Raw genomic sequence first — 230,082 nt, 5'->3', positions numbered from 1 at the left:
TTTAGACCATACAGCCGCTGGATAACCTCCAGTAGCTGCGGGAAGTCGGCATAGCCATCGGTTTTTTCAAAATGCCCGGCTTCACGGATTTCAAAAATCTGTGCTTTGAGATGATGCGCCAACTGAAGTGACATCACGGCAGGTACATCTGGATCATTGCTGGAAATAAACATCACACTGTGCTTAAAGCTTCGGGTTAAGGTATTAAAGTCCAGTTTGACGCTACGCACCAGATCATTCAATTCTGACCAGCCCACCAAGGGTTGATCAAAACCAGCGACTAGAATCACCCCACGAATAGCCCGATGATGGTTCTGATAATACTGTTCTACGAATTTTAAAACGCTAAGACAGCTCAGGCCATGCGCTACCAGAATGGTTTCTGCATCCAATTTCGGAATCTGCACTTCCAGGCTTTGCTGCCAATCCTGCATTTTCGGTTCTAAAGGATTAGCCAGCATAATGCGTTTGGCCTGAATCCCCAGTTGCTTGACCTGCCGGCTCAACCAAGGATACCAATGATCATTGGAAGTCGACTGGTAGTCGTGAACAATAAAAACATTCCCTGCTTGCGTGGTCATCTTGCTCTACTTTTTATACTTGTCGTTAAAATTTCGTTTAACTGATTTTTAACCATTTTTCTAAAATCATTCAAGTCAATTTGTTCCAAAATACAGGTCATTTTATCAATGGTTATGGGCTGATTTTGACAAATGAACTTAGGACTCTCGGATCAGATAGGGTTCAATCACCTGCCAGACTTCAGGCAATTCGGTACAGCCCTGTGAATCGATAAAATGACCAAAATGTTCTGCCTGAATCACTTTGGCATCTAAACTTTTGGCTTGTTCCAGACTGAATTTCGGTGCGACCCTGTCGTCCCCTTCCGAATAGATCACCACCCGTTCTTCGATCTGCTGTTTGAGCAAATCAAAATCAATCCGTGCCGCATCAATAAAAGGATAAACCTCTTCTAATCGTCCTAGTCGCCCATTGAAACCGGCAACCAGTACCAACTGTTTGATTTTTTGCTGCTGCAATTTTTCTGACAGGTAATGTAAGGCAGCAACTGTTCCCAAACTATGTGCGATCACAATACTGTTTTCATCCAAACCCTCAATCTGTTGCTGCATCTGCTGTTGCCAGGTTTCAAGTCGAGGCTTGGTAGATGGATCTAGTCTTAATACTTTAAGACTTACACCTTCCTCTTTGGCTTTTTGCTGAATCCACGGATACCAGTTCTCTTCCGGACTCGCGGTATAACCATGTACCACAATCACCTGTGTCATCTTATACTCCTGTCTTTTTTATTGTGTTAAGAGTCTGCCTGAGTCAGGAAAGCGATTGCGTAAGTAAATGTAGGTTTTGCTTAAACTAAATTTTGGACAAATAAAAAAAGGCGCTTGATGCGCCTTTTTTTAAGATCCAAAAATTATTTTGGATCTTTATTGCCGAATAATGGGCCCATGCCACCACCGCCAAATTGTTTCTGCAGATTGCCCAATGATCGCATCATTTTTGCCATACCGGATGGATTGGCAAATTTCTTCATCATTTTCGCCATCTGTGCATGCTGCTTGATCAGCTTGTTCACTTCAGCAACATCCATACCACAACCGGCAGCAATACGTTTCTTACGGCTTGGGTTCATCAAATCAGGATTACGACGCTCTTTCACCGTCATGGACTGGATGATCGCTTCCATTTTCTTGATCTGTTTTTCAGGATTCGCCTGCGCAATGGCATCCTGAATACCCGAGTTGCTCATGCCTGGCAGCTTGTCCAAGAAGCCCATCATGCCGCCCATCTTGTTCATCTGCTCAAACTGCATCAGCATATCTTCAAAGTTGAAGCTGCCGCCTTTCTGCAGTTTTTTCGCCATTTTTTCGGCTTTTTCTTTGTCGATCTTGCGTTCAACTTCTTCGACCAGAGAAAGCACGTCACCCATGCCGAGAATACGTTGAGCCACACGTTCCGGATGGAAGGGTTCCAGCGCATCCAGCTTTTCACCCATACCCAGGAACTTGATCGGCTTGCCGGTAATGGCACGTACAGACAGCGCCGCACCACCACGTGCATCACCATCAGTCTTGGTCAGGATCACACCAGTCAATGGCAGGGCATCGTTGAAAGCTTTCGCAGTATTCGCAGCATCCTGACCGGTCATGGCATCAACCACGAACAGGGTTTCGGTCGGATTAATCGCTGCATGCAGCTCTTTAATCTCGTCCATCATCTCGTCATCGACATGCAGACGACCTGCGGTATCGACAATCAGCACATCAGCGAACTGGATTTTGGCCTGTTCAATCGCGCGATTAGCAATGTCAATTGGACGTTCATTGGCATTCGATTCAAAGAAAATCGCACCCACTTCGCCAGCAACGGTTTGCAGCTGCTTGATCGCTGCTGGACGGTAAACGTCGGCAGACACCATCGCCACTTTTTTCTTTTGGCGTTCTTGCAGGAAACGTGCAAGTTTTGCCGCAGTGGTGGTTTTACCCGCACCCTGCAAACCTGCCAGTAAAACGACTACAGGTGGCTTGGCCTGAAGATCTAGGCTTTCATTCGCCGCCCCCATCATCTTGGTCAGTTCGTCGTAAACGATCTTGACGAAGGCCTGTCCTGGTGACAGCTGAGACATCACTTCCTGGCCTAATGCTTCTTCCTTAACTTTCGCGATAAATTCACGAGTTACAGGTAACGCAACATCGGCTTCAAGAAGTGCCATACGTACTTCACGTAACGTATCTTTAATATTGTCTTCGGTTAGCTGCCCTGAGCCAGTAACATTTCTTAAACTCTGCGTGAGTCGTTCTGTTAAGGTATCAAACATTGCAAAATCCGCTTAAAATAGCCAGTAGCAAAAAATTGTTTCTTAAAATAGAAAATTTATGCATAGAATGCTATAGGATACTGTAGTTCGCATCGAATTTATATAACACCCTTAAAAAGGTTTAACATGCTTAGCCTACCTCTGGTTTATACAATCCTGGCATTAATCGCTTATACCGCCTCATTTTGGTATTTGTTTATCCATTTAATGTCCAAGCGTACACCAAATCAGTGGTTCGTGGGGATTACCGCATCCTTAGGTTTGCTGTTACACGCTATCGTGCTGTACGGCGATATGCGTACCCCGATGGGGATGAATTACGATGTCTTTGTATTGGTTTCTTTTACTTCAGGACTGATGCTGCTACTGAGCCTGGCCTATAGTACCTACCGCCCCATTTTGCCCTTAAACCTGATTGGTATTCCGGTTGCCGCGACGGGCCTGATTCTCGGTTTTGCCTTTACCCCGCAAGCCAAAATTATTGTCCAGAACTCTTTAGGTCTAGATATTCATATCATTCTGTCACTTTCGGCTTATGCAGTATTGCTAATGGCGACCATTCAGGCGGTAATTCTTCGCTTCCAGGACCGTGAACTCAAAAAGAAGCAGAAACGCCTGTGGGTGAATCTGCTGCCTTCCTACCAGGATATGGAATCGCTGCTGTTCGATATGCTGGTGACCGGCTTCGTCTTACTGACAATCGCACTCGGTTTCGGTTTCTTTACCATTGATGATTTCTTTGGTCAGCATCTCGCGCATAAAACCGCATTTAGTATTATTTCCTGGTTGGTGTATGGCGCGCTGCTCATAGGTCACTGGAAATTTGGCTGGCGTGGACAGAAAGCGGTACGTTTTACCTTAATCGGTTTTGGCCTGTTGGCACTTGGTTTTATAGGTTCCAAATTTGTACTGGAAATGCTGATTAATAAATAAGTGCTCTTCCAAAATAATTTTTTAAAAGCTCAGATTTCTCTGGGCTTTTTTATTTTTCCTACTATTACTGCACATTCACCCTCCCTACCCGTACCGTTAGCGGCCAACTAATGATTCTCGGTAATTCTGGATCTTCCCATTCCGGTAATAAAGCATCTGCCAGTACATTCAGTGGATTATGGCCCAAAGCCTTAGTTGCCATCTTCACCGCTGACCAGGTACTCATATAACCAATCAGCTGGTAAAAGTTCCACTCGACTTGCAATACAGGCGGCTGAATAGGAATTTCCTGAAATGGAAATGGTAAGTTTTTATAACCTTCATCCACATGATGACGTTCAGGCGGCCAATATGGTCCAATCGTGACTTCGTAAAAGTGTTTGAAATAATGATCCAGATGTTCTTCATCGACACTGAATACGCCATAAGTAATTAAGGCCAAAATGGCATTGGGCTTTGCAATACGTTGAACTTCTACATAGAACTTATCTAAATCCAGCCAATGAGCAGCTTGCGCGACTGAAATCAAATCAACACTCTGATCAGCTATCTGGGTATCTTCTGCCAAAGCCTGACGATACTGAATCTTGGGATGCGGTTTGGCTTGGGCAATCTGTTCTGCACTACCATCAATCGCAATGACCTGATCAAAATAATCTACCAAAACTTCGGAAAATTGTCCTGAACCACAGCCCACATCCAAAGCAAATTGAGTACTCGGTGCCAACTCTGCCAGTATTTTTCCTAAAGCATCCGGATAATGCGGACGAAACAAGGCATAGTCCTGTGACTGCTGGGAAAAATGATCCTCGAAATTCGACTGTGTCATACCACAATCCTGAGTGTTTCTTGTTCATTCCAATATAGCTGACAACATTTAAAACTCTATTATTTTATTGTGCTGAAAATAGTCATACTGTCGATATGCCACCTGATCTCAACTAAATCTCCTTTTCCTATAAACGTGAAAGTTAAACTGCCTAGACATTCCGATCAAAAAGCCGTATAACACCGTTTTTCAAATTCACAGGTGAACACGTTGAAACTTGTTCTTGCACCCATGGAAGGCTTAACTGACCCGATTATGCGTGATGTACTGACATCCGTCGGGAGCTTTGACTGGTGCGTGACCGAGTTTATTCGTGTCACAGATTCCGTACTGCCGGATCATATCTACCATACATACTGTCCTGAACTGCTGAATGGCGGCAAAACTGCTGCCGGTACGCCGGTACATGTGCAGTTTCTGGGAAATAACCCGGAAATGCTGGCAGCCAACGCGGTTAAAGTTGCCGCAATGGGCGCACCGGCGATTGATATGAATTTTGGCTGCCCAGCCAAAACCGTGAATCGTCACCGCGGTGGTTCAGTACTGCTGGATGAACCTGAAATAGTCTATGAACTGGTCAAGGCAGTGCGTGATGCCGTTCCAGCCCATATTCCCGTATCAGCAAAAATGCGTCTAGGTTATATGGATAGAAACTTCATGATGGAAAATGCCCATGCCATTGAAGATGCCGGTGCTGCCTGGGTAACGGTACATGCGCGAACCAAAGCGGATGGTTATACCCCACCGGCCTTCTGGGATCAGCTGCAACCCATTCGTGAAGCCTTGAAAATTAATGTCATTGCCAATGGGGAAATCTGGAGCAATGCTGATGCTAAACAGTGCCAGCTGGAATCTGGTTGTGAAGACCTGATGATTGGCCGTGGTGCTGTCACTACGCCTGACCTGACCCAATGTATCCGCCAGAATAATGATGAGCCACTGATCAGCTGGAATGAGCTGCTTGGTCTGCAAATTCGTTTTCTGAATGGTTCCTATAAAAAGGAAATGAATATGGTCGGACGTTACAAACAATGGCTCGGTATGATGTCCAAACATTATCCAGAAGCCAAAGCACTCTGGGATGAAGTAAAACGGGTCAAACCGCTGGATGAAATTATTGAAAAGCTGAAAGCTGCCCAGCATTAAACTGAAATTCCCTGAATATCTCAGGGATTTTTTTATTTGACCTGTTTACGCTGTTTTAAGTTCTCTACATGCTGGCGATTGGTCTGCCAAGATTTCTCCAGCATAGCTTTTTCCAGCTGTAGCTGAATCCGTTTCAATTTGGTTTCAGAAATCACTGGCTCCTGAAAGCGTTTCACATAATCGGTCCAGCTGGCGCCTCGAAAGACATTTGCCGGCATAGCTGTTTTAAATTCAGCTTCCGGCATAAACACCACTAGTGAATGAATATATTCTGGGCTTAAAATTTCTACCAGAATCTGTTCCAGCACTTTGACATGCTTATAGTTCTGATGCAGCGGATTCTGGAATTTAAAGGTCTGCTTATAAATTTTCTGGGTCCAGGTCTTTTGTCGTTCACCACCAAAAACCCAGCCTTTATAGTTCTTGGTTTCAATCACGAACAGCCCAAATGGACTCAGCAGCAGATGATCAATCTGGGTTGTGGTGCCTTGTCCATCCTCAAAGGTCAGGTCATTCAACAAAATATAATGTGGCTGTTTTAGATAGAGTTTGACATGCATGGCAACGGCAAACTCACCCATTTTCCCCTTCATAAAAGGCTTAAACAGTTTAAATAAAGCCGCTAATGATAATAAAAGAAATAGCCACCAGAAATGTTCAATCACTGGGGCAAGAACAGGATTCATTTTGGCTGGAATAAATTTTTATTGAGATATAACTATCTTACTTATTTTGTTCAATATTCAATAGAATTTCTTTACGCTCCAGACCGCCTGCAAAACCCACCAATGTCCCATTAGTACCAATCACGCGATGACATGGGGCAATAATCGAAATCGGATTACGGCCATTGGCAGCACCTACGGCACGTACGGCTTTAGGATTGCCAATTTCCAGCGCAATATCGCGATAGGTACGGGTTTCTCCATACGGAATATTCAACAAAGCCTGCCAGACACTTTTCTGAAATGGCGTACCAGCAAAATCGAGGGGCACCTCAAAACTGGTACGTTGGCCGGTAAAATATTCTTCCAATTGTTGTTTGGCTAATTTCAGAATGGGATGTTCAGGATCTTCCACCAAGGTTGCTAGTTTGACCCGATTGGGCTTTTCACAATCCCAAAGCACTGCCACCAAAGCATCTCTACTTGCCACTAGTTGCAACTGCCCGACGGGTGAATCCATATAGATATAACTTAAGTTCATGTCTTCACCCTCGCCAGCTGTATGTAGAAATATTTTAACGCAGCCAGTATCCAGTTGCTTATAGAAATAAATGCTGAAACATTTTTATGAGGTGCAAAGCAGATAACTTAAGAGCTGGACAGTTTCATTAATACCAGTCCGGAAATAATCAGCACAGCGGCGAGCATCCGCATGGCACTGGCAGGTTCGCCCAGAATCAATACACCGACCAGAAAAGAACCCACTGCACCAATCCCGGTCCAGATCGTGTAAGCAGTTCCCAATGGTAATGTACGCATGGCGTAAGCCAACAGTGCAAAACTGAGAAACATGAAAAGAATGGTAATTATACTTGGGGTTAAGCGAGTGAAACCTTCCGATAGCTTCATCGCATAAGCCCATACCACTTCAAACAGACCGGCCAATATCAACAAAATCCAGGCCATATGCCCTCCTCCATCATTTCAGAAGTCAGGCCGTCCTGACGATTTTTCCTAAGCAAAGTCAATTATTTGCATCAAGGGGGGTCGTTCCTCCTCAAAAATGATTGATTGTATAAAACTGCTTGCAAAAATACAGCTGAATTTACAAAAGATGACGCTGCGAGCTGCAAACTTAACCCAGCTTAACTAAAGCGCCCAAGACACCCCGACAAAAAGCCGCTAATTTAGGCAAAACACAGCAGAACTAAACCACGTTCTCAGCAACTTTAAAAATGACAACAAAGTGCCCAGCACTGCTCCAAAACAAGAAGTTTATCCACATCAAATAATTAAGTTATGCACATGAATTAAATTTAAAGGTTTTCGGAGAAGTTACACGATGAAACACAAATTTACGATAAGTTGATCACTTTTTGTGATGTTTGATTTGTAAGCAATGGCGAATAAAACACCAGATACCACAAGGCTTTCAAAGTAGAAAAAAGAACCAAAATTGAGTTCTTTTTATACATATTTCGTCTAATGCTTGAACATACTAGCTACAATTGATTACATTTTATGCTGGATATCCATAGGGTTACCCACATAGATATCCATATACTTATCCATAAAGTTATCCACAACTCACTGTGAATAACATAAAATTCCGATCAGATAGTTACCTGGCCTACTTTTGCCAGTTCGGAACGCATTTCATCAATTACAGCTTTATAATCCGGCTTGCCGAAGATCGCTGAACCAGCCACAAACATGTCCGCACCCGCCTCAGCAATTTCACGAATATTGGCTGGTCCTACACCACCATCCACTTCCAGACGGATGTCACGGCCTGAAGCATCAATGATCTTGCGTGCCTGACGTAATTTATCCAAAGTCATTGGAATAAATTTCTGGCCACCAAAGCCTGGGTTCACACTCATCAGCAGGACTTGGTCGACTTTATCCAGCACATAGTCCAGATAATGCAGCGGTGTTGCCGGGTTGAATACCAGACCTGCCTGTGCACCACCAGATTTGATCAGCTGCAAAGAACGGTCGATATGATCCGATGCTTCTGGGTGGAAAGTAATGATGTCAGCACCTGCTTCAAGGAAGTCACCAATCATGCGATCGACCGGTTTTACCATCAGATGCACATCAATCGGTGCCTTGATGCCATATTTTTTCAGTGCCTTACATACCCCTGCACCAAAGGTCAGGTTTGGTACATAGTGGTTATCCATCACGTCAAAATGGACAACGTCAGCACCTGCTGCCAGTACATTTTCAACTTCCTCACCAAGGCGGGCGAAGTCAGCAGATAAAATAGAAGGGGCAATTAAATATGGCTTGGACATGAAAGAACCTGGCTGAATATGGGATGAATACAGCATTATAACAAATTGTCCCTGCTGCGCCTGTTCAATATGGTTTAACCAATACCTGATAATTTCTAAAACCATTAAAATCCGGAAATAAATTTAAGCGAGATAAAATAAAAGCCACTGAAAAGTGGCTTTTAAATGGAATTTTAAATTCAGTTTTCCAACTGCACCGCATGGAACTGCAAATGATCATCAACAAAGCTTTGAATAAAGTAGTAGCCATGATCATAGCCCTGATGTTCGCGTAGGGTCAGCTTCTGTCCTGCTTCATCACAAACCTGCTGGAATAAAGCTGGATTCAGCTGGCTATAGAACTGGTCATTAAAGCCCTGATCAATCAGGATATCTGAATAGAGTGCACCTTTGGCTTTAACCAGCTCAGTGGCATCATGCTTGGCCCATTCGGTACGGTCTTCACCTAAGTAATGACTAAAAGCCTTTTCACCCCATGGACACTGGCTTGGCGCACAGATCGGTGCAAAGGCAGAAACTGAGACAAATTTCTCTGGATATTTAAAAGCTAGCGTTAAGGCACCATGACCACCCATGGAATGGCCGAAAATACTGATCTTGCCCGGCTGGATTTCAAACTCTTCATTCACCAGTGGATACAGCTCGTCCATGATAAAGCTTTCCATTTGGAAATGCTCTGCCCATGGTGCTTGTGTGGCATTAATATAGAAACCAGCACCCTGACCGATATCCCAGTTGTCGCCTTCCGCAACACCTTCACCACGTGGTGAAGTGTCCGGGGTAATCAGGATTAATCCAAGTTGTGATGCCAAACGCTGTGCATGTGCCTTAATTGCGAAAGTTTCTTCAGTACAGGTCAGCCCCGCCAGATAAAACAGCGCAGGACAGCTCTGTCCTACCAAAGCCTGTGGCGGCAAATAGATGCCAAAACGGGTTGTTGTTTTCAGCACCTTGGAGTCAAAGCGGTAAATCCGCTGCTCACCCTCAAAACTTCTATTATTCTGTACCAGTTCCATCATGATTCCTTTTTTCTAAAGTTTTACAGTGTGCATCATTCTAGGGAGCAGCCGGTACGGCAGACTGAGCAACTGTAGTTGCTGGAGGGAACAGACGCTGCTCCAGTTGCGGCAGCATCAATTCCATATTTTTACCAATCACCCACTGTGGTTCGGAAGGTTCAAAGCCTTGGGCACTTTCCCATTTCGCCACAGTTTCTTTGGCCTGAGCAAAGGCATCTTTCAGCGTACTTTGTTCACGCATCGCCTCATCAAAGAAAGCTCGGCCAAAGTAGGTATAATCTGCTTCATTCGAGCAACCAAAAGACTGACGGTCCGCTGCAGAAGCAGTAATGACTAAAGTATTTTCATTTTGTAATGCGGATACAAAGCTCCCTGAATAACAGGAAGAAATCACAATCACCCGCCAGCGAATACCAGAAGCATCCAAAGTATCTCGCAACCATTTCGGATCAACCTGTGCCAGATCCAGCGGTGCATTTTCCATTTCAAATTCGTTCGGCAAGCCATGCGAAGTCATATACAGGAACAGTACATCGCTTTCCCGGTTCATCTGCTGACCAATACGGCGTAGTGCCATTTCCATGCTGGTTCGGGATGCAATCGGCATTTCCAGACGCGTCGCCGGATGATTGACCAAGGCAATGGAACGGCCATAAGTCCCAAAGCGAGTATCAAATTGTTCTTTAATGCGTTGAATTTCTGACTGGAATACATCCTGATAGCTCGCCCCCGCGACACCCATGAAATACCAATGCGTTTGGGCAAATTCACCAAACTCGATATTCTCCAGTGCCTTGTTCAGTAAGTTTGGCTGGGCATAGAACGCATCTTCGGCAAAGCTTGGCGGCTGTTCATCGACTTTCCAGATCGGCTGGTCCTTGACCGACATTTGCCACACCACAAGCGTAAACAGCGTTGCCAGCATGATCAACGCACGTTCCCACCATGGCCATTTCAGTTCACGGGAAAATACCCAGACCACAGCCAGACTCTGCCACACGAACAGGATGATAAACAGTGTTGGAATATAGTCGTACAGAATATAGGGCAGATAGTCCAGATCACCCAGATACTGGATCAGGCACTGGAACAGCATGATATGTGTATCTAATACCAGCCAGAGCAAAGCCGGCACCAGCATCAGACGCGGATTATTCACCCGCTGGGATAAAAAGATCCCCACAATCAGGGCGATAAACGGCCACAGTGCATAACTGATCAGGCCCTGCGAGTTAAATTCACCAATCCGACCGGAACTGAGCCAGCTGAATAAACTGTTGGCACAACCGCCAAGAATCCCCCAGAACACCAGCTGCAGAATGGAGGGACGTACCATTTGCAGGGAACGCCTCGACCCCAGAAACAACCACATTCCGGCAATTTGATTGCTCTTGAAATCGTGCCAAAAATTAATGGAAGGTTTGAAGTCGATCATAAGGTTTCGGGGAGATGAGGTGGCTCGCTAATTCGCAAAATAAGTTTAAGCTTGATCAGAGTTTTATCAATGCTATTTTTTAACTATATAACAAATCATTGGATAATTTTGAAGCAATTATCTTAATCTGCGACAAGTTCATGTTGAAAATAGGCATCAAAGCGACAAGCGTCTCCTTGCCACTGATGATCAGGCTGTTTTCCGGCCAGAAAAATGGCTAATCGAGGGCGTTTCACTACCACCCGTTTACCAATTTTCTGTGCCAATTCTAACAGGTTATCACCCAGATCCATTTCACCATCTTCAGGCAGGAGCATGTGTAACAGCTGCATCTGTTTTTTTACCTGCGCCTGCTTTTTTGGTGCCTGCTGGTTCTGGTCACGCTGCGGGAACATCGGGTCTAAATACACAACATCGACCACAGCATTTTGCTCGGCCTGAAGTTTTAAATAATCTGCAGAATCAGAAAACACCAGCTGGATTCGATTCACCACTGGATTTAAGAAAGCATCACTCTGGCTACGAAGATGGGTATCTTCCAACAAGGTAAATAAAATCGGATGACGCTCGACTAAAGTGACATTGGCGCCAAAGTGTGCCATTAACAGGCTGTCATGTCCAAGTCCTGCAGTAGCATCAATCAGATTTGGCTTTTCACCCAGGTTACAGGCACGTGCAATCATTTCCGATTTTAAGGATGCACGTTTTAAACGCCCGACTTCAGCTTTCCAGTCCGGCTGCATTTTCATGCCATTGGCACATAACCATAGGCCATCCGCATCGACACAGAGTGCCAGTTCAGGATTCAGACGGAAGAAACGCGCATTCAGCTTTTCTACGGTTTCAATCTGAACCTGTACACCACGAGAAGAAAGCACAGCCGCAAAGTGCTGTGCTTTCCCGATCTGTTCAGCTTCGGTATATAAGCGAATTTCGCTTACCATAATTTCCAGCCTGTAAATGCAAATAACAGAATCAGCAAACCTGAGAAAATGCGATACCAGGCAAAAATCATAAAGTCACGTTTCGCGACATAAGCAACCAACGCACGGATCAGTAACAATGCTGAAATAAAAGAGACTAAGAGTCCTACAGTCAGTACGACAAAATCCTGTGTCCCACTGAACACGTCAAAACTTTGATACAGATCTAACAGCCCTGCACCGACAATCACCGGAATACCGAGGAAGAAGGAAAATTCCGTTGCAGCTTTACGGGAAACGCCCAGGAACATGGCACCGATAATGGTCGCACCAGAACGTGAAGTTCCGGGAATTAAAGACAATACCTGAATCAGGCCAATCCAGACCGCATCTTTTACGGTCAGGTCTTCCACTTCCTTCGCCCGGATCTTTGGCGGATGCTTTTCAATCCAGATGATGATCAGACCACCGATAATCAGACCCAGCGCAATCGCGATATTGTTGAACAGCAGTTCTTTTACGGTCTGACCAAACGTCAGGCCGACCAGCACGATGGGAATCGAAGCCAGAATCAAGCCAATGCCCAGACGGCGTCCTTGAGGTTCACCACTCACAATACCCGTAGCAGCACCCCAGAGGCGTGCCCAGTATTCATAAATCACAGCTGCAATTGCGCCCATCTGAATGGCAATCACAAAAACGTCACTCTTTTCCTTGGTCCAGAAGTCCATCAGTTCTGATGCCAGAATTAGATGCCCGGTACTGGAAATGGGTAAGAACTCAGTAATACCCTCAACAATCCCCATGATTGCCGCTTTCAGCAGCAGTAATAGATCCATGCTTAATCCTGATTAATTATGCTTTGCCTTGTTCTGGAATTTTTTTCCACGCATTGTCACGTAAATATACAGGCAATGCCAATTCGGCACTGACCCAGTTTTTGGCTGCCGCTGCCACACGGGCAATGCTTGCAATGTCCTGAGCAGTAGCTGTTACATCTTGATACTCTGGCACATCTGCCTGTACCAGATGAGCACCTGAACCCACTGCCGTAAATTTTACGGCTGCACTGCCCTGTTCATAGCTGAGTAACTGTTCTTCATCGACTGGCTGCATGATGCCCTGCTCGTCCAGCTTGTAGCTGGCGATATAAACCTCATTCATACGGGCATCCAGCACCGCGGTGACTTCAGTCAGTCCATGCAAACGGTATGCCGCCTGAGCCAGTGCCTGTAAAGTGGATACTGGAACCACAGGCAGGTCATTTGACCAGGCCAGAGCCTGCGTCACCGCAGCATTAATCCGTACGCCACTAAAGGAACCTGGGCCACGGCTAAATGCAATCGCAGTCAGATCAGAAATCGCCAGACCCAGCTGTTGCAGGGCCTGTTCAATCATTGGGAGAATCGTTTGCGTTTGTGCCTTTGCGCGCGCATCAAGTTGGAAAAATAATTCTTGAGTGTCATCAATCACAGAAACGGAACACTGCTCATTGGCAGTTTCCAGTGCCAGCACTTTCATGCACAACCTTAAATTCAGAGAATGTAAAAAATGTCGAATATCATACTCCACTCCCTGGGCTGACGCGAGATTTTCGACCAACAGATACAAAAAACCTGGCCGTAGCCAGGTGGAGCAACTTGAGAACAGGAAAAGCTTAAAGCTCGACTGGTTCCAATTGCTGGAATTTCTGGAAGTGATTCGCGTAATGCAATGCACTCATTTTCAATTTTTCTACCGTTGTTTCATCAATGGTTTTCACCACTTTACCTGGTGAACCCATCACTACGGAATTATCTGGAATGACTTTTCCTTCCGGAATCAGCGCATTGGCACCAATAATACAATTCTTGCCAATCACCACATTGTTCAAAATCACCGCCTGAATCCCGATCAGTGAGTTATCGCCAATGGTACAGCCATGCAGCATGGCCTGATGACCAATGGTCACATAATTGCCGATATGCATTTCAATCCCGGCATCGGTATGCAGCACAGCGTTTTCCTGTACGTTGCTGTAGTCTCCGATATGAATTTTGCAGTTATCACCACGAACCACGGCACCGAACCAGACACTGACCTGTTTGCCCATTTCTACCTGACCAATCACCGTCGCAGTCGGTGCAACCCAGCCATCCCAAGGCTGATGTAGTGCTTTTGGAGAATGTCCCTGAAATTTGTACAACATGGCAAATTCCTTTTTAGTCCTTAAAGAATTTTGAGCGTTTAAAGGCGGGTGAATTGAGCAGGAATGGCCATTCTTTTTTATAGTCCAACCCGTATTGAAATAATGAAATCAGCATACGTGCAGTCAACCCCCAGACGATTTCATTTTCCACGCGCATGCTGGGGAAATAGAGAGACTGATGCGCGAAACGCACTTCATACGGCGTTGGTTTGGCTTCGAGTAAATTCCGCAGTGAGGCAAAGAAAATCCGGTCAATCTCGGTTGGCTGTGGGGTCAGCTCCACTTTTGGAGGAATCAGACCAACCACCGGTTTGACCAACAGACCGCTGCGGGCCTTTTGCATCGGCAGATCGCCAATCAGATGCACATCAAAAGGATTCAGTGCCGTTTCTTCATAAGCTTCACGTAATGCAACCACGATATTACTGGTATCCTGCGGATCACGCTTGCCACCCGGGAAAGACACTTCACCGGCATGATTGGTCATATAAGCCGAACGGCGAGTGAGTAAAACCTTAGGATCAGTCTCATTGGTAATCGCAATTAACACCGCAGCATCGGCTGGCTGAATGCGCCGGGAAAAGCGTAAACGCTGCTGTAAGTGGTGGGTTAAATCACGATCATCCATCCAGTTCTTCCTCATTATCCTTATGCTTTCATCATAGCCGATTTTTAAAATCTGGAGGATAGAATTGATGCCAAAATTGGATTTTTCAGTTATCCTGAGTCTACTTTTTATCATTGATGATGAATATGAACTTCTGTACAGCTTGTGGACATGAGACAACTGAAAAAGTACCTTTAGGTGATCAAAAAATCCGTAATGTCTGTACGTCCTGTGGGTTTATTCATTATGTGAATCCAAAAGTGATTTGTGGCGCTTTAGTGCTCTGGGAAGACAAGGTTCTGCTGTGTCGTCGTGCCATTGAACCGCGTTATGGTTTATGGACCCTGCCAGCCGGTTATATGGAACTGTTTGAGACCATGGAACAAGGCGCAGCGCGTGAAACCCGCGAAGAAGCTGAAGCGGAAGTGGAAATCGAACAGCTGTACTGCATGTACAACATTCCGCGTATCGGGCAAATTTATGTACTGTTTAAAACCCAGCTGATTGAAGGAAAGTTCGGTGCCGGTGAAGAAACCATCGAATCGCGCCTGTTCTCAGAAGCCGAAATTCCTTGGGCCGATCTGGCTTTCCCAAGTGTAGAACGCACCTTAAGACATTATTTTGAAGACCGTAAAACCAATACTTTCCCTATGCATCTGGAAACCCTGGGTTCACGTCTGGATCACACAGGTTAAGAAATTTAGACGATTGCAAAATAAAAAAAGAGCGCCATTTGCGCTCTTTTTTATTTTCAGGAAGAGGTTTCCTGAACAGGCACTGAAACGACTGATTCTGCATCTTCAAGCGGTGTTTTCAGCACCCTGTTCTGTAAAGTCTTTAAACCTTCCTGCATCTTCTGTTGTACCAGATGGGTTAAGCTGTCCACGGTATGCCCTTCTGTCGAAATCTCCGGTAGAGCCATCAAATGCGCTGTGACTTTTGGCATTTCCAGCACCCGGCGTACATGTGCAGCGAAGCTGATGTTATCGACATACGGCGCTACCATATCCAGTTCACCCTGCTGGTTTACATAGCAGATCAGGCAGATCTGTACCGGACGTTGTGCTTCAATCGCAGCCCCGAGAATCCGGCCATGGACTTTCTTGATCCTCCGGCCATTCGATGTGGTCGCTTCCGGGAAGAACAGCACCGGAATATCCTGTTTCAGGAACTCGGTAATCTGATCGCGGATTTTGATGGAATCCCCTGAGCCACGTTTGATAAACAGCGTACCGCCACTTTTGGCCAGTTTGCCCAACACTGGCCATTGTTCAATTTCTGCTTTAGCCAGGAAAAACACCCGTGCCGCTGAACCCAGCACCGCAATATCTAGCCAGGAAATATGGTTACTGACCCAAAGCGCAGGTTCACGCGGAATCGTGCCATGCGCCTGTATTTCGATATTGAATACCTTGCACAGCTTGCGACAGAAATACTGCACATAACGGGTATTAGTCGGGTTATTGGGATTCTTGTACAGACCATAGCGATAGACCAGATAGAACCCTTCACTCACCGCGGCCACAGAAGCTGCAATTTTTCTAAAATAAAGCAAAAACTTGGCTAATCCACGAAGTTCAGGTGTTTGATTTTCTATAGTCGGATGCATACAAGGATCACTATTTTTCGGGCCGATTCAGGTCATCATTTTCACGTATCTTTACCATTCTATACTGTTCATTCTGAACTTGCATTGATTATAAAAACCGTTCAGACAGATCAAAAATTGTCATTTTTAAGTCTAACCTCGATTAATTATTATTTTAATTGAACCACCCAATGGAAGGTTATTTCATGCAAGAAGATCAGCAAACCACCTCTCCTGCCATTCAACCCATGCAAGCATTAACTTATATCGCAGCAGCCAGCGCCCTTTATGCGGCTGTATTTGTGATTCTGGCTCAACTTTTCATTGCCGCACTCTAACCAAAACTCACACAGCTGCGCTATCTGTCCCTAGCTTTTTCCACTAAAATGAAGTTTTCAAGTGGAGTCTGGACTGAGTGGAAATTATACAACAGCGTCGTACCCCAGATCGCGTTATTCTGGTCAGTGTAAGCGTACAGATGCTGGAAGATCTGGATGCCGAAGAATTTCACCTGCTGGCCAGTTCAGCTGGCGCGGAAATCCTTGAGCATCTGCATGTCCAACGCCTGAAACCTGATCCTAAATTCTTTATCGGTTCTGGCAAGGCGGAAGAAATTGCCGAACAGGTGGAAGCCCTTGAAGCCGATCTGGTGATTTTCGATCATAGCCTGACTCCGGCCCAGGCCCGTAACCTTGAAAAGGTCGTAAAATGCCGTGTCGTGGATCGTACCGAGCTGATTCTGGATATCTTTGCCCAGCGAGCGCGTACCTATGAAGGGAAACTGCAGGTCGAATTGGCACAGTTACAGCACATGGCTTCGCGCCTGATCCGCAGCCGTGGCAATCTGGATAGCCAGAAAGGTGGTATCGGTCTGCGTGGTCCAGGTGAAACTTTGCTGGAAACCGACCGTCGTTTGCTGCGTGTCCGCATGGGCCAACTGAAAGCCAAACTGGAGAAAGTCCGCCAAACCCGGATGCAGGGCCGTGTCGCTCGTCAAAAAGCTGCTGTACCCACCATTTCTCTGGTCGGCTATACCAATGCCGGTAAATCCACCCTGTTTAATATTCTCGCTAAAAGCGATGTCTATGCCGCGGATCAGCTCTTCGCAACCCTAGACCCCACCCTGCGGCGTTTAGAATGGGAAGGTATTGGCACCGTTGTCATCGCCGATACTGTTGGTTTTGTACGCAATCTGTCTCATTCTTTAGTCGAATCTTTTAAAGCGACTCTAGAAGAAACGCTGGAAGCGACTTTGCTTCTCCATGTCATTGATTCCAGCAGTCCTGAAATTCTGGAACAGATTGAAGCAGTGGAAACCGTCCTTAAAGAAATTGGTGCTGATGTACCGGTGCTGCGCGTCTATAACAAGATCGACCGTAGCGGTGAAGATGCCAAAATTATTTATAGCAAACCGAACCAGCCAGAGCGTGTGTATGTCTCAGCCCATACAGGAGAAGGCATTGAACTGCTGCGTAAAGCGGTGCATGAAGCCTTGATGGGACAAATCCAGCAGTTCGATCTGAAATTGCAGCATGCGCATGGCAAATTGCGTAACCAGTTGTATGACCTGAACGTGATTCAATCCGAGCATTATGACGAAGATGGTCAGCTGCATTTACAGGTCAGGATCGCACCACAAAAACTGGAACAGATCATCCGGCAAGCCCATTTATCGCTAGAAGATATTCTTGGTGACCAGGCAGTTCAGTTTCAGCGGCCACTTGAAGAGTTTGAAATACCAGGTAAGATCGACTAAAACTTGATAAATCAAATTTTATAGACCCTAAAAATGAACTGGATAAAACACATCGATTGGCCAGCATGGATCGGCACGATACTGCTCATTATTGTCTTTCGGGAAGCAGCAGTCTTGATCATGACCGAACTTGGTCATCCTGAACTTGGCAACCTCACCGGACTAATCAGCCTACTGATCGTGCTCTTTGCTTGGCGACGCTGGCGCAAGATTCCTGCTCGCCTAGTAGATACCAATAACAAAATCATGAAAGAAAGTGCCTTTGCCTTTCTACCAGTTAGTGCGGGTTCACTGATGATGCTGGTACACATGGGCCATAAAATCCCAGCCTTTCTGGTTGTTTTATTCGTCAGCACCCTGATTCCACTCTGGGTCTATGCCAAAATTGCCAAGCGCTGGTTATAGGAGATCACAATGCTATCTATTCTTTATGGTTTCCTGATTACACTGGTGGCTTATCTGGCAGCCAAGCCCTGTAACCGCGTGGTTCCGAAAATTCCAGTGATTGTCTTCGGCATGATCTTTATTCTGCTGATCCTATTTGTACTCGGCGTGCCTTATGAAGCGTATATGGAACAAACCAATCCGCTATTTAACCGCCTGTTAGGATATGTCACTGTAGCATTGGCCATTCCTCTCGCCGCGATGCGCTATGACGATCTGCCATTAAAAGCAGTGACCGGCATTCTGGTCTTCGCCAGTATCAGTGCCGTGGCTTTACCAATGGGACTAGCTTATCTGCTGCATATGGCATCGGATGATATCATGGCCTTTGCGACTCGGGCAGTGACCACTCCAATTGCTATTAATATCGCGACATTACTCCACGCTCCAATCAGTCTGGTGATTCTGATTGTGATCCTGTCTGGCGTAATTGGCGCGGCTTTCTCGTCCATCATTCTGCGCCATATCAATGATGAACGTGCTTCTGGTCTGGCATTGGGTTTGGCCGCCCATGCCATTGGTACGGCACAAGCCTGGCAACGTGGCAGCGTGGCAGGCCGTTATGCCGCATTTGGGATGGCAGTTAATGCAGTCTTCACTGCGCTATGGCTACCAACCTTTATTCTGTATTTGCAAAGCTTATAAATTTGACTGAACAGTCAAATTCTCATGGCTATATCCTCTAGGGTATAGCCACTTCATTTCGCTGCCCGACATTAAAAATTAAAAAAGTAATGTAGTAACCGCATCAAAAATCATAAAAAAAATGTGTTCTAGTTAAATTAAATTGACCATAAAAGTAGGTTAAAACCCAGTATTTTCCTAATTTCCGACTTAGCCAATTGACTTTAAAATCCAGTCTTTCGTCTATGTCTTTTCGGCACTAGTTTTGTTTAGCTCTCTCTTTCCTCAGCCCTAATCTTTTATTAATAAAGTTCATTTTTTAATCCATATACAATGAAATAAAAATAGTACTACTAGACTTAGGATGTATCCCTTATCTATATCCAGCTTGCTTTTTTTTTAGTAAGGTTGTATGAATAATAAACATATAGATTTTTTCAAATCTGTAGATTTAAAAACTTTATTTTTATAGCAAAAACACAGTCAATCAAATGGATATTCGATTGAAATAACGATAAGGAAATCAGATGAAAACAAGACATGTTTTCAGGATGTCGGAGCTGATGAAGCCATGGGATCTATCCTTATTCACACAAAACTGGAGTGGAAACTGGCAACAGATTTATGACAGAATGTGCACAATTCGAATCCCAAGTAAAATGATATACATATTTCATGATACGTATGAGAAATTAAAAACTCAGTTCAAATTATGGATGAGCTACTTGCCCACCCAACAAGGTTCACATCATAGGCTATCTTCTAGGGATATCCTCGCAATACTGGAGCATGAAGCTTTCAAAAACTTAAAACATATAGCATCGAAGGATGCAACGGCTTAGCCCAGAGACTAGCAAATTTATATCGCCATAACCTGCATGAGCAGGTTATTTGCAAGCATAAACATTGAACTTAATTTGGCCATTCGCATTTGGCTATAGGAACTACACAACCGAATTCTTATTGCTGACCGAACAACATAATTGTGACCGTCAGCATTAAACAACATGGGGATGAATAAAATGAATAAATCAAAAATCACAATGATGCTACTGGGTGCATGTATGAGTGTTTCAGCATTTGCCCAAGACCTGGCAGGTACATGGCAGCAAATTGATGATAAAACTGGCTCCCCTAAAGCCATCATTGAAATTCGTAAAGAAAACAATGGTACTTACGTGGGTAAAATTGTCAAAGTCACTCCACGTCCTGGTTATACACCACAAAAAACCTGTAACAACTGCCCTGCACCGTATACCAACCAGCCAATTCTGGGGATGGATGTACTGACTGGTTTAAAACCTGTGGAAGGCACCAATAACTATGAAAAAGGTAAAGTCATCGATCCGCTGGCAGGTAAAATTTACGACGCCAAAGTTCGTCTGAGTGCCAATGGTAAACGTCTCACCTTGCGTGGTTATATGGGCGTCTCTGCACTCGGCCGTAGTCAGACCTGGATTCGTCAGGACTAATTCAAAGCTGATTAAGCCAATAAAAAAGCCACGTTGAACGTGGCTTTTTTACATCTATTTAATGTCCCGTCCTGAAATAAGTTTACACCTTAAGAGACTTATTTTATGGAACATAAACGAGAACAACGAGTTAAACGTACACAACGTGACTATAGCTTTGCCTTTAAAATGATGGTGGTACATGAAGTAGAAAAAGGGCAAATTACTTATAAGCAAGCTCAGGCAAAATATGGTATTCAAGGAAGATCAACTGTGCTGGTATGGTTACGCAAGCACGGACAACAGGACTGGACTTCGAATATGCCGACTTCTTCTAAACGCCAATTGACACCCCAACAACGAATCCGCCAATTAGAAAAGCAGTTAGCCGCAGAAAAGCTTAAAACTGAATTTATTCAGGATGTGATTTATCACATTGATAAAGAATGTGGGACTGATCTTGGAAAAAAGTATACCGAGCACGTTTCAAAGATTGGCAAAGCCAAAGAAGACTAAGCGTTTCACGTTATTGTCAGTGGTTGGGAATCACCCGACAAGCTTATTATCAAGCAGAAAAACGTGCTCAAATGACTGCACAAGCAACTGAACAAATACTTGAGTTGGTTATGGAATATCGCTGTCTCATGCCAAGTATCGGAACACGTAAGCTGTATTGGCTTATTAAAGGCAAATTGTTGCAACGTGGTTTAAAGTGTGGACGGGATCAGTTATTTAAAATATTGAAAGAAAATAACTTATTGATTCGCCCTAAGCGTCGCTATACAAAAACTACGGATAGCAAGCATTGGATGAAGAAGCATCCAAATTTATTAAAGGATTATTCAGCAGTGCAAGCCAATGAAGTCTTTGTTAGTGATATTACCTATGTTGAGAGTGCTGAAGGTGTGCATTATTTATCCTTGGTGACAGATGCTTATACCCGACAGATTAAAGGTTATAAGTTATCGAATGATATGCGTGCGGAGAATGTTGTGCAGGCTCTACATATGGCGATGCAGCAAGCGACAGATCGAGCGACTAGGATGATTCATCATTCAGATAGAGGTGCTCAATATTGCTCTGAGCTATATCAATCGGCATTGCGCCATTATGGGATATGTCCTTCCATGACAGATGGCAAGGACTGTTATCAGAATGCATTAGCAGAGCGAATTAATGGAATATTAAAGCAGGAGTTTTTTAACCACGCGATGTCAAACCATGAAGGAGTTAGATCACTTAATTGCGGAATCTATCATGATTTACAATTGTTATAGACCGCATTTAAGTTTAAATATGAACACCCCGAATCAGATGTATGAGCAAACAAAAACCGAGCTAATTGCTTAACTCGGTTTGAAGTGGAATACTGTCAATCTATTTCAGGACAAGACATAAGTGAATAAATCAGAACATTGGATTATCGACTGCAAACATCTGCTGGTCTTCTAGACGGAAGGCCATTAGCTGATTACCCCAGACACAGCCACCATCTACATTCTGGATGCAATCCGAGATTTTCTTGCCTTGCAGGCCAGCCCAGTGACCAAACAGGATTTGATGGGTTTGAGCCGCTTTGGATTCAAATTCAAACCATGGTTTAAAGCCTTCCGGCATTGGATCATCCAGCGATTCCTTAAAGCTGAACTCCATCCGGCCTTCCGCATCGGTCAGACGCATACGGGTCAGATAGTTGACAATACAACGTAAACGCTCATGTCCTTGCAGATCTTCTGACCACAGATCAGGCTCAGTACCATACATCTCTTTCAGGAAAGCATCGACCACATCAAAGTCTTCATGAGCAAGCACCGCTTCGACTTCTTTGGACAGTTGCGCAGTCTGTTCAGCGGTCCAGTTCAAGGGAATACCCGCATGAGTCAAAATTGTCTGTTCATTCGGAAACAGGCACAAAGGTTGTTTACGCAACCAGTCGATCAGATCATCACTTTCCAGGGCGTTAATTACATCCCAGACATTGTCTTTATCTTTGACTTTTTTCAGGCCACGCGCACAAGCCAGCAGCGTCAGGTCATGATTTCCCAATACCGTCGCTGCAGCGCCATTTTCTGCCAGTTTCTTGATAAAACGCAGTGCCCCCACCGAGTTTTCGCCTCGAGCCACCAGGTCACCAGCAAACCAGAGAAAATCTTGATCCGCATCAAACTGAATTTTTTTCAGCAATGCTTTCAAGGCTTCAAAACAACCTTGCACATCACCAATCACATAGTTGTATCGAATATTTTCGCGAGACATTTATGCATCTACCATTTGATCTGAAAGAGCAACAAATTGAGTGAGCGTTAAGGTTTCAGGACGTGCCATTGGATCCACGCCTGCTTTTTCAAAACCATCTTCCACCAGCATGCCTTTTAAGCTGTTACGCAAAGTTTTACGACGCTGGGTAAAGACATGTGACACCAGTCGTGCCAAGGCTTTTTCATTTTTCGCCACGATTGGTTTCACGTCATAAGGCTCTAGACGGAATACCGCAGACGTTACTTTTGGTGGCGGGTTAAATGAGCCCGGTGGCACTTCAAACAGGAAAGTCGGCTTGCAGTAATACTGAATCATGACTGACAGACGACCATATTCTTTGGTATTCGGTTCTGCGGTAATACGATCGACCACTTCTTTTTGCAGCATGAAGTGCATGTCTTTGACTTTGTCACCAAATTCCAAGAGATGGAATAATAATGGTGTCGAAATATTGTATGGCAGGTTACCGACAACACGTAGTGGACGATCTTCTTCAAATAATTTCGAGAAGTCGAATTTCAGTGCATCGGTTTCAACAATCGCCAGACGTTCAGGATGTGGAACACGCCCCGGTAGCCCAGCCGCCAGGTCACGGTCAAGCTCAATTACCGTCAATGCATCGCATTCACCAATCAGTGGTGAAGTCAAAGCAGCTAAGCCCGGACCAATTTCGACAACATTGTCGCCCGGACGTGGATTCACCGAACGTACAATTTTGGCAATGACACGTTGGTCATGTAAGAAGTTTTGACCAAAACGCTTACGCGTGTGATGCCCTTCATCTTTTGGGTTTAAGGCATTAATCTGATACATAGACATTTCCAACGTGTAATAAAGACGAGATCATTGACGCGCTAAATCCAGCGCCAAATCCACAGCCACATGCAAGCTTGAGCTTTTCGCAAGGCCTGTACCTGCGAGGGAGAGTGCTGTGCCATGATCGACAGAGGTTCGAATAAACGGTAAGCCCAAAGTAATATTGATGGCTTCACCAAAGCCCTGCGATTTTAGCACAGGTAAGCCCTGATCGTGATACATCGCCAGCACCGCATCGGCATCTTTCAGGTTTTCTGGAGTAAATAGGGTATCAGCGGGCAGACTTAAGCTCATGTTAATCCCTTGCGCACGGTAGCTTTCCAGTACCGGATTGATTACTTCAATCTCTTCCATCCCTAGATAACCGCCCTCACCTGCATGTGGGTTTAAACCACAGACCAGAATATGCGGATGCTCAATTTTAAATTTGGATTTTAGGTCGTGAATCAGGATATTAATGACCTGATGCAGTCGTTCAGGCGTAATTGCATCGGCGACTGCACGAAGTGGCAGATGGGTGGTTGCCAACGCTACACGCAAGGTTTTGGTGGCTAACATCATGACCACACGCGGTACACCTGCGCATTCCTGGTAATACTCGGTATGACCACTGAAATGAATCCCAGCATCATTAATGACCGACTTCTGCACAGGTGCTGTAGCGACCCCGACACTTTTGCCAGACATAGCATAGTCCGCAGAACGACGCAACTGTTCCAATACATAAGCAGCGTTATGGTGGTTTAACTCACCTAATATCACTTGCTCTTTTAACGGTACATGCTCGACATAGAGCTGACCTTTTTCTGAAGAAGTCGTTTGCTCTTGATAAGCCACCAATTTAACGTCAAGGTTTAACTGCTGGGCACGCGCACCTAACATTTCCTTATCTGCCAGCACCACCACTGGACGCTCATCAACACGATCGGCCAGACTCAGGCAGATATCAGGACCAATTCCGGCAGGTTCACCACTGGTGACATATAAAGGCAGCATCTTCATCTCGATTCTCTAAGCTGTTCAATATTATAGCCTCATTCCCTATTACCTGCGTACAGCAATCTGTTTTGCCTTTGATAATGAAGGCTATTCATGGGTAAAAAGCCAAGTTACAAATATCTTGTCAGTTTTTCATCGTTCTTGTTGATTTTTCCTTCCCTTCGCCAAAGAGATTGATTAAAATACAGCGCTTGAAATTTTTAATTTTCATTTGTGATTCTTCACGTATTCGTTTAGAATCTCGTCTCCTTTTTGTTTGGACAGCTTCCATAGTCCAAACCAACTATAATAGGTAGTGGTTTAATGAAAACTCTCAGCGCTAAGCCAGCTGAAGTTCAACACGACTGGTACGTTGTTGATGCTTCTGGCAAAACTTTAGGTCGTCTCGCGACTGAAATCGCTCGTCGTTTACGCGGTAAGCACAAAACTTCTTATACTCCTCACGTTGACACTGGTGATTACATCGTTGTTATTAACGCTGAGCAAGTTCAAGTAACTGGTAACAAACCGCTTGACAAGAAATACTATCGCCACACTGGTTTCCCTGGTGGTATCCGTGAAACTAACTTTGAAAAATTAGTTGCTCACAAACCAGAAGAAATCTTCCAACGCGCTGTAAAAGGTATGTTGCCAAAAGGTCCTCTTGGTTATGCAATGATCAAGAAAATGAAAGTGTACGCTGGTGCTGAGCATCCTCACACAGCTCAACAGCCACAAGTTTTGGACATCTAAGGGATACAGCACATGGCTACTAACTATGGTACAGGTCGCCGTAAGACCGCAACTGCACGTGTTTTCCTATCTGCTGGTACTGGTAAACTCGTAATCAACAACCGTTCTCTAGAACAATACTTCGGTCGTGAGACTGCTCGTATGGTTGTTCGTCAACCACTTGAGCTTCTTGAAGCGACTGAAAAATATGACCTTTACATCACTGTTGCTGGTGGTGGTATCGGTGGTCAAGCAGGCGCTATCCGTCACGGTATCACTCGTGCGCTGATCGCTGCTGACGAAACTCTTAAACCTGCTCTTCGTCAAGCTGGTTTCGTTACTCGTGATGCTCGTGAAGTTGAACGTAAGAAACTTGGTTTACGTAAAGCTCGTAAACGTCCTCAATTCTCTAAACGTTAATCTGTTTACCGAATCGGACAAAAAGCCCTGGTTTATCCAGGGTTTTTTTATATCTCTTAAAAAACCACTTATTCACTCATTATTTATTGTTCATGCACGTCTTTGCCCCATACCCCTTCATGGCACCAGAAGGACTTGGTTAAATAATAGTTAATCACACCAATTAAAATCAGTAGCAGAATCAACGCCAGTTTGATCATCATCTTGTTCTACTCCATACATTTTTTTCTAATACTCTACCCAGCTTAACGCCCAATGATGTTTTATGCTTCGTGCTTTTTAGGTTGATTTTTAGTATCCTATTTTACTCACTAAAATATACTCAGGATTTATGTCAGTCGAAAGCGCGCCTCTTCAAGGACTCACCTTATACAGCCATGCCGATGACTTTCGTTCCCATTGGATTCGCTACGTACTTGCCGAAAAACAGATTAAATATAACCTGATTTTAGTGGATCACGATGATGAAGATCTGGCCAGCCTGAATCCTTATAATCAGCTGCCCATGCTGATCGAAAATGATCTAAAATTGTTTATCACCCCGATTATCTCTGAATATATTGATGACCGTTACCGGCAGAATAAGCTGTATGCTGACGCGCCGATGCCGCGTGCAGAGCAACGACAGTACCTGTGGCGCTTTGAACATGACTGGCTAAAGCTAGCGGATATTATGCTCAAACACCCGGATACTCTAGATTCAGCTGCAAAAGCAAAAGCGCAAAAACAGCTACGCGATATCCTAATTTCATTGATGCCGTTATTTCAGCATTTTCCTTATTTCATGTCTGAACAATTCAGCATCCTGGATTGCATGCTGGCACCAATATTTATCCGTTTGCCGAGTATGGGTATAGAATTACCTCAACAGCAATGCCGTCCATTCCATTTATATTGTCAGCGGATTTTTAGTCGTCCAGCATTTATCAAATCGATGACCCTACAAGAAAAAAACCGCTATTCATCCCTATTAACACATTCGTAGAGAAAGATTATGTCTGAACAGGAATTCCAGCTTATGCCTACACGTCCATACATGGCCCGTGCGATCTATGAATGGATCTGTGACAACAATATGACCCCTTACCTGCTGGTAGATGCAACTCGCCCAAATACCATGGTTCCAGAGCAATTTGTGAAGGATGGTCAGATCATTCTGAATATCGTGCCACATGCTGTACATGCGCTACACATGAGCAATGATGCAATTACCTTTTCTGCCCGTTTTGGCGGCGTATCACGTGATATTTACGTACCTATGCCAGCAGTACTCGGTATCTATGCGCGTGAAAACGGTCAAGGTTTATTCTTCGATCCAAATGAATATGAACATACACAAATTGAAGAAGATGCTTTAAAATCAACCACTGAAGAAAAAACCGAACAACCTAAGAAAAAACCAAGCCTAAGGTTATTAGATTAAATAAAAATGGAGTAAGTGAATGGCTTTTGATTTAGTACAATATTTTGTTGAACAGATAGAAACTCAAAAGCCTGAGCTTCTAAGTCAGTATCCGAAGCAGGAACGCCGCGCTTATATCACTGAACTCAGCGCACTGACTTTAGGCAAGCTCATCTCTGAATGGCGTCTTGACCCTAAGAAAATCTATACCGAAATCAATCATCCTGATGATCTCTATATTCAGGAAATTGCCCGTCACCTTTCTACAGTTTCCTCAAATGAATCCAAACTTTCCCGTACAGAACAGGAAGAAAGTCTGTTTGAAATTTTTAAATTACAGTTGCTCGAACTCAAACAATTACATGATACAGGCAACCACAATTTAAACAGTATTCAGGAATTGCTATACGGCCAGATCGAACATCTTTCCGGTCAGGCAGATGATTGGGTTTGGACAACAAATAACCTATTAGAACTGAAAGGCTCTAAACCCGTGCCACAAGAAGATATATCATTGGAGGCAACGATGAAGGAGTTTAATCAGATGGTCAGCCAGAATACTCACCACCAGGAACATGACGTTGAAGAAGTCACTGTAGTCAATGCACCAACCTGGTCTAAAATTGTAGAACCAATCGTTGCCATTGCAATCCTGTGGGTACTTGTCGATGCAGTACTGAAAATATTTGCTTAAGCAATCTACCTCATAAAAAACCAGCCTTGTGCTGGTTTTTTTATTTCGGAAAATAAAAAATCCATGCATAAAAAAACACCCCCTGCACTAGTCAGGGGGTGTCTGGAATAATGAGCTGGCGATGACTTACTCTCACATGGCAAACGCCACACTACCATCAGCGCGAAGAGGTTTCACTTCTGAGTTCGGGAAGGGATCAGGTGGTTCACTCTTGCTATGGTCGCCAGCACAACTGGGATGGATACTCGCTTGGTCTTAGGTTTGCGCCAAGGTTTTTTCCAAATGAGTTATTAACAGGATAATCTGAGTTGAACATTGTATCTAGCATTTCAACTAAATCAAGTTGCTTTGATGCTTTATGAATCAATTGTTGCTTTGTATACAACTGCTTGGGCGTTGTATAGTCAAGCCTCACGAGCAATTAGTATTGGTCAGCTTCATGCATCACTGCACTTCCACACCCAACCTATCAACGTCCTAGTCTCGAACGGCTCTTTAGAGGACATAAAGTCCAAGGGAAATCTAATCTTGAGGTAGGCTTCCCGCTTAGATGCTTTCAGCGGTTATCCCTTCCGAACATAGCTACCCGGCGATGCGACTGGCGTCACAACCGGTACACCAGAGGTTCGTCCACTCTGGTCCTCTCGTACTAGGAGCAGATCCTCTCAAATTTCCAGCGCCCACGGTAGATAGGGACCGAACTGTCTCACGACGTTCTAAACCCAGCTCGCGTACCTCTTTAAATGGCGAACAGCCATACCCTTGGGACCTGCTTCAGCCCCAGGATGAGATGAGCCGACATCGAGGTGCCAAACACCGCCGTCGATATGAACTCTTGGGCGGTATCAGCCTGTTATCCCCAGAGTACCTTTTATCCGTTGAGCGATGGCCCTTCCATACAGAACCACCGGATCACTAAGACCTACTTTCGTACCTGCTCGACTTGTGGGTCTCGCAGTTAAGCGCGCTTTTGCCTTTATACTCTACGCGTGATTTCCGACCACGCTGAGCGCACCTTCGTACTCCTCCGTTACTCTTTAGGAGGAGACCGCCCCAGTCAAACTACCCACCAGACACGGTCCTCGTCCCGGATTACGGGACAGAGTTAGAACCTCAATATTACCAGGGTGGTATTTCAAGATTGGCTCCATAGCAACTAGCGTCGCTACTTCAAAGCCTCCCACCTATCCTACACAAGTAAGATCAAAGTTCAGTGTCAAGCTGCAGTAAAGGTTCACGGGGTCTTTCCGTCTAGCCGCGGGTACACCGCATCTTCACGGCGAATTCGATTTCACTGAGCCTCTGCTGGAGACAGCGCCGCCATCATTATGCCATTCGTGCAGGTCGGAACTTACCCGACAAGGAATTTCGCTACCTTAGGACCGTTATAGTTACGGCCGCCGTTTACTGGGGCTTCGATCAAGAGCTTCGCTTACGCTAACCCCATCAATTAACCTTCCAGCACCGGGCAGGCATCACACCCTATACGTCCACTTTCGTGTTTGCAGAGTGCTATGTTTTTAATAAACAGTTGCAGCGGCCTGGTTTCTGAGGCTGTCAACAGCTCAAGGAGCAAGTCCTATCACCATCGACAGCGTACCTTCTCCCGAAGTTACGGTACCATTTTGCCTAGTTCCTTCAGCAGAGTTCTCTCAAGCGCTTTGGTCTACTCGACCTGACCACCTGTGTCGGTTTCGGGTACGATTCCAGTGTAACTGAAGCTTAGAGACTTTTCCTGGAAGTATGGTATCAGCCACTTCACCAGTAAACTGGCTTGCTATCAGATCTCAGCATAGAGCACCCCGGATTTGCCTAAGATGCATGCCTACTTCCTTCCACCTGGACAACCAACGCCAGGCTGACTTAACCTTCTCCGTCCTCTCATCGCATTACACTGAAGTATTGGAATATTAACCAATTTCCCATCGACTACGCCTCTCGGCCTCGCCTTAGGGGTCGACTCACCCAGCCCCGATTAACGTTGGACTGGAACCCTTGGTCTTTCAGCGAACGGGTTTTTCACCCGTTTTGTCGTTACTCACGTCAGCATTCGCACTTCTGATACCTCCAGCATGCTTCTCAACACACCTTCATTGGCTTACAGAACGCTCCCCTACCACTTACGCATAAGCGTAAATCCGCAGCTTCGGTACATAGTTTTAGCCCCGTTACATCTTCCGCGCAGGCCGACTCGACTAGTGAGCTATTACGCTTTCTTTAAAGGGTGGCTGCTTCTAAGCCAACCTCCTAGCTGTCTATGCCTTCCCACATCGTTTCCCACTTAACTATGATTTTGGGACCTTAGCTGGCGGTCTGGATTGTTTTCCTCTTGACTACGGACGTTAGCACCCGCAGTCTGTCTCCCGGATAGTACTCATTGGTATTCGGAGTTTGCATCGGTTTGGTAAGTCGGGATGACCCCCTAGCCGAAACAGTGCTCTACCCCCAATGGTATTCGTCCGAGGCGCTACCTAAATAGCTTTCGGGGAGAACCAGCTATCACCGAGTTTGATTAGCCTTTCACCCCTATCCACAAGTCATCCCCTGGCTTTTCAACGACAGTGGGTTCGGTCCTCCAGTTAGTGTTACCCAACCTTCAACCTGCTCATGGATAGATCACCCGGTTTCGGGTCTACACCCAGCAACTATACGCCCTATTAAGACTCGATTTCTCTACGGCTCCCCTACACGGTTAACCTCGCTACTGAATGTAAGTCGCTGACCCATTATACAAAAGGTACGCAGTCACCCCGAAGGGCTCCCACTGCTTGTATGCATGCGGTTTCAGGATCTATTTCACTCCCCTCACAGGGGTTCTTTTCGCCTTTCCCTCACGGTACTGGTTCACTATCGGTCAGTCAGGAGTATTTAGCCTTGGAGGATGGTCCCCCCATATTCAGACAAGGTTTCACGTGCCTCGCCCTACTCGACATCATCATATCAGCCCTTTCGTGTACAGGACTATCACCCACTATGGTTGCACTTCCCAGAGCATTCCACTAAAACTGATATGACTTAATGGGCTGTTCCCCGTTCGCTCGCCGCTACTGAGGGAATCTCAATTGATTTCTTTTCCTACGGGTACTGAGATGTTTCACTTCTCCGCGTTCGCCTCATAAACCTATGTATTCAGTTTATGATACCGACCTTATAGCCGGTGGGTTTCCCCATTCAGACATCTCCGGATCACAGGATATTTGCCGCCTCCCCGAAGCTTTTCGCAGGCTATCACGTCTTTCATCGCCTCTGACTGCCAAGGCATCCACCACATGCACTTAATTACTTGACTATACAACCCCAAACAGTCGTTACACCTACAAGTCAGTGTAGCAACAAGTTCCACCAGTAAACTGGCTTCTCTTACAGTTTGTTGTTCTGTGCACTTAAGCACCGTACAGCTTCAATTAGATTCACGTACCAAAACGCTTGATTCAGTTAATTTCGCTAGTTCTCATTCAATCACTTCAACTTCACAACCAAAGTTGTGTCGTTTCCGCTCTCTTATGAGATTGAACAAATTATTTCAACTCAAATATATTCTGTTAATGATTTAACGTATCTTCGTCAGACTACGTTACTGTGATAAATCACAGAGATTAGTAAGTGGTGCGTAGTATACGCTTCCATTTCACTAATCTCTATAAGCTATCAAACTGTTTGCTTATTACGTATTCGAACGAATACGTGGTGGAGACTAGGAGAGTCGAACTCCTGACCTCCTGCGTGCAAAGCAGGCGCTCTACCAACTAAGCTAAGTCCCCAGCTTATCAATAAGTCAATGTATCTAAAGTATGTCATGGTGGGTCTGACAAGACTTGAACTTGTGACCCCACGCTTATCAAGCGTGTGCTCTAACCAACTGAGCTACAGACCCTCAGATACATCGTCATGAAGAACAACTTGTTGTGGATTCTTACCGATCGTCAATCTTTCGTTAAGGAGGTGATCCAGCCGCAGGTTCCCCTACGGCTACCTTGTTACGACTTCACCCCAGTCATCGGCCACACCGTGGTAAGCGTCCTCCTTACGGTTAGACTACCTACTTCTGGTGCAACAAACTCCCATGGTGTGACGGGCGGTGTGTACAAGGCCCGGGAACGTATTCACCGCGGCATTCTGATCCGCGATTACTAGCGATTCCGACTTCACGCAGTCGAGTTGCAGACTGCGATCCGGACTACGATCGGCTTTTTGAGATTAGCATCTGCTCGCGCAGTAGCAACCCTTTGTACCGACCATTGTAGCACGTGTGTAGCCCTGGCCGTAAGGGCCATGATGACTTGACGTCGTCCCCGCCTTCCTCCAGTTTGTCACTGGCAGTATCCTTAAAGTTCCCATCCGAAATGCTGGCAAGTAAGGAAAAGGGTTGCGCTCGTTGCGGGACTTAACCCAACATCTCACGACACGAGCTGACGACAGCCATGCAGCACCTGTATCTAAGTTCCCGAAGGCACCAATCCATCTCTGGAAAGTTCTTAGTATGTCAAGGCCAGGTAAGGTTCTTCGCGTTGCATCGAATTAAACCACATGCTCCACCGCTTGTGCGGGCCCCCGTCAATTCATTTGAGTTTTAGTCTTGCGACCGTACTCCCCAGGCGGTCTACTTATCGCGTTAGCTGCGCCACTAAAGCCTCAAAGGCCCCAACGGCTAGTAGACATCGTTTACGGCATGGACTACCAGGGTATCTAATCCTGTTTGCTCCCCATGCTTTCGCACCTCAGCGTCAGTATTAGGCCAGATGGCTGCCTTCGCCATCGGTATTCCTCCAGATCTCTACGCATTTCACCGCTACACCTGGAATTCTACCATCCTCTCCCATACTCTAGCTTCCCAGTATCGAATGCAATTCCCAAGTTAAGCTCGGGGATTTCACATCCGACTTAAAAAGCCGCCTACGCGCGCTTTACGCCCAGTAAATCCGATTAACGCTTGCACCCTCTGTATTACCGCGGCTGCTGGCACAGAGTTAGCCGGTGCTTATTCTGCGAGTAACGTCCACTCACCTTGGGTATTAACCAAGGGAGCCTCCTCCTCGCTTAAAGTGCTTTACAACCAAAAGGCCTTCTTCACACACGCGGCATGGCTGGATCAGAGTTGCCTCCATTGTCCAATATTCCCCACTGCTGCCTCCCGTAGGAGTCTGGGCCGTGTCTCAGTCCCAGTGTGGCGGATCATCCTCTCAGACCCGCTACAGATCGTCGCCTTGGTAGGCCTTTACCCCACCAACTAGCTAATCCGACTTAGGCTCATCTATTAGCGCAAGGTCCGAAGATCCCCTGCTTTCCCCCGTAGGGCGTATGCGGTATTAGCGTCCCTTTCGAAACGTTGTCCCCCACTAATAGGCAGATTCCTAAGCATTACTCACCCGTCCGCCGCTAAGAATCAGGTGCAAGCACCCTATCCCCGCTCGACTTGCATGTGTTAAGCCTGCCGCCAGCGTTCAATCTGAGCCATGATCAAACTCTTCAGTTAAAATCATTTTGTACTTTAGTTAAGACAAAGTACTTAATTCTGGCTCATCAATTACTGACAAAAATTCGCTCAAATAAACTTCGAGTAATTTCTACCATTAATCAATGAAAATATATTCAATCGATCAACCGGTAAAAATCCACACAAGTTGTTCTTCATAATCTCTTAATGATCGTCTTCATGCTTCGTCAGCATCAAGCTAGGTCGGCTATATTACGCTTTCTAAAATGAAAGTCAACATGTAATGTAAATTATTTTTAAACTTCCTTTCTAAAACCTAACTCAACCATTTCATACTAAGTTACTGTTTTATCAGAAGTTTTAATTAACATCACCGCCGATGGATGTGCATTATAGAGCAAATCCAAACACACGCAACCCCTATTTTTAATAAAATCTACCGTCTGTTTATTTATTCTACAGAAAAGCAGGTTTTTCTTATTTTTTGACTAATTTCTCTTCGATATTTAAATATTTTCTATTTTTACTAATTAATCCCCACCCTTCTTCTATTTTTAAAAAAATTATTTTCCTGAAATCTCATTAAATACATTACTTCACCAGAAACAAAATCAAAGTAATAGAATTAAAAACTCCATATCCAAAAAATTTAAACTCACAAACAATTTCAACTATTCGTTATTAATTTCATTTTTTTATTTTCACCTTTCCTCAATCACAAATATTTCTTACCACTAAACTGGATCAATCATGTCTACCCATAAAAGCTAGAGATGTATAAAAGCATTTTAAAATTGACAATTTTATCCCTTTAGCCGTAAAACCTCGCCCTTCAGGGCGGGGATATAAGGCTGCAATCCGCTAGTCCCCCTTGTGGGGATTAGCTAGGATTGCTAATGCGGTGTTTGCTGTTGTTGGATATATTGTTTAATAATCCCAATGGGAGCACCTCCACACGATGCAGCGAAATAACTAGGCGACCACAAAGCATTCCCCCATAATTTGTTTTTAATTTCAGGGTGTTTAGTTCTCGCAGATCCAAATCCCAAGTGCGACACATTTGTAGTTAGTTGAAAAAGTTAGGTGTATTCATAGAATCATTAGACTTTTTCAACTCGCAATTGGAAAGCACACAATGAAGAAATACACCCAACTTTCTCAAGATGAAAGATACGAAATTTATGCTACTTTGAAAAGTAAAAGCTCAATCGCTAACCTTGCTCGGGAGTTAGGGCGTTCACGATCAACCATCTACCGTGAATTAAAAAGAAATACTGGGCAACGTGGATATAGGGCTCAACAGGCAGCTAAATTTGCAAGTCAAAGACGGTACCGTCCTTCCTCATCAATGACAGCATTTGCCTTCGCCTATATTGATTATTTAATTGGCTTGGACTGGTCACCAGAACAAATTTCAGGTGCTTTAACACAACGCGGTTGGCTGGATGTACCTTCACATGAGTGGATTTACCAGTACATTTATCAAGATAAATCAAAAGGCGGTAAACTCCATCTACACTTAAGGCATCAGAAGAAATATCGAAAACGAGGTTACAAAAACACGGATCGTAGGGGGCAAATCATTGATAAAACAAGTATTCACTGTCGAGACCAGGTCATTGATCAACGACAACGTTTAGGAGATTTCGAAGGTGACACGGTGATTGGTAAACATCATAAAGGTGCTTTATTAACCCTTGTTGATCGAAAGAGCCTGTATGTACATATTGTTCATTTAGGATCAACGAGAGCATCCTCTCAAACGATTACTTGTGCGTTAGATCGTTTACGAATGAGCCATGCTTATAGTGTGACATTTGATAATGGTAAAGAATTTTCCGAACACAAAAGAATTACTGATGCCGGGATAGAGACGTATTTTGCTGATCCTTACAAGTCTATTCAGCGAGCTAGAAATGAAAATACGAATGGTTTAATCCGTCAATATCTGCCAAAATCATCATCGTTTGATGACGTGTCAAACGAACAAATAGAGCAGATAGAATTTGCACTCAACCATCGTCCTAGAAAAACGCTAGGTTGGTATACACCGAGTGAAGTTATGGCTGGTTTTTATACTGTTGCACTTGCCGCTTGAATCCGCCTCTTAAAATACGACTAGATGCACCTTTTAGGCTGTTAACCAAGCTAGAAATAGCTACTTTTGGTGGATAGTTCACAAGTAAATGAACATGATCATGCTCACCATCAAATTCTACCAACTTAGCTTCAAAGTCTAAGCAAATGCGCTTGAATACTTCATTCATAGTTTCGAGCATAGCTTTGGTAAAAACATCTCTACGATATTTAGCCACAAAGACTAAATGAACGTGCATATTAAAAACACAGTGACGACCTGTTCTAATCTCTTGACTATTATCCATAGACCAAATATATTTTAGTGATGAAGACACTTAAATTACGCATAAAAGACAAACATTGCAAGGTGCTAGACCAATTGGCATCTGAAGTTAATTTTGTCTGGAACTATGTCAATGATTTGTGTTTTAAACACTTGCAAAGAAAACAACAATTCTTTTCAGCTTACGATATTGCTAAATACACGAAAGGTACATCAAAAGAGTGCAATTTGCACAGCCAAACCATACAGGCAGTTGCGGAAGAATTAGTTACTCGAAGAAAGCAATTTAAAAAAGCCAAGCTAAAATGGCGTGTCAGTAACAAAAAAAATGCTAGACGTTCTCTCGGTTGGATTCCATTTAAAAAAGTGGCGGTGAAATATGCCGATGGGTATGTCCAATACGGCAAGCATCAATTCAAGCTATGGGACAGTTACGGACTAAGTAAATACAATGTTAAAACAGGCTCGTTTGTCGAGGATAGCCGAGGGCGTTGGTATGTATGTCTTGTGGTTGATTCAATTAAAACAGAGAAAACCACCGCTAAAACCTCAATTGGCATTGATCTAGGACTCAAAGACCTTGCGACTTGCTCAGATGGTGTAAAGTTCAAAGCGCCTAAAATCTATCGTCAATATGAACAAAAACTTGGTATTGCTCAAAGAGCAAGAAATAAAAAACGTGTCAAAGCGATTCATGCCAAGATCAAAAATCTACGTCAAAATATGCTGCATCAATTCAGTCATAAACTGGTGAATGAACATGCAGCCATCTTCGTTGGTAATGTGAATGCCAAAGCATTGGCACAGACAAAATTAGCTAAGTCTGTACTCGATGCAGGTTGGACGACCTTAAGAACCATGCTCAAGTATAAATGCGAGAACGCAGGGGTATGGTATGAAGAAGTCAATGAAGCCTATACCACCCAAACTTGCTCGTGCTGCGGCTCACGCTCCAGTAGTCTGAAAGGTAGAGCAGGACTTGGAATAAGAGAATGGCAGTGTGTGGAGTGCGGTACATTCCACGATAGAGATATAAACTCAGCACTGAATATTCTTGCGCTCGGACATGGGCGTCTCGCAGGAGGAATCTCCGTCCTTTAGGTCGGAGAGGATGTCAAAAAACACAGAATAACTAAAAGAAAAATCACTCAATTTATAGTTTTATTTTTATTATCAAAACCCAAATTCCAGACATAAAAAAACCGCTTAACGCGGTATCTACAATTTTACTTAAGAAGATGGTCGGAGCAGTAGGATTCGAACCTACGACCCCCTGGTCCCAAACCAGGTGCACTACCAGGCTGTGCTATGCTCCGAATTTAACTCATAAGAGTTGGGGTGAATGATGGGATTCGAACCCACGACAACCGGAATCACAATCCGGGGCTCTACCAACTGAGCTACATCCACCATCACGGTGTTTCTTCATTTTAAGACGTAAAAAAACCGCTGTACGCGGTATCTTTTATTCTCAACCACCGAAGAAGATGGTCGGAGCAGTAGGATTCGAACCTACGACCCCCTGGTCCCAAACCAGGTGCACTACCAGGCTGTGCTATGCTCCGAATTTAACTCATAAGAGTTGGGGTGAATGATGGGATTCGAACCCACGACAACCGGAATCACAATCCGGGGCTCTACCAACTGAGCTACATCCACCATTGCCTTGGTTCTTAAAATCAAGCGACCAAATGGCGCGCCTGACAGGATTCGAACCTGTGACCATCCGCTTAGAAGGCGGATGCTCTATCCAACTGAGCTACAAGCGCTTTACTGATGATTTACATCATCTGCCTTGAAGAATTGGTCGGAGCAGTAGGATTCGAACCTACGACCCCCTGGTCCCAAACCAGGTGCACTACCAGGCTGTGCTATGCTCCGATTCATCTCAGCTTTCGCATCAAGCTATTCGCTTGGTACGGTGTGCATTCTAGGCGTGACGCCCTGAGACGTCAACACCTATATTTAAAAAAAATCAAAAAAACGCTTCAAACGTATATTTATCAAGCATTTCAGCCATTTTTTAAACAAATTTTAACGTTTTAGATTGGCACTAAAGTCCAGCATGCGATCCAATGGTAATTTCGCCCGTCCTGCTAAAGCTGGATCGACATGAATTTCCTGATCACCCTGCTGTAAGATATGCAAAATGCCATCCAGTTCATTCATGGCCATCCATGGACAGTGTGCACAAGAGCGACAAGTCGCCCCTTCCCCAGCAGTTGGTGCTTCAATCAGAATCTTGTTTGGAACTGCCTGCTGCATCTTGTAGAAAATACCACGGTCCGTCGCCACGATCAGACGTTCATGTGGCAAAGTTTGGGCCGCTTTAATGAGTTGAGATGTACTACCTACAGCATCAGCAATTTCAACTACTGATTCTGGTGATTCCGGGTGTACCAATACGGCTGCATCTGGATACAGGGCTTTCATGTTGGCGATCCCGCGAGAACGAAATTCTTCATGTACGATACATGCGCCATCCCAAAGCAGCATATCTGCACCAGTTTTCTTTTGAATATAACGACCTAGGTGCTGGTCTGGTGCCCAGATAATTTTCTCGCCCAGACTATCCAAATGTTCAACAATTTCAACAGCACAGCTTGAAGTCACCACCCAGTCTGCACGAGCCTTCACAGCTGCCGAAGTATTGGCATACACTACCACGGTATGGTCAGGATGCTCATCACAGAACTTGGTAAACTCATCTACTGGACAACCGAGATCTAATGAACAGGTCGCTTCCAAGGTTGGCATTAATACCGTTTTATTTGGTGACAGGATTTTTGAGGTTTCCCCCATGAATTTCACACCAGCGACCACCAAAGTTGATGCCGGATGATCGCGACCAAAACGTGCCATTTCCAATGAATCGGATACACAACCACCAGTTAACTCTGCTAATTCCTGTACTTCAGGATCACAATAATAATGGGCTACCAATACCGCATCGCGTTTCTTTAGCTCCGCCTGAATCTGTGCAAACTTTTCCTGTTTGGCCTGTTCACTTAACTGATGCTCTTTCGGCTCGCCCAAGCGTTCTAAATGCGCCTGCACGATTGATTTAGCTTCATTGGCTATCAGTTTGGTCGCATCATTCATAATAACGTCTTCTCTTTCCTATATGTTCGCTGGCCTGCGAACATCTACCCTACATCAATATCTGGCCAACTCTGGCAATGCGCTATTTTTGACCAGTTAGTAAAAAATAAAAAGTATAAAAAAAGCCCCCATACGGAGGCTTTTCATCAATCAGCATTATGAGCGATAGTCCGCATTGATTCGGACATAATCATAAGACAGGTCACAGGTATAGACCGTGTCTTTTGCCTCACCTCGTCCCAGGTCAACACGAATGGTCATTTCTGGCTGAGCCATCACGCGTGCACCCGCTTCTTCCGTGTAGTCGGCTGCTGCACCACCATCCTTACAGATTTGTACATCATCTAACCAAACCTGAATTTTTGCAACGTCTAAGTTTGGTACGCCGGCATAACCAATCGCAGCCAGGATACGACCCCAGTTTGGATCAGAAGCGAAAATTGCAGTTTTTACCAGTGGAGAATGGGCAATGCTATAAGCAATATCACAACATTCCTGGGTATTGGCACCGCCTTCAACTGCAACGGTAATAAATTTAGTTGCACCCTCACCATCACGCACGATCAGTTGTGCCAGACGTTTCATCACCCGGGTTAACACGTCTAGTACAGTTGCGTAGCGTGGATCATCTTGTGACGTGATCTCAGCACCACCTGCCTGACCAGTTGCAATGAAAATACAGGAGTCATTGGTTGAAGTATCACCATCAATGGTAATACGGTTAAATGACACATTGACTGCAGTCGACAGCAGTTGCTGTACCAGTTCACGGCTAATTGGCACATCGGTCGCCACATAGCTCAGCATGGTCGCCATGTTGGGACGAATCATGCCGGCACCTTTGGAAATACCGGTCATGGTATAGGTAATGCCATCCAGTATGAACTGCTCAGATGCACCCTTTGGTGTGGTGTCTGTGGTCATAATACCAGTGGCTGCATCTACCCAAGCATCATCACGCAATGAGTCTAACGCAGGCTGCAAACCACTGAGCAGACGATCCATCGGTAATTGCTCACCGATCACACCGGTTGAGAATGGCAGCACTTCAGTATTTTTTACGCCAGCCAGTTCAGCCAGTTTGGCACAAGTGGCTTCGGCATTCGCCATCCCTGTAGGACCGGTACCGGCATTGGCATTACCAGTATTGATGACCAGGTAACGCGGGTTACCTGCTTTTAAATGTGCTTTAGAAACATGCACAGGTGCCGCGCAGAACGCATTCTGGGTAAATACACCTGCAACATTGGAGCCTGCAGCCAGTTCGAATATCACCAGGTCGCGTCGGTTCTGATAGCGCACATACGCTTCTGCCGAACCAATTCTAATGCCTTTGACCACATGCATCTGTGGCATAGATACGTCACCAACTGCCATTTTTAAATGTCCAATATTGAAGTTTCAGAAAAATACAGCTTAGTTGATCTTCATCAAAAAATCGAGCCAAAGCCTGATAGACATTCAGTTTTCTTATGGTTTTTCACAATAAAAAACCAGCCATAACGACTGGTTTTCTTTCAACCCACAAAAACAAGTGAAACTTAGTTTTGTGCCAATTGTGCTGCTTCGTTCAATAATGCCTGTTTTGCCTGCTGCTGACTGGTCGCAGACAGTGCCGGATTAGACGCGACGATACGATCAGCGTTGGCAGCATTGGCTGCTGCAATCGCCTGTGTTTGCAGGACGATTGGGCGGTTTGAATTGGCAAAGGTATAACGGATACCGGTACGTGGGCTTTCCACTGTTACCTGACCATTCGCATCCACCTGAACTGGCGCAGTCGTTGGACCAACGGCCTGTTTCACTTTATCTACAGTTGTTTCTGAAGCTGCAAAAGTTAAAGTCGGGATTGCCAAAGCTGCAATCATGAACGGTTTTAATAATGTTTTCATTGTCTGTCCGCTTTTCAATATCCAATGAGCAACTAAATAACACTTAACGTGTTTTTCTGCAAATCGAAAAATGTTTTTGAAAGAATTTTTCACATAAAAAAATCAGAGCCCGAAAGCTCTGATTTTTTTCTAACGGTTAAATTTTACCGTGACACTGTTTGTATTTCAGGCCTGAACCACATGGACAAGGTGAATTACGGCTTGCAGGTGCTTCAAATACGGGGGCAACTGGCGTTGCATTGGCATTTTGCTGGGTAGTGTCCTCTTCTTCATCTGCCAGCAGGCTGTCAAACTCCTGATGAGATAACTGGATACGCATTGCTTCAGCTTGCGCCTGCTGCTGCGCTTCCATCTCAGCCAGCTCTTCAGCAGTTGGCACATGGATACGCGACAGATCCATAACTACATCGGATTTGATTACGCCCAGCATATTCACAAACAGGTTGAAGGCTTCTTTCTTGTATTCCTGTTCCGGGTTCTTCTGTGCATAACCGCGTAGGTGGATACCCTGACGTAAATAATCCATCGCCGCCAGATGCTCTTTCCAGTGGCGATCAAGTGAATTCAACAGGAAGTGACGTTCCAGCGTTGCCGCAGATTCAGCACCCATCTGTTCACGACGTTCGCGGTAGCGCTCAATCGCAGAATCGGTAATCCGTTCAATCAGACCTTCTTCATCCAGACGGCGATCTTCTTCCAGCCATTGGTTGATTGGCAGATCAATGTTCAGATCTTCATGCAGTGCAGCTTCTAGACCATCAATATCCCACTGGTCGTGAATCGATTCAGGTGGAATGTAGTTCGCGATCATGCCCTTCATCACATCACGGATCATTTCTTCGATGTAATCCTGCAGCGATTCTGCAGCCAGAATTTCGTCACGTTGCGTATAGATGATCTTACGCTGTTCGTTATTCACGTCATCGTATTTCAACAGGTTCTTACGGATGTCAAAGTTACGTGCTTCCACCTTACGCTGTGCATTTTCGATTGAGCGAGACACCATCTTGTGTTCAATCGCCTCATCTTCTTTCAAGCCCATCGCGCGCATCATCGATACAATACGGTCACCCGCGAAGATACGCATCAAGTCATCTTCAAGCGACAGGTAGAAACGTGACACACCCGGGTCACCCTGACGGCCGGCACGACCACGTAATTGGTTATCAATACGGCGTGATTCGTGACGTTCAGAACCGATAATATGCAGACCACCAGAAGCCAATACTGCTTCGTGATTTGCTTCCCATTCTGATTTCAGACGTTCTTCATCTTCAGGAGTCGGGTTTTCAATTTTTGCCAGTTTGGCTTTCCAGTTACCGCCGAGCAGAATGTCAGTACCACGACCCGCCATGTTAGTGGCAATCGTTACCGCACCTGGCGCACCCGCCTGGGCAATAATGTCTGCTTCACGTTCGTGCTGTTTTGCGTTCAGGACTTCGTGAGCAATACCGGCTTCTTTCAGTTTCTCTGACAGGATTTCCGATGCTTCAATGGTTGCGGTACCAATCAGAATCGGTGCAACACCTTCGTCCTGAATACGTTTGATTTCCTGAATAATCGCGTTGTATTTACCTTCACGATTCAGGTAAATCAGGTCATTCTGGTCATTACGGATCATTGGACGATGCGTTGGAATGATTACCACGTCCAGACCGTAAATTTCTTTCATTTCCGCTGCTTCAGTATCAGCCGTACCGGTCATACCCGACAACTTTTTGTAAAGACGGAAATAGTTCTGGAAAGTTGTCGTTGCAAGTGTCTGGTTTTCTGGCTGGATTTCCAGACCTTCTTTCGCTTCAACTGCCTGGTGCAGACCTTCAGACCAGCGACGGCCCGGCATAGTACGACCGGTGTTCTCATCAACGATGATCACTTCGCCTTCATGCACAATGTAGTGCACGTTGCGCTGATACAGGTAATGCGCACGAATTGCTGCAGTGACGTGATGCACCAGATTCAGGTTTGATGCTGAGTACAGACTCTCACCTTCTGCCAGCAGACCCATCTGAATCAGTTCATTTTCAATGAATTCGAAACCAACTTCAGTGATTTCAACAGAACGTTGTTTTTCATCGATCCAGAAATGACCGCCATCTGGCACTTTTTCTTCTTTCTGCGCATGCAGTTTTGGCGGAATGTTATTGATCAGCGTATATAGCTGAGATGAATCTTCACTTTGACCAGAGATAATCAGTGGTGTACGCGCTTCATCGATCAGGATCGAGTCGACCTCATCGATAATGGCATAAGTCAGACCACGCTGTTTTTTCTCTGCCAGCGAGAACACCATGTTGTCACGCAGATAGTCGAAGCCAAATTCGTTATTGGTACCGTAAGTGATATCCGCTTTGTAGGCTTCGGCTTTTTCCATCGGGTTTTGCATGGAGTAAATAATACCGATGCTTAAACCCAGGAATTCGAACAGTGGACGGTTTAACTCGGCGTCACGCTGTGCCAAGTAATCGTTCACAGTAATGACATGCACACCCTGCCCGCTCAAGGCATTCAGGTAACAGGCCAAGGTCCCCATCAGGGTTTTACCTTCACCGGTACGCATCTCGGCAATCTTGCCTTCATGCAGGGTAATACCACCGATCAACTGTACATCGTAGTGACGCATTCCCATGACACGCTTTGCCGCTTCACGGCAGACTGCAAACGCTTCAGGAAGTAATTTATCCAGGCTTTCGCCCTTATTATATCTTTGTTTGAATTCTTCAGTTTTTGCAGATAAGTCTGCATCGCTTAGGGCTGATATCGTCGGCTCGAGCGCATTAATCTTATCCACGATTTTACGCATACGTTTGAGTTCGCGCTCATTTTTTGTACCGAAGATTCCTCCGATCAGACTTGCCAACATGAATAGACTCTCTAAATCTTGCTTGTCAATTGAATATGTTCTTAGTCGTTTATTATGGTGCTAGAAATTTGAACTACAAGGGTTTTAGCAAAAAAACCTGATCCCTGCTTCCAGCCCGAGGACTTAAGGCAAGCTAATGTAACAAATTTTAAGCATGCAATATAGTGAAATAGAAAGTTGTTTGGTTCAAAAACGGATAGATGGATTTTACCCATTTAGCACTTTTACTCATAAGCAAAGCCAAAAACACTATTTTTAATCATAAAAAAACTAGTTCATATTAGGTTCATCGAAACCAATAACAGAACATTTGAGGCAAATAACATGGCTTTACGTTTAGGCGATACCGCACCAAACTTCGAACAACAATCTAGCGAAGGCTTAATTAATTTTTATGAGTTCTTAGGCGACAGCTGGGGCATCCTGTTCTCGCATCCAGCGGACTATACCCCGGTATGTACCACTGAACTGGGCTTTACTGCAAAACTGAAAGATGAGTTTGCAAAACGTGGCGTCAAAGCAATCGCACTTTCAGTCGATGACGTAGAGTCACATCACGGCTGGATTAAAGACATTAATGAAACCCAAAATACAACGGTGAACTTCCCGATCATCGCGGATCAAGATCGTAAAGTCTCTACGCTGTATGACTTCATTCACCCGAATGCCAGCGAAACTTTAACTGTCCGTTCTCTGGTGATCATTGATCCAAACAAGAAAGTACGTCTGATCATCACTTATCCAGCATCTACAGGCCGTAATTTCCATGAAATTCTGCGTGTCGTGGATTCATTGCAACTGACCGACAACCATAAAGTGGCAACCCCAGCGAACTGGCAGCATGGTGATGATGTCGTGATCGTGCCTTCACTCAAAGATGAGGAAGAAATCAAACAACGCTTCCCTAAAGGCTATAAGGCAGTCACTCCTTATCTACGTCTGACTCCACAGCCTGAGCAAAATTAAAAGGACTCCTTTTTAATTTTGCGCAAGGCAAACGAAGTGCGTAGTCTATAAAGGAGACACTATTCTATCCTTTTAAAATATTAGACCTTTTGCGAAAGTATAGTTTTATCTAATTTTTGAATTGGCTAAAACCTCATTAAATATAGCTTTTGACTGCTTAAAATTTGACTAACGCAAGAAGTCTATTAAAAAAGCTGTAAGTCACTCTCCACCATGAAAATGAGGATCGTCATTCATAAACCATCATTTTCATGTCTTGTTTGAACCCCATTTACGAGCCGGGTTTTCGAACATTCCCCAAAGCCTGTCTTCGGACAGGCTTTTTCTTTATTAAGATTTTGCTTCTGTTTAAGATAAGCATCAAAACTAAAATTTAGATCATGATGAAAAATTATTATTCGCTGCTTCTTGTAGCTACTCTTGCCTTATCTGGCTGTATGACGACACCAGCTTTACCTGAACATCAACGCCCACAGCATTGGGGACAGACTTTACATGCAGCACATAATTTCTATCAGATCAGTGATGAACTGTATCGAAGTGAACAGCCTAGCCATGAACTCAAGCCTTTATTAAAGCAGCATGACATTGCTGTGGTGATTAACCTGCGTTCACGTGACAAAGATTCCGAAATACTTGCGAATGAAAATTTAAAACTCCGACATATACCGATTCATACCTGGGCGATCGACCGGGTAGATTTATTGAAAGTCATGCAGGAAATTCAGCAGGCCCGACAGAACAATGAAAAAGTGCTGTTGCACTGTTATCACGGTTCAGACCGTACTGGCGCCAGCGTGGCGATGTACCGGATTATTTTCCAGAACTGGGCAATAGAAGATGCAGTACGGGAAATGAAGCATGGTGGCTATGGCTTTCACAGCATCTGGCGCAATATTGAAAATTTATTTAGCCCTGAAAATGTAAAATGGATCCGGGAGCAACTCTCGAATCCATCTACACATCTTTCAGGGAATGAAAAGCATTAGCGCTTATCCAGCGGCACCCACTCATTCACCCAAGCCGATTTCATGTTCAGACTGGCATCAGAGGCGATTTTCTTACGTAAGGTATCTGCAGCTTCACGGTCTTTAGATGGACCAACCATGATACGGACCCCTTTCGAAGTTGGACTCTTGGTGACTTTGTAGCCTTTGGCACGCAGTTTCGCAGCAATTGCATCGGCATTGGCTTCATTGGCTGCCAGTGCCACCTGTACCATCCACTGCTTATGGCTCTCACCTTCCAATAACTTACGAGCTTTTTCAGCTTCAGCCTTTTTCTTGGCTTCTTCAGCCTTGTGCTTTTCTTCGGCCTTACGTTTTTCCTCAGCAGCTTTGCGTTCAGCTTCTTTCTTTTCAGCCGCTTTACGCTCTTCTGCTTTACGTTTCTCTTCAGCAGCTTTGCGCTCGGCTTCTTTCTTCTCGGCTGCTTTGCGTTCTTCAGCCTTGCGTTTTTCTTCAGCAGCCTTACGTTCAGCTTCTTTCTTGGCAGCGTCATGCTGCTGGGTCAGATTAGACTGGGTGTGGTTCTGCTGTTCTAACTTTTTTTGAGCCGCCGCTTTATCCTCAGCTAAACGTTTCTGTTTAGTCTGTTCATCTTCCACCAGTTCTGGCGGAATATTGTCGGAACTTTGCTGGGCCATACGATGGGCATTGAGTGCTGCATATTCTTCAGCGGCTTTGCGTGCAGCATCGGCTTCTGCCTGTTGCTGCATCGCCAGGAATTCTGCGGCACGCGCTTCCTGTTCAGCCACCGCTTTTTCACGGTCACGGCGCTGCTGTTCCAGTAAACGTTTTTCAGTTTCGACATCAACGGTCAGAGAGCTTGGGGTTGTTACCTCACGGCTTTCGACCTGAGCCACCTCTTCTTGGGGAGTTACGCGGTGATGGTCCAGTTCGGCTTTGCCTTTTAGAAGTAATGCTGCCAATAACACACCACCTCCTAATAGAACAACGCCTCCCATCCAGCGTTGCGTGTTATTCATTGACATTCTTGCAAATACTCCCATACCGCTTCTAATGTATGAAATGAGCCACATACCAAAATCAGCTGATTATTATTGATCTCATCCAGTGCTGATCTAAAAGCGAATTTAACATTGTCGTAAATTTCTATCGATTGCCCGTTCAGTGCCTCAGTCAAAACTGATAACTCTGCCGCACGTGGCACGGATAACGGTGCAATTTTCCACAACTCTACCGTGTCTTTCAATAACCCGACAACAGAATTTATATCTTTATCGCCCAGCATTGAGAAAACACAAACGACTTCGGAAATTTGTGAATGTTGTTTTAAATATTGGCGCAATTGTCGCAGCAGGAATTCCACCCCATGCGGGTTATGTCCTGCATCGAAAATCACGGTTTTATTTTCAATTTCGCGAACTTCAAAACGGCCAGGCAATTTAGCAATTTGAATACCTTTAGCAATGGCTTCCTGGCTGACTTCCAGCCCACTGAGCAAAACTGCCGCAACAGCGGTTGAAATGTTATCCAGAGCCAGCGAACCTGTCGGCAGCTTTAGCGTTGTACCGGAAGATGCAAACGCCCAAGACTTGCCATCTTCGAAGGCTTCATAAAAATAGTCACGATTTAAGGCGTACAGCTGTGCCTGACATTCAGCTGCCTTGTCTAAAATCGCTTGAGGAATCTGTTGTTGTCCGCCAAAAATCACCGGAATATTCGGACGGATAATGCCTGCTTTTTCAAAGGCAATTTTTTCGATGGTGTCACCGAGCCAGTCGGTATGATCCAGACCGATATTGGTAATAACCGCGACATCTGGATTGACCACATTGACCACATCCAGACGGCCACCTAAGCCCACTTCCAGCACCCAGACATCGCAATGTTCATTTTTGAAAATCACGAAGGCTGCCAGCGTGGTCGCCTCAAAGAACGACAGGCTCAAACTACATTCGCGGCGAGCCTGATCGACTTCAACAAAAGCATCTATCAGCAATTGATCTTCCACTTCAATGCCACATAGCTTGACGCGTTCATTAAAGCGGTACACGTGTGGAGATTGATAGAGTCCAACCTTAAAGCCTTGCGCATTTAAAATCGCGGCCAAGGTCGTCGTTGTAGAACCTTTACCATTGGTTCCAGCCACCGTCAGCACTTTGGCTGCAGGATTGGTCACACCGAGCTTTTCAGCCACCGGAATGACCCGTTCCAAGCCTAAATCAATCCCTGTAACGTGAACATGGCTCCAATAATCGAGCCATGTATCCAAAGAATCTGTTGCTAAAGGTGCTGCTGTTGTGTTCAAGGCAAATTCATCAATTTGGTGACAATACGATAGACTGTATCACGTAATGCATGACGGTGAACGATCTGATCGATTACGCCATGATCAAGCAAATATTCTGCACGCTGGAACGGTTCATCCAGTTTTTCACGTACGGTCTGTTCGATCACGCGTTTACCTGCAAAGCCAATCATTGCCTTTGGTTCAGCCAGATGCACATCACCCAGCATCGCCAGCGATGCAGTCACACCGCCATAGACTGGATGGGTTAAGACTACGATATATGGCAGGCCAGCTTCTTTCAGACGCTGGATCGCTGCTGAAGTACGCGCCATCTGCATCAGAGACAACATGCCTTCCTGCATACGTGCTCCACCAGACGCTGCGAAACAGATTAATGGTTGTTGCAACTCGATGGCACGTTCAGCCGCTTGCACGAAACGGTCACCGACCACTGTGCCCATTGAACCGCCCATAAAGTCGAATTCAAATGCAGTTGCAATCATCGGAACGCCTTTGAGCAGACCTTGCATCACGACTAGGGCTTCAGTTTCACCTGTTTTCTTCTGCGCTTCTGCCATACGCTCTGGGTAAGGCTTGCTGTCGACAAATTTCAGCGGATCTTTAGCCTTGAATTCCTGGCCCAGTTCATGCTGTACCTGGTCAAAGAACCAGTTCAGACGGTCACGCGCCTTCATTTTCAGATGTTCATCACACTGCGGACAAACATAGGCATTAAATGACATCGCGGTACGTGTTACCAAGGCATGACATTCTGGACACTCAATGGTCGGTTCGGTAAAAGTGGCCTTAAGCGCGGTTTGCTCATCGGGTACATGAATGCCGGGAACGGTACGCTCCGTCCATGGGGTCGATGGGCTCAGAATTTTGCCTGATTTCACTGGTTGACTCATACTAACTCATCGAGCGCTGCTCGAAGCTCCTTGACTTTATTCACCGTTGCTTGAACGGCTTGTTCTGGCGCGAGCGCTGCAAACTGCTTCACAAACGCACTTCCTACAATGACTGCATCGGCAGCAACACCCATCGCTTTCGCAGATGCAGCATCGCTGATACCAAAACCAACGCCTACAGGAACATCAGTCACCGCTTTAATCTTCTGAATGCGGGCTGCAGCTTCAGACACATCCAAAGTTGCTGCACCAGTCACGCCTTTCAGCGATACGTAGTAAATAAAGCCGCTGGCCTGTTTCACTACATGCTGAATACGTTCATCAGTCGAAGTCGGTGCCAGCAGGAAAATCTGATCCATGTCATATTTTTGCAATACGGTTTTCAGACTATCTGCTTCTTCAGGTGGCAAATCCACCAGAAGCACGCCATCGACCCCACATTCATGGGCATAAGCGACAAATTTTTCATAGCCAATCACTTCAACCGGGTTTAAATAACCCATGAGAACCACTGGAGTTTCGCTATCTTTCTGGCGAAACTCTTTCACCATTTCCAGGGCATTCAGCGTATTGGTCCCACCTGCAAGTGCGCGTTCCGCAGCAAGTGCAATCACGGGACCATCCGCCATTGGATCTGAAAATGGCAAGCCTAGCTCAATCACATCGACACCGGCATCCACCATTTGGTGTAACAGAGGTACAGTCACCTCTGGATGCGGGTCACCAGCCATGACATAAGAAACTAAAGCTTTACGCTGTTGAGATTTAAGTTGTCCAAATCGTGTGGCTAAACGTGACATAGGGTTGAGCTTTCCTTAACGTGTTTTCAAACTTGAGGCGTTGACTATGTAGAAATACAAGACTCCGCATTGTAACGCTATTTTTTGTTCATTGAACAGTACACAGCATGCGGTATTGCATTTCATTTCCTGCGCGAAGATTTCAGAACAACCCGAAAGACAGTATTTACGAATATTTTGATTTTTTTCTCAATGATCAAAGATGACTAATTTTCGGATTCTGTAAAATGTTGAATATTTAGATAAACTTATATTTATCGGTAAAAACTCAATAAAATTATGGGTGTTAGCGCATTGATTTAAAGTTTTCTGAAATTGCAAAACCTGCTTTATACTACTCGCACTTTTTTACTTTTCTATCTCCTATGCAGACTGATTCCGAAGCTACAGTGCAGGCACGGGCCATTGCACTGTTGCCGCTTATTGTATTTTTAACCATCTTTTTAGGTAGCGGGATTTACCACACCATGATCGGAACCGAGTTCGCGTTCTATCAGGTGAAAGCACCCGTTGCCGCCCTGCCTGCGATTATCTTGGCTGCATTAGTGTATCGCGGCAAACTCAACCAGAGTATTGAAGAATTTCTAAAAGGTGCCAGCCACCCCAACCTGATTCTGATGTTCATGGTGTTTATGTTAGCCGGTGCCTTTGCCAGTGTCAGCAGTGCTATCGGCAGTGTCGATGCCACCGTGCAAATGGGCCTGTCGGTGATTTCACCACAGTTCGTATTGCCAATGCTGTTTGTCATTTCCGCATTTATTGCGACGGCAATGGGAACTTCGATGGGTACCATCGCGGCCTGTGCACCGATTGCCTTTGGCTTTGCCCAAGCGACCGATATTGCGGTGATTCATGCGATTGGTGCAGTCGTTGGCGGTGCCATGTTCGGAGATAACCTGTCGATGATTTCGGACACCACCATTGCTGCAACCAGTAGCCAGAAAGTTCAACTGAAAGACAAATTCCGCGTCAATGTCTGGATTGCCGTACCCGCATCCATCATCACCGTACTGATTTATATTCTGCACACCACTTCAGCAGGTGCTATTGAACATAAAGATTTTAATTGGCTGTTAGTGCTGCCTTATATCGCAGTTTTTGTCCTGGCTTTTAGCCGCCTGCATGTACTCGCGGTACTGACCATCGGCGTACTACTGTCCGGTTTGTTTGGCCTGTTTGCTATTCCTGATTTTGATCTGCTGAAACTCAATACATCTATTTACGACGGTTTTGTCGGCATGTTTGAGGTGGCTTTGCTGTCGATGTTCCTGGGTGGTTTATCGGCAATCATGCAACGTGAAGGTGGTTTGCGCTGGTTGATTGAACGCATCTATGCCCTGACCCGTCTATTTAAAGTTGGCCGTCAGCGTGCCGGTGAAATCGGTATTAGCTTCCTGGTGATTGTCTCGAACCTGTTTGTCGCGAATAATACTGTGGCGATCATCCTGTCTGGGGATATGGCGCGTGAAGTGGCCAAAGAATATGGTGTTGATCCGAAACGTTCTGCTGCATTGATGGATATTTTTTCCTGTGTAGTGCAGGGCCTGATTCCCTACGGAGCGCAGCTATTGCTAGCTTGCTCAATTGCCAAACTGTCTCCAGTCGAGCTGATTGGCGGCGTGTATTACTGCTGGATTCTGGCGATTTTTGCGATCCTCGCGATTGCCTTTAGATTTCCAAAATTAAAAGCTAATGCTTAAACAGTAAAAGTAAAAAATCAGCGGTCCTTAGGGGTCGCTTTTTATTTTGGTTTTTCTTCTTCAATTTTCAGTTGTTTTCGTGCTTGGAGTAATGTTTGCCCAGTTGCCGCTTTATAAGCACGTGCTAATGCCGATTGATCAGAATAATCCAGCTGTTGGGCAATTTCGGTCAGGCTAAATCCTTGCTGTAATAATATCTCACAACGTTTAATCCGTTCCTGTTCCAGCAATTTTTTAAAGGAACTGCCCTCTTCATTCAAATACCGCTGTAAACTCCGGGAAGACATCAGGAGCTGCTGCGCCAGCTGTTCAATTTTAATTGCACGGTGTTCAGTCCGTAGCTGCTCAGCAATAATCTTGCTCGCCTGCTGCAAAGTGGATTCGGTAGGAGGTTTTGCAGCAATGGCTTCTTCGGCCTGGCGCACCAGTAGCTGTAATAACATCGGATCCGCCTGTTCGGATTTTAGTTGTAAATCCTGCAGGTCCAGTTCAAAACCATAATAGTCTTGAGAGAAACGTACTTCTGTCCCAAAGAACTTCTGATAATGTAGTTGCGCCATCAATGGCGCATGTGCCAAACGGACACAACGTAATAAGAGCGGGTGATCTTGCAGGATATAACGCCCCAGTTGCACCATCGCCGCCATAGTCAGTTCATTTAACAGCTGATATTTGTCCTGCATATAGGCCCAATACAGTTCAATGCTATGTTCATGCTGTTTCAACTGCAGTGGCACAAATTCACCACCATCCACCACTAGACGCTGAAAGCGCATGATATAGTCAATCATTTCCGCAACACTGCTGCTTTTCGAGGCCATATAACCCAGCACCCCAAAATGCTCAGGGCGAATCGATTGGACGATTTCAAAAATCAGTTGCGGACACTGCAGATGGGCTTGGGTTCGTTCAATCACGGTATTTAGCAGTTCTAGCGGGACTTCAGCATCAAAAGGCTGGCCAATCAGCTTACTGAGTGGAACTTGCAGATCATGTAGAAAATCGGCCTGTAGCGGCTCAATCCCCAGGCTACGTAAATGCGTGGCCCAGAGCTGGATATAGCCATTGGATATTTTTATTTCCTGCATATGTGCTTCTGACCGCCCGCTGCAATTTGACAAGTTTTATTTTCATTTGGCGTAAAATGTATAAAAAATGGCAACAACTGTCAAAACAAATCGCGTCCCTCAGGACATACTGTCAGCATCGACATCAACAAAAATGAAAAAAGATGAATGCACCATTAAAAACTTCTGTACAGCCGGTGGTTCGCACCAATCTTGATTTTAAGCTTGATGAAATTCCCCGCTTCTGGTTTGGCGGCGATCCATACCTGACCCGTATGTTTGATGCGCTCAGCCTGACTTTCCCGGATGGTGAACGCTATTTTATTCAAAGCGTGCGTATGTTTCGTGACAAGATTACCGATCCAGACCTGCAACGTCGTGTGGCTGATTTTATCCGTCAGGAAGCCCAACACGGCATCGCCCATGAAAAAATGAATCAGGTCATGAAACAGCAAGGTATGCCAGTTGACCAGTTTATTCGGCGTTTAAACAAGATTTTTAACTTCGAACTGGAAAAACGTTCACCCCAATATAATATTGCCATGACCGCAGCCGCTGAACATATGACAGCACTAATGGCAGAAACCTTTTATGGCCATAAAGACACCTTGAAAGACGCGCATCCTTATGTACGTGCCCTGTTTGCCTGGCATGCGATTGAGGAAATGGAACACCGTGATGTGGCTTTCGATGTGATGAAACAGGTGGGTGAAGTGCCGGAAAATCTGCGCAAATTCACGCTGGCATGGACCAGTGCTTTGATGATCGGCTTTACCATCTACCGGGCCAATGTCATGTTGAAACATGATGGATTTAATCTGCGCCAGCTGCTACAAATGAATATCCGTGGTCTGCCATGGTTCTTTGGCAAAAAAGGTACCCTGACCCGCATGGGCAAACAGTATACAGACTGGTTTAAGAAGGATTTCCATCCGAGCCAGCATCCAGTCATTGCCCAATATGATGTCTGGGTCAAAACCTTGGCTGAAACGGGTGATCCAATTCAGGCCGGTGAAGCGTTCTGGCAAGCCGCTAAAAACTAAAACTTGATTTTCCAAAATAAAAAAGCCTTCAATCGAAGGCTTTTTTATTCACTAGTATGTCCCGTCCTGAAATAAGTTTACACCTTAAGAGACTTATTTTATGGAACATAAACGAGAACAACGAGTTAAACGTACACAACGTGACTATAGCTTTGCCTTTAAAATGATGGTGGTACATGAAGTAGAAAAAGGGCAAATTACTTATAAGCAAGCTCAGGCAAAATATGGTATTCAAGGAAGATCAACTGTGCTGGTATGGTTACGCAAGCACGGACAACAGGACTGGACTTCGAATATGCCGACTTCTTCTAAACGCCAATTGACACCCCAACAACGAATCCGCCAATTAGAAAAGCAGTTAGCCGCAGAAAAGCTTAAAACTGAATTTATTCAGGATGTGATTTATCACATTGATAAAGAATGTGGGACTGATCTTGGAAAAAAGTATACCGAGCACGTTTCAAAGATTGGCAAAGCCAAAGAAGACTAAGCGTTTCACGTTATTGTCAGTGGTTGGGAATCACCCGACAAGCTTATTATCAAGCAGAAAAACGTGCTCAAATGACTGCACAAGCAACTGAACAAATACTTGAGTTGGTTATGGAATATCGCTGTCTCATGCCAAGTATCGGAACACGTAAGCTGTATTGGCTTATTAAAGGCAAATTGTTGCAACGTGGTTTAAAGTGTGGACGGGATCAGTTATTTAAAATATTGAAAGAAAATAACTTATTGATTCGCCCTAAGCGTCGCTATACAAAAACTACGGATAGCAAGCATTGGATGAAGAAGCATCCAAATTTATTAAAGGATTATGCAGCAGTGCAAGCCAATGAAGTCTTTGTTAGTGATATTACCTATGTTGAGAGTGCTGAAGGTGTGCATTATTTATCCTTGGTGACAGATGCTTATACCCGACAGATTAAAGGTTATAAGTTATCGAATGATATGCGTGCGGAGAATGTTGTGCAGGCTCTACATATGGCGATGCAGCAAGCGACAGATCGAGCGACTAGGATGATTCATCATTCAGATAGAGGTGCTCAATATTGCTCTGAGCTATATCAATCGGCATTGCGCCATTATGGGATATGTCCTTCCATGACAGATGGCAAGGACTGTTATCAGAATGCATTAGCAGAGCGAATTAATGGAATATTAAAGCAGGAGTTTTTAACCACGCGATGTCAAACCATGAAGGAGTTAGATCACTTAATTGCGGAATCTATCATGATTTACAATTGTTATAGACCGCATTTAAGTTTAAATATGAACACCCCGAATCAGATGTATGAGCAAACAAAAACCGAGCTAATTGCTTAACTCGGTTTGAAGTGGAATACTGTCAATCTATTTCAGGACAAGACAGTATTTACCATTTAGCATAATGCTGCTCAAGTAAGGCATATTCGTTCAGCAAGATGATTTCCTGATCATCCTGCTGAATGGTACCGGATACCCGTGCCTGCCACTGGCTAAACTGGCTACCCACCAGCCGCAGGTTGAGATTCTCGTAACGGCGCCAGCCAGTCGTCACTTGTAGCTGCAATTTGTTATCCAATGAATGGATACTCCACTGATTGTCTGCTTCCTGCTGGAACAAGACATCCGCTAGCGCATAAATTTTGCCATTGATCCATAAGCAGTTTTCATTCCCAAAGCTTTCATTGACTCCAGAGGCCAGATTAATGCCGATCCGGTTCTGTTTCATATCCCAGAAATTACAGGACAACCAGAACCACGCCGTTTCAGGGCGCAGAAACCCGCAAGTATCATCTAATGATGCAAAGGTTCGGTCATTAAAAGGGATCGTTTCCCCATGTCGAGTCACAAAGTGGCCTTCACAGGTTAACGTCGTGAGCTTCTGGGTATAAGTCCAGCCATTAATCCCGGTCGGACTACACATACTGAGTGGTTCAGTGCCGGCACAAAAAATCCGAGCGCTGAGTTTGATGTCACCATATTTGGTCACAGTGATATAACGCACGCCATTGGCATGCTGAATTTCGATCTGATATGGAGATTTATGAAAATAGCTGTGATTAAACAATGGCTGTTCATCTAACACAGTATGTCGTGACAAGAAATTGATAGCATTCCATTCTTCAACTTCATTGGTCTGATGATTATAGATATAGAAAAAACCATGTCCTGCCCAGGCAATATCCGCAATTGCAACCCCAATACTGTAATGTTCATGTTGGATACTACAGAATTTGAATTTTTTGTATTTGAGATGCTTGCGCCAGCCTGTTACCACCTGGCCATAGGGGTTTTTGTACTGATAGCCTTTGTAATCGATACTTTTGGGAATTTCTTTAAAACGTCCGTAACGCGGTTGTCCATTTGCCTGAATTAAATCCATGTAAGGCATTCCATATACTACGTGGGAGAGTTGATACAGCCGTACTTGATATTATGCTAATTCCTAATCCTTGATAAGATTTTTTATACCGTTTATCGGCAAATGATTTGCAACAATTTGATTTTAATTTGAATCTTATTCTTTTTTAAAACTTCGAAATTTGAAATAGATATTGGGATACTTATGTTTAAGTGCCCTCTATATGAAACATGGTTTGGCGACAGGGATGTCGCCGTAAGGCTGAGGTATAGGGATATACCTTCAGCCTTACAAAAGATTTTTGTTACTTTTGATCTTTCAAAAGTAAATAACACTTAGGAATGGAAAGAAAATCTATTCGAACCTTGAAGTGCATGACTACTTAACCCAAAACCAATAAGCAGCCAATACTGATGTTACTTTGGAAAAGCCCAAAGTAACCAAAGGCTTTTTCTCGATTTAAATTTCAGGCGAAAAATCACTTTTGTTATATATAAAAAAAATCGTGCTGAATTGCTTCAACACGATTTTAAGCACTTTATCCCAATCTTCTCCTGTATAGAGAGAAGTTTAAGTAAATTACATATCAACCATTTCCACGCCATCAATACGTGCGACAGTCATCAAGTCCTTATCACCACGACCAGAAACTGTCGCAATAATAATTTGATCTTTGTCCATAGTTGGAGCCAGTTTAGTCACATAGGCCATCGCATGTGAACTTTCCAATGCCGGGATAATACCTTCGATACGAGTCAGGTCACGGAAACCTTGCAGCGCTTCCTGGTCATTAATTGGCACATAGTTCACGCGTTTCATGTCTTTCAGGAAGCTGTGCTCTGGACCTACACCTGGATAATCCAAACCTGCAGAAATTGAGTGAGTCTCAATGATCTGGCCTTGTTCATCTGACATCAGGTAAGTACGGTTACCATGCAGCACACCCACGTGACCAGCATTCAATGGTGCAGAGTGTTTACCAGTCTCGATACCGTAACCTGCAGCTTCAACACCATACATTTTCACGTCGTAATCATTCAGAAATGGATAGAATAAGCCCATCGCATTTGAACCACCACCTACACAAGCTACTAGCGCATCTGGTAGACGACCCGCTTGTTCCAGAATCTGACGACGTGCTTCACGACCAATAATTGACTGGAAATCACGCACCAGTTGTGGATATGGGTGTGGACCTGCAACTGTACCAATGACGTAATAAGTAGAATCGACATTTGTTACCCAGTCACGCATTGCTTCGTTCATGGCATCTTTCAGCGTTTTAGAGCCACTTTCTACCGGTACAACGGTTGCACCCAGTAAACGCATACGGTACACGTTCATTGCCTGTCGTTTTACGTCTTCTGCACCCATGAACACGACACATTCAAGACCTAAACGTGCAGCAATCGTTGCAGTTGCTACACCATGCTGACCTGCACCTGTTTCCGCAATGATACGTTTTTTGCCTGAAAGTTTTGCAAGTAGTGCCTGGCCAATCGTGTTATTCACTTTATGTGAACCGGTATGGTTCAGGTCTTCACGTTTCAAGTAAATCTGCGCACCACCCAACTCTTTAGACCATCGTTCAGCATGATAAAGCGGACTTGGACGACCTACGTAGTAAGCGAGGTCACGGTCGAATTCTGCCAGAAACTGTTCGTCATTTTTCATACGGAAATACAGCTTCTCCAGATCTTCTAGAGCTGCCATAAGAGTTTCTGACACAAAACGTCCGCCATGGATACCGAAATGCCCTTGTTCGTTCGGGAATTGGGTATAGTCAATCACATTATTTTGCTGATCCACGATGGACTCCTTGCATAAAGCGTTCTATGAGTTGTTGGTCTTTAATACCTTTTGCGGACTCGACACCGCCACTCACATCGACGGCATACGCCCGTGTAGTGAGAATTGCCTGTTCGACATTGTCAGGATTTAATCCACCTGCCAAGATCAAAGGAATATTGAGTTTAGGGAATGTGGTCCAGTCAAAGCTATGCCCTGTGCCACCTTTTAAATCCGGATGCCATGCGTCTAACAGCACTGCACTTGCGCCTGCATCCTGATAGTTTTGAATTTCTGCCACCACATCCAGACCGGGTTTAACCTGAATAGCTTTATACCAACGGCGTCCAACCTGTTTGCCAATCGACTGGCACTGTTCTGGTGTTTCATCACCGTGAAACTGCAGAATGTCCAGTGGCACAGTTTTTAAAATACTCTGGATGTCATCGGCACTACTATTGACGAATAATCCCACCGCCTGTACATAGGCTGGAACTGCCTGAACCAGTGTTTCAGCCTGCTCCAATGTCACACTGCGTGGGCTTGGTGGATAAAATACAAATCCTATCGCATCACAGCCTGCATTCACTACAGCATGTACATCTTCAACTCGGGTTATTCCACAAATTTTGGCACGGGTTCGCATATTGATTTGGCTCGAAAATTTTCTCAATGTCATAGCCGATCTATGAAATTGAACGAATCATTGTAAAGCAATTTATAGGGCTTGCGTAAAGTTCACACTGATATTTATTTATTCAGATTGTGTAAATTAAATGCTCGTCTTATACTGCGCTCACCTTGCAACAAGTCAAAGCCTCCTGCTTTAGGGAAGCTGGTGTAAATCCAGCACTGCCCCCGCAACGGTAAAAAATGAAACGTCAATCAATTTAAATCTTAGGTTTACGCCACTGCATAGAACAACATAAATATGTGGGAAGGTGGATTGGCAGCATGGCAATTGCCCTGCACATTTAAGTCCGGATACCTGCTTGTTGTGTTCTTTAACTCAATCATTCACGGGGAAGTGAATGTATGGAGCACATTATGTCTATTCAATTTCAACCGACTGCTTTGGTCGGTGCAATCGCACTTGCGTTGGGTTCTACTTCATCTGTTTTTGCCGAAACAACACCTAAAGCAAAAACATCTTTAGAGACCATTGTAGTGACCGCTACACGTTCTGAAGAAAAGATTGAAAATGTGCCAGCGCGGATCAATGTTATTGAACCAGCAAAATTGGAACAATCTCCAATCGCCTCTTTACCGCACCTGCTACAAAATGATGCATCTATCAATATGGTACAAACTGGTGGTCTGGGACAGCAAGCCTCAATCTTTCTACGTGGTACTGAATCCGATCATACTTTAGTAATGCGCGATGGTGTAAGATTAAATACTCCATCTCAAGGTTCCCCTTCTATTCAATTTATTGACACTACTGATCTTAAACAAATAGAAATTTTAAAAGGACCTGCATCTGTTCTTTATGGTACTGATGCTATTGGCGGTGTAATTCATTTAGTTTCTAAATCACCAAGTAAAACAGGCGCTTTTATTACAGGTGAAATAGGAGAGCATCAAACTTATAAATCTCTTGTTGGTGCGGACTTATATGAAAATGGTGTGTATGCACAAATTCGTGGACAACGTTTAGAATCAGATGGTACTCAAGTAACAAATTTAAAGGATACTCAAATCCAAGCTGGGAGTTATGATCAAAAAGGATTTAGCACAAAATTAGGTATTGAAAAAGAACAATACGCAGCCTCAATAGATTACTCAGAAAATTCTGGGCGATCTCAATATATAAATGATAATGAGACATATACTGGCATTAAAAATTTCAGCCAAGACTTTAAAAATGAGTTTATAAATCTTAAAGGTCGTGTAAATCTTACTGAAGATCTTTCAATTAATGCACGTTTATCACAATTTAAAGATGATCTTGAACAAAATGAATCTCAAGATTCGGTTTACAATAAGACTCGAGAAGCTGAATTGTATAGTAAATGGCAATTTACTCATGCACAAAATATTTTAGCGGGTGTCGTATATAAAAATACTGAGTCTGATGTACTTAATGGTGTTGGATTATACGGTGTTGATTATTTAAAAGATGTATCTAGTACAGGTTACTTTATTCAACATCAATACCAATCTGATAACTTACAAACTCAAGCTGGACTACGTGTAGAAGATAATGAAACTTTTGGTTCACATACTGTAGGTCAATTGGCTGCACGCTATCAGCTTCTACCTCAAACAAGTATTTATAGCAATATAGGAACAGCATTTAGAGCACCGAGTAATAATGATCTATATGCATTAAGCTGGGGGGGTAATCCCGAGTTAAAGTCTGAAGAAAGTGTTTCTTATGAAATTGGTTTAGATCAGATTATTACGGATCATTTAACACTGGGTTTATCTGCCTATCGCAATGAGGTCGACAATTTAATTTCTTGGGACAATGGTAAAAATAACAATGTAAATGAAGCCACCCTGACGGGTGGTGAACTTGATCTGAATTGGAAAAAAGATGATTTATTACTAAAAGCATCTTATGCCTATGTCCAACCTAAAAACAAAGTAACTGATGCTGACTTACCTCGTCGCCCACGCCAAAGTCTTACAATTACTTCAGGTATTCAAAATGAAGTCTATGGTGTCAGTACTTCACTTTCAGCCAAATCCAAACCTAAAGATGGTTCCGGTGTCGGAGGCTATGCAACTATTGATGTAAATGCCTACTGGAATGTTACCCCGAATGTAAAACTATTTACGAATATACAGAATATTGGAGATGTTGAATATAAAACAGCCTCAGCTTCACAATGGGGTTCAGATATTTATTATATCAACGGCGGTCGCCTTGCCTCTGCCGGGGTCACCTTCAAATACTAAGTTCATTACCCTTTAGATAAATACTTTTGAGCATCATGTCATACCTATGGCATGATGCTTTTTAAATTGAGATATCAAAATTTTAAGGAAATTACATGGGCCACCGTTTAAGTAAAATCTATACCCGTACCGGCGACTCAGGCACTACAGGCCTCGGTGATGGCTCACGCGTAGCCAAGGATGACCTGCGTATCAATGCGCTTGGTGATGTCGACGAACTAAATGCCTGCATCGGCGTACTGCGTTCGCAAATCGCGGTAAGCAATATTGAAGATAAGGCCACTTGGGATAAGTCGTTAAGCCTGATCCAGCACTGGTTATTCGACTTGGGTGGTGAAGTTTGTATTCCTGGCTTTAATCTAGTTCAGCCAGTCTCAATTGAATTTCTGGAAAATGACATTGACCGCATGAATGAAGCTTTACCAATGCTGAAAGATTTCATTCTGCCAGCCGGTACACTGGTTTGCAGCTTTGCCCATCAGGCCCGTGCAGTATGCCGTCGCGCTGAGCGCAGTGTCATGTCGGTACATCACCGTGACCAGAATATTCAGCCCACATCGCTACAGTTACTCAACCGTCTATCAGACTGGTTGTTTGTCGCTTCCCGTACCCTGCAACGCGCTGAAGGTGGCTCAGAAGTCCTCTGGCAGAAAAATATCAATGACACGATTGATCAATAAATCCACTAAAACGTACTAAATTTCACGGAAAATTCTGCGCCAACGGTATTTGCAACAAAGTATTTCAGGCGCAGAATAACGTCATTCTCCTGTAACTATTCCTCATCATCATGTTTTTATCTTCACTTTTTCAGGTTATCGCGACATGCGCATAATAGGGCATCGCGGTGCACGTGGAGAAGCGCCAGAAAATACCTTGGGCGGTTTTCAATATATCCAAGACATCGGGATTCGTGCGGTTGAATTTGATGTTCGACAATTGAAAGATAATGCCCTGATTATCATGCATGATGATAATTTTGTTCGTACCACAGGCCAGCAAAAGCATCTATATGAATGCAGTCATGATGAACTGCGTCCCTATAACCACGCGGTAAAATGGTCAGAGTGGAATCGAGTTGAACCCACTCCTCTACTTAATCAAACCCTGAAAGTCATTCACAACTTTGACCATATTGAAGTCGAAGTCAAAGAAGTGGCCTCAGAAGCTGCGGCAGAAAAATTGACCTTAGAGTTACAGCAACAGCTGAAAGGTTTTGAACATTCTGCGATTATCACCAGCTTTGATACCAAGATCCATGCGGCACTGCAACAACAGAAATCACAGTTTAAACGTGGTTTGTTAATTGAAAACGATATTAAGCATAAAGCCATTGATCAGGCTTTAGAACTAGGATGCTGCCAGATTGGCTGGATGAATGAACTGGCAGATCAGGACATCATTAAAGCCACCCAAGCAGCAAAACTGAATATCAGTGTCTGGACCGTGAATGATGTTGAACGTGCCAAAGAACTGCGCGATCTTGGGGTACAAGGCTTGATTACCGATTTTCCGAAACTGATGCTGCAACAGCTATAAGTTCCAAATGATGTTTTTACAACCTCTTCACCAAGAGGTTTTATTTTATCTAAAGCCTTAATTTCAACAGCAGTTACATATATTTTGTGATGTTTGCTCCAATTTTCTTCATATTGTTCCGAATATAAAGCGACTAAAAGACCATTCTATAAAAGTATAACTCTCTCTAAACGGTACATCTTTAGAAAAATAAAGCCTTGAGCTTTTGATTGATAATACTGATACACAAATGAAATTATGTGGTTTTTTCCACTTTTTAACTGTTGAAGTTTCTCAATTTAACTTTGAAAAACGGCATCTTGTCACAACCTAAAAATGGCATTTTTCGTTTTAATTATTCTGTTACTCATAAGTACAATACACCTGTATATAAATGCTAGTGCCACCCTGCTGCACATGCTAATATGCTTAAGTTCTATCCGTTATAAAAACAACTGGATTGGAATTTTTTTAGATATACCTTCCTAGGTTCAGAAACATTTTTCCTAGGTTCCAGGAGTGCTGTTGGAGATGAATGCTCCCCTACCTCAAGCCCCAATTAACTGGGTCGCTGTGTTTGCTCTGGTTGTATTACCAATCGTAGCAGTCATCGCAATTCCCTTGTACGCGTACCACCATGATTTCAGTCTCGCAGCCTGGATCAGCATGTTTGTTTTACTTGGCGTGAGTAGCCTGGGTATTACTGCAGGTTACCACCGTCTTTGGGCACACCGTGCTTATGAAGCAACTTTACCACTAAAAATTATTTTAATGATCATGGGTACATTTGCTGTACAAAACAGTATTTTGTACTGGGGTTCTGGTCACCGTACCCATCACCGCCATGTCGATGATATCGAAAAAGACCCCTACTCAATCAAAAACGGCTTCTGGTATGCACACTTGGGCTGGATGCTTCGTGACTATCCAGCAGCTGAACCAAACTATAAAAATGCACCTGATTTGCTCAATGACAAACTGGTGATGTTTCAGCACAAATACTACATTCTATTGGTCATCGCAGTACACGCTGCCATCCTGTTGCCAATCGGCTGGGCTGTCGGTGATGTCTGGGGCGTACTGTTACTGGGCGGTCTGGTTCGTCTGATCCTGAGCCATCACGTGACTTTCTTCATTAACTCGCTTTGCCACATGTGGGGTTCTCGTCCATATACGGATGAAAATACCGCACGAGATAACTTCTGGTTAGCGATTGCAACTTGGGGTGAGGGTTATCACAACTACCACCACATCTTCCAGTACGACTACCGTAATGGCGTGAAATGGTGGCAATATGACCCAACAAAATGGCTAATCTGGACTTGTTCAAAACTTGGTCTGGCAAAAAACCTGCGCCGTATTCCAAGCTTCAACATCAAGAAAGCTGAACTGGCGATGAAGTTCAAATATGCTGAGCAAGACCTTGCCGTATATGGCCATGACGTGAATGAAGACATTGCCAATGTTAAAAGCAAGATCTCTCAGGAATATGATGCTTTCACCCAAACCCTGAATGACTGGGCCAAGCTGAAAGAAAAAGAGCTTCAAGTGAAAAAGGCAGCAGTTGCCGAGAAAATTCATCAGATGGATGGCAAGCTAAAAATGGAATTCCAGCTGGTGGAACAGCGCCTGTCTCATCACCGTGAAACCCTGAATTTGCTGGTTCGCAACTTAAAAAAAGCACCAGTTTCCGAATAAGTTAAAAACTTTAAAAACGCTCCAGATTTGGGGCGTTTTTTATTTAGAACCAGCAAAAATGTTCAACAGTTTTCAACATTATTCTTTGTTATAGTGAACTAAATAAAAGTTGAATCTGATCGCTATGCAATTTAATCCGCGCTACAACACTCTCTCTCCCCGTCTTTACCATCATCAGCCACCACTACCGTTAAAAGGGGCCAAAGCCGGTCATTTCAATGAAGCTTTGGCCGATCAGCTGCAATGGTCAGAACAGGACAAAGCTGAATGGGTAGAAATCTGTAGCGGCCAGAAAACCTTTGCTGAATTTGAACCGCTGGCCATGGTCTATGCCGGACATCAGTTTGGTCAGTGGGCGGGGCAGCTCGGTGATGGACGTGGTTTGCTGATCGCCCAGATTCTGGATAAAGATCACCAGACGATTGACCTGCATTTAAAAGGTGCTGGTGCAACGCCTTATTCTCGTATGGGTGATGGTCGCGCCGTGCTGCGTTCCGTAATCCGTGAATATCTGGCAGGTCATGCCTTGAACTGTCTGGGTATTCCTTCCAGCAATGCGGTCGGTTTTACTTCATCTGCCCAAGGGGTACAGCGTGAAAAGCTCGAACCTGGCGCGATGCTACTACGCACTTCGGACTGTCATATCCGCTTTGGGCATTTTGAATGGATCAATCAGTATCAGCCTGATCTGCTGCCTGAATTCACCCAGAAATGTATCGAATGGCATTATCCAGAGTGTCTGCAGGCTGAACAGCCTGTACTCGCCTTTGCTACTCAGGTGGTACAACGTACTGCAGTCATGATTGCCAAATGGCAGCTGGTTGGTTTTGCCCATGGCGTAATGAATACCGATAATTTAAATATTACCGGTTCAACGCTGGACTTTGGCCCGTATGGTTTTATGGAGCGTTTCCGCCCGAACTGGATTAACAACCACTCCGATTATCAGGGCCGCTATACCTATCAAAACCAACCAAGCATTGGGCATTGGAACCTCTGGACCTGGCTGAATAATCTGGTTCCTCTCTGCCCTGCAAATTATGACAAAGAGCAATGGAAGCAAGATTTAGCTGCATGTTTAGAGCACTATGAACCGACCTTCTTAGAGCATTATAAACATGGCTTAAATCAGAAAATGGGTTTACCAAGTTTCCATAAAGACAGTTTTGATTGTGCCATGGCCTTCTTAAGAATCCTGCAAAGCGAGCAGCTCGACTATACCCAGAGCTTTATCCATCTGCAGAACAAAGAATATGAAGCGATCAAGGATGACTGTCTGGATCGTCGTAGTTTTGAAAGTTTCTTGAGTCAGTATCAGGCGATCCGTGAATACCAAGATACCGATGAGCTAGATGCAGAAATGGTGAAAGCCAATCCACAGTATATTTTGCGCAATCACATGGCACAGAAAGCGATTGAACTGGCGGAAGCAGATGACTTTTCAGAAGTCGATCGTTTATTCAAGTTACTCAGCCAGCCATTTACTCAGCAGCCGGAACTGGAACAGCCTGAAGACCTCGGCCCATTACCAAGTGATGTGCCTGAAGTCATGGTCAGCTGTTCGTCTTAATTTATTCACAACACAACTAAAAACTGTGGATAATTTAAACATTATCCACAGTTTTTCTTTGAATTATTCACAACTTATGTGCTTACATCAGATTGCCGTCCAAACCACCCTTACTCTTTCTGAAACCAGCTGTAGTCAACCATTTGGTGAAGGCTGTGATGTCTATAAAGTGCTGGATAAAGTTTTTATGCTACAGTTTCATCTGCAAGGCAAAGCTGCAATCAACCTGAAAGTTGAACCGGAACATGGTGATATGCTACGTGATATTTATCCTTATATCCGTGCGGGTTGGCATATGAATAAACGCCATTGGATTACAGTATTTGAAGATGATGGACTGGATAAATCTCTGGTACAGGATCTGGTTATAAATTCTTATGAGCTGGTGGTTTCCAAATTACCCAAGGTTAAACGACAACGACTGGAACTCTTGCAGCAAATTAAATAGCTTTCATTCCATATAAATCATTTATCAACTTATAAATTGGTCAATCTAGAGTCTATTAAAAAGTATGTCTAGGTTAAGTTCGCTTTTCTTTTTTTTAAAAAATTTAATTAAATTTCAAAAACATATGCCTATAATTTAACACAGGGTATCTAGTATTCCCTATTTTATCTACCTAAATGACTGACCTAGCTATTCTGTTGCATTAAACGCGTCGTGATACATCACCTCTCCTTGTGGAACATGCCCTTGAAACGCAATTGCCTGAAAATATTCCACCGGCACACCCTTAAGGTAGAGATCGGGATAAGTTTTAAAGCCAAAACGTCCATAATAATTTGGATCACCCAGTACTACACAGCCTTGAGCTCTCAGCTTTTTCAGATTTTCCCAAGCTGCCTGCATCAGTAATGACCCAATTCCCTTACCTTGCTTTTCAGGTAATACAGAAATCGGCCCAAGCCCATACCAGCCATTTACTCCTGAAGCAATTGTGACTGGCGACACCGCCACATGCCCAACAATCTGTCCCTTTTCTTCTGCGACTAATGAAACACTCAACTGCCCCGCTTTACCCAAAGCATTGACAATCAAATGCTCTGTATGACTGCTATGTTCAGCATGTAGAAAGGCCTGTCGAGTAACATTTTCAATTGCCTGTAAATCAGCTTTTTGCTCATCTCGAATCTGGATTTCCATTTCATTTTTCCTTTTGATCTACTTCTTATTCTCGTCAAAATAAAAGAGCGAATAGAAATGGTCTATTCGCTCTTTGTGAATATTCTTGAACTCTTTTAGTCCTCAGGATATTCAAAACGGTAGCCCACCCCATAAACCGCCTGAATCCATTCATGACGGTTACCGGTTTCTGCAGCATCAGAAATCTTGCGTCGTAGGTTCTTGATATGACTGTCAATCACGCGGTCTGCCACATCGAAACTGTCCGGATTGATGTGATCGAGCAATTGTGCACGTGAATACACTTGCCCCACATGTTCCAAGAATAATTCAAGTAGACGGAATTCAGTTGGTGTCAGGTTCAATGCCTTTTGTTGATACCAGATCCGTTGCTGGGATTTATCCATACGGAATAAATCATTACTTTCCGGTTCAGCCTTACGATCCAGACGACGCAATACCGCCTGTACACGTGCTACCAGTTCTTTCGGACTAAACGGTTTGCAGACATAGTCATCTGCGCCCATATTCAGACCCAGTACACGGTCAATTTCTTCAGTACGTGCGGTCACCATAATGATTGGTAAGTCTGACTGTTCTCGTACCTTACGGCAGATGGTTAGACCATCCATACGAGGCACCATCAGGTCTAGAATCATCAGGCTCGGCTTACGTTGGGTAAAGCTGTTATAGGCCTCTTGTCCATCATGAAACATGCTGACTTCAAAACCAGCAGCCTCTAGATAGTCTCGCACCAGCTGTGCAAGTTCGACTTCATCTTCAACCAGCATGATATGTTTCATGAATTACTTCCTTATGATTTCATTTGTTTAGGAAAGGTCAATTTGCAACGCAGTCCGCCCAGCGGTGAATGGTCAAAGCTCAGACTACCACCTAATGCCTGGGCAATTTTACATGATAATGCCAAACCCAGACCGGTGCCGCCAGTCGCACGGGTTCGCGAGTCATCGACGCGATAGAAACGCTCACCAATACGCGCCAGCTGCTCATCGGTCAGACCCAGCGGACTGTCATCGACATATAGGGTCCATTGTTTATCATTCTGTTCAGTATGGATATGTACCTGTCCACCGGCTTCAGTATAACGAATGCTGTTGCTGAGTAAATTTGCAATGATCTGTTTAAAACGGTCCAGATCTAGCTGGAGTTCAGCACCCTCACCTTCAGCGGTCACGGTCAGTTGAGCCTGTTCAAACTTCGGATTGAAGTTGTTCAGTTCCTGCTGCACCACATCCCATGGATTTACACTACTGGTATAAATTTGCAGTTGCTGTGCATCCGCCTGTGCCAATGCTGCCAGATCCTGCGTTAGTTTTTTCAGGCTAGTCACCTGAGCCAACATCGACGCAAAATGTTCCGGCGTTGGTTTACGGATCCCATCCTGCATCGCTTCAATCTGTGCCTGGAGTACCGCTAATGGTGTTTTCAGCTCATGTGAAGTATCCGCCACCCACTGACGACGTGAGGTTTCATGCTGATCCAGAATCACAGCTAATTGGTTCAGCTCATTAGATAAATCACCGAGTTCATCATTTCGGTTCACTTTGACCTGATGCTGATAATTACCTTTGGTCAGTTCACGCGTACCTTTCAACAAACGTTGAATCGGCTGTTTAAAATAGGTTGCCAATAACAAGGCTGCAATCAGACTGGTCAGGATACTTAAGCCATAGACCAGGAACAGGTAACGTTTCTGGTTACTAAAGAAATTGATACTTAAGGCATCTTCCTGATCCAGCACCGGTTTCAGTCCCAGATAACCAACAATTTTATTGCCCACCATAATCGGACGATAGGAAATCTGTTCATCAGATTGTTCACCCACCACAAAACGGCGCTGGGCATCATATAGCGACAAACGTGAACTTAAACCCAGTCGGTCTGGCATTTGGATAAACTGTTTCTTGCCACTTTGCGGCTGAGTACTTTGAGTATTGCCATTTTTACGATCTGTTCTAAACAGGCTCTGATTAGAACTCAGCGGGAATTTCAAACCTTCAAAGGGCTGGAACTGCGAAGGCAAATTGGCTGCCAGCAAACGTAATTCTTCGGAATCCACCGGAGGTTTTTCCTCAGCATCAGATTGCATCAGGCTCGGTGCCACATTGGCCAAGGTATGATCCTGGAAATAACGCTGCTGCAATGCGATATCATATTGACGGCGTAACCACCAGCGTGACAGGCGGTCATAATCATCCGGTGCTGGTTCGCCTTCAATCTGCAGAATCTGTGCCTGAATGGCATTACCCCAGTCGTTATAGACTGAATAGACTTCGCCCAGATTGGCAATCACATGATCGAGCTTCTGCATTTCCACATCCGCGACATAGCGAGTGAAATTACGCTGCATATTTAAATGAAGCACGCCGAGACTCACCGTGGTAATCACCAGAGTGGTAAACAGCACAGTCAGAAACAGGCGTAATGCAATCGGCATGCGGCGAATATTCAAAAGCAGATTCTCGGTTTTTCCTCTATATTCATTATTGTAGCGAACACAGCCTTAAAAAACTCTCCATTGTTTCTTCATCATTATTATTTATTCTTTGCATTATAGAAATCAGACTGTTGCATTGAGAGAAATACAATGAAAGCCATCACAAAAACCATCCTCGTAAGTGCTAGTGTTTTATCAATGGGCGCATTGACTGCCTGTCAGTCCACCAATAATGTTCAAAGCGAAACTCATCCTAAAATGATGAAACAACATCATGATCAGCGTGAACACCGCCTGACACCGGAACAGCGCGAGAAGTTCCAGCAAAAACGTGCTGAATATGCGGAGTTACAAAAACAAATTCGACAGGCCTGCGACAACAAAGCTGTAGGCAGCACCGTTCAGGTCAAAGCCGGTGAAAAAACCATTGACGGTACCTGTAACATCTACTTCAAAGCCGACCGTAAAGACATGAAAGCTGCACGCGCTGAATTCCGTGGCATGAAAGGTGAACATCGTCCAATGCGCGGTGACTTCCGTGCTGCACCCGGCCAAGGTCGCGGTGAACCAATGACAGATGCACAACGTGCCGAAATGGTGAAACAGTTTGATCAACGTTTGGCACAACGTCAGGCACAGCAAAAAGCAGTGATTCAGGCTTGCCAAGGCAAAAAAGATGGTGCAGCTGCTCAAATCAAGATTGGCAACAAAACCATCAATGGTCAATGCCATGTACGCTTCCAGCCAAAAGCACCAGTTGCTGCTCCAGCAGCAAAAGCATCTTAATTGATCACTTGAATTTTCTTATTTTAAAGGCACCTTCGGGTGCCTTTTTTCATCTCTGCCAATTGTTTAGGTAAGTGCATCTAAGTGCTCATGTTTTTTGACCATTCGTATCACACATTTTTTTATAAAAACGTTTACACTCAATATACTTAAGATTTCAAGGGCAATTATCTTTGACTTTACAGTCACCAAGAAATAGCCCTGAAATGCTTGTGCCAGCAAGGAAGATGTTGCACGATTAGCCCCATGTTCATACGTGTCAGTGAAGGCACGTTTCACTTTAATTCAGGATTATAACGCTGGTATAAAACCAGTATTGAGGAAAACGCTATGCCACAATACAAAGCGCCTTTACGTGATATGCAATTCGTTTTGCATGAGCTTCTAAATGCTGAACAACACTATGCCAGCCTGCCTGCATTCCAGGAAAATGTAAGCCGTGAACTGATTGACCAGTACCTCGAAGCTGCTGCAGATTTCTGTGAAAACGAATTATCCCCACTGAACCAGGTGGGTGACCGTGAAGGCTGTACTTGGAACGACGGCGTTGTGACCACTCCAACCGGTTTCAAAGAAGCGTATCAAAAATACATCGAGCTAGGCTTCCCTTCTCTTTCTGCTGAAGAGCAATACGGCGGTCAAGGCTTACCAAACTCGTTAGGTATTACCGTTTCTGAAATGGTCGGTACTGCGAACTGGGCATGGGGCATGTACCCTGGACTGTCTCACGGTGCTGTACGTACCCTTGAACACCACGGTTCTCAAGAACAAAAAGACACTTACCTGCCTAAACTGGTTTCAGGTGAATGGACTGGTACCATGTGTCTGACAGAATCTCATGCAGGTTCTGATCTAGGCATTATCCGTACTAAAGCTGAACCACAAGCTGACGGTAGCTATGCAATCTCTGGCGAGAAAATCTTTATCTCTGCTGGTGAGCACGACATGGCTGAAAACATCATCCATATCGTATTGGCTCGTCTGCCAGGTGCACCGAAAGGTACTAAAGGTATTTCCCTGTTCATCGTACCGAAGTTCAACGTGAATGCTGACGGCTCAATTGGTGAACGCAACAACGTACGTTGTGGTTCGATCGAACACAAAATGGGGATCCATGGTAACGCAACTTGCGTAATTAACTTTGACAACGCAAAAGGTTACCTGATTGGACCTGAAAACCGTGGTCTGAACTGCATGTTCACGTTTATGAACACTGCACGTATCGGTACTGCTGTACAAGGTCTGTCTGCTTCTGAAGCAGCATTCCAAGGCGCTTTAACTTATGCCAAAGACCGTCTGGCAATGCGTTCTCTATCTGGTCCTAAAGCACCAGAAAAAGAAGCAGATCCAATCATCGTACACCCAGCCGTTCGCAACATGCTGCTGACTCAAAAATCATTTGCTGAAGCTGGCCGTGCACTGGTTTACTTCCTGGCTCAACACGCGGATGTGGTTGAAAAAGGTGCGAATGAAGAAGAACGTAAATTCTCTGACAACATCCTGTCATTGCTGACACCTATCGCAAAAGCATTCCTGACTGAAACTGGCTCAGAATCTGCGAAACATGGTGTACAAGTATTCGGTGGTCACGGCTTTATCTCTGAGCACGGTATGGAGCAGATCGTACGTGATACACGTATCTCTTGCCTGTACGAAGGTACCACTGAAATTCAAGCACTAGACCTGTTAGGCCGTAAAGTACTGGGTACTCAAGGTGCAATGTTGAAAGACTTCACCAAGATCATCCACAAATTTGCGGAAGCAAACAAAGACAATGCTGGCATGAAAGAGTTCATCGAGCCACTTGCTACCCTGAACAAGGAATGGGGCGACCTGACCATGCAGATCGGTATGCGTGCAATGCAAAACCCTGAAGAAGTCGGTGCTGCTGCAGTAGATTACCTGTACTTCTCTGGTTACGTGACTCTTGCGTACCTATGGGCTCGTATGGCGCTGGTTGCTCAAGAAGCTCTTGCAGCGGGTACAACTGAAGTGGACTTCTACAATGCGAAGATCACTACAGCTCGCTTCTACTTCAAGAAAATCCTGCCACGTGTTCGCTCACATGTTGACGTGATCGCAACTGGTGTTGAACCTTTAATGAGCCTGGATGCGGAACACTTCGCATTCTAAGCTGATGCAGTTTTAATTGCATAATCAAGGAAAAGGACGGTCACAAAACAGGCAGTCCTTTTTCTTTATAAAGCGTTACAGAATTAACCTTTAGTCGTCTAACAATAAGATTTTTAATGCATTAGACTGACGCAAAACCAAACGAATCGAATCAAACAAGAAACAACGGGTGACACACTATGCCAATTTATAACGCGCCACTTGCCGATATGAAATTCATCCTAAATGATGTATTCAAAGCAGAACAATTCTGGCAAGCCAATGAAAATTTAGCTCATTTAGATGCTGCAACAGCTGAAGCTATTCTGGAAGAAATGGCTAAATTTGCGCAAAATGTAACACTTCCTTTGAACCGTACTGGTGATGAAGAAGGCGCGAAATATAACAATGGCGCAGTGACTACCCCTGCAGGTTTCAAGGAAGCATTCAAGCAATACGCAGAAGGCGGCTGGATCGGCTTGGGCGCTGACGAAGAATGGGGCGGCCAAGGCATGCCAAAAATGCTGACCGTGCTTTCTGACGAGATGCTGTTTGCAACCAACCCATCATTCATGCTGTATCCATTGCTTTCTGTGGGTGCTGGTATGGCGCTAAACAGCTATGCATCTCAGGAACAAAAAGAAACTTACCTGCCAAAAATCTACTCAGGTGAATGGTCAGGAACTATGTGTCTGACTGAACCTCATGCAGGCACTGACCTCGGTATCATCAAAACAAAAGCAGAACGTAATGAAGATGGTACATACAACATTACTGGTACCAAAATCTTCATCACCGGTGGTGACCACGACCTGGCTGAAAACATCATTCACCTGGTACTGGCAAAAACACCGGATGCACCTGCAGGTTCTCGTGGTATTTCCCTGTTTATCGTGCCTAAATACTTAGTGAATGAAGATGGTTCTCTGGGCGAACGCAATGCGGTAGGTCCTGGTTCAATCGAACACAAAATGGGGATCAAGGCATCTGCAACTTGTGTGATGAACTTCGATGGCGCGAAAGGCTATATCGTAGGTAAAGAAAACGAAGGTCTGGCTGCGATGTTCGTGATGATGAACTACGAACGTCTGTCTATGGGTATCCAAGGCCTGGGCGCTTCTGAATTCGCTTACCAAAATGCGGCTCAGTACGCGACTGACCGTTTGCAAGGCCGTAGCGCATCTGGCGTTCAATCTCCAAACAAACCTGCTGACAGCATCCTGGTACACGGCGATGTACGTCGCATGTTGCTGAATACGCGTGTGAATAATGAAGCATCTCGTGCTTTTGCAGTATATGTAGGTCAACAGCTGGACATCACCAAATTCTCAACTGATGCAGAAGCGGTGAAAAAAGCCAATGATCGTGTTGCGCTGTTAACACCAATTGCTAAAGCTTATCTGACCGATACTGCATTTAATGCCGTTCTGGATGCGCAAATGGTCTTCGGTGGTCACGGTTATATCCGTGAATGGGGCATGGAACAGTGTGTACGTGACCTGCGTATTGCACAAATCTACGAAGGTACTAACGGCGTACAATCTCAGGACTTGATCGGCCGTAAGACCATCAAGTGTGGCGGTGCATTCATCGAGGAATACATCCAGGAAATCCGTGACTTTGCCAACGGCTTGGACGCTGACCTAAACTTCATCAAAGATGCAACCTTGGATGCTGCTGCAGAAGTTGAAGCGGTGACCCAGTTCATTTTGGAAGCTGCGAAAGAAAACCCAGAGTTTGCCAATGCTGCTGCGGTAGATTACCTGCATGTGGTGGGTCTGCTAAGCTTCTCTTACATGTTTGCGCGCATTGCCAATGCTGCGAAAGACAAACAAGGCGAGTTCTATCAAAACAAACTGGCACTGGCGCGTTACTTCGTACAACGTACCCTGCCTGAGCTGGCACTGCGTATCACTAAAGTGAAAGCTGGTCCAGAAGTGGTGATGCAGTTCTCTGAAGATTATTTCACTAATCAAGCGTAAGACTGTTCAACCATAAAAAAACGCCTGCAATTGCAGGCGTTTTTTATAGGTATTTACACCTTTTCAATCAGGATGGTGTCCAGCTGGTTGGCAACTTTTGGATTCACATGCTTATTCACGATACGGATTTCGCCTTCTGACTGCAGTGATTCACACAGTGCCAGGACTTTCTGCATGTCGTCAGTTTTGATGCCTGTCCCCAAAATCAGTTTTTTTCCTGCTTGTAATTGACTAATTTTATTTTGGATTTTATCTAACATCTTTTTTCTCCCTCATTATTCGATGTACAACCTTTACAATATAGCAAGTTCGTCTAAAAAAAATACACTTTTTCATCTTATTACATATTTATTTTTGCTGACGCCATAGTTATTGCATGAATTTTGCTACACCTTTCCTGAGATATATAAATAATGAAAGGAGGATATGCAATGAAACCACAATCCAAAGCCAAAAAGATAGAAACCCTCCTCGACAATTTCGGCAATATGGCCGTAGAAAGTTTTCATTATCTTGCCTTGTTCATTATCGGCTGTATGGTGATCTGGTCTGCCGGGCATACCGTTTTTGATATTTTTGCAGTCAAACAATTCGCCACCATTGATGACATTCTTTTGTTATTTATCTATTTAGAATTGGGCGCAATGGTCGGCATTTATTTCAAGACCAATCACATGCCGGTCCGTTTCCTGATTTATATCGCGATTACTGCCCTGACCCGCTTGCTGATTTCTGATATTCAACATAGCCATAAAGCCAGTATGGATCTGGTCATTATTACAGGTTCGATCCTGATTCTGGCACTGGCAATTCTGGTGGTGCGTTATGCGTCCTGGACTTATCCATCTGTGATTCGTGACAAGCATAGTGAAAAGCCATTACCAGAAGGTAAAACTCCACGACCTGAGGATGATGAATTGGCTTAAGCGATAAAAAAATCCCCCTTTGTAAAAAGGGGATATAGGGGGATTAATTAATCACCTCTTCCTAACCCTCTCCTAACAAGAGAGGGAATTTCTTTTAACGATTATTTACCAATATATAGCGACCATTTTCAAAAATCCAGTGCATGCCAGCAGGAGGATCAGGCAAACCCAAACGGCGCCAGTCATTGATCAGCACATAACGCGAGCTTTCAATCTGTGCCACATTTGGGTCACCATTGGCCCAACTATAGCTGTTCGAGTTGTGATAAATCGTAGTCGGTGCCTGATACTGAATGCTGACACCATTCTGAATCACAGGACGATTCGAATAATGCGGTGCAGGTGGCAACGGACGCTGCGGATGATGCTGTGGTGGACGTGGTGCAGGCGGGCGCTGATATTTATCTTTGCTAGTATAACCTACCCAGTTATTCCCCGCCCCAGCCGGAACTGAAGCTCCCAACAGGATTCCCGCAATACAGGCACTCGAGATCATCATTTTCATCGGAACTTCCCCCAACCAATATGTTTATATTTTATACAAAATATACGGAGAAAATATGAATTTATCCTTATCATGGCTGAGTTTTGTCACAAATCCTAAGCCTACTATTTTAAGAGCCCTTAAGCTGTGAAATTCATGCTTTGTGCTACACTTGGATTTTTCGAATTTTGAGTCCAACACTGTGTCCGATTTAAGTTTTGATCGTTTATATGAATATTTCTGTAAAGTCCCAAGTGTTCAAAAAAACCTGATTGATAGCTACGGATCTGATGGCAAACAGGCATGGTGGTTTAAGTTTCGTATTAATGTCGAGCATCCACTGGCTTGGCAAACTGTGCAGGAACTGGGTCATGTCCTGAATTACATTTCTAAAAATGAACGCCTTCCAACCCAGTTTTTACCGGTCTCTCCTCCTCCGTATATGAATGGTGAAGCAAAAGACTTTCTGTCTTGGGTAATTCAATGCAATCATGCAGACTTCCCACCCGATGTAGTATGCGACTGGCTCGAAGCACGTCTGCCAAACCCAGTTGATGATGAAGCACAATGGAAAATCAAAACGGATATTTCTGAGCTGGATCAAATCTCTGATAAAGATCTGGATAAATTGGTTCCACCAAATCCACAGTCTTAAACAGCTCAATAGCAATAAAAAACCCCTCCAGATCTGGAGGGATTTTTTATCACGGGAATAAACTTTTTATCTGTTCATGATTGAAACTTAAAAGATTAGAACAACCCCTATAAATTTCAGGCAATAAAAAACCCCAGGTCTTAATATGCCTGGGGTTCTTTAGAATCTTGGTCCCGAGGGTCGGACTCGAACCGACACGTCATCTCTGACAGCGGATTTTGAGTCCGCCGCGTCTACCAATTTCACCACCTCGGGAGTGGATGAGAGGTATATTACCCGGTTTGTTTCAGATGTCAACGCAGAAATTTGGCATTTGCCTAATTTTAAAACAAATCTCATTTTTTTGATCTAGAAAGCCGCATTTTCCTCCCTGAAAAGGAAAAAAGTTTATACTAGGCCCAGTTTTTATTTACCGTAACTTGTCATGCAACTTTCCGATTTTAGCTTTGATCTCCCCGATGAGCTGATTGCTCGCTATCCCCTTGAACAACGTACTGCTTCCCGTCTGCTGCATCTGGATGCCAATGGTCAATATCATGACCATCACTTTACTGATATTCTGGATTTGCTGAATGAAGGCGACCTGCTGGTCCTGAATGATACCAAGGTGATGAAAGCCCGTCTGAAAGGGAAACGCGCCACTGGCGGTGCTGTAGAAGTACTGGTGGAACGCATGATGGATCAGTTCGTTGCGCATTGCCATATTAAAGCCAGCAACACGCCTAAAGCCGGTGCTGAACTGTTTATCGGTCCAGATGAAGTCAAAGTTACGGTTCAAGGCCGTCATGAAAATCTGTTTATTGTGGAATTCTCCCAGCCGATTCTGGATGTGCTGGATAAATACGGCGCCCTACCCATTCCGCCATATTTCAACCGTGAAGCGGAAGAGATTGATACGGTCCGTTATCAAACTGTGTTCAATGATCCGACCAAACTGGCCAGTGTCGCTGCACCGACCGCTTCGCTGCATTTTGATGAAGAATTGCTGAAAAAACTGGAAGAAAAAGGTATTCAAAAAACTTTTGTGACTCTGCATGTGGGTGCAGGTACCTTCCTGCCGGTTCGTACCGATAATATCGAAAACCACATCATGCACAGCGAATGGTGTCAGGTATCGGATGAATCCATGGCCCTGATCAAAGCCACCAAAGAGCGTGGCAACAAAGTCATTGCTGTCGGGACAACGGCGACCCGTGCCACTGAAAGTGCGGCTCAAGCAAACGGTGGTGAACTGAAAGGCTGGACTGGCGATACCCAGATTTTCATCTATCCAGGTTATGAATTCAAAGTCGTGGATCGCCTGATCACCAACTTCCACTTGCCAGAATCGACCCTGCTGATGCTGGTATCCGCTTTATCGAACCGTGAAAATATCCTGAATGCCTACCAGCATGCGGTTGAAAGCAAATACCGTTTCTTCAGTTATGGCGATGCCATGCTGATCGACAATATCGCTTCCAGATAAGGAACCTGCCTATGCCGATCGATGCGGTGCAACATTCCATTCATATTCGACGCAAGAAAAATGAAGTGGTGTTTCGCAACATCGCCCGGCTCTGGGATCTGGGTCGTCAGACAGAAACTCATCAGGATCTATTGGATGGCCTGCATCCCTGGAATGGCCCGATCACCTTAAAGTTTGAAAATAACCTGCCACTTGCCCTTGCCGTTTTTGGTGGCATCCTGATTCTGGCGATTGTGATTGCACCAGCCAATATCTGGATGCAAAGCAGTGTTTTTCTCGGCTGCCTGCTAATCTTCTGGGCCTATATCAGCTTTGAACATCGCAAACCGATTGATGAGGTAATTGCTTACCTGGAAGAAATTGCACTCAGTAAAAAATATAATTTATGCTTTCAACAGCAACCGCAACACATTTCCATGCCAATGAATCCAATCCAGTTCATTGGCAACCTAAAACGCTGGTTTCCGCTATTTGAGCGTGGCTCTCTCAGTAATGAAATCAGCCGCTATGCCAGTACCATCTGGGAAGATGAAAATGGCCAGCAGCATCAGGTCATGCTCTTTCAATATCATTATGTGAATGAGGTTCAGATCCGCGATAAAAATGGCAGGTCGGTCAAGGTCACAGAAGTGCATAAAGACCTGTGGGGTGTATTTGTGTTTGATGTTTCCATTCAGGGACTCGCTGTTACGACCTCCAAGCGCAAATTTTCCTATCCGTATCGTTATCCTTGGCATAGCAGCGATATTCGCACCAACCAGCGTCTCAGTTTTTATGGCAGCCATGAGCTGGAAATGGCAAAGCTGCTGACTCCAGCCTTTGTCATGCGACTGGCAAATTTCTTTGAACAACGTCAAGGTGACCTGCTGTTTCATCCGGAAAAACACATGCTGTGTTATCTGGGACCGCATGACCTGTTTAAAGTTTCTAGTCAAAACAAGAATATCAACGACATTCCTGCATTGCGTGGTCATCTGAGAACGTTTAAATTAGTGGAACTGGAACGCTTACACGCTGATCTGACACAATTTTTAAAATAATTATTTTTTTGAGGGGATATTCATGGGATTTTTTGTTTTTGTGGTGATCCCGATTCTGGTCATTATTGCCATTATCCTAATTCGTAACAGCATTGTACGGCATCATAATGCGACCATTCGTGCCTGGTCGGATGTGGCTAGTTATGAACGTCAAAAACTAAAAATCCTGGATGGCCTGCAACCTTTGGTGGAGCAATATTCCAGTTTTGAAAAAGGCACACTGGAAAAAGTCACCGAGCTGCGCCAGAACATCATGAACCTGAATATCAAGGATGCTGACATTGCCCAATTACAACGCATTGAAAGCTTGAACCGCGAACTGATGCATAATCTGAATGTGGTCATCGAGAACTATCCTGAACTGAAAGCCAATGAAATTTATCTGAAAATGATGAATGAAATTGAAGAGCAAAATGAAAATGTCGGTGCCGCCATCAGCATCTATAACCGCAATGTCGAGCTGTTTAATAACCAGATCCAGATTTTTCCGCACAACATCATCAACAATATGTTGCTACAGAAAAAAGCGGTTCGCCCTTTCCGTGATCAGACCGTAACGCAAAATTTTGACTATCGTCCGAATTTTTAAAACTTGCCGCATATTTATGCGATGATAAGCAATTATACCCACTGCCTTATTTGGAGACTGATCTAAATAAGGCAGTTTAATTTCAAAATAATAATAAAAGAATTAAAACTATGTTGGATCATCTCGATACCCTCAAGGAAATCCTGATCAAGGAGTTTTATCAGTTCTATGATCGATACAATGATGACGGAATCTATGCCTGTAGTCTGGTCTTTGATGAGTTGCTACGGGTCGATGATCTGACCATTTCCACCGAACGTAGTATTTTTAACGATCAGGAAGACAGTGCCCAGTATCTATCGGAAAATGATCGTTGGAATGTATTTAAATGGCGATATCGTACCACCCATAACAGCAACAATGGTATGACCCAGCTCCGTGCCCTGCTGGATAATTATTTCAAGCAGCAGCATAGTTTTGGTAATCCTTTGCTGGAACATGGGCAGATTGATCAGGCCAACACTCTAGATGTATTACTCAAACTATTTAAACAGGTACGTGATGCTTTAGAACAGGATTATGGTCTGGATTTAAGCCCGATCCTGTTCTTCATTCATACCCCCACCCAGCCAGAGCTGGAACTGCAATCAGCCACCTATCTCAATCCAGAAAGTGCGTTAAAGCAGCAGTTTCTGTCCAGTAAACAATCTAAAAATAATGCAACAGCGCCAAAGTCCTTCAAGCTTTCTCAAAGTGATAAAGACCTGCTGATTGATCTGGCACAATTGGTGAAGCTGGAAGCTTATGATTATTTGCAGGTGGCTCATTAAGCCTATTTGCTAACCCTTGAACCACACTTTGTTGATGCCAATCTGTATATCCAGAAACTGATCCAGCATATTGCTGCCATGGCTACAGAAACCGATGGTAGCTGTGCCATGACCCGGGAAGAAATTCAGGAACGTTTACGCCAATTTGAACGTGCTTAAATCCAACTGATCTTCATTTTTCATTCATACAGACAACATAAATAAAACAGCCTAGTCCGACCCGAATACTGGCGTTTATGTGCAGAATCAAGGAAAATAGCCGGTTTTAGCATTAACAATCAGCGAACTGTTTTTTCGCCTTGATTTGGAACTCCTATGAAGTTTGAAAAATTAGCGCAGTCGGGCCGTGCCCGTCGTGGCCGTTTAACGCTTGAGCATGGCGTGGTGGAAACCCCAATGTTCATGCCGGTAGGGACCTATGGCACGGTCAAAGGCGTATTGCCTCGTGACATTAAGGAAATTAAATCTCAGGTGATTCTGGGTAATACCTTCCACCTGTACCTGCGTCCAGGTCTGGATGTGATCCGTGAACATGGTGGCCTGCATCAGTTCATGAAATGGAACAATCCAATCCTGACCGACTCTGGCGGTTTCCAGGTGTTCAGCCTTGGTGCGATGCGCAAAATCAAGGAAGAAGGTGTCACCTTCCGCTCGCCGATTGACGGTTCTAAAGTGTTTCTTTCACCTGAAATTTCGATGGATATTCAGCATACGCTAAACTCTGACATCGTGATGATTTTCGATGAATGTACGCCTTATCCAGCAACACATGAAGAAGCACAAAAATCTTTACAACTTTCATTACGTTGGGCAAAACGCTGTAAGACCCAGCACCATGATGTGCTGAAAAACCGCAATGCCCTGTTCGGGATCATTCAAGGGGGTATGTATGAAGACCTGCGTGATGAATCTCTAAAAGGTTTGCTGGAAATCGGCTTTGACGGTTATGCAATTGGCGGCCTGTCTGTGGGCGAACCGAAAGAAGAAATGCTCAAGGTACTCGACTATCTTCCAAACAAAATGCCGGAAGACAAGCCTCGTTACCTGATGGGTGTCGGTAAACCGGAAGACATCGTCGAAGCAGTACGTCGTGGTGTCGACATGTTTGACTGCGTCATGCCAACTCGAAATGCACGCAACGGTCATTATTTTGTGACCGGCGGTCTGGTACGAATCCGTAACAGCAAATACCGTCACGACCAGAGCCCACTGGACCCAACCTGTGACTGCTACACTTGCCAGAACTTCACCCGTGCCTACCTGTTCCACCTGGAAAAATGCGGTGAAATGCTAGGTGCAATGCTGGGTACGATTCATAATCTGCGTTATTACCTGCGCCTGACTGAAGCCATGCGTGACGCCCTGGATCAAGGTACTTTTGACCAGTTTGTCGAGGACTTTTATGCCCGCCGCGGTATGCAAGTGCCACCTTGTCCGGAAGATTAATCTTTCAGCATTTGCGCTAAAGAAAAAGACAAGGTAAATTGCAGACAAGTCAACTTATTATCATTCAGGTAATTAACCGTTTTTAGTTTAGGAAAATATAAATGAGCCTATTTATTTCGACTGCTCACGCTGCAGGTGAAGCTGCACAACAACCAAGCCTGATGGCGAACTTACTGATGATTGCTGTATTCGTGGCAATCTTCTACTTCCTGATCTGGCGTCCTCAATCTAAGCGTGCTAAAGAGCACCGTGCACTGATTGAAAGTCTGGGTGTTGGCAGCGAAGTCGTGTTTGCTGGTGGTCTGATGGGCCGAATTACAAAAATTGAAGGTGACTTTGCAGTAGTTGAACTGAACCGTGGCGTGGAAGTAAAAATCCAGCGTGCCAGCGTGATTTCAGTTCTTCCTGAAGGCACCCTGAATAACATTTAATCAAAATAAGTCGTGCTCCTGCACGACTTTTTCAATTTAAGAAGAAAATAAATGCGTTACCCAGCATGGAAATATGTGCTGATCCTGGTTGTCCTAGTGGTCAGCACCTTATATGCCCTGCCAAGTTTGTATCCAGATGAGCCTGCCGTACAGATTTCGGGTGCCTCAGCCGGCACTCAGATTGATGCCAGCATGGTACAAAAAGCAGAGCAAATTTTAAAATCTGAAAATATTCCAACTCATGACAACAGCTTCAGCAACAATGCAGCCCTACTGCGTGTAGATAGCAGTGAAGCGCAGCTGAAAGCCAAAGAAGCACTACGTCGTGGCTTGGGCGATGATTATGTTGTGGCATTAAACCTTGCACCAACCACACCAGAATGGCTACAGAAAATTGGTGCCAAGCCAATGAAACTGGGTCTGGACTTGCGTGGTGGTGTGCACTTCTTGTTAGAAGTGGATATGGACAAGGCCATTGCTCAGCGTATGGAAACTTCTGCAACTGACCTGCGTCGTCAGCTGCGTGATAACAGCCTGAAATTTAACAGCCTGACCCTGAGCAACAACACCATTACCTTGCAGTTTGCCAATAATGATGACCGTTCTGCGGTGATGGATTTCCTGCGTCGTAATGGTAATGAGTTCACTCAACAGGCTGTAGCAACCGAAGCCGGTTCTACCCTGCGTCTGACTTATACCGATGCGCGTAAGCAGGAAATCGAAAGCTATGCCGTGAACCAGAACTTGACCACCCTACGTAACCGTATTAACGAGTTAGGTGTGGCAGAAGCACTGGTACAAACCCAAGGCAGCAACCGGATCGTGGTTGAACTTCCGGGTGTACAAGATACGGCTGAAGCAAAACGTGTCCTCGGTCGTACAGCGAACCTGGAATTCCGTCTGGTTTCTGACCTGAATGATCAATACATTGATCCATATACTGGTCAGGTAAACGGTACACCACCTGCTGGTACTGAAGCTTTTGCTTATGAATCACTGGATAGCGGTCGTCAGTTATTGCTGAACCGTAACCGTATCCTGACTGGTGAACGTGTCCAAAATGCCTCTTCTGGATTCAGCCAGGACACTGGCGGTGCTGAAGTAAATATCACCCTAGACAGCGCTGGCGGTAAGCTGATGGCAGATGCCACCCGTAATGCGGTTGGTAAACGCATGGCAGTATTGTTCATCGAGAACAAGCAAAAGATCAGCTATGTAGAAGACCCAGCAACTGGCAAGCAAACTGAAGTTCGTACGCCTTATACTGAATCTGTGATTATCAACGCCGCCACGATTCAAGCGGTGTTAGGTTCACAGTTCCGTATTACCGGTCTGGATTCACCACAAGAAGCGGCTGAACTTGCGCTGATGCTACGTGCCGGTGCACTGGCTGCGCCGATGTACTTCGTGGAAGAGCGTGTGATTGGTCCTAGTCTGGGTCAGGAAAACATCGACAAGGGTGTGCTGTCTACTCAAATTGGTTTCATTCTGGTGGCAATCTGGATGGTGGTGTTCTTCCGCCTGTTCGGTGTGATTGCCAACTTCGCACTGGTATTTAACCTGGCGATGATCCTGACGGTGATGTCATGGATTGGCGCTTCCCTCACCCTGCCGGGTATCGCGGGTATCGTGATCACCATTGGTATGGCGGTCGATGCCAACGTCCTGATCTGTGAACGGATCAGAGAAGAGATGAAATGGGGTGCCTCGCCGAAACAGGCGATTGTCGCGGGTTATGACCGGGCGTATAACACCATTTTCGACTCGAACTTAACCACCTTCCTAGTCGCGTTCATTCTGTTCGCGATTGGTACTGGCCCGATTAAAGGTTTCGCTGTGACCCTAATGATTGGTATTGTCTGCTCGATGTTTACTGCCATTACAGTAACCCGTGCGATCGTACAGATTATTTATGGCAAAAAACGTAACCTGAAAAAGTTGAGCATTTAAGGAGATCACTGATGACTGAAAATACTCAACTGGATTCAAAACAGTACGGCCGTCCACACGATGAACGTGTCATTCCGTTCATGAAAATCGCTTTGCCTGCGGCAATCTTTTCGATTTTCCTGACCGTGGCCAGTATCTTCTTTATTGCAACCAAAGGCCTGAATCTGGGCCTAGACTTTACCGGTGGTGTCTCAGCAGAGCTGAACTACACCAATCCGGTACAGCCTTCACAAGTCAGTGATGCGCTGAGCAAAGCGGGCTTTAACGATGCAGTGGTACAAACATTAGGTTCTGAACGTGACCTGATGGTGCGTATGCCGGTGCAGGAAGATATCGAAGCAGAAGACTTAACCAAAGCCATTACCACAGCGGTTCAGTTACCAGATAATGCAGCTCAGGTGCCTAAGGTTGATGTGGTGGGTGGTCAAGTCGGTAATGAGCTGTATGTGCGTTCTGCAGGTGCTGTAGCGCTGGCCATGATCCTGATGCTGGTTTACGTGACTATCCGCTTCGAGTTTAAGCTGGCAATGGGTGCGGTGCTGTCGCTGTTCCACGATATCGTGGTGACTGTTGGTATCTTTGCCATGATGCAATGGCCATTTGACCTGACCGTTCTGGCAGCGGTTCTGGCGATTATCGGCTTCTCGCTCAACGATAACATTGTGGTCTCTGACCGTATCCGCGAGAACTTCCGTAAGATTCGCGGTGCAGAACCTGTCGAAGTGGTGGATATCGCCCTGACTGAGACCTTACGTCGTACCATTCATACTTCTGCAACCTTATTACTGGTGGTTGTGGCAATGATGGTACTGGGTGGTGCTGGTCTGAAATGGTTCTCAATTGCCATGTGTATCGGGGTATTTGTGGGGACTTATTCTTCGATCTATATCGGTACAGCATTTGCACTATGGCGGGGTCTGAACCGTCAGGACTTCATTGTTCAGGTGAAACCTGAGTTTGAAGATGAAAACGAAATTCCATAATTTCGGCCTTCATGTCTTGTCCTGAAATAGATTGACAGTATTCCACTTCAAACCGAGTTAAGCAATTAGCTCGGTTTTTGTTTGCTCATACATCTGATTCGGGGTGTTCATATTTAAACTTAAATGCGGTCTATAACAATTGTAAATCATGATAGATTCCGCAATTAAGTGATCTAACTCCTTCATGGTTTGACATCGCGTGGTTAAAAACTCCTGCTTTAATATTCCATTAATTCGCTCTGCTAATGCATTCTGATAACAGTCCTTGCCATCTGTCATGGAAGGACATATCCCATAATGGCGCAATGCCGATTGATATAGCTCAGAGCAATATTGAGCACCTCTATCTGAATGATGAATCATCCTAGTCGCTCGATCTGTCGCTTGCTGCATCGCCATATGTAGAGCCTGCACAACATTCTCCGCACGCATATCATTCGATAACTTATAACCTTTAATCTGTCGGGTATAAGCATCTGTCACCAAGGATAAATAATGCACACCTTCAGCACTCTCAACATAGGTAATATCACTAACAAAGACTTCATTGGCTTGCACTGCTGCATAATCCTTTAATAAATTTGGATGCTTCTTCATCCAATGCTTGCTATCCGTAGTTTTTGTATAGCGACGCTTAGGGCGAATCAATAAGTTATTTTCTTTCAATATTTTAAATAACTGATCCCGTCCACACTTTAAACCACGTTGCAACAATTTGCCTTTAATAAGCCAATACAGCTTACGTGTTCCGATACTTGGCATGAGACAGCGATATTCCATAACCAACTCAAGTATTTGTTCAGTTGCTTGTGCAGTCATTTGAGCACGTTTTTCTGCTTGATAATAAGCTTGTCGGGTGATTCCCAACCACTGACAATAACGTGAAACGCTTAGTCTTCTTTGGCTTTGCCAATCTTTGAAACGTGCTCGGTATACTTTTTTCCAAGATCAGTCCCACATTCTTTATCAATGTGATAAATCACATCCTGAATAAATTCAGTTTTAAGCTTTTCTGCGGCTAACTGCTTTTCTAATTGGCGGATTCGTTGTTGGGGTGTCAATTGGCGTTTAGAAGAAGTCGGCATATTCGAAGTCCAGTCCTGTTGTCCGTGCTTGCGTAACCATACCAGCACAGTTGATCTTCCTTGAATACCATATTTTGCCTGAGCTTGCTTATAAGTAATTTGCCCTTTTTCTACTTCATGTACCACCATCATTTTAAAGGCAAAGCTATAGTCACGTTGTGTACGTTTAACTCGTTGTTCTCGTTTATGTTCCATAAAATAAGTCTCTTAAGGTGTAAACTTATTTCAGGACGGGACATCACTAAAAATTGAAAAGCTCATCTCCGGATGGGCTTTTTTATTCACTTGCAATTACTTGATGAGGAGAGAGAATAGCGATCACTGTATGTATTTTTATCCCTTTAGCCGTAAAACCTCGCCCTTCAGGGCGGGGATATAAGGCTGCAATCCGCTAGTCCCCCTTGTGGGGATTAGCTAGGATTGCTAATGCGGTGTTTGCTGTTGTTGGATATATTGTTTAATAATCCCAATGGGAGCACCTCCACACGATGCAGCGAAATAACTAGGCGACCACAAAGCATTCCCCCATAATTTGTTTTTAATTTCAGGGTGTTTAGTTCTTAAAATACGACTAGATGCACCTTTTAGGCTGTTAACCAAGCTAGAAATAGCTACTTTTGGTGGATAGTTCACAAGTAAATGAACATGATCATGCTCACCATCAAATTCTACCAACTTAGCTTCAAAGTCTAAGCAAATGCGCTTGAATACTTCATTCATAGTTTCGAGCATAGCTTTGGTAAAAACATCTCTACGATATTTAGCCACAAAGACTAAATGAACGTGCATATTAAAAACACAGTGACGACCTGTTCTAATCTCTTGACTATTATCCATAGACCAAATATATTTTAGTGATGAAGACACTTAAATTACGCATAAAAGACAAACATTGCAAGGTGCTAGACCAATTGGCATCTGAAGTTAATTTTGTCTGGAACTATGTCAATGATTTGTGTTTTAAACACTTGCAAAGAAAACAACAATTCTTTTCAGCTTACGATATTGCTAAATACACGAAAGGTACATCAAAAGAGTGCAATTTGCACAGCCAAACCATACAGGCAGTTGCGGAAGAATTAGTTACTCGAAGAAAGCAATTTAAAAAAGCCAAGCTAAAATGGCGTGTCAGTAACAAAAAAAATGCTAGACGTTCTCTCGGTTGGATTCCATTTAAAAAAGTGGCGGTGAAATATGCCGATGGGTATGTCCAATACGGCAAGCATCAATTCAAGCTATGGGACAGTTACGGACTAAGTAAATACAATGTTAAAACAGGCTCGTTTGTCGAGGATAGCCGAGGGCGTTGGTATGTATGTCTTGTGGTTGATTCAATTAAAACAGAGAAAACCACCGCTAAAACCTCAATTGGCATTGATCTAGGACTCAAAGACCTTGCGACTTGCTCAGATGGTGTAAAGTTCAAAGCGCCTAAAATCTATCGTCAATATGAACAAAAACTTGGTATTGCTCAAAGAGCAAGAAATAAAAAACGTGTCAAAGCGATTCATGCCAAGATCAAAAATCTACGTCAAAATATGCTGCATCAATTCAGTCATAAACTGGTGAATGAACATGCAGCCATCTTCGTTGGTAATGTGAATGCCAAAGCATTGGCACAGACAAAATTAGCTAAGTCTGTACTCGATGCAGGTTGGACGACCTTAAGAACCATGCTCAAGTATAAATGCGAGAACGCAGGGGTATGGTATGAAGAAGTCAATGAAGCCTATACCACCCAAACTTGCTCGTGCTGCGGCTCACGCTCCAGTAGTCTGAAAGGTAGAGCAGGACTTGGAATAAGAGAATGGCAGTGTGTGGAGTGCGGTACATTCCACGATAGAGATATAAACTCAGCACTGAATATTCTTGCGCTCGGACATGGGCGTCTCGCAGGAGGAATCTCCGTCCTTTAGGTCGGAGAGGATGTCAAAGCACTCATATGATCGTTTAGATGCATTTTTATTCAGATTAATAATGAACAATATAATAAAAAAGCCCACCAATAAATGGCGGGGCTTTTTCCTGAAAATATTCAGATTAAAGTTTTACTAGGTCACCTTTTAGCGCTACACCAGCCACTGCGGTACCTTTAGCACATTGATAAGTCTTGGTGCTCTTGGTTTCATTGGCTTTGTAATAACTCACGATATTAGTTACAGCATTGGCACCACGCGCTTTTGCAGTACGTTCAAACTGGATCAGTGCAGAACGTAGTACATGGTCACAAGACGACTCTGCTGACTTGGCAAAACCATTGGTTTTTTTATTAGTTACCAGACCGCGCTCGATCACTTTCCCACCTGACTTAGTACCAGCCAGATAAAATTTTACAGAACCATCTAACACACCTTCTGCTACAGCACGGTTTACCGCATCCTGAAAGTCAAAGTCATGCATCTGGTCTGCTGACTGAACAGTCGTCATGCCCCCAAAGCCAAGCACAGCGGCTAAAACAAATTGTTTAATCTTCATTATGTTACCCTCTAAAAAATTAATTTAATGATGAACTCAGCTGTGAAAATACAGCATTGTCTAAACGCATTTTCCAAGCCATCGCATTTTTATGGATTTTGTTGCCCTTATGCTCAAGATTACGACTACCAGTAATCTGTGAAGATACCTGCTGACCATTCATCTGATAAGTGACCTGCAAATAGTGGCTACGACGGGTTATACCCGCAACTACACGACTGTTATCAGCTTGTTCAACTGCCCAACCGGCACGTGCCTGCTGTGCAATTGCTTGTCTAATCTGTTTTTGTACCTCTGCTGCAGAAATCTGAGCAGGTACACTAAACTGACGCTGGGGATAGTCAGAAATTTTAACTGTACTACAAGCAGTAAGACTCATTACCCCTGCTGCTGAAAGAACCAGCAGCCATTTTTTCAGTTTCATATTACCCTCTGAAATTATGGTTATTTGTAATTAGATTTTTTAAAGATCAGTGATGTATTAATACCGCCAAAGGCAAAGTTATTGCTCATGATCAGATCGGCGGACATGTGACGCATCTCACCCCGGATATAATCCAATTCTGCACACGACGGGTCAATATGATCCAGATTTAAGGTAGGTACAAATTGCTGGCGCTGCATCATCTCAATGCTCAGCCAAGCTTCAATAGCACCACAAGCCCCCAAGGTGTGACCAAAATAACTTTTTAATGAGCTGATTGGCTTTTTCCCTAAAATACGTAAAGTTGCCTGAGTTTCTGCTACATCCCCCTGATCGGTAGAGGTACCATGTGCATTCACATAATCAATCTCTGTTGCATTCACCTGAGCATCTTTAAGTGCCAGCTGCATACAGCGTCCCATCATTTCGGAATCTGGACGAGTGACATGCTGGCCATCAGTATTACTGCCATAGCCAATAATTTCAGCATAAATTTTGGCACCACGGGCTTTGGCATGTTCATATTCTTCCAGAATCAGACAGCCGGCACCTTCCCCCACCACTAGGCCATCGCGATTCTGATCAAAAGGACGAGGCGTCTGTTCAGGATGATCATTCTTGCTACTGGTTGCTAGCAGCACATCGAACACTGCACAGCCTGCTGCGCTGAGCTCTTCAGCTCCACCTGCCAGCATCACGGTTTGCTTACCGTATTTAACTGCTTCATAAGCCTGACCAATCGCCATTGAGCCAGAAGTACAAGCACTTGAAGTCGGTAAGGTCAAACCTTTCAGTCCAAAATATACCGTCATATTCACCGCACTGGTATGCGACATCATGCGAATATAGGTCGTTGCATTCAGCTGATTCATATTATTTTCAAGCAGCATGGCCCCAAACTCACGGATGGCATCTACGCTTCCTGCTGAGGAACCAAAAGCCACACCAGCGTCGCCACTCGTCAGGATTTCATTACCTAATAAACCTGCATCTTCCAGCGCTTTTTCCGCACAAACCACCGACATCAGGGCAACACGGCCCATGCCGCGAGTGACCTTACGGTTAAAATGCTTTGGTACGGTAAAAGACTCAACCGGACCGCCAAGCTTACTACGCAGATCCGTATAGACTTCCCATTCCGGCATATAGCGGATACCGCTCTTCCCCTCAGCAAATTGTGCAAAAATCTGATCCGCAGTTTCACCTAGCGAGGTGATCCCTGACATTCCTGTAACAACCACACGTTTCATCAGATCAATCCTCCATTCACCGAGATGACCTGACGGGTGATGTAACTCGCGTCATCACTACACAGGAATTTCACCACTTTAGCCACTTCCTCAACCTGTCCCATGCGCTGCATCGGGATCATTTTCAGGGCATGTTCCTTCACTTCTTCCGTGACCATTTCCGTTTCAATCAGACCAGGTGCAACACAGTTAACGGTGATTTTACGTTTCGCCAACTCTAGAGCTAGAGCTTTAGTCGCCCCAATCAAGCCAGCTTTGGCTGCACTATAGTTCACCTGACCTCGGTTGCCCATTACCCCAGATACTGAAGACAAAGTCACGATACGGCCACCCTGTTTCAGGCGAATCATCGGCATCATCAAAGGTTTTAATACATTGTAGAAACCATTCAGAGAAGTTGAGACTACATCATCCCAGTCATCATCAGTTAATGCCGGGAAAGCGCCATCACGAGTTAAACCGGCATTCAGCACCACACCATAGAAAGCGCCATGCTCTGCCACATCTTGCTCCAAGATTGCTGCGATCTGCGCACGATCATTCACATCAAACATCAGTACATGACTGACCTGACCCAACGCCTGAATTTCCTGTGCGACCTGTTCTGCTTCCTGCTGTCTTGAGCGTGCATGTACAGTGACATCAAAACCCGCCTTGGCCAGTTCCAGTGCGATCGCCTTACCAATTCCCCGGCTTGAACCTGTGACTAAAATTCTTCTTCTCACTTTAACTTCCCAATCATGTCATCATTGTCTGCAGGCTCATAAACACTCAGCATTGCAGTAAAATTATGTTCTTTATACTGTATTTCGCAATTAAATTGGCCTAGACCTTCGTGTAGATAACTCTGCTCTACCCGAATACGGACCACGCTGCCTAATTCAAAATAAGGCACCGGCAATTGCATTTTGCGTGTTCCAAGCAAAAAACCGATACGCGGTTGCTGACCTTTGGAATGCCCTTTATGCCCTGCATAGGCACTCACTGTCTGTGCCATCAACTCAATACTGGTCCAGGTCGGTAAACCTTCAGTTTCACAAAACATCAGTTCAGGGCGAATAGTCAGCTCAGCAATCGCAAACTCGTCATTGGTTTCAATCAAATGATCTACAAAGACCATCGGCTTTTCATGTGGAATAAACTGTACGGCATCCATCATGGACATGTAGTTCCTAAAATAAGACTGATATTGCTGCCGCCAAAGGCAAAGGAGTTGCTCATCACATAACGGATCGGCTGATTCAGTTCTGGATTCAGTACGTAGTTCTGATCATCCAGTTCTGGATCAAGCACACCATCCTGATGCAGCGGCAACCAGCTTTGGTCGAGTAACACCTGCTGGCAGATATAAGCTTCAATCGCTCCGGCAGCGCCAAGACAATGTCCGGTTTTATGTTTGGTACTGCTCAACGGTACGTCATGTTCCTGAAATACCGTGCGCACCGCCTTAATCTCCATCGCATCATTTTGCGGTGTTGAGGTGCCATGCATATTCAGGTAACCAATTTCATTGGCTTGAATCCCTGCCATATCAAGGGCTTTCCGCATAGCTTGAGCTGCACCCTGTCCTTCAGGATGCGGGGCAGAAATATGCCAGGCATCCATGGATTCACCACTGCCGAGCAACATCACTGGTGCAGTTTCTTTGGAAAGTAAGAATAAACCTGCTGCCTCTCCAATATTGATGCCATCGCGCTGTGCACCACATGGTTGGCAGATTCCCGCAGAGAGACTTTCCAGGCTATTAAAACCATTTAAAGTCAGTCGGCACAAGGTATCTACACCACCGACCAAAACTGCATCAGCAAGATCAGCATTTAACAAGCGCTGGCCTGCGGCCATGGCTTTAGCGGCTGAAGAACAGGCGGTAGAAATGGTATAGGCTGCACCTTGCCAACCTAAATACTGCTGGATGGCTTTAGCTAGACAGCCCATTTCCTGTTTACGGTGATCAACCAAGTCTTCAGATTGATGCGTGAAATAAGCTTTCATTACAGCTTCATTGTCACCCACCCCAGAAGTCGAAGTCCCCAGAATAACAGCTAGACGATGCTTTGGAAACTGAGCCACATAAGCCTGCACATCGGCTTCTATTTCTTTGAGCGCAGTCAGGGCAAAACGCAGGTTACGTGAATCCAACGGTTTCAGTGCATCTGGCACTTCACTGATCAGTTCACCATGATAAGCACCGACCCAGACTTTCTGTTCCGGCAAGAAATCAGCGCTTTCTGTCAAAGTATTTACAGAATGAGTGAGGTTATATTTAAGCTGGTCAGCAGTTGCCCTCAATGCCGACAGCCCGACACTTAACTGAATCCCGACTGCAGGATGAACGGTGTTGGGATTATGATCCATGCATTCCCTCATCATTTTCTAGTGTATTGCTGACAGGACTGATCACCATCTGGTATGGCACCTGAACATTGTTCAGTTCAATACTGTCATCTAAAGTTTTAATTTTTAGCACAGGCTGGTTCTGAATCAGCACCACCTGCATATCATTTTGTTGCTGTAGGCTGACCTGTGCAGACTGCATTTTGGCAAAATCCGGATAGGTCGCATACAGGATGTCACGCACCACATAATCAAAAGGCAGCAGCTTCATGGCATCAATACGCTGCTCCACCTGAAGTTTATGACCATTAAAGCTAAGCTTAAATAGCTGTTGTCCAGTCAGGCTCAGCGCCACCATGTCTAGGTTACTGCCCTGTTGTTCCTGATACAGCAAGAAACTAAAGCTATGTTCCTTCCATTGAACTTCAATCTGGTCCTGACGCTGATAGCTTTGCGCAGGCCAGGTCAAAGTCACCAAGCCTTGAGCTTGCGGAATCAGGCTTTGACAGCCGCTACTGAGCAATAGGCTGGCCAATGCAAGGGAGATTAGCTTTAAAGGCATTCTTGCTGTCATCAAATCAACTTTCCTGTGGTAGTGCTTCACGGCAATATTCTGCCAAAGTGTTTAAACGCTGTTTTGCATTCTTATGAATCGGGTTAGTCGTATCCCAGGCATATCCTGCCAATAAGGATGAAATCATACGGCGAATCCGGTCTTCCTGACGGGTTGAGAATACAACGTCCTGGAATTCACCGGAATACCAGGATTCTACATAAGCCCGGAACACCTGAATGCCCTGGCGTAATGGTTTCTCATATTCTTCCATCCAGTCAACGCTTTGGCCTTGCAACACTTTATTGACCAATGGAATTGCCAAGCTGGAAGACTTCAGGGCAATCGTGACACCCGAAGAGAACACTGGATCCAGGAACTCACCGGCATTACCCAATAAAGCATAGTTACGTTCAGCCAGATGTTTAACATTCGCAGAGTAACCTACGAGAGTGCGTACTGGTGTATCAAACTTGGCATTACGTAGTACATGCGACAGACTTGGATCATCGGCCAGAATTCGTTTAAACAGGCTTTCCAGGTCTTGGTCAGTAGAATCTTCAAAACCGTATTTTTCAAAGAAATCCTGTTCAGCCACAATACCAAAAGATGAACGGCCATCGGCAAAGGGAATCAACCAGTACCAGGCACGATGATCCATATCATGTACCGTGATCAGGATTTTCTGACGGTCAAAGTCTGGATCATCCAGGATGCCATCTTCAATATGAGTAAATACGGCACGACGGACCGGGAAATCTGACGGACTTTCCAGATCTAAAAATTTTGGCAAGATTCGGCCAAAACCACTGGCATCCAGCAGGAATTTTCCCTGAATTTGATAGCTTTCACCCTGCTCATATTTTACAGTCAGGACTGGATGTTCAGGTTCTACATCAACTGCTGTCACTTCATGACCAAAACGGATCTCAGCTCCTTTCTTTTCAGCTTCCAAAGCTAATAAATGGTCAAACTGAGCACGACGGACCTGCCAGGTTGTTCCCGGGCCTTCACTAAATTTTTCGGTAAAATCATAGAAACTGCGCTGTGGTCCACGCAGGAATGCCGCACCATTTTTAAACTGGAACGCATATTCATCGACATGTGCACGAACCGTATCCAGCAGACCCGCTTCTTCCAGAAAGACCATCGACTGAGGCAACAGTGACTCACCAATAGAAAAGCGCGGAAAATACTGCCTTTCAATCACCGTCACTTGATAACCTTTCTGTCGCAGTAAGGCTGCTGCCGAACTGCCTGAAGGACCTGCCCCAATAATCAATACATCTGTCTGCTGCATGGTGCTCATTGCACTTTTACCTTTATTTTTCAGCGCTTCGGCTGATACTGCTCAATTACAACGTGCTTTTCATCTGATGAAGTAAATAACGTTGCATAAATAAATGCGAAAATAACGCCCAATAATACGGTCAGGCCAAAGCAATGAATGGCATAAGTCTGACTAAAGGACAATAATCCAAAACCAAAGAAGGTTGACATCATGCACAGGAACAATGCCATACCCACGACTTGAGGATGGTCATGCCCATGTCGGTAAAAAATTGCGTAATCCACCCCAATCCCGATGATCAGGAACGTGCCCATAATACTAAACAGGTTAATCTCGACACCGAGCCAGGCCTGAATGGCGAAGGTAGTCATCAATGCCATACTAACGGGCAAAATCAAAGGCAGGATGGATTTTTTGCCATACAGTGTGCCTAAGCCAATCGCCAAAATGATCAAAGCGATGACCAGCAGTTTCTGTGCATGTTCACGATGCTGTTTAAATAAGGTCGATAACTGGCTAACTGGACGAAGTAGCTGTACATTTGCTGAAGTCAGCTGTTCCAGTGCCTGAATATCCTTCACGTTTTGCAGCATGACCAGACGTTCGGTTGGACTCATCTGCAAGAATGCCAATGGATGATCTTTAAATTGGGCTGCGGTTATCAAAGGTTGATTTGCTAACTGTTGTTGCCAGCTCAGCACATCTGGGGCATTCAGTTGCATGGCTTCTGCATAGCTCACCAAATCTTGTTGGGGAATTTGCTGTAATAGTCTGATGTTTTGTTGTTGGGTTGCTATAGGTACTAGCCATTGTCCCAAAGCCTGTACTGCTTCGAGCTTACCTTGTTCTTGTAAACTGCTTAACTTGGCAAGAAGTGCTGTTTCATGCTGTTCCAGTTCTGCTGGGGTATACCCCCGCACAACAAAGTATTCACTGCCCTGCTGCTGCATAAAGCGTTCGCGCACATACTGGTCTTCCTGTTTCAGCTGCCGATCCATACTTTGCAGGTTACGGATATCATCATTACTTTTCAGGAAGAACAGGCTGCTACCAGTCACAACTAGAATGATGGCAATCAGACCATAACGTAGTGAGTTACGAGCCTGAATCCAATTCCGGGCTTTACCAATAAATGCCAGGGTCCGAATTGCAGGTTCGGCATTCAGTGCTGGCAAACGAGGCAGCAACAAGATACTGGTGATCCAGGCACCAGCCAAGCCAACCATGGAAAATACCGCGATCTGCTTAAAGCCTGGGAATGGGGTAAAACTTAGCACCACATAGGCCAAGAGTGTCGTCATCAGACCAACGAACAGGCTTGGCAATAAAGGCTTTAAGACTTCAAATCCATCGATATGACGATGCTGCGATTGCATCGCCATAAAATAGAAAGAAAAGTCGACACAGACCCCGATCAGACTGGCACCAAAGACCAATGTCATCAAGTGAATTTCACCAAATAAGGCATAGGTCGCAGCAAAAGCCACCAGACAGCCGGTTCCGACAGCGATCATTTCGGTCAGCATTGGGCGAATGGAACGGAAGCCGAACCAAACCAGCAATAAAATGCCGAGTGTCGATCCCACACCAATGGTGGAGATTTCTTCTTTGGCCGAAGTGGTTCCGAACTGGGCAAACAGTAATGTCCCAGTCCAATGTAGCTGTACTTTAAGTGATTTTAACTGCTCATTAGCTTGCTGAATAAAGGCAGAAGTCTGTTCCTGATAATCAATATTATAAGGGCTGTTATTCAACTGTAGAACGATCAGGCGTGATAAGCCTTGATCATCATGTATGGTGGCAAAGCCCTGCTCCAGCTGAATGTCATTATTGCCCTGCAAACCACTCAGCCCAATGGCATAACGTGGAAACAGTAAAAGTGGATCCTGCTGCAATAGCTCTGCGGTGATCGGCATGCCCGGACTCATCAGTTGCAGCATACTCTGTTCTGTTAATGACTGATGGTCCTGCTGTTGCAGCAGCTCACGGTCCTGTGCAGAAAGCAAACCGGCTCGATGCTGGAACAGAATTTGGGCAAACTTTTGCTGATCGATTTGTGCCTGAACTGGCTGAAACAGCTGGCTCTGACCGACTTGCTTACGCAGTAAAGCTGTTGCCTGATTCAGGCTAAGCTCATCCGGAGCATCGAGTACCACAAAGACCTTGTCATTCAGCTGTTCACTGACATACTGCTGCGCCCGTTCCAGATCGGCATCCTGATGTGCTTCTGGCAGCAAGGCAAAGATATTGGTCTGGATACGAATATCCTGACGCAACCAGGCCGTCCCGAGTGCAATCGCGATCACACTCAGGATCACCAGCCACAGTGCGGTAAACTTATTTTGCCAGCTGGAAAAGCGCATTTTCTGCTGCCGTTAAGCTTTGTGGCTGAGCCGTTTGCTGGCTAAAACGAATGGTGGTGCTATTCCTTGCCTGCTCATGAATCACAATCTGATTCACATAACGCTGACCTTGTGCATCTACCTGAATAAACAGTTTTTTAAACAGGCTGCTTTTCGGTTTCAGCGTCACATTCCACTCTGCCGGTGTATAACGTGCTGAGACCACGGTAAAGTTTTTGGCCAACGCTGCTTCATTGCCTGACATCAGCTGTAGGAACATGGTGGCGACTGAACCATACGGGGTTTTGTCGACTTCAATCTGACTGGAAGTGCGCTGGGTTTTCTGCACCAATTTTTTCTGGGTCACAATCAGATCGGCTTTGACTGGACTTTGAATTTGCCATAGTACACCCTGATTTTTATGGAATAGGATCGTGCCTTTGGATACATAGGTCTTGTTCAGTGAAGCCAGTTTTTTGTGCTGTTCAAAATTAGCCCGTACCACAGGTGTTGCTGACAGCTGAGTGAACACCTGCTGTAGCTGAGTATTTTGCGCATGTGCTACCGGCATGCTGAGAGTTAAGCTGACAGCCGCACAGCTACATGCTGCTGCGAATTTCATCTGTTGCAAGAATTTCATTGTGCATTGGCCTGAAACGCTGACCACGCATAAAGGCGGTCAAATAAAATCTGAGGAGACTGGAAACACATTTCCCGGGTTTCTATGTCTACAGCCACTTGAGTGGTATAACCCTTGGTCAGCCGTTTGCCGCTTTCAGCATCAAAAATCTGATATTCAATTTTCAGACGATTTTCCCATTCTTTCAGAATCGCCCGAACACGAATTTTTTGTTCAAACAAGATGCCATGCGCATAACGCACATGACTTTCAATCACTGGCCATGCATAGCCTGATTCACGCATCTGGTTATAGTTGTACTGAAATTGATCCAGCAACTTGCAGCGGGCAATTTCAAAATACTTCAGATAATGTCCATGCCACACCACATTCATGGTGTCCACATCATGAAAAGGCACTTCTATGATCACATCGGCATGCATGACGAATTTCCTGTGTTTAAGATAGGATGGCGCTGCTGAACAGCTCCAGATTTTCAAAACGGTCAACCAAAGTTTGCAGCTCCTGCTGCAACGGGCGATCTTCCTCCACATATTTGAAGGACTGAAGAACCCATTGTTGGAATGCAGTTAAAACTGGGGTTAATTCTGTATCTAGACCTTTTAGCCAGACTGCCTGCACACAGGCACAGCTCAACGCAGCAATCACCTGTTCAGTCAGAAGAATCACACGGCTAGCATCACGTGCAGCAATGGTACCCATACTGACCTTGTCCTGGTTATGGCATTCTGTAGAACGTGAAAAAATTGAAGCTGAAATGGTCTGTTTTAAGGCTTCTGCCGTCCATGCAGAAACACCAATCTGTACGGCTTTAAATCCATGATTCAGCGGTAAGCGCTCAAGGCTAGAACCCGTCAGGTTACGTGGTAGACCATTATTCATCTTGTAATCTACCAGTTGTGCCAGCTGACGATCCATCAGGTCGGCAATATTGGCAATCATGATCTTAAGACTGTCCATGGCTTGAGCAATATGCCCACCATAGAAATGCCCGCCATGTAAGACACGCAGATTCACTGGATCAATCAAAGGATTGTCATTACTGGAGTTCAACTCATTTTCAATAAACTGACGCAGCCAGACTTTAGAATCTTCAAATACGCCAATGATATGCGGTGCACAGCGCAAAGAATAACGGTCTTGCAGACGTGAGCTTTGATGTTCAGTTTGTACTTCACTATTCAGCCAGTCACGCAGTTGTGCCGCAATATTTTGTTGTCCCGGATGCGGTTTTTGGGCAAACAAGATTTCATCAAAATGGCTTGGATTTCCTTCTAGCGCCAGCACATTCATCGCGGTGATTAAAGTACTAGTTAGGGAAATCTGCTCTGCCTTTTTATAGTTGAGGCAAGCAATTGCAGTCATCACGGCTGTTCCATTCATCAGTGCTAGACCTTCTTTAGGACGCATCACATGCGGCTGCAGGCCTTTGGCTGCATATACCTCAGCAATTGGAATGATTTTGCCTTGCCAATACACATCCCGCTCACCGACCAGTGCACCAGCAATATAAGACAATGGCGTTAGGTCACCACTGGCTCCAACCGAACCTTCCGAAGGAATCACCGGAATGACATTTTCATTCAGCATCCAGACCAGGCGTTCCAGCAAAACATATGAAACACCGGAATAACCACGTGCCAGTGAACACAAGCGGGTGACGACTACGGCACGTGCAGTAATCAGATCCAGATTCTGGCCTAGGCCGCAACCATGAAAGCGGGACAGATGTAGAGGCAGTTCATTGACCTGATGCGGAGGAATTTCGACCAGACAGGAATCACCATAACCGGTGGTCACACCATAAATGACGCCTTCTTCTTCCAGAAGTTGATCCAGAAAGTCAGCTCCACGCTGGATCAGCTCACGCCATTCCTCTGAACTTGGTAAAGCGACCTTTTTTTCCTGACGTGCTACTGCCACCACATCTTCAATGGTCAGTGCAGTTTCCCCTACAATCAACACCCGTCTTACCCTCTATCCCAAAAATTATAAAAATTGAACCATTGATATGGCGCACGCATACAATGTTGTTCTAATAAAGCCACATAACTACGCGTCACCTGTTGCATAGACTGCAGGCGGGTCTTACGTGGAAAATTGAGTTGCTCTGCAACCGAATGGATATGCACTTCAAAATGCTGCTGCATGCGATAGCAAAATACAGCCAATACCGGTGCCTTGAGTAAACTTGCCAAGATCCATACGCCTTGAGGCCATTGGGCTGGCTGCCCTAAAAAATCAACCGTTTGCACACGATCAGACTGTACCGGCACACGGTCTGCTGCCACGATAATCCATTCACCCTGATCCAGTTTTTCCTGGAGAATTAACGCGGTTTCCATACCCAATTCATCAACTGAAATCAGGTTGACATCGGCGTGATCATTCAGCTTTTTCAGAAATTGGTTAAACTTGGTGGCATGCTTCTGATAGACCAGCACATTAATCTTCTGCGGATGTTCTGACTTGATGGCACGCAGCAATTCAATATTGCCAAAATGCGATACGACAATCACTGCGCCTTTTTGGTAATGGTTGCGGAAATGCTCATGACCATGCAGCTTTAATTGCTGTTCAGGAATATGCCCCAGCCAGCCTTCAATCTTGTCGAGAATGCATTCTCCGAACTGCATTAAATGCGTATAGGTGTTAGGCAAGCCTGGTAAAGTCTTAAAAGGAGATTGGTTGCCAACAAAATGATGCAGGCTTTGCAGATATTGTAGTGATGCCTGACGTGCAGTATTGGAAAATAGCCAGTACCACATAATTACGAAGTACAACACGATACGACATAACCATCTGCCGCCCAGGCGATAAAAACCCAGCATCAACATCAATGGCAACATGCCACCACGCTCGCGGATGGCATTCCATTTTTTAGCCTGAGCGTCTGCCACCGGATTAACCTTTCACCTTGTGATAAACCAGTTTAGGTAAACGAACTAACATCCCCGCAAACAGGCGTGAATGTGCCTTGGTTAGGCCCACATTGTCTCGCCACACATTAAAGTGTGAGATGCCATTTTCAGGATAGATCACCCGAGTCGGTACATTCACAAATGGTACATTGTCCCATTTCAGGCGCACCAGAATTTCGGTATCAAAGCCCATACGTGGCTGGAATTTTGCGGTTTTCAGAATTTTGACCGTGCTCGCCAGTGGATAGACCCGGAAACCGCACATACTGTCCTTGATATCAAACGACAGGCTATTAATCCACACCCAGATATGCGTTGCATAACGGCCATAGAGACGCTTTTTCGGCACGGATTCATCAAACACTGGCTGACCAATCACCATTGCTTCCGGGTTCTGCTGTGAAGCGTCCAGAAAACGCTGTACATCTTGCCAGTCATGCTGACCATCAGAGTCCAGCTGCAAAGCATGGCTAAAGCCACGTTCAGCAGTATGGAACAGACCAGTGATGACCGCTTTACCTTTACCTTGATTGACCTCGTGCTCAACTAGATCAACCAGTTCGTTTTCAGCAGCAATCTGACGCAACAACTGAGTACACTCCGCCCCACTGCCATCATTCACCATAATGATCGGCAGCTGAAAGCTATTCAAATGCTGGACTAAGGCATGCAGATAATGCGGGTGGTTATATACCGGAATTACAAAACATTGTTTCATCAGTTCAGCCTGTCACCTGTGGTTGTTGCTGTTCCAGCGCAAAGAGTAGACGACCGGATGCCAAAGTTTTATCTCTGAGTTGCAGCTCAAAACTGACTTTATGCGCTTTACGCTTCAAAGTGAGATGAACTGCCATATAGGGACGAATCAAATCCTGGAATTTTAACTGTTCAAAACCACTACACCAGTGCAAATCTGCCCAATTTTGTCGCGCAAAATGCTGGATAAAGCCAATCTGCCCCACACCCGGATATATCGGATGACCCGGGAAATGCCCCTTGAAACATTCCAGTTCTGGTGTGAATTCAAGCTGGTAGGAGATTTGATCTTCATCCACCTGATGTTCAAGCACTACGGGTAATTGCATCGGAGAAAACAACGATTTCAAATATTGTTTATTTAGCTTGGACTGCGCATTTTGCGGCATCTGGCTCAAGAAGCGCCACTGACGTGGAATCGCCATGCTTTCTAGTTTATTTACTAGCTGGGCTTTTAATTGCGCCGCAAATTTGGCCTTACCTAAAGCAATTAGTTCTGCACGTGCAGCCTCAGTCAAAACCACAACTGCTGCAAGGATCTGACGGTGTTCTTTTTCATACACTAGCACATGACTCTGCTGCACGCCTTCCACAGTTAACAGGCTTTGCTCGATGGCATCCAGACTTAAGCGTTTTTCTTCTAGCTTTACAATCCGGTCCAAACGCCCTAATAACTTGAATGTCGACTTTAGGTTCTCTGAGTCAGTCAGTTCAACCTTATCACCCGTCAAAATCCAGTCTTGACTATAGGCATGATCAGCACGAACCACGAGTTCACTCTGTTCCCCTGTGCCAACTTCAACGTTGGCAAAAGGCGTCCATAAGGCATCATCCGCCTGTCGATGGGCAATCCCTCCAGTTTCTGAGCTGCCAAAAACTTCAGTGATTGGGCTGTTCAGATAAGGACGTACGCCTGCATCCAGCTTGCCCCCGGATGAATAGACCAGCAGGCAATCTTGCAACAGCACATCTGTAGTCCAGCGTTTTAAAAGGGCTGGACTGGAAATCACGTAGTTTGGTCGCTGGAATCCAGCAATTTTCTGCTGAATATCAGCTACATCTTCAGGAAAGGCCAGCTGATGCTGGTAAAAACTGCGACCACTGGCTAAAGGCCACAATAATTTAAATAGCAAGCCATAAATATGCTGATGACTGACGGTGGCAATCGCAATCGTATCTGCTGGCAGGCTAAAGCTGGCATCCAGCCCTGCAACTTCATTAAAAAGTTGTTCTAAGGTACGTGGAATTTTTTTTGGCTGACCGGTAGAACCCGAAGTATAGAAATAGACTTGAGCTTGACTTAAAAATGCATCATCCAAATTCAACTGGATCGCATCAGAATCATGTTGTAGCTCAAAACGCTTTAGAAAATGAATCTGTTCAGCTGCCAGTTCTCGTTCCAGTTCACTGACCCGGTTCGGGGGCAACAGGACTTGCTTCCCTGCTTGTAGCGCTGCGAAGAAGAGCACCAGAAACTCATAGCTATCTTGCTCCCAAAGCGCCCAAATAGAAGAAGCTAAAGGCTGAATCTGAGCCGCCTGCTGTTGTACATCCTGCCAGAAATTCTGAAAAGAAACAGGCGTCAGATCTGCTTTTACACAAAGCAGGCGTGATGAATTTACATGGTGCTTAAAGTGACAAGACATACTCATTCGCTAATAATTCTTTCGTACTATTCTTGCTGCTGATGCAGACGTTGCTGCCGCTTACGCAAGACATATTCCCCAAGTAACAAACTTCCCATGAACATATAGGAGATAAAACCGTTATACAGCGCCCAAATCCGTGTTGGCGCAAAATATACGGTATACAGGGCAATGGCGGCATTCAAAATAAAAAAACCACACCAGACTACAGTGACCTTTTTAGTCCAGACCACGCCTTCAGGCGGTAAATCTGGCTCTGCCAATCGAGCAAAGCGTTCAATCATCGAAGGTGGTCGAAGCAATGTACTGGCAAAAATCATACATGAGCCAATGCTCATAAAAACCGGATAAAGCTTTAGCCAGTTTTGATCTTTCAGAATCAAGCTAAGACCACCACATAAAATTGCAAATCCGGTCAAGGGCCACAGTAAAGTATTGCCTTTGCTGAATAGTCGCAGTGCTCCCAGCACAATCAGCAATATACTGATCCAGGCAAAATATCCTTGTGCCAGTCCATAGCCCACTAAAAAGGGATAGAGCACCAAACCGGTAATCACTATCCCTCTTAGAAGATGTTTCATGCAGCTGACATGTTCTGGATGACAGTAACCACATCCTGAACCGTACGGACATTTTTAAAGTCCTCCGGATTCACTTGTTTACCCGTCAACTCTTTGATTTTCACGACCAAGTCGATCGCATCAATACTGTCAACATCTAGATCAGTTGCCAAGTTAGAGTTAAGCTGCACATCTTCAGGTTCGATTTCAAAAAGCTCTTCCATCCACTCGCGCAGTTTTTCGAGTACTTGTTCTTGAGTAAGCATTGCAACCTCTTATGCTGTCTGTTGTGCTTCAACCAAAGCAACCAGGCTTTGAATTGATTGGAAATGCTGTTTGGTCTCAGCTGATTCCGCATTCAAGTGAATGTTATAACGTTTTTTCAGCGCCAAACCGAGTTCGAGAGCATCAATTGAGTCGAGTCCCAGACCATCTCCGAACAAAGGCGCTTCGGTTTCAATATCATCCACTGTGATGTATTCAAGCGCGAGAACATCAATAATCATTTGCTTTAATTCATCAGCAAGATTGCTCATTTTTCAATAACTCTTGGTTAAAAAACTGCTGTAATTTTTGACTCAGGTGACGGACATTTTTCTGATTCACAGAAACATCATCAATCAGCTCATCAATCTCTAAGGCATCCAGTACCCGAACCTTGATATGAAAAGGTTCTGATGGAATGTGATACCACTTTTCATTTTTGGTCAATGTCGACGGCGTACAGCTAATCATCACTGGACGAATAGGCACATGGGCACGGAGCGCAATATTAGCAGCTCCACGCTGAAAGTCATTCAATAATTGACCTTTGGCAGTACGTGTGCCTTCCGGAAAAATTAGCAAAGAAGCAGCTCGGTCTTCTTGCAGACGGCTGACACAATCCTGAATGAACTGCTCCGATCCTGCATTCAGGATATAACCGGCGTTCTGCACCGGTCCCTTAGTAAACGGGTTCGCCCAAAGTGCCTGCTTGACCACACAGTTGGCGCGTTCCATCAACCCGATCAGCACCACCACATCAATTAGGGTTGGATGATTAGCAATCACTAGTTCCTGATGACTATGTTCCAGCTTTTCCAGCCCTTCGACTTCATAGGTCATGATACCCAGCTTGACCATCATTTCCGTAAAGCCCTTAAAGCTGTACTTGATCAGCTGCTGGGTCTTTTGCTGGCGTAACTCAGGGTCCTGTTCTGTCAGTTTAATAATTGGAGCAAGCAGGCTACCAATCGCAATTCCGCCTATCCCAAAACTGGCGAAACTAAAGCCTGTCGCACCAACACGCCAGACATAATTGGCTTTTTGTTTAATCTGCTGCAATTTCAACATTTTTGCCACGCAAGTTTGCTGTGCTCTGAACCCTGCCAGAAAGCCTGAAAAGTCTGTGCTTCCTGAAAATAGTAAGCAGGTGCGGAATATTGGGAAAGATCAATTTCAAGATTGGGTTGATTCAAAGACAAGACAGCCGCCATGGAAAAGGCATCGAATACCTGAAAATCACGATAGATCACCGGTAGAGGCTCATCATAATATACCACAAGCACCCGTACATTTTGGTTCTGGCAAGTTTTTAACCAGGCATAGGCCTCAACCAAGGCATCATTCCATGACCCTGCCAGACTAGTCGCTGGGGTCGCATCCTGACACAGAATTGAATACAGTCCTGAAATGGCATTATGCACAGAAGTAGAAAACTGGGTCGGTGATGGGGTTTGGTCCTGCAGGACATCATTCAAGATACTAAGGGTTTTGTGCTCATCGCCATATTGAGATACCCAAATAATATAGTCGACGCTTTGACCTTCTAGTGCTTGGATCGCACTATTCAGCGCGATTTTTGCAATTGCAGATAATCGACGGCGCTGCATAGCGGGAATTTTTTCCAAGGCAGGATATGTCGTGTTTGCCTGACTCTGTATCAGGTCAGACATGTGAAGTCTGATCATATATGCCTACCCTCACCGTATGAAAATTATTTCAAGAAAACTTTCAATTTTTAAATGAGGCAAATTATACCATTGGTTATTATTTTCCAACAAAAAATATATTGCATATTATCAAATAACTATAAGTGAATTTTTAGGATAGCTTGAATTCTCTTTCTTATTCACATGCTCTAAATAAAAAAGCCCGCCAATCTAGGGTGAGCTTTTTCTAGGCAAATCGATCAGTACAATTAACTACCTTGCACCAAACGACGGGCACTGATAATACCCGGCTGCTGTTCCAAACGTGCCAGCAGCTTGGACAACTGTGCCAAACCTTTAACTTCGATCAGCAGTTTCATATTGGCAATACCATCCGCTTCGGAAATGGTATTCACCTGACGGATATTGATCTGATCGGCGAAGATCACCTGGGTCAAGTCTTTCAACAGGCCACGGCGGTCATAAGCTTCCACCACAATCTGTACGCTTTGACCACGGGTCGGCTGCATTTCCCAATCCGCTTCTACCGCACGTTCTGGTTCCTGCGAAATCATACGCACATAATCCGGACAAGCCACCTTATGGATGCTCACCCCACGATTTAGCGTGATATAACCCGCAATAGACTCACCATGTACTGGCTGACAGCATTGAGCGACATGTAGTTCCACATTATCCAGACCATCAATCAGGATACCATGTGCAGAAAGTGTATGACTGGCACGTGGATTCAGCGCTGGCTTCAACACCAGCTCAGGCTCATCCTGATCCAGATGCATATGACGATTCACCTGATTAATCAGGGCATGCAGGCTGATATCCCCATTGACCAGACCAATCAGGATATCTTCACCGGTTTTAACATTGAAGTGGCTGCAATAATCTCCCAAATCGATTGATTTCGGGTGAATCGCCAGACGTGAAAGTTCTTTATTGAGAATTTCACGCCCCACTTCCAGATTCTTGCTACGATCCTGCTGACGGAACCAGTGACGCAGTTTGTCACGTGCACGGGCTGTCTTGATATAACCAAGCGAGTTCACCAGCCAGTCACGGTTTGGCTCACGGTCTTTCTTGGTCAGAATCTCGACCTGCTCACCGGTTTTCAGGGTATAGGTCAGCGGCACATAACGCTGGTTCACGCGTGCTGCATAGCACTTGTTCCCAACTTCGGTATGTACGTGATAGGCAAAATCCAGAACCGTTGAACCACGTGGTAGTTCCTTGATATCACCATCACGGCTGAATACATAGATTTTTTCAAAGCCTTCAAAATCCTGAATCTGTTCAAGATTCTCAGCTTCCGCTTCTTCCTCTTTATGCGCACTAGCCTCATTACGCTCCTGGTAATGCTCCAGTACCGCACGTAGGGAATGCAAACGATGATTGAAGGAATGGTCGGTAGTTTTCGCACCTTCCTTATAGTTGAAGTGCGAACATACGCCTAGCTCCGCCTCCTCATGCATGGCATGGGTACGGATTTGCACTTCCAGCGATTTGTTTTCTGCAATGACTGCAGTATGCAGCGAGCGATAACCATTGGCTTTCGGGTTGGTAATATAGTCATCGAACTGGTGCGGAATATGACGCCAAATCTGATGCACAATCCCGAGAGTGTGATAACACTCAGGTACTGAATTCACCAGTACACGAACGGCACGGATATCATAGAGCTGGTCAAAACTCAGGTTTTTACTCTTCATTTTTCGATAAATCGAATAAATGTGTTTAACCCGGCCGCTGATCTCGGCCTCAATGCCGTTTTGTGCCAGCTCAGTACGCAGTTTTTCAATCACAAACTGAATGTACTGTTCACGCTCCAAACGCTTTTCATTCAGCAATGACGCGATTTCTTTATAGCGTTCTGGTGCCAGGTAACGGAAAGCCAGATCTTCCAGCTCCCATTTCAGCTGGGCAATACCCAAACGGTGTGCCAGTGGCGAGTAGATGGTTAGAATCTCGCGTGCCACACGCTCCTGACGATCCCGTGGTGATTTCGCCAGTTCACGCAGTGCATAGGTACGTTCCGCCAGTTTGATCAGCACGACACGGACATCTTCCGTCACCGAGATCAGCATTTTATAAATGCCGGTGAGATGTTCCCGTTGGTTATTATTGAAATGGTCTTCCAGGCGCTTGTTGTTCTCAATCAATTCAGAAAGTTTACCCATCGACAGGGTACCTTTGACCAAGGCATGTACCTGATCGCCGAATTTTTCCTGCACTTCCTGCAGCGAAGTCACCCCTTCACGTACCGAACGATATAGCATGGCTGCGGACAAGGTATCCTCATCCACATGCAGGTGCGCCAGAATATCTGCCATTTCAATACCCGTATAGAAGGTATTGGAACGATGTTGAACCGTGGTTTCTAGCTCTTTTTCTAATGTCAAATGGGCAACTTCTTCGAGCTGCTTCAGTGGAGCCCCATCTAAAATGCCACGCACACGATCCAGCCATTCGGTCAGATCCTGTTGGGCTTGATCGGCATGCTCTACAGTCGTTTCCTGAGACAACTCATTTAGTCGGCCAGGTAATTGTTCACGCACTGTGACCATGCCACTCTCCTACTTTTATATACATCATCTCTTTAATCGTTTATTTAATTTTCTTGTTCGAACAGGGCAATCGATTCAACATGACCGGTGTGGGTGAACATGTCCATCACACCTGCCTTACTGAGGCGATATCCCTGTTGTACCAGCAAGCCGGCATCTCTGGCTAGAGTCGCAGGATTACATGATACATAAACGATTCTTTTAGCACCAAACTTCGGCACATATTGCATGACTTCTGCTGCGCCGGAACGCGGAGGATCAATCAGCAACGCGTCAAAGCCCTGATTTGCCCAGGAATGATGCGAAAAATCTTGGGTAAGGTCTTGAGCATAGAATGAAAGGTGTGCAATACCATTCAGTCTGGCATTTTCTGCACCACGCTGCACCATTTCCTCACTACCTTCAACACCAACCACTTTTCCACTCGCACCAACACAGCGCGCAAGCGGCAAAGAAAAGTTTCCTAATCCACAAAACAGATCCAGAACGCTTTCTCCTGGTTGTAGTTGTAGCAAATCACATGCCAGACGTACCATTTGCGGGTTCACAGTGGAATTCACTTGGGTAAAATCTAGCGGATCAAAGCCAAATTCAACATCAAACTCATCCAGACGATAGTGTAAACGTGCTGGCAACTGTGGCTGATCCACCCGGCGAAGCTGATGCTGCCCTGCCGGCTGGAGATACAGCTGCCATCCTTTCTTTAACGCAAAATCACGTAAAAGGTTGACATCCTGTTCCGCTAAAGTTGCTGTTTCACGAACCACCAGCGCAATTTCCTGATCCCCCATCGCCAATTCTATATGACCAATGTCTGCCTTACCATTTAGACTTTGGAGCAATTGTTTAAGGCGTGTAACTGATCCAAACTCACGATCGAGGATCATACAGCGATCAATTGAGGTCAGCTTATTGCTCTGACTTTCCCGGAAACCTACCACCAGCTTGTCTTTGCTTGGTAAATAACGGACGCCAATGCGTGCCTTGCGACGGTAATCTTCACGCAATGAACGAAGCGGTGGCAGCCATTCATCCGGCTGGATGCCGGCAAAATGTTCCAGATGTGATTTCAGTACATTCTGCTTCAGCTCAATCTGTGCATCCGGGTCAATGTGCTGCATGCTGCAACCGCCACAGATCCCAAAATGCGGACAGACTGGCTCTACCCGAATAGTGGAGGCTTCGCTCAGTAATTCAAGCGAATCAGCTTCTTCCAGCTTCTTTACTTCACGGGTAATGCGGGCGCGAACAGTTTCGCCCGGCAATGCATAACGGATAAAGACTTTTTTGCCGTGCTTTTCGGCAGGATGGTCCGGATGCGAACCATAGTGAGCAATGCCACGTCCCTCGTGCGATAGTGACTCAACCTTGAAAATATACTCGGGATGCTGCTTGGGCCGTGGTTGAGCTCGATGTTTCATGAAAACCTATGTGGAGATGGGAAAATCAAAACGGGTAAATTCAGTTCGTTGTGAGGTTTCACGCCAGACTGATAAAAAATCTGCATGTTGCGGCTGTGTCTGCAGATATTGAATCGTACTTTGCACCAAGTGTTGGTAATCAGGCAGCAATAACTGTCCCTTTAGCAACAGCCAGCGAATATAGACCAGCCAGGTATTCAGCACATCACCTTCGCAATAGCTGGTCAGCTTGAGCCATTCTTGGTTACGGACATATTCGGGCACATGGTAGCCGCCATCACCGCGCTTGCCAGGATAACCGAGCAAATGTGCCACATCATCCAGTTTCTGGAAATGACGGGCATGAAACATGGCCATCACATCCATCAGGTCAATATGACGCTGGTGGTAACGATTCTGGTAGTTATTATAGCGCTTTTGCGTATCAATTTCGCCCTGATCGAATAGGCTTGGCGCAGACAGGCCATGATACATGGAACGGTACAGAATGACCGGAAGATCAAATTGTGAGCCATTCCAGCTGACCAGCGTTGGATGACGCTTGTCGAAAATCGATAAAAATTTTCTTAAAATTTCCGCTTCTGAATGCTGTTCCCGGCTAAAGGAGAACAGCTTCATGCCCTGCTCGTCTACCCACAGGCCGGAAATACAGACAATTTCATGCAGCGGCAAACGCTGAAAGTCTGAACCCGACTCCTGACGGCGTAATTTGGTCAAGGCCTGATCCAGGCTTTCTTCAGGCAGATCCAGACCGAACAGATGCGCGCCTGACTTCAAATCAGTCTGGGTTTCGATATCAAACGTTAAAACAGGCAAACGCATCTAATTGTTCTCGGAAATTATTCAGGATCTTGGACAGAGAATAACCCGGTAGACAGATAACGGTCACCGCGGTCACAAATAATACACACGATCACTGCACCCGGATTTTCTTCTGCCAATTTGATCGATGCCCATACCGCACCGCCAGATGAAGTCCCGGCACTAATCCCTTCTTTCTGTGCCAGCTTACGCATGGTACGTTCTGCTTCAATCTGTGGGATGTCTATAATACGATCGACACGACTGCGGTCGAAAATGGTTGGCAGATATTCTTCCGGCCAGCGACGGATCCCGGCAATGCTTGAACCGTCAGACGGTTGCAAACCCACAATCTGGATATCCGGATTCATTTCTTTCAGGTATTTGGATACACCCATGATAGTGCCTGTGGTACCCATTGAGCTGACAAAATGGGTGATCTTGCCGCCAGTCTGTTGCCAGATTTCCGGCCCCGTAGTCAGGTAATGCGCTTCCACATTGTCCGGATTACCGAACTGGTTCAGCACCAGACCTTTACCTTCTTTTTCCATTTGCAGGGCCAGATCACGTGCACCTTCCATACCCTGCTCTTTGGTCACTTCAATCAGTTCAGCGCCATAAGCACGCATCGCGTCCTTACGTTCCTGGCTCATGTTATCCGGCATGATCAACTTCATTTTATAGCCGCGCATCGCTGCAACCATAGCCAAGGCAATCCCTGTATTCCCACTCGTCGCCTCAATCAAGGTATCGCCCGGCTTGATCTGGCCGCGCTTTTCCGCTTGCATGATCATGTTGTAGGCTGGGCGGTCTTTCACCGAACCTGCAGGGTTATTGCCTTCGAGCTTTGCTAACACTGTCGCTTGAGTGTGACTAGCCAGACGCTGTAAACGCACCAGCGGCGTTTTGCCTACATAGTGGTCTAGTAAAAATTCGTCAGCTTGAAAATCAGGGGTGGTATTACTCATTATCTGCACCTATGTCGAGGTGCAAGTATTGTATGAAAATTTACATTTTCCTGCACCCATTTCCCCGACCTTTTGCAGAAAACTGGATAAAACTCGGTCGACACATGCAAAAAATTAAAAATATTTTTGGCATCAATATTTTATTATTCAATTTTTTAAGAATTAATCCTATTTCATTGATCAACTTATACACAATATTCTCAAAAAAATTCCTTAGCATTTTCTATGCTATCTAATTCACTATTTTTTATATAAAAAGACTAAGCCGCTTTTTTCTGAAAAAAGATTGCTGAAATTTTAACTGCCGATTTAAAGCATGCTAATATGCGAAACATAAGGAAAATACTGCTTGTCTTATGTCAAATATCAATAAAAAGCTGTTTAAACGCCTACACTTAAATCACGCCTATGGTCAGCTGATTGCCATGATCTTTGTGCCCATTGCGATTTTGGCCTGTGTAGGGGCAGCATTGGTTTTGACAGAAACTTCCAACGCTTCACGCGCCCAGCAAAAGCAGATGGCCATTGCCATCCTGACCCGTTTCCAGGCCACTGCCGAATCTGCCATGAATATTGTCAATTATGCACCATGGCAATATGAACAGGCCCATGATGCTTTGCAAAACATGCTGAATGAAAAGCATCTGATTCGTGCTGCCCTTCTGGATAACCAAGGCAGAAACCGGCTCGGCATCGGCTTTCAGGATCAGGAACCCTGGCCAAAGCTCAAGCAGGAAGGCTCCTTTATCGGACCGATCCTGCATCAGGATAACCATATTTTTGCGGTCCGGATTAATGACAATATGGGCAATCTAGGTTGGCTAGCAATCGAACTGGACAACCAGCCACTGGAAATCGCCCGCTATCGCGTCATGATCGTACTGATTGCCACCGGCCTACTGACACTACTATTACTGCTGCTGTGTCTGAATTTCTATTCGCGTCGCTGGATTGCACCAATGTATGAAATCCGCATGCAGTTGCAACGCCTGAATGCAGATAACCTGGATCAGCATATGGTCATCAACAGTACCGGTGAGCTACGCCTGTTACAGCGCGACATTGCCAATGTGGTGAAACGTCTGCATTTCAGCTTTCTGGAACTGAAAGAACATACCGAACAGACCGAAGATGATTTACGCCGTACCTTGGATACCTTAGAAGTCCAGAACATTACTTACCGTCAGGCACGGGATCAGGCAATCTCTGCCAACCAGGCCAAGTCGGTATTTCTGGCCAATATTTCCCATGAATTGCGTACTCCGCTGAACAGTATTGATGGCTTTATCCATCTGTTGCTGCGTCAGGGCAATCTCAGCAACGAACAAAATTTATACTTACAGACCATCCGTAAGTCTTCGGCTCACCTACTGGCACTGATTAACGATGTCCTGGATTTCTCCAAGATTGATGCTGGTAAATTAGAATTAGAAACTGCGCCTTTTGATCTGGAAGAAGCCATTTTCGATGTGATGGACATGCTCTCACCGCTGGCAGCGCAAAAACATATCGATATGGCCTTCTACTATGCGGATCACGTGCCAAAGCATGTGATTGGTGATGTGCTACGTTTCAAGCAGATTCTGACCAACCTGATTTCCAATGCGATCAAGTTTACCCCGGATGGTGAAATCATCGTGCGCGTGCGTATGGAGCATGATGATATCGGGCAATGCCTGCTGCATTTTAGCGTCCAGGATAGCGGTATTGGTCTGAGTGGCACCGACCGCAAGAAACTGTTTGAGTCCTTCTCGCAAGGGGATACTTCAGTGACCCGTCAATTCGGGGGGACCGGCTTAGGCTTAGCGATCTCCAAACAGCTGGTGCACCTGATGCAGGGGCAGATTGGTTTTGAGGATAATCAGGAACGTGCACCAACCGAAAAAGGTTCGACCTTCTGGTTTACTGCGCAGTTTATGGTCAATGAAGATGACGTCATCGAACATCCAGACTTTAACAACCTGACCGTGGTGTCTTATCTGGCCCATCCTGCAACCGCGAATGTGCTGCGTCACTATTTGGAAAACTATCAGGTCAAGCATACGGAATGTGCCTCGATTCTGGATCTGTTTAGCCGACTCAATCACCTGAAAGGCACGACTGAAAATACCTGGTTAATCGTCGACCACAGCGGTGACAGTGAAGCCTTGTTGCAGGAAATCCGCACCCGTTATTCAGGTAATCTGGCGGTGTATGGCTACCAGATGCAGCTGGATCCAAACATGCTGAATGAATACCGTGCCCGTGCCCTGCACCAGCCACTGAGTCGCAGTGCCCTGCTTCAGCTGCTGTCGAATCAGCCAGTATTTGAGCAGGATGTACATGAAGACTTTAATGGTCAGGGCCTGCATGTCTTGGCAGTGGATGACCATTTGCCGAACCTAATCGTACTAGAAGCCCTACTCGGCGAGCTAAATGTCACCACCACCAAAGCCACCAGCGGCCAAGAGGCGATTGATATTATCCAGCAACGACATGAACAGGGCCTGCCAGCATTTGATCTGGTATTTATGGACATCCAGATGCCAGTCATGTCCGGCATGGACACCACCCGTGCGATCCGTTCACTGGAATCGACCTTTGAAAATCACAAGCGCCTGCCAATTATTGCCTTAACAGCACACGCCCTCTCCGACGAGAAGCAAAAACTGCTGCAAGGTGGCATGGATGACTATGTCACCAAGCCGATTCAAATCGAGCAGATCATCCAAATTCTGACCCATTGGACCACCGAAAACTTCCGTAAGGCACCAATGCTGGAGCGTGCCAATGTCATCGATGCCCTGGACAGTAGTATTCTGGACTGGCAGCAAAGTCTACAGCTGGCCGCCAATAAAGAAGATCTTGCGGTAGATTTACTAAAAATGCTGGTGGACAGTTTTGAAACCGAACTGGATGAAATGGAACAGCTGATTGAAATGGAAGATTTCCCTCAACTGGAACATGTGCTGCACCGTCTCTACGGCGCAACCCGTTATGTCGGCACGCCAAACCTGCAACAGGTGACGGGCAGTTTTGAACAGTTTGTTTCAACTCTACGTAAAGAACGTCGGAAAGCAGATGATGCTTTTGTCCAAGAAGTGCTAAAACGGTTTGATGAGCTGAAAGCCGTGATCGAACAGGTCGAACATGCCGCACAGCAGATTCTGAACAAACATATGATCTAAGGAACAAGACAAGGACAATCACAAAGCGTGACTTTGCTGTCATGCATGCGATACGGCGCTCATGCTATGCTCAGGGCGATAAAAATGAAGGGTTAAGTCATGTCACTGGTTCATTTAGAAAAAAATAATGGAATTGCTACGGTTACTTTAAACCGTCCTGACAAACGTAATGCAATGAGCTTTGCATTGCTGCGTGAGCTGGTTGCGACTGCAAAGAAAATCAAGAAAGATAAATCCATTCGCTGTGTCATTCTGACTGGTGAAGCCCAGGTATTTAGTGCCGGAATTGATCTGGCCGACCTGAACAATCCGAAAAACCGTGCCTATGCGGCATGGGAACTGCTACGTCCGGGTCAAAGCCTGTTCCAGAAAGCCTTTCTGATCTGGCAGGAATTACCCGTTCCGGTGATTGCAGTTTTAGAAGGCTATTGCTTTGGTGCCGGCATGCAACTGGCATTGGCGGCTGACATTCGTGTGGTTCATCCAGAAACCAAAATGTCGATTATGGAAAGCCGCTGGGGTCTGGTGCCGGATATGGGACTCAGTCGATCACTTAAAGGTCTGATTGGACTGGATCTGGCTAAGGAACTGACCCTGACTGCACGTATTTTTGATGGCAACTATGCCAAACAAATTGGCCTGGTTACTCATCTCGATGAACAGCCATTGATAAAAGCTCAAGCACTGGCAGAAGAAATGCTGCAACGATCACCAGATGCGCTGATGGCCTCCAAATATGTGCTGGATGCCATGGAACACAAACCAAACAAGTCACTGCGTATGGAAAAAATCTGGCAGTTCAAATTACTGTTAGGTAAAAACAGCCAGCTGGCACGTAAAAAGGACAAAAATCCTGAGGTGCAGTTCCAGCCACGCCAGTTTAATTAAGTTCAAGAGCATCATAGAAATTAGGGAATATCATGCAATTTGACCAAAACACCAAAATCGCGTTTCTGGGTATGGGCCTAATGGGTAGCCGTATGGCGAGCCGTTTGATTCAAGCCGGTTTTGAAGTTGCAGTCTGGAACCGCACAATAAGTGCCTGTGATCCTTTACTTGCACAAGGTGCTCAGTTATTAAAGCTGGATCAAATTGCAGATTATCCTGTCATTCTGACCTGTCTAGCTGATGATACAGCAGTCAAAGCAGTGTATGAGCAGATTGAACCTTATCTGACCGCACAGCAAGTGATTGTGGATTTCTCCAGCCTATCGGTACAGCAAACACTAGAACTAGCACAACGTGCCCAAGCAAAACAGGTTATCTGGATTGATTCTCCGGTGTCTGGAGGTACTGCTGGTGCCGAACTGGGTACGCTGGTGATTTTTGCTGGTGGTAATGAACAGACCATTACCGCCTTAAAACCTGTTTATGAGGTTTTATCGCAACGTGTCACTCGTATGGGAGAATCAGGCACTGGTCAGGCCACAAAAATCTGTAACCAGTTGATTGTCGCAGCGAATAGTACCCTGATTGCCGAAGCCGTCGCTTTAGCTAGTCGTGCCGGTGTTGATACTACCCTGCTGGCACCTGCACTCGCGGGTGGTTTTGCCGACTCCAAACCTTTCCAGATTCTGGCACCACGTATGGCAACCCATACCTTTGAACCAGTGCAATGGAAAGTGCAGACTTTATCCAAAGATTTAAACAATGCGGTACAACTGGCGGCAACACACAACTTAAATATCCCCGTAGCTTCACAGGCTTTGTCTCAACTCAAAGCCCATCAGGCAGAAGGTTATGCCGAAGCTGATCTGGCCACAGTGATTCAACACGTTGAATAATTTTATTTTTTCTATTTTAAAGACGGTGCAAGGAGCTTTACATGTTAAAACTCGCAGTTAACTTATCCATGATCTTTACGGAAGTTCCACTGCTGGAGCGTTTTGCCCTTGCCCGTCAGCATGGCTTTGATCATGTAGAAATCCAGTTTCCTTATGAGCTTAGCATTGCCCAGATTCAGGAGCAGCTCAATCACTATCAACTCAGCCTATGCCTGATCAATGTTCCAGCTGGTGACCTGATGCAAGGTGGTCATGGACTGGCAGGTATTCCTGGGAAGGAAATTGAATTTCATCAGGCCATGCAACAGGCCATTGAATACGCCACTGCACTCAAAGTGCCAAGCGTCAATATTCTGGCAGGTAAACAACCCCTGTATTGCGACCTGCTGCCTTGCCTGAAAACACTGGCAGATAACCTGAAAATGGCCTGCTCCATGCTTTCAGATTTTGGCATTCAGCCGGTTTTTGAAATGATTAATGGCACCGATATGCCACGTTTTCTGGTACAAAATGTCGCTCAGGCACAGGAAATGCTAGAAGCAGTCAATCACCCTGCCCTGAAAATGCAATATGACTGTTACCATATGGCCATGATGGGGGAAGATGTACTCGGTGCCTTAAAAGAAAATATCGAGCAGATTGGTCATATCCAGTTCGCGGACAATCCAGGGCGGCATGAACCCGGCACAGGCTCCATCAATTATGCCGAAATCTTCCAATGGTTGGAGAATAGTCCGTATCAGGGCTATGTGGCTGCGGAATATCGCCCATCAAATCAGTCCAGTGCTTCTTTTGCGTGGAAAGATCGTTTATTTTAAATTGCTTACATATTGCACAATCCGCTGATTTGAAATTTCGGGGCAAAACCGCTATATTAGACAATGCATAATTGTTAGGAAATTACATCCCTCATGAATTTAGAACCATCGCCCAGCGCTTCTAATTCTCACGATCTTACTATGAAATCTCACTCCGAGACTGTACAAAACTGCTTACAAGTTGTGCAAAACGCACTTGAAGATGTCAAGGCCAAAGATATTGTGGTTCTTGACGTTAGTGGTATGAGCAATGTTGCTGATGCCATGGTCATTGCAAGCGGTACCTCTACCCGTCATATTAAATCTCTTGCTGACAACGTTGCTGAAGAAGCACGTAAAGCTGGCTTCCGTCCGCTTGGTATCGAAGGCGAACGCGATGCTGAATGGATCCTGCTTGATCTCGGCTTTGTGGTTGTACACTGCATGCTACCAACCGCACGTAAATTCTATGATCTGGAAAGCCTGTGGAGCAGCGCTCCCGCTGACTCTGTCGCTTAATAAGCCCAGATTGAAAAAAAGCGACCTGTAGCGGTCGCTTTTTTATTGCCTGAATTTTTAAAGGTCTGTTAAAGCAGGTAATGCAGATCAGCTTCCGGATGTTTCTGTTTCACCAAATTCTTGGCCTGTGAATAGATCTGATCGCTACGCAGTGGCCCATAAAAATCGCAAAACACCTGATACAGGCTGGTAATAGCTTTGTCATACAGCTTGGAAGGTACACAACTCAATAAATCCATACCCGGTTGAAGGCTTGCCTGCATCAAGACCTGATCTTTAACCAGCTGTTGGGCAAGCTCCAACAAGAAATCTTTGCGGTCTGCAGCCTGGACTTGTGCTAATACATTTTCAGTAAAATCCTGATAGGCCTGATATTGAGCCATCTGATTCAGTGAAACTGTCTCAACTTTCTTCGCTTGGAGTAATTCACCTTTCTCGACCAGAGTCAGTTCATACAGTACCTGTTTCAGCATATCCTTACGGTTTTGCTTTAACTCATCCGTGGTACAGATTTCACTGAGGAAACGATTCAATACAAAAGCCGGCTGTTCACTATATTCCTGCTCCCAATAGCCCACGATCTGCTCCAGGTGGGATCCATGAAAATACTGCTGGAGTCCACGCTGGATAGCTTGCTTGCGTTGCTCCAGATTAAGCACTTCTGCACTCATATCGTTTCCCCCTGTTTATTAATGTCGTTGAGTAATGTTGTCAGTTTCAAAAGTGACATCACGCTGGAATTCCGGATAAGACAATTCCGCATGTTCGGTATAGTCCAGACCACGTTGCTCATGCTGCGGACTGACACGCAAACCACCGAGCATAAGGTGCAGTACTTTGAACACCACAAATGCCACACCAAAGCCCCAGATGAAGCCTGCCCCTACACCGAGTGCCTGAATCATAATGATGCTGCTATCAAACATTTTGCTTTCATAAAAGATGCCGGCAGCGAGCGTGCCCCATGCTCCACAAAAACCATGTACGGTTACCGCATCGACGACATCATCTACTTTGAATTTTTCCAGCACAGCTGGCAGTACACTCACCATTAAGCCCGCAATCAGACCGGTGAGTACCGCATACACTGGGCTCATGGTGGCACAGCCGGCCGTAATCCCGACCAGCCCCCCAAGCGAAGCATTGATCGTAGTTCTAATCAGAATGGCTTTACGGCGCATCAAAGCAAATAACATATAAGCGACTGCCGCTGCACAGGCTGCCAGATGGGTATTTAAGGCGATACGACCAATGCTGACATCCGCATTAACCGTTGAAGCGGCATTAAAACCAAACCATGCCAGCCACAGAATGAAGCCACCTAAGGCGATTAAAGGCAGGTTATGCCCTGGCAAGAAATGTACCTGGCCGTTACGACCAAAACGCCCCAGACGTGGACCTAAAACAATAATGCCTGCCAGTGCCACCCAGCCACCAATTGAATGCACTACTGTTGAACCGGCAAAGTCAATAAAGCCCATAGCTTTCAGCCAGCCTTCACCTTCAAACAGGCTGCCCCATGCCCAGCTGCCAAATACCGGATAAATCAGACCACTCACAAAAGCTGCACTTACCACATAGGCCACAAAGTGAATCCGTTCTGCCATCGCACCACTGGCAATCGTGGTTGCAGTTGCGGCAAACATCATTTGGAAGAACAGCAAGTTCCAGCTCCAGCTATCCAGCTGATCCGGTGCGAAATGCGACAGACCAATCCAGCCACTGTGGTTTACCCCAAACATCAAGCCAAACCCAATCGCCCAGAACACTACGCCACCCAGGCAGGCATCCATGTAATTTTTCATTAAAACATTCACGCTATTTTTACTTCTGACCGAGCCACTCTCAATCAGCGCAAAACCGGCCTGCATGAAGAACACCAAAATACCGCCCATCACTACCCAGACACTGTCTAGCGAGATGCGGATTTCCTGGATATTTTTTGCCATTTCTGCCGGTTCAGCTGCAAAAACAGGCAAACTCAATAACCCCAGCAATAGCCCCCAATATTTTGTTCTTATCATCTGATTCCCCTTATTTTCTTAAAGGGGAAATAGCAAGAACAGTGCCATATACTTTATAAATATTTAAAATGATTTATAGAAACAATATATTGAGAATTAGGTCAAATTCTTATCAAGAAGATAATGCAAATTCACATAATAAATAGATATTTTTGATTCATTAATAGGCTTTTTTCTGCACAAAAAAAGAACAATAAAAAAACCACCCGAAGGTGGTTTTTATTTTTAATCTCTGTGAGTTCCCCTCTTTTACAAAGAGAGGGGTTAGGGGAGATTTTATAACTCAGTGACCTGTACCATTAATCGCTTTGGTCATGTCTTCCACAACTTTCTTGGCATCACCGAAGATCATCATGGTCTTGTCGTTATAGAACAGATCGTTATCCAGACCCGCATAACCGGTTGCCATAGAACGCTTGATCACCAGGATGGTACGTGCCTTATGAGCTTCCAGAATTGGCATACCGTAAATTGGTGAGTTTGGATCGTCTTTCGCAGCCGGGTTTACCACGTCGTTCGCACCGATCACTAAGACTACATCTGTTGCCGGGAAGTCAGAGTTAATCTCATCCATTTCCAGAATGTCTTCATACGGCACATCCGCTTCTGCCAGTAACACATTCATGTGACCAGGCATACGACCCGCAACCGGGTGAATCGCGAAGCGTACAGTCACGCCCTGCTCTTTTAACAGGTTCGCCAGTTCTTTTACTGCATTCTGTGCACGACCTTGCGCCATACCATAACCTGGTACGATGATCACGCTATCCGCATTTGACATCAGGAAGCCCGCATCATCTGCAGAACCAGAACGATGGTTACGCTGTACCTGTTCGCCTGCAGCAGCACTGGCAGCTGCTGCACCGCCCATTGCGCCACCAAACAATACATTGATGATCGAACGGTTCATCGCCTTACACATGATGTAAGACAGAATCGCACCTGAAGAACCCACCAGCGAACCAGCAACGATCAGCATGTTGTTTTCCAAGGTAAAACCGATACCTGCTGCTGCCCATCCAGAGAATGAGTTCAGTAGCGATACCACCACTGGCATATCACCACCACCGACCGGTGCAATCCATACCCAACCGAATACCAGCGCCAGGCCAGTCATTGCCCAGAACGAAGTCATGTTACCAGTCAGGAAGAAATGAATCCCTGCTGCCAGCATGGCAATAAAAATCAGTGCCTGAACCGGTTTTACCCATGCACCCGAAATGGTTTTCGCCCATTTCTTCGCAGCCAATTTGCCATAAGCAAATACAGACGCTGTAAATGTGATCGCACCCACGAAGCAGCCCACGAACAGTTCGAACAAATGGACCTTGCTCATTTCATGGAAAACGACACCGTTTGCAGCCAACAGGTCTGGACCCAGCTCAACCAGTTTGTTGTTGTGGATAATCGCAGCTACTGCAATCAAAACTGCAGATAAACCGACCAGCGAGTGCATCAATGCTACAGTTTCTGGCATCTGTGTCATTGGAACAGTTTTGGCACGGGCAATACCTACGATCGCACCCAATACCATCGCGCCCAGAATCATCCAGATCACTGGATTATCCGCAACGAAGAAGGTCGTGATCACCGCAATCGCCATCGCGATCATACCGTAACGGTTACCCGCAATTGCAGTTTTAGGACCGGACAAGCCACGCAGCGTCAAGATAAAAAGAATGGCACCAATCAAGTAGAACCAATTTGCATATTCACGAATGAATTCCATCGATTAGCCCTCTTTTTTCTTTTGTTTTGGTTTGAACATTTCCAGCATGCGTGCAGTCACGGCAAAGCCACCGAAAATATTGATGCTTGCCAGGAATACTGCAATTGCACCCAGTACACTCACCACGTTAATGCTCTGGAAATCTACACTGCCTTCCACACCAACCATTGGTAGGCCAACAGTTTGAATCATCGCACCTACGATAATGATCGAAGACAAGGCATTAGTTACTGCCATCAACGGCGTATGCAAAGCTGGTGTTACACCCCACACCACGTAGTAACCTACAAAGATGGCAAGGACAAAAATCGTAATAGTTTCAACCATGAGTACTCTCCTTAACCACGCTTTAACAGCACTTGGCCGCCGTGAGTGACGAGTAGGGCTTTTTGAATTTCATCTTCCTGATTGATGGCAAAATTCTTTTCACTATCAAACAATGTTTCTACGAAGTTCAAAACGTTACGTGCATACAGTGCAGAAGCTTCAGTCGCTACAGTTGACGGAATATTTGGTACACCCAGAATCTTCACGCCATTTTCAGTCACGACTGTTTCACCGCATTTAGAACCTTCCACGTTTCCGCCCGATTCCACCGCCATATCCAGAATCACTGAACCCGGTTTCATTTTGGCAACGGTTTCAGCACGGATCAGACGCGGTGCATCACGGCCTGGCAACAATGCTGTGGTAATCACGATATCGGCATTGGAAACCGCTTTATCCACGATCACTGCTTGGTCTTTGATGTACTGTTCACCTGGCATCCAGCCATAACCATTTTTGGCAGCATCCGCAGCTTTCTGCTTTTCTTCTTCAGACATTGGCACGTCAAGCCATTTACCGCCCAAAGATTCCACCTGGTCTTTTGCAGTCGGACGCAAATCTGTTGCTTCAACTACAGCACCTAGACGTTTAGCCGTTGCAATGGCTTGCAGACCTGCTACACCAACGCCCATGATCACGACACGAGCCGGTTTTACTGTACCTGCGGCAGTCATCAACATTGGAAACATGCGCTGATATTCATTCGCAGCAATCAGGACAGATTTATAACCTGCCAGGTTGGCCTGAGAAGACAGGACATCCATGTTTTGCGCACGCGACAAGGTACGTGGCAACAGTTCCAAGGCAAATGCAGACACATTCTGTGCCGCGAATTGGTCAAGCTCGGTATTGCGGTATGGATCAAACATCGCCACAACCGTTGCATTAGCTGGTAATTTTTGAATTTCCTCACCCTTCGGTGCACGAACCTTCAAAATAATCTGGCTACCGGTATAAGCATCATCCGTAAGCGTTGCACCAACCTGTTCATAGGCACTATCGATATAGGCAGCGTTTACCCCTGCACCACGTTCGATCACCACGCTATGACCAGCGCTGATCAATTTCTTTACTGTCTCAGGTGTCGCAGCGACACGATTTTCACCGACGACAGTTTCGGCTGGAATTCCGATCTGCATGAGCGTCCCTCAAGCTAATTTTTTCTTAAGTAAACATCGCGATAACGATGTTTCCCCTCAGGATGTGTTTTTGTTGAATTTTTGGATTCTAATCAAACCGTTTTAAATTACTACCCAATATTTATTTTATAAATACCCATATTTTGAACTGATGATTCATAAAAATACGATTGTCATATAACATTTATAAGTTCAGCTCTAATTTTTTGATTGACTAAATTTATAAGCGATCATCATTCCATTGAAGCCAATTTTCATTCTTGCTGTTTCCCACCTAGCTTAGTTTTTGTTGCCTTGGCTTACATTGATTATTCTGACAGTTCTTGCTTTTTTTCGGACGCATTTATTCTCATTTCTACAGCTCCAGAATACCCCATTTTAGGCACTTTTATTGAGTGTATTTTTCTTCTTTGACATTTTTGACAAATCACATTCTATTTTGAATATGGATCATGATCTACCGAACAGGCTGTTTTCCTATATTTTTTCCATTGTCCACTGATAAAATTTTTAAATTATTTACCACACATAGTGCTTTGTATTAGCTCTTGTGACTTATTCAGCTCAGGTCTAAAAAATCAATAGTAATCGTTAAAAAATAATTTCTGAGTCATTTATTATATTAATATCCAAAACCCTCTGAAGTTCTCAAATTATCATTTATTGCACCATATTTGTGCAAAAAAATAATAGAGTTAGTAATCCTCAAGCGACTACTTTTTCTTCTCGTTTGTTCAATCTAATTTTGGCCATCCATAAAAGAAAAATATTGATCAAATACAGGCCAGCCAAGCTTTAGCAGTTCTTTAGCGGATGCTACCGCGCGGTCTATGTGCAGAATTCTGTTGTATTTTTCTACTTTTAACTTAATTCGTTTTGACCTATAGTGCCTGCAACATTTGCATCGTTTTGATGCCATCATCCAAAATTATTTTCTGCACATAAGGTCACTGTCATGAACCCTGCACTGGATATCAGTCAAAATAAGCCGTTGCTCTGGCTGATGGCGATTGCCTGTGGGCTTTGTGCAGGTGCCAACTATTATTGTCAGCCGCTGATTGCTTCGATTCAACAATATTATCAGGTTCCTGAATCCGAAGTTGCCCTGACGGTAACCTTTGCCCAGGTCTCTTATGCGCTCGGTCTGCTATTTATTGTTCCACTCGGGGATATGCTGAACAAGACCAAGCTGATTCCTGCACTGATGTGCGGTGCCGCGCTGGGTTTGATGCTCTGTGCTACGGCGGTTAATCTGCCAATGCTGTGGGTCGGAACCATTATTGCCGGGCTATTTTCAGTAGCAGCTCAGGTATTAATTCCACTCGCCGCTATGACGGTAAAACCAGAAAAAACCGGTGAAGTGGTTGGCTTTTTGATGAGTGGCCTTTTGGTCGGAATTCTGCTCTCAACCAGTATTGCTGGACTGCTATCCGACCTGATTCACTGGAAAGCGATCTACGTGGCAAGTTCACTCGCCATGTTCAGTCTGGGACTTTATCTGCGTGGTCAGTTACCGACCTTGCCCAAATTCCGCATCAACTATTCCAGTATTTTCCGCTCCATGGGCAGTTTGCTGGCAGAAGAACCTCGACTGGTACTCCGTTCCTGGACCGGTGCTTTTGCCTTTGCTTCAATGAGCATTTTATTCTCAACCATTGCCCTGTTGCTTACCCAACCCCCGTTTAATCTGGCAGATGTCATGGTCGGTATAGTGACCATGGTTGGGGTATTTGGGGCTTTGTCTACACAGGTGATTGGTAAATGGGCCGACCGTGGCTACATTCGACTACTGACCTGGATTGGCTGTTCGATTCTGGCAGGAAGCTGGCTATTTCTGTATTTCGGCAAAACTTCGCTGATCAGTTATATCTTAGGCTATGCCCTGATTAACTTAGGTCTGGCCATGGTGCATAGTTGCAACCAGAACATCATTTTCCGTCTACGGCCTGATGCCAAGTCCCGGATTAATTCGATTTATATGACCTTGTATTTTATTGGCGGGGCCTGCGGTTCTGCTGCTGGGGTCTACGCCTGGCATCATGGAGGCTGGAGCATGAGTTGCCTGACCGGGCTGGGTTTTGCTGTGGCGGCCAGCTTCTTTGCTCTGATTGACCAGCTCTACCAAGCCCGTGCAGCAAATGCAAAATCTTGATTAGTGGACTTGCACCACCGGATAAAATGGCTTGCCACCATCAATTACACCCGCGCTTTCCAGTAAAATATACAGAAAAGCATGTAGTAATGCTGATAACAGCAGACAACTGTCCTGCATCTGTTTACGGTTGAGCACACTGGCATAACTCACTCCACCCTGTTGGATTTGCTGATGCAAGGTAGACAGGCGATGGAACAGAATAATCAACAAATCCAGTTCCTTTTGATGTTCCAGGGCATCTTGTGCCTCCTGCCGCTCCTGCCCTACTGCTTCACGACAATCCGTTAAACTAATCTTGCCATGCTGATAATTCCAGAAATGCGGAGTCATATAGGAATTGTCCAGCAACGCCTGCAGGCTCGCACTATGACGCTCCCATAAAATTAATCTGATTCTTTTCTCTTTATCTTGCGCGCAAATTTGCCGAAAAAAATGCTCCAGATCCTGCTGGTGTAGCGGTTCTTCGGTTTCTCTGCCATACAGGGCATTCAGACTGATCCACAGACTCAGAAACTGCAGATCATGATCATTTTCTAGCTCAATCGCTTTTTTTAGCCAGCTGAGCGCACGTTGAATCCGTAAATTAAAACCGTCTGAAAACTGTGCTTTATTTATCTTAAAAATCTCCTCCAGCAACATCATTCTTCTTCTCCTTTTCTTCTCCTATTGCCTTCATATTAAACACTTTTCATTTTTAGTAAATCAGTAAATCTGTTATGGGTTCGGTATCTATGTGAATGCTTATTTACACTTTGTAGTTTTGGCCTGAAATGCACTGTTACCCGAGTAATCTCCCTATCCATGAAAGGTCATTTATTTTTATGCTAATATTGCGCCCTCTTCTGCTGGCTTGATGCTCACATCAGCAGCGCGTACCGAAATAGCTGTGGTGCGGTCTCTTCCATTTCTGAAATAAGGCGTGATTTTGAATGACTGATCTCAAGACCATTGAACAACAACTTCAACCACGAATCAGTGTTGCGCCGATGATGGACTGGACCACCAAGGATTACCGTTTTTTTGCACGCCTGTTTAACCTGAATATCATCCTTTATACTGAAATGGTCACTACCGGTGCCATTATTCATGGTGATGCCAAACGTCATCTGGACTTTAATCAGGAAGAACACCCGATAGTGCTGCAACTTGGTGGTTCCAACCCCAAAGAACTGGCAACCTGTACCAAGATGGCACAGGACTGGGGCTATGATGAAGTCAACCTGAATGTCGGCTGTCCAAGTGACCGGGTGCAGAACAACAAGATCGGTGCTTGCCTGATGGCTGAACCGGATCTGGTGGCGGAATGTATCGCTGAAATGCGTAATGCCGTGGATATTCCAGTGACGGTAAAGCACCGAATCGGGATTGATGACATGCAGTCTTATGAAGAGATGCTGCATTTTGTGAATACAGTTGCAAAGACGGGCTGTAACAACTTTATCGTGCATGCACGGATTGCCTTACTACAAGGCCTGTCTCCAAAAGAGAATCGTGAAATTCCACCGCTGCGTTATGAAGATGTCTATCGCCTGAAACAGGATCGTCCCGATCTGATCATTGAAATCAATGGCGGGATCAAGACTTATGCCGAAACTGTGGAACACCTGAAACATGTCGATGGCGTAATGATTGGTCGCGAGGCTTATCACAATCCATACCTGTTGGCTGAACTGGGCCAGTTATGGAACCTCGAAGCACCAGACCGTTTTGACATCATGCAGCAAATGATGCCTTATATTGCCCAGCGCATGGCTGAAGGTGCACCACTCTCCATTATTACCCGCCATATTCTCGGTCTGTTCCAGAACCTGCCAGGAGCACGTAAATGGCGTCAAGCCTTGAGTGGCGGTAATGCCAAAACCCTGAAAGATGTAGAAACTGCACTGTTTAATATTCAGGAAGCGATGAAGCGTACTGAAGAATATTTGCTCGAACAGCAGGTTCAGAATCTATAAAGAAAAAGCACCGTTCATCGGTGCTTTTTTATAAGTATTTAATTGGATGAGTGACCTGAATGCGATCGATACATTCAGGTGAATTGCATTGAAATTATAATAAATTATGATCATGCGCCTGAATAGGTGGTGGTGTCGGTTTACCCAAAGTACCCAGCAGTTCAATTTCAATCGTCCTTACCATTGAATCCAGCGGTAAGTCATTGCTTTGCGTACCAAAAGGCTCTTCAATTTCCGAACTTAGAGCATCCAGACCCAAGAAAGTATAAGCCAGAATTCCGACCAGTAACGGTGTGGCGACACCAAGCGTTGAACCCAGACTGAATGGCAACATAAAACAGAAGAAATACACAGTCCGGTTCAGCAGGACTGAATAAGCAAATGGTAGTGGCGTAGTGGCAATCCGGTCACAACCCGTTTGTACGATACTCAGTTCAGTCACATGATGATTCATCTGGGTATAAATGATGTCCGAGATTTCACCTTCTTTCAGTGCCTGCATTAATTCCCACTGAATCAGGCTGAGTGTGTATTGCGGCGCATTGGCCTGCTGATACAGTTGCTGTAAGGCTTGCTGGCTCATGCCACTGGTCTGCACCAGTTCGGTCGGATTAGCGGTTTGATGACGTAAACGATCACGCAGGACATTGGCAAACAAGATCACATGCTGAATTACCCGTTCACGGCGTGCCTGGGTCAGCATTCGGCAGTCACGGTCAAAGTGACGTGAATTGGCAATCAAAATCCCCCAAAGTTTACGCGCTTCCCACCAGCGGTCATAAGCTGCAGAGTTTTTAAAACCGAGGAAAATCGACAGAACGACCCCGATCAGGGTAAAACCTACCAGTGGTAATTGTGGTGGATGCAATAGGTTGACATAGGAGAGTCCGCCGACAATCGCGGAGATCAGCATGACCACGCCAAGAGGTGGCAGCACCTTCGGCAAAATCGTTCCCCGCCACGAAAATAGCACTTTAAAGATACTGGGTTGGTCACGTACGATCATTTATTGGAATCATCACAATTTTTTTCATGATCTTCATGACTTAGTTAAGCTTTGTCAAGCTGTATTCTTCAGGCATTCACTGTATTGATGAGTTGCTGCTCAGCAAAGGAAAAACTGCCTTCCCGGGCAATAATACAGTGGTCAATTAATCTAATTTCGACCAGCTGACAGGCCCTGGAAATCTGTCGGGTCAGCTCCAAATCAGCTGGCGAAGGTCGTGGCTGTCCTAGCGGGTGATTATGGGCAATCACAATCGAGGTGGCCTGCTGCAAGATGCTATGCCGTAATAGTTGATTTATGGAAATCTCACAGGCATTCAGTGAACCATAAAACATTTTTTTAAAGCTGATTTTTCTTAATCCTGCATCCAGACAGAGTACGGCAAAAACTTCCTGAGATTCACCGAGTAACTCAAAGCGTAAATAGTCCATCAGCTTGCGAGAGTTATCCAGTTCCAGTGCTTCATGGCGAAGATGCTCGGCAATATAACGCCGTCCCAGTTCCTTAACGGCCATTAGCTGGGTGAATTTACTGACACCCATGCCATGAAACTGGCTCATTTCCTGTAAAGAAGCATCTAGCAAGGTACTGAGATGCCCAAAATGCTGAATGAGCAGGCGGGCCAGTTCTACGGCAGAATGCTGCTGTGAACCGGAACGTAGAAAAATCGCCAGCAGTTCAGCATCAGACAGACTTTGTGGGCCGGATAAAAGTAAACGTTCGCGCGGCCGTTCCTGTTCTGGCCAGTGTTTAATTGAAAAATTCATGATTATTAGACTTATTTATTATTAATTATCGTTTTTCTGCTCAGTGGTTCTCTTGGGTATGACTTTATTTAATGCTATTGTGAGCGCCACTGCAACAGAAAGGTAGCCTGTTTGTGAGCTTTGACGTAAGTGTAATTCCTCATAAAAATATCATTTTAGCCGTGACGGGCGGCATTGCGGCTTATAAAAGTGCAATTCTGGTCCGCCGTTTAAAGGATGCCGGATTTAATGTCCGCGTGGTGATGACTGAAGGCGCACAGGCCTTTATTACGCCGCTGACTTTTCAGGCTTTATCTGGTAACCCGGTACACACAGAATTACTTGATCCTGAAGCTGAAGCAGGCATGGGGCATATTGAGCTGGCACGCTGGGCCGATCTGGTACTCGTCGCACCAGCCAGTTGTGACACTTTGGCAAAATTCGCGGCTGGCTTGGCGGATGATCTGTTAAGCACTTTGTATTTGGCGACCAAGGCGCCGGTCTGGGTGGCTCCGGCAATGAACCAGCAGATGTGGGCAGCCAAACCGACCCAGCGTAATCTGGCAACCCTGATTGAAGATGGCGTGCATGTAATCATGCCGGATGTCGGTTCACAGGCTTGTGGTGATGTTGGCCTGGGACGTATGCCGGAACCGGAAGAACTGGCACGTCAGGTGACGGAATATTTTCATAAGGCACAGCGTGCGATTGCTGAAAAATTTGGTTTGCTCGCTGGAAAACGCGTCACCATTACTGCGGGTCCAACCCGTGAAGCGATTGATCCGGTACGTTATATTTCCAATCACAGTACCGGGAAAATGGGCTTTGCTTTGGCTGCTGCCTGTTATGCTGCAGGGGCAGATGTAACGCTGATCGCGGGACCGGTGAGTCTGGATACACCAAATGGTGTGAAGCGTAAGAATGTGACCTCAGCAGTCAAAATGCTGGATGAAAGCATGCACATGCTGGAACAGGGCTGCGATATCTTTATCGCCACAGCTGCGGTGGCGGATTACCGCGTGGCACAGGTGGCTGAGCATAAAATCAAGAAAGCTGGTGATGAGCTGAACGTGGCACTAATCAAAAACCCGGATATTGTCGCAACTATTGCCCAGCAGGAAAAACGTCCGTTTATGGTCGGTTTTGCCGCAGAAACCCGTAATATTGAAGAATATGCAGCCGGCAAGTTGGTGGCGAAAAAGCTGGATATGATTGCCTGCAACGATGTATCTCGTCAGGATATTGGTTTTGCATCCGATGAAAATGCCATGACCGTATTCTTTGCTGAATCCTACCAGATGGAAAAACGCGAGCTGGAAAAAGCATCCAAGCAGGAAATCGCGCAGCAGCTGGTCGAAGCGATTCATGATGCTTTACATCGTGATCCATCTGAGGATGACGATTTCTAAATGGCAGAAAACCGAAAATAAAAAAGCTCTGTTGAACAGGGCTTTTTTATTGGATCCGGAAATGAAGTTGATTCGATCGAATAAATTTAAAATGACCTCAAATATTTATTTTTCTGCCTATTCCTTCACACTTTTAAATTAGATAAAATAATTCTATAACAATATAAATTTTAAATTATTCCAGCCTCACATATTTGAGTACTGGGGGTGGTATGAAAAGAATAAGCTTTTTGTTCGTGATGTTGTGGTTGTCCGCGTGTAGTTACTTTGTTTCTACCGATGAACTGGCACGGAACATTGAAGCCCAGATGCAACGTGAGCTGAATACTCATCAGGATTACCGCCACTATAAGTTGAAGGTGCTTGAGGTCAAAATTACTGAACGTGATGGCCGTGAGTTTAAAGCCATTTCCCAGCTGGAATATCAGGGTAAATCTTATCCGGTGCATGTACTGATCCATCCGGATGGCAAGGGCTATAACTGGGAACTTGAAGATGATGCTTTTGCCTTTATCGATGAAGTTGAAATCCAGAAATATGAACGGCAGTTACAGCAAGAACTGGCAATGATTTCGGCAGAATTTGAAAGAGATGACGGTTTTAATTCATCCGTGCGTTACACAGTTCCGGCCACAGAAGAGCCTGAACCGGTGGTGGTTTCACAGCGTGTGGAGGAACCCATACCAGTGGGAAATATTACGGCTTATACCAATTAATATTTAAGATATTCCCATAAAAATTAAAATACGATGAATATAAAAAAGCAGATTTTTGCATATGCTCCCCAGCCGATTATTCACCCTTGGAAAGCACTTGCATTCATTTTAATGTGCAGTGTATTGGTGTTTATGATTGGCTCACTCTTAGCATGGCAAGGGATTCTATTCCAGTCGTTTGAAACGTCTTGGCGTTATCTGCTGGTGAGCAGCCCTTTTCTGGTCATCGCGCTTTTTGGAGATAAGGCTCAACGGCTAAAGTTTCCTGTTTTGCTGCAAAAATATCTGATTGATCCTAAATTGGCTATGGATTTAAAAGAACAGGCTTTGCGTAGCTCGGATGCGATCATTCTGGATTATCGCCATATACGTGCGCATTGGTGGCAAGGCAAGCAGCAACAACTGTTGCTCAAGCTGCATGAACATGAAGATGCGAAATGGTTTAATATCGATTTAAACCAGGTCTTTAACAATACCGTCTTTCTCACTAGTCTTCATGTGAAACTGAATCAGGCCATTATCGGGCAACATATCTGGGTTCATTATTTGGCACGTTCACGCACGATCGTGCAATTGTACGCTCAAGATCATTTTGATGATTTTCATCAAATGAAAGACTACTTTTCAATGCCTTATACAGGCCATCTAGTTTTTCACCAGATTCCAACTCAGCTGATGCTGGATATACCCTACTTGTCAGAAATTCAGGCAATTCGTGAACAGGATCAAAAAGGTTATCTCCTGAAACTAAAAACCAGTTATGGCAAGACTTACAGCATTTCATCCTTGGCCCGTCACTTTGACAAACTGGAATTAGCCCTTTCAGGTTTGATTGATTTTATCGCCTATCGGAATTTCAAACAGCATCCGGAAATTCAACAAGCACGAATTTCCAAACAGCATCCAAAACGCATACCACGATTACTGTTAGGTTTGACGATTTTCGGTACCTTGGTAGCAGCCATCTTGTTCCAAGATTGGATATTTTTCTATCTTGGCTTCGTATTAATCTATCTGTTGATACGAAATATTCGGCACTATAAAACTTCACCCTTTATTGAGGATGCAGATCTGCATCCTATTTAAAACTCTCCCAAATACCGACCTGCCCTTCTTTTAAACTGGGAATATTGCCGAGCTTGATCCACGGCATATTTTCACCATGAAAATCACTGCCGACCGAAACTTTTAATCCATGCTCAGCAATCATGCGATCCACCATCTGTCGTGTAGACAGAGGATCAATCGCAGGCGGAAGTTCAACGGCATCGCCACCAAACTTGGCAAAGATTTCAATTAAATAACGGATATTGGTTGCAGACAGATCATAGCGGGTCGGATGTGCCAGCACGGCATAACCGCCACTGGCATGAATCACCTGAATGGTTTCTTCCAGTCCCAAACCATCAAATTTTACATAGGCCTTTTTGCCTTCCTTGATGTATTTATCAAAAGCCTGCTGTGGCCGGGTCACGATGCCTTTTTCGACCAGTGTTTTGGCAATATGGGTACGCGTCACACGATCTGGAATATTGTCGACTTTAGCAACCACATCCGGATAAATATCTTGTCCCACTAGAGGAATTAGCAGATCACAGATCTTTTTGGAACGTTCAGCCCGGATGCGTTTCTGTTCTTGTAATACTTTTTGTAACGGCTCAGGATTCTGTACATCCAGCGCTACGATATGTACACCATAATTTTTCTTGGTGGCTGGACGAGACCACTGGCTGGAAATTTCCACCCCTGAAATGATCTTAATTGTGTGATCTTTCGCAGCATTACGTGCCAGTTCCAGCCCATCCATGGTGTCATGGTCAGTCAATGCCAGCGTATGGATAAAGCAGGCTGCTGCTGCCTCAACCAGCTGTTGTGGACTCAAGGTTCCATCAGAAATATTGCTGTGTGTATGTAAATCTACGCCGTGCATCTCTATACTATGACATTTATTTGATCAGATTTAGATACTCTAACATGAAAGCACTTTTAGACTTTGTGCCACTCATTATTTTCTTTTATTTATATAAGACAGTAGATCCGAAAGACACCCACCACCCACTACTTGAACTGATCGGCTCTGGCGGTGGTGTCGACAATAATAATATTCTGGTAGCAACTACAGGTCTGATCATTTCCATGTTAGTGGTCTATGGTGCACTGTTCGTGTTCCAGAAATTCCGTCTGGACAAACAGCAATGGCTGGTACTGTTCATGACGGTGATTTTCGGCGGCATCACCCTGATGCTCAGCGATGATTTCTATATCCGTCTGAAAGCAGTCTTGCTGAATCTGGTCTTTGCCGGCGTGTTCCTGTTATCCCCTTGGTTTAGTAAAGATAAAAAGCCACTGATTCAGCGCCTGTTTGGCCCGGTCTTCAATTTAACCGAACAGGGCTGGATCAAACTCAACTATGCCTGGGCAGCGATGTTTGCATTTATGTCATTCCTGCATTGTTTCTTTGCCTATATATTTATGAACGGAAAATATTGGGGCGAATTTACTGCATTCGGTGACATGATCGTGATGTTTTCCTTTATCATTGTGCAGTTCATTGTATTGCGCAAATACTTCAAATCTGCCGAATAATATCTCACTTCAATATCGAGAACTGTCATGCCATTATTTGTTGTTACCTGCACCGACCAGGAAGGTACAGTAGAAAAACGTCTTGCTATCCGTCCACAACATCTGGAACGTCTGCAAAAGTTAGATGATGAAGGTCGTCTGATTGTTGCGGGCGCGATGCCTAAAGAACCGGGTAATCCTCAGGCGGGTTTTTATGGCAGTACCATTATTGTCGACTTTGACAGCCGTGAAGCACTGGATGAATGGTTGAAGGAAGAACCATTCCTGAAAGAAGGCGTTTATTCACATATTGACGTTAAACCATTTAACAAAGCATTCCCTCAAGGATAAGGTTTATGCACGCTGTAATTGCCAGTTTAATCGGTCTATCCCTTGCCTGCACAACTGCTTGGGCAGTTGAAGTAACACCGGCAGCTCCTGCGGCTGCACCAGCGCAACATACGACAGCAACTGTGCAAGCTGCGGTAGCGAATACACCGCCTCAAACCCTGCCGGCCAATCAGCCCGGCATCAAACCGGTTGCTGCCTCAGCCAATGCGCTGGTGCAGGATCCGGCAGCCAAACCACTGACTGCTGAACAAATTGCCAAAAATAAAGCCCAGCAAGATGCCAAAGTCAAAGCGCTGGTCAAAGACCAGGCGACTCGTCTGCAACAACTGGAAAAAGCCAATCTGGAAGCGCTGGCACAAAACCAGGAACTGCAACTGAAAAACGATAATCTCGGGGTTCAGGTACAGGTCCTGCAAAGTGAACGCAGTGCCCAGATGTTCCTCTACGGCGCTGCAACACTAGCCGTTGGCGTGCTGCTGGGCTTCCTGATCGCAAGCTATGTTTATACCAAGCGTCGCCGTCAGTGGTAAGCTATTCCCTTTGCTGATGTATTGAAGGTTCCTGTTTTGTCACACGCAATTCAAACTGCCGATCTGGATTGGCAGCTGGTGGATGGCATTGATGTGCCAGTTTCCAAACAGTTCGGTGATGTTTATTTTTCCAAGGACAATGGCCTGCTAGAAACACGCCATGTGTTTTTAAATGGTAATGATCTCAGCACCCGACTTGCGGAACTAAAACCTTTTGAATATTTCTGTGTCGGTGAAACAGGCTTCGGTACCGGACTCAATATTCTTGCCTTATGGCAACTCTGGCAGCAGGTACGTCCTGATAACCACAGCCGCTTGCATGCTATTTCCGTCGAGAAATTCCCGCTTTCCAAAGCTGATCTAATCCGTGCCCTCAATGCCTGGCCAGAACTGAAACCGCTGGCCGATCAGCTAATTTACCAATACCCTCTGCCAATTGCTGGCTGTCACCGCCTCAGTTTCCCAGAAGAACGTTTTTCTCTGGATCTCTGGCTCGGTGATGCACATGATGTATTTCCACGCATGGAAAAAACTGCAGCAGTCAATGCCTGGTTCCTGGATGGTTTTGCCCCTTCCTGCAATCCGGATATGTGGGAAGAAAATGTACTAAATAATATTGTTCGGCTATCGGATTACGGCACCACATTTTCTTCTTTTAGTGTGGCTGGCGTATTAAAACGTGGCCTTAGAAATCATGGTATTTCTATTTCACGTCCACGAGGCTTTGGCCATAAACGTGAAATGTTGAAAGCGGTCTGGAATCCGCCTGAATCTGAAAATACATCAGAAACCCCAGAAGACACTGCTAAAAAAAAACTTCGCTAAATAGCGAACCGAAATATCAAGCTCGCCAAATTGCTGTCATTGGTGCGGGTATTGCAGGTCTAAGTACCGCTTGGGCCTTTGCCAGCCGTGGTCATCAGGTCACTCTATTTGACCGTACAGCACCACTTTCTGGTGGTTCCGGTAATCCTTTAGCCTTACTGAATCCCAAGCTCGCTCCAATTGAACAAAGTGCCGAGCATATGATGACCCAGGCCTGGCAACATGCCCTGAATCACTATGCCTGCTTTAAGGCTTTTCGTCCTTTTCAAGTCCATCAACTGGCAATCAAGAAACCAGAAGATTTATTGGCACTTGCCGATGAATACCCTGCTGGTATTCTGGAAACTCCTGCTCAGGATCAGCAGCCTGATACTGAATACCCTGCTCTGGCTTTAAAGCAGTCAGGTGGTGTCTATCCTCATCAGCTACGTGATGAAATCCTGCAGCATCCGAATATTCAATATTTACAGGCAGAAATTAGCCGGATTGAAGCTGAGCCACGTCTAGAACCGTTTGCTGATGATCAATCTTTAGGACAGTTTGACCATGTCATCGTCTGCACCGCCCTGAATACACCACAACTGATTGAAGGTCTTCCTGACCTCAAGCCAATTCGTGGTCAGGTCAGCTGGGTAGAAAATAATGGACAATCACTCGATCCAAATATTGCCTATAGCTACGGTGGTTACTGTATCCAGTTGGATGACAAGCATTTGCTGCTAGGTGCTTCTTTCTGTGTCAATCGCGATGATACTGAAGTACTGAAAGAAGACCATGAACATAACCGCGAGCTGATCCATTCGGTTTTCCCCGAATATACCCAAACTTTGGCAGAGATCAGTGAATGGCACGGTCGTGCTTCAGTCCGAGCACAAAGCCGGGATTATTTCCCTCTGCTCGGCAAGCTAAAACAGGATAAGGAAATCTATAGCCTGGCAGGCTTGGGTTCCAAAGGCTTCCTGTTTGCACCATTATGCAGTGAAATTTTAGCAGCGCAAATTTTGGGAGAAGCCTGCCCGGCGTCAATCAATATGATCAAAAAGCTGGATGTACGACGCTTTGAAAAGAAAGTAAAAGCGAAGAAGCCATATTTTAAACCAAAAAGTTAAAGCTCCTCCCTTTGAAAAAGGGAGGTTGGGAGGGATTTATACAAAGAATTTAATCCCCCCTCTTGTGCCATATATGGCTCACCTTTTTCAAAAGAGGGAACTAGGAACTTTGAAGAAATAAAGACAACAAAAAAGCGCCCTTAGGCGCTTTTTCACTGAAAGGATGTTAGGCACCCTGTTCCAGTGGCATACCGGCATCACGGGCAGCACGTGTACCACCCATCAGGATGACGTATTCACGTGAGCTGTCAAAACCTTCCAGTTTTTCCGCAGCACGAGGGGCTTTACTGCCACCACCACACAGAATATAAATTGGCTGATCCGCGGACACTTGAGTCAGGCTTTCCTCTGAAAGGTTATTGATCGGCTGGTTCACCGCCCCTTTCAGATGTGCTTCTGCATAAGCACTAGAATCTCGAACATCCCAGATCACTGCACCTTCTGGGAACTCAAATGTTGTAATTTCTTGTTTACGGATCATTGCGCACTCCTTTGATGTAAACAACACTTGGCAAATGAAGAAAACATCCCTAGCATCTCAGATATTCTTTCCATTTGTAAAGGTCTAAACTATGCCTTCTTTCGATATTGTTTCTGAATTAGAAATTTTTGAAGTAAATCATGCTGTTCAAAATACGCAAAAAGAAATTGCGACCCGTTTTGACTTCCGTGGTCAGGATGTCTCTATCGAACTGAATGAAAAAGCAAAAGAGATCAAAATCAAAACAGAAAGCGATTTCCAGTGCGATCAGGTCTATAGCATGCTGGAAAATCACTTCTACAAACGTAAAGTAGATGTGCAAGCGCTGGATCCACAAAAAGCAACTGCCTCAGGTAAAAACTTTGTTCAGGTGATCAAACTGAAAGATGGTCTTGACTCTGATACTGCGAAAAAAATTAATAAAGCCATTAAAGAAAGTGGCATTAAAGTGCAGTCTTCTATCCAGGGCGACAAGATTCGTGTGACTGACAAGAAACGTGACACCTTGCAACAGGTGATGGCGTTCCTGAAAGAACAGCAATTTGGTTTGCCTTTACAGTTCAATAACTTTAAAGACTAAGGATTAGTCCTATTCGGGTAGATTTACCATGACAAAAAGCAACCGACTTTCCAAACTGGTTAAAGCAACTGCACGACTTCCACAAGGCATTCGTACTGCGCTGCTGAGTAAAACCTTTGGCCGGATTGTACCCATGGTGGGTTCTGCCCGAATCCGCTATGAACAGGTCAGCCATGATCAGGTAATCGTCAGTATGGCGAATCATAAAGCTATACAGAACCATATTGGTCAGGTTCATGCTTGTGCCATGGCATTACTGGCTGAAACAGCCACCGGCTTTGTCACTGCGATGAATGTGCCGGATTCAGCGATTGTGCTGATTAAAAGCATTAAAATTGACTATAAGCGTCCAACGAAAGGGGCCATGCGAGCAGTGGCTACGCTGACACCTGAACAGCAGCAACTGATGCAAAATAGAGAAAAAGGTGAAACTTTGGTTCAAGTATCGGTAACAGATGAATCTGGCGAAGAACCGATTCAATGTGAAATGCTCTGGGCCTGGATTACCAAGTCTCAACTGAGCAATAAAACCAAAGCTTAATTAAATTTTTTCAATTCAAAAAATAAAAAACCAGACTTAAAGTCTGGTTTTTTATTTATCAGTTCGCTTGTTGAGATTCAAGGAACTTCTGCTTCACGTCCTCTGGTATTGGACGTTTATTGCCTTTGACATCCACTGCTACAAAGGTAAACACACCTTCAGTCACACGTTTAGGTTCACGGGAATCATCATGACTATCCCACACTTCAATCTGCATCTGGATTGAGGTATTCCCTACTTTCAGAATCTTGGTATAACAGCTGATCACATCACCCACTTTCACTGGCACCAGGAAAGTCATCTGATTGATCGAAATCGTTGCACAGCGGCCTCTAGAAAAGCGCTCGGCATGAATCGCACCGGCCAAGTCCATTTGTGAAACAATCCATCCACCAAAAACGTCACCACTCCAGTTGGTATCCGCTGGCATTGCAATTGTCTGTAGGGAAAGTACTCCCTCTGGTTTTACATGAGAATCTGACACGTTAACTCCAGGTATGGGTATTAGGATTTGGCATTCAGATGCTGGTCTAGCCACTGTTTTAGCTGAGGTGCTCTGAGTGCACCACTTATTCTAGCAATTTCATCGGTTTTATTCATCAAAACTAATGTCGGAATGCTACGAACATTAAAAGCAGCACTTAAACGTGGATTGGCTTCGGTATCAATTTTCGCAAACACCACATTCGGATAATCTTTGGCAACCATGGCAAACTGGGGTGCCATCATCTTGCACGGACCACACCAGTCCGCCCACAGGTCAATTAAAATTGGCAGGTCACTGCCGGTAATAAACTGGCTGAAATTCTGTTCATTGAGTTCAATCGGAGCGAGTGGAATCAATCCCTGATGACACTGGCCACATGCAGGACTCGCGCTGAGCTTATCTTCAGGCACACGGTTTTTGGCCTGACATGACGGACATACGATGATCATCTAACGAACTCCAATATATTGATGTAAGAATTCTAATTGGGTCGGAATTGCTTTTTCAAACCATTCACCATGATAAATATCAAAATGTTGCATATCCCATTCATGATATTCGGCAAATGGCGCAATATTGGTAACGGTTTCACGACTCGACTCAATCGGAATCAGACTATCCTGTTTCGCGGCAATAAACAGTACCGGAACAGTAATCTTTCTTACGTCCTGAATTGGGCGATAGCGGATCAAATTAAAGAATGCCCGAGCTGGAATTTCCCCGCTCCAGTAATAATCCGGATTGACGATCGATAAATAGCCTTTATAGCTATCTGCTGTTGGCAGGAAACACAGCTCGTGTTCAGAAACTACAGGTAAGGTTTTGGGTGCCATTCCAACTTTGGAGCCCATATAATCTTGACTGGAAATCTTTAAGGCTTTCGGCATCTGTTGTAATGGATACAACTTGGCACTTTCTGTACCATCCACAAATGGCACTTGCACCATAATGGCCTGAATGTCTTTAGACTCAGCAGCCAGCGAAAGTACATGACCACCACTTAAAGCGGTTCCCCACAAGACAATACGCTTGGAATCTATCGACTTGCGTTCTTTAACATGGGCAATCATGGTACGCCAGTCATCAAGCTGAGCCTTGATTGAAACCAGTTCACGAGGCCGTCCGGTACTGCCCCCCCAATAGCGATAATCGAATAAAATGACTGCATAACCCGCTGCAGCAAACCGTTGGGCATATTTGACCAGTGCAAAATGACGTAAGGCAGCCAAACCATGTGCCATTAAAATGACTGCAGGCTTTTGTACGTTCTTGGGACGGTAAAAATCGGCAGCAATGACATCCTGACCGCTTTTGACATACAGTGGTTCGACTGTATATTCGTGCATACGCGCTCCGTTGCGTTATTTTATGATTGTAATCGTTTATAAAAATTTCAGATCTTTCTGATCATTATTGAGCTTAATGCTATCATAAAGCATATCTTTATAAATTAAATGATGGAGTGACATCATGAGTGAAAATGTAGGCTTCGCAGGTCAAATTGGTCCAGAACATATCGATCAAGTGGTTGAAAAAGGTTTTAAATCGATTATCAACAATCGCCCGGATATGGAAGGTGGCCCGGAACAACCGACTAGTGCACAAATTGAAGAAGCCGCACGTGCTGCAGGTTTAAACTATGTGCATCAACCTGTTGTGGCCGGTCAGATCACTGAAGTAGATGTCCGCACTTTTGCCAATCACTACAATGAATTACCAAAACCATTATTGATGTTCTGCCGTACCGGTAACCGTTCAAATAACCTTTATCAACTGGCAAAACAAATGGATTTGCTAGATGACTAAGGTTTTTGGGTCATCTGTAATTTTGCAGGTGGCCTAAGCTTTTACGCATAAAATAAAACATTAAGCTATCACTGATACCAACCCTATAAATAAATGATGATCTAACTCCGATGAAAGCTTATCGGGTTATTTAGAGCAATTCTTTATCTCTAGCGCTCAGATTACACAATAGAACATTGAATAATTATTCAAATACTATAATGATTTACTACCTCTATTTTAATCATAAGCTGCAGTGGCATATGAGCTGCTACCTTAAATCAAAAGGTAAAGAAACAAGGATTAATTCATGAATAAAATTTTACTGGTGATCTGTTTAAGTTTGGGCTTTGTTGGTTGTAGTTCGATGAATGTGAAGCCGACTGTGGGTATAAGTATGGGAACTTCAATTTAATTTTTTTAGATTTCAGTTCCCATAAAAAAACAGCGCCTAAGCGCTGTTTTTTGTTTATTTTAGAAATTAACGATAAGTTACATAAAAGTTAGAGACCTTACCATTTGGAGCTGTAGTAGTAATTTTAAAATTATCTCCAGCTGCACAATCTTTTAAACGATATTGGTAATAAGTCGAATTAATCACATTGGCAATTGGATTACTTCCTGAAGATAATTCAGCAGTACATGATTTATTGTTATCTGTAATATCCTCTGGAGTTACAGCAATTGTGGTGCCTGATGGCATTGGTGTTGTTAAAGCACTCTTACCAAATAAATTGAAACTTAAAGAAGAACCACTTGCTCGCAAGTCACGAATAGTCGCTGTACTATCAGCAAAATATAAAACAATTTGTTGACGTAAAATTGCCGATAATTGGTTATCACAAGTATTGGTAATATTAGGTTCAGAGAATGAAGAAATACCACAGGTTAAACGTGAACCCAAAAGTTGGCGATCATATTTAAATTCACCAATTCCACTATCATAACGGTTATTTTCATTATCATCGCGGAAAAAGCTACCAATATTATTAACTAAGGTATCCACTCCTGGCGTATAAATATTATCACCGTTCGTATCAACGTAACTCTTATCGCCTTCCACATAAGCTAGTACAGATACACGACCATCAGCAGGACGTGGATTTTGAGTACTTAATTCTACAGAACATTGACCTTTAACAGTTGAACATGCTCCATCAACTTTACCACCCTCTGTAATAAAGTTAACTACTGTTCCATCGGGAACGTCATTACCGTTACGATCAGCTAATCGTGCAACGATGGTCGTAGTATCTCCATCCTTATCGTTCTCTAATGAGTTTTTAGAAACTGATAAACTAAAACTATTTTGAGTTGCACGACCCGTTGTAATGGTTATATTTTTCGCAAGTGCACTAAAACCACTAGGCAAAGTTGCTTTAATTTCTACAGGACCTGGGATATCACCTGGATAGATATTTACAATGACTTTACCATTACTATCAGTTTTAACTGTTCGATCCTCAGTATTGCCAAGACTTACAAAGCTTGACCCCCTTGGAGCTTTATTCAAGCTTAATGTCACATCCTGATTGGCAAGTGCTGTGCTATTTGAATAAACAGTAAATTCCACTTGACCACTTGAGGATGAACCACTTCCCTGGACTGGAATCTTTAATTCGTCCGTAGATGTATAAACAATAGATGTAGCTGTTGCTGCTTGAATGTTAACAGAAAGCTCTTTTGAATTTGTTGGAGATGTACTTGGCGTTACAGTAATCTTCTGATTGCCACTACATAATTTTCCAGCTGCATCATAAGCATAATATGTGTTGGAAATATTTCCTTCACTTGATGAAACAACTTTCGGATTACTGAAGCTACCACAGCCAGCAGAGAATGTTACTTCTTGATTATTTTGATAATTACCATCAGCATCTTTTGTAATCAACGTTATGAGAGTCGAACCACCCGAAACTAGAGATGTACTTGCTGCAACAAGTTGGTCAATCACAATATCAGTTTTAACGAAGCTAACATTTTTTGACTGAGTAGCAGTTTGATCCTCTAATTCAACAGAGGCTGATATCTTATATGCGCCTGTCACATTCGAATCTGTTGGCATAACACCAATACTTGCTTCACCATCAGCATTAGTAAAAACTGAGCTATTGGTAGTACTGAATGTCATATTCTCACCAGAAAAAGTAACTAAGGCCCCACGAACTGGATTACCATTTCCATCCGCTACTTTAACTGTTGCTATAGCCCCTAATGCTGAAATTGTTTGCGTTTCTGCTCCATTTGAGTCTGTTAACAAAAAGTTAGTAATTTTGAGTGACTGGACTTCAGAAGGGTTACCAGCATTATCTGAACCACCTGTATTACCACCTGAATTACCGTTCTCATAGTAGCCTTCACTACCACCACCACCACAGCCCGCCAAAAGTAAAGCTAAAGCAAGAGCAGAAAACTTGGTGCTCAATTTTGTATTAATCATCTAAATCCCCAAACCCCTCATTTATAAGAGTGTGTTATCAATAATTTTTTGTAGATTATGTAATCATAGATAAAATTTTATATAAATAAAAGCGAGACTCATCTTTTATATGCTAACTTTTAATGAAAAATAATTTGAATAAAGGCTGAGTATGTACGACCTTATCATCATTGGCTCAGGCACAGCAGGCATCACAGCCTATAAAGAAGCAATCAAACACATAGACAACATCCTGATCATTAACGATGGTTCTTGGGGAACAACCTGTGCGCGGGTGGGTTGTATGCCGAGTAAAGTCCTGATTGCCTCGGCTAATCGTATGCATCTGGTTGAGCATACTCAGGATCTAGCTTTGGATGTTAAAGCTGAAATTGATACTTCCAATGTGATGTCACGAGTTCGGGAATTACGTGACTTTTTTACTCAAGCAACACTCAATGATGTTGAACAATGGAATCCCAAACATAAAATTGCAGGTCAAGCAAAATTTATCGATGCACAGACTATAGAAGTCAATGGACGACATTATCAGGCCAAAAGCTTTATTCTGGCTGTCGGCTCACACCCAAATATAGATAAACAACAAAAAGAACTACTAGGTGACCGACTGATTACCTCGAATGAAATATTTGAACTCCCGACCTTGCCAAAATCTCTAGCTGTGATTGGTAGCGGTATCATTGCCATCGAACTGGCTCAAGCCATGCAACGTTTAGGTGTACAGACTACAGTCTTTGCCCGTAGCCAGAAAGTTGGTTCACTAACCAGTCCTGCCTTACAGGAACTAGCTCAACAGCAACTTAGTTCAGAACTGGATATCAAATTTAAAACGCTTCCAGAAGAAGCGACCCGGCAAGGGGATAAAGTTCAGATTAAATTTAAACGAAATGAACAATTTCAAACTATAGAAGTCGATTATGTCTTATCTGCTACTGGCCGCAGCAGCAATCTGGATCAGCTTGGACTCCAAAACATTGATGCAGCTTTTAACGATATTAAAAATCTGCCAATAGATGCGTCTACCAAACAATTAGGCAATTACCCAATCTTTATTGCGGGAGATGCTGGACACGATCATCCGATACAGCATATTGCGGCTCATACCGGAAAACATCTGGTTAAAAATTGTCTGAAATTTCCAGAGATCAAACCGATACTAAAACTTACTCCATTAGCCATTGTATTTAGCCAACCGGAAATGGCGACCATTGGTAAAACATATAAGCAATTAAAAGAAAATAGGATTGAGTTTGTGACAGGTTCTGCCTCTTATGAAAGACAAGGTCGTGCCCGAGTTGAAGCTATTAATATCGGTGCTATTGAACTCTATATAGAAAAGACAACGCGCAAACTGGTGGGAGCTGAACTTTTCTGTGCTCAGGCTGAACATTTAGCACATCTACTAGCCTGGATTATTGGTGAAGAGCTGACAGTGGATCAGATTTTGGAAAAACCATTCTATCACCCTACCCTGGAAGAAGGTTTACGTACAGCACTTAAACATGCACGTCGTCAGCTTGATGCTCGTGTTTAAATTCCTTTTCACAAAGCACATTTACAAAGCGCTGGCTATGCACAATCAGACGTTCCAGCCAGCGGTGAGCTGCAAGTAACTCTAAAATTCTGGCAGCATTTAAATGATGGCTGGCAGCATATTCATTAATCTTTTCACGCAATTCCGCATGATGTTGCTTGGCCCATTGTTCCAGTAAAATCAGTTCATTTTGCAAAGCCTGAATTTTTTCATGATCTGCCAAATCTGAGGCTTGTTCCCAATAATTACCCACGACTTCCATAAAGTCTAACGCAACCTGATACAGTGCGGGCTGAGTCCTTAAATCCAGACTATAAGATAATTGTTCCAGATCGCTACGCAGTACTTTCAGATAAACAACCGTACGTAGCAATATTAATAAGTTAGCCTGATCTTCTGAATGATCAGCCACCACAATTTTTTCTAGATATTCTCGCAGTTTATGGATCAATTCATCCTGTTGTTTCAACTGATTAGCTGCAACGAGTTGCCCATCCTTAAATGCAGCCTTAAACCACACATATTGCTGCCACATCAACTGAAAAATGACCTGTTCTGCTTGAGCAATCGCGATCGCTGGCACAGCCAGACTAGTTTCATCCAAATATTGAATCAGGCGATCGTCATCAGAAGGAATCAATCGAATCAGCAGTTGTTTAAATTGTTCAATAAAAGGCATCGTTAGCATAGCTCCAAACAAGCTAAAAGCGGTATGAAAAGCTGCAATAATCAGTACCTCATCCCAAGAGGACAGTAATCTGCCTTGCTGATGTAGCCATAGGAATAATGGGCACAAAATAAAAAAAGCAAAAATGGCACTAATCAGATTGAAACCCACATGCACAGCAGCCGTTCGCCGGGCATTGCTATTGGCACCAATCGCAGCCAATACTGCCGTAGCCACCGTACCCACATTTTCACCAATCACCAGCAAAAGCGCCTGCTCTAACTGGATAATTTGACTGGCTAATGCAGTGATCGTTGCAGTCAATGCAGCACTGGATGACTGTAAGATAACGGTTAAAACAAAACCAATCAGTACCAGCAAAAATTTTGAGAAGAATGTATCCGTTTTAAAAGCAAAAAGATCAATCTGATCAGATAAGCCGGACATTGCTAGTTGCAGTAATTCAATGCCGTAAAAAAGTACTCCAAAACCAGCAAGTGTTAACCCAATGAGAGCAACACGTCCCTGCGTTAAAATTTTTAGTAATGCCCCCAAGGCCACCATGGGCAAAGCAAACTGGCCAATAGAGAATTTAACCCCTAAAACAGCAACCATCCATCCCGTACTGGTCGTACCGATATTCGCACCGATAATCACACCTACCGACTGAGCAAAAGTCAGTACACCTGCACTCACAAAACCAATCGTAGCGAGCGTTGTTGCAGTAGAAGACTGTACAATCAGGGTAAAAACAATGCCGGAATTCATTGCCTTGATGGGTGAACCTGTAAATCGGCCTAACCACTGTCTCAGTGACTCACCCGCCAGATCCTTGAGGCTATCGGTCATCAAGGTCATGCCGAACAGAAATAAGCCTATTCCACCACAGAGTTGTATGAATACCTCAAACACACCCACCTCTTTTTATAATTCTTAAAGCTGAAATAATTTAAACAAAGTCACTGAAAATACAGACAGCATAACAAATGATTTAAAATTTATAGGGTGATTAACAGAATTTTTTAGGCACAAAAAAAACACCCCCTGCACTAGTCAGGGGGTGTCTGGAATAATGAGCTGGCGATGACTTACTCTCACATGGCAAACGCCACACTACCATCAGCGCGAAGAGGTTTCACTTCTGAGTTCGGGAAGGGATCAGGTGGTTCACTCTTGCTATGGTCGCCAGCACAACTGGTATGGATACTCGCTTGGTCTTATCTGCGTTGCTTTCGCTTCGCTTGCCTTGCTTTCTACCAAATAGGTTTCATTAACAGGTCTATCTGAGTTGAACATTGTATCTAGCATTTCAACTAAATCAAGTTGCTTTGATGCTTTATGAATCAATTGTTGCTTTGTATACAACTGCTTGGGCGTTGTATAGTCAAGCCTCACGAGCAATTAGTATTGGTCAGCTTCATGCATCACTGCACTTCCACACCCAACCTATCAACGTCCTAGTCTCGAACGGCTCTTTAGTGGACATAAAGTCCAAGGGAAATCTAATCTTGAGGTAGGCTTCCCGCTTAGATGCTTTCAGCGGTTATCCCTTCCGAACATAGCTACCCGGCGATGCGACTGGCGTCACAACCGGTACACCAGAGGTTCGTCCACTCTGGTCCTCTCGTACTAGGAGCAGATCCTCTCAAATTTCCAGCGCCCACGGTAGATAGGGACCGAACTGTCTCACGACGTTCTAAACCCAGCTCGCGTACCTCTTTAAATGGCGAACAGCCATACCCTTGGGACCTGCTTCAGCCCCAGGATGAGATGAGCCGACATCGAGGTGCCAAACACCGCCGTCGATATGAACTCTTGGGCGGTATCAGCCTGTTATCCCCAGAGTACCTTTTATCCGTTGAGCGATGGCCCTTCCATACAGAACCACCGGATCACTAAGACCTACTTTCGTACCTGCTCGACTTGTGGGTCTCGCAGTTAAGCGCGCTTTTGCCTTTATACTCTACGCGTGATTTCCGACCACGCTGAGCGCACCTTCGTACTCCTCCGTTACTCTTTAGGAGGAGACCGCCCCAGTCAAACTACCCACCAGACACGGTCCTCGTCCCGGATTACGGGACAGAGTTAGAACCTCAATATTACCAGGGTGGTATTTCAAGATTGGCTCCATAGCAACTAGCGTCGCTACTTCAAAGCCTCCCACCTATCCTACACAAGTAAGATCAAAGTTCAGTGTCAAGCTGCAGTAAAGGTTCACGGGGTCTTTCCGTCTAGCCGCGGGTACACCGCATCTTCACGGCGAATTCGATTTCACTGAGCCTCTGCTGGAGACAGCGCCGCCATCATTATGCCATTCGTGCAGGTCGGAACTTACCCGACAAGGAATTTCGCTACCTTAGGACCGTTATAGTTACGGCCGCCGTTTACTGGGGCTTCGATCAAGAGCTTCGCTTACGCTAACCCCATCAATTAACCTTCCAGCACCGGGCAGGCATCACACCCTATACGTCCACTTTCGTGTTTGCAGAGTGCTATGTTTTTAATAAACAGTTGCAGCGGCCTGGTTTCTGAGGCTGTCAACAGCTCAAGGAGCAAGTCCTATCACCATCGACAGCGTACCTTCTCCCGAAGTTACGGTACCATTTTGCCTAGTTCCTTCAGCAGAGTTCTCTCAAGCGCTTTGGTCTACTCGACCTGACCACCTGTGTCGGTTTCGGGTACGATTCCAGTGTAACTGAAGCTTAGAGACTTTTCCTGGAAGTATGGTATCAGCCACTTCACCAGTAAACTGGCTTGCTATCAGATCTCAGCATAGAGCACCCCGGATTTGCCTAAGATGCATGCCTACTTCCTTCCACCTGGACAACCAACGCCAGGCTGACTTAACCTTCTCCGTCCTCTCATCGCATTACACTGAAGTATTGGAATATTAACCAATTTCCCATCGACTACGCCTCTCGGCCTCGCCTTAGGGGTCGACTCACCCAGCCCCGATTAACGTTGGACTGGAACCCTTGGTCTTTCAGCGAACGGGTTTTTCACCCGTTTTGTCGTTACTCACGTCAGCATTCGCACTTCTGATACCTCCAGCATGCTTCTCAACACACCTTCATTGGCTTACAGAACGCTCCCCTACCACTTGCACATAAGTGCAAATCCGCAGCTTCGGTACATAGTTTTAGCCCCGTTACATCTTCCGCGCAGGCCGACTCGACTAGTGAGCTATTACGCTTTCTTTAAAGGGTGGCTGCTTCTAAGCCAACCTCCTAGCTGTCTATGCCTTCCCACATCGTTTCCCACTTAACTATGATTTTGGGACCTTAGCTGGCGGTCTGGATTGTTTTCCTCTTGACTACGGACGTTAGCACCCGCAGTCTGTCTCCCGGATAGTACTCATTGGTATTCGGAGTTTGCATCGGTTTGGTAAGTCGGGATGACCCCCTAGCCGAAACAGTGCTCTACCCCCAATGGTATTCGTCCGAGGCGCTACCTAAATAGCTTTCGGGGAGAACCAGCTATCACCGAGTTTGATTAGCCTTTCACCCCTATCCACAAGTCATCCCCTGGCTTTTCAACGACAGTGGGTTCGGTCCTCCAGTTAGTGTTACCCAACCTTCAACCTGCTCATGGATAGATCACCCGGTTTCGGGTCTACACCCAGCAACTATACGCCCTATTAAGACTCGATTTCTCTACGGCTCCCCTACACGGTTAACCTCGCTACTGAATGTAAGTCGCTGACCCATTATACAAAAGGTACGCAGTCACCCCGAAGGGCTCCCACTGCTTGTATGCATGCGGTTTCAGGATCTATTTCACTCCCCTCACAGGGGTTCTTTTCGCCTTTCCCTCACGGTACTGGTTCACTATCGGTCAGTCAGGAGTATTTAGCCTTGGAGGATGGTCCCCCCATATTCAGACAAGGTTTCACGTGCCTCGCCCTACTCGACATCATCATATCAGCCCTTTCGTGTACAGGACTATCACCCACTATGGTTGCACTTCCCAGAGCATTCCACTAAAACTGATATGACTTAATGGGCTGTTCCCCGTTCGCTCGCCGCTACTGAGGGAATCTCAATTGATTTCTTTTCCTACGGGTACTGAGATGTTTCACTTCTCCGCGTTCGCCTCATAAACCTATGTATTCAGTTTATGATACCGACCTTATAGCCGGTGGGTTTCCCCATTCAGACATCTCCGGATCACAGGATATTTGCCGCCTCCCCGAAGCTTTTCGCAGGCTATCACGTCTTTCATCGCCTCTGACTGCCAAGGCATCCACCACATGCACTTAATTACTTGACTATACAACCCCAAACAGTCGTTACACCTACAAGTCAGTGTAGCAACAAGTTCCACCAGTAAACTGGCTTCTCTTACAGTTTGTTGTTCTGTGCACTTAAGCACCGTACAGCTTCAATTAGATTCACGTACCAAAACGCTTGATTCAGTTAATTTCGCTAGTTCTCATTCAATCACTTCAACGATTCAACTTGCGTCGTCTCATTTCCGCTCTCTTATGAGATTGAACAAATTATTTCAACTCAAATATATTCTGTTAATGATTTTTCTCGTCTTCGTCAGACCGAGAAACTGTGATAAATCACAGAGATTAGTAAGTGGTGCGTAGTATACGCTTCCATTTCACTAATCTCTATAAGCTATCAAACTGTTTGCTTATTACGTATTCGAACGAATACGTGGTGGAGACTAGGAGAGTCGAACTCCTGACCTCCTGCGTGCAAAGCAGGCGCTCTACCAACTAAGCTAAGTCCCCAGCTTATCAATAAGTCAATGTATCTAAAGTATGTCATGGTGGGTCTGACAAGACTTGAACTTGTGACCCCACGCTTATCAAGCGTGTGCTCTAACCAACTGAGCTACAGACCCTCAGATACATCGTCATGAAGAACAACTTGTTGTGGATTCTTACCGATCGTCAATCTTTCGTTAAGGAGGTGATCCAGCCGCAGGTTCCCCTACGGCTACCTTGTTACGACTTCACCCCAGTCATCGGCCACACCGTGGTAAGCGTCCTCCTTACGGTTAGACTACCTACTTCTGGTGCAACAAACTCCCATGGTGTGACGGGCGGTGTGTACAAGGCCCGGGAACGTATTCACCGCGGCATTCTGATCCGCGATTACTAGCGATTCCGACTTCACGCAGTCGAGTTGCAGACTGCGATCCGGACTACGATCGGCTTTTTGAGATTAGCATCCTCTCGCGAGGTAGCAACCCTTTGTACCGACCATTGTAGCACGTGTGTAGCCCTGGCCGTAAGGGCCATGATGACTTGACGTCGTCCCCGCCTTCCTCCAGTTTGTCACTGGCAGTATCCTTAAAGTTCCCATCCGAAATGCTGGCAAGTAAGGAAAAGGGTTGCGCTCGTTGCGGGACTTAACCCAACATCTCACGACACGAGCTGACGACAGCCATGCAGCACCTGTATCTAAGTTCCCGAAGGCACCAATCCATCTCTGGAAAGTTCTTAGTATGTCAAGGCCAGGTAAGGTTCTTCGCGTTGCATCGAATTAAACCACATGCTCCACCGCTTGTGCGGGCCCCCGTCAATTCATTTGAGTTTTAGTCTTGCGACCGTACTCCCCAGGCGGTCTACTTATCGCGTTAGCTGCGCCACTAAAGCCTCAAAGGCCCCAACGGCTAGTAGACATCGTTTACGGCATGGACTACCAGGGTATCTAATCCTGTTTGCTCCCCATGCTTTCGCACCTCAGCGTCAGTATTAGGCCAGATGGCTGCCTTCGCCATCGGTATTCCTCCAGATCTCTACGCATTTCACCGCTACACCTGGAATTCTACCATCCTCTCCCATACTCTAGCTTCCCAGTATCGAATGCAATTCCCAAGTTAAGCTCGGGGATTTCACATCCGACTTAAAAAGCCGCCTACGCGCGCTTTACGCCCAGTAAATCCGATTAACGCTTGCACCCTCTGTATTACCGCGGCTGCTGGCACAGAGTTAGCCGGTGCTTATTCTGCGAGTAACGTCCACTCACCTTGGGTATTAACCAAGGGAGCCTCCTCCTCGCTTAAAGTGCTTTACAACCAAAAGGCCTTCTTCACACACGCGGCATGGCTGGATCAGAGTTGCCTCCATTGTCCAATATTCCCCACTGCTGCCTCCCGTAGGAGTCTGGGCCGTGTCTCAGTCCCAGTGTGGCGGATCATCCTCTCAGACCCGCTACAGATCGTCGCCTTGGTAGGCCTTTACCCCACCAACTAGCTAATCCGACTTAGGCTCATCTATTAGCGCAAGGTCCGAAGATCCCCTGCTTTCCCCCGTAGGGCGTATGCGGTATTAGCGTCCCTTTCGAAACGTTGTCCCCCACTAATAGGCAGATTCCTAAGCATTACTCACCCGTCCGCCGCTAAGAATCAGGTGCAAGCACCCTATCCCCGCTCGACTTGCATGTGTTAAGCCTGCCGCCAGCGTTCAATCTGAGCCATGATCAAACTCTTCAGTTAAAATCATTTTGTACTTTAGTTAAGACAAAGTACTTAATTCTGGCTCATCAATTACTGACAAAAATTCGCTCAAATAAACTTCGAGTAATTTCTACCATTAATCAATGAAAATATATTCAATCGATCAACCGGTAAAAATCCACACAAGTTGTTCTTCATAATCTCTTAATGATCGTCTTCATGCTTCGTCAGCATCAAGCTAGGTCGGCTATATTACGCTTTCTAAAATGAAAGTCAACATGTAATGTAAATTATTTTTAAACTTTCTTTCTAAAACTCAACTTAACCATTTTATTCTAAGTTACTGTTTTATCAGAAGTTTTAATTAACATCACCGCCGATGGATGTGCATTATAGAGCAAATCCAAACACACGCAACCCCTATTTTTAATAAAATCTACCATCTGTTTATTTATTCTACAGAAAAGCAGGTTTTTCTTATTTTTTGACTAAAAAAGGCACAGGATTCGTCGCACCACTTAATATTTTTTCTTCTTTACTCAGTTCCTGGAAACGTAAAGGTCGGCAATCAATGTATTCAATATAGCCCCCTTCCCCATTTTCTTCCTCACCATTAATTTTGATCTGGTAATTAAAACTACCGACATAACCTGCACCGAGACCAAATTTGAAATCACCACGGCTTTGGCCTTGAATCCGAATTTGTGTACCCTCTTTACTTTCACAGCGCCATTCAAATTCACGTGGCAGATACATTTTCTGGCCATTTGGTGTGGTTACACCCGGATATACCCGATGCACTTTAAAAATCACCTTTTCATCCAACATCTGAGTTTGCTGACTTTCCAGATCTTTATAATAAATTCGTGACTGAATGATCTGATTAAAACTATCCCGTACCTGAACCAGAATAATTTGCCGACTCTGACTCAGGTTGATAATCTGATAAGTTAGAAAAGCGAGAGGCAAATAGGGAAATTTAAAACTGCGTGCGTATTCAAAACTACCTAGACCTTCAATCTGATAAAGCTGATCCTTGTATTGAATCTTGCCTTCACACCAGCATGGAATCGACCAGTAATCGGCCAGAGAAAAACGCAACTGGGTAAAGTGGGTGATCAACTCAATCGCCCGGATTTTTAAATCTACACTGAGCTCATCATCCTGCCGGACAAAATGAAATTCCGGAAAATTCCCGGTCAGTAACTCGCGTTCATGAAATTTGAAATCACAATTTTCAAAGTGACATTCTTGCTTAATGGAATAATGATTCAATTGTCCGACCATATGTGGACTAGTACTGCAAATTACGGTTGTGGTATCTAAGGCATCAGTATGAATAGCATCTGGGTTGCACAGCATCGGTACATTCGGCTGGCCGATCATACTGAAAAAATTGAAGTAATAAAGAGGCGCAGAGAGGTTAGGAATAACGAGTCGTTGATGAACAAATTTATATTTTTTATTGGGCCCATGGCAGGCTAAATCTACCTGGGCAGTAGGAGTCTGATTGAGTTGTTTCGAACGATCTAAAAAATCCTGAAGAAACGACATATCAGACTCTCCTTTTTCTGCATGCTAACTCACTTGTTTTTTTGCCAGAAAGGTTGTGACAAAACCGGACAAGGCGTAGATCACAGAAATTACCAGTATTCCCACCGGAATGTTGTAAGTCATGGCTGCAAAGATAAATACAGCGATCGGCAAGACAAAGAATGGAACCCGCTTACGCTCCACTGTCTTAAATGAATAGTATTTGATATTGGAGATCATCAGCAAACCGGTAATCACAATCGCCGCTGCATTTATGATCTGAACTCCGCCATCTTTAATATCGAAGATTTCCGGAAAATCTAATCCGACCCAGACCAGTGAAATGATGATCACTGCTGCTAATGGGCTTGCCACCCCAATAAAATAGCGCTTATCGACCACGCCAATCTGCACATTAAAGCGTGCTAAACGGAAAGCAGCACAGGCGGTATAGACAAAGCAGGCAGCCAGACCGATACGACCAAGATCACTTAAACCCCAGCTATACATCAGGATCGCTGGTGCAACACCGAATGCCAGCATATCAGACAGTGAGTCAAACTGTTCACCAAACGGACTTTGTGCACCTATGGCACGCGCCACACGGCCATCCAAACCATCGAACAGCGCTGCCAGGAAAATGGCGTAGATCGCTTGCTGGAATTCGCCACTCATACTGGCAATGATAGAGTAGAAACCTGACAACAACGCAGCGGTTGTAATCAGGTTTGGCCACAGATAGATGCCGCGACGTTTGACTCGTTGACCTTCCTGAGTATGCTCCTCTTCTTCCACCTCAAAGGTGATGCCATCAAATGGCAGGTCTTTTGAAGATTCGCTTTCCGGTTTTTGTGTATTTGTCATTATCGTCGATCCATACTACCTATGAACTAATATTTTTATCTTATTTATTATTCGCCAACCAACCAGCGAACTGCGGCATGACCGCCAGTTTCCTGCATGCGCAGATGCGGGAACAACCATTGCAGCGCTTCGTCTGCATCTTCAGAGAATTTCCAAGGTGGGTTAATCACCAGCAGACCACAACCATTCAAACCAACCGGCGTATCATCTGGCCATACACAGACTTCGCAGATCAGCTGACGGCGAATACCAGTTTTGAACAAACGTTTTTCAAAACGTTCGATCATGGCACGGTCTTTAATTGGATACCAAACCGCAAATACGCCTGTCGGCCATTTTTTATAAGCTGCGGCAATTAGGTCCACCAGTTGCGGGAAGTCTTTGCGTTCCAGCTCATACGGCGGGTCAATCATCACCAGACCGCGTTTTTCTTTCGGCGGAATGACAGCTAAAAGACCTTCGTAAGCATCACGTTCATGCAGACCGGCACGTTTGTCATGAATGTTATGACGCAACTGCTGGAATACATCACGCTGCATTTCGAAAATGGTGGCCTTATCGATGTCGCGCATGCCTTCAAGCGCAAACCAAGGTGAACCTGGGTATGCCCCTTTACCAAAGTTTTCACGCATTTTTTCAACAATTTTCAGATATTGCTGAACACCCTCAGGCGCATTACGTTTCACTGAATCATCCAGTTTCACCAAACGGTGGATGCCGTTCAGAAACTCACCAGACTTCTGGGCTTCAGGAGTCGACAAGTCATATTTGCCTGCGCCGCCATGGGTATCGATATAACGATATGGCTTATCTTTCTGATTAAGGCGAGACAAAATCTGAAGCAATAAAACGTGCTTCATGACATCGGCAAAGTTGCCTGCATGGAAGTGGTGACGATAATTCATGTTTCAATTATTCCTAAGATCAACAGCTATTTTAACATGAAAAACAGTTTCGTTCAGACACGATTCTTACATAGAATAGCGCGACTTTAATTTAACCTTCTAGGTGCGTCTTTATGGAAGCAGTTCAACTCCCTACTACATGGTCAGTTGATCAGATTCTTGATGATCTGGATCAACACGGTTTCAGTATTATCGACAATGCATATGACCAGGACTATGTTGAACAGCTGATAGAGGAATGTACCAGCAACCTGAACCGTTTCCGTAATGCGGCAATTCAAAATGGAGTAGTCAGTAATATCCGTAGTGATCATATCCTGTGGCTGAACGAAGATCTGGAAGTATCTCAACAGCATGTACAAACTCTGCATGTACTGGCTCAGGAACTGAACCGGGCTTTTTTCTTAGGTATTAAAGATGTCGAGGCACATTTTGCCTGCTATAACGCCGGTGAATTCTATGCCCTGCATCGCGATAATCCGCAAGGCAAAAATGGCCGCATGATTTCTGCGGTTTATTACCTGCATAATGAATGGCAGGACGACTGGGGCGGCGAGCTGCATTTACAGGATAAAAATGACAAATGGCATACCCTGCAGCCAAAACCGAACCGTATTGCCATGTTCCAGAGTGACCTGCTGCATGAAGTGCAAAAAGCCAAGCACCAGCGCCTATCAATTACTGCATGGCTGCGTTCCGATGCCCAGCTGATCTAGAAAACTTTAAATTTCTATTTTTAGCCTCATATAGCAATTATTGAGAAAAGAGGACTGCGTTCATGCCAGCAACCACCAAAGAGATCATCGCCCGTATTGGTGAGACGGATCAGCTATTTTTAAATGGCAACACGCCCGAGTTGGCGCTTGAACGCGCGGATCTTCGCCTGCAACTGGTGACCATCAGTCAGGTACGTCAGGAACAGATGCATTTCCTACAGGAAGCGATTGTGCTGCTGGAACAGGGACGGGTTGAATTTGAAGAAATGCCGCTGCAGCTATATATCAACTTGTCGCTGCACTTGGCCAAGGCTTATATGATCTACTTTGAACTCACCAAAGAAGATCGTTTTGCCCTCATTACCCAGCAAATCCTGAAACCCATGACCAACTATGAAAATGCGGATATTTATTTCTTCCTGGCCTATGCCTCCGCCAGCAAGAAAGAACCTGCTCTGACCCGTCACTGGTTAAATAAATACAGTAAAACTCCAGCGTTTGATCTGGAGTTGGTGCATCAACATCCAGCTTTTGATGATTACCGCAAACTGGACTGGTTTATCAAACTGCTGCGTAGCCGCATGCATTAATCAACAGAGAATTCACCCATAAAAAAGCCTCATCATTATGACTTTTTTATGTTGATGTTTCAGTGGCGGGATTTGTCCCAAACGACGGCGATAGGCATCCATATGCAGTTGCTGATTCAGTTCGTCGACCCAGATGGCCCAGTCATCATCCTGCACCAGATGGCTGATTAACAAAGAGCGCTGTGCCTTATTCCAGAAAGGTGCATCATGCAGGGAAAGTTCGGCAGGCAACTGATGAGTACGGACATAAAGTTCAATTGCAGCCGGGCTACTTGGCAAACCCAGCTGGGAAAACAACATTTCTAAGGATGGTTGATTCATTCCGAGCATCTCGCCCTCCTTATATTTATCAAATATATTGTAATTGGTTATACAACTAACTTATATGAGAACGCAAAAAAAACCTAGTCATATGACCAGGTTTTGTTGTGTCTTTTTGTATAAAAGTGATCTAGGCCGTGGTTTGCTGTTTATCACTTTCTACATGGAGAAGCTGATTGAGCTTGTCAATCACGACAATCCATTCATCATCCTGCTGCCAATGTTCACGCAGAAATGTACTCTGTCCATCGCTCCAGAAATCTGCATCTGGCAAAATTACCTCTGCTGGCAGCTGATGATTACGAGTAAATTCCTCAATTGCTTTTTCATCAGCTGGCAGGCCTAATTGTTCGAATAATAATTCTAAAGTCACTGGTTGTTCTAACACTACTCATCTACTCCATTTTTGATTTATTTCATTCTTACTTATAGAAAAATATTAGCTCTATTTTGCGGTTGGCAGCTCGCATTCACCAGCGCCTTCTGCTTCGATATGTAGTTGTTCGTTAAGTACATCCACAAAAATCGCCCAATCGTCATCCTCCTTCCAATGTCCGATCAGGAAATCATGTTGTGCCTTGGTCCAGAACGGCGCTTTATGCAAGGGAACATCCATACCGATCTGATGGGTTTTGATAAATTCCTCAATAGCTTCCGGGCTTGAGTCCAAACCAAGCTGCTCAAAGAATAGTTCCATGGTAGGTCTCTGCTCTAACATCTCAGTCCCTCCCCTCTAGTGTGATGATTCTGTTTATAAATTAGACGACTTATCTTTAAAGTTCAGTTATCACTGTTTGACAGCGTGTTATTTTTTGTTCTGTATCAAAATTTTCCCATAAAAAAAGCACCCCGAATGGAGTAATGCCAGTCAGTTAAGCAAATATTAGTAAAATGTAGTAAAAATGAGTGTATGTAAATACGCTCATTTTTTTTTATGACTTTATCTGAAAATTTAGATTGCACCCTTCAACATTCTTTACCTTCACTTAGCCATTTTAGTGAATTTATTGATTTCAACTGGATTGAGGAAAGTCTGAATCAAACAGGTAAGGCATCAATTAGAAGAAGGAAGTTACCCGCTGAACATGTGGTATGGCTTGTCATTGGACTCGCTTTATTTCGAAATCAACCTATCGGATATGTCGTAGAACAACTAAAACTTGTATTTGGTACAACAGAATATTGTGTTCCTAGCGCAGTAGTACAAGCACGACAACGTTTAGGATCAGAACCTTTAAATGCGCTATTTTCTTTACTTAGCCAAGCCTGGTTTGAAGAATCTCAGCAGCAATACTCAAACTTTCACGGTCTGAGTGTGTGCGCTGTTGATGGTGTTGTTTGGTCTATGCCTTATACAGATGAGAATTTTGCACACTTTGGTTCATCTAAAGGAAAAACTGCTGATGCTCCTTATCCACAAGTGAGAGCAACCTGCTTAGTAAATACCGCGACCCATGAAATTATAGATGCTCAAATAGGCAGTATGGATCAAGGTGAACTCACACTGGCAAGCCAATTATCTCCTTGTTCACACAGTATTACCCTATTTGATCGAGCCTATTTCTCTGCAGATTTTCTCATCGGGTGGCAAAAACGTGCAGAAGAAAGTCATTGGCTTATGCGTGCAAAAGATAATTTACGGTATGAGATTGTGGAGCGTAATTCGCAACATGACTTTCATATTAGAATGCCGATATCAACAAGAGCTAAAAAACTTAATCCAGCCTTAGGAGATTATTGGGAAGCACGTCTCATTGAGGTTGAGCAGGCAGGTAAGATTAGACGTTATATCACTTCACTAATAGATTCAAAGAGATATCCATTATTAGCTTTAGCAAAACTCTATGCCCAGCGTTGGGAAATAGAAATGTGTTACCGAGAAATCAAGAGTAACTTACAGGAAGGGAAGCATTTAAGGAGTAAACAACCTACCTTGATTTATCAAGAGTTATGGGGAGTCTTTATTGCCTATAATATTCTAAGAAGACAAATGAAATATATGGCTCAACGTGCAAAAGTCAGTCCTTTGAGAATGAGCTTTCATATTACCTCTATTGCTATCCTTAACCTATTGAAGTTTGATTCTTTGGCTTCCGCAGGCAATTTGCCTAAACATCTAGAAAGTTTAATGGAAAAATCTAAAAGGTATGTTTTACCGAAAAAAAGAAGTAGAAACTACCCACGAGTTGTGAAAGGGAAACCACAGAAATACCCAAAAAAATGCCAGTCAATCTCTTAACTGACTGGCATTACCCCGAATGGAGTGCTTTTTCAAATTTAATCTTAGAAGATCAAATTATTTCAACATGTCTGCGATTGCAGCACGTTCTTCTTCAAGTTCGTTCAATGTTTTGTTGATACGTTCTTGGCTGAATTCGTCGATTTCAAGACCTTGAACGATCTTGTATTCGCCATTTTCAGTAGTTACAGGGAAACCGAACATCACACCTTCAGGGATACCATAAGAACCGTCAGAAGGAATACCCATAGTTACCCATTTGCCGTTTGTGCCAAGAGCCCAATCGCGCATATGGTCGATTGCAGCGTTTGCAGCAGAAGCAGCAGAAGACAGGCCACGTGCTTCGATGATCGCAGCACCACGTTTACCAACTGTTGGAAGGAATACGTCTTTGTTCCATTCAGCATCGTTGATTTTGTCTTTTAAGCTTTCGCCGTTTACAGTTGCAAAACGGTAGTCAGCATACATTGTTGGAGAGTGGTTACCCCAAACAGTCATGTGTTCGATGTCAGAAACTGCAACGCCAGCTTTTTGAGCAAGTTGAGTCAACGCACGGTTGTGGTCAAGACGTAACATTGCTGTGAAGTTTTTCGCTGGAAGATCTGGAGCAGATTTCATTGCAATGTAAGCGTTAGTGTTTGCAGGGTTACCTACAACAAGAACTTTAACGTCACGGCTAGCAACTTCGTTCAGTGCTTGACCTTGGCCAATGAAGATTTCGCCGTTTACTTTAAGAAGGTCAGCACGTTCCATACCAGGACCACGTGGACGTGAACCAACTAATAAAGCGTAGTCAGCGTCTTTGAAAGCAACTTTAGGATCATCAGTACCGATCATGCCTGCCAATAATGGGAAAGCACAGTCGTCTAATTCCATCATTACGCCTTTCAGCGCTTGTTGAGCTTTCTCAACAGGGATTTCTAATAATTGAAGAATAACTGGTTGGTCTTTACCCAACATTTCACCGCTAGCGATACGGAATAATAGACTGTAACCAATTTGACCAGCAGCGCCAGTAACGGCAACGCGAACAGGTTGCTTCATGTAATTATCTCCAATTGAGGATCGTCATAATGATTAAATAGCTGTTCTATCTAATCTTAATAATCATAAACGGCAAAGATTGTACTCCAATCCTGAGCCGGATGCATTCAAAAGCGCATCAATTCCAACAAAAGTCTGATAGGAAATATAAATTAATTCTGTTGAAAAGCTCAGTAAGTACCTTTAATTGTGAGCGTATGTGGGCAGGTATTGACAATATTTGCGGGACAGTTCTTGTATTGACCATTGCTGTAATAGCAGACTTTGACCGCGGTCAGCAGGCTTTTGCTGTGCAGTCCTGAGCAGTTAAAGCGGATTGCATTGGCCGGCAATTGTGGATTTATTTTTAAGAATTTTGCCCGCAAGGTTTCCATCGACATGGTCAAATTTTCCTGATCGGTCAGCTCATGCGGGACTTTCAAGCGGTCTGCATAATTGATAATGGTGCGGAAATACTGGCTGGCATTCATCGGCAGGCAGCCACCGATATGATGCCAAAGTGCGGTACGGGAGTTTTCATCGGGCATCACCCGTGCGACCACCTTGGCCTGCAACGGCGATAATTTTGCAGAACTATTGGTAATACAGTTGCCTTGCGGATTTTCCGGAAACAGTCCTGTAATGTTCAGAGAATAACCTTCTAGACATTTACGTTTTTTTGCATATTCAGGATAAAGACTACAAATAGCCGGTACCATCTGTACATCCATCACATAACCCGTAGGAGTTGCAGAGACAGGCATGCTACTCATCCCTGCCATCATCAAGGCAGAGATAAATAAACATGGATTCATACGACTCACTCGATTCATGAATAGATCATTATCCCTAAAAGATTATCCTGTCATTATTGGGTGCTACGCAGCGGGATGATGTTCATCCGCTTGCCAATCGATTGCGCTCCTTGCCCTAATAAAACTCCATAATGTGTCGCATTGGTCATAACATGTTTGACGTAGTCACGGGTTTCCGTCAGTGGAATGGTTTCAGTATATTGATCTGCTGCAATCCCCTGAAATTCTGGCTGCCAGCGGCGGGCACGGTTTGGTCCGGCATTATAACCTGCAGTGGCCAGTACCGGGCTATTACTGAGCTGACGCTGAATCGTAGATAAATAGAAAGTGCCGTAACGGATATTGGTATTCATATCGCTAAGTGCTGCCGGGTTGTAGGTTTCACCCATCTGACGCGCAACTAGCTTGGCGGTATCCGGCATAATCTGCATCAAACCACCGGCACCGACATGCGAGCGCGCCACGGTATTGAAACGACTTTCCTGACGCATCAAACCATAAGCCCAAGCTGGATCAATACCTGCATTCTGACTATGTGTCACCACATAACTCTGATACGGCATCGGGAAACGGTAACTATAATTGTGCTTGCTCGCAGTACGATCCGCTGCATAAATCGCGCGATCATGCCAGCCCATATCATGCGCGCGTTTCGCTGCTGCTAATAGCAGGTCATCATCCTTTTTCAGATAAGCCTGACGTACCGCCCAGTTCCATTCCCGATTGATATAGGTCGCGGGCGCATTGATATTCTTTAAGGCAAAGGCACGGCGGAAATGAATGTCCTGATTCAGGCGTTGCATCGCTTGGGCGGATGGCTGGCTCATTTGCGGAGAAAGTGTTAACTGGCCTAAACGGTCGCGGGCCAACAGGTTATGGTAATCATCACCTTGCGCCAACTTGCGGTAAATGGTCTCGGCTGCTTTCTTGGAAGATGCATCCCCGCGCTGTTCACTGGCACGTGCCAGCCAGTACTGCCAGCGGTCTTCTTGCTTCTGGTTCACGCTCATGGCATCGATGGCACGAATCAGGCTTTCCCAGGCACTAAAACGAATCGCCTGGCGGGCATAAATTTCCGCTTCTTCCGGACTGAATGGCAGACCATAACTTAAGTCCAGATAATTCAGTGCTTCACGGTTAAAATTGTTTTTCATCACCGTGGTTCCACCGATATAACCTACGGCGCGGTACAAGGCTTTTTGCACCTGTTCTGGAGTTCCCTCAGCCGCACGGCGCACTGCAGACAATGCTGAATTGAAATCACTGTCTGTTAGACGCCCCATGGCATAGACCAAATAGGCATGATCAGCCGCAGTCGCTTTTGGCGCAGACCATAAATAAGAAGTCGGATCAGCCTGAATGGTATTGAGTTGAGCTAAAGACAAATTCAGCCCGATGCTTTGTGCAGTCGCAATCGCCTGTCCAGACTGGCCGGCACGGAGTTGTCCCCATAAACGTTGTTGACGATCTTCCTTGGTCAGCAATGGACTGGAAAGCATCATCCGCCCCAGACCAGTACAGGATTCTGGCTGCGAGTTAGTGGTCAGCCAGACGTCTTTATATTCGGCATATACTAGTGGATCGCCATTTTTAGCCCGCACCTGCGCCACAGCGCAGCTTTCCGCCTGATCGGGATTGGTCACATAAGACAGCACGGGTTGAGCGGTAGCAAAGTCTGCCTGTTTGACTTTTTCTTCGACATAATCCGCTGCCAGTTTTTCTGCCATAGCCGATTGCGGATAGCGCTGGGCAAAGTTAATGATCTGGCTTGCCGGCTGCATCGCCAGATTCTGGTTCAAAATCCAGTATTCTGGATAATAGCCCAAAGCGTCATTCTGCATGGCGGCACGGTATTGTTGTAATAATTCAATATTTCCAGCATTAGACGCATTCAGCGCATCATTAAATTGCGCTTCGGCAGCCTGAACACCCATTGAACCCAAACAGGTCATTCCTACAGCAAGTAATTTTGAATATTTATGCGTATTTATAATGTGCTTCAACATCGATTTAACTTCTATCATGTAGTTTATGCCGGACGAATGTGTTCAACATGCGAGTTAGTGTATAAATTCTTCGCCAACTCTACTGTTCTGTTGTGTAACCTTATGATTCAGCAATATTAATTTTTGAGTATTTTTTGCTCACAAATCAATATTTTTGGCTCACCAATTAAGGCTATAAGTTTAAGCGACTTTCCTGCTAAAATATGCGCCTTTCAAAAATTCAGCACGTGAATTGAATCCTAATTGACCTAATCCGTACACTGACCGGGTCATCTGTTCACAATTTAAACATATTACCCTTAGGAGCCTTCATGACGGTTCAAACCTTCATTCCGAATAGTGCCCCAGCTGCCTCAGAAAACACTGTTACCCAGCCAGCGCACACCCCAGCCCACGATGGCGCAGTCAAAAAGCTGTACATCGAAACGCAAGGGTGTCAGATGAATGAGTATGACAGTCACCGTATGGCAGACCTTTTGGGCGACTCACATGGCTATGTGCTCACCAACGATCCTGCTGAAGCAGACGTCCTGTTGATGAATACTTGCTCAATTCGTGAAAAAGCACAAGAAAAAGTATTCTCTGAATTGGGCCGCTGGCGCAAGCTGAAAGAAAAAAATCCGGACCTGATTATTGGTGTTGGTGGCTGTGTGGCGTCTCAGGAAGGCGACAACATCCAGAAACGTGCTAATTATGTGGATATGATCTTTGGTCCGCAAACCCTGCACCGTTTGCCACAAATGCTGGATCAGCATTTTGAGCAGGTGGAAAAACCAAAGAAAGAAAAAATCAAACTGGTGGATATTTCTTTCCCTGATATCGAAAAATTCGACTTCCTGCCGGAACCACGTGTTGAAGGTTATAAAGCATTTGTTTCCATCATGGAAGGCTGTTCTAAATACTGTTCATTCTGCGTGGTGCCATATACCCGTGGTGAAGAAGTCTCTCGCCCGCTGGATGACGTGCTGGCAGAAATTGCTGGGCTGGCAGAAAAAGGGGTTCGTGAAGTTTCCTTGCTCGGTCAGAACGTGAATGGTTACCGCGGCGAAACCTTCGACGGTAAAATCTGTACATTTGCCGACCTGTTACGCTTAGTCGCAGAAATTCCGGGGATTGGCCGTATCCGTTACACCACATCGCACCCATTAGAATTCAATGATGACCTGATCCAGTGTTACCGTGACCTGCCACAAATGGTGTCACATCTGCATTTGCCAGTGCAAAGTGGTTCTAACGATGTACTGAAAGCGATGAAACGTAATCACACCATTGATGTGTATATCGAGAAAATCGAGAAGTTACGTAAAGTCCGTCCGGATATGCATCTGTCTTCAGACTTTATTATCGGCTTCCCAGGTGAAACTGATGAGAACTTTGAAGAAACCTATCAGTTTATTCAGGATCTGGATTTCGACCATTCTTACAGCTTTGTGTATTCAAAACGTCCGGGCACGCCTGCGGCAGAATTAGAAGACAACACCCCTGAACAGGTGAAAAAAGAACGTCTCGCAAAAGTTCAGGAATGGATCAAGCAGTCCAGTATCCGTAAAACCGATGCCATGCTCGGTACCATTCAGCGTGTCCTGATTGAGAAAGTTTCTGATAAAGATCCGAATATTTTAGTCGGTACTGCCGACAACACCCGTCTGGTCACCTTTATTGGTGATGCAACATGGGTAGGCCGGTTTGCAGAGATCGAAATCACTGAAATAAAAACACTCAATTTAGTTTACGGTGAGCTCTTGAATCTTGAGCCTGACGTGGCGTAATGTAGGGATATAAAGACCTATCTCTATAAGGAACTCTCTTTGACTGCAGCGATTCGACGTACAGTAGCTTTTCCCGGTATTTCAATTGACCGTTTACAAAGTATGCTTGGTGCCTACAACGGTCATTTGAAGCAAATTGAACAACGTTTAGATGTCAAAGTTTCCCATCGAGGCGACAGCTTTTTTATCGATGGTGAAATGGATGCTGTGGAACGAGCGGAGTTGCTGTTGCAACGCCTGCACGAAGAATCAGAACACAGCAAGCAGATTAGCGCAGATACCCTGCACCTGTTAATTCAGGGTAGCCAGACCGATCGTGAACTGCAGGAAGACATGCAGGATCAGGAACATACTGGTCTGGACAATGTCTGGTTACAGACCCGTAAGGGACGCATTAATCCGCGTGGTGCCAACCAGAAACGCTATGTGCAGCGTATTCTGCAAAGTGATATTTCCTTTGGTATTGGCCCTGCCGGTACCGGTAAGACCTATCTTGCGGTGGCTGCTGCGGTAGATATGCTGGAACGTAACGAAATCCAGCGTATCCTGCTGGTTCGTCCTGCCGTTGAAGCGGGTGAAAAACTGGGCTTCCTGCCTGGTGACCTGACCCAAAAAATCGACCCATATTTGCGTCCACTGTATGATGCCTTGTATGAAATGCTCGGCTTTGAAAAAGTGGCCAAGCTGATCGAACGTCAGATCATTGAAGTGGCACCACTGGCCTACATGCGTGGTCGTACCCTAAACCACTCTTTCGTGATTCTGGACGAAGCGCAAAACACTACGCCGGAACAGATGAAAATGTTCCTGACCCGTCTGGGCTTTGGTTCACGTGCCGTGATTACCGGGGACATTACCCAGGTCGATTTGCCACGTGGCCAGCAGTCTGGTCTGGCACATTCACTACGCGTGCTGGAAAATGTGAAAGAAATTCATATCACCCGTTTCCATTCACGTGACGTAGTGCGTCATCAGCTGGTACAGAAAATTGTCGAAGCCTATGAAGGCTGGGACAGCGAGCAGCAACGTTTAAGTGCGGAAGCACGTGCTGAACGTAAGGCACGCCAAGAAGCTTTAATTGCGGAAAATGATGCTGCGGCCGATGCACAGCATTAAGCCGTATTGAAATTTATTTTAAGGATTCATTTTGAAACTTAGTCTGAGCCTGCAACAGAATTTTCAGGCACCTGAACTGGTGGTGAAGCGCTCTTACATCAAGAAAGTTGTAGAAACTGCCTTACGCCACATCGACACACACAGTGACTGCGAAATTGGCATCGCCTGTGTCGATAACGATGAAAGCCATAAACTCAATCTGGAATATCGTGGCAAAGACAAACCGACCAATGTGTTATCTTTCCCAAGCGACATTCCGGATGAAATGGCTGGGATTCTGGAAGCCTTCCCAATTGGCGATCTGGTGATCTGTATTCCGGTGGTTCAGCGTGAAGCACAGGAACAAGGCAAAGCGCCGTTGACGCACTTCACCCATATGCTGGTGCATGGCACCTTGCACCTAATGGGCTATGACCATGAGACTTCAGATGAAGATGCAGAAGAAATGGAAGCACTGGAAATCGAGATTCTGAACAAGCTCGGTTTTGAAAATCCATATCTGGAACGTGACTAAATTTCAATATTAGAAAAGCGGGCTTAGGTCTAATGCCAGTCAGTTAAGAGATTGACTGGCATTTTTTGGGTATTTCTGTGGTTTCCCTTTCACAACTCGTGGGTAGTTTCTACTTCTTTTTTTCGGTAAAACATACCTTTTAGATTTTTCCATTAAACTTTCTAGATGTTTAGGCAAATTGCCTGCGGAAGCCAAAGAATCAAACTTCAATAGGTTAAGGATAGCAATAGAGGTAATATGAAAGCTCATTCTCAAAGGACTGACTTTTGCACGTTGAGCCATATATTTCATTTGTCTTCTTAGAATATTATAGGCAATAAAGACTCCCCATAACTCTTGATAAATCAAGGTAGGTTGTTTACTCCTTAAATGCTTCCCTTCCTGTAAGTTACTCTTGATTTCTCGGTAACACATTTCTATTTCCCAACGCTGGGCATAGAGTTTTGCTAAAGCTAATAATGGATATCTCTTTGAATCTATTAGTGAAGTGATATAACGTCTAATCTTACCTGCCTGCTCAACCTCAATGAGACGTGCTTCCCAATAATCTCCTAAGGCTGGATTAAGTTTTTTAGCTCTTGTTGATATCGGCATTCTAATATGAAAGTCATGTTGCGAATTACGCTCCACAATCTCATACCGTAAATTATCTTTTGCACGCATAAGCCAATGACTTTCTTCTGCACGTTTTTGCCACCCGATGAGAAAATCTGCAGAGAAATAGGCTCGATCAAATAGGGTAATACTGTGTGAACAAGGAGATAATTGGCTTGCCAGTGTGAGTTCACCTTGATCCATACTGCCTATTTGAGCATCTATAATTTCATGGGTCGCGGTATTTACTAAGCAGGTTGCTCTCACTTGTGGATAAGGAGCATCAGCAGTTTTTCCTTTAGATGAACCAAAGTGTGCAAAATTCTCATCTGTATAAGGCATAGACCAAACAACACCATCAACAGCGCACACACTCAGACCGTGAAAGTTTGAGTATTGCTGCTGAGATTCTTCAAACCAGGCTTGGCTAAGTAAAGAAAATAGCGCATTTAAAGGTTCTGATTCTAAACGTTGTCGTGCTTGTACTACTGCGCTAGGAACACAATATTCTGTTGTACCAAATACAAGTTTTAGTTGTTCTACGACATATCCGATAGGTTGATTTCGAAATAAAGCGAGTCCAATGACAAGCCATACCACATGTTCAGCGGGTAACTTCCTTCTTCTAATTGATGCCTTACCTGTTTGATTCAGACTTTCCTCAATCCAGTTGAAATCAATAAATTCACTAAAATGGCTAAGTGAAGGTAAAGAATGTTGAAGGGTGCAATCTAAATTTTCAGATAAAGTCATAAAAAAAAATGAGCGTATTTACATACACTCATTTTTACTACATTTTACTAATATTTGCTTAACTGACTGGCATTAGGCTTAGGTCCGCTTTTTTATCCCTTTAGCCGTAAAACCTCGCCCTTCAGGGCGGGGATATAAGGCTGCAATCCGCTAGTCCCCCTTGTGGGGATTAGCTAGGATTGCTAATGCGGTGTTTGCTGTTGTTGGATATATTGTTTAATAATCCCAATGGGAGCACCTCCACACGATGCAGCGAAATAACTAGGCGACCACAAAGCATTCCCCCATAATTTGTTTTTAATTTCAGGGTGTTTAGTTCTTAAAATACGACTAGATGCACCTTTTAGGCTGTTAACCAAGCTAGAAATAGCTACTTTTGGTGGATAGTTCACAAGTAAATGAACATGATCATGCTCACCATCAAATTCTACCAACTTAGCTTCAAAGTCTAAGCAAATGCGCTTGAATACTTCATTCATAGTTTCGAGCATAGCTTTGGTAAAAACATCTCTACGATATTTAGCCACAAAGACTAAATGAACGTGCATATTAAAAACACAGTGACGACCTGTTCTAATCTCTTGACTATTATCCATAGACCAAATATATTTTAGTGATGAAGACACTTAAATTACGCATAAAAGACAAACATTGCAAGGTGCTAGACCAATTGGCATCTGAAGTTAATTTTGTCTGGAACTATGTCAATGATTTGTGTTTTAAACACTTGCAAAGAAAACAACAATTCTTTTCAGCTTACGATATTGCTAAATACACGAAAGGTACATCAAAAGAGTGCAATTTGCACAGCCAAACCATACAGGCAGTTGCGGAAGAATTAGTTACTCGAAGAAAGCAATTTAAAAAAGCCAAGCTAAAATGGCGTGTCAGTAACAAAAAAAATGCTAGACGTTCTCTCGGTTGGATTCCATTTAAAAAAGTGGCGGTGAAATATGCCGATGGGTATGTCCAATACGGCAAGCATCAATTCAAGCTATGGGACAGTTACGGACTAAGTAAATACAATGTTAAAACAGGCTCGTTTGTCGAGGATAGCCGAGGGCGTTGGTATGTATGTCTTGTGGTTGATTCAATTAAAACAGAGAAAACCACCGCTAAAACCTCAATTGGCATTGATCTAGGACTCAAAGACCTTGCGACTTGCTCAGATGGTGTAAAGTTCAAAGCGCCTAAAATCTATCGTCAATATGAACAAAAACTTGGTATTGCTCAAAGAGCAAGAAATAAAAAACGTGTCAAAGCGATTCATGCCAAGATCAAAAATCTACGTCAAAATATGCTGCATCAATTCAGTCATAAACTGGTGAATGAACATGCAGCCATCTTCGTTGGTAATGTGAATGCCAAAGCATTGGCACAGACAAAATTAGCTAAGTCTGTACTCGATGCAGGTTGGACGACCTTAAGAACCATGCTCAAGTATAAATGCGAGAACGCAGGGGTATGGTATGAAGAAGTCAATGAAGCCTATACCACCCAAACTTGCTCGTGCTGCGGCTCACGCTCCAGTAGTCTGAAAGGTAGAGCAGGACTTGGAATAAGAGAATGGCAGTGTGTGGAGTGCGGTACATTCCACGATAGAGATATAAACTCAGCACTGAATATTCTTGCGCTCGGACATGGGCGTCTCGCAGGAGGAATCTCCGTCCTTTAGGTCGGAGAGGATGTCAAAAATTCACAACCTTATTAAATCAGAAATTACCATGCAATATGTCGTTATTTTTAAAGCTAGAATTAAACAGCTTGACCAACATTATTTTAAAACTGCGCAATGTATGCGGGAAAAGGCACTGACCCAATTTAACTGTCAGCATTTTGAAAGTTTAACTGAAGGAACCGATGAGGTTGCGCTTTCCTACTGGAGTAGCCTGCAGGATATTCATGCCTGGCATCAGGACGCTGAACACCAAGCTGCACAACAACTCGGTAAAGACAACTGGTATCGCTATTTCAGCGTGGATGTCTGCAAGGTACTCCGCCATTATGAAACAGTGCTGGATTAACGCACCTCAAACTCTGCCTCAGCAGGATCAAAGCGCCACGTCCGAATAATCCGCAGTTCGGAAATATCTTTCATTTTGGCATCAAACACGCCAAACGGCGCTGCTTTACGCAGTGACATTTTCGCCGCTTCATCCAGCACCGCATGGCCTGAAGACTCTAGCAAACGGATCGCACGAATCCCGCCGTTCTGGTTCAGGATCACCATCAAACGCACATCACCCGCTAGGCGCTGCAGACGGGCAGATTCCGGATAAAAACGGTTGCCATAGAATTCTACCTTCTGACGGAACTTTTCCAGATAGGCTGCAGAGACGTCCTGCTTGGCCTGAATCCCATCCACAGTTTTAATCTTTTGCTGACGGCTAAAATTTTGCTGGCGTTGCATATATTGCGCTTCCAGACTTGCCACCATGGCTGCTTTGGCCTGGAACTGGCTATTCAGTTCTTCCTGACGTTTTTTACGCTGATTTTCTTCCGCCTGTTTCTGCCAGCTCAATGCCGTCATCAGCACTTTTTCTTCAAAACTGAGTTCCTGCTTCTGCCTCAGCATATCTTCGCTTTGCTGCTGTGCTTCTCCCACTGCTGCTTCATCGGCTGGTATAGGCATCGGGGCATCACTCGACATTCGATGGGCTTCTCGGAACTGGCCAGAACCTTGCTGATCGGTTTGCGCGAGGAAATCGGCATGCTCTATTTTGTCATTGCTGATGCGTAGGCTGACCGCAATTTCCTTGCTTGAAGTATCCCGCTCCTGAGGCATACCAAACTGCAGCAGCAAAATCATGATATGCAGGATGGCAGCAATGGCTACTGCTCCACTGAAAATCGGATCTTTCCACCATGACTTAACCAAAGGCATCAGCGTCATTCTACTCATATGTTTAGGCTCAGAATCGAGCCTTTATCCCCAAGATCTTGCAAAGAAAATTTTATTCAGCGCGTAATATTGATACATCTTTCACTTTCACTCGAGAATGCGACCTATATCAATTCTTCTACGCTGTATAAACAAAACATTAAAAATGTTGCATTTTATTTTGTTAAACTGCAAGCACAGACACTTGTATTTTTTATGCTTTTCGACAAGATACACCTCAATAGAAAGAAAGTTGCCAGGATGCTTCCCTATGCAGACCCTCATTACCAATATCTCCAGACGCATCCGCCAAGTGTATCAGAAGGCGGGAGAGTTTATTGAAGATGAACGTGAGTTTCCGCTATCGCAAGTATTTTTAAATGCGACCTTCCAGCGTTTTGTCACTGACAATGTCAAAATGCTTAAAGATTTGCATGCAGATCTGCATGATGACTGGCTCCGACTTTATGCCACTTTAGATTTTAAAGGCATGCTGATCACACTGTCTGTCGATCTGAAACTGGTACAGATGGAACTAAATAAAGACAAACAGCTGATTGTATTTGAGCAGATCAGTGATACGCAGGTGATTGATGCCAAATATCCAAATGTCTTTTATAAAATCGGGGTTCGCTGTGCCTTGTTCTTTTATCAACGGATTTTAAATGAAGACCCACTTGGCATGATTCTTGAAAAACTGGGTGTGATTAAAGTCATTGATGACCTGCTCCATCTGGATCTGAATCGCTGGCTGGGCAAGAGTCGCTCCGTCATTGATACTTTGTCAAAGGTACATGTTAATCATGCGGTGCTGCGTGAAGCTGAGCTGGTGGTCTTTGGCAATGTTAATCTGGCGGCCCTGTTCCGAAAACTGTCTCAGGAAAAAGAAGAAAGCTGGGATGATGCAGATGAATTCAGTGAAACTCAGATTACCCCGATCAAGCAGAAAGACAAATCCTAAACGTCGTTATAGAGACGCTAAATTATGAATTCATTATGAAAAACAGCTACATGAATCATACATTTTAGTATTCTCTATCAGTTCAATCTTCACATTTTGACCCCATAATAAGTCATATGGCGGAAGTGACTGACTGCCCTTTTGATATAGGAAAATTCACTTATGGCAAAACAAATTTATAAAACCCTTGGCATGGCTGCAGGACTGACCTCAGCTCTGGTATTTACTGGCATGTCCAGCCAAGCATTTGCCATGAGCCCATTTCAAGCCTCTTATCAGTTTATCTATAACGGTAAAAATATGGGTTCAGCGACACGGACCCTGAGTAAATCAGGCAATAACTGGACCTATGTATTTGCTGCTAAAGCTGCCGCAATTGCTTCAGCTACTGAAACTAGTCACTTTACGTTCCATAATGGCAAGATTGGTTCGACCAGCTTTAGCCGTACCAGCAAGATTCTGGTACATAACAATACTATGAGCATCAAGTTCAATCCTTCTTCTAGAACTATCAGCACCAAGAAGGATGACAAGACCTATAGCTTTGGCTGGAAAGACGGTGCACTGGATGAGCTAAATGCAGAATTACAGATTCGTGAAGATCTCAAATCTTCAGGTCTGAAAGGCAGTTACTATATTGCGGATGCAAAGGAACTTGAAGCTCGCAAATTTGTCAAACACGGTACTGAAAATATCAAGACTAGCTATGGCACATTCAACACCATTAAAGTGGTAATGAAACATGACAAGCCTGGACGTGAAACCATTTTCTGGCTGGCACCAAAACTTGATTATTTACCGGTCAAAGTGACCCATGTTGACAAGAAAGCTTCCTATGGCCTGCTGCTGACAGGCTATAAAGGTCCAACAACCTGATTGTTTTTGACGATTTTCGCTTGATTTTTTCCGGGTGCTTTTTACAATACGCTTTTGCTTGAAAAAGCACCTGGTCTTGAGGAATCTCCCGTGCACGCACTAGAACAGAAAATCTTAGCTGAAGGTATCGTTCTATCTGAAGAAGTCTTAAAAGTAGACTCTTTCTTAAATCACCAAATCGATCCTGTCATGATGCAGCAAATTGGTCAGGAATTTGCGCGTCTATTTAAAGATGCGGGTATCACCAAAATCATTACCATCGAAGCGTCCGGGATTGCTCCTGCCGTGATGGCAGGCCTTGAGTTGGGTGTTCCGGTGATCTTTGCACGTAAATACCAGTCTCTTACCCTAAAAGACAACCTGTACCGTTCTAAAGTGTTTTCTTTCACCAAACAGACTGAAAGTACCATTGCCATTTCTAAAAAGCACATCAGTGCTTCTGACAAGGTTCTGGTAATTGATGACTTCCTGGCAAATGGTCAAGCTGCACTCGGTCTAGCTGACCTAATTCATCAGGCAGAAGCAACTGTAGTCGGTATTGGTATCGTGATTGAAAAATCATTCCAACCAGGCCGTGACATTCTGCTTGAAAAAGGTTACCGCGTCGAATCATTAGCACGTGTCAAATCACTGGCGAATGGTACTGTTGAATTTATGCGTGACTAAATTTCTCTATGATCTATGAGAAATTAGGGGAAAGAGTGCCTAGGCGCTCTTTTTTTATTACCTATCTTCTTATTCGCAAAAGTTGAAAGAAAAATTCTTAGCGCGAATCACTGAATGTTCCGATGAATAAACAGCAATTTCAATTTTTTCTAATATAAAATAAAAAGCCTAACTATCTGCCAATAGTTAGGCCTGTATTATTTTTAAATAGTAATAATGCCTACTTCACGGTGACTGTAATACTTCCAGTATTTACAGCACCGATGGCAGTAGTTTTAATATTATTAATTGTATTTTCAGCTCCATCCAATGCTGCTGTTACAGATGCATCAAGAGCACCAGAATTATAAGCTACATTTGCCACACTATAATTACTTAATGTCTGATCTAGTCGCTCTTCTAAAGTAGTAGCAAGCTCATTATTGACTGTATTATCTAAATCTTTAGACCAGTCTGATGCAGTTTCACCATCAACATTTTCAACGCTCTCCTCCAAGTCACTTAAATTATTATCCAGACTCGCTGTTAATTCACTTGTTTTTAAAGAACTTAGACTACCCTGTTCTACTGCAATGTTACCTGTATTCACAGCACCCATAGCAGTTGTTTCGATAGTACCTACAACATTATTGACAGTTCCTAATACTTCCTCAGTAGTTTCTACTACTCCTTCAGCATTGATATCAACACTTGAATTGATATCAGCTGTATTTACTGCAAGATTAAGAGCTGAACCATTCGCAACCTGTTGTGATAGTGTATTTAAAGCTGTCTGTAAACCTGTATCTACGGCTACCTCTGTATCTTGAGCATAAACCATGCCTGCACCAGACAGGAAGGTGACGGATAAAGCGATTGTTTTGATCGTGTTTTTCATCTTTGTTTTTCCTTTTCTAGTTTTGAAGTATCGCTCGCTCGATACTTCTTTTATTAATGGGAGCGAGCCCATTTGTAGCTATCAGTCACGCTGTGTGCTTGACCAATAGTTTTCTAAAACTTCAGGATTAACATCCCATAGGGTAGATGTCTTTTCCTCTTCTTTTTGTTCATCTTTTTTTTCTGGTGATTCTTTTTCTTCAGCAATTTTTTTGTCTGAAGAAGACGCTTGTTTTTTACTGATATATTTAATCAGGTCCTGCTTATTCATTTCAGGTTCCGCCTCTGGATTCTGGATTACCTCAGATTCTTTCTGCTTAGGTGGCTTGGTATCCTTGCTAGGCGAATTGGTTGACTTATCTTTCTCAAGAGATGACTGGTTCTCATCTAAAGTTGATGTTTGTATAGGATCATTGGAAGCACGGCCATTTTCTTGCTGAGTCTTTTTATATTTATGCAACGCCACAGCACTACGTGTTAAGTTTAAACGCCCATACTCAGGTGGAATCTGTGCTCGGCAACTTTCAAATACAGGCGGAGGAACTACTTGGCTCAAAAGTTCAAAAGTCGCCAGATTTAGCATTTGTCTCAAAGCAAAATTGGTCGCTTCACGTTCACCTTTCCCTATCTGAACATTAAACAAAGTGCGTCCTGCAAAACGGCCTGCGCTCAAGCCATAATCCTGAGCTGCAATCTGTTTTTGCAATGAGACATTAGCCACTACTTTACTGCTGCGAGTATCGGTGAGAGATAAGTCCAGCCCCACCATGATCCGGGTCTGGCTGTAATTCGGTCCAACACCTGCAATTTGCATATCCAAACCACCGCCGGGAATAAAATCCAGGCTGTTAATACTTCCAGTGACATAATAATTAGAGGCCAGAATCTGACGCGGGTCACGAATTCCCCACTTAGCCTCACTTTCAATGATGCGTGGATCACGCCTGTTCAAGACACTGACACCCGCCTGAAACAAAGCTGATTGCACCATATCTCCAGCACCCTGAGTAACCATCTTACCGCTACCACCATTGGTCACTACATCCTTACCAGTCTGGTCCAGAATAGCACCTACGGAAAAGCTGACATCATTACGTAATTTGCCACTAAGACAACTTAATGCCATGTCGAAAGGAGTAAAAATATCGGTAATTGGAGGTCCCTGTACCAATTCAACTGGCTTTGAATTGGAAGGGGCTAAACCTGTACATCCAGTCAGGATAAAAGTCGTCACAATGCCAGTTGACGATAAATATCGCCTATACGAGAAATTCAGCATAAAGTTTCTCCCGGCTGGTTACTTACATTCGGGCATTGCTGAGCATTCTGATTTGTATTGGAATTTATTGGTGCATCATTCTGCAGATCAGTAGATATATCGACTCCATTGTTGGAACCATCAATTGTTATGTTATTTGTGGGCGTATTTACCGTACCAATTGAATTAGAAGAGGTGTTATAAACATTTGTCCTTGCCTTACCAAAACTCTCATAATAATCAGACTCTCTGAGTTCAATCAGATTTGCTTGTGCCAGATTCTCGCTAGAACGGCTTGGTGATGCTTTCCAACGCTGACTCCATTCATCAGATGTTGCATAAGCATTGCTCAGAAAACATAGACAAGATAAACCTATATTGATAATCAATATTTTCATAACCTTAGCATCCTATGAATTTAATAATTTATTTAGAATCCAATCAAAATAAGAGTTAATTTATCTGACAAAAATTAGATCATATTAAAAATTAAAATGTACATTTGATTATTATTCACACATTTTTTAATTTTTAAAATAAAAAATAGAATATTGTTTTTAAAATGATTTTTATATTTGTTTAGATTATGTTATTTGGAATTATTGATTTTATATATTTTGTTTTGACTTTAATATTCATATTTAAAGGTTGACTAAAATAATAGAATTAATGTATTTATAATAATTGCCAATTCATCTTAATAAAAATATAATTATTATAATTTTCACTATTATAAATTGATAAATTTTTATTTTATTGAAAAATCTTTTTTATTTATTCTCTCTAATTCACTTTATAAAGAAAGCGTATTGAGAAATTAGAGATGAGAATAGTTATTATTAGAGCAGATGCTTGACGCTTTGGTCTTTTCCCTAGAGTAGGTCAGAAATTAAGACAACACATCCTGAAATGGCCCGTGCCTAACAGCCTGAGAATAATGTTATTTAGTGTTAAAGGGTGATAAGTGAATTATTTTAACTAACCTCTAGCACAGTCAACCCCAGGGATTCAGCAATTTTGAGCAACAACAATCTGTTCAAAAGTATTTCAATCTGCCTTCCCTACACCTCCAGATTTTTTACAGCAGAAATACAAAGCCTTAACCGTATTCCCTCTACAATCAATTGGAAGGAAATGTCCCTGACATCTCCATACAAAGCAGACATACTAAAAAACTGACCAATAGACCTAGCAAAAAGCAGTTACAGTTGTCTTTATGCCAGTCGATCACATTCATTGATGGAATAATTATGCAATGTCCTAAATGCGGCTCAACAGAAGTTAAACCACGTAATCATGAACAAAACCTGAAAAAAATCGGTGGCATTTTAATGACCTCTGCCGGAGCGACAGCGGGTACTGTCGGTGGTGCCGCTTCAGGCGCTTCAATCGGTGCTGCCATTGGAACCGTTGCAGGCCCACTGGGAGTGATTGTAGGTGGAACTGTAGGAACTTTTGTTGGTGCCATTAGTGTCGGGATTACTGGCGGTGTGATTGGTAACTTTTTAGGAAAAAAAGCAGGTATAACTGTCGACCGTAACCTGTTTCTTGATTATCAGTGTTTAAAGTGCAAACACCGTTTTAATGTCAAAGCCTCAGAAATTTCAGCGTCTCCAGAAGATCAAGTAAGCAATAAGAAAGCTAATGACCAGGACAATAAAGCCTGATTGCTTTATTGTCTCCCATTATCTGTGTTTAAGCTTGACTTAGCTTCAAAGCTACTTCTGCTAAACGTTTACCTTGTGCTTCACACAGAATTTTTTCATCCTGACTAAGTGGCTGGTCATGACGTGCACCACTGACATGACTGGCACCATACGGCGTACCACCAGTTTTGGTGTTTGATAATGCCGGTGCTGCATTACTCAAGCCCATAATCATCATGCCATGATGGAACAATGGCGGCAGCATCGTCAGCAAGGTACTTTCCTGTCCACCATGCATCGAACCTGAAGCCGTAAAGACACAAGCCGGTTTGCCATGCAGAGCACCATTCAGCCACAGACTGGTGGTTTGATCCCAGAAGTATTTCATTTCCGAAGCCATATTACCGAAACGGGTCGGTGAACCTAGAGCCAATGCCGAACAGTTGGCCAGCTCATCTAAGGTACAGTAAATATCACCTTCCGCCGGTATGCTCGGTTCCGCTTCAGTCACCACGGTAGAAATATTCGGCACGGTTCTGATTTTGACTGCCATTCCTGCAGCTTCAACCCCATTGGCAATCAGGTGCGCCATTTCTTTCGTTGAACCATATTTGCTGTAATATAAAACAAGAACATAAGGTTGCATAATGAGGGTGTTCAATATTAAAAAAGAAAACTATACGGTATTTTTCAGTTTTTTTGGCTAAGCTGAAGCAGAAAATTCATGATGAATAAGAAAATAGAGACAACAAGCGCATGATGGTTAAATATTTAAAGAAATTACCTTTTTACGAGAAACACTGGTTTCAGTTTATCTTGTTTGTTCTCAGGCGCTTTGAAGCAGATCGTTGTCGCGAGCAGGCCGGCTCACTGACCTATACCACTCTGTTTGCCGTGGTACCGATGCTGACCGTTTTCTTGGTGATTATCTCATCGATTAAGGCATTAGAACCGGCACGCCAGCAACTGCAGTCTATGATCTATGCCAATTTTTTACCGAAAACCAGTATTGCTTTTGACAAGGCACTGAGTGCATTTACTGACAAATCCAGTAATTTAACCATTATCGGGATTCTATTTTTATTCATCACTACCGTATTGATGCTGTCCAGTATTGAAACCGTGTTTAACCGGATCTGGAGGGTCACTGAAACCCGTGGTGGTATTATTGGCTTTATGCGCTACTGGACGATTATTTCACTCGGCCCGATTTTACTGGGTAGTGCCTTTGCTATTTCTTCAACTGTCGCTTCCATGAGTGTCCTCAGCAATAACTTTGCTGGCTATGAACTCAATGGCGCCTTTATTCTCTGGTTAATTTCTTTTTCGCTGACTATTCTCGGTTTTTTTATTCTAAACTGGACCATTCCAAATCGTACCGTACCGATTAAATCAGCCCTGATTGGCGGGGTTTTTAGTGCCGTGGTATTTGAGTTACTGAAAAATCTGTTTGGTTTTATCATGACCAATTTCACCAGTTATGAAATTGTCTATGGTGCCTTTGCTGCAGTACCGATTTTCCTGCTGTGGATTTATCTGTCCTGGAATATTGTCTTGCTTGGTGTGGAAATCAGTTATGCTATGACGGCGTTTGAATCCGCTCAAGATCAAAAACGGCATCCGATTATTATGCTGCTGGATCTACTAGAACTGTTCTACCGGAAGCAGAAAACTGGAGAAAGCGTCAGCGAGTCACAGGCACTAGAAGTACTGGGACGAGATGAAATTGGCCGTCTACCGAGCTATATCCTGATGTTTGAAAAACAGAATTTGATCAAGCGTACCGATGACAATGAATATGTCCTGGTACGTGACCTGGATCAGGTCAATTTCTGGGATTTTTATCTGAAGCTACCATATGCCCTGCCACATGCCAAAGACACTGAAAATGTGCACTGTGATGATCTGTGGATGCAGCGTCTGGCACCGAAGATTATCGATGCAGACCAGTATCTGGCAGAGAATTTGAGTATTCCTTTGTCGGATCTATTTAAAGATCAAAAAGGACTGAAACCTACAGCTTAATTCTATAATCCATCCTGAGGGTAATCAGGATGGGTTTATATTTTCAGTTTCATAATAAATAAATTTCTCTACTTAAATTTAGACATTCATAGCAATTTTCTGGGCAATCCAGTGGTGCAAACTCACTGTCATCACGCCCAGCATGACCAGCGCAGTACCCAAAATAAAATTCAGCTCAATATCTTCATTCAAAAACACAACACCAAAGATCATACCGAAAATCGGAGTTAGAAATGAGAATACTCCTATCCCATTAGCGAGATAATTTCGCAGTAACCAAAACCACATTATCAGGCTAAATACACACATAAGGAATACATGAAAGAGCATGCTTCCAATGGCTATAGCGCTCCAATGAATCTCAGCTTGCCCAGTAAGTATTGCCACTGGCATTAACCAGATAAAAAAGGAGCTTTTCGCTCCTTTCTCTACCCATCTGGAATTATTTTACAAAGGTCGTCCAGACATATTCCTGAGTTTTGCCTTGTAAGGTCATTTTCAGCTGCTCACCAGATTGAAGTGCAGCCACACCTGCAGGCGTACCTGTCATCACTACGTCACCTTCTTCTAGCGTAAACACTTGACTGATGTCCGCCAGCAAGGTACCAATATCAAAAATCAGTAAAGCCGTGTCACCCTTCTGACGTAGTTTATCATTGATATGCAAGGTGTAATGCACATCTTTCCAGTCATTCACCACATCAGCCACTGGTACCCAGTCAGCTAACAGGCAAGCACCATCAAAAGCTTTAGCACGTTCCCATGGCTGACCTTTTTTCTTTAAGTCATCCTGAAGGTCACGCAAAGTCAGATCCAGACCTAAAGTCACTGCACCTACTGCTTGCAAAGCTTTGGCGGGATCAGTTTCATTTTTCAGGGTACGGTCGATACGCAGACTGAGTTCGCACTCATAATGACAACTGCCCAGGTCACGGTTCCAGTCAATTCCTGCCTCTAAAGTTCCCAATGCACTTGGCGGCTTAATAAACAGCACTGGACGATCAGGAATGGCATTGCCGAGTTCTTTGGCATGATCGGCATAACTACGACCGACACAGACAATCTTGGAAGGACGGGTACTCATGATGGGAATCTCCTTATCTGGATAGATTTATTTCTTAAAGGTATTTTCAAAAATACTTTGTTCAGCAGCATCGGCAAAGACACGTTTGGGCACAATAATCACGGTGCGGTTCTTCAGTTCCAGCATATAAGTCAGCTTGCCTTTAGCAAAGTTCTGAACTTCACTGTAGTGCACCACTTTACTATGACCATTATGGTAAATTTCGGCATGATCCTGATACAGGTCGATACCCTGCTCGCTTTTACCAAACTGGTATTTCACAAACTGACGCTTGAACATCATCGGCAGGAACCAGTAACGCATGATGCCCTGCATAATCAGGAAAAAGGCACCCAGTGCCACGTAATAACGCCCGACACCACTGAAGCCCATAGAAAAGCCCCAGATGATGATTCCGATACTCACCAGCGGGGTCAGAAAACGGCTAATCTGTTTCTTGCCAAAGGTTGCAAGCGCAAAACCATCCTGCGATTCTTCCAAGGTCAGAAAATAGCGGGTCGATAAAGTTGGTGCTGACTCAGCCATAGCATCACATCAAAACATAAAGATCATTGTGTCATACTATATCAAATTCGCTGTTAACCCCATTCATAAAATGCATTCAAAAATGAATTACATATCTCTGCTTTCGCTTGCGGGAAAAATCATTTTTAATCTAGCACTATCAAAAGAATAAAATGCACAACAGGATGTTGTATGAATCCCCTAAAATCAGTTCTGCTACTGGCCATTTTTACTGCCACGATTCCCGCAAGCTGGGCAAAGATTATTACCTGGACACCATCCTTACCCAGCAGTGTTGATGTCTTTACCAGCCCACAGCAATTGGCAGATCTGGCGGGTGATCGCTTACTGATTTATGCCCATCCTAAACAATCGGTACAGTTACCCACCTTGAAAAAAGCCTCGACACAAAAAGCCCAGTTTTATAGCAGTGCGGTGGTCTTGCCTGTTCCAGAAGCACAGGTAAAAAAGCTGTTGCTAAATTATCAGGGCTATGTGGGCCTGTTCCCTGCGCTAAAAAATGCCAAAGTGCTCGAAGCTCAGGGGAATATTCAGCAGGTTCGTTATCAGGTGCATATTCCCACCCCTATTCCGGTGCTGAATTTTAAGGAAAATGTAGTGATGCAGCATCAGGTCGGTGATCATCATATTGATACCCTGATTATTGATGCACCAATTCCTTATGGGGCTGGTCGGCTGGAATGGTTTGCACTTGGACCGAATAAAACCCTGGTCACCGTCACCCAATGGGGTGACCTGGATCAGCCCAAAGGTTTTCTGTTTAGCAAAATCCTGAATGCCTTACCTGAAGCTAAATTGGGTATTCCTGCCGGTACCAATGCCTTCCTCATGGAAGCGTTACAGCAACGTTTTAAACCACAAAACAGCGCCGTATTGCCTACAGGTCAAATTCCGCAAGTACAATTGAATACCAGTCAGATTCAGAAAATTAGCCAGCTCAGCCAGCAATCTGGTCAACCGGTCAGTTTTATTCTGCCTGCTTATCAAGTGAAATTTGGACAGTCACTAGAAAATATGCGTTTTAGCAGCAGTTTTCATTACTACCCGCAACCAGCACAAAAACTACAACCTTGGCTGGCCGCTGATGCCAGTCAGCAACTGTTCCCACGACAGATCCGTAAAGTTGAATTAAAGCCGGTGAATAGCCAGCAACTAGATGCAAACTATAAGGTATCTGTTGGACTCGGTGTGATTCAAATTCCCTTTGATTTCAAGCTGCGCTATCAACAGCCAAATCCCTTACAGAGCCAGTTTGATGCGGTCGGTGGAGATTTAAAATTTGTCAAAGCCGGGATGAAGCTGCTGCCACAAGGACAAGGCACTTTATTCCAGATGATCAGCAGCATGAAGATTCATGATCAGGCCCCGTTTTTATTACGTGCCATGCGCAGCCTACCCTATCACGATGTTTTACCAGCCGTTGGTGCAAATACGGTGTATGCACTAAAAGTTCAGAAGAAGCTGAAATAAAAAAAAATAGCAGTTATTGTTTTTTTATATCTCTATCCAAAAATTCCAGGCGTAAAAAAACCGCATCAATGTGCGGTTTTTTCAGAATTCTTTATCAAGATTGGTGCGCTCAGAGAGATTCGAACTCCCGACCCCTTAGTTCGTAGCCAAGTGCTCTATCCAGCTGAGCTATGAGCGCGACGTCTTGATGGGGTGCATTATACGTGTTTTTTACCAGTTGTTAAGTGCTTTTTAATAAAATCACAACCAAACGTACAGGAAATAAACGATATCGCCAATTTTCAGCTTTCTTGAGGAAAAATTCCGTAAATTTAGAGTTAAAAACAATTAATCATTTCAAACCAAAGTGTCGAAATTCTAAAGTATAAGTCTCTCAATCTTCAAATGTGCCCGTTTGCACTTCACCGACTTTCTGATAATGGCTAAACAATACACCATTTGCAGCCACCGCATGATCGACTAGCTGAAAAGATTTCGGCACTGATCTTTCATTAAACAGACGTTTGCCTTTACCCAAGACAACAGGAAAAGTCAGCAGATAAAGTTCATCGACCAGATCATGCTGGAAAAGGGTCTGTACCAGCGTGGCACTACCATGCACTCGGATATCCCCACCCTCTGCTGCTTTTAGATTAATGACATCATTGATGCTATTTAAAAAGACCGTATTTTGCCAATCGGAATGATTCAGACTGGTAGACAGAACATATTTATTGACCTCATTGATGCCCGCCCAATCATCCGCATGTTGCGGCCAGTAAGGTTCAAAAATCTGGAAGGTATTTTTACCCAGCAGAATATCGGTAGACCGCATCCATTTTTCCATGATGGCGTCAAAGGCAGCGTCAGTTCCAGCAGAGAAATACGGCACGCCCCAGCCGCCATATTCAAAGCCACCGGAAGTATCTTCTTCCTGACCGCCGGGCGCCTGCATCACGCCATCTATTGTGATCATTTCCTGGACAATTATTTTTCTCATTGCACATGCCTTTATTCTTATTTACTCACCTGAGCATTATTTTTAGCATGGCTTTTATTGGGATGGGGATTTTGTAAATTTTAGGCACAAAAAAACCGCATCAATGTGCGGTTCATTGTTCAAGTTGGTGCGCTCAGAGAGATTCGAACTCCCGACCCCTTAGTTCGTAGCCAAGTGCTCTATCCAGCTGAGCTATGAGCGCGTAACTTGTGTCGTCTTAATAGACTTACGTTTTTTCCGGTTTACTTATTGGTGCGCTCAGAGAGATTCGAACTCCCGACCCCTTAGTTCGTAGCCAAGTGCTCTATCCAGCTGAGCTATGAGCGCGACATAAGTAAAGTGGCGGTGAGAGAGGGATTCGAACCCTCGATACAGTTGCCCGTATGCGTCCTTAGCAGGGACGTGGTTTCAGCCACTCACCCATCTCACCGTAACGTGCCGCCATAATACAAATTTCGGCATAGCACTGCAAGCACAGCTTTAAAAAAAAGTGCAGTTTTTTGCTCGTTTAAATACTTTTTAAGCAATTTCTCTATTTTCACCGACTTATCTACAGAAAAGTTCGCCTATTCTTGACCTAGTCGAAAATTATCCGAAAAACGGAAACTTAAACAGATTATTGCAATCATTTACGTGCAGTCTGTGCGTACATGACTTATGCTTATTATATCTCCTAGGACATTTGAAAAAACATGATGAAAAATTGGGTCGATCCTGAAGCAAAAGCTGAAGCTGAACGTTACGAAAACCCTATCCCAAGTCGCACGCTGATTTTAGAAACTATTGAAAAGAATAATGCCCAGTCGCATGCCGACCTGGTGGAATATTTTGAAATTAAAGATCAAAAAAGTATTGATGCCCTGAACCACCGCCTGATTGCCATGGTGCGTGATGGCCAGCTGATGAAAGATGGCTTTAAATTCCAGATCGCAGCTGAACAGCCAGAATACGAAGCGACGGTCTATATCAATTCCAAGGGTTTGGGGACGGCCAGTATTGCCGGACAGGATGACCTGTTACTGCCAGAGCGTGAACTGCGCCAGGTGTTTAATGGTGACCGCGTTAAAGTACGCCAGACTTCAGTTGACCGTAAAGGCAAAGCTTGGGGCTTTATTACCGAAGTCGTACAGCACCGCGTCAAACAGATTATTGGCAAGTTGTGTGAATATGAAGGTGAATACTTTGTGCAGCCAGCCAGCCCGAATTCACATCAGCCGATTACACTAGAAAAAGAACTGATTGACCATGCACAGGTGAAGGTTGGCGATTTTATCCGTGTTGCGATTGATATCTATCCGACCAAGGATGAATTTTCTGCCGGCCATATTGTGCAGTCCATGGCAGATAAAGCCGATACCGAAATCATCATTCCACAAACCATTCTGGAATATGGCCTGCCATATGAATTCCCGGAAGAAGTATTACAAGAAGCAGAAAGCTTTAAAGAACCGGATGAAAAAGACCGTGAAGGCCGCATTGATCTGCGTGACCTGGCTTTGGTCACCATTGATGGTGAAGATGCCCGCGACTTTGACGATGCCGTATATGCAGAAAAACGCCCAGGTGGTGGTTACCGTGTAGTAGTCGCAATCGCCGATGTCAGCCACTATGTCCGTGTAGGTCGTCCGCTAGATGATGAAGCACAGGAACGTGGTACTTCGGTGTATTTCCCGCACTTTGTTTTACCAATGCTGCCTGAAGCGCTATCCAATGGTCTGTGTTCATTGAATCCACATGTCGACCGTCTGTGTATGGTCTGTGACCTGAAACTGTCGCGTGCTGGCCGCGTGACCGGCTTCGAGTTCTACCCTTCTGTCATGCACTCCAAAGCACGCCTGACTTATGATCAGGTGGCCAAGTACTTTGAAGGCGACAGTGATGCGATTATAGAAGATCGTGCAGTCCGTAAATCCCTGAATACCCTGTTCCAGCTATATCAGGTACTGAAGGGTCTACGCGCTGATCGTCATGCTATGGAATTCGAAACTGTTGAAACTTATATGACTTTCGACGAGTTAGGCGGTATTAAGGAGATTCTGCCACGTACCCGTAATGATGCACACAAGTTGATTGAAGAATGTATGTTACTGGCCAACGTGGCTGCGGCAGAATATGCTCTGGAAAATGACATTCCAATGCTGTACCGCGTGCATCAGCCACCTGAATTCTCACGTATCCAGAAAGTCCGTGACTTCGTAAAACAGTTGGGTCTGACCTTCCCGGAACAGCCGACTCAGAAAGATTATCAGGAAGTCATTGAAGCAACCAAAGACCGGATCGATGCGCCAAGCATTCACGCGGTACTATTACGCTCCATGATGCAGGCTTACTATGGTGCAAAGAATGACGGTCACTATGGTCTGGCTTATGATGCTTATACGCACTTTACTTCGCCAATCCGTCGTTATCCGGATCTGTTGTTGCACCGTGCGATCAAGGCTCACTTAAGCAAAAAACCATATCCGATTTCTGGTGCTTCACTGGATGATGCCGGTGATCACTTCTCGGCAACTGAACGTCGTGCTGATGAAGCTTCTCGTTCAGTGACTGGTTGGCTCAAAGCACACTATATGCAACAGCATATTGGAGATGAATTTGTCGGCCTTATTAGTGCCACAGCCGAGTTTGGTCTATTCGTGACATTAAAAGATCTGTATGTCGATGGTATGGTACATGTCAGCCAGCTCGGTGATGACTTCTTTGTCTTTGACCAAACCACACAATCGCTGGTCGGTCAGAGCCGTGGCCAGATCTTTGGTTTAGGTGATGAAGTGAAGGTCAAAGTGGCTGGCGTGAATCTGGAAGAACGCAAGATCGACTTTGAACTGATCCAGCAGCTTACCCACGCCGGTCGTCCGGTCCGTGCCCGTGCCCCACGTGTGGCAGAGAAAAAACCTGCGCCACGTCCAGAAGCCACTGAAGAAGTCTTTGGCAAGCATGAACGCGAATCCAAAGGCAATGGCGGTGCAGATGGAGAACAACCCAGACGACGCAAAAAAGACAAAGGAAAACCCAATTCCTACAGCAAAAAGTCTGCTAAAAAATCTTCAGGAAAGTCTGAAGCAAAGAATGCAGATAAAATAAAGAAAAAGGCAAAAGCTAAAAAGAAAAAATCTAATGCCAAGCCTAAGAGTGAATAATTTTTGTTGTTAAGATAAAGAGAGCTTCGGCTCTCTTTATCTTTTTGGAAATCATATGGCATCAGAAAAACAAGTTTTAGGCTCTTGGGGAGAAAATTTAGTCAAAGATCACTGTCCTTGTCCAAAGTGTAAAAAAACTAAAACGTTTAAATTACTTCCACAAAATTTTAAATGTGCTGATCTTATCTGTGACTTTTGTGGCTTTTTAGCTCAAGTTAAATCAACAAGAGTAAAAAATGTAAATATTTTACCTAAAACAATTTTAGGAGCAGCATGGCTTCCACAGAAAGAACGTATGAATGCTTTTATCTATTTTCCTGTTTATTTAGTTCCGCAGATTCAAATCCCAAGTGCGACACATTTGTAGTTAGTTGAAAAAGTTAGGTGTATTCATAGACGCAGATTCAAATCCCAAGTGCGACACATTTGTAGTTAGTTGAAAAAGTTAGGTGTATTCATAGAATCATTAGACTTTTTCAACTCGCAATTGGAAAGCACACAATGAAGAAATACACCCAACTTTCTCAAGATGAAAGATACGAAATTTATGCTACTTTGAAAAGTAAAAGCTCAATCGCTAACCTTGCTCGGGAGTTAGGGCGTTCACGATCAACCATCTACCGTGAATTAAAAAGAAATACTGGGCAACGTGGATATAGGGCTCAACAGGCAGCGAAATTTGCAAGTCAAAGACGGTACCGTCCTTCCTCATCAATGACAGCATTTGCCTTCGCCTATATTGATTATTTAATTGGCTTGGACTGGTCACCAGAACAAATTTCAGGTGCTTTAACACAACGCGGTTGGCTGGATGTACCTTCACATGAGTGGATTTACCAGTACATTTATCAAGATAAATCAAAAGGCGGTAAACTCCATCTACACTTAAGGCATCAGAAGAAATATCGAAAACGAGGTTACAAAAACACGGATCGTAGGGGGCAAATCATTGATAAAACAAGTATTCACTGTCGAGACCAGGTCATTGATCAACGACAACGTTTAGGAGATTTCGAAGGTGACACGGTGATTGGTAAACATCATAAAGGTGCTTTATTAACCCTTGTTGATCGAAAGAGCCTGTATGTACATATTGTTCATTTAGGATCAACGAGAGCATCCTCTCAAACGATTACTTGTGCGTTAGATCGTTTACGAATGAGCCATGCTTATAGTGTGACATTTGATAATGGTAAAGAATTTTCCGAACACAAAAGAATTACTGATGCCGGGATAGAGACGTATTTTGCTGATCCTTACAAGTCTATTCAGCGAGCTAGAAATGAAAATACAAATGGTTTAATCCGTCAATATCTGCCAAAATCATCATCGTTTGATGACGTGTCAAACGAACAAATAGAGCAGATAGAATTTGCACTCAACCATCGTCCTAGAAAAACGCTAGGTTGGTATACACCGAGTGAAGTTATGGCTGGTTTTTATACTGTTGCACTTGCCGCTTGAATCCGCCTTCTTAAATCAGAAGAAGAATATGCTGTTTATTATTTACCAACAGACTTTCAATCTCCTGAACTTTTTGTACCTCGTAAACCGTTATCTGACCAAGCGAAACGAGCAGGTTGGCAAGGGTTTCTATACGATTTATCCAAAGTTCCTCAAGGGGCTTTCATTCGAATCGTTTAACTAAAATGCTGATCGGCTTGATTTCTCTATCAAGAAGCCTTACTTCTATAAACATCACAGGAAATAATCGGCAGACCGACATGACATTAGAAAAGGCAACTTTGCCTGTTCCACAATTTGACAAAATCACCCTAGCAGAACTGAAAGAAAAAATTGAAAGCTGTATTGCTGAAGGGCAGAAATTTCTCAACGAACTGACCGAAACCCCACAATCTGCTGAAGAACAGCTCGCCATTCTGGAACATGTCGATACGCTGGAAAATAACATGAGTGAGTCATGGGGCATCCTGTCACATCTCAATGCCGTCATGAATAATGCCGAGACCCGTGAAGTCTATCAGAGCCTATTACCCGGTCTCAGCGACTATTACACCCAACTCGGTCAACATACGGCGCTGTACCAGACCTATCAGCATGTTCATGATGCTCAGGTCTTTGCCGAACTGCCTGCAGCACAACAAAGTGCGATCAAACTGGCACTACGTGACTTTAAACTGTCCGGTGTAGCACTAGAAGGTGAAGCGAAAAAACGTTTTGCGGAAATCTCTGCCCGCCTGTCACAACTATCATCAGATTTCTCGAATCATGTGCTGGATGCGACTCAAGCTTATTTCAGACCACTGAACGAAGATGAACTAGAAGGCCTGTCTGCCAGCAATATCGAATTACTGAAACAATATGGCCAACAGCGTGAGCTGGATCAGCCAGTCGCCACCTTGGAGTTTCCTTCTTATTTGGCAATCATGACGCATTCTGCTAACCGCAGCCTGCGTGAAGAAATCTACAAGGCCTATACCACCCGCGCTTCGGATCAGTCAGACAAGTCGGAGTTTGACAATACCCCGATCATGGAAGAAATCCTGAGCCTGCGTGAGGAAATGGCTACCCTGCTCGGCTTTAACAACTATGCCGAATATTCACTGGCCAGCAAAATGGCGCCAAGCGTAGAAGCGGTGGATGAATTCCTGCGTGATCTGGCTGAACATGCGCGTGAGCCAGCGCAAAAAGAAATTTCCGAACTGAAAGCCATTGCCGCTGAAGATGGCATTACTGAACTACAGCCTTGGGACAGCAGTTACTATTCTGAAAAGCTGAAAATGCGCCAGTTCAACCTGTCTCAGGAAGCGCTAAAACCGTATTTCCCGACACCAAAAGTGATTCAGGGTCTGTTTAGTATCGTCAATCGCCTGTATGGCATTCAGGTGGTGGAACGCGAAGCACCGTTATGGCATCCGGATGCACATTATTTTGAACTGGAAGACCAGGGCGAAGTCATTGGTGGCTTCTACTTTGACCTATATGCGCGTCAAGGTAAACGTGGCGGTGCCTGGATGAGTGGTTTCCGTTCACGTATGCGTGGCAAAGATGGCCTACAAAAACCGATTTGCTATATGGTCGGTAACTTTACGCCGCCTGTGGGTGACAAACCTGCTCTACTGAGCCATGATGAAGTCACTACACTATTTCACGAATTTGGTCATGGCCTGCATCATATGCTCACTGAAGTGGACAATATCGCGGTTGCCGGTACCCACGGCGTGGCTTGGGATGCCGTTGAACTGCCAAGCCAGTTTATGGAATTTTGGGCATGGGATCAGGAAAGTCTGAATCTGCTAAGTGAACATATTGAAACCAAAGAAGTCCTTCCAGCAGACTTGCTAAAAGCTTTACTGGATGCCCGTTTCTTCCAGTCTGGCATGCAAACCCTACGTCAGCTCGAGTTTGCCCTGTTTGACCTGACCATTCACCGTGCCAACCCCGCACTGAATGCCGAGCAGATTCAGGCCACGCTGAATGATATCCGCGACAAATATGCGGTCTTACCGACTACACCATATAACCGCTTCCAGCACAGCTTTAGCCATATCTTTGCAGGTGGTTATGCAGCCGGTTATTACTCGTATAAGTGGGCAGAAGTTTTGGCTAGCGATGCCTTTGACCGTTTTGAAACCGAGGGCATTTTCAATACTGAAACTGGCAAAGCCTTCCGTAAAAACATTTTAGCCGTTGGTGGTAAAGACAAGGCACTGGATGCATTTGTAAACTTCCGTGGTCGTGAACCGAAAATTGATGCCCTGCTGCGTCATCAAGGTTGGACGAATACGGTAAAAAATGCTTAAACTAGCCGTTTAAGTAGATTGATAGGTGAGTATGATGACCATTAAACGTCGTTTCATTGCAGGTGCAAAATGTCCAAAATGTCAGGCAATGGATCGGGTCGTGATGCTCACCTCTGGCGAGAATGAATGGATCGAGTGCATCGACTGCGGTTATGAGGAAAACCGTCCGACCCACGTTGATGCGCCTGAAATTCCTGCTGTACCTGATGAAGTAGGTGTGATTAAATTCAAGCCTAGAGAATCAAATAAAAAATAGCCAAGGTTAAAGATATGAGTATAGAACCAAGGGAAAGTTCTAAACTTTTAATGGGGATTATTGGGGGATTAATTGCGGTGGTGGCACTGGTCGTTGCCTACCAGTGGTGGAATAGCGCTGCGCCACAGGAAACCACTGAACATGACATGGTTCATGTTACACCTCCTCCATCTAAAACTGCAGAACCCAGCAATCCTGCTCCAGTGGCAGAGCCAACACCTGAAGCAGTTCAAGCCATAGAGGAAAATGCTTTGGTCAAGGAAGAAATTCTAAAAGCTCCAGTACCTGAAAATCCGGCTCTGGCCAAAGAAGAAGTTTCTCGACTTGAAGACATTCAGGCTCAGTTGTATGAACAGAAATCCACCTTGGCAGCCCAGCACAAAGATGCCGATGAGCTGATCAAGCTCAAGGAAGAACAGATCAAGCTGCTCGAGGCACAACTCGCAGAAAAGCCATAATTTCACTGAAAATATCGCTAGAATAGGATCAACCTTCTAGCGATATTTTTTATGTCTGCCGCGCCCCCATCCAACCTGCTGAAAGCCATTCTGTTTCTCACCTGTTCCGCACTGCTATTTTCCCTGATGGGCGTCTGTATTCGTTATGCTTCGCATACTGTGGACAACGCCACGGTGGTATTTTTCCGTAATGCGGTTGGCATGTTACTGTTCCTACCTTTGCTGCTTAGCAAAGGCATCGGTTTCTTTAAAACTGAAAAGCTATGGATGCATACCTAGCGTTCGGTGGTTGGTCTAATGGCGATGTATGGCTTTTTCTATGCCATCGCGCATTTAAAACTCTCCAATGCCATGGTCTTTACCTACTCCTCCCCGATCTTTATTCCTTTTATCGCCTGGTTATTTCTCAAAGAAAAAATCACCAAACTGATGCTGCTGGCTGCAGGGATTGGCTTTATCGGGGTACTCTGCGTCACTAAACCGGATGCGGGTCTGTTTAATATCATGTCGGTGATTGGCCTCAGTGCCAGCTTTCTGGCCGCGATGGCTTTTGTCACCGTGCGTGCCCTGACCAATACTGAACCACCAGAACGGATCGTATTTTATTTCTGCTTTATTGGTACGTTGGTTTCCGTGATTCCAATGTTCTGGCACTGGCGTCCTTATAACATGAACGAGCTGATGTATCTGGTTGCCGCTGGTGTTCTGGCCAATATCAGCCAGATCTTTATGTCGAATGCCTACAAACTAGCACCAGCAGGACAGATTGGACCGGTAAATTATGTTGCGATTATTTTTGCCGGGTTCTGGGGTTATTTGTTCTGGAAAGAAATTCCAGATATGTTTAGTCTGATTGGATTGGCGCTGATTTTCTCTGCGATTCTGATTTGCAGTCCATTATTACAAAACCGTTTAAAGTCAAAGAAATCCAACGTCTAATTTCAAGTAATAAAAAAAGCACCCGAAGGTGCTTTTTTATTTGCAACTTTACTGATACCAGCCAAATAGCTTGAACACATATGGTACATAGGCAATGATCAACATCGCTGGTAGCAAGACGATCATTGGCAGAATCCAGCGTTCATAACGGTAGTAGAAAGATTGATTTCGCGCTTCTGCATCCGCTTCCGCCACTTCGGCATCCCCAATCGATTGCCTTGCCAGCAGATGGTTCAGCGCGACTGGTGGTGTTACATAACCCAGTTCGAAGCCGATCAGGGTAATCATCCAGAAGTGTACCGGATGAATGCCATACTGATACGCGACGGGTGCCACGGTTGCCGAGATCAGGATTACGGCGCCGAATGGATCCATAATCATTCCCACAAAGACCATCAAGCCCACAATCATGGTAATCACCAGAATTGTACTGTTGATATCTGTCGGGAAGGCTTCCATGATTTCCATACGCTCCAGCAAGCCGCCAACACTCACAGAAAGCGCCATCAGGATCACCAGCGCACCGATATGGCCAACCGTTTCACTGGTTGAAATATGCATGGATTTCCAGAAACCAACGTGACGTAGGGATGAACCCAATGCTGGTTCAGACTGTGCAGTCGCACCACCAATGCCATTCAGGTTCACGTTCAGACTTTCATCCCAATGACCCACTGGCGGGATTGGTGCAGGCTGATGACGCAGTTTGTCATAGAGCACAATCATCAGCAGGATCACAGGCATCATCACCGGTGCCGTGAACTCGTTCAGATTGGTTGCCAGCGCGTATTTATAGAACATCCAGATCAGAACAAAGATCACCACGTATGGAATTACTGCCAGGAACGCACGACCAGACTGTGGTGCTGCCACGCCTGCTGGTGCAATACGGAACTTGCTTTCAGCAAAGAACAGCGAAATTACCAGGAACAGGGTTGAACTGAGCAGAAATACATACACACCATAGTGATACAGCATGTCAGTAGTCACTTCCTTGTTCAGCGAAGCCACAACCACGATCAGCAGACATGGACGCAGCACCACACCGAGCGAACCCGACATTGCCGTTGCAGCCAGGGCAAACTGACGGCGACCACCCGCATTCCAGACTTCCTTATATATAATCGCACCAGCAGCAATCACAAAGATCCCGGATGCACCGGTATAAGCAGTTGGCAAAGCAGCCGCTAACAGGATCAGCCAGGTCAGGGTTTCAGGTGCCAGATTCCATGGACGCAGGATATTTAGGAACATATCCACGACACGGGTCTGTTTCAGCAGCATACCGGCCCAAATAAACAGCGCCAGATTCAGGAAGATGCTGGAGAATTCCACCAGCTGACCGAGGTAAATCCCTTGCCCCATTGGATAATCCATGAAGAAGGTAAAGTTCACCCCGGTCGTAATGGCCATATAGGCATACAGCGGTACGCTCAGGAAGGCCATACCAATGTTGCCGCCCTCACGGGTTGGCTTCGGCAATTTGATCACCTGGAACAGGCTGATCAGGGTCAAACCGCCAAATAGGATCATCCATAGCCAGTAGATATATTTCATATCCCCCATGGCCACACCAGAGTTCAGTACAGACTGATACTGGCTATAGGATGAGAAGGCCAGGAAAGCATTACCAATCAGCATTGCCAGTGTATAGACCCGGAAATCGATCTTGGTCGCTGGACTGCGCAGGCCGATATGGTGAGTTTTCAGGGTTGCACTAATCGCGGCAAACACCACCATGATCACCAGTAGCAGCGCACGATTCTCCACCCCAAACTTGAACAGGCCAAAGAAACTGGTCTCAAAGGTACGGTAAGCACGGATACTTGGATGGTCTTCAATATGTTTGACTGCACGATCATAAAAGGCATGCGATTCTTCACAAACCTGCTGTGCCTGCATAATCGCCGCACGGACATCGGCTTCAGAACGCACCCCGAAAATATCGGCAAATTCATCAGCTGCATCCGCTTTCATCTGCTGCTGGACACGCGCGTCCACATCGACATTGCGCTCACATTGTGGCGCTTTCGGTTCAGCACGCAAGAATGAATATTGCATCCCTGTTGCAGGATCACCATAAATGCGTTCACCCATGCGCAGCAACTGCCCATGGATCATTTCACCAGTACCAATAATCAGGGTGAGCAACAGCAGGACCAGCACGACAAATGTCGAGATCCACTCTGTCCAGATATAGCGCAACAGACCTAATCCTGATCTATCTTGAGCATCGTTTTGCATGTGTATTCCTATTGTTATTCTCTGGGAATGTCCACCCTATCCGGCTTCCCTTTCCCTTTAATCCTGCACCTTCCAGGTTACAGAATGATCTGATTGTTATTTATCCGACTCTGCCTCAGTTGCTGCCTAATTAAAATGACAATTTGCATTTTCTTTTTGGTTAATTCTGCCAACCGTTTATCGATCCAGCCAGTAATTGGCCAGGATATAGATATTGGCGATGACGATCCCCCAGATCACCCCGAGTAAATGGGCTTCGACCAGTACCGGACTACCAATCAGCTCTGCCGTGCTGGCACTGCCCATGGTATTTTCCCAGACCAGCTTGGCGAAAATCAGAAACAGTACCAGTGTTGCAAAACCACGTTCCTTTTTATAAAGCAAGTGTACGCAAGCGACCGCAGCATAGGCGCCATGTAATACCCCAGACAGCCCTGCATAGGCCTCAACATCTGTCAGGAAGAAATAAAAGCTTAAAGAAATGAGCAGTGGCAGGCAGAGCAAGATCCCGATAAAGTTCCAGACCGAAACGCGCGGAAAAATAAAAGGCAGGCAGATAAAAGCCAGCATATTCAAAAAATAATGAATCCAGCCAACATGCACCCAGTGCCCGGTCCACAAGCGCCAGAATTCCTCCAGCAGACTGTCCTGCCAGTAAATAAACTGATCCTGAAACACCTGCAGACAGGCACAAAAAGAGACAAAGAATGCCAGAAAGACAATCTTGTCTCGGAAGTGATAATCACTGACCTGCATCGCTGAATCCTCGGATCAATAGGATTTCAGGCCCATACAATATGTACAGGCCTGATCCAATCACGAATCATCAGAGTTAAACAGATCGTCCAGATCGGATGCAGTATCGTTGTCATCCCAGAAACGCTGCATCCCATCATCTGCACTGCGGATACCGGTGTTTTCAGTCCAGTAACGGTCCGCAATACCACCGACCATGATCGAAGCCATACTGTCGATCAGCTTGAACTGTGGATTCACCGGTTTTTCATCAGTACGTGCTTCTGCAAAGGTTTTCAGTGCATCACGGATCTTGGCATCATCACCGGTAGCCTGAGCGGCAACCGCATACAGGGCATGAGATAAACGTACACCCTTCTGTTCACCAATCTGGGTCGACTGTTTCAGGGTCTGATATGGATCTGGCTTGCCATCTCCTGCACCTGGCAACAAGGTCCAGATCACGGCACGAGTCGCCATTGGCGCACCCCAGAATTTTTCATTGTTCAGGCAGGTCATGCCGCGTTCGACCACTGCCGCGATATCTTTTGGTACCTGTACCGCACCGCCGGAGTTAATATCGTTAGTCATCGCCTGCAAGCCACTGAGCATCCCTAACAGATACACGGTCTGCTCAATATCGCCCTTCATCGTTGGACAAGTCTCACCCAGTGCGACGTTATATTTCTTTTCAAAACGCTTCTGGAACATCTGGTAGCCAGTGTACTGGCGTTGTGCTGCTAGCGCTGCCCAGCGTTTCTGCTCTACCCGGGCATCCTGAGCTTCACTGACCTGATTAGCTTTCGAAGCGCGCATATAACGTAGTTCAGCATCTAGCGCTTTCTGCTCGGCACAGATTCCCGCTGCTGAGTACATCAGTACTGCCACACGGGTTGGATCTGCGCCCATGTCCTTGGTTGACATGATCGCTGGCGTTAAGGCATTCCCCGAATTACATACCATTTCTGCATCGTCCATCGCCAGAATTGGTGGCACAATATGTTTCTCAGTAAAGCCCAGCGCGACATTGGCACCGGTTTTGATCACTTGAGAACAACCTGTTAAAGCCGTTGTTGTTATTGCTATGGCCGCCATACCCTGGCATATTTTTTGGACTTTCGACATTTTCCGGTCCTCTATAATTGTGATTATGTCCTTGATGCTGCTAAACATAACAGATGAACTATCCGAATTAAAGAGTATTTACTCTAAATTAGACCAATCACTTTGCCATTGATTGTGTATGCTGCAATTGACTGGGATGCAATAAATCTTAAATTTTGGGCAAAAAAAAGTAGCATTGCGACGGTTCAGCACATGCTACTTATTAACTGGGAAAGTGTGAAATCTATATTTTTATTCAACCACGCTTAATGGGTGCGAGCAGAAATTTGTTCCTTAACAATTGTACCGAGTCTTCCAATGACCAAAGCTAAAATGACCGCAATGACAGGAAACATCCACGTTGGAAATTCCATATCGATCTCCTCTGTTGACTTCGGTGATCTAAATTTAACTGGATAAAATAAAAACAGCATAAAAAATTGTCAGACAATTCAAATATTTTCGAAAAAATTATATGAATTGTCTGACAATATCAGATTGTAAAAATATAAGTTTTTGAAAAATATATCATTATGATTTTGATCAAAATACAGATTGTCCGGCAATCAGAGCATTTTTGTTAAGACTTTCAGGGACTTCCATTGCTGATACGGAAGCTGATCACACCAGATGAGTAGCGGTCGAACCTTGGCATGCTGGAAGTACACCACCACATAAGCCTGATGATCAATCACATGGCTGATCAGCGCGCGCTGGGTGTGCTGGTCATGATGCGTCAATGTCCATTCCCGCCCATCCAGACATTCAAACTGTGCGATATGCGGGCGCTTGCGGTAAAACAATTGATAGATGATCAGTCCTGCCACCAGACAGATGCCCCATAACCACAGGGGTAACAATTGATACAGCACGAACATCAGTACAGCAAAAATCAAAAGCTGAAACGCAAGTGCAAGCAGGCTGCGTTTCAGCCGGTAACAGCAATTATCCATGTACGTAGTGTTTAAGCTTGTTAATAAACTCACGTAATTCAGGGCGTGGTGGTTCTGAAACTTCCATAAACCAGTCCAGCAGGTCAGGGTCTTCCTGTGCAACCAGATCAGCGAACATCTGTTTCTCGGCTGGATCTGCCGTCAGGTAATGGTTTTTGACATAGGGATCAAAATATACATCCAACTCTTTTAAACCACGACGTGCGCGGTAAATCACTTTACGCTCTTCCAGGCTGATGTCTTCAGTCATCATATTCCCCAACATGTTAAAAACCTAACTAGTTTACCTAAGCCCTAGCCAATTTTCGAGGGAATTGGCAGGAACGACCAGCATTCTCTGCATTTTGTACATTTCGCACATTGTTCAGTCCTATCTGCCCCCGTATGTTGAAGCGAACAATAAAGCGAATAAGGAAAATTCAAACATGCAATCTGCTGCGATCCGTCCTCTGCCACACTTATTGCCTCGTACTTTATTTAATGAGGAACATGAGGCCTTCCGCGAAACGGTACGCAAGTTTTATGAGAAGGAAGTGATTCCGCATATCGAACGTTTTGAACAACAACAGCATGTTGATCGTGAGTTATGGAACAAGGCAGGAAACCTAGGGCTGCTCTGCCCAACCTTACCGGAGCAATATGGCGGTTCTGGGGTGGATCGTCGCTACAGCATGATTCTAATCGAGGAACAGGCCTATGCCGGGGACTCCGCAACGGGCTTTTCCCTGCATTCCGACATCGTCGCGAATTATATTTTAAATTTTGGCAATGAAGAGCAAAAACTGAAATGGTTGCCGAAAATGGTCAGTGGTGAAATCATCACAGCCATCGCCATGACCGAACCCGGTACTGGCTCAGATCTGCAGGCTATTCGTACCAGTACTGTACCCGATGGTGACGACTATGTCATCAATGGCTCAAAAATCTTTATCACCAATGGTTATCTTTGCGACATGGCCATCGTGGTGTGTAAAACTGGCGACAGTGATAAAGGATCTGCTAATCTTTCACTGATTATGGTCGAAGCAGATCGACCAGGATTCAGCAAAGGTAAGCCACTGAATAAAATTGGCATGAAAGGCCAGGATACCTGCGAACTGTTCTTTGATAATGTCCGTGTGCCGAAGGAAAACTTGCTTGGCATACCCGGCATGGGCTTTATAATGCTGATGAAAGAGCTTGCTTGGGAACGTCTGATTGTCGCGATGATCTGCCAGGCCGGTGCTGAAGCAGCCTTGGCCCATACAGTGAAATACACCAAGGAACGCCAGGCCTTTGGCAAACCGATTGCAGCCTTTCAGAATACCCGCTTTAAACTGGCGGAACTGCGTACAGAAATTGCCGTCTGCCGTGCCTATCTGGATCAATGTATGCAACAGCAATTACAGCAGCAACTCAGTGTCGAAGCCGCTGCAGCCGCCAAATACAAGATTTCAGAGATGTACAGCAAAGTCGTGGATGAATGCCTGCAACTGCATGGTGGTTATGGTTATATGCTGGAATACCCGATTGCCCGGGCTTATCTTGACCACCGAGCCAACCAGATTTATGCGGGCACCAATGAGATCATGAAAGAACTGATTTCACGTTCACTTTAATTCATAGTCAAAGAGAAATGAAAAAGGAGCATCGACATGCTCCTTTTTTAATGCATTTAAGATCAAGAGACTAAACGTGGTTTGACTTTCTTGCTTTGCGGCTTGTCCTGTCCAGCCTTTTTCTTAAACTGCAGGATGTCATCATCAAAGCCCGCCTGCTTCAGATCTTTACGGTCCGCCAGATAATTATTGCTGACACGCCACACCCCACGTTTACCCTGTTTCGGCATTACATCAGCGGCACGGGCAATATAACCCGAAGTCAGGCTACCCATTACGGTGTCTTGCAACATTTCGGAAGCATTACCTTCAGGCACGACCTCGTCATAGCCTTTCTTGTCCATGTAGTTGAGTAAGCGGCAGATATATTCCGCTGCAATATCGACTTTCAGTGTCCAAGATGCGTTGATATAGCCAATGAGCAGCGCCATATTTGGAATATCGCTGACCATCACGCCACGATACAGCATGTGATTCGAGGTATTAATTGGCTTACCGTCAATAGAAGCTTGAATACCACCCAAAATCTGAATATTCAGTCCTGTTGCCGACACGATGACATCAGCATCCAGATGTTTACCCGATTTTAGCTGGATACCTTTTTCGGTAAATTTCTCGATCAGATCAGTTTCAACCGAAGCCTTGCCTTCACGTAGAATTTTGAACAGATCGCCATCAGGCACCACGCACAAACGCTGATCCCATGGTTCATAATTCGGGGTAAAGTGTTTCATATCTACTTTACCTTTTAACTGCAGTTTCACCGCATTCAGCAAGATGGTTTTCAGCAATTTTGGATACTTCTGAGCCAAAGCATAGATACCACGCTGCATGCTAATATTCCGTGCACGAGTCAGCTTATAAGCCACTTCTTCAGGCAGGAATTTACGCATCTTCGCGTAAATCACATCAATCGATGGTACAGACGCAATATAAGTTGGCGAGCGCTGCAACATGGCGACATGCCCTGCTCCACCTTTCACCATCGCAGGTACCAGGGTAATTGCCGTTGCACCACTGCCGATAATCACCACTTTCTTGCCGCTATAGTCAAAGTTTTCCGGCCAATGCTGTGGATGAATAAAAGTGCCTTTAAACGCTTGTTGATTCGGGAATTCCGGCTGGAAGCCCTGGTCATAGTTATAGTAACCGGTACAACCAAGGACAAAATTTGCGACCCAGGTTTCTTTTTGACCTTGGTCATTTTCAATCTCGACAGACCATTTATGGGTACTCGAGTCGTAATTCGCGCTTAACACACGATGCTGGAAATGAATTTTTGATTTTAGTTTAAATTCATCTACAACTTCCGACAGATAATTTTTAATCGCTGGGCCGGTCGCCAATACACTTTCTTGTTTCCACGGCTTGAAGTTAAAGCCAAAAGTCGACATGTCTGAATCTGAACGGATGCCAGGATATTTAAATAGATCCCAGGTTCCCCCAATGCTGTCGCGACGCTCGATAATTTCAAAGGAACGTTGTGGGCAGTGTTTAGAAAGATGTGCCGCAAGACCAATTCCCGAAATACCGGCACCCACAATTAAGATATCAACTTGCTTTTCCATGTTCTTCTTTTGACCTATTTAGTGTGCTTTGTTTTATTAAATCACAAAACTGACAATGCTCCATGTCAATTTTATTTAAATCCCTTACTTTTTTTATCTTTTTAGGACAAATGTAAGCGTCCGCTGAACACACCTTATGAATTCATCCTATAAGCCTTAATTTAGTCCCCACTTAAAAACAAGTGGGGACTAAAATTTATGACTACAAATCACCAGACATCCATCGCATCTCTTGCGAAAAAACGAAGAACATACAGTGCTGAATTTAAACAGCAGATCGTTCAGGCTTGTAAAGCACCGGACGTTTCAATTGCTTCGGTCGCTTTGCAACATGGATTGAATACAAATCTTGTATCCAAATGGATTCACTTAATTGATGGTAAGCCAGGGAATGATCGCTCACCACTACCGAATAAACCTGCATTTATTGCCTTATCTTGCTCTGCACCATTAGATCCTACTCCTACTGACATGTTAATGGTTCAAATTACTTTACCCCACTCAAAAGCAGAAATTGGCTTGAAATGGCAAGTATCAGAAATACCTGCCTTGGCAGAATTACTCAAGGCACTTGCAACATGATCCGCATTGATGAAATCTGGTTGTCTACTCAGCCCATGGACATGCGTGCAGGTATGGATACGACCATGGCTCAGGTGGTGAGAGCCTTTGGCTACATCAAACCGCATTGTGCTTACCTGTTCTGTAATAAACGTGGCCATCGCATGAAAGTACTGGTACATGATGGACTGGGCATCTGGCTGTGTGCCCGGCGGCTGGAACAGGGCAAATTTCACTGGGCTCAAGTTCACCAAGGTGAAACCGTGGCCCTCAGCCCGGAACAGTTACAGGCACTGATCCAAGGTTTGCCCTGGCAGCGCATTGGACGACAGCAGGTGGTGACGATGCTTTAAACCAGGCTGTTCCATTCTGCTATTCTCCAAACGTTCTATTTCATTCTTCTCATGACCTCAGGCATACTGCGGTCATGAATACGCTGCCTGACTTAAGCCAACTGACCCATGAACAACTGCTGGAATTCACCAGGCAGTTGGCGCTGCAGCATCAGTCTCTAGCACAATCAAACCAGCAATTAGATGCCAGAGTTCAACATCTTGAAGTCACCAATCAGCAATTAGATTCTAAAGTTCAACATCTTTCTATTCTCACTCAAAAATACGAGCATGAACTGGCGCTGTTTAAACGGCATAAGTTCGCCCAGAAGAATGAACACTTAACGACCAAACAAATCCACCTGTGGGACGAAGCGGTTGAAGAAGATATTGCCGCGGTTGATCTAGAACTGGAACGGCTAAATGCAGACAAAACCGATGCAGCGACACAGAAAGCCAAAACCAATAAACCTAAACGTCGACCACTGCCAGATCATCTACACACCATCCGTATTGAGCATGAACCTGCATCAACCCAATGCGCTTGTGGCTGCCAACTCCGTCGTATCGGCGAAGATGTCAGTGAAAAACTGCATTTCAGACCGGCACAGTTCTATAAGGAACAGCATGTGCGTGGTAAATGGGTCTGTGATCAGTGTGACACCCTGACTCAGCAAGCGATGCCCGCCTATGTGATTGATAAAGGCATTGCTTCACCTGAACTGCTCAGCCATGTGTTGGTATCGAAATATGCCGATCATTTGCCGCTGTACCGTCAACGTCTGATCTATCAGCGGGCGGGAATCGAGCTTTCTAGATCAACGTTATCTGACTGGATAGGTCGCTGCGGTGTAGAACTGGAACCTCTGGCCAATGCCTTAAAAGAGGTGGTACTACAACAGCAGGTGCTGCATGCAGATGAAACACCGGTCACCATCATGCGGATGGGTGAGAATGATAAAAAACCGAAGAAAGGTTATGTCTGGGCCTATGCCACTACACAGTACAATCCAGTTCAGGCGGTGATCTATGACTTTCAGGATAGTCGTTCAGGCCAGCATGCTGCAGAGTTCTTGAAAGGCTGGCAGGGTTATCTAGTCTGTGATGATTACAGTGGTTATAAAGCACGCTTTAAATCAGGCCAGGTCATAGAGGTGGGCTGCATGGCCCATGCACGTCGTAAATTCCATGAACTGCATGTGACCGGGAAAAGTCAGGTCGCTGAACAGGCATTGGTGCTGATTCAGAAACTGTATGCGATAGAAGCAGAACTCAGGAAAAAGACCGATGGTACAGCGGAAGACCGCCGCGAATACCGACAACAGCATAGTCAACCAGTGATGCAACAACTATATGAATGGCTCAACCAACATCATCTGACGGTGCCATCGAGTTCTCCCACCGCCAAGGCGATCAATTACACTCTGAAGCGTTGGCCAGCCTTAAGCCGCTATTTGGATGATGGCAATCTACCGATTTGCAATAATTGGGTAGAGAATCAAATGCGACCTTGGGCCTTAGGGCGTAAGAACTGGCTGTTTGCTGGCTCGCTGCGCAGTGGACAGCGAGCGGCAAATATCATGACTTTAATCCAGTCAGCAAAGCTGAATGGCTTGGATCCGTATGCCTATTTAAGTGATGTGCTGAAAAGGCTGCCGACGCATAAAGCGACCCAAATAGAAGAATTACTACCACATCGCTGGAAATCCAACTCAAATTAAAAAATAGGCATGGGGTTCAGCGGACGCTTACGGACAAATTTTTAAACTGTCCGACAATTGGTAAACTGCAGGCAATAAAAAAGGCCGGTTTATTCAACCGACCTTTTCGAACAACGTTCGCTGTCTACACGAAATTATTTAACTTCGCGATCTACTAGCTCAACGTAAGCCATCGGTGCAGCATCACCTGCACGGAAGCCCGCTTTAAGAACACGTAGATAACCGCCGTTACGTTCTTTGTAACGAGGGCCAAGAACGGTAAATAATTTACCAACAGTTGCAGCTGAACGAGTACGAGCAAACGCCAAACGACGGTTTGCAACTGTATCGACTTTAGCTAAAGTGATTAAAGGCTCAGCAACACGACGTAATTCTTTTGCTTTAGGCACAGTTGTTTTGATCAACTCGTGCTCGAACAAAGAGTTAGCCATGTTTTGGAACATCGCTTTACGATGACTGCTTGTACGGCCTAATTTCACACCACTATTACGATGACGCATGGTGATAGTCCTACTTAATTAACGGCTACGATAGGCGAAACGATCGTCCATACGGAGACTAGCTGGTGGCCAGTTCTCTAAACGCATGCCGAGTTGTAAGCCTTTGGAAGCCAGAACATCTTTGATCTCAGTAAGCGATTTTTTACCCAAGTTAGGAGTTTTAAGCAACTCAACTTCAGTACGCTGTACAAGATCACCAATGTAGTAAATGTTTTCTGCTTTCAAACAGTTAGCAGAACGAACAGTTAGCTCTAGATCATCTACTGGACGAAGCAAAATTGGATCAACTTCTTCACGAGGTTCTTGAGCCACAGGAGCTTGATCTTTCTGAAGGTCAACGAAGATCGCAATTTGTTGCTGCAGAATAGTTGCAGCTTTGCGGATCGCTTCTTCAGGATCAACTGTACCGTTGGTTTCAAGATCAATGATCAGTTTGTCAAGGTCAGTACGTTGTTCAACACGAGCGTTTTCCACTGTGTAAGACACACGTTTGATTGGGCTGTAAGAAGCATCTAACTGTAAACGACCCACTGGGCGAGTTTCGCCTTCTGGGAAACGAGAGTCAGAAGTTTCATAGCCACGGCCTTGAGCCACTTTCAGGCGCATCTTCAGATTGCCTGTAGCACTTAGAGTGCCGATCAAGTGTTCAGGGTTAACCACTTCAACATTGTGAGGTAAACGAAGGTCAGCCGCAGTTACGTCGCCTGGACCTTGTTTCTCTAATGTCAAATAAGCTTCATTTTGATCGAACAGCTTAATAGACAATCCTTTTAGGTTCAGCAAGAGCTCGACGATGTCCTGCTGCAAGCCTTCCAAAGTACTGTACTCGTGCTCAACACCTTCAATCTCTACTTCAACCACAGCTGCGCCAGGTAAAGAAGAAAGAAGGATGCGACGTAAAGCATTGCCCAGAGTATGACCAAAGCCACGCTCTAAGGGTTCTAGAATAACTTTTGCCGAGGTCCCGCTTGCCGCTTCGACCTTGATCGCTTGCGGAGTTAGAAACTCATTTGCAGTACGCGTCATTATTGCTACCTCAAGGATTATTTAGAATACAATTCTACAATCAAGCTTTCGTTGATTTCAGCAGGTAAATCAGAACGATCCGGTGCAGCTTTGAACGTACCTTCAAGTTTAGAATGGTCTACTTCCATCCAAGAAGGAATGCCACGTTGAGCAGCTAATTCAATTGCGTTTTTGATACGTAATTGTTGTTTAGCGCCTTCGTGAACTGCAATCACGTCACCAGCTTTAACTTGGATAGACGCGATGTTAACGCGACGGCCATTTAAAGTGATTGAACGGTGAGATACTAACTGACGAGCTTCCGCACGTGTAGAACCAAAACCCATGCGATAAACAACGTTATCAAGACGGCTTTCTAGCAGTTTCAACAGGTTCTCACCAGTTGCGCCTTTAACACGAGCAGCTTCTTTGTAGTAGTTACTAAATTGACGCTCTAAAACACCGTACATACGACGTACTTTTTGTTTTTCACGTAATTGTAGTGAGTACTCAGATTGTTTTGCACGGCTTTGACCATGTTGGCCAGGAGCTTTAGCATGTTTTTTAGTCTTAACGTCAAATGGTTTAACGCCAGATTTTAATTGCAGGTCTGTCCCTTCGCGGCGAGAGAGTTTGCATTTTGGACCAATATAACGAGCCATGAATGTTTCTCCTTACACGCGACGTTTTTTAGGTGGACGGCAACCGTTGTGAGGGATTGGAGTCACATCGGTAATGCTGTTAATTTTATAACCCACTGCACCTAATGCACGAACCGCAGACTCACGACCTGGACCAGGACCTTTCACAAGGACGTCTAGGTTTTTCAAACCGTAATCCAAAGCAGCTTTACCAGCAACTTCAGCAGCTACCTGAGCAGCAAACGGAGTTGATTTACGTGATCCACGGAAGCCTTGTCCACCTGAAGTGGCCCAAGCCAGTGCATTACCTTGACGATCGGTAATTGTCACAATGGTGTTATTAAAAGAAGCGTGAATGTGTGCAACACCTTCAGAGACGGTACGAGTGACCTTCTTGCGTGTGCGAGTATCTTTAGCCATCTTTTAGCTTCCAGAAATCTTATTTCTTAATTGGTTTGCGCGGACCTTTACGGGTACGTGCGTTAGTTTTGGTGCGTTGACCACGGACAGGCAAGCTGCGACGATGACGAAGGCCGCGGTAGCAGCCTAAATCCATTAAACGTTTAATGTTCATGGAAATTTCGCGACGTAAGTCACCTTCGGTCGGAACCTTGGCAACTTCTGCACGAATCGCATCAAGCTGAGCGTCATCTAATTCACGGATCTTAGTAGTCGGTGCGATACCTGCAGCAGCTAAGATGTTCTTAGCAGTGTGGCGACCAATACCAAAGATGTACGTTAGAGAGATAACAGCATGCTTGTTATCCGGAATGTTTACACCGGCAATACGAGCCATTCAATTTTCTCCAAAAAGGCAGTAGAGATAATCAACCGCCCCACAAAAATCTTGAGGGGCGGATAATAACCCAATTCGCCTACTGAAATCAACAGGTCTTGATCAGATTAACCTTGACGCTGCTTATGACGAGGTTCTGCGCTACAAATTACGCGGATAACCCCATTACGACGGATAACTTTACAGCTACCACAAATTTTCTTTACAGAAGCTTGTACTTTCATGATGAAACCTCTAAGTGCGCTTATCCCTTAGGATGAGCAGTCGTTTTTCTCATTAACGTTTGATTGTCATACTGGTGCGAAGTGAGATGTGCTTGTAGCTGAGCCATAAAGTCCATCACCACCACAACCACGATCAGCAACGATGTACCACCCAACTGGAATGGAATTCCAAACGAGCTTTGCAGAATCATCGGCATTAAACAGATCACAGTGATGTAAATCGCGCCAATGAAGGTCAAACGATTGAGAATATGATCTAAGTAACGAGCAGTTTGCTCACCTGGACGAATACCAGGAACGTAAGCTCCGCTGCGCTTCAAGTTCTCTGAGACTTCTTTTGGACTGAAAACCAGTGCGGTATAGAAGTAACAGAAAAAGATAATTAACGCACCAAAGAGCACCAAATACAACGGCTGACCAGGCGACAGCACCAATGCTAAATCTTGAAGACTACGCTTGATAATTCCTGCATTAGGATCTGCACTGCCCACCCACTGACCTAAGCTCGCAGGGAACAAAAGCAGTGAACTTGCAAAGATCGCAGGAATCACACCAGCCATGTTAATTTTCAGTGGCAAATGTGTCTGCTGTGCAGTAAATACGCGACGACCCTGTTGCTTCTGAGCGTAGTTTACCGGAATACGACGCTGCGCTTTCTCGATAAATACAATCGCTGCAAGCACGGCGATAGATAACAGTGCAAAAATAGCCATACCAATCAGGCTAGACTGGCCATTATCTACAGATGTCAGGGACTGCATCACTAAAGTTGGCAGACCTGCAACAATACCAGCGAAGATGATCATGGAAATACCATTCCCCACCCCACGCTCGGTAATCTGTTCACCTAACCACATCAGGAACATGGTCCCCGCAACCAATGAGGTTACTGCAGGAACATAAAAAGCCAGACCAGAAGTCAGGGTAATACCCTGGCTGATCAGGCCAGCACACATACCAATCGCTTGCACCAGTGCAAGGAGCAATGTGCCCTGTCGTGTGTATTGATTTATTTTACGTTTGCCTTGCTCGCCTTCTTTTTTCAAAGCTTCGAGCGATGGAACGACTGTTGACATCAGCTGCACGATAATCGAAGCAGAGATGTATGGCATGATCCCAAGAGCAAGAATAGACATTCGTTCTAATGCACCGCCCGAGAACATGTTAAACAAACCAAGGATAGTACCTTGGTTTGCATTAAACAGATTCTCTAGCGCAGCATTGTTAATGCCCGGTACTGGAATATGTGCTCCCAGTCGAAACACCAACAACGCACCGATGAGAAACATCATACGACGAATAATTTCACGGTATTTCACATGAAACGGTTGGCCTTTCATCATGTTGACATGACCTGAAGAACTAGGAGACATAGACACTGGAGATTACTCCTCGACTTTACCGCCAGCAGCTTCAAGAGCAGCTTTAGCGCCTTTAGTCACAGCAACACCTTGGATAGTGAATGCGCGAGTAACTTCACCAGAAAGTACGATACGAGCACGTAACATATCTTTACGTACAACGTTCGCAGCTTTTAAAGTTTCTAGAGACACGATGTCGCCTTCAACTTTGTTAAGCTCAGATAAACGTACTTCAGCAGTTTTCAAAGCCTGTTGGCTAGTGAAACCGAATTTAGGTAAACGACGGTAGATCGCAGTTTGACCACCTTCGAAACCTGGACGAGTACCACCGCTCTTACGTGAGTTTTGACCTTTGATACCACGACCACCAGTCTTACCAACGCCAGAACCGATACCACGACCCACGCGAAGGTTTTCACGTTTAGCACCTTCTGCAGGTGCAATTGTATTTAAACGCAGAGTCATGGCTTATTCCTCTACACTAACCATATAGTAGACTTGGTTGATCATACCACGGTTAGATGGAGTGTCTAACACTTCAACAGTATGACCAATACGACGCAGACCTAAACCCTTCAGGCTCAGCTTGTGATTTTTCAAGCGGTGCGATGCAGATTTAGTCTGGGTAACTTTAATCGTTTTCATGATTGATTACCCTTGAATTTGTTCTACTGAAAGACCACGTTTCGCAGCAACTTTCTCAGGAGAAGTCATATCACGCAGACCTTTGAAAGTCGCGTTTACTACGTTCGCAGCGTTAGTAGAACCATAACATTTAGTTAATACGTTACGTACACCAACAGCTTCTAGAACTGCACGCATAGCGCCACCAGCAATTACACCAGTACCTTCAGAAGCAGGTTGCATGTAAACGCGGCTTGCACCGTGACGAGCGTTAATAGGGTGTTGTACAGTACCGTTAACGAGTTCAACAGTAATCATGTTGCGACGAGCAGCTTCAAGTGCTTTAGAAATAGCAGCTGGAACTTCACGTGCTTTACCACGACCAAAACCTACACGACCATTACCGTCACCTACCACAGTCAATGCTGTGAAAGAGAAGATACGACCACCCTTAACAACTTTGGCAACACGATCAACGGCTACCAGCTTTTCAACAAGACCTTCGTTTTGTTCAACTTTAGCCATGATTAGAACTCCAAGCCGTTTTCACGAGCAGCATCAGCCAAGGCTTTGATACGACCATGATATTTGAAACCAGAACGGTCAAACGCAACTTTAGTTACACCAGCTGCTTTAGCGCGTTCTGCGATTAAAGCACCTACTTTCTTAGCTGCTTCAACATTACCAGTTGTACCAGCACGTAAAGTAGCGTCTAGAGTAGAAGCTTGCGCTAATACTTTGCCACCATCTGCTGAGATAACTTGAGCATAGATGTGACGCGGAGTGCGGTTTACACACAAACGAGTCGCACCCAGTGCACGAATGTGCAAGCGTGTGCTTTTCGCACGACGCAAACGGGATTGTTTCTTTTCGTTCATAAGAACCTCGCGCCTTATTTCTTCTTAGCTTCTTTACGAAGTACAACTTCGTCAGAATAACGAACACCTTTACCTTTATATGGCTCTGGTGGACGGTAACCACGGATCTCAGCAGCAACCTGACCTAAAAGTGCTTTGTCAGCAGATTTAAGTACGATTTCAGTTGCAGATGGAGTTTCAGCAGTTACACCTTCAGGAAGGTTGTAGTCGATTGGGTGAGAGAAACCAAGGTTAAGATTAACAACGTTACCTTTAACCGCAGCTTTATAACCGACACCAATCAGTTGTAACTTGCGTTCGAAACCTTCGCTAACACCTTTTACAAGGTTGTTAAGCACAGCGCGAGCAGTACCAGCCTGCATCCAAGCGTCTTTAGATTCAGCTTTAGGAGCAATAACTAGAGTACCGTCTTCCTGTTTTAGCTCGACCAGCGCATGCAGGTTGAAAGACAATGAACCTTTAGTGCCTTTCACTTCGACCTGCCGGCCGTTCTGAGTAACTGTTACACCGTTAGGTACAGTTACTGGGGCTTTAGCCACACGAGACATGAGGAATCACCTATTAAGAAACAAAAGCAATAACTTCACCACCGATACCTGCAGCACGTGCAGCGCGATCAGTCATGATGCCTTTGCTTGTAGAAACAATTGCAATACCTAAACCTTGCTTAACGCTTGGAAGTGCATCTTTACCGCGATACTGACGTAGACCTGGACGGCTTACGCGTTTCACAGTTTCGATAACTGGTTTGCCTTCGAAATATTTTAAAGTCAAAGTAAGCGTTGCTTTATTGCCTTCAGCTTCAGCAACTGCTACGTCAGCGATATAACCTTCTTGTTTAAGAACGTTAGCGATCGCAACTTTTAACTTAGAGTTAGGCATAGAAACAGTTTGTTTCTTTGCCATTTGCGCGTTACGAACACGTGTTAGCATGTCGGCAACGGTATCTTGCATACTCATTTATAGTGCTCCTTACCAGCTTGCCTTAACAACGCCAGGTACATCACCTTGCATTACTGTTTCGCGTAATTTGTTACGGCTTAAACCGAACTTACGGAAGTAACCATGAGGACGACCAGTCAAACCACAACGGTTACGTAGACGTACTGGAGATGCATTACGTGGTAATGCTTGTAATTTCATCATCGCTTCGAAACGTTCTTCGTCTGATGCATTTACGTTTGCAATGATTGCTTTTAATTCAGCACGTTTTGCAGCGTATTTAGCAACAGTAGCTTCGCGTTTCAATTCGCGATTAATCATACCTTTCTTAGCCATATCGACCTCTTATTTGAACGGGAAGCCGAATGCACGCATAAGCGCACGGCCTTCGTCATCGGTGCGAGCAGTCGTAGTGATGGTAATATCCATACCACGAATACGATCAATCTTATCGAAATCGATTTCAGGGAAAACGATTTGTTCTTTAAGACCCATTGAGTAGTTACCACGACCATCGAATGATTTCGCAGAGAAACCACGGAAGTCACGGATACGAGGAATCGCAATCGAGATCAGACGGTCTAAGAATTCGTACATGCGTTCGCCACGCAGAGTAACTTTACAACCGATCGGCCAACCATCACGGATTTTGAAACCAGCGATAGATTTACGAGCGAGTGTAAGTACTGGTTTTTGACCAGCGATCGCTTGCATGTCAGCTAGAGCACCATCAAGGAGTTTTTTGTCAGCAGCAGCTGCACCAACACCCATGTTTAGTGTAATTTTTGTGATGCGTGGAATTTCCATCACATTCTTGATGCCAAGTTCTTCTTTTAACTTAGCACGAAGTTCGTCGTTGTAACGTGTTTTAAGTCTGGCCATTGCCTATTTCAACCTATTACTTCGCTACCGCCACTGGTTCACCATTAGATTTGTAAACGCGAGTTTTCACACCGTCTACTACTTGGTAACCAACACGGTCAGCCTTTTGGGTTGTAGCATTTAAAATTGCCACGTTTGAAATGTGAAGAGAAGCTTCTTGAGTTACAACGCCGCCTTCAGCGCCAGTAACACGGTTAGGCTTCTGGTGTTTCTTAACTAGGTTAAGACCTTCTACCTTCACACGGTCATGAGAAACTGACAATACAGTACCCTGTTTGCCTTTTTCTTTACCTGCGATCACGATTACTTGATCGCCTTTTTTAATCTTAGCCATGATTGCCTCTTATAGAACTTCAGGAGCCAATGAAATAATTTTCATGAACTGTTCAGTACGAAGTTCACGAGTCACTGGTCCGAAAATACGAGTTGCAATCGGCGCTTTGTTGTTGTTCAAAATAACAGCAGCGTTATCGTCGAAACGAATCACTGAACCGTCTGGACGACGGATGCCGAATTTAGTACGTACAACAACTGCATTCATCACGTCACCTTTTTTAACACGTGCGCGTGGAATTGCTTCTTTTACAGTAACTTTAATAATGTCGCCAACAGAAGCATAACGACGATGTGAACCACCAAGTACTTTAATACATTGTACGCGGCGAGCACCACTGTTGTCTGCTACGTCGAGCATAGTTTCGGTCTGAATCATTGCCCTACTCCAAAACCGAGCATCACCGGTCACAATTTCGAAAGGCTCAAAGAGTACTCGAAATTGACCGATGATGCAACAAGAACGTTAATTACTCAGCAGCTGCTTCAACAACTTCAACTAGAGTCCAAGACTTAGTTTTAGAAATTGGGCGGCTTTCTTTGATTGTTACAACGTCGCCTAATTTAGCTGTGTTGTTCTCATCATGAGCATGTAATTTTGTTGAACGGCGGATTGATTTGCCATACAACGGGTGTTGAACGCGGCGTTCGATAAGTACAACAATAGACTTGTCCATTTTGTCGCTTACAACTTTGCCGGTTAACGTGCGGACTGTTTTTTCACTCATTGTCCGTTCCCCTGTTTTTCGGTAAGTAGGGTCTTGATACGAGCAATAGTCTTACGAGTCAACTGCACTTCGTGCGATTTACCCAATTGACCAGTTGCTTTCGCCATACGAAGACGGAATTGGTTAAGCTGTTGCTCATCAAGCAAAGCTGTCAACTCTTCTACCGACTTTTCACGTAGATCTTTAGTTTTCATTACATTACCGTCCGAGTCACGATAGTGGTTTTAAACGGAAGTTTAGCGGCAGCAAGCGTGAACGCTTCGCGAGCCAGTTCTTCGTTAACACCATCAATTTCGTACAAGACTTTACCTGGTTTGATTTGGCAAACCCAGTATTCCACAGAACCTTTACCTTTACCCATACGAACTTCAAGAGGTTTAGAAGTAATAGGTTTGTCTGGGAAGACACGGATAAAGATCTTACCACCACGTTTGATACGACGGCTGATTGTACGACGCGCTGCTTCAATTTGACGCGCAGTCATTTGACCACGTTCAATTGATTTAAGTGCGATTGTACCGAAAGATACTGTACTACCGCGGTGCGCCAGACCAGTGTTACGGCCTTTTTGCACCTTACGGAATTTCATACGTTTTGGTTGCAACATGGATTATTCTCCTTTTTCAGCAGAACGATCATTGCGACGACCACGACGCTCTTGACCTTCACCACGACCGCGACCACGTTTAGCTGGACGTTCTTCAGCTGGAGCTGGGTTCATGACTTGTTTCATGCCGCCCAAGATCTCGCCACGGAAGATCCAAACTTTAACACCAATCGTACCGTAAGTAGTTTCAGCACGCATAGTTGCATAGTCGATGTCGGCACGAAGAGTATGAAGAGGTACACGACCTTCACGATACCATTCAGTACGAGCGATCTCAGCACCACCTAAACGGCCTGAAACTTCAACTTTGATACCTTTAGCGCCAGCACGCATAGTGTTTTGAACCGCACGTTTCATAGCACGACGGAACATTACACGTTTTTCTAATTGAGAAGCGATAGCTTCAGCAACTAGACGCGCGTCTAAGTCTGGACGATCAATTTCGTTGATGCTTACTTGCGCTGGAACACCCATGATAGATGTTAATTCGCGCTGTAATTTCTCAATGTCTTCGCCTTTTTTACCGATCACGATACCAGGGCGCGCAGTGCTGATAGTCACTTTCGCAGCGCCTGTAGGGCGTTCGATAAGAATATTGCTTACCATTGCATTCTTAAGTTTTTTAGTCAAAAACTCGCGAACTTGCAAATCTTTCAGCAAGTATTCAGCGTATTGTTTCGGATTCGCATACCAGTTAGCGTTATGACGTTTCACAACACCTAGGCGGATACCGATTGGATGAACCTTCTGACCCATATCAAACCCCTACCTTAACGGTAATGTGACAAGTACGCTTAGTAATACGATCGGCACGGCCTTTAGCACGTGGCATAATACGTTTCAGGCTCATGCCTTCATCAACGTAGATCGTAGAAACTTTAAGGTCGTCTACATCTAAACTGTTATTGTGTTCAGCGTTCGCAATCGCAGATTCCAACGCTTTCTTAACTAGAACTGCAGCTTTTTTGTTGCTGAAGTTAAGGATGTTAAGAGCGTGCGCAACAGATTTGCCGCGGATCAGGTCTGCAACCAAACGTGCCTTTTGTGCCGAGATAGCGGCACCGCGTAATTTAGCAGTTACTTCCATCATAGCACCTATTAACGTTTAGATTTCTTGTCAACACCGTGACCACGGTAGGTACGAGTCGGTGCAAATTCACCAAGCTTGTGACCAACCATATGTTCAGTAACGATTACTGGAACATGGTTACGACCATTGTGTACAGAAATTGTTAAACCAACAAAATCCGGTAGGATCATCGAACGACGCGACCAAGTTTTGATCGGCTTACGAGAGTTACTCGCTACAGCCGCTTCAACCTTAGCGAACAAGTGCGCATCGACGAATGGGCCTTTTTTCAGAGAACGAGGCATTGTCAGATTCCTTTACTTGTTACTTAACGCGACGGTCGCGAATAATCATCTTAGTCGTACGCTTGTTGGTACGTGTCTTGTACCCTTTAGCTTTTTGACCCCATGGGCTTACAGGTTGAATACCTTTGTTACGCCCTTCACCACCACCGTGCGGGTGATCGATTGGGTTCATCGCCATACCACGAACGGTAGGACGAACGCCACGCCAGCGAGATGCACCAGCTTTACCCAATGAACGAAGGTTGCTTTCTGAGTTAGATACTTCACCTAACACAGCGCGACATTCAACGTGTACTTTACGCATTTCACCTGAACGAAGACGAATGATTGCGTATGAACCGTCACGACCCAACAATTGAGCAGAAGCACCAGCAGAACGTACTAATTGTGCGCCTTTACCGATTTTAAGCTCGATGTTGTGAAGAGTAGAACCGATAGGCATGTTACGAAGTGGTAAGCAGTTACCTGGACGGATTGGAGCATCGTTACCAGATTGAACTGAATCACCAGCACGTAAACCTTTAGGCGCGATGATGTAGCGACGTTCACCGTCAGCATACTTCAACAGCGCGATGTGCGCAGTACGGTTTGGATCGTATTCGATACGCTCAACTACAGCTGGGATGCCGTCTTTGTTACGTTTGAAGTCTACGATACGGTAGTGTTGTTTGTGACCGCCACCAACGTGACGAGTTGTAATGTGACCGTTGTTATTACGGCCGCCAGTACGTTTTTTAGCTTCAACTAGTGGAGCATAAGGAGCGCCTTTGTGAAGGTGATCATGAACCACTTTCTCTACAAAGCGACGTCCTGGAGACGTTGGCTTACATTTTTGAATAGGCATAGTTTTCGTCCTTATTCCGCTGCGCTTTCAGCGGCATCGCCCAAGTCAGCCATTTCTACATCTTGGCCAGCTTTCAGGGTGACGTATGCTTTTTTAACATCAGAACGACGTCCTAATGTCTTACCAAAGCGTTTAGTTTTACCTTTAGTGATCGTAGTGTTAACTTTAACAACTTGAACACCAAACAATTGTTCAACTGCTTTTTTGATTTCAAGTTTAGTTGCATCAGTAGCAACTTTAAAAACTTGAACACCAGCAGTTTCACCTAAAACTTGTGCTTTTTCTGAGAAAACAGGTCCTTTGAGGACTTGATATAAACGTTCGTTGTTCATCCGAGTTCTACCTCAATTTTCTTAGCAGCAGCTACAGACATAACAACTTTATCGAACGCGATCAAGCTAACTGGATCGATAGCTGTAGCATCAACCACATCAACGTGTGGAAGGTTACGTGCAGCTAGATACAAGTTCTCATCAACAGCATCAGTAACGATTAATGCACGAGTTGCATTCAAGTCGTTAAGTTTTGCAAGCAATTCTTTAGTTTTAGGAGCTGCAACTGCAAACTCTTCAACTAGTACAAGGCGATCTTGACGAACAAGTTCAGCCAGGATGCATTGCATAGCACCGCGGTACATTTTACGGTTTACTTTTTGAGACCAGTCTTGTGGACGAGCAGCAAAAGTTTTACCACCGCCAACCCAGATTGGGCTACGAATAGAACCAGCACGAGCGCGGCCAGTACCTTTTTGACGGAAAGGTTTTTTACCACCGCCAGAAACGTCTGCGCGTGATTTTTGAGCACGAGAACCTTGACGACCACCAGCTAAGTAAGCTGTTACAACTTGGTGTACAAGTGCTTCATTAAATTCACGACCGAACGCAACTTCTGATAATTCAACAGCAGAGCCGGAAACAGTATTTAAATTCACGTTATTTCCCCTCAGGCCTTGATCGTAGGACGAACAGTTACGTCGCCACCAGTAGCGCCAGGAATCGCACCTTTAACTACTAGAACTGAACGTTCTGTGTCGATAGATACAATTTCAAGACCCTGAACAGTTACGCGTTCTGCACCAAGGTGACCAGGCATTTTTTTGCCTTTGAACACGCGACCAGGAGTCTGGTTTTGACCTGTAGAACCTAGAACACGGTGAGAAACAGAGTTACCGTGAGTAGCGTCTTGAGTACGGAAGTTCCAACGTTTAACACCACCTTGGAAACCTTTACCTTTAGACTGACCAGTTACGTCAACGATTTGACCAACTGTGAACAGATCTACACCGATAGTAGCGCCAACTTCACGACCTTCAAGCTCAGCTTCTGAAACGCGGAATTCTTGAACCAGACGACCAGCAGCAACACCAGCTTTCGCAAAGTGACCTTTCTGAGCGTTAGTTACGCGTGATTCGCGACGTTCACCAGTAGTGATTTGAATCGCTTGATAACCATCAGTTTCAAGCGTTTTGATTTGAGTGATGCGGTTAGGATCAACCTCAATCACTGTAACAGGCACAGAAACACCAGCATCTGTGAAGATGCGTGTCATACCGCACTTGCGACCGACTAAACCAATAGCCATGTGCATAAACCTCTAAAAAAGCGGCCTAATTAACTCAGAGTGTTAATTAACCCGAAAGCCTTAACCCAATGCGATCTGAACATCAACACCAGCTGCAAGATCTAACTTCATCAATGCATCAACAGTTTTGTCTGTTGGTTGAACGATGTCGATCAGACGTTTGTAAGTGCGGATCTCGTATTGGTCACGCGCATCTTTGTTAACGTGTGGTGATGTTAAAACGTTAAAACGTTCAATGCGTGTAGGCATTGGAATTGGACCGCAAACTTGTGCGCCAGTACGTTTTGCTGTTTCTACGATTTCTTGAGCTGATTGATCAATAAGACGGTGATCAAAAGACTTAAGACGGATACGAATTCTCTGGTTAGACATACCAGTAAACTCCAAGCCAAATATATAAAGAATCACTCTTGACGCATCTCACCCCACTATTCCAAGGTAAGTGTCAAGAGCAGTGAATTATCACTAAGGTCATGATCGATGCCACGACTGTAACGATAGTTAACTACTTTCTTCGCAGTTAACCCCCTTCCTATTGAAGGGTGGCCTATTATAGCCATTGTTTAATGCATAAGCAAATCCCTTTTATAGCTTTAGGCTTATTTTCATTTTATCCACCAAATCAATAGCTTGTTTTTCATGCACTAGGCGGTTTTTTCTACCACATATTCAATGGCACGATTTAATAATTGATTTCCTTCAATAAAATTGCTTTTTGGGCTTTTTCGTAACTCATGCGCAGACTGTACATATTTCCCCTTAAAGTGAGCCAATTCATCATCATCCTCCAAAAAGAGCTGCAAGGTTTCCGGAGTAATTTCCGGATGGAACTGGAAACCCAAAACATTCTTGCCCAATTGATACATTTGATTCCGACAGGCTTCATTTTCCGCCAGATGAATCGCGCCTTTTGGAATTTCAAAAGTCTCGCTATGCCACTGCAGAATCCTGAATTGTTCAGGCAAGCTAAAGCATTCTTCCGGCACATTCTTGACTTTGCTGACTGACATCCAGCCCAGTTCCTGTTCTGAATTACGACTGACTGCTGCCCCCAAAGCATTGGCAATCAGTTGCCCCCCCAGACACAAGCCAATCGCCGGTTTACCTTGTGCCAGATAGCGCCTTAACCAGCGTTTTTCGATTTTCAGCCAAGGATAATTTGCCTCATCATTCACGCTCATGGTACCCCCCATAATGATAAGCAAATCAACCTCTTCTACATCAGGCAATGCCTCAATATCCAGCGGACGATCCACCGGTAAAGCAAAAAATTCAGTCGCTGTAATGCGCGCCTGATGCTGCTTTAAAAAATCAACACAACTACCGTATCCTTCACCAGCAATATGCTGAAAATAATGTACTCGTAAATGCGACTTCATGCGCTACAACCTATTCTTGTATCTATATGTATGTGCTTGGTTTTGCAAAAATGAAGCCAACTTTTATTTTGTATAAGCTTTTTAAACAATTCATAACCTTAGTAGCGTGAAATCGCATATTCTCTTAAGCTAAAACTGTTTTTGACTCCAGAGATGAGCAATAGCGTGAAAAAAAATCCACAAACCGCCTTGATTCATGCACCACGAAAGGCCCCTCAATACGTTTCTACGGTTCAACCTCCCCTCTATCGTGCATCCACGATTATTTTCCAGAATACGGATGCCCTATTTAATCGCCACTGGACTGATGACTATGACTATAGTTATGGCACGCATGGCACACCGACAACCTTTACCTTGGGCGACAACATTGCCCAGATTGAAGGTGGCCTGTATCACCTGCTGGCACCAAGCGGTTTATCCGCGATTAATCTCGTGAATTCTTGCTTTTTAAGCCATGGTGATGAGGTCTGGGTGCCGGACAATATTTATGGCCCGAATATGGAGCATCTGCGCAATCTGGAAACCCATTACGGTATTCAGGTGGAAGTCTATAACCCGCTACATGTCGACAGCTTTAGCCCATCAAAAAAAGCCAAGCTGCTGTGGCTGGAAGCTGCTGGTTCAGTCACCCTGGAATTCCCAGATCTGAATGGTTTGGTAAAAAAAGCTAAAGAACACAACATCCTGACTGCCCTGGACAATACTTGGGGTGCGGGACTGGCCTTTAATGCCTTTGACTTCGGTGATGAACACCTGAGTGTCGACATTTCCGTACATGCTCTGACCAAGTATCCAAGTGGTGGCGGTGACATCCTGATGGGTTCAGTGGTAACCCGTGACAAGGATCTGCATCACAAACTGTTCCGTGCACATGCGATCCAAGGTATTTCTGTATCCGGTGATGATGTCGCACAAGTGCAACGCAGCCTTCCATCCATGCAGCTGCGTTATGAACATCAGTCCAGCAGCGCAATCAAAGTACTAGCCTGGCTGAAACAGCAGCAGGAATTTGTCCAGGTATTGCATCCAGCTGATCCACACAGCGCCGGTCATGAATACTGGAAAGAAATTTGCAAGCAAGGTCATAGTGCCGGGCTGGTCAGCGTGATTTTTGACAGCAAATACCAGCTGCAGGATATCCGTAACTTCTGTGATGCTTTACAGTTATTTAAGTTAGGTTTTAGTTGGGGTGGCCCTGTCAGCCTAGTCATGCTATATAACTTAAAAGAAATGCGTGTGCTGGAACATTCACATTTAAAAGAGGGTTTCTTGGTGCGGTTCTGTATCGGTCTGGAACATCCGGAAGATCTGATTCAGGATATTCAACATGCATTACAACAGATGAAAAAAGTGAAAAACGAATAAATAACAACAGGAAAATATATGGGTACACCAATTGTCATTGCAAAAAAAACCAGTGATACCACGCAAGAAATTGTGCTGCATTCACAGCTCGCTAACCGTCATGGACTGATTGCCGGCGCCACCGGAACGGGAAAAACCGTGACCTTGAAAGTGTTGGCAGAAAACTTTTCCCGGATTGGTGTACCCGTATTCCTTGCTGATGCCAAGGGCGATGTCTCCAGCTTGGCCAAGCCGGGCGAAAATAATCCTAAATTTAATGAACGGGTTAAAAGCCTGAATATCGATTCGGTTCCTTTTGAAGCATCTCCTGTCGTATTCTGGGATCTGTTTGGCGAACAAGGCCATCCGATCCGCACCACCATTTCCGAAATTGGGCCGCTTCTGCTTGCCCGTATCTTGAACCTGAATGACACCCAGGAAGGCGTACTTTCCGCCGTGTTCCGGATTGCTGATGATCAGGGCTTGTTGCTGATCGACTTTAAAGACCTGAAAGCCATGCTGAGTTATGTCAGCGAACATGCGGCAGACTTTAAAGCGGAATATGGCAATCTCTCTCCTGCCAGTCTCGGTGCCATTCAACGCAACCTGCTCGCGCTTGCTGATCAGGGTGGCGATAAATTCTTTGGCGAACCAGCCTTGGACTTAATGGATTTCCTGCAAACGGATAGCCAAGGCCGCGGTAACATTAACCTGCTCGCTGCCGACAAGCTGATGAATACACCAAAACTCTATGCCACTTTCCTGCTGTGGATGCTGTCGGAACTGTTTGAGCAATTGCCAGAAGTCGGTGATGTGGACAAACCGAAACTGGTGTTCTTCTTTGATGAAGCCCACCTACTCTTTGATAATGCCAGCCCTGCCCTGCAGGACAAAATTGAACAGGTGGTGCGTCTGATCCGCTCCAAAGGTGTCGGGGTTTACTTTGTTACCCAGAATCCGCTGGATCTACCGGAAAGTGTCTTAGGACAACTCGGCAACCGTATTCAGCATGCCTTACGCGCCTTTACCCCAAAAGACCAGAAAGCGGTCAAAACGGCAGCAGATACTTTCCGAGCTAATCCGGAGTTTAAAGTGCAGGAAGCCATCACTGAACTTGCTGTGGGTGAAGCCCTGATTAGCTGTCTGGATGAGAAAGGTACTCCACAAATTGTGGAACGTGGTTGGATCATGCCACCGCATTCCTCTTTTAGCCCGATTACACCTGAAGAACGTAAAGCTTTAATGCAGCAAAGCATCGTGGCGGGCATTTATGAGCAGCAGGTCGACCGGGATAGTGCGTACGAAATGCTGCAGAATAAGGTTGCTGAACGTCAGCAACAGGCACAAGCCGCTGAGCTTGCCAAGCAACAAGCCAAAGAACAGGAAGCCCTGGTTAAACAGCAAGCCAAGGAACAGGAACGTCTGGCGCGTGAACAGCAAAAAGAAGCCGAACGTGCAGCCAAGCAGCGTGAAAAGCTAACTCAGGACATTGTCGGGACTTTTGCCAAAAGTGCAGCGCGCAGTCTGGGTAGCAACACTGGGCAGAAAATTGTCCGTGGCTTATTAGGTTCCCTCTTCGGCCGTAAATAACCTCTCCTTTCTCCGATCAAAAGCATCATTTTTATGGGATATTTTTATATCCCATAATTTTTTCATGGTTTTAATTTAAAGATGTATTGTAAATACATCTTTAAAGATGTATTGTAAATACATCTTATAAATAACAGCCATGAGAGATCAGCTATGACTCCACAGCAAATTGAACTTGTAAAAGCCACTGTTCCTGTTCTTCGTGAAAACGGCGTTGCGTTAACTGGTTATTTCTATAACCGCATGCTGGGCAATAACCCGGACCTGAAAGAAACTTTTAATATGGGTCATCAGCGTAGTGGTGCGCAGGCACAAGCCCTAGCCGGTGCGGTACTAGCATACGCAGAAAATATTGAAGATCCTTCTGTGCTGTTACCTGTGGTTGAGCTGATCGCACACAAACACGTGAGCCTGAACATCAAGGCACCGGATTACAGCATTGTTGGGGAAAACTTGCTGCATTCCATCAGTGAAGTGCTCAACATTTCAATGGATGATCCACTGATTGAGGCGTGGGCTGCAGCCTATGGTCAACTGGCGGATCTGTTCATCGCGACTGAAAAAGCGATTTACGACCAGCATGAACAAACTAAAGGTAGCTGGTTAGGCTGGCGCAACTTCAAGATTGCCAAGAAAGTGGTGGAAAGTGACGAAATCACTTCCTTCTACCTGGCTCCAGTCGACGGTGGTCCTTTACCAAAATATGAAGCGGGCCAATACATTTCAGTACGTGTATTCATACCTGAACTCAACCTGAGACAGCCACGTCAATATACGCTTTCAACTTGCCCACAAGCAGATTACCTGCGTATTTCAGTAAAACGTGAAGACCAGAAAGGTGACATGGTACCAGGCTGGGTATCTAATACTTTGCACAGCCTGCCAGAAGGTTCGGAAATTGAAGTATCTGCACCAACAGGTAACTTCTACCTGATCGATCCAAACAAACGTAATGTGTTTATCAGTGGTGGTGTAGGTCTGACTCCTATGGTCGCCATGCTGAACCAGCTGGTGACTCTGGATATGCCACAACCTGTAACTTTCATTCATGCCTGCCGTAGCAAACAGGTACATGCGATGAAACAGCACATTCATGAGCTAAAAGCAAAATATCCACGCCTGCATACAGTAACTGCCTACGAATTCCCACATGCCAGTGACAAGCTGGGTGAGGATTATGATTTTGCTGGCCGTCTGGATCTGAGCATAATTGACCGTGCACTACTTCCAGAAAATGCCGACTATTACCTGTGTGGTCCAATGCCATTTATGGCGGCACAGCATAAAGCCCTGGTTGCTCGAGGCATCCCTGCCGAGAATATTCACAGTGAAGCCTTCGGTACTGGTGGTGTTCGCCACTAAGCAGTCAGCTTAAACTGAAAGCATACAAGGGCTAGTCTGGCTGTGTTAGACTAGCCCTGACTTTTATGAAAACTCCTGTTTTATAATGCAGTTAAATAAATTTACCGATTACGCTTTACGGATTCTTATGTACATCGCCCAGCCGAAAGAAGTGCCGTACAACATTGCGGAACTGGCAAATGAGCTGCAGGTGTCGGAGAATCATGCCATGAAAATTGTACATTTTATGGCGAAGCAGGACTGGCTGATTACCACTCGCGGCCGTGGCGGCGGCATTCGTCTGAATCCGCTCACCCTGAAAATTCCCCTAGGTCAAATCGTACGAGTCCTGCAACAGGACAGCCAAGTGGTGGAATGTAATACCCCACCCTGCGTGCTGCGGAGTAACTGTGGTCTGAAAGGTATTCTTGATAATGCTGTGGAACAGTTTTATGCCAGTTTAGATCAATATAGCTTGAGTGATGTCGTGACTCCATTGCAGGGGCACTACAGCACCCAATCACCGATCAGTCTGATCAATCTTTAATTTTCCTTTCATTTCTCCCTATATGACTTTTGCGGAAAGTTCGCTTGCCCGGATGACTTCCTTTATAATGGCTGCTTGTAAATTTAAGTTTGAAGTTGAGCCATGCACCACAGCAGAGGAAAGTCGAAAAACAGTAAGGCAGCCAATGCCCCAAAGCAAAAGATTAGCTATGCCAAAAAAGTTGATCCGGCCATTACTGAATATTCGCGGCACGCCCTCAACTGGCTGCGCAAAGCTGAATTTTTAATGAGTGCACCAAAGCTGAGTCTTTGTGTGGAAGATACCGGTTATGAAGTGGCATTTGCCGGCCGCTCTAACGCAGGTAAATCCAGTGCCATCAATGCCCTGACCAACCAGAAACAGCTGGCGCGTGCGTCGAAAAAGCCTGGCCGTACCCAGATGATCAACTTCTTTAGTTTGGGCAATCCGGATCAGCGTCTAGTCGATTTGCCGGGTTATGGTTATGCTGCGGTACCGGAAGCGATGAAAATCGTCTGGCAGAAAGAGCTAGAAAATTACCTGGTTCACCGTAAGAGTCTGCAAGGCTTGGTGTTGCTGATGGATATCCGCCATCCACTGCAACACTTTGACGTGATGATGCTGGAATGGGCCTATTCGCGTCACCTGTTCGTGCATGTGTTGCTAACCAAGTCGGATAAACTGAACCGTGGTCCTGCTTCCAAAGCCTTACAGGAAGTTAAAGCCCAGCTGAAGAAAATGAAGCTGGATTTCTCGATTCAGCTATTCTCCTCTCTAAATAAAGAAGGACTGGAAGAACTGGCAAGCGTCATGGCCGGTCGTCTGAACTATACGCTGGATCAGTCCAATGACTTTGATCTGGATGCTATTCCGGAAGCGTCATTGCATGATCTGAACCAGACGGATGCACCTATTGAATCTGTTGAGCTAGAAGATGAAGAAGCAGACGCAGAGCAAGCCGATGAAGTTACTCCTAGCGAATTAAATGCCCTGGACGAGCCAATCGAAGCTGATAAATCAGAGATTGTAGAACAGGATCCACAAAAATAACCCGAATGTGTTCCATCGGATAAAAGAATGTCCCGTATTGCCTACAGCCGTACGGGATATTTTTTTCATACTGACTTTCTACAAGCAGTGATGGATACACCGCCATGTCTTTACTTTCCCCGCTTCAAAACAAAAAAAATTGGCTCTTCAATCGCCTATTTCATCCAGCCACGCAAAGTCAGATTTGAATGGCAAGACACGCCGATAGACTGGATTCCAGATCAGCCTTTTGCCAGCTACTTTGTGAATGAAATTAATAATATTCTGCCAGCTGGTGAATTCTGGTTCTGCCGACTATATAACAAAGTGCTGCCACAGATTACGGATGAAAAACTACGAGCTGATGTGCAAGCCTTTATCCGCCAGGAAGCTATGCATGCGCAGGCACATAACTCCGCAAACAAGGAATATCTGACTGAGCGTCAGATTGATATCCAGCGCAATCTGGAGATCATGAATTTCCTGTTTAACAAGCTGCTGGCAGACCAACCACTTGGACTAAAAATTCCAAATATCGCAGCCCATCAATGGGACCTGTTCCGACTCGGCATTATTGCCACAGTCGAACACATGACCTGTGTCCTTGGAAAATATGCGCTCTACAATACTGAATGGGAGCGGCTCGGTACCGACCCGAATATGCTAGATCTAGTCAAATGGCATGGCGCAGAAGAAATCGAGCATCGCAGTGTCGCCTTTGACCTTTACCGGCATCTCGGTGGCAGTTATTTGGCCCGCTATTATCTTAGTATCGTCGTGATTATTGGGGTGATTGGACTATGGGTCGATGGTGCCGCGCATCTGTTGTCACAAGATCCACGTTTTAAACAATACAAACCTGCGGTGTATAAACCATGGATCTGGAAAGAATGGTGGCGCATTTCCCAGCAGGACAATCGCCTGTTGCCAAATCCTCTGTGGCTGGTGTCTCAACAGTTGGGTTATATGATGCCGTGGTATGACCCAGTGCATGAGGCCAATACCGAGGATGCGCTACATTATCTGCAACATTCCGCTGCAGCAAAACGCGCTGGCCTCAAAGTCGCCTAAGCCCTTTCCTTTATTACAATTTCGAACAGCAGGGATATTTCCCTGCTTTTTATTTGTCCTAAGATAGAACGATAACAATCATCATCAGGATAGAGCTATGCAAGCCCGGATTTCAGTGATTACCCTGGGAGTCAGCAACCTGCAAACATCGCTGCATTTCTACCGGGATGGCTTGGGCTTTCCCAGCGAAGGAATTATCGGTCAGGAATTTGAATACGGCGCCGTGGCTTTTATCGACCTGTAGTCAGGGCTCAGACTGGCACTCTGGCCACAAAACAGTATTGCGCATGATACTGGACTGGAACTTACACCGATGTGCCCAACACAAATGACCATCGGTCATAATGTCTATAGTCCACTGGAAGTCGATCAGGTGATAGCACAAGCTGAACGTGCTGGCGCCAAAATAATCAAGCCTGCACAAACGACTTTTTATGGCGGCTATGCAGGCTATTTTCAGGACCCCGATGGGCACTTATGGGAAGTGGTGTTTAACCCAAGTCTAGAAATGGATTAATCCAGCTGTGGTTCGCGGGTATGCCGATCCACCACTACACTAATCATCATATCCCCTTGCACATTCACCACCGTGCGCACGGTATCTAGCAGACGGTCAATCGGCAGCAGAATAGCAATCGCTTCAGCAGGTAACCCCACCGATTGCAGTACCATGATCATGGTCACCATGCCTGCACTTGGAATTCCCGGTGCGCCTAAGGAAGCAATCATCGCAGTAGCACAAACTACCAACTGCTGACCTAAAGTCAGATCCAGCCCCATCAGATTAGCAATAAACAAGGCTGCAGCTGCTTCATACAATGCTGTACCATCCATGTTCAGCTGAGTACCGAGTGGAATCACAAAACCTGCAGTATGTGGACGTACACCGAGATTTTCCTGTGCACATTTCATCGACAGCGGCATGGTGGCGGAACTGGAACTGGTGGCAAAAGCCGTAATCAGCGCAGCACGAGTCCCTCTAAAGAATGTGATCGGATCCATCTTGCCGAAAATCCACAGCAATAATGGCAGCACCACGGCACCATGGAAAATCGTGGTACCGGTGACCACAGCGGCAAACTCAGCCAGGCGACTCAATACGGTAATGTCTTCCGTCGCGATCAGCTTGGCCAGCAAGGCAAAAATCCCGAACGGTGCCAGTTTCATCACCCAGCCAATCATCAGCATCATGATGTCAAAGAACTGAATACTCAGCTTGCGTACGGTACGGAACTTGTCCCCGCCTGCGACCAGTGCCACCCCCAAAAAGAGTGCAAATACCACCACCGCTAGCACATTGCCATCAGCAAAAGCCTTAAACGGATTAATCAGGGTATTCTGGATAAAGTTGGTAAAGAACGATGACGGCGTTAAGGTATCCGGTGTTTGATGCTGAGCCATCGCTTCCTGGAACATCAGTACATCCACGCCCTTGCCGACATTAAACAGATGGGCACAGGTCAGTCCCAGAATCAGTGCCAGTGTAGTTGTCGTGACACAACAAGCTAGCGTGATTTTCCAGGTCCGGCTCAGCTGACCACCCGCTTGTAAATTAGAGACCCCAACTACAATCGAGCTAAAAATCAGCGGAATTAGCAGCATTTTCAGCAAGCCGATAAAGATACTGCTGATAATACCAAGACCATACAGGCTGGTGCTTCCAAAGCCAGTTTGTGGAAAAAGTGTCAGTAAAAAACCAAATAGAACACCCAATACAGCGGCAATTAAAATCTGTGTATTTAAGCTCATCTTGATCGACGTTTTAATATTGAACTTAAGCGGCACTATGCCATGCAAGTGCTGGATAATCGAGTAAAATTTTATAAATGCTTCGCAGTAAAACCGCTTTGATTATGCATTTAAGACATATCGCAATGCGCTGATTTTTGGCATGCAATGTGCTTTATAAGTGCAATAAGTTTGCGTTTAGAAAAGGAAAGAAGTGTTCATGAAAAAAATGATGATTGCTGTTGCACTGATTTGCAGCATTGGGCAGGTTTTTGCACATTCTTCGGGCAATAAAGATCAGCAAGGTTGTCACAAGCATTCAACGAGTGATGTGCCACATTGCCACTAAGCGTGTGAGATGCTCATAAAAAAAGCCGGAATCAAATCCGGCTTTTTTTTATTTTTTTGAATTTATTGGGTTTCGATTTCACGCAGGCGGATCAAACCTTCCTGAGTCGTGCTACACACCAGTTCTCCATTCTGCCACATCCGACCGAAGTTCAGGCCGCGTGAGCTAGCACTGATGGTCGCATCCATATCGTACAGCATCCATTCATCAGCACGGAATGGCTTATGGAAGTACATGGCATGGTCAATGCTGGCACATTGCAGATTTGGAGACAAATAGCTTAGGCCATGCGGACGCAGTGCCGTGGTCATCAAGGTAAAGTCTGAGTAGAACGCCGCAATGGCCTGATGCAAAGACACCTCATCAACTTCCGGTGCGATACGATCTTGGGTACGTACATAATGTGCATAATTCGGTGCTTCCGGTTGTGGCTGGAACGGATTCACTGGCATCACCGGACGGATTTCCACATGACGGTCACGCATAAACGAAGCACGGACATTTTCCGGAACAAATTCGACAATCTGCTTTTTCAGTTCCGCTTCATTTTTCAGTTCTTCAACGGGCGGATATTCCGGTTCAGAAATCTGGTAGTTCAGCCCCTCTTCAGGCTGCGCAAACGATACCATACACATAAAGATGGTACGGCCATGCTGAATCGCACGTACCTGACGGCTGACAAAGCTCTTGCCATCACGAATACGGTCCACCTCGTAAATAATCGGCGCGTTGACATCTCCACCAAACAGGAAATAGGCATGCAGCGAGTGTGCCGGACGATCAGTGGTATAAGACGCTGCACGTAGGGCCTGTCCCAGTACTTGCCCACCAAATACGCGTTTGCCTACCAGGTTACGGCTAATTCCACGGAAAATATTTTCTTCCAGCTTTTCCAGGCTAAGCAATTCAACCAGTTCTTGAGTTAAGACATTCATAGGCAACCTATTCGATGTTGGAGAGATCCAAAAATGGCAATATAACAAAATCTTTCATTTCGAAGGATATTCTGCCATAAATTCTGAGTAAAGCCCTAAAGATTGGCTGACTGAACTGTCATCTCACATGTGCAAGTTCCGATAGAAAACCGCTTTTTTCACGTTAAAATCAAAGAACTTTTGAAGAATTTGTCAGAAAATGACATATTGTTTTCCAGTAGAATCCATCAAAATAGTTGCCCCCTCAGAAATCCTGTGGTTCTGGTCAAAATAAAATTAGGAGTAGGTATGTCCAAGAATGGCTTTGGTCAATTGTATCGCAAGCTTTCAAGCAAGATGCTTGATCTTGTGGTTACCCCACATGTACTTGGAGATGTGCCATCGGAAGTCCCTGCTCCAGTGGCTGACCAGCAAGGACCAAAGAAAATTGTCTGCTATGTTTTACAGAACCATTCACGCAGTAATGCCCTGGTAGTCGATGGCGAAACCCGTCGTCTGAAACTGCCTGCAGCTTTGGACCGGATAGAACTTGGGCCGATTCAGGAAAAAGCATCGGTGCTGTTCCTACAATACCATGATGACAGCAATCTGCTTAGCTCACCGCCGCATGCTTTCCCACCACGTTTATTACGTCTAATTGAAATACTAGAAAAGAATCCTGAACTGGATGTTGAACTGATTCCGGTGACTATTCTGTGGGGCCGTGATCCAGAAAAAGAAGATTCATGGTTCAAGCTGCTGTTTACCGATACCTGGTCAACACCAAGCAAGATGAAGCAGTTGGTGAATATTGGTTTGCATGGCCGCCAGTCCTATCTGGAATTCCATGAAGCACAGTCGTTACGTGCCCTGATTGACTATGCCAAGGAAACCTGCCCGAACCTGTCACCAGCGACTTATATTGTGAATACGCTGAACGATTATCTGGATGCGCAGCGTGAAGTCGTGCTCGGTCCCGATCTATCCGATCGCCGTAATGTGATGCAGGGCCTGATCAAGTCTCCTGATGTTCAGGCCGCGATCCGCAATGAAAGTATCCGTAGCAAAATCAGCGTCGATGAAGCAGAACGCCGTGCCATTGGCTATTTAAACGAAATCGTATCGGATTATTCACATGCCACTGTTCGTTTCGCTGACAAGGCCCTGACCCGTCTCTGGACCCAGCTTTATGACGGCGTGGAAGTGCATAACTTTAGTACGGTACGTGAACTGGCCAAGGACTATGAAATTGTCTATACCCCATGTCACCGCAGTCATATCGACTACCTTCTACTGTCCTATGTAATCTACCGCCGTGGCCTGATGGTGCCGTACATCGCCGCTGGCGATAACCTGAACATGCCATTTGTTGGTCAGATTTTACGTGGTGGCGGTGCCTTCTTTATCCGCCGTACATTCCGCGGGAATGCACTTTACACTACTGTATTTAAAGAATACCTATACAGCATTCTGTCACGGAATACCCCACTGGAATACTTTATTGAAGGTGGCCGTTCTCGGACAGGCCGTCTGCTGCCACCAAAAACAGGTATGCTGGCGATGACTGTACATGGTCACCTGCGTGGCAAGTCCAAACCAATCGTATTTGTACCCACCTATATCGGCTATGAACGCCTGATGGAAGGTGCAACCTACGTTGGTGAAATGAGCGGAAAACCGAAAGAAGCAGAATCTATCTTTGGCCTGCTCAAAACCCTGCGCAAGATCGAGCGTATCTTCGGTAAGGTCCACCTGAACTTTGGTGAACCAGTATTCCTGGATGACATCCTAAAACAGCATGGTGCTGAAGACATTAACATTCAAAAGAATGATGATCCAATTCCACCAGCCGTGTCTGAAGCGGTGAACAGTTCAGCTCAGGCAATTCTGGAAAATATCAACCGTGCTGCTGTCATCAATCCGGTATCCTTGCTATCGCTAATTCTGTTAGCAACGCCAAAACACACCCTGGATGAAGACATTTGCATCAAGCAGCTGGATACTTACCGCAAACTGCTGACTTCACATCCATACGATGAACGTATGCAGGTTACTCCACTTTCGGGTCGTGAAATTATTGCCTATGCGCTAAAACTGAAGTTAATCAAACGCGTTAATCATGTGCTGGGCAACATTATCGCGATTGAAGATAATCAGGCGGTCTTGCTGACTTACTTCCGCAACAACATCCTGCATGCCTTTGTTATTCCTTCACTCATCGCAGCCTTGGTGAATCATAACGGCTCAATCCGTCGTGATGATGTAGTCAACATCTGCAGCACCCTGTATCCATTCCTGAAAGCAGAACTGTTCCTGAAATGGCAGGAAACGGATATCCAGCAACCGGTAAATACCTATATCGATGCGCTGATTGCAGCGAATCTGATTGCTCAGGAAGGTGGAAATCTGGTTGCTCCTGCTCCAAACAGCGAAGCGCACCACCAGCTGGAAGTACTCGCGGCTCCGGTAATGCAGAGTATCGAGCGTTACTACATGACCCTGGCTTTGATCACCCAGCGTGGCTCTGGCAATATCTCGACCCGTCAGGTTGAAGAGCTGAGCCATCTGGTCGGTCAACGCCTGTCTGTGCTGTATGAGTTCAATTCGCCTGAGTTCTTTGACAAGGCACTGTTCCAAAGCTTCATCAAGACTCTGACTAAGAAAGGCTATATCAGCACCAATGAAGACAATGCGATTGTCTTTGATGAAAGCTTCAAGAATATTGCCCAGTATGCGGATCTAGTGCTGGATGAAGTTAAACTGCAAATGCTGCATCACATCACGGCTTTTACCGATGAGGAGCTGAAAGAGGCCCTAGAAGCGTTGGCGGCTGAACAAGCGAAGAAACGAGCTAAACGCAAGAAAAAGTAAATTTTGAATAGAGAAAAGAGAGGTTTAGGCCTCTCTTTTTTTGTTTTGTAAATCTATAAAACTAAAACATAACTGAAGGGTTAGTGAAATCCTTAAAATAAAATCCTCCCCTAACCCCTCCTTTTAAAGGGTGAGGAGCCTCAAAATATATTTTGAGTCCGTAAGAGAATGAATTACTGCATTAATTCCAAATACCCCCGAAAACAGTCCTGATGCTTTAATTCAAACCCTATCTTTTCCATTCTTGTAGCGTACAGCTTTTTCCCAGTCACCTTCTCACTTTCGACTTTCAATACTGACAAACCCATTTGCTGCTGAAACCATTGCAGCACTTCATGTAAAGGCTGAGGCTGGTTATTAGTCACAATATAAGAAGATTCGAGCTGTTCCACGTGAATCATTTCTGCCAGAAAATAAGACAAGTCCTCAATATGAATCCGGTTCGACCAGTGCAGATTAGGATAAGTAGTCATGGACTGTGCCATTTTCTGCAGGCGTGCCACGGATGAGCCATAGATCCCGCTTGGACGGATAATCGTACATCGGTCTGGATAAGCTGCTAAGTAGGCTTGTTCCATCTGCAGCAGAATTTCACCTTGTAGATCATTCGGTCGAATCACACTATCATCATCCACCCATTCCCCCCTATTTTCACCATAAACCCGGGTCGATGACACCACCACCAGATGTTTTACCGGATGAAACTCTAAAGCTTTGACAATCGGCCGAACAGAATCCAGATAGGTGTGCTGATAAGCGTCAACGGTACTTTGATCTGGACTAACCAGGATATACACCCAGTCGATGGGAGCAAAACCACTGAGGTCGAGCTGCTGCACATCCTGAATATGATGAGTGGCAAAAGCATCTGTTTTCGCACTGCGACTGATTGTGCTAATTTGATGCCCTTGTTCAAATAATTGTTTAGCAATGTGCCTGGATGTTTTACCATAACCGATAAATAAAATATGCATTCAGCACCGAATCACAAGACCTGGTTGAGGGGACATGGCAGCAGTCCATCAGTTACAAGGTGTCGGCACAGCCGCCGCCGCATTACTTGAAAAACTAAATCTGTTTACAACTGATGATTTGCTCTTTCATCTGCCACGTGACTATGAGGACCGTAGCACGATCATTCCCATGAATCAATTGAACGTGGGACACAGCTATTTGCTGGAAGGCATCGTCAAAGGCGTGGACTTTCCACCCGGAAAACGCAAGTCCATGGCCGTGCTGCTGGATGATGACTGTGGTAAGGTCACTTTACGCTTCTATCATATCTACAAAGGCATTACTGATCGCTGCAAACTTGGAAACCGCCTGCGTGTCTTTGGTGAAGTACGTGTCGGTGCCCGTGGGCTGGAAATGTATCATCCGGAACTGCAGCTGATTACCGAACATACCCCACTGCCGAAAACCCAGCTGACTGCGATCTACCCAAGTACTGAAGGACTCACCCAACCGAAACTGCGTGAATATATCAAGCAGGCACTAGCATTACACAGTAATGATCTACCGGAACTATTACCGGCAAAATTCAGCAATGGTTATGACCTGAAACAGGCTTTGGAATATATCCATCATCCACCAGTGGATGCCAATATGCTCCAGCTGGCGCAAGGTTCACATCCCGCACAACAGCGTCTGATTTTTGAAGAGCTGGTGGCACATCAGATCAGCCTGCTGACTCGCCGTGCCTTTATCCAACAAATTGAAGCACCATCTTTTTCACCTAGTAAACGCTACGCTAAGCAGCTACTGGCTGGCCTGCCCTTTAAAATGACCGGTGCACAAAAGCGTGTTTCCCGGGAAATTGCCCATGACATGAAAGGCAACAAGCCGATGCTGCGCCTGGTTCAGGGCGATGTGGGTGCTGGTAAAACCCTGGTCGCAGGTGTGGCAGCCTGTCACGCACTGGAAGAAGGCTGGCAGGTCGCCCTTATGGCGCCCACCGAGATTCTGGCGGAACAGCATTACCTAAACTTTAAGCGCTGGTTTGAGCCTTTGGGACTGAATGTCGCCTGGCTCTCCGGCAA

223 protein-coding genes, 15 tRNA genes, 6 rRNA genes, 10 pseudogenes and 1 riboswitch (3 of these 255 running past the window's edge) are annotated in these 230,082 nt (G+C 44.8%); of the genes and pseudogenes, 96 read left to right on the top strand and 158 right to left on the bottom strand.

The window, feature by feature from the left end; all coding sequences use genetic code 11:
- A protein-coding gene (locus ABEF84_RS03505; RefSeq protein ID WP_034582751.1) for a type III pantothenate kinase crosses the window boundary here: on the top strand, positions 1–25 show its 3' portion. It extends 722 nt beyond the left edge of the window; 25 of the gene's 747 nt are visible here — the last part of the coding sequence; the start codon falls outside the window, past its left edge; its stop codon occupies positions 23–25.
- On the opposite strand, the gene ABEF84_RS03500 is transcribed toward ABEF84_RS03505, so the two are convergent.
- The 3 genes from ABEF84_RS03500 to ffh form a co-directional block, all read right to left on the bottom strand.
- Positions 1–581, bottom strand: the 5' portion of a protein-coding gene (locus tag ABEF84_RS03500) for an alpha/beta hydrolase (RefSeq protein WP_034582754.1). The gene continues 28 nt to the left of window position 1, outside the view; 581 of the gene's 609 nt are visible here — the first part of the coding sequence; the start codon lies at positions 579–581; its stop codon lies beyond the left edge, outside the window. The two genes, ABEF84_RS03505 and ABEF84_RS03500, sit on opposite strands and share 53 nt — an antisense overlap.
- Positions 582–719: 138 nt before the next feature.
- Positions 720–1,289 (bottom strand): alpha/beta hydrolase, encoded by a 570-nt coding sequence (locus ABEF84_RS03495; protein WP_034582756.1) that lies wholly within the window; start codon positions 1,287–1,289, stop codon positions 720–722.
- A gap of 143 nt (positions 1,290–1,432) precedes the next feature.
- Positions 1,433–2,836 (bottom strand): signal recognition particle protein, encoded by a 1,404-nt coding sequence (ffh, locus tag ABEF84_RS03490; RefSeq protein ID WP_034582758.1) that lies wholly within the window; start codon positions 2,834–2,836, stop codon positions 1,433–1,435.
- Between the two features lie 126 nt (positions 2,837–2,962).
- Between ffh and ABEF84_RS03485 the strand changes: the two genes are divergently transcribed.
- Positions 2,963–3,769 carry an inner membrane protein YpjD gene (locus tag ABEF84_RS03485; protein ID WP_034582759.1) on the top strand — a complete coding sequence of 269 codons (807 nt, stop codon included), beginning with the start codon at positions 2,963–2,965 and terminating at the stop codon, positions 3,767–3,769.
- Positions 3,770–3,833: 64 nt separating this feature from the next.
- On the opposite strand, the gene ABEF84_RS03480 is transcribed toward ABEF84_RS03485, so the two are convergent.
- The gene (locus ABEF84_RS03480; protein WP_347453593.1) at positions 3,834–4,598 is read right to left on the bottom strand and encodes a class I SAM-dependent methyltransferase; all 765 of its coding nucleotides are present in this window, start codon (positions 4,596–4,598) and stop codon (positions 3,834–3,836) included.
- A gap of 210 nt (positions 4,599–4,808) precedes the next feature.
- Between ABEF84_RS03480 and ABEF84_RS03475 the strand changes: the two genes are divergently transcribed.
- The gene (locus ABEF84_RS03475; RefSeq protein WP_347453592.1) at positions 4,809–5,744 is read left to right on the top strand and encodes a tRNA-dihydrouridine synthase; all 936 of its coding nucleotides are present in this window, start codon (positions 4,809–4,811) and stop codon (positions 5,742–5,744) included.
- A 32-nt stretch (positions 5,745–5,776) separates the two neighbouring features.
- Here ABEF84_RS03475 and ABEF84_RS03470 read toward each other — a convergent pair whose 3' ends face one another.
- From ABEF84_RS03470 to ABEF84_RS03420, 11 genes are all read right to left on the bottom strand, one after another.
- On the bottom strand, positions 5,777–6,430 hold the full coding sequence (locus ABEF84_RS03470) for a nuclease-related domain-containing protein (RefSeq protein WP_347453591.1): 654 nt from the start codon (positions 6,428–6,430) through the stop codon (positions 5,777–5,779).
- 37 nt (positions 6,431–6,467) lie between these two features.
- On the bottom strand, positions 6,468–6,950 hold the full coding sequence (locus tag ABEF84_RS03465; protein WP_034584869.1) for a methylated-DNA--[protein]-cysteine S-methyltransferase: 483 nt from the start codon (positions 6,948–6,950) through the stop codon (positions 6,468–6,470).
- A 107-nt stretch (positions 6,951–7,057) separates the two neighbouring features.
- Positions 7,058–7,375 carry a quaternary ammonium compound efflux SMR transporter SugE gene (gene sugE, locus ABEF84_RS03460; protein WP_034586472.1) on the bottom strand — a complete coding sequence of 106 codons (318 nt, stop codon included), beginning with the start codon at positions 7,373–7,375 and terminating at the stop codon, positions 7,058–7,060.
- Between the two features lie 647 nt (positions 7,376–8,022).
- Positions 8,023–8,709 carry a ribulose-phosphate 3-epimerase gene (gene rpe, locus ABEF84_RS03455; protein WP_034586510.1) on the bottom strand — a complete coding sequence of 229 codons (687 nt, stop codon included), beginning with the start codon at positions 8,707–8,709 and terminating at the stop codon, positions 8,023–8,025.
- Between the two features lie 179 nt (positions 8,710–8,888).
- On the bottom strand, positions 8,889–9,725 hold the full coding sequence (gene fghA / locus ABEF84_RS03450) for an S-formylglutathione hydrolase (RefSeq protein WP_034586475.1): 837 nt from the start codon (positions 9,723–9,725) through the stop codon (positions 8,889–8,891).
- Between the two features lie 40 nt (positions 9,726–9,765).
- The gene (locus tag ABEF84_RS03445) at positions 9,766–11,163 is read right to left on the bottom strand and encodes a C13 family peptidase (protein WP_034586479.1); all 1,398 of its coding nucleotides are present in this window, start codon (positions 11,161–11,163) and stop codon (positions 9,766–9,768) included.
- 122 nt (positions 11,164–11,285) lie between these two features.
- Positions 11,286–12,107, bottom strand: a complete 822-nt coding sequence (locus ABEF84_RS03440; protein WP_347473764.1) for a class I SAM-dependent methyltransferase — start codon at positions 12,105–12,107, stop codon at positions 11,286–11,288.
- Positions 12,101–12,925 carry an undecaprenyl-diphosphate phosphatase gene (locus ABEF84_RS03435; RefSeq protein WP_034586485.1) on the bottom strand — a complete coding sequence of 275 codons (825 nt, stop codon included), beginning with the start codon at positions 12,923–12,925 and terminating at the stop codon, positions 12,101–12,103. Before ABEF84_RS03435 ends, ABEF84_RS03440 begins: the two co-directional genes overlap by 7 nt.
- 16 nt (positions 12,926–12,941) lie before the next feature.
- Complete coding sequence (gene tsaB, locus ABEF84_RS03430; RefSeq protein ID WP_347453588.1) at positions 12,942–13,607, bottom strand: tRNA (adenosine(37)-N6)-threonylcarbamoyltransferase complex dimerization subunit type 1 TsaB; 666 nt, start codon at positions 13,605–13,607, stop codon at positions 12,942–12,944.
- Between the two features lie 136 nt (positions 13,608–13,743).
- The gene (locus ABEF84_RS03425) at positions 13,744–14,274 is read right to left on the bottom strand and encodes a gamma carbonic anhydrase family protein (RefSeq protein ID WP_034586491.1); all 531 of its coding nucleotides are present in this window, start codon (positions 14,272–14,274) and stop codon (positions 13,744–13,746) included.
- A gap of 13 nt (positions 14,275–14,287) precedes the next feature.
- The gene (locus tag ABEF84_RS03420) at positions 14,288–14,902 is read right to left on the bottom strand and encodes a CoA pyrophosphatase (protein ID WP_034586494.1); all 615 of its coding nucleotides are present in this window, start codon (positions 14,900–14,902) and stop codon (positions 14,288–14,290) included.
- 125 nt (positions 14,903–15,027) lie between these two features.
- Here ABEF84_RS03420 and ABEF84_RS03415 point away from each other — a divergent pair, with 125 nt between their 5' ends.
- On the top strand, positions 15,028–15,576 hold the full coding sequence (locus ABEF84_RS03415) for an NUDIX hydrolase (RefSeq protein WP_034586513.1): 549 nt from the start codon (positions 15,028–15,030) through the stop codon (positions 15,574–15,576).
- A gap of 56 nt (positions 15,577–15,632) precedes the next feature.
- On the opposite strand, the gene ABEF84_RS03410 is transcribed toward ABEF84_RS03415, so the two are convergent.
- A complete protein-coding gene (locus ABEF84_RS03410; protein WP_052127904.1) occupies positions 15,633–16,490 on the bottom strand; it encodes a 1-acyl-sn-glycerol-3-phosphate acyltransferase in 858 nt (285 codons plus the stop codon).
- 185 nt (positions 16,491–16,675) lie between these two features.
- Here ABEF84_RS03410 and ABEF84_RS03405 point away from each other — a divergent pair, with 185 nt between their 5' ends.
- The 6 genes and pseudogenes from ABEF84_RS03405 (at position 16,676) to ABEF84_RS03380 (ending at position 22,094) form a co-directional block, all read left to right on the top strand.
- Complete coding sequence (locus ABEF84_RS03405) at positions 16,676–16,807, top strand: hypothetical protein (protein ID WP_264673527.1); 132 nt, start codon at positions 16,676–16,678, stop codon at positions 16,805–16,807.
- Between the two features lie 140 nt (positions 16,808–16,947).
- Positions 16,948–18,225: a ribosome rescue GTPase HflX gene (gene hflX / locus ABEF84_RS03400; protein WP_404798905.1), complete on the top strand. Its 1,278-nt coding sequence runs from the start codon at positions 16,948–16,950 to the stop codon at positions 18,223–18,225.
- A gap of 33 nt (positions 18,226–18,258) precedes the next feature.
- The gene (locus tag ABEF84_RS03395) at positions 18,259–18,630 is read left to right on the top strand and encodes a hypothetical protein (RefSeq protein WP_034586500.1); all 372 of its coding nucleotides are present in this window, start codon (positions 18,259–18,261) and stop codon (positions 18,628–18,630) included.
- A gap of 9 nt (positions 18,631–18,639) precedes the next feature.
- The gene (locus ABEF84_RS03390; protein WP_034586504.1) at positions 18,640–19,314 is read left to right on the top strand and encodes an LrgB family protein; all 675 of its coding nucleotides are present in this window, start codon (positions 18,640–18,642) and stop codon (positions 19,312–19,314) included.
- 1,001 nt (positions 19,315–20,315) lie between these two features.
- Positions 20,316–20,765, top strand: a complete 450-nt coding sequence (locus tag ABEF84_RS03385) for a DUF2147 domain-containing protein (protein ID WP_034586520.1) — start codon at positions 20,316–20,318, stop codon at positions 20,763–20,765.
- A gap of 105 nt (positions 20,766–20,870) precedes the next feature.
- Positions 20,871–22,094 (top strand): annotated as a pseudogene (locus ABEF84_RS03380) (IS3 family transposase).
- A 57-nt stretch (positions 22,095–22,151) separates the two neighbouring features.
- Here ABEF84_RS03380 and ABEF84_RS03375 read toward each other — a convergent pair.
- From ABEF84_RS03375 to pdxA, 3 genes are read right to left on the bottom strand one after another with little or no spacing between them, the layout of a single operon-like run.
- Complete coding sequence (locus ABEF84_RS03375; RefSeq protein WP_034588511.1) at positions 22,152–23,000, bottom strand: symmetrical bis(5'-nucleosyl)-tetraphosphatase; 849 nt, start codon at positions 22,998–23,000, stop codon at positions 22,152–22,154.
- Positions 23,001–23,816 (bottom strand): 16S rRNA (adenine(1518)-N(6)/adenine(1519)-N(6))-dimethyltransferase RsmA, encoded by an 816-nt coding sequence (gene rsmA, locus ABEF84_RS03370; RefSeq protein ID WP_347453586.1) that lies wholly within the window; start codon positions 23,814–23,816, stop codon positions 23,001–23,003. It abuts the gene before it with no gap.
- A gap of 30 nt (positions 23,817–23,846) precedes the next feature.
- Positions 23,847–24,815 carry a 4-hydroxythreonine-4-phosphate dehydrogenase PdxA gene (gene pdxA / locus ABEF84_RS03365; protein ID WP_404798928.1) on the bottom strand — a complete coding sequence of 323 codons (969 nt, stop codon included), beginning with the start codon at positions 24,813–24,815 and terminating at the stop codon, positions 23,847–23,849.
- 306 nt (positions 24,816–25,121) lie between these two features.
- Between pdxA and rplM the strand changes: the two genes are divergently transcribed.
- From rplM to ABEF84_RS03340, 5 genes are all read left to right on the top strand, one after another.
- Entirely contained in the window at positions 25,122–25,550 is a 429-nt protein-coding gene (rplM, locus tag ABEF84_RS03360; RefSeq protein ID WP_004950297.1) for a 50S ribosomal protein L13, read from the top strand.
- 12 nt (positions 25,551–25,562) lie between these two features.
- The gene (gene rpsI / locus ABEF84_RS03355) at positions 25,563–25,949 is read left to right on the top strand and encodes a 30S ribosomal protein S9 (protein ID WP_034588505.1); all 387 of its coding nucleotides are present in this window, start codon (positions 25,563–25,565) and stop codon (positions 25,947–25,949) included.
- A gap of 331 nt (positions 25,950–26,280) precedes the next feature.
- Positions 26,281–26,934 (top strand): glutathione S-transferase N-terminal domain-containing protein, encoded by a 654-nt coding sequence (locus ABEF84_RS03350; RefSeq protein WP_034584830.1) that lies wholly within the window; start codon positions 26,281–26,283, stop codon positions 26,932–26,934.
- Positions 26,935–26,943: 9 nt separating this feature from the next.
- Positions 26,944–27,372 (top strand): ClpXP protease specificity-enhancing factor, encoded by a 429-nt coding sequence (locus ABEF84_RS03345; protein ID WP_034584833.1) that lies wholly within the window; start codon positions 26,944–26,946, stop codon positions 27,370–27,372.
- 19 nt (positions 27,373–27,391) lie between these two features.
- Positions 27,392–28,045 carry a hypothetical protein gene (locus ABEF84_RS03340; RefSeq protein ID WP_034584835.1) on the top strand — a complete coding sequence of 218 codons (654 nt, stop codon included), beginning with the start codon at positions 27,392–27,394 and terminating at the stop codon, positions 28,043–28,045.
- A gap of 113 nt (positions 28,046–28,158) precedes the next feature.
- Here ABEF84_RS03340 and rrf (ABEF84_RS03335) read toward each other — a convergent pair.
- The 6 genes and pseudogenes from rrf (ABEF84_RS03335) to ABEF84_RS03310 all read right to left on the bottom strand — a co-directional run.
- Positions 28,159–28,273: ribosomal RNA gene (gene rrf / locus ABEF84_RS03335) — 5S ribosomal RNA — on the bottom strand.
- Positions 28,274–28,445: 172 nt separating this feature from the next.
- Positions 28,446–31,334: ribosomal RNA gene (locus tag ABEF84_RS03330) — 23S ribosomal RNA — on the bottom strand.
- 396 nt (positions 31,335–31,730) lie between these two features.
- Positions 31,731–31,806, bottom strand: a tRNA-Ala gene (locus ABEF84_RS03325).
- A 36-nt stretch (positions 31,807–31,842) separates the two neighbouring features.
- Positions 31,843–31,919 (bottom strand) — tRNA-Ile (locus ABEF84_RS03320).
- A gap of 61 nt (positions 31,920–31,980) precedes the next feature.
- A 16S ribosomal RNA gene (locus ABEF84_RS03315) occupies positions 31,981–33,518 on the bottom strand.
- Together the 16S, 23S and 5S rRNA genes with 2 tRNA genes alongside form the textbook arrangement of a ribosomal RNA operon.
- An 854-nt stretch (positions 33,519–34,372) precedes the next feature.
- Positions 34,373–34,471: pseudogene (locus ABEF84_RS03310) on the bottom strand (transposase); the annotation flags it as partial.
- Positions 34,472–34,614: 143 nt separating this feature from the next.
- Here ABEF84_RS03310 and ABEF84_RS03305 point away from each other — a divergent pair.
- Positions 34,615–35,577 (top strand): IS30-like element IS18 family transposase, encoded by a 963-nt coding sequence (locus ABEF84_RS03305; protein WP_075174500.1) that lies wholly within the window; start codon positions 34,615–34,617, stop codon positions 35,575–35,577.
- A 7-nt stretch (positions 35,578–35,584) separates the two neighbouring features.
- Here ABEF84_RS03305 and tnpA (ABEF84_RS03300) read toward each other — a convergent pair.
- Positions 35,585–35,863: pseudogene (gene tnpA / locus ABEF84_RS03300) on the bottom strand (IS200/IS605 family transposase); the annotation flags it as partial.
- 20 nt (positions 35,864–35,883) lie between these two features.
- On the opposite strand from tnpA (ABEF84_RS03300), the gene ABEF84_RS03295 reads away from it, so the two are divergent.
- Positions 35,884–36,942 (top strand): RNA-guided endonuclease TnpB family protein, encoded by a 1,059-nt coding sequence (locus ABEF84_RS03295; protein WP_034586922.1) that lies wholly within the window; start codon positions 35,884–35,886, stop codon positions 36,940–36,942.
- Between the two features lie 138 nt (positions 36,943–37,080).
- Here the strand turns inward: ABEF84_RS03295 and ABEF84_RS03290 are convergent.
- The 10 genes from ABEF84_RS03290 to secA all read right to left on the bottom strand — a co-directional run bounded on the left by ABEF84_RS03290 (position 37,081) and on the right by secA (position 43,698).
- Positions 37,081–37,157 (bottom strand) — tRNA-Pro (locus ABEF84_RS03290).
- 18 nt (positions 37,158–37,175) lie between these two features.
- Positions 37,176–37,251, bottom strand: a tRNA-His gene (locus tag ABEF84_RS03285).
- 78 nt (positions 37,252–37,329) lie between these two features.
- A tRNA-Pro gene (locus ABEF84_RS03280) sits at positions 37,330–37,406 on the bottom strand.
- Between the two features lie 18 nt (positions 37,407–37,424).
- Positions 37,425–37,500, bottom strand: a tRNA-His gene (locus ABEF84_RS03275).
- A 33-nt stretch (positions 37,501–37,533) separates the two neighbouring features.
- A tRNA-Arg gene (locus ABEF84_RS03270) sits at positions 37,534–37,610 on the bottom strand.
- Positions 37,611–37,645: 35 nt separating this feature from the next.
- Positions 37,646–37,722: transfer RNA gene (locus tag ABEF84_RS03265), tRNA-Pro, on the bottom strand.
- A gap of 153 nt (positions 37,723–37,875) precedes the next feature.
- A complete protein-coding gene (gene nadA, locus ABEF84_RS03260; RefSeq protein WP_034587986.1) occupies positions 37,876–38,943 on the bottom strand; it encodes a quinolinate synthase NadA in 1,068 nt (355 codons plus the stop codon).
- A 156-nt stretch (positions 38,944–39,099) separates the two neighbouring features.
- Positions 39,100–40,320: a bifunctional glutamate N-acetyltransferase/amino-acid acetyltransferase ArgJ gene (gene argJ, locus ABEF84_RS03255; RefSeq protein WP_034587989.1), complete on the bottom strand. Its 1,221-nt coding sequence runs from the start codon at positions 40,318–40,320 to the stop codon at positions 39,100–39,102.
- Positions 40,321–40,484: 164 nt separating this feature from the next.
- Positions 40,485–40,835: a hypothetical protein gene (locus tag ABEF84_RS03250; protein ID WP_347453583.1), complete on the bottom strand. Its 351-nt coding sequence runs from the start codon at positions 40,833–40,835 to the stop codon at positions 40,485–40,487.
- 136 nt (positions 40,836–40,971) lie between these two features.
- On the bottom strand, positions 40,972–43,698 hold the full coding sequence (secA, locus tag ABEF84_RS03245) for a preprotein translocase subunit SecA (protein WP_034587995.1): 2,727 nt from the start codon (positions 43,696–43,698) through the stop codon (positions 40,972–40,974).
- A 324-nt stretch (positions 43,699–44,022) separates the two neighbouring features.
- On the opposite strand from secA, the gene ABEF84_RS03240 reads away from it, so the two are divergent.
- Positions 44,023–44,664, top strand: coding sequence for a peroxiredoxin (locus ABEF84_RS03240; RefSeq protein WP_034587996.1), 642 nt, complete (start codon positions 44,023–44,025; stop codon positions 44,662–44,664).
- Between the two features lie 383 nt (positions 44,665–45,047).
- Complete coding sequence (locus ABEF84_RS03235; RefSeq protein ID WP_034588016.1) at positions 45,048–45,653, top strand: dual specificity protein phosphatase family protein; 606 nt, start codon at positions 45,048–45,050, stop codon at positions 45,651–45,653.
- Here the strand turns inward: ABEF84_RS03235 and ABEF84_RS03230 are convergent.
- Genes ABEF84_RS03230 through trpA form a run of 4 tightly spaced genes read right to left on the bottom strand, consistent with a single transcriptional unit; the run spans position 45,650 to position 49,630 of the window.
- Positions 45,650–46,657, bottom strand: a complete 1,008-nt coding sequence (locus ABEF84_RS03230) for an SPOR domain-containing protein (RefSeq protein ID WP_375730994.1) — start codon at positions 46,655–46,657, stop codon at positions 45,650–45,652. The two genes, ABEF84_RS03235 and ABEF84_RS03230, sit on opposite strands and share 4 nt — an antisense overlap.
- Positions 46,648–47,937: a bifunctional tetrahydrofolate synthase/dihydrofolate synthase gene (folC, locus tag ABEF84_RS03225; RefSeq protein WP_034588003.1), complete on the bottom strand. Its 1,290-nt coding sequence runs from the start codon at positions 47,935–47,937 to the stop codon at positions 46,648–46,650. The genes ABEF84_RS03230 and folC overlap by 10 nt, the downstream gene beginning before the upstream one ends.
- A complete protein-coding gene (gene accD, locus ABEF84_RS03220) occupies positions 47,934–48,830 on the bottom strand; it encodes an acetyl-CoA carboxylase, carboxyltransferase subunit beta (protein WP_034588006.1) in 897 nt (298 codons plus the stop codon). Before accD ends, folC begins: the two co-directional genes overlap by 4 nt.
- The gene (gene trpA, locus ABEF84_RS03215; RefSeq protein ID WP_034588009.1) at positions 48,827–49,630 is read right to left on the bottom strand and encodes a tryptophan synthase subunit alpha; all 804 of its coding nucleotides are present in this window, start codon (positions 49,628–49,630) and stop codon (positions 48,827–48,829) included. The genes accD and trpA overlap by 4 nt, the downstream gene beginning before the upstream one ends.
- A 365-nt stretch (positions 49,631–49,995) precedes the next feature.
- On the opposite strand from trpA, the gene ABEF84_RS03210 reads away from it, so the two are divergent.
- Positions 49,996–51,330 carry a Na+/H+ antiporter NhaC family protein gene (locus ABEF84_RS03210; protein ID WP_034588011.1) on the top strand — a complete coding sequence of 445 codons (1,335 nt, stop codon included), beginning with the start codon at positions 49,996–49,998 and terminating at the stop codon, positions 51,328–51,330.
- 41 nt (positions 51,331–51,371) lie between these two features.
- On the opposite strand, the gene ABEF84_RS03205 is transcribed toward ABEF84_RS03210, so the two are convergent.
- The gene (locus ABEF84_RS03205; RefSeq protein ID WP_347453582.1) at positions 51,372–52,418 is read right to left on the bottom strand and encodes an AraC family transcriptional regulator ligand-binding domain-containing protein; all 1,047 of its coding nucleotides are present in this window, start codon (positions 52,416–52,418) and stop codon (positions 51,372–51,374) included.
- Positions 52,419–52,561: 143 nt separating this feature from the next.
- On the opposite strand from ABEF84_RS03205, the gene ABEF84_RS03200 reads away from it, so the two are divergent.
- Together ABEF84_RS03200 and ABEF84_RS03195 are read left to right on the top strand one after the other, a co-directional pair.
- Complete coding sequence (locus ABEF84_RS03200) at positions 52,562–53,440, top strand: metal-dependent hydrolase (RefSeq protein ID WP_034588014.1); 879 nt, start codon at positions 52,562–52,564, stop codon at positions 53,438–53,440.
- A 100-nt stretch (positions 53,441–53,540) separates the two neighbouring features.
- Positions 53,541–54,763, top strand: a protein-coding gene (locus ABEF84_RS03195) for an IS3 family transposase (protein ID WP_347452885.1) whose coding sequence is annotated in 2 segments (ribosomal slippage) — positions 53,541–53,877 and positions 53,877–54,763 — 1,224 coding nt in all. Because the reading frame shifts where the segments join, the coding sequence is not laid out codon by codon here.
- Positions 54,764–54,812: 49 nt separating this feature from the next.
- Here the strand turns inward: ABEF84_RS03195 and ABEF84_RS03190 are convergent.
- The 3 genes from ABEF84_RS03190 to ABEF84_RS03180 form a co-directional block, all read right to left on the bottom strand.
- Complete coding sequence (locus ABEF84_RS03190; protein WP_034584569.1) at positions 54,813–55,805, bottom strand: DUF2804 domain-containing protein; 993 nt, start codon at positions 55,803–55,805, stop codon at positions 54,813–54,815.
- Positions 55,806–56,363: 558 nt separating this feature from the next.
- Complete coding sequence (gene trpB / locus ABEF84_RS03185; protein ID WP_034584571.1) at positions 56,364–57,593, bottom strand: tryptophan synthase subunit beta; 1,230 nt, start codon at positions 57,591–57,593, stop codon at positions 56,364–56,366.
- Complete coding sequence (locus tag ABEF84_RS03180) at positions 57,577–58,218, bottom strand: phosphoribosylanthranilate isomerase (RefSeq protein WP_347455784.1); 642 nt, start codon at positions 58,216–58,218, stop codon at positions 57,577–57,579. Before ABEF84_RS03180 ends, trpB begins: the two co-directional genes overlap by 17 nt.
- 145 nt (positions 58,219–58,363) lie before the next feature.
- A riboswitch (cobalamin riboswitch) is annotated at positions 58,364–58,583 on the top strand.
- Positions 58,584–58,619: 36 nt separating this feature from the next.
- On the opposite strand from ABEF84_RS03180, the gene ABEF84_RS03175 reads away from it, so the two are divergent.
- From ABEF84_RS03175 to ABEF84_RS03150, 6 genes are all read left to right on the top strand, one after another.
- Positions 58,620–60,476 carry a TonB-dependent receptor domain-containing protein gene (locus ABEF84_RS03175; RefSeq protein ID WP_347453580.1) on the top strand — a complete coding sequence of 619 codons (1,857 nt, stop codon included), beginning with the start codon at positions 58,620–58,622 and terminating at the stop codon, positions 60,474–60,476.
- 95 nt (positions 60,477–60,571) lie between these two features.
- Positions 60,572–61,156 (top strand): cob(I)yrinic acid a,c-diamide adenosyltransferase, encoded by a 585-nt coding sequence (locus tag ABEF84_RS03170; protein WP_034584578.1) that lies wholly within the window; start codon positions 60,572–60,574, stop codon positions 61,154–61,156.
- Positions 61,157–61,301: 145 nt separating this feature from the next.
- Positions 61,302–62,015, top strand: coding sequence for a glycerophosphodiester phosphodiesterase (locus ABEF84_RS03165; protein WP_034584580.1), 714 nt, complete (start codon positions 61,302–61,304; stop codon positions 62,013–62,015).
- Positions 62,016–62,525: 510 nt separating this feature from the next.
- A complete protein-coding gene (locus ABEF84_RS03160; protein WP_034584583.1) occupies positions 62,526–63,692 on the top strand; it encodes an acyl-CoA desaturase in 1,167 nt (388 codons plus the stop codon).
- Positions 63,693–63,816: 124 nt separating this feature from the next.
- Positions 63,817–65,262, top strand: a complete 1,446-nt coding sequence (locus ABEF84_RS03155) for a protein adenylyltransferase SelO family protein (RefSeq protein ID WP_347453579.1) — start codon at positions 63,817–63,819, stop codon at positions 65,260–65,262.
- A gap of 76 nt (positions 65,263–65,338) precedes the next feature.
- Complete coding sequence (locus tag ABEF84_RS03150) at positions 65,339–65,710, top strand: MmcQ/YjbR family DNA-binding protein (protein ID WP_034584589.1); 372 nt, start codon at positions 65,339–65,341, stop codon at positions 65,708–65,710.
- A gap of 189 nt (positions 65,711–65,899) precedes the next feature.
- Here ABEF84_RS03150 and ABEF84_RS03145 read toward each other — a convergent pair whose 3' ends face one another.
- From ABEF84_RS03145 to baeS, 3 genes are all read right to left on the bottom strand, one after another.
- Positions 65,900–66,406, bottom strand: coding sequence for an N-acetyltransferase (locus ABEF84_RS03145; protein WP_347473763.1), 507 nt, complete (start codon positions 66,404–66,406; stop codon positions 65,900–65,902).
- 95 nt (positions 66,407–66,501) lie between these two features.
- Positions 66,502–67,188, bottom strand: coding sequence for a response regulator (locus ABEF84_RS03140; RefSeq protein ID WP_034584315.1), 687 nt, complete (start codon positions 67,186–67,188; stop codon positions 66,502–66,504).
- 11 nt (positions 67,189–67,199) lie between these two features.
- Positions 67,200–68,858, bottom strand: a complete 1,659-nt coding sequence (gene baeS, locus ABEF84_RS03135) for a sensor histidine kinase efflux regulator BaeS (RefSeq protein ID WP_034584313.1) — start codon at positions 68,856–68,858, stop codon at positions 67,200–67,202.
- 135 nt (positions 68,859–68,993) lie between these two features.
- On the opposite strand from baeS, the gene ABEF84_RS03130 reads away from it, so the two are divergent.
- From ABEF84_RS03130 to ABEF84_RS03120, 3 genes are all read left to right on the top strand, one after another.
- Complete coding sequence (locus ABEF84_RS03130; RefSeq protein ID WP_034584311.1) at positions 68,994–69,629, top strand: hypothetical protein; 636 nt, start codon at positions 68,994–68,996, stop codon at positions 69,627–69,629.
- A 330-nt stretch (positions 69,630–69,959) separates the two neighbouring features.
- The gene (locus ABEF84_RS03125; RefSeq protein WP_034584309.1) at positions 69,960–71,762 is read left to right on the top strand and encodes an acyl-CoA dehydrogenase C-terminal domain-containing protein; all 1,803 of its coding nucleotides are present in this window, start codon (positions 69,960–69,962) and stop codon (positions 71,760–71,762) included.
- A 179-nt stretch (positions 71,763–71,941) separates the two neighbouring features.
- The gene (locus ABEF84_RS03120) at positions 71,942–73,723 is read left to right on the top strand and encodes an acyl-CoA dehydrogenase C-terminal domain-containing protein (protein WP_034584307.1); all 1,782 of its coding nucleotides are present in this window, start codon (positions 71,942–71,944) and stop codon (positions 73,721–73,723) included.
- Between the two features lie 53 nt (positions 73,724–73,776).
- Here ABEF84_RS03120 and ABEF84_RS03115 read toward each other — a convergent pair whose 3' ends face one another.
- Positions 73,777–73,983, bottom strand: a complete 207-nt coding sequence (locus ABEF84_RS03115; protein ID WP_034584305.1) for a hypothetical protein — start codon at positions 73,981–73,983, stop codon at positions 73,777–73,779.
- 171 nt (positions 73,984–74,154) lie between these two features.
- On the opposite strand from ABEF84_RS03115, the gene ABEF84_RS03110 reads away from it, so the two are divergent.
- Complete coding sequence (locus ABEF84_RS03110) at positions 74,155–74,649, top strand: phosphate-starvation-inducible protein PsiE (RefSeq protein WP_034584303.1); 495 nt, start codon at positions 74,155–74,157, stop codon at positions 74,647–74,649.
- 94 nt (positions 74,650–74,743) lie between these two features.
- On the opposite strand, the gene ABEF84_RS03105 is transcribed toward ABEF84_RS03110, so the two are convergent.
- Complete coding sequence (locus tag ABEF84_RS03105) at positions 74,744–75,154, bottom strand: RcnB family protein (protein ID WP_034584300.1); 411 nt, start codon at positions 75,152–75,154, stop codon at positions 74,744–74,746.
- Between the two features lie 181 nt (positions 75,155–75,335).
- Here ABEF84_RS03105 and ABEF84_RS03100 point away from each other — a divergent pair, with 181 nt between their 5' ends.
- A complete protein-coding gene (locus tag ABEF84_RS03100; RefSeq protein WP_034584297.1) occupies positions 75,336–75,788 on the top strand; it encodes a hypothetical protein in 453 nt (150 codons plus the stop codon).
- Between the two features lie 168 nt (positions 75,789–75,956).
- Here ABEF84_RS03100 and ABEF84_RS03095 read toward each other — a convergent pair.
- A tRNA-Leu gene (locus tag ABEF84_RS03095) sits at positions 75,957–76,043 on the bottom strand.
- 169 nt (positions 76,044–76,212) lie between these two features.
- Here ABEF84_RS03095 and queA point away from each other — a divergent pair.
- From queA to secF, 8 genes and pseudogenes are all read left to right on the top strand, one after another.
- Complete coding sequence (gene queA, locus ABEF84_RS03090; RefSeq protein ID WP_034584294.1) at positions 76,213–77,253, top strand: tRNA preQ1(34) S-adenosylmethionine ribosyltransferase-isomerase QueA; 1,041 nt, start codon at positions 76,213–76,215, stop codon at positions 77,251–77,253.
- Positions 77,254–77,264: 11 nt separating this feature from the next.
- A complete protein-coding gene (locus ABEF84_RS03085; protein ID WP_034584292.1) occupies positions 77,265–78,293 on the top strand; it encodes a hypothetical protein in 1,029 nt (342 codons plus the stop codon).
- Positions 78,294–78,315: 22 nt separating this feature from the next.
- Complete coding sequence (locus tag ABEF84_RS03080; RefSeq protein WP_034584289.1) at positions 78,316–78,882, top strand: LemA family protein; 567 nt, start codon at positions 78,316–78,318, stop codon at positions 78,880–78,882.
- 110 nt (positions 78,883–78,992) lie between these two features.
- Positions 78,993–79,811 (top strand): annotated as a pseudogene (locus ABEF84_RS03075) (DUF4303 domain-containing protein).
- A gap of 156 nt (positions 79,812–79,967) precedes the next feature.
- The gene (gene tgt / locus ABEF84_RS03070; protein ID WP_347453576.1) at positions 79,968–81,098 is read left to right on the top strand and encodes a tRNA guanosine(34) transglycosylase Tgt; all 1,131 of its coding nucleotides are present in this window, start codon (positions 79,968–79,970) and stop codon (positions 81,096–81,098) included.
- A 101-nt stretch (positions 81,099–81,199) separates the two neighbouring features.
- The gene (gene yajC, locus ABEF84_RS03065) at positions 81,200–81,529 is read left to right on the top strand and encodes a preprotein translocase subunit YajC (RefSeq protein ID WP_034584280.1); all 330 of its coding nucleotides are present in this window, start codon (positions 81,200–81,202) and stop codon (positions 81,527–81,529) included.
- 51 nt (positions 81,530–81,580) lie between these two features.
- On the top strand, positions 81,581–83,479 hold the full coding sequence (secD, locus tag ABEF84_RS03060) for a protein translocase subunit SecD (protein WP_034584276.1): 1,899 nt from the start codon (positions 81,581–81,583) through the stop codon (positions 83,477–83,479).
- An 8-nt stretch (positions 83,480–83,487) separates the two neighbouring features.
- Positions 83,488–84,462, top strand: a complete 975-nt coding sequence (gene secF, locus ABEF84_RS03055) for a protein translocase subunit SecF (protein WP_171077665.1) — start codon at positions 83,488–83,490, stop codon at positions 84,460–84,462.
- Positions 84,463–84,519: 57 nt separating this feature from the next.
- Here the strand turns inward: secF and ABEF84_RS03050 are convergent.
- Positions 84,520–85,742 (bottom strand): IS3 family transposase gene (locus tag ABEF84_RS03050; RefSeq protein WP_347452885.1). Its coding sequence is split into 2 segments (ribosomal slippage): positions 84,520–85,406 and positions 85,406–85,742, totalling 1,224 coding nucleotides; the frame shifts between segments, so codons are not numbered across the junction.
- A 228-nt stretch (positions 85,743–85,970) separates the two neighbouring features.
- Entirely contained in the window at positions 85,971–86,384 is a 414-nt protein-coding gene (gene tnpA, locus ABEF84_RS03045) for an IS200/IS605 family transposase (protein WP_075167884.1), read from the bottom strand.
- 20 nt (positions 86,385–86,404) lie between these two features.
- Between tnpA (ABEF84_RS03045) and ABEF84_RS03040 the strand changes: the two genes are divergently transcribed.
- Positions 86,405–87,463: an RNA-guided endonuclease TnpB family protein gene (locus tag ABEF84_RS03040; protein WP_034586922.1), complete on the top strand. Its 1,059-nt coding sequence runs from the start codon at positions 86,405–86,407 to the stop codon at positions 87,461–87,463.
- A 124-nt stretch (positions 87,464–87,587) separates the two neighbouring features.
- Here ABEF84_RS03040 and ABEF84_RS03035 read toward each other — a convergent pair whose 3' ends face one another.
- The 24 genes from ABEF84_RS03035 to cysM form a co-directional block, all read right to left on the bottom strand.
- Positions 87,588–88,022, bottom strand: a complete 435-nt coding sequence (locus ABEF84_RS03035; protein ID WP_034588958.1) for an excinuclease — start codon at positions 88,020–88,022, stop codon at positions 87,588–87,590.
- A gap of 19 nt (positions 88,023–88,041) precedes the next feature.
- Positions 88,042–88,446, bottom strand: coding sequence for a hypothetical protein (locus ABEF84_RS03030; protein WP_034588960.1), 405 nt, complete (start codon positions 88,444–88,446; stop codon positions 88,042–88,044).
- 20 nt (positions 88,447–88,466) lie between these two features.
- Complete coding sequence (locus tag ABEF84_RS03025; protein ID WP_034588962.1) at positions 88,467–89,696, bottom strand: beta-ketoacyl-ACP synthase; 1,230 nt, start codon at positions 89,694–89,696, stop codon at positions 88,467–88,469.
- Positions 89,696–90,421 carry a 3-ketoacyl-ACP reductase FabG2 gene (locus tag ABEF84_RS03020; RefSeq protein ID WP_034588965.1) on the bottom strand — a complete coding sequence of 242 codons (726 nt, stop codon included), beginning with the start codon at positions 90,419–90,421 and terminating at the stop codon, positions 89,696–89,698. Before ABEF84_RS03020 ends, ABEF84_RS03025 begins: the two co-directional genes overlap by 1 nt.
- On the bottom strand, positions 90,418–90,855 hold the full coding sequence (locus ABEF84_RS03015; RefSeq protein WP_034588966.1) for a 3-hydroxylacyl-ACP dehydratase: 438 nt from the start codon (positions 90,853–90,855) through the stop codon (positions 90,418–90,420). Before ABEF84_RS03015 ends, ABEF84_RS03020 begins: the two co-directional genes overlap by 4 nt.
- Positions 90,852–92,051 carry a beta-ketoacyl-[acyl-carrier-protein] synthase family protein gene (locus tag ABEF84_RS03010; RefSeq protein ID WP_034588968.1) on the bottom strand — a complete coding sequence of 400 codons (1,200 nt, stop codon included), beginning with the start codon at positions 92,049–92,051 and terminating at the stop codon, positions 90,852–90,854. The genes ABEF84_RS03015 and ABEF84_RS03010 overlap by 4 nt, the downstream gene beginning before the upstream one ends.
- Complete coding sequence (locus tag ABEF84_RS03005) at positions 92,041–92,592, bottom strand: DUF3261 domain-containing protein (protein WP_404798929.1); 552 nt, start codon at positions 92,590–92,592, stop codon at positions 92,041–92,043. Before ABEF84_RS03005 ends, ABEF84_RS03010 begins: the two co-directional genes overlap by 11 nt.
- Positions 92,593–92,608: 16 nt before the next feature.
- On the bottom strand, positions 92,609–93,892 hold the full coding sequence (locus ABEF84_RS03000; protein WP_034588971.1) for an NAD(P)/FAD-dependent oxidoreductase: 1,284 nt from the start codon (positions 93,890–93,892) through the stop codon (positions 92,609–92,611).
- 20 nt (positions 93,893–93,912) lie between these two features.
- A complete protein-coding gene (locus ABEF84_RS02995) occupies positions 93,913–96,237 on the bottom strand; it encodes an MMPL family transporter (RefSeq protein WP_034588973.1) in 2,325 nt (774 codons plus the stop codon).
- Positions 96,212–96,787: an outer membrane lipoprotein carrier protein LolA gene (locus ABEF84_RS02990; protein ID WP_227504175.1), complete on the bottom strand. Its 576-nt coding sequence runs from the start codon at positions 96,785–96,787 to the stop codon at positions 96,212–96,214. Before ABEF84_RS02990 ends, ABEF84_RS02995 begins: the two co-directional genes overlap by 26 nt.
- 65 nt (positions 96,788–96,852) lie before the next feature.
- A complete protein-coding gene (locus ABEF84_RS02985) occupies positions 96,853–97,278 on the bottom strand; it encodes a thioesterase family protein (protein WP_034588975.1) in 426 nt (141 codons plus the stop codon).
- Between the two features lie 16 nt (positions 97,279–97,294).
- Entirely contained in the window at positions 97,295–98,821 is a 1,527-nt protein-coding gene (hutH, locus tag ABEF84_RS02980; RefSeq protein ID WP_034588978.1) for a histidine ammonia-lyase, read from the bottom strand.
- Between the two features lie 5 nt (positions 98,822–98,826).
- Positions 98,827–99,705 carry an acyltransferase gene (locus ABEF84_RS02975; RefSeq protein WP_347454126.1) on the bottom strand — a complete coding sequence of 293 codons (879 nt, stop codon included), beginning with the start codon at positions 99,703–99,705 and terminating at the stop codon, positions 98,827–98,829.
- 55 nt (positions 99,706–99,760) lie between these two features.
- The gene (locus tag ABEF84_RS02970) at positions 99,761–100,495 is read right to left on the bottom strand and encodes a glycosyltransferase family 2 protein (protein ID WP_034588980.1); all 735 of its coding nucleotides are present in this window, start codon (positions 100,493–100,495) and stop codon (positions 99,761–99,763) included.
- A 4-nt stretch (positions 100,496–100,499) separates the two neighbouring features.
- The gene (locus ABEF84_RS02965) at positions 100,500–102,179 is read right to left on the bottom strand and encodes an AMP-binding protein (RefSeq protein WP_034588982.1); all 1,680 of its coding nucleotides are present in this window, start codon (positions 102,177–102,179) and stop codon (positions 100,500–100,502) included.
- Positions 102,180–102,205: 26 nt separating this feature from the next.
- Positions 102,206–102,760: a septation protein IspZ gene (locus tag ABEF84_RS02960; protein WP_034588983.1), complete on the bottom strand. Its 555-nt coding sequence runs from the start codon at positions 102,758–102,760 to the stop codon at positions 102,206–102,208.
- Complete coding sequence (locus tag ABEF84_RS02955; protein WP_034588986.1) at positions 102,757–103,005, bottom strand: acyl carrier protein; 249 nt, start codon at positions 103,003–103,005, stop codon at positions 102,757–102,759. Before ABEF84_RS02955 ends, ABEF84_RS02960 begins: the two co-directional genes overlap by 4 nt.
- A gap of 9 nt (positions 103,006–103,014) precedes the next feature.
- Complete coding sequence (locus ABEF84_RS02950) at positions 103,015–103,275, bottom strand: phosphopantetheine-binding protein (protein WP_034588987.1); 261 nt, start codon at positions 103,273–103,275, stop codon at positions 103,015–103,017.
- Positions 103,259–104,071, bottom strand: a complete 813-nt coding sequence (locus ABEF84_RS02945; protein WP_034589017.1) for a 1-acyl-sn-glycerol-3-phosphate acyltransferase — start codon at positions 104,069–104,071, stop codon at positions 103,259–103,261. The genes ABEF84_RS02950 and ABEF84_RS02945 overlap by 17 nt, the downstream gene beginning before the upstream one ends.
- On the bottom strand, positions 104,065–104,688 hold the full coding sequence (locus ABEF84_RS02940; protein ID WP_034588990.1) for a beta-ketoacyl synthase chain length factor: 624 nt from the start codon (positions 104,686–104,688) through the stop codon (positions 104,065–104,067). The genes ABEF84_RS02945 and ABEF84_RS02940 overlap by 7 nt, the downstream gene beginning before the upstream one ends.
- 230 nt (positions 104,689–104,918) lie before the next feature.
- The gene (locus tag ABEF84_RS02935) at positions 104,919–107,228 is read right to left on the bottom strand and encodes a bifunctional (p)ppGpp synthetase/guanosine-3',5'-bis(diphosphate) 3'-pyrophosphohydrolase (RefSeq protein ID WP_034588993.1); all 2,310 of its coding nucleotides are present in this window, start codon (positions 107,226–107,228) and stop codon (positions 104,919–104,921) included.
- Positions 107,229–107,272: 44 nt separating this feature from the next.
- Positions 107,273–108,649 carry a 23S rRNA (uracil(1939)-C(5))-methyltransferase RlmD gene (rlmD, locus tag ABEF84_RS02930; RefSeq protein ID WP_347453575.1) on the bottom strand — a complete coding sequence of 459 codons (1,377 nt, stop codon included), beginning with the start codon at positions 108,647–108,649 and terminating at the stop codon, positions 107,273–107,275.
- Positions 108,650–108,655: 6 nt separating this feature from the next.
- A complete protein-coding gene (locus ABEF84_RS02925) occupies positions 108,656–109,471 on the bottom strand; it encodes a 3'-5' exonuclease (RefSeq protein ID WP_034588995.1) in 816 nt (271 codons plus the stop codon).
- Positions 109,472–109,488: 17 nt separating this feature from the next.
- Positions 109,489–110,418 (bottom strand): cysteine synthase CysM, encoded by a 930-nt coding sequence (gene cysM, locus ABEF84_RS02920; protein ID WP_347453574.1) that lies wholly within the window; start codon positions 110,416–110,418, stop codon positions 109,489–109,491.
- A 356-nt stretch (positions 110,419–110,774) separates the two neighbouring features.
- On the opposite strand from cysM, the gene ABEF84_RS02915 reads away from it, so the two are divergent.
- From ABEF84_RS02915 to rsfS, 5 genes are all read left to right on the top strand, one after another.
- A complete protein-coding gene (locus ABEF84_RS02915) occupies positions 110,775–113,585 on the top strand; it encodes an ATP-binding protein (protein WP_347453573.1) in 2,811 nt (936 codons plus the stop codon).
- Positions 113,586–113,684: 99 nt separating this feature from the next.
- Entirely contained in the window at positions 113,685–114,473 is a 789-nt protein-coding gene (locus ABEF84_RS02910; RefSeq protein ID WP_347453572.1) for a crotonase/enoyl-CoA hydratase family protein, read from the top strand.
- 32 nt (positions 114,474–114,505) lie between these two features.
- Positions 114,506–115,369 (top strand): NAD(P)-dependent oxidoreductase, encoded by an 864-nt coding sequence (locus ABEF84_RS02905; protein ID WP_347453571.1) that lies wholly within the window; start codon positions 114,506–114,508, stop codon positions 115,367–115,369.
- 41 nt (positions 115,370–115,410) lie between these two features.
- Positions 115,411–116,187, top strand: a complete 777-nt coding sequence (locus tag ABEF84_RS02900; protein WP_034589011.1) for a hydroxypyruvate isomerase family protein — start codon at positions 115,411–115,413, stop codon at positions 116,185–116,187.
- Positions 116,188–116,280: 93 nt separating this feature from the next.
- Positions 116,281–116,685: a ribosome silencing factor gene (gene rsfS, locus ABEF84_RS02895; RefSeq protein WP_034589013.1), complete on the top strand. Its 405-nt coding sequence runs from the start codon at positions 116,281–116,283 to the stop codon at positions 116,683–116,685.
- Between the two features lie 68 nt (positions 116,686–116,753).
- Here rsfS and ABEF84_RS02890 read toward each other — a convergent pair whose 3' ends face one another.
- The 5 genes from ABEF84_RS02890 to ABEF84_RS02870 form a co-directional block, all read right to left on the bottom strand.
- Positions 116,754–117,356 (bottom strand): hypothetical protein, encoded by a 603-nt coding sequence (locus ABEF84_RS02890; protein ID WP_034588765.1) that lies wholly within the window; start codon positions 117,354–117,356, stop codon positions 116,754–116,756.
- A gap of 18 nt (positions 117,357–117,374) precedes the next feature.
- Entirely contained in the window at positions 117,375–118,709 is a 1,335-nt protein-coding gene (locus ABEF84_RS02885) for an ammonium transporter (protein ID WP_347453570.1), read from the bottom strand.
- A gap of 283 nt (positions 118,710–118,992) precedes the next feature.
- Positions 118,993–120,438, bottom strand: a complete 1,446-nt coding sequence (locus ABEF84_RS02880) for an NAD(P)(+) transhydrogenase (Re/Si-specific) subunit beta (RefSeq protein ID WP_347453569.1) — start codon at positions 120,436–120,438, stop codon at positions 118,993–118,995.
- 3 nt (positions 120,439–120,441) lie between these two features.
- Positions 120,442–120,765: a proton-translocating transhydrogenase family protein gene (locus ABEF84_RS02875; RefSeq protein WP_166326537.1), complete on the bottom strand. Its 324-nt coding sequence runs from the start codon at positions 120,763–120,765 to the stop codon at positions 120,442–120,444.
- 11 nt (positions 120,766–120,776) lie between these two features.
- Positions 120,777–121,904, bottom strand: coding sequence for a Re/Si-specific NAD(P)(+) transhydrogenase subunit alpha (locus ABEF84_RS02870; protein ID WP_034588773.1), 1,128 nt, complete (start codon positions 121,902–121,904; stop codon positions 120,777–120,779).
- A 955-nt stretch (positions 121,905–122,859) separates the two neighbouring features.
- Between ABEF84_RS02870 and ABEF84_RS02865 the strand changes: the two genes are divergently transcribed.
- Positions 122,860–124,056, top strand: coding sequence for an MFS transporter (locus ABEF84_RS02865; protein ID WP_347453568.1), 1,197 nt, complete (start codon positions 122,860–122,862; stop codon positions 124,054–124,056).
- Here ABEF84_RS02865 and ABEF84_RS02860 read toward each other — a convergent pair whose 3' ends face one another.
- Positions 124,057–124,701: a HEPN domain-containing protein gene (locus ABEF84_RS02860; RefSeq protein WP_034588778.1), complete on the bottom strand. Its 645-nt coding sequence runs from the start codon at positions 124,699–124,701 to the stop codon at positions 124,057–124,059.
- Positions 124,702–124,988: 287 nt separating this feature from the next.
- On the opposite strand from ABEF84_RS02860, the gene dusA reads away from it, so the two are divergent.
- Entirely contained in the window at positions 124,989–126,014 is a 1,026-nt protein-coding gene (gene dusA, locus ABEF84_RS02855) for a tRNA dihydrouridine(20/20a) synthase DusA (RefSeq protein ID WP_034588780.1), read from the top strand.
- Between the two features lie 94 nt (positions 126,015–126,108).
- Here dusA and ABEF84_RS02850 read toward each other — a convergent pair whose 3' ends face one another.
- Together ABEF84_RS02850 and radC are read right to left on the bottom strand one after the other, a co-directional pair.
- On the bottom strand, positions 126,109–127,020 hold the full coding sequence (locus ABEF84_RS02850; RefSeq protein WP_034583139.1) for a bestrophin family protein: 912 nt from the start codon (positions 127,018–127,020) through the stop codon (positions 126,109–126,111).
- Between the two features lie 68 nt (positions 127,021–127,088).
- A complete protein-coding gene (radC, locus tag ABEF84_RS02845) occupies positions 127,089–127,787 on the bottom strand; it encodes a DNA repair protein RadC (protein ID WP_034583137.1) in 699 nt (232 codons plus the stop codon).
- Between the two features lie 113 nt (positions 127,788–127,900).
- On the opposite strand from radC, the gene coaBC reads away from it, so the two are divergent.
- The 3 genes from coaBC (at position 127,901) to ABEF84_RS02830 (ending at position 130,977) form a co-directional block, all read left to right on the top strand.
- Positions 127,901–129,175 (top strand): bifunctional phosphopantothenoylcysteine decarboxylase/phosphopantothenate--cysteine ligase CoaBC, encoded by a 1,275-nt coding sequence (gene coaBC, locus ABEF84_RS02840; protein ID WP_034583135.1) that lies wholly within the window; start codon positions 127,901–127,903, stop codon positions 129,173–129,175.
- A gap of 212 nt (positions 129,176–129,387) precedes the next feature.
- Positions 129,388–129,891, top strand: a complete 504-nt coding sequence (locus ABEF84_RS02835; protein WP_034588782.1) for a hypothetical protein — start codon at positions 129,388–129,390, stop codon at positions 129,889–129,891.
- Between the two features lie 132 nt (positions 129,892–130,023).
- On the top strand, positions 130,024–130,977 hold the full coding sequence (locus ABEF84_RS02830) for a hypothetical protein (RefSeq protein WP_347453567.1): 954 nt from the start codon (positions 130,024–130,026) through the stop codon (positions 130,975–130,977).
- Here the strand turns inward: ABEF84_RS02830 and ABEF84_RS02825 are convergent.
- On the bottom strand, positions 130,970–131,821 hold the full coding sequence (locus tag ABEF84_RS02825; protein ID WP_347453566.1) for a PHP domain-containing protein: 852 nt from the start codon (positions 131,819–131,821) through the stop codon (positions 130,970–130,972). The two genes, ABEF84_RS02830 and ABEF84_RS02825, sit on opposite strands and share 8 nt — an antisense overlap.
- Before the next feature lie 44 nt (positions 131,822–131,865).
- Between ABEF84_RS02825 and ABEF84_RS02820 the strand changes: the two genes are divergently transcribed.
- From ABEF84_RS02820 to mnmC, 4 genes and pseudogenes are all read left to right on the top strand, one after another.
- On the top strand, positions 131,866–132,477 hold the full coding sequence (locus ABEF84_RS02820) for a septation protein IspZ (protein ID WP_347453565.1): 612 nt from the start codon (positions 131,866–131,868) through the stop codon (positions 132,475–132,477).
- A gap of 27 nt (positions 132,478–132,504) precedes the next feature.
- Positions 132,505–132,807 carry a YciI family protein gene (locus tag ABEF84_RS02815; protein WP_034583145.1) on the top strand — a complete coding sequence of 101 codons (303 nt, stop codon included), beginning with the start codon at positions 132,505–132,507 and terminating at the stop codon, positions 132,805–132,807.
- Positions 132,808–132,812: 5 nt separating this feature from the next.
- Positions 132,813–133,337: a hypothetical protein gene (locus tag ABEF84_RS02810; protein ID WP_034583147.1), complete on the top strand. Its 525-nt coding sequence runs from the start codon at positions 132,813–132,815 to the stop codon at positions 133,335–133,337.
- Between the two features lie 36 nt (positions 133,338–133,373).
- Positions 133,374–135,271: pseudogene (gene mnmC / locus ABEF84_RS02805) on the top strand (FAD-dependent 5-carboxymethylaminomethyl-2-thiouridine(34) oxidoreductase MnmC).
- 166 nt (positions 135,272–135,437) lie between these two features.
- On the opposite strand, the gene ABEF84_RS02800 reads toward mnmC, so the two are convergent.
- Positions 135,438–135,752, bottom strand: coding sequence for a rhodanese-like domain-containing protein (locus ABEF84_RS02800; RefSeq protein WP_034583151.1), 315 nt, complete (start codon positions 135,750–135,752; stop codon positions 135,438–135,440).
- Between the two features lie 91 nt (positions 135,753–135,843).
- On the opposite strand from ABEF84_RS02800, the gene ABEF84_RS02795 reads away from it, so the two are divergent.
- On the top strand, positions 135,844–136,332 hold the full coding sequence (locus tag ABEF84_RS02795) for a YajQ family cyclic di-GMP-binding protein (protein WP_034583153.1): 489 nt from the start codon (positions 135,844–135,846) through the stop codon (positions 136,330–136,332).
- Between the two features lie 28 nt (positions 136,333–136,360).
- A complete protein-coding gene (locus tag ABEF84_RS02790) occupies positions 136,361–136,873 on the top strand; it encodes a DUF4442 domain-containing protein (RefSeq protein ID WP_034583155.1) in 513 nt (170 codons plus the stop codon).
- A 58-nt stretch (positions 136,874–136,931) separates the two neighbouring features.
- Here ABEF84_RS02790 and ABEF84_RS02785 read toward each other — a convergent pair whose 3' ends face one another.
- From ABEF84_RS02785 to ABEF84_RS02775, 3 genes are all read right to left on the bottom strand, one after another.
- Positions 136,932–137,303 (bottom strand): acyl-CoA thioesterase, encoded by a 372-nt coding sequence (locus ABEF84_RS02785; protein WP_375730985.1) that lies wholly within the window; start codon positions 137,301–137,303, stop codon positions 136,932–136,934.
- Between the two features lie 74 nt (positions 137,304–137,377).
- A complete protein-coding gene (gene trxC / locus ABEF84_RS02780) occupies positions 137,378–137,809 on the bottom strand; it encodes a thioredoxin TrxC (protein ID WP_034582791.1) in 432 nt (143 codons plus the stop codon).
- On the bottom strand, positions 137,810–138,706 hold the full coding sequence (locus ABEF84_RS02775; RefSeq protein ID WP_034582793.1) for an alpha/beta hydrolase: 897 nt from the start codon (positions 138,704–138,706) through the stop codon (positions 137,810–137,812).
- A 124-nt stretch (positions 138,707–138,830) separates the two neighbouring features.
- Between ABEF84_RS02775 and ABEF84_RS02770 the strand changes: the two genes are divergently transcribed.
- The gene (locus ABEF84_RS02770) at positions 138,831–139,166 is read left to right on the top strand and encodes a TIGR01244 family sulfur transferase (RefSeq protein ID WP_034582795.1); all 336 of its coding nucleotides are present in this window, start codon (positions 138,831–138,833) and stop codon (positions 139,164–139,166) included.
- Positions 139,167–139,626: 460 nt separating this feature from the next.
- Here the strand turns inward: ABEF84_RS02770 and ABEF84_RS02765 are convergent, their stop codons facing one another.
- Entirely contained in the window at positions 139,627–141,585 is a 1,959-nt protein-coding gene (locus tag ABEF84_RS02765; protein ID WP_034582796.1) for an Ig-like domain-containing protein, read from the bottom strand.
- A gap of 151 nt (positions 141,586–141,736) precedes the next feature.
- On the opposite strand from ABEF84_RS02765, the gene ABEF84_RS02760 reads away from it, so the two are divergent.
- Positions 141,737–143,119, top strand: a complete 1,383-nt coding sequence (locus tag ABEF84_RS02760) for a dihydrolipoyl dehydrogenase (RefSeq protein ID WP_034582797.1) — start codon at positions 141,737–141,739, stop codon at positions 143,117–143,119.
- Here ABEF84_RS02760 and ABEF84_RS02755 read toward each other — a convergent pair.
- The 9 genes from ABEF84_RS02755 to ABEF84_RS02715 all read right to left on the bottom strand — a co-directional run bounded on the left by ABEF84_RS02755 (position 143,082) and on the right by ABEF84_RS02715 (position 153,502).
- A complete protein-coding gene (locus tag ABEF84_RS02755) occupies positions 143,082–144,698 on the bottom strand; it encodes a Na/Pi symporter (protein ID WP_347453562.1) in 1,617 nt (538 codons plus the stop codon). The genes ABEF84_RS02760 and ABEF84_RS02755 overlap by 38 nt on opposite strands.
- A gap of 163 nt (positions 144,699–144,861) precedes the next feature.
- Positions 144,862–144,976, bottom strand: a 5S ribosomal RNA gene (gene rrf / locus ABEF84_RS02750).
- A gap of 190 nt (positions 144,977–145,166) precedes the next feature.
- Positions 145,167–148,055, bottom strand: a 23S ribosomal RNA gene (locus ABEF84_RS02745).
- Between the two features lie 396 nt (positions 148,056–148,451).
- Positions 148,452–148,527: transfer RNA gene (locus tag ABEF84_RS02740), tRNA-Ala, on the bottom strand.
- Positions 148,528–148,563: 36 nt separating this feature from the next.
- Positions 148,564–148,640, bottom strand: a tRNA-Ile gene (locus ABEF84_RS02735).
- 61 nt (positions 148,641–148,701) lie between these two features.
- Positions 148,702–150,239: ribosomal RNA gene (locus ABEF84_RS02730) — 16S ribosomal RNA — on the bottom strand.
- A 438-nt stretch (positions 150,240–150,677) separates the two neighbouring features.
- Positions 150,678–151,754: a DUF6670 family protein gene (locus ABEF84_RS02725; protein ID WP_347453561.1), complete on the bottom strand. Its 1,077-nt coding sequence runs from the start codon at positions 151,752–151,754 to the stop codon at positions 150,678–150,680.
- Positions 151,755–151,778: 24 nt separating this feature from the next.
- Positions 151,779–152,597, bottom strand: coding sequence for a CDP-diacylglycerol--serine O-phosphatidyltransferase (gene pssA, locus ABEF84_RS02720; protein ID WP_034582306.1), 819 nt, complete (start codon positions 152,595–152,597; stop codon positions 151,779–151,781).
- A 47-nt stretch (positions 152,598–152,644) separates the two neighbouring features.
- The gene (locus ABEF84_RS02715; protein WP_034582304.1) at positions 152,645–153,502 is read right to left on the bottom strand and encodes a 23S rRNA (adenine(2030)-N(6))-methyltransferase RlmJ; all 858 of its coding nucleotides are present in this window, start codon (positions 153,500–153,502) and stop codon (positions 152,645–152,647) included.
- A gap of 113 nt (positions 153,503–153,615) precedes the next feature.
- Here ABEF84_RS02715 and ABEF84_RS02710 point away from each other — a divergent pair, with 113 nt between their 5' ends.
- Positions 153,616–154,218, top strand: coding sequence for a 2OG-Fe(II) oxygenase (locus ABEF84_RS02710; protein ID WP_347453560.1), 603 nt, complete (start codon positions 153,616–153,618; stop codon positions 154,216–154,218).
- A gap of 62 nt (positions 154,219–154,280) precedes the next feature.
- The gene (locus ABEF84_RS02705) at positions 154,281–154,808 is read left to right on the top strand and encodes a hypothetical protein (RefSeq protein WP_034582298.1); all 528 of its coding nucleotides are present in this window, start codon (positions 154,281–154,283) and stop codon (positions 154,806–154,808) included.
- A gap of 81 nt (positions 154,809–154,889) precedes the next feature.
- On the opposite strand, the pseudogene ABEF84_RS02700 reads toward ABEF84_RS02705, so the two are convergent.
- The 3 genes and pseudogenes from ABEF84_RS02700 to ABEF84_RS02690 form a co-directional block, all read right to left on the bottom strand.
- Positions 154,890–155,138 (bottom strand): annotated as a pseudogene (locus ABEF84_RS02700) (DUF2789 family protein); the annotation flags it as partial.
- A 121-nt stretch (positions 155,139–155,259) separates the two neighbouring features.
- A complete protein-coding gene (locus ABEF84_RS02695; RefSeq protein WP_034582295.1) occupies positions 155,260–155,517 on the bottom strand; it encodes a DUF2789 family protein in 258 nt (85 codons plus the stop codon).
- 57 nt (positions 155,518–155,574) lie between these two features.
- Entirely contained in the window at positions 155,575–155,847 is a 273-nt protein-coding gene (locus tag ABEF84_RS02690; protein ID WP_034582293.1) for a DUF2789 family protein, read from the bottom strand.
- 216 nt (positions 155,848–156,063) lie between these two features.
- Here ABEF84_RS02690 and ABEF84_RS02685 point away from each other — a divergent pair, with 216 nt between their 5' ends.
- Complete coding sequence (locus tag ABEF84_RS02685) at positions 156,064–157,368, top strand: IS4 family transposase (RefSeq protein WP_347453003.1); 1,305 nt, start codon at positions 156,064–156,066, stop codon at positions 157,366–157,368.
- Positions 157,369–157,425: 57 nt separating this feature from the next.
- Here the strand turns inward: ABEF84_RS02685 and ABEF84_RS02680 are convergent, their stop codons facing one another.
- From ABEF84_RS02680 to ABEF84_RS02670, 3 genes are all read right to left on the bottom strand, one after another.
- The gene (locus tag ABEF84_RS02680; RefSeq protein WP_034582290.1) at positions 157,426–158,412 is read right to left on the bottom strand and encodes a malate dehydrogenase; all 987 of its coding nucleotides are present in this window, start codon (positions 158,410–158,412) and stop codon (positions 157,426–157,428) included.
- A gap of 170 nt (positions 158,413–158,582) precedes the next feature.
- Complete coding sequence (locus ABEF84_RS02675; protein ID WP_052127863.1) at positions 158,583–159,176, bottom strand: ribonuclease I; 594 nt, start codon at positions 159,174–159,176, stop codon at positions 158,583–158,585.
- A gap of 83 nt (positions 159,177–159,259) precedes the next feature.
- On the bottom strand, positions 159,260–161,212 hold the full coding sequence (locus ABEF84_RS02670) for a lytic transglycosylase domain-containing protein (protein WP_171077638.1): 1,953 nt from the start codon (positions 161,210–161,212) through the stop codon (positions 159,260–159,262).
- Positions 161,213–161,523: 311 nt separating this feature from the next.
- On the opposite strand from ABEF84_RS02670, the gene miaB reads away from it, so the two are divergent.
- From miaB to ybeY, 3 genes are read left to right on the top strand one after another with little or no spacing between them, the layout of a single operon-like run.
- A complete protein-coding gene (gene miaB / locus ABEF84_RS02665; protein ID WP_034582282.1) occupies positions 161,524–162,981 on the top strand; it encodes a tRNA (N6-isopentenyl adenosine(37)-C2)-methylthiotransferase MiaB in 1,458 nt (485 codons plus the stop codon).
- A 39-nt stretch (positions 162,982–163,020) separates the two neighbouring features.
- Complete coding sequence (locus tag ABEF84_RS02660; RefSeq protein WP_034582278.1) at positions 163,021–164,097, top strand: PhoH family protein; 1,077 nt, start codon at positions 163,021–163,023, stop codon at positions 164,095–164,097.
- A gap of 31 nt (positions 164,098–164,128) precedes the next feature.
- Positions 164,129–164,611, top strand: coding sequence for an rRNA maturation RNase YbeY (gene ybeY / locus ABEF84_RS02655; protein WP_034582276.1), 483 nt, complete (start codon positions 164,129–164,131; stop codon positions 164,609–164,611).
- 39 nt (positions 164,612–164,650) lie between these two features.
- Here the strand turns inward: ybeY and ABEF84_RS02650 are convergent, their stop codons facing one another.
- Both ABEF84_RS02650 and tnpA (ABEF84_RS02645) read right to left on the bottom strand, forming a co-directional pair.
- Positions 164,651–165,958 (bottom strand): IS4 family transposase, encoded by a 1,308-nt coding sequence (locus ABEF84_RS02650; RefSeq protein WP_347456202.1) that lies wholly within the window; start codon positions 165,956–165,958, stop codon positions 164,651–164,653.
- Between the two features lie 182 nt (positions 165,959–166,140).
- Positions 166,141–166,554, bottom strand: coding sequence for an IS200/IS605 family transposase (gene tnpA / locus ABEF84_RS02645; RefSeq protein ID WP_075167884.1), 414 nt, complete (start codon positions 166,552–166,554; stop codon positions 166,141–166,143).
- A 20-nt stretch (positions 166,555–166,574) separates the two neighbouring features.
- Here tnpA (ABEF84_RS02645) and ABEF84_RS02640 point away from each other — a divergent pair, with 20 nt between their 5' ends.
- On the top strand, positions 166,575–167,633 hold the full coding sequence (locus tag ABEF84_RS02640) for an RNA-guided endonuclease TnpB family protein (protein WP_034586922.1): 1,059 nt from the start codon (positions 166,575–166,577) through the stop codon (positions 167,631–167,633).
- A 49-nt stretch (positions 167,634–167,682) separates the two neighbouring features.
- Positions 167,683–167,982, top strand: coding sequence for an antibiotic biosynthesis monooxygenase (locus tag ABEF84_RS02635; RefSeq protein ID WP_034583764.1), 300 nt, complete (start codon positions 167,683–167,685; stop codon positions 167,980–167,982).
- On the opposite strand, the gene ABEF84_RS02630 is transcribed toward ABEF84_RS02635, so the two are convergent.
- Positions 167,979–168,842 carry an energy transducer TonB gene (locus ABEF84_RS02630; RefSeq protein ID WP_171077661.1) on the bottom strand — a complete coding sequence of 288 codons (864 nt, stop codon included), beginning with the start codon at positions 168,840–168,842 and terminating at the stop codon, positions 167,979–167,981. The two genes, ABEF84_RS02635 and ABEF84_RS02630, sit on opposite strands and share 4 nt — an antisense overlap.
- 268 nt (positions 168,843–169,110) lie before the next feature.
- On the opposite strand from ABEF84_RS02630, the gene ABEF84_RS02625 reads away from it, so the two are divergent.
- From ABEF84_RS02625 to ABEF84_RS02615, 3 genes are all read left to right on the top strand, one after another.
- Positions 169,111–169,800, top strand: a complete 690-nt coding sequence (locus ABEF84_RS02625; protein ID WP_034583747.1) for a hypothetical protein — start codon at positions 169,111–169,113, stop codon at positions 169,798–169,800.
- Positions 169,801–169,962: 162 nt separating this feature from the next.
- Positions 169,963–170,676, top strand: a complete 714-nt coding sequence (locus ABEF84_RS02620; RefSeq protein ID WP_034583749.1) for a DUF3108 domain-containing protein — start codon at positions 169,963–169,965, stop codon at positions 170,674–170,676.
- A 90-nt stretch (positions 170,677–170,766) separates the two neighbouring features.
- The gene (locus ABEF84_RS02615) at positions 170,767–171,342 is read left to right on the top strand and encodes a xanthine phosphoribosyltransferase (RefSeq protein WP_034583752.1); all 576 of its coding nucleotides are present in this window, start codon (positions 170,767–170,769) and stop codon (positions 171,340–171,342) included.
- Between the two features lie 220 nt (positions 171,343–171,562).
- Here the strand turns inward: ABEF84_RS02615 and ABEF84_RS02610 are convergent, their stop codons facing one another.
- From ABEF84_RS02610 to ABEF84_RS02600, 3 genes are all read right to left on the bottom strand, one after another.
- Positions 171,563–172,219 (bottom strand): hypothetical protein, encoded by a 657-nt coding sequence (locus tag ABEF84_RS02610; RefSeq protein WP_034583755.1) that lies wholly within the window; start codon positions 172,217–172,219, stop codon positions 171,563–171,565.
- A gap of 81 nt (positions 172,220–172,300) precedes the next feature.
- Entirely contained in the window at positions 172,301–173,497 is a 1,197-nt protein-coding gene (locus tag ABEF84_RS02605; protein ID WP_347453557.1) for a CsgG/HfaB family protein, read from the bottom strand.
- Positions 173,491–173,874 carry a hypothetical protein gene (locus ABEF84_RS02600; RefSeq protein WP_034583761.1) on the bottom strand — a complete coding sequence of 128 codons (384 nt, stop codon included), beginning with the start codon at positions 173,872–173,874 and terminating at the stop codon, positions 173,491–173,493. The genes ABEF84_RS02605 and ABEF84_RS02600 overlap by 7 nt, the downstream gene beginning before the upstream one ends.
- 852 nt (positions 173,875–174,726) lie before the next feature.
- Between ABEF84_RS02600 and ABEF84_RS02595 the strand changes: the two genes are divergently transcribed.
- The gene (locus tag ABEF84_RS02595; protein WP_034587410.1) at positions 174,727–175,143 is read left to right on the top strand and encodes a hypothetical protein; all 417 of its coding nucleotides are present in this window, start codon (positions 174,727–174,729) and stop codon (positions 175,141–175,143) included.
- Positions 175,144–175,171: 28 nt separating this feature from the next.
- On the opposite strand, the gene wrbA is transcribed toward ABEF84_RS02595, so the two are convergent.
- Positions 175,172–175,768, bottom strand: coding sequence for an NAD(P)H:quinone oxidoreductase (gene wrbA / locus ABEF84_RS02590; RefSeq protein ID WP_034587412.1), 597 nt, complete (start codon positions 175,766–175,768; stop codon positions 175,172–175,174).
- A gap of 110 nt (positions 175,769–175,878) precedes the next feature.
- On the opposite strand from wrbA, the gene ABEF84_RS02585 reads away from it, so the two are divergent.
- Positions 175,879–177,147 (top strand): YihY family inner membrane protein, encoded by a 1,269-nt coding sequence (locus tag ABEF84_RS02585; RefSeq protein ID WP_034587414.1) that lies wholly within the window; start codon positions 175,879–175,881, stop codon positions 177,145–177,147.
- Between the two features lie 78 nt (positions 177,148–177,225).
- On the opposite strand, the gene ABEF84_RS02580 is transcribed toward ABEF84_RS02585, so the two are convergent.
- From ABEF84_RS02580 to ABEF84_RS02570, 3 genes are read right to left on the bottom strand one after another with little or no spacing between them, the layout of a single operon-like run.
- Positions 177,226–177,540: a DMT family transporter gene (locus tag ABEF84_RS02580; RefSeq protein WP_347456201.1), complete on the bottom strand. Its 315-nt coding sequence runs from the start codon at positions 177,538–177,540 to the stop codon at positions 177,226–177,228.
- A gap of 49 nt (positions 177,541–177,589) precedes the next feature.
- Positions 177,590–178,231: a fumarylacetoacetate hydrolase family protein gene (locus ABEF84_RS02575; RefSeq protein WP_034587415.1), complete on the bottom strand. Its 642-nt coding sequence runs from the start codon at positions 178,229–178,231 to the stop codon at positions 177,590–177,592.
- Between the two features lie 27 nt (positions 178,232–178,258).
- Entirely contained in the window at positions 178,259–178,756 is a 498-nt protein-coding gene (locus tag ABEF84_RS02570; RefSeq protein WP_034587417.1) for a YcxB family protein, read from the bottom strand.
- 171 nt (positions 178,757–178,927) lie between these two features.
- Here ABEF84_RS02570 and ABEF84_RS02565 point away from each other — a divergent pair, with 171 nt between their 5' ends.
- Complete coding sequence (locus ABEF84_RS02565; protein WP_034587418.1) at positions 178,928–180,226, top strand: hypothetical protein; 1,299 nt, start codon at positions 178,928–178,930, stop codon at positions 180,224–180,226.
- A 101-nt stretch (positions 180,227–180,327) separates the two neighbouring features.
- Here the strand turns inward: ABEF84_RS02565 and ABEF84_RS02560 are convergent.
- From ABEF84_RS02560 to ABEF84_RS02540, 5 genes are all read right to left on the bottom strand, one after another.
- Positions 180,328–180,404: transfer RNA gene (locus tag ABEF84_RS02560), tRNA-Arg, on the bottom strand.
- Between the two features lie 195 nt (positions 180,405–180,599).
- Positions 180,600–181,205: a dihydrofolate reductase family protein gene (locus ABEF84_RS02555; protein ID WP_034587420.1), complete on the bottom strand. Its 606-nt coding sequence runs from the start codon at positions 181,203–181,205 to the stop codon at positions 180,600–180,602.
- Positions 181,206–181,330: 125 nt separating this feature from the next.
- A tRNA-Arg gene (locus ABEF84_RS02550) sits at positions 181,331–181,407 on the bottom strand.
- 48 nt (positions 181,408–181,455) lie between these two features.
- Positions 181,456–181,532, bottom strand: a tRNA-Arg gene (locus tag ABEF84_RS02545).
- Between the two features lie 13 nt (positions 181,533–181,545).
- Positions 181,546–181,635, bottom strand: a tRNA-Ser gene (locus ABEF84_RS02540).
- 262 nt (positions 181,636–181,897) lie between these two features.
- Between ABEF84_RS02540 and rnr the strand changes: the two genes are divergently transcribed.
- The 8 genes and pseudogenes from rnr (at position 181,898) to ABEF84_RS02505 (ending at position 189,762) form a co-directional block, all read left to right on the top strand.
- Entirely contained in the window at positions 181,898–184,345 is a 2,448-nt protein-coding gene (gene rnr, locus ABEF84_RS02535) for a ribonuclease R (RefSeq protein WP_034587422.1), read from the top strand.
- Positions 184,346–184,400: 55 nt separating this feature from the next.
- On the top strand, positions 184,401–184,712 hold the full coding sequence (locus ABEF84_RS02530; RefSeq protein WP_347453556.1) for a DpnI domain-containing protein: 312 nt from the start codon (positions 184,401–184,403) through the stop codon (positions 184,710–184,712).
- Positions 184,713–184,846: 134 nt separating this feature from the next.
- Complete coding sequence (locus ABEF84_RS02525; protein WP_075174500.1) at positions 184,847–185,809, top strand: IS30-like element IS18 family transposase; 963 nt, start codon at positions 184,847–184,849, stop codon at positions 185,807–185,809.
- Entirely contained in the window at positions 185,810–185,989 is a 180-nt protein-coding gene (locus tag ABEF84_RS15605) for a DpnI domain-containing protein (RefSeq protein ID WP_404798915.1), read from the top strand.
- Positions 185,990–186,069: 80 nt separating this feature from the next.
- Positions 186,070–188,109: a M3 family metallopeptidase gene (locus ABEF84_RS02520; protein ID WP_347453554.1), complete on the top strand. Its 2,040-nt coding sequence runs from the start codon at positions 186,070–186,072 to the stop codon at positions 188,107–188,109.
- A gap of 40 nt (positions 188,110–188,149) precedes the next feature.
- Positions 188,150–188,365, top strand: coding sequence for a YheV family putative zinc ribbon protein (locus ABEF84_RS02515; protein WP_171077705.1), 216 nt, complete (start codon positions 188,150–188,152; stop codon positions 188,363–188,365).
- Between the two features lie 14 nt (positions 188,366–188,379).
- Positions 188,380–188,823: a hypothetical protein gene (locus tag ABEF84_RS02510; protein WP_034587428.1), complete on the top strand. Its 444-nt coding sequence runs from the start codon at positions 188,380–188,382 to the stop codon at positions 188,821–188,823.
- 51 nt (positions 188,824–188,874) lie between these two features.
- A pseudogene (locus tag ABEF84_RS02505) lies at positions 188,875–189,762 on the top strand (DMT family transporter).
- Positions 189,763–189,810: 48 nt separating this feature from the next.
- Here the strand turns inward: ABEF84_RS02505 and ABEF84_RS02500 are convergent.
- The 5 genes from ABEF84_RS02500 to ABEF84_RS02480 all read right to left on the bottom strand — a co-directional run bounded on the left by ABEF84_RS02500 (position 189,811) and on the right by ABEF84_RS02480 (position 195,048).
- A complete protein-coding gene (locus ABEF84_RS02500; protein ID WP_034587432.1) occupies positions 189,811–192,006 on the bottom strand; it encodes a TRAP transporter large permease subunit in 2,196 nt (731 codons plus the stop codon).
- A 177-nt stretch (positions 192,007–192,183) separates the two neighbouring features.
- Positions 192,184–192,762, bottom strand: coding sequence for a rhombosortase (rrtA, locus tag ABEF84_RS02495; RefSeq protein ID WP_034587434.1), 579 nt, complete (start codon positions 192,760–192,762; stop codon positions 192,184–192,186).
- 60 nt (positions 192,763–192,822) lie between these two features.
- Positions 192,823–193,866 carry a hypothetical protein gene (locus tag ABEF84_RS02490; protein ID WP_347453553.1) on the bottom strand — a complete coding sequence of 348 codons (1,044 nt, stop codon included), beginning with the start codon at positions 193,864–193,866 and terminating at the stop codon, positions 192,823–192,825.
- A 545-nt stretch (positions 193,867–194,411) separates the two neighbouring features.
- A complete protein-coding gene (locus ABEF84_RS02485; protein WP_034587438.1) occupies positions 194,412–194,798 on the bottom strand; it encodes a hypothetical protein in 387 nt (128 codons plus the stop codon).
- The gene (locus ABEF84_RS02480; RefSeq protein WP_034587440.1) at positions 194,791–195,048 is read right to left on the bottom strand and encodes a succinate dehydrogenase assembly factor 2; all 258 of its coding nucleotides are present in this window, start codon (positions 195,046–195,048) and stop codon (positions 194,791–194,793) included. The genes ABEF84_RS02485 and ABEF84_RS02480 overlap by 8 nt, the downstream gene beginning before the upstream one ends.
- 175 nt (positions 195,049–195,223) lie before the next feature.
- Between ABEF84_RS02480 and ABEF84_RS02475 the strand changes: the two genes are divergently transcribed.
- Positions 195,224–196,396: an acyl-CoA dehydrogenase family protein gene (locus tag ABEF84_RS02475; RefSeq protein ID WP_034587443.1), complete on the top strand. Its 1,173-nt coding sequence runs from the start codon at positions 195,224–195,226 to the stop codon at positions 196,394–196,396.
- Between the two features lie 62 nt (positions 196,397–196,458).
- Here ABEF84_RS02475 and ABEF84_RS02470 read toward each other — a convergent pair whose 3' ends face one another.
- Positions 196,459–197,964, bottom strand: coding sequence for an NAD(P)/FAD-dependent oxidoreductase (locus ABEF84_RS02470; protein ID WP_034587444.1), 1,506 nt, complete (start codon positions 197,962–197,964; stop codon positions 196,459–196,461).
- A gap of 198 nt (positions 197,965–198,162) precedes the next feature.
- On the opposite strand from ABEF84_RS02470, the gene tnpA (ABEF84_RS02465) reads away from it, so the two are divergent.
- The 3 genes from tnpA (ABEF84_RS02465) to tnpC all read left to right on the top strand — a co-directional run bounded on the left by tnpA (ABEF84_RS02465) (position 198,163) and on the right by tnpC (position 200,578).
- Positions 198,163–198,546, top strand: coding sequence for an IS66-like element accessory protein TnpA (tnpA, locus tag ABEF84_RS02465; protein WP_347456200.1), 384 nt, complete (start codon positions 198,163–198,165; stop codon positions 198,544–198,546).
- The gene (gene tnpB, locus ABEF84_RS02460) at positions 198,543–198,878 is read left to right on the top strand and encodes an IS66 family insertion sequence element accessory protein TnpB (protein ID WP_000618091.1); all 336 of its coding nucleotides are present in this window, start codon (positions 198,543–198,545) and stop codon (positions 198,876–198,878) included. The genes tnpA (ABEF84_RS02465) and tnpB overlap by 4 nt, the downstream gene beginning before the upstream one ends.
- A gap of 74 nt (positions 198,879–198,952) precedes the next feature.
- Complete coding sequence (gene tnpC, locus ABEF84_RS02455; RefSeq protein ID WP_347456199.1) at positions 198,953–200,578, top strand: IS66 family transposase; 1,626 nt, start codon at positions 198,953–198,955, stop codon at positions 200,576–200,578.
- A 134-nt stretch (positions 200,579–200,712) separates the two neighbouring features.
- Here the strand turns inward: tnpC and rplQ are convergent, their stop codons facing one another.
- The 29 genes and pseudogenes from rplQ to ABEF84_RS02310 form a co-directional block, all read right to left on the bottom strand.
- Positions 200,713–201,078, bottom strand: coding sequence for a 50S ribosomal protein L17 (gene rplQ / locus ABEF84_RS02450; protein WP_034587447.1), 366 nt, complete (start codon positions 201,076–201,078; stop codon positions 200,713–200,715).
- Positions 201,079–201,096: 18 nt separating this feature from the next.
- Positions 201,097–202,104: a DNA-directed RNA polymerase subunit alpha gene (locus tag ABEF84_RS02445; protein ID WP_034587449.1), complete on the bottom strand. Its 1,008-nt coding sequence runs from the start codon at positions 202,102–202,104 to the stop codon at positions 201,097–201,099.
- A 17-nt stretch (positions 202,105–202,121) separates the two neighbouring features.
- Positions 202,122–202,745 carry a 30S ribosomal protein S4 gene (gene rpsD, locus ABEF84_RS02440; protein ID WP_034587451.1) on the bottom strand — a complete coding sequence of 208 codons (624 nt, stop codon included), beginning with the start codon at positions 202,743–202,745 and terminating at the stop codon, positions 202,122–202,124.
- A gap of 12 nt (positions 202,746–202,757) precedes the next feature.
- Positions 202,758–203,144: a 30S ribosomal protein S11 gene (gene rpsK, locus ABEF84_RS02435; RefSeq protein WP_001040166.1), complete on the bottom strand. Its 387-nt coding sequence runs from the start codon at positions 203,142–203,144 to the stop codon at positions 202,758–202,760.
- A gap of 19 nt (positions 203,145–203,163) precedes the next feature.
- Complete coding sequence (gene rpsM, locus ABEF84_RS02430; protein ID WP_034587453.1) at positions 203,164–203,520, bottom strand: 30S ribosomal protein S13; 357 nt, start codon at positions 203,518–203,520, stop codon at positions 203,164–203,166.
- 107 nt (positions 203,521–203,627) lie between these two features.
- A complete protein-coding gene (gene rpmJ, locus ABEF84_RS02425) occupies positions 203,628–203,744 on the bottom strand; it encodes a 50S ribosomal protein L36 (RefSeq protein WP_000867907.1) in 117 nt (38 codons plus the stop codon).
- A 20-nt stretch (positions 203,745–203,764) separates the two neighbouring features.
- The gene (secY, locus tag ABEF84_RS02420; RefSeq protein ID WP_171077707.1) at positions 203,765–205,084 is read right to left on the bottom strand and encodes a preprotein translocase subunit SecY; all 1,320 of its coding nucleotides are present in this window, start codon (positions 205,082–205,084) and stop codon (positions 203,765–203,767) included.
- A gap of 45 nt (positions 205,085–205,129) precedes the next feature.
- The gene (gene rplO / locus ABEF84_RS02415) at positions 205,130–205,570 is read right to left on the bottom strand and encodes a 50S ribosomal protein L15 (protein ID WP_034587456.1); all 441 of its coding nucleotides are present in this window, start codon (positions 205,568–205,570) and stop codon (positions 205,130–205,132) included.
- 3 nt (positions 205,571–205,573) lie between these two features.
- A complete protein-coding gene (rpmD, locus tag ABEF84_RS02410; RefSeq protein WP_004809788.1) occupies positions 205,574–205,750 on the bottom strand; it encodes a 50S ribosomal protein L30 in 177 nt (58 codons plus the stop codon).
- A 6-nt stretch (positions 205,751–205,756) separates the two neighbouring features.
- Positions 205,757–206,254, bottom strand: coding sequence for a 30S ribosomal protein S5 (rpsE, locus tag ABEF84_RS02405; protein ID WP_034587458.1), 498 nt, complete (start codon positions 206,252–206,254; stop codon positions 205,757–205,759).
- 2 nt (positions 206,255–206,256) lie between these two features.
- Positions 206,257–206,607: a 50S ribosomal protein L18 gene (rplR, locus tag ABEF84_RS02400; RefSeq protein ID WP_005180260.1), complete on the bottom strand. Its 351-nt coding sequence runs from the start codon at positions 206,605–206,607 to the stop codon at positions 206,257–206,259.
- Between the two features lie 14 nt (positions 206,608–206,621).
- Positions 206,622–207,155 (bottom strand): 50S ribosomal protein L6, encoded by a 534-nt coding sequence (rplF, locus tag ABEF84_RS02395; RefSeq protein ID WP_034587461.1) that lies wholly within the window; start codon positions 207,153–207,155, stop codon positions 206,622–206,624.
- Between the two features lie 13 nt (positions 207,156–207,168).
- On the bottom strand, positions 207,169–207,567 hold the full coding sequence (gene rpsH, locus ABEF84_RS02390) for a 30S ribosomal protein S8 (protein ID WP_034587463.1): 399 nt from the start codon (positions 207,565–207,567) through the stop codon (positions 207,169–207,171).
- A 12-nt stretch (positions 207,568–207,579) separates the two neighbouring features.
- Entirely contained in the window at positions 207,580–207,885 is a 306-nt protein-coding gene (rpsN, locus tag ABEF84_RS02385; RefSeq protein ID WP_034587466.1) for a 30S ribosomal protein S14, read from the bottom strand.
- 9 nt (positions 207,886–207,894) lie between these two features.
- Complete coding sequence (gene rplE / locus ABEF84_RS02380; RefSeq protein ID WP_034587468.1) at positions 207,895–208,431, bottom strand: 50S ribosomal protein L5; 537 nt, start codon at positions 208,429–208,431, stop codon at positions 207,895–207,897.
- Positions 208,432–208,447: 16 nt separating this feature from the next.
- Entirely contained in the window at positions 208,448–208,765 is a 318-nt protein-coding gene (gene rplX / locus ABEF84_RS02375; protein WP_034587469.1) for a 50S ribosomal protein L24, read from the bottom strand.
- A 9-nt stretch (positions 208,766–208,774) separates the two neighbouring features.
- Positions 208,775–209,143 carry a 50S ribosomal protein L14 gene (rplN, locus tag ABEF84_RS02370; RefSeq protein WP_001982634.1) on the bottom strand — a complete coding sequence of 123 codons (369 nt, stop codon included), beginning with the start codon at positions 209,141–209,143 and terminating at the stop codon, positions 208,775–208,777.
- A gap of 91 nt (positions 209,144–209,234) precedes the next feature.
- Positions 209,235–209,492 carry a 30S ribosomal protein S17 gene (gene rpsQ, locus ABEF84_RS02365; protein WP_016168596.1) on the bottom strand — a complete coding sequence of 86 codons (258 nt, stop codon included), beginning with the start codon at positions 209,490–209,492 and terminating at the stop codon, positions 209,235–209,237.
- Positions 209,489–209,686, bottom strand: a complete 198-nt coding sequence (rpmC, locus tag ABEF84_RS02360; protein ID WP_004786915.1) for a 50S ribosomal protein L29 — start codon at positions 209,684–209,686, stop codon at positions 209,489–209,491. Before rpmC ends, rpsQ begins: the two co-directional genes overlap by 4 nt.
- Complete coding sequence (gene rplP / locus ABEF84_RS02355; protein ID WP_034587474.1) at positions 209,686–210,099, bottom strand: 50S ribosomal protein L16; 414 nt, start codon at positions 210,097–210,099, stop codon at positions 209,686–209,688. The genes rpmC and rplP overlap by 1 nt, the downstream gene beginning before the upstream one ends.
- Positions 210,078–210,855: pseudogene (gene rpsC / locus ABEF84_RS02350) on the bottom strand (30S ribosomal protein S3). The gene rplP and the pseudogene rpsC overlap by 22 nt, the downstream one beginning before the upstream one ends.
- A gap of 1 nt (position 210,856) precedes the next feature.
- Positions 210,857–211,186, bottom strand: coding sequence for a 50S ribosomal protein L22 (gene rplV, locus ABEF84_RS02345; protein WP_001982638.1), 330 nt, complete (start codon positions 211,184–211,186; stop codon positions 210,857–210,859).
- Positions 211,187–211,197: 11 nt separating this feature from the next.
- Complete coding sequence (gene rpsS, locus ABEF84_RS02340) at positions 211,198–211,473, bottom strand: 30S ribosomal protein S19 (RefSeq protein WP_001138119.1); 276 nt, start codon at positions 211,471–211,473, stop codon at positions 211,198–211,200.
- 19 nt (positions 211,474–211,492) lie between these two features.
- On the bottom strand, positions 211,493–212,317 hold the full coding sequence (gene rplB / locus ABEF84_RS02335) for a 50S ribosomal protein L2 (RefSeq protein ID WP_034587479.1): 825 nt from the start codon (positions 212,315–212,317) through the stop codon (positions 211,493–211,495).
- 11 nt (positions 212,318–212,328) lie between these two features.
- Positions 212,329–212,649 carry a 50S ribosomal protein L23 gene (gene rplW, locus ABEF84_RS02330; RefSeq protein ID WP_034587480.1) on the bottom strand — a complete coding sequence of 107 codons (321 nt, stop codon included), beginning with the start codon at positions 212,647–212,649 and terminating at the stop codon, positions 212,329–212,331.
- On the bottom strand, positions 212,646–213,248 hold the full coding sequence (rplD, locus tag ABEF84_RS02325; RefSeq protein WP_034587486.1) for a 50S ribosomal protein L4: 603 nt from the start codon (positions 213,246–213,248) through the stop codon (positions 212,646–212,648). Before rplD ends, rplW begins: the two co-directional genes overlap by 4 nt.
- Positions 213,249–213,259: 11 nt before the next feature.
- On the bottom strand, positions 213,260–213,898 hold the full coding sequence (gene rplC, locus ABEF84_RS02320; protein ID WP_034587488.1) for a 50S ribosomal protein L3: 639 nt from the start codon (positions 213,896–213,898) through the stop codon (positions 213,260–213,262).
- Between the two features lie 60 nt (positions 213,899–213,958).
- Positions 213,959–214,270 carry a 30S ribosomal protein S10 gene (rpsJ, locus tag ABEF84_RS02315; RefSeq protein WP_000070912.1) on the bottom strand — a complete coding sequence of 104 codons (312 nt, stop codon included), beginning with the start codon at positions 214,268–214,270 and terminating at the stop codon, positions 213,959–213,961.
- A 272-nt stretch (positions 214,271–214,542) separates the two neighbouring features.
- Complete coding sequence (locus ABEF84_RS02310) at positions 214,543–215,277, bottom strand: type 1 glutamine amidotransferase (protein ID WP_034587490.1); 735 nt, start codon at positions 215,275–215,277, stop codon at positions 214,543–214,545.
- A 165-nt stretch (positions 215,278–215,442) separates the two neighbouring features.
- On the opposite strand from ABEF84_RS02310, the gene ABEF84_RS02305 reads away from it, so the two are divergent.
- The 7 genes and pseudogenes from ABEF84_RS02305 (at position 215,443) to ABEF84_RS02275 (ending at position 222,698) form a co-directional block, all read left to right on the top strand.
- Entirely contained in the window at positions 215,443–216,645 is a 1,203-nt protein-coding gene (locus ABEF84_RS02305) for a PLP-dependent transferase (RefSeq protein ID WP_347453551.1), read from the top strand.
- Between the two features lie 18 nt (positions 216,646–216,663).
- Entirely contained in the window at positions 216,664–218,214 is a 1,551-nt protein-coding gene (locus tag ABEF84_RS02300; protein ID WP_034587491.1) for a helicase HerA-like domain-containing protein, read from the top strand.
- A gap of 153 nt (positions 218,215–218,367) precedes the next feature.
- A complete protein-coding gene (hmpA, locus tag ABEF84_RS02295) occupies positions 218,368–219,576 on the top strand; it encodes an NO-inducible flavohemoprotein (protein ID WP_034587492.1) in 1,209 nt (402 codons plus the stop codon).
- Between the two features lie 85 nt (positions 219,577–219,661).
- Positions 219,662–220,102, top strand: a complete 441-nt coding sequence (locus ABEF84_RS02290; protein ID WP_034587494.1) for an Rrf2 family transcriptional regulator — start codon at positions 219,662–219,664, stop codon at positions 220,100–220,102.
- Positions 220,103–220,204: 102 nt separating this feature from the next.
- Positions 220,205–220,981 (top strand): annotated as a pseudogene (gene yihA, locus ABEF84_RS02285) (ribosome biogenesis GTP-binding protein YihA/YsxC); the annotation flags it as partial.
- 240 nt (positions 220,982–221,221) lie between these two features.
- Positions 221,222–222,181: a metal-dependent hydrolase gene (locus ABEF84_RS02280; protein WP_347456346.1), complete on the top strand. Its 960-nt coding sequence runs from the start codon at positions 221,222–221,224 to the stop codon at positions 222,179–222,181.
- A 97-nt stretch (positions 222,182–222,278) separates the two neighbouring features.
- Positions 222,279–222,698, top strand: a pseudogene (locus ABEF84_RS02275) (VOC family protein).
- On the opposite strand, the gene ABEF84_RS02270 reads toward ABEF84_RS02275, so the two are convergent.
- Positions 222,695–223,930, bottom strand: a complete 1,236-nt coding sequence (locus tag ABEF84_RS02270; protein ID WP_347455506.1) for a dicarboxylate/amino acid:cation symporter — start codon at positions 223,928–223,930, stop codon at positions 222,695–222,697. The pseudogene ABEF84_RS02275 and the gene ABEF84_RS02270 sit on opposite strands and share 4 nt — an antisense overlap.
- A 199-nt stretch (positions 223,931–224,129) precedes the next feature.
- On the opposite strand from ABEF84_RS02270, the gene ABEF84_RS02265 reads away from it, so the two are divergent.
- Positions 224,130–224,258: a hypothetical protein gene (locus ABEF84_RS02265; RefSeq protein ID WP_347453549.1), complete on the top strand. Its 129-nt coding sequence runs from the start codon at positions 224,130–224,132 to the stop codon at positions 224,256–224,258.
- Between the two features lie 62 nt (positions 224,259–224,320).
- Here the strand turns inward: ABEF84_RS02265 and ABEF84_RS02260 are convergent, their stop codons facing one another.
- Positions 224,321–225,193, bottom strand: coding sequence for an acyl-CoA thioesterase II (locus ABEF84_RS02260; protein ID WP_347453548.1), 873 nt, complete (start codon positions 225,191–225,193; stop codon positions 224,321–224,323).
- A gap of 288 nt (positions 225,194–225,481) precedes the next feature.
- Between ABEF84_RS02260 and plsB the strand changes: the two genes are divergently transcribed.
- A complete protein-coding gene (gene plsB / locus ABEF84_RS02255) occupies positions 225,482–228,043 on the top strand; it encodes a glycerol-3-phosphate 1-O-acyltransferase PlsB (protein WP_034586952.1) in 2,562 nt (853 codons plus the stop codon).
- A gap of 173 nt (positions 228,044–228,216) precedes the next feature.
- Here the strand turns inward: plsB and ABEF84_RS02250 are convergent, their stop codons facing one another.
- Positions 228,217–229,017 (bottom strand): NAD(P)H-binding protein, encoded by an 801-nt coding sequence (locus ABEF84_RS02250; protein ID WP_034586950.1) that lies wholly within the window; start codon positions 229,015–229,017, stop codon positions 228,217–228,219.
- A gap of 34 nt (positions 229,018–229,051) precedes the next feature.
- Here ABEF84_RS02250 and recG point away from each other — a divergent pair, with 34 nt between their 5' ends.
- On the top strand, positions 229,052–230,082 hold the 5' portion of the coding sequence (recG, locus tag ABEF84_RS02245; RefSeq protein ID WP_034586949.1) for an ATP-dependent DNA helicase RecG. It continues 1,015 nt past the right edge of the window; only the first 1,031 of its 2,046 coding nucleotides appear in the window; the start codon lies at positions 229,052–229,054; the stop codon falls past the right edge of the window.

Origin of the sequence: Acinetobacter sp. ANC 7912 (genome assembly GCF_039862785.1) — a bacterium.
Classification (GTDB): Bacteria; Pseudomonadota; Gammaproteobacteria; order Pseudomonadales; family Moraxellaceae; genus Acinetobacter; species Acinetobacter thermotolerans.
This window is presented reverse-complemented; position numbering and strand designations above follow the sequence as displayed.

Coding starts and splice junctions, on each gene's coding strand:
- ABEF84_RS03495 (WP_034582756.1), bottom strand. CDS start 1,289: ATGACACAGGTGATTGTGGTACATGGTTATACCGCGAGTCCGGAAGAG.
- ffh (WP_034582758.1), bottom strand. CDS start 2,836: ATGTTTGATACCTTAACAGAACGACTCACGCAGAGTTTAAGAAATGTT.
- ABEF84_RS03485 (WP_034582759.1), top strand. CDS start 2,963: ATGCTTAGCCTACCTCTGGTTTATACAATCCTGGCATTAATCGCTTAT.
- ABEF84_RS03480 (WP_347453593.1), bottom strand. CDS start 4,598: ATGACACAGTCGAATTTCGAGGATCATTTTTCCCAGCAGTCACAGGAC.
- ABEF84_RS03470 (WP_347453591.1), bottom strand. CDS start 6,430: ATGAATCCTGTTCTTGCCCCAGTGATTGAACATTTCTGGTGGCTATTT.
- ABEF84_RS03465 (WP_034584869.1), bottom strand. CDS start 6,950: ATGAACTTAAGTTATATCTATATGGATTCACCCGTCGGGCAGTTGCAA.
- sugE (WP_034586472.1), bottom strand. CDS start 7,375: ATGGCCTGGATTTTGTTGATATTGGCCGGTCTGTTTGAAGTGGTATGG.
- rpe (WP_034586510.1), bottom strand. CDS start 8,709: ATGTCCAAGCCATATTTAATTGCCCCTTCTATTTTATCTGCTGACTTC.
- fghA (WP_034586475.1), bottom strand. CDS start 9,725: ATGGAACTGGTACAGAATAATAGAAGTTTTGAGGGTGAGCAGCGGATT.
- ABEF84_RS03445 (WP_034586479.1), bottom strand. CDS start 11,163: ATGATCGACTTCAAACCTTCCATTAATTTTTGGCACGATTTCAAGAGC.
- ABEF84_RS03440 (WP_347473764.1), bottom strand. CDS start 12,107: ATGGTAAGCGAAATTCGCTTATATACCGAAGCTGAACAGATCGGGAAA.
- ABEF84_RS03435 (WP_034586485.1), bottom strand. CDS start 12,925: ATGGATCTATTACTGCTGCTGAAAGCGGCAATCATGGGGATTGTTGAG.
- tsaB (WP_347453588.1), bottom strand. CDS start 13,607: ATGAAAGTGCTGGCACTGGAAACTGCCAATGAGCAGTGTTCCGTTTCT.
- ABEF84_RS03425 (WP_034586491.1), bottom strand. CDS start 14,274: ATGTTGTACAAATTTCAGGGACATTCTCCAAAAGCACTACATCAGCCT.
- ABEF84_RS03420 (WP_034586494.1), bottom strand. CDS start 14,902: ATGGATGATCGTGATTTAACCCACCACTTACAGCAGCGTTTACGCTTT.
- ABEF84_RS03415 (WP_034586513.1), top strand. CDS start 15,028: ATGAACTTCTGTACAGCTTGTGGACATGAGACAACTGAAAAAGTACCT.
- ABEF84_RS03410 (WP_052127904.1), bottom strand. CDS start 16,490: ATGCATCCGACTATAGAAAATCAAACACCTGAACTTCGTGGATTAGCC.
- ABEF84_RS03405 (WP_264673527.1), top strand. CDS start 16,676: ATGCAAGAAGATCAGCAAACCACCTCTCCTGCCATTCAACCCATGCAA.
- hflX (WP_404798905.1), top strand. CDS start 16,948: ATGCTGGAAGATCTGGATGCCGAAGAATTTCACCTGCTGGCCAGTTCA.
- ABEF84_RS03395 (WP_034586500.1), top strand. CDS start 18,259: ATGAACTGGATAAAACACATCGATTGGCCAGCATGGATCGGCACGATA.
- ABEF84_RS03390 (WP_034586504.1), top strand. CDS start 18,640: ATGCTATCTATTCTTTATGGTTTCCTGATTACACTGGTGGCTTATCTG.
- ABEF84_RS03385 (WP_034586520.1), top strand. CDS start 20,316: ATGAATAAATCAAAAATCACAATGATGCTACTGGGTGCATGTATGAGT.
- ABEF84_RS03375 (WP_034588511.1), bottom strand. CDS start 23,000: ATGTCTCGCGAAAATATTCGATACAACTATGTGATTGGTGATGTGCAA.
- rsmA (WP_347453586.1), bottom strand. CDS start 23,816: ATGTATCAGATTAATGCCTTAAACCCAAAAGATGAAGGGCATCACACG.
- pdxA (WP_404798928.1), bottom strand. CDS start 24,815: ATGCTGCCTTTATATGTCACCAGTGGTGAACCTGCCGGAATTGGTCCT.
- rplM (WP_004950297.1), top strand. CDS start 25,122: ATGAAAACTCTCAGCGCTAAGCCAGCTGAAGTTCAACACGACTGGTAC.
- rpsI (WP_034588505.1), top strand. CDS start 25,563: ATGGCTACTAACTATGGTACAGGTCGCCGTAAGACCGCAACTGCACGT.
- ABEF84_RS03350 (WP_034584830.1), top strand. CDS start 26,281: ATGTCAGTCGAAAGCGCGCCTCTTCAAGGACTCACCTTATACAGCCAT.
- ABEF84_RS03345 (WP_034584833.1), top strand. CDS start 26,944: ATGTCTGAACAGGAATTCCAGCTTATGCCTACACGTCCATACATGGCC.
- ABEF84_RS03340 (WP_034584835.1), top strand. CDS start 27,392: ATGGCTTTTGATTTAGTACAATATTTTGTTGAACAGATAGAAACTCAA.
- ABEF84_RS03305 (WP_075174500.1), top strand. CDS start 34,615: ATGAAGAAATACACCCAACTTTCTCAAGATGAAAGATACGAAATTTAT.
- ABEF84_RS03295 (WP_034586922.1), top strand. CDS start 35,884: ATGAAGACACTTAAATTACGCATAAAAGACAAACATTGCAAGGTGCTA.
- nadA (WP_034587986.1), bottom strand. CDS start 38,943: ATGAATGATGCGACCAAACTGATAGCCAATGAAGCTAAATCAATCGTG.
- argJ (WP_034587989.1), bottom strand. CDS start 40,320: ATGGCAGTTGGTGACGTATCTATGCCACAGATGCATGTGGTCAAAGGC.
- ABEF84_RS03250 (WP_347453583.1), bottom strand. CDS start 40,835: ATGAAAACATTATTAAAACCGTTCATGATTGCAGCTTTGGCAATCCCG.
- secA (WP_034587995.1), bottom strand. CDS start 43,698: ATGTTGGCAAGTCTGATCGGAGGAATCTTCGGTACAAAAAATGAGCGC.
- ABEF84_RS03240 (WP_034587996.1), top strand. CDS start 44,023: ATGGCTTTACGTTTAGGCGATACCGCACCAAACTTCGAACAACAATCT.
- ABEF84_RS03235 (WP_034588016.1), top strand. CDS start 45,048: ATGAAAAATTATTATTCGCTGCTTCTTGTAGCTACTCTTGCCTTATCT.
- ABEF84_RS03230 (WP_375730994.1), bottom strand. CDS start 46,657: ATGTCAATGAATAACACGCAACGCTGGATGGGAGGCGTTGTTCTATTA.
- accD (WP_034588006.1), bottom strand. CDS start 48,830: ATGAGTCAACCAGTGAAATCAGGCAAAATTCTGAGCCCATCGACCCCA.
- trpA (WP_034588009.1), bottom strand. CDS start 49,630: ATGTCACGTTTAGCCACACGATTTGGACAACTTAAATCTCAACAGCGT.
- ABEF84_RS03210 (WP_034588011.1), top strand. CDS start 49,996: ATGCAGACTGATTCCGAAGCTACAGTGCAGGCACGGGCCATTGCACTG.
- ABEF84_RS03205 (WP_347453582.1), bottom strand. CDS start 52,418: ATGCAGGAAATAAAAATATCCAATGGCTATATCCAGCTCTGGGCCACG.
- ABEF84_RS03200 (WP_034588014.1), top strand. CDS start 52,562: ATGAATGCACCATTAAAAACTTCTGTACAGCCGGTGGTTCGCACCAAT.
- ABEF84_RS03190 (WP_034584569.1), bottom strand. CDS start 55,805: ATGGATTTAATTCAGGCAAATGGACAACCGCGTTACGGACGTTTTAAA.
- ABEF84_RS03180 (WP_347455784.1), bottom strand. CDS start 58,218: ATGCGAACCCGTGCCAAAATTTGTGGAATAACCCGAGTTGAAGATGTA.
- ABEF84_RS03175 (WP_347453580.1), top strand. CDS start 58,620: ATGTCTATTCAATTTCAACCGACTGCTTTGGTCGGTGCAATCGCACTT.
- ABEF84_RS03170 (WP_034584578.1), top strand. CDS start 60,572: ATGGGCCACCGTTTAAGTAAAATCTATACCCGTACCGGCGACTCAGGC.
- ABEF84_RS03165 (WP_034584580.1), top strand. CDS start 61,302: ATGCGCATAATAGGGCATCGCGGTGCACGTGGAGAAGCGCCAGAAAAT.
- ABEF84_RS03160 (WP_034584583.1), top strand. CDS start 62,526: ATGAATGCTCCCCTACCTCAAGCCCCAATTAACTGGGTCGCTGTGTTT.
- ABEF84_RS03155 (WP_347453579.1), top strand. CDS start 63,817: ATGCAATTTAATCCGCGCTACAACACTCTCTCTCCCCGTCTTTACCAT.
- ABEF84_RS03150 (WP_034584589.1), top strand. CDS start 65,339: ATGTGCTTACATCAGATTGCCGTCCAAACCACCCTTACTCTTTCTGAA.
- ABEF84_RS03145 (WP_347473763.1), bottom strand. CDS start 66,406: ATGGAAATCCAGATTCGAGATGAGCAAAAAGCTGATTTACAGGCAATT.
- ABEF84_RS03140 (WP_034584315.1), bottom strand. CDS start 67,188: ATGAAACATATCATGCTGGTTGAAGATGAAGTCGAACTTGCACAGCTG.
- ABEF84_RS03130 (WP_034584311.1), top strand. CDS start 68,994: ATGAAAGCCATCACAAAAACCATCCTCGTAAGTGCTAGTGTTTTATCA.
- ABEF84_RS03125 (WP_034584309.1), top strand. CDS start 69,960: ATGCCACAATACAAAGCGCCTTTACGTGATATGCAATTCGTTTTGCAT.
- ABEF84_RS03120 (WP_034584307.1), top strand. CDS start 71,942: ATGCCAATTTATAACGCGCCACTTGCCGATATGAAATTCATCCTAAAT.
- ABEF84_RS03115 (WP_034584305.1), bottom strand. CDS start 73,983: ATGTTAGATAAAATCCAAAATAAAATTAGTCAATTACAAGCAGGAAAA.
- ABEF84_RS03110 (WP_034584303.1), top strand. CDS start 74,155: ATGAAACCACAATCCAAAGCCAAAAAGATAGAAACCCTCCTCGACAAT.
- ABEF84_RS03105 (WP_034584300.1), bottom strand. CDS start 75,154: ATGAAAATGATGATCTCGAGTGCCTGTATTGCGGGAATCCTGTTGGGA.
- queA (WP_034584294.1), top strand. CDS start 76,213: ATGCAACTTTCCGATTTTAGCTTTGATCTCCCCGATGAGCTGATTGCT.
- ABEF84_RS03085 (WP_034584292.1), top strand. CDS start 77,265: ATGCCGATCGATGCGGTGCAACATTCCATTCATATTCGACGCAAGAAA.
- ABEF84_RS03080 (WP_034584289.1), top strand. CDS start 78,316: ATGGGATTTTTTGTTTTTGTGGTGATCCCGATTCTGGTCATTATTGCC.
- tgt (WP_347453576.1), top strand. CDS start 79,968: ATGAAGTTTGAAAAATTAGCGCAGTCGGGCCGTGCCCGTCGTGGCCGT.
- yajC (WP_034584280.1), top strand. CDS start 81,200: ATGAGCCTATTTATTTCGACTGCTCACGCTGCAGGTGAAGCTGCACAA.
- secD (WP_034584276.1), top strand. CDS start 81,581: ATGCGTTACCCAGCATGGAAATATGTGCTGATCCTGGTTGTCCTAGTG.
- tnpA (WP_075167884.1), bottom strand. CDS start 86,384: ATGGATAATAGTCAAGAGATTAGAACAGGTCGTCACTGTGTTTTTAAT.
- ABEF84_RS03040 (WP_034586922.1), top strand. CDS start 86,405: ATGAAGACACTTAAATTACGCATAAAAGACAAACATTGCAAGGTGCTA.
- ABEF84_RS03035 (WP_034588958.1), bottom strand. CDS start 88,022: ATGAAGATTAAACAATTTGTTTTAGCCGCTGTGCTTGGCTTTGGGGGC.
- ABEF84_RS03030 (WP_034588960.1), bottom strand. CDS start 88,446: ATGAAACTGAAAAAATGGCTGCTGGTTCTTTCAGCAGCAGGGGTAATG.
- ABEF84_RS03025 (WP_034588962.1), bottom strand. CDS start 89,696: ATGAAACGTGTGGTTGTTACAGGAATGTCAGGGATCACCTCGCTAGGT.
- ABEF84_RS03015 (WP_034588966.1), bottom strand. CDS start 90,855: ATGATGGATGCCGTACAGTTTATTCCACATGAAAAGCCGATGGTCTTT.
- ABEF84_RS03010 (WP_034588968.1), bottom strand. CDS start 92,051: ATGGATCATAATCCCAACACCGTTCATCCTGCAGTCGGGATTCAGTTA.
- ABEF84_RS03005 (WP_404798929.1), bottom strand. CDS start 92,592: ATGCCTTTAAAGCTAATCTCCCTTGCATTGGCCAGCCTATTGCTCAGT.
- ABEF84_RS03000 (WP_034588971.1), bottom strand. CDS start 93,892: ATGAGCACCATGCAGCAGACAGATGTATTGATTATTGGGGCAGGTCCT.
- ABEF84_RS02995 (WP_034588973.1), bottom strand. CDS start 96,237: ATGCGCTTTTCCAGCTGGCAAAATAAGTTTACCGCACTGTGGCTGGTG.
- ABEF84_RS02990 (WP_227504175.1), bottom strand. CDS start 96,787: ATGCCGGTAGCACATGCGCAAAATACTCAGCTACAGCAGGTGTTCACT.
- ABEF84_RS02985 (WP_034588975.1), bottom strand. CDS start 97,278: ATGCATGCCGATGTGATCATAGAAGTGCCTTTTCATGATGTGGACACC.
- ABEF84_RS02975 (WP_347454126.1), bottom strand. CDS start 99,705: ATGTTGCCATTGATGTTGATGCTGGGTTTTTATCGCCTGGGCGGCAGA.
- ABEF84_RS02970 (WP_034588980.1), bottom strand. CDS start 100,495: ATGAAACAATGTTTTGTAATTCCGGTATATAACCACCCGCATTATCTG.
- ABEF84_RS02965 (WP_034588982.1), bottom strand. CDS start 102,179: ATGTCTTGTCACTTTAAGCACCATGTAAATTCATCACGCCTGCTTTGT.
- ABEF84_RS02960 (WP_034588983.1), bottom strand. CDS start 102,760: ATGAAACATCTTCTAAGAGGGATAGTGATTACCGGTTTGGTGCTCTAT.
- ABEF84_RS02955 (WP_034588986.1), bottom strand. CDS start 103,005: ATGCTTACTCAAGAACAAGTACTCGAAAAACTGCGCGAGTGGATGGAA.
- ABEF84_RS02950 (WP_034588987.1), bottom strand. CDS start 103,275: ATGAGCAATCTTGCTGATGAATTAAAGCAAATGATTATTGATGTTCTC.
- ABEF84_RS02945 (WP_034589017.1), bottom strand. CDS start 104,071: ATGTTGAAATTGCAGCAGATTAAACAAAAAGCCAATTATGTCTGGCGT.
- ABEF84_RS02940 (WP_034588990.1), bottom strand. CDS start 104,688: ATGATCAGACTTCACATGTCTGACCTGATACAGAGTCAGGCAAACACG.
- ABEF84_RS02935 (WP_034588993.1), bottom strand. CDS start 107,228: ATGGTCACAGTGCGTGAACAATTACCTGGCCGACTAAATGAGTTGTCT.
- rlmD (WP_347453575.1), bottom strand. CDS start 108,649: ATGAAACATCGAGCTCAACCACGGCCCAAGCAGCATCCCGAGTATATT.
- ABEF84_RS02925 (WP_034588995.1), bottom strand. CDS start 109,471: ATGCGTTTGCCTGTTTTAACGTTTGATATCGAAACCCAGACTGATTTG.
- cysM (WP_347453574.1), bottom strand. CDS start 110,418: ATGAGTAATACCACCCCTGATTTTCAAGCTGACGAATTTTTACTAGAC.
- ABEF84_RS02915 (WP_347453573.1), top strand. CDS start 110,775: ATGTCAAATATCAATAAAAAGCTGTTTAAACGCCTACACTTAAATCAC.
- ABEF84_RS02910 (WP_347453572.1), top strand. CDS start 113,685: ATGTCACTGGTTCATTTAGAAAAAAATAATGGAATTGCTACGGTTACT.
- ABEF84_RS02905 (WP_347453571.1), top strand. CDS start 114,506: ATGCAATTTGACCAAAACACCAAAATCGCGTTTCTGGGTATGGGCCTA.
- ABEF84_RS02900 (WP_034589011.1), top strand. CDS start 115,411: ATGTTAAAACTCGCAGTTAACTTATCCATGATCTTTACGGAAGTTCCA.
- rsfS (WP_034589013.1), top strand. CDS start 116,281: ATGAATTTAGAACCATCGCCCAGCGCTTCTAATTCTCACGATCTTACT.
- ABEF84_RS02890 (WP_034588765.1), bottom strand. CDS start 117,356: ATGAGTGCAGAAGTGCTTAATCTGGAGCAACGCAAGCAAGCTATCCAG.
- ABEF84_RS02885 (WP_347453570.1), bottom strand. CDS start 118,709: ATGATAAGAACAAAATATTGGGGGCTATTGCTGGGGTTATTGAGTTTG.
- ABEF84_RS02880 (WP_347453569.1), bottom strand. CDS start 120,438: ATGGAATTCATTCGTGAATATGCAAATTGGTTCTACTTGATTGGTGCC.
- ABEF84_RS02875 (WP_166326537.1), bottom strand. CDS start 120,765: ATGGTTGAAACTATTACGATTTTTGTCCTTGCCATCTTTGTAGGTTAC.
- ABEF84_RS02870 (WP_034588773.1), bottom strand. CDS start 121,904: ATGCAGATCGGAATTCCAGCCGAAACTGTCGTCGGTGAAAATCGTGTC.
- ABEF84_RS02865 (WP_347453568.1), top strand. CDS start 122,860: ATGAACCCTGCACTGGATATCAGTCAAAATAAGCCGTTGCTCTGGCTG.
- ABEF84_RS02860 (WP_034588778.1), bottom strand. CDS start 124,701: ATGATGTTGCTGGAGGAGATTTTTAAGATAAATAAAGCACAGTTTTCA.
- dusA (WP_034588780.1), top strand. CDS start 124,989: ATGACTGATCTCAAGACCATTGAACAACAACTTCAACCACGAATCAGT.
- ABEF84_RS02850 (WP_034583139.1), bottom strand. CDS start 127,020: ATGATCGTACGTGACCAACCCAGTATCTTTAAAGTGCTATTTTCGTGG.
- radC (WP_034583137.1), bottom strand. CDS start 127,787: ATGAATTTTTCAATTAAACACTGGCCAGAACAGGAACGGCCGCGCGAA.
- ABEF84_RS02835 (WP_034588782.1), top strand. CDS start 129,388: ATGAAAAGAATAAGCTTTTTGTTCGTGATGTTGTGGTTGTCCGCGTGT.
- ABEF84_RS02830 (WP_347453567.1), top strand. CDS start 130,024: ATGATTGGCTCACTCTTAGCATGGCAAGGGATTCTATTCCAGTCGTTT.
- ABEF84_RS02825 (WP_347453566.1), bottom strand. CDS start 131,821: ATGCACGGCGTAGATTTACATACACACAGCAATATTTCTGATGGAACC.
- ABEF84_RS02820 (WP_347453565.1), top strand. CDS start 131,866: ATGAAAGCACTTTTAGACTTTGTGCCACTCATTATTTTCTTTTATTTA.
- ABEF84_RS02815 (WP_034583145.1), top strand. CDS start 132,505: ATGCCATTATTTGTTGTTACCTGCACCGACCAGGAAGGTACAGTAGAA.
- ABEF84_RS02810 (WP_034583147.1), top strand. CDS start 132,813: ATGCACGCTGTAATTGCCAGTTTAATCGGTCTATCCCTTGCCTGCACA.
- ABEF84_RS02800 (WP_034583151.1), bottom strand. CDS start 135,752: ATGATCCGTAAACAAGAAATTACAACATTTGAGTTCCCAGAAGGTGCA.
- ABEF84_RS02795 (WP_034583153.1), top strand. CDS start 135,844: ATGCCTTCTTTCGATATTGTTTCTGAATTAGAAATTTTTGAAGTAAAT.
- ABEF84_RS02790 (WP_034583155.1), top strand. CDS start 136,361: ATGACAAAAAGCAACCGACTTTCCAAACTGGTTAAAGCAACTGCACGA.
- ABEF84_RS02785 (WP_375730985.1), bottom strand. CDS start 137,303: ATGCCAGCGGATACCAACTGGAGTGGTGACGTTTTTGGTGGATGGATT.
- trxC (WP_034582791.1), bottom strand. CDS start 137,809: ATGATCATCGTATGTCCGTCATGTCAGGCCAAAAACCGTGTGCCTGAA.
- ABEF84_RS02775 (WP_034582793.1), bottom strand. CDS start 138,706: ATGCACGAATATACAGTCGAACCACTGTATGTCAAAAGCGGTCAGGAT.
- ABEF84_RS02770 (WP_034582795.1), top strand. CDS start 138,831: ATGAGTGAAAATGTAGGCTTCGCAGGTCAAATTGGTCCAGAACATATC.
- ABEF84_RS02765 (WP_034582796.1), bottom strand. CDS start 141,585: ATGATTAATACAAAATTGAGCACCAAGTTTTCTGCTCTTGCTTTAGCT.
- ABEF84_RS02760 (WP_034582797.1), top strand. CDS start 141,737: ATGTACGACCTTATCATCATTGGCTCAGGCACAGCAGGCATCACAGCC.
- ABEF84_RS02725 (WP_347453561.1), bottom strand. CDS start 151,754: ATGTCGTTTCTTCAGGATTTTTTAGATCGTTCGAAACAACTCAATCAG.
- pssA (WP_034582306.1), bottom strand. CDS start 152,597: ATGACAAATACACAAAAACCGGAAAGCGAATCTTCAAAAGACCTGCCA.
- ABEF84_RS02715 (WP_034582304.1), bottom strand. CDS start 153,502: ATGAATTATCGTCACCACTTCCATGCAGGCAACTTTGCCGATGTCATG.
- ABEF84_RS02710 (WP_347453560.1), top strand. CDS start 153,616: ATGGAAGCAGTTCAACTCCCTACTACATGGTCAGTTGATCAGATTCTT.
- ABEF84_RS02705 (WP_034582298.1), top strand. CDS start 154,281: ATGCCAGCAACCACCAAAGAGATCATCGCCCGTATTGGTGAGACGGAT.
- ABEF84_RS02690 (WP_034582293.1), bottom strand. CDS start 155,847: ATGTTAGAGCAGAGACCTACCATGGAACTATTCTTTGAGCAGCTTGGT.
- ABEF84_RS02685 (WP_347453003.1), top strand. CDS start 156,064: ATGACTTTATCTGAAAATTTAGATTGCACCCTTCAACATTCTTTACCT.
- ABEF84_RS02680 (WP_034582290.1), bottom strand. CDS start 158,412: ATGAAGCAACCTGTTCGCGTTGCCGTTACTGGCGCTGCTGGTCAAATT.
- ABEF84_RS02675 (WP_052127863.1), bottom strand. CDS start 159,176: ATGATGGCAGGGATGAGTAGCATGCCTGTCTCTGCAACTCCTACGGGT.
- ABEF84_RS02670 (WP_171077638.1), bottom strand. CDS start 161,212: ATGTTGAAGCACATTATAAATACGCATAAATATTCAAAATTACTTGCT.
- miaB (WP_034582282.1), top strand. CDS start 161,524: ATGACGGTTCAAACCTTCATTCCGAATAGTGCCCCAGCTGCCTCAGAA.
- ABEF84_RS02650 (WP_347456202.1), bottom strand. CDS start 165,958: ATGACTTTATCTGAAAATTTAGATTGCACCCTTCAACATTCTTTACCT.
- tnpA (WP_075167884.1), bottom strand. CDS start 166,554: ATGGATAATAGTCAAGAGATTAGAACAGGTCGTCACTGTGTTTTTAAT.
- ABEF84_RS02640 (WP_034586922.1), top strand. CDS start 166,575: ATGAAGACACTTAAATTACGCATAAAAGACAAACATTGCAAGGTGCTA.
- ABEF84_RS02635 (WP_034583764.1), top strand. CDS start 167,683: ATGCAATATGTCGTTATTTTTAAAGCTAGAATTAAACAGCTTGACCAA.
- ABEF84_RS02630 (WP_171077661.1), bottom strand. CDS start 168,842: ATGCCTTTGGTTAAGTCATGGTGGAAAGATCCGATTTTCAGTGGAGCA.
- ABEF84_RS02625 (WP_034583747.1), top strand. CDS start 169,111: ATGCAGACCCTCATTACCAATATCTCCAGACGCATCCGCCAAGTGTAT.
- ABEF84_RS02620 (WP_034583749.1), top strand. CDS start 169,963: ATGGCAAAACAAATTTATAAAACCCTTGGCATGGCTGCAGGACTGACC.
- ABEF84_RS02610 (WP_034583755.1), bottom strand. CDS start 172,219: ATGAAAAACACGATCAAAACAATCGCTTTATCCGTCACCTTCCTGTCT.
- ABEF84_RS02605 (WP_347453557.1), bottom strand. CDS start 173,497: ATGCTGAATTTCTCGTATAGGCGATATTTATCGTCAACTGGCATTGTG.
- ABEF84_RS02600 (WP_034583761.1), bottom strand. CDS start 173,874: ATGAAAATATTGATTATCAATATAGGTTTATCTTGTCTATGTTTTCTG.
- ABEF84_RS02595 (WP_034587410.1), top strand. CDS start 174,727: ATGCAATGTCCTAAATGCGGCTCAACAGAAGTTAAACCACGTAATCAT.
- wrbA (WP_034587412.1), bottom strand. CDS start 175,768: ATGCAACCTTATGTTCTTGTTTTATATTACAGCAAATATGGTTCAACG.
- ABEF84_RS02585 (WP_034587414.1), top strand. CDS start 175,879: ATGATGGTTAAATATTTAAAGAAATTACCTTTTTACGAGAAACACTGG.
- ABEF84_RS02580 (WP_347456201.1), bottom strand. CDS start 177,540: ATGCCAGTGGCAATACTTACTGGGCAAGCTGAGATTCATTGGAGCGCT.
- ABEF84_RS02575 (WP_034587415.1), bottom strand. CDS start 178,231: ATGAGTACCCGTCCTTCCAAGATTGTCTGTGTCGGTCGTAGTTATGCC.
- ABEF84_RS02570 (WP_034587417.1), bottom strand. CDS start 178,756: ATGGCTGAGTCAGCACCAACTTTATCGACCCGCTATTTTCTGACCTTG.
- ABEF84_RS02565 (WP_034587418.1), top strand. CDS start 178,928: ATGAATCCCCTAAAATCAGTTCTGCTACTGGCCATTTTTACTGCCACG.
- ABEF84_RS02555 (WP_034587420.1), bottom strand. CDS start 181,205: ATGAGAAAAATAATTGTCCAGGAAATGATCACAATAGATGGCGTGATG.
- rnr (WP_034587422.1), top strand. CDS start 181,898: ATGATGAAAAATTGGGTCGATCCTGAAGCAAAAGCTGAAGCTGAACGT.
- ABEF84_RS02530 (WP_347453556.1), top strand. CDS start 184,401: ATGGCATCAGAAAAACAAGTTTTAGGCTCTTGGGGAGAAAATTTAGTC.
- ABEF84_RS02525 (WP_075174500.1), top strand. CDS start 184,847: ATGAAGAAATACACCCAACTTTCTCAAGATGAAAGATACGAAATTTAT.
- ABEF84_RS02520 (WP_347453554.1), top strand. CDS start 186,070: ATGACATTAGAAAAGGCAACTTTGCCTGTTCCACAATTTGACAAAATC.
- ABEF84_RS02510 (WP_034587428.1), top strand. CDS start 188,380: ATGAGTATAGAACCAAGGGAAAGTTCTAAACTTTTAATGGGGATTATT.
- ABEF84_RS02500 (WP_034587432.1), bottom strand. CDS start 192,006: ATGCAAAACGATGCTCAAGATAGATCAGGATTAGGTCTGTTGCGCTAT.
- rrtA (WP_034587434.1), bottom strand. CDS start 192,762: ATGCAGGTCAGTGATTATCACTTCCGAGACAAGATTGTCTTTCTGGCA.
- ABEF84_RS02490 (WP_347453553.1), bottom strand. CDS start 193,866: ATGTCGAAAGTCCAAAAAATATGCCAGGGTATGGCGGCCATAGCAATA.
- ABEF84_RS02485 (WP_034587438.1), bottom strand. CDS start 194,798: ATGGATAATTGCTGTTACCGGCTGAAACGCAGCCTGCTTGCACTTGCG.
- ABEF84_RS02480 (WP_034587440.1), bottom strand. CDS start 195,048: ATGACTGAAGACATCAGCCTGGAAGAGCGTAAAGTGATTTACCGCGCA.
- ABEF84_RS02475 (WP_034587443.1), top strand. CDS start 195,224: ATGCAATCTGCTGCGATCCGTCCTCTGCCACACTTATTGCCTCGTACT.
- ABEF84_RS02470 (WP_034587444.1), bottom strand. CDS start 197,964: ATGGAAAAGCAAGTTGATATCTTAATTGTGGGTGCCGGTATTTCGGGA.
- tnpA (WP_347456200.1), top strand. CDS start 198,163: ATGACTACAAATCACCAGACATCCATCGCATCTCTTGCGAAAAAACGA.
- tnpB (WP_000618091.1), top strand. CDS start 198,543: ATGATCCGCATTGATGAAATCTGGTTGTCTACTCAGCCCATGGACATG.
- tnpC (WP_347456199.1), top strand. CDS start 198,953: ATGAATACGCTGCCTGACTTAAGCCAACTGACCCATGAACAACTGCTG.
- rplQ (WP_034587447.1), bottom strand. CDS start 201,078: ATGCGTCATCGTAATAGTGGTGTGAAATTAGGCCGTACAAGCAGTCAT.
- ABEF84_RS02445 (WP_034587449.1), bottom strand. CDS start 202,104: ATGACGCGTACTGCAAATGAGTTTCTAACTCCGCAAGCGATCAAGGTC.
- rpsD (WP_034587451.1), bottom strand. CDS start 202,745: ATGGCTCGTTATATTGGTCCAAAATGCAAACTCTCTCGCCGCGAAGGG.
- rpsK (WP_001040166.1), bottom strand. CDS start 203,144: ATGGCTAAAGATACTCGCACACGCAAGAAGGTCACTCGTACCGTCTCT.
- rpsM (WP_034587453.1), bottom strand. CDS start 203,520: ATGGCTCGTATTGCCGGTGTAAACATTCCGGATAACAAGCATGCTGTT.
- rpmJ (WP_000867907.1), bottom strand. CDS start 203,744: ATGAAAGTACAAGCTTCTGTAAAGAAAATTTGTGGTAGCTGTAAAGTT.
- secY (WP_171077707.1), bottom strand. CDS start 205,084: ATGAAAGGCCAACCGTTTCATGTGAAATACCGTGAAATTATTCGTCGT.
- rplO (WP_034587456.1), bottom strand. CDS start 205,570: ATGACTCTGCGTTTAAATACAATTGCACCTGCAGAAGGTGCTAAACGT.
- rpmD (WP_004809788.1), bottom strand. CDS start 205,750: ATGAAAACGATTAAAGTTACCCAGACTAAATCTGCATCGCACCGCTTG.
- rpsE (WP_034587458.1), bottom strand. CDS start 206,254: ATGGCTAAAGTTGAACAAAACGAAGGTCTTGTTGAAAAGCTGGTAGCC.
- rplR (WP_005180260.1), bottom strand. CDS start 206,607: ATGAACGAAAAGAAACAATCCCGTTTGCGTCGTGCGAAAAGCACACGC.
- rplF (WP_034587461.1), bottom strand. CDS start 207,155: ATGTCTCGTGTGGCTAAAGCCCCAGTAACTGTACCTAACGGTGTAACA.
- rpsH (WP_034587463.1), bottom strand. CDS start 207,567: ATGAGTATGCAAGATACCGTTGCCGACATGCTAACACGTGTTCGTAAC.
- rpsN (WP_034587466.1), bottom strand. CDS start 207,885: ATGGCTAAGAAAGGTATGATTAATCGCGAATTGAAACGCGAAGCTACT.
- rplE (WP_034587468.1), bottom strand. CDS start 208,431: ATGGCCAGACTTAAAACACGTTACAACGACGAACTTCGTGCTAAGTTA.
- rplX (WP_034587469.1), bottom strand. CDS start 208,765: ATGGCTAAGATTAAAAAAGGCGATCAAGTAATCGTGATCGCAGGTAAA.
- rplN (WP_001982634.1), bottom strand. CDS start 209,143: ATGATTCAGACCGAAACTATGCTCGACGTAGCAGACAACAGTGGTGCT.
- rpsQ (WP_016168596.1), bottom strand. CDS start 209,492: ATGAGTGAAAAAACAGTCCGCACGTTAACCGGCAAAGTTGTAAGCGAC.
- rpmC (WP_004786915.1), bottom strand. CDS start 209,686: ATGAAAACTAAAGATCTACGTGAAAAGTCGGTAGAAGAGTTGACAGCT.
- rplP (WP_034587474.1), bottom strand. CDS start 210,099: ATGTTGCAACCAAAACGTATGAAATTCCGTAAGGTGCAAAAAGGCCGT.
- rplV (WP_001982638.1), bottom strand. CDS start 211,186: ATGGAAGTAACTGCTAAATTACGCGGTGCCGCTATCTCGGCACAAAAG.
- rpsS (WP_001138119.1), bottom strand. CDS start 211,473: ATGCCTCGTTCTCTGAAAAAAGGCCCATTCGTCGATGCGCACTTGTTC.
- rplB (WP_034587479.1), bottom strand. CDS start 212,317: ATGCCTATTCAAAAATGTAAGCCAACGTCTCCAGGACGTCGCTTTGTA.
- rplW (WP_034587480.1), bottom strand. CDS start 212,649: ATGAACAACGAACGTTTATATCAAGTCCTCAAAGGACCTGTTTTCTCA.
- rplC (WP_034587488.1), bottom strand. CDS start 213,898: ATGGCTATTGGTTTAGTCGGTCGCAAGTGCGGTATGACACGCATCTTC.
- rpsJ (WP_000070912.1), bottom strand. CDS start 214,270: ATGTCTAACCAGAGAATTCGTATCCGTCTTAAGTCTTTTGATCACCGT.
- ABEF84_RS02310 (WP_034587490.1), bottom strand. CDS start 215,277: ATGAAGTCGCATTTACGAGTACATTATTTTCAGCATATTGCTGGTGAA.
- ABEF84_RS02300 (WP_034587491.1), top strand. CDS start 216,664: ATGGGTACACCAATTGTCATTGCAAAAAAAACCAGTGATACCACGCAA.
- hmpA (WP_034587492.1), top strand. CDS start 218,368: ATGACTCCACAGCAAATTGAACTTGTAAAAGCCACTGTTCCTGTTCTT.
- ABEF84_RS02290 (WP_034587494.1), top strand. CDS start 219,662: ATGCAGTTAAATAAATTTACCGATTACGCTTTACGGATTCTTATGTAC.
- ABEF84_RS02280 (WP_347456346.1), top strand. CDS start 221,222: ATGGATACACCGCCATGTCTTTACTTTCCCCGCTTCAAAACAAAAAAA.
- ABEF84_RS02270 (WP_347455506.1), bottom strand. CDS start 223,930: ATGAGCTTAAATACACAGATTTTAATTGCCGCTGTATTGGGTGTTCTA.
- ABEF84_RS02265 (WP_347453549.1), top strand. CDS start 224,130: ATGAAAAAAATGATGATTGCTGTTGCACTGATTTGCAGCATTGGGCAG.
- ABEF84_RS02260 (WP_347453548.1), bottom strand. CDS start 225,193: ATGAATGTCTTAACTCAAGAACTGGTTGAATTGCTTAGCCTGGAAAAG.
- plsB (WP_034586952.1), top strand. CDS start 225,482: ATGTCCAAGAATGGCTTTGGTCAATTGTATCGCAAGCTTTCAAGCAAG.
- ABEF84_RS02250 (WP_034586950.1), bottom strand. CDS start 229,017: ATGCATATTTTATTTATCGGTTATGGTAAAACATCCAGGCACATTGCT.